The following is a 208,267-nucleotide window of genomic DNA, read 5'->3' on the forward strand; positions in this document are numbered from 1 at the left end:
TACGGTACAGACAGCAGCTTGAAGTCGCCTAACCTTTTTTTAATTGTCCTTTACAAGGGGTACATTTTACAGTGTCCGGTTCCTTCTTTTTGCATGCTGGAAAAGGCTCCAGCCAGCCTGCCTGCCAACATCAACATACTCCCTTAAGTAGGAAACTTTCACCTCTGCCCAGCAAGCTGAACATACTGATAAAGCCGGGAGCTATGAAGGAGCAGTTGCTGCTCCTCGCCGCCTCCCAGCACCATTTTGCGTCCTTCGCCGGCCACTTGCTTCAGCAGTGTGGACAGAAAGTCCATTTGCAAGCGGGCGGCTTCTTCCGCCTCCCGCTCCAGCCATTCGATATCCTTCAAGGTAAGCTGCGCGGTCCCGCGAAGCAGCAGCTCCTCAAACCAGCTGCGCAGCCGCTGCAGTCCATCGTAAACCTGCTCCAAAGCCATTCCCGCTGCTCCTTTTTCCAATTGCTTATTTTCCTTACATATCCAGCTTTAAGCTGATCAACTTCGTATTATGCAAGAAGCTGATCGGATAAGCCTGGCCGCCCTCTATGCGCACAAATGCATAAAACGGTTCCAGCGATGCAGCCCCATACCCTGCTTCCAGACGTTTGACGGTTTTTTCCCAGTCCGCTTGATAAGGGAGGATCAGCTCCAACTGCCCGCCTGCTTCATCCTCTACTTCGAGCACTAGGCTCTGCGAGCTTTTATCGAACCGGTTTCCCGTGATCCGTGCCAACTTAATTAAGGCAAGCCGTTCCTTTACGTCTGAAAATAATGCCGGCTGCCCCACTCCAGCCTGCCGCAAAGCGGGCAAGTCCGAGGCGAGCTGCCCCGCATTAATCTCGTTAATGGACTGGCGGGCGACAAGGGTGAGGCTCGCTCCCTCGCCTGAAGACAATCGAAGCTCCTCGTTCACTTTAATGTGCTCGAACACCAGCTCTTCTCCCGCAAACTGGCGCATTGTCAAGCTCGCAAGCCAAGGCGAGTAGCTGGCATAATGCTTGGCAAACGAAAATGCATTGCCTTCATAATACACCGCGCGTGCATCACTGTAGGTGTACACCTGCTGATCATCGAGGCCATACATATAATAGGTGATGCCTCTGTAGCCTGAACGCGTCTCCCACGGCTCGGCGCCGAGACCGTACAGGCGCAGCTTCGGCAGCGCATAATATTTGCTGCGAAAAGCACCGATAAGCTGCTCCTTCTGAGCAGCAGGAAGCGTCTCCCGCTCAAGCAGCTCAAGAGCAAGATACAGCTTGGTGACGCGATCCAGCAGCACTTGCATGGAAAATCGTACATGCCGGTTGAAAAACAGCTCCAGCTCGCCCTGGATGCCGCGCAAGCCGCGCTCCACGTCCGGCAACTGGCCACTGCGCGCTGCGACGGCCAGCGTTTCCAGCTGTGCGGTATACGACTGGGGCAGACGGGCAAGTCCCGTCCGCAGCATCGCAGTGAGCAGCTCTTTGCATTCCCTTACGGTATCCGGTGAAAAAGCGACCTTATGCACTTTGCTGCGCAGCGCTTCCTGATCATCCAGCCCCTTTAAAGCACGGTAACGCAATAAAGCTTCCAGCTTTAACAGCTCGCCTGCTCTCTCCTTTATTTTGCAAAGCGCCTTAGCCGGATTTGCCTCCTCGGTGAACGAAACCTCGGCTCCTTGGAGCTTGAGACAGACCGTAAGAAGAGCATTTTCTGCCACTTCAAGCTCTTCCGGGTAGCGCAGCCGAAACAGCACTTCCTCCACAATGGAAACATTAAACGGCTTAATCAGTAGTGAAAGATCGGCAGCCAGCAGCCAATTGAAGCGTTCAGCGTTACTATCCGGCTGATTTCCGTTGCCATCTCCCTCACCTTCCTCTTGTACAGAAGAAGAGGGCTGCTGCTGTGCGTAAAACAAAATGGCAATCAGCACATGCTTGCATAAGCTGTCTGCCGGACACGTACACTTCCAATGAGCCAGCGTATTTTCCAGCGTGCAGACCGTTCCGTCGTTTAACTCGCAGCTGACGGACGATTGTCCCCAAGCGTATTTGACATCAATGCCTTTGCCGATATCTTTTAACGCCCGGTTATACAAGCCCTTGTTCGAATGCCGAACCAAATAATCCTCGGTACAAAGCTTGGCAAACTGCCCAAAGCTCGTTTCAAATGCGGCAGCTGACATGCTAGCGTCCTGATGCCCGCAAAATATCATAGATCGTCTCACTGAATACACGACCTGGAATTTTGCCCAAGGCTAGCGCTGGAATATCACTGTAATAGCTATATTGGCCTTTTCCATTCGCATGAAATTGCAGCAGCTCCAGCGTAATGTCATCCAGCCCTTCGTAATAGGTGATGCTAGTCCCGCTAAAACGCAGCTCAGCAAGCCAGTCACCGTAATCCTTATACAGCTCAGTATAATATCCGCCATCCTGGGCATGTCCTTTGTACCAGCCATATTTCTCAAGCGCCTTAGGGAACGCTGTAGGCGAAAGCTCTGATCCCGGTAAATCCTCGTATTGCGTGCTTTGCAGATTTTCTTCTGCCACCAGATGGATTTGGCGATTCAACTGCTCAAATGGCTGCTTGATCTCATAATCCTCCAGCTGTGATTTCCAGCCCTCGAGTGCTTCCTGCTCCAGCTCAAGCGGGTGAATCAAGCCGACTTTGGCACCCTCAGCAAGCTCGTATTCATCTTCATCTACGGTGTTAAAGGTGCCGTCCTCCATATAACGGAACGTGTCCGTGAGGTCGCCTTGCTCATACACGCCCCAGATGAGGCCAACGGCAAACTTCTGCATGACGATATTGCCCACGAACAGCGTCGTCCATTCCTCGGCGGACCATAACCGCTGCTTGGACAACGATTCTTCCAGCCGCTGCGCTTGGATCGCCACCATCGTTTTCAAATCTTTTTTGAGCAAATTGAAATCGGCCTTCGCTTTCGCTGCCAGCTCCGCATCATCCTTTTGTCCCGATGCAGGCAGGCTTTTTAGCGGCTTGCCCGTCTCTTCATTGATAACCATAACCTCCAGATTCCGGTTCACCTTCACCTGGAAGGTACGCTCGCCATAGCTGAATTGCTGAGCACCCTTATCATCAAAGCCAAGCGACGTGACCAGGCGGTCTTCGAGCTGCTCTGGTGTAAGTCCTTGATTTTCCGCTGCCAGCTGCAAGGCCTCTTCAGCTGCGCCCTTCACCTGACGGTTTTTGACGGTCCGCTTGATCTTATCAATGGCCATTAATGCGGCAGGCTCGTTCAAATAAGATAGAGCTTTGACCGCTTCCGCCGCCATCGCGCCGCGGCTATTTTCCGTCCATTCCTTAATTTGCGGAACCAAAATTTGTATAAGCTTACGATCGCCGAACAATGCGCCTACATACAGCACCCATTTTTCCTTCGCAGGCGCTTCGTTTTGAATCCACAGCTGAATGAGCTCCGCTGCGAAATTCGAAAGCGTTTCGCTGTTTACATAAGAACGCAGCTCATTCAGGCGTTCATTCGGAGCCGTCGTATGGTCCATCGATTGAAGCATCAAATACGACTTGATTCGGTCATCTATTTGCTGCCCCTCCAAATCCAATAATGCTGGCAAATCATTCACAGACAGCCAGCTGAGGCGGGCTGTTTTTTTTGCATCCGCTTGATCTGCAAGCGCAGCGTGCGCATGAACAGGGCTTAAATCAGCCGTATCCAGCAAAATTTGAATGAGCGTGCGCCAGTCTTCCGTTTTTTCCGTTTCCAGCAATTGCTGGTAAGCTGCCTTGCTGTCTGGCACGCTGCGCAGGGCGTCCAGCACCAGCTCTTTAATCGCTGCTTTTTTCTCGGTGCGATAAAGCGTTAAATATAACGTCTTGTCCGGCACTCGGCTGAATTCAGCCAGTGCAGCTCCGCTTGCCTTCTTCGACGAATCCAGCAGCCCCGCACGGATTGCTTCCGTCAACTGTTCTAGGGCCAAAGCATCGCGATCTTCAAAGGCAATATCGAGCACCGTCAACCGGGAGTCCGTGGGCAAATTCTTATACTGCTTCAGCGAATCCGTCAAATTTTTTCTAATAATGGATCGATATTCGGTTTGCGGCATGGAACGGTAGTAATAGTCTCTCATGCCATTAAGCATCAGCAAGCCCGAAAGCAGACGCTCACGGCTCACCTCAGGGTCGTTCCCGTAAAGCTCCAGCAGCTTTTCACCGCTAAACGAAAAGGAATGATACATTTCCGATACTAGAGTCAACGCATCGCATTCAGGGCGTGAAATCAAAATGGCAAGCCGCCTGATATAAGATGATTCGGCAGGCAAGAAGCTTACGGCCACGAGCAGATTTTTACGACGGCTATCCCGGTTCCGATGATCAAACAGCGAACGATTCGTTTCATCCTTCCAATAGTCCTCGAAAGAAGTTTCGCCTTCCAAATAACGGGCGAAAAACAGGCCATGACGCCCTCCCTCCGATTGCCCTCTCAGTACGGCGAAGACGGCTTGCGTAAGTGTGCCTGCTCCTTCCGGCAATGCGATTCCGCCATCTGTGAGCACCTTGTGCAAATAAGCTTTGTAATACGCCGAACGTAAAATTTCATAAGCACGCAAAGCCTGATCCGGCACACTAAGCACATAGCTTTGCAGCGCGCTCCAAGGCACCATATAACTATTCAGTTCTCCTCTTAGCCGTTCAATTAACTCGTATGGCTCGTGGAGTGGAATGATGCCTTCCAACAGCTCGTCCGGTTTTTTGGCACGTCTGTCGATGGCAAGCAAATGCTGGCGGACTTCAAGCGGATATACTTCATGCAGCGTTCTGACTGCATCAAGCAGCGCTAAGCCTACATCCCCCGGCTCGTCCAGAAACAGCTGCTTGCCGCCTTTAACGTTAATGACATATAACAAAGCGCTATGAATTTGGGTCAATGTCCGATTAAATTGGGTGCGGGAAACTTCTCCGTTCTCCTGTGCTTGGAGATCAGGATAGTGGGCCGCAATCGTTTTTTCGCGTTGGCTTGTTATAAAATCCACGCTCAGCTCCCGAACGGAATAATTCTCCTTTGCTTTGAACGGGTACGCGATGATCGGCTTCACCGCAGCATTCAGCAGCTCGCGAAGCTGCTCCGTATTTTCGGCCAATACCGCTTGCAGTATTTCCGGAAACTCGCTTGCCAGTCTTTGGCTGTTAAATTGATGGGCCCGGGTATTATCAAGCAGGGAGTACAGCTTTAGAAGCAGCAGCGTATTAATAATAACGCCTGTATCTCCTGCATCCTTTTTGCCAAAATTGCATTTGCCAACCCTGCTTTTCAGCTCATCCATCATCGCCTTATCCCCGGCAAATTTATGTATTTTCTCCATTCGCGGCAGCAGCGATTGCAATCGCTGGCTTCCCGCTTTGCTTTTTCCCGCCAGTCCTAAAGCATGATGTCCGTCGCCCATACAGACAGAGAGGCTGTAACCCTGCCAGTAATAGCTTCGGCTAGCATTGAGTCCCATTCGCAGCATGAGTGCACCCGCACGAAAAAACACATCGCTGTCATCCTTCTTCGCAAGCTTCTCAAAAAGATCCATCGAACGGTAGGCATATTGCATGGAATCAGGCAGCAAATCCGGGAATTGCTCTGTTCTGCCCATCACATAATCGATAATGATTGCGCTGCGGTCCGTGTTCTTCGAATACTCTTGCGAGAGCGCTTCTCCAAACTTTTCAACTAAGGCTTCAACTTCGCGATTTTCCGTTATCATTATCCGATTCCTCCCAAAAATTAAGTAATAATATCGCCGATCCAATCGGCCAGCTCATTTGGTGTAATCGCCGCTACATGCGCCCCCATATTGGTGAGCGTCTGAGCCGCATGTTTGTTATAAACGGAGTCCCCGTTAAAATCGAGTGCGGTCAGCACCAGCAGCTTGCAGCCTGCATCCAAAATATCCTTGCAAGCCTTATACATATGCTGAATCGGGTAGCCTTCCTCCAAATCGCTGACCAAAATGTAAATGGTTTTGCCAGGGTTTTCAATCAACGTCTCGCCGTAGCGCAGTGCTTTGGCAATATGCGTGCCGCCGCCTAGCTGAACGTTCATCAGCAGATCCACGGGGTCCTCCAGCCTGCTCGTCAAATCGACGACCTGGGTATCAAAAATAAATAAGTGCGTACGCAGTGCATTCAGCTTATAAAAAATACTCGCCATAACCGAGCTGTAAATGACCGAGTCCAGCATGCTCCCGCTCTCATCCACGCCAATAATAATGTTCCACTTGTTATGCGGCTGCACATTGCCATCAAAATAAAGGCGGTCGATCACAAATCTGTTCTTTTTGCGGTCATAGTTTTTCAAATTTTTGGAAATGGTTTTCTTAAAATTTAAATTGCGCAGCGATTTCACAGAGCTGCTCGCGTAGCGGCTGCGCTTGCCAAGTATGCTCGCTTTGGCCTGCGATTCGAGCTTCTGCCGCAAATCCTCCACTACTGCACGAACGATTTCCTTTGCGCTTCTTAACACATCGCCCTTCATCCGTCCTTTGAATTGAAGGATGTTTTTGAGCAAATTCATATTAGGCTCAAGCGATTGAAGCAGCTTCTTATCCGTCAGCAGCTCGGTCAGGCCATAGCGGTCCAGCGCCTGCTTCTCCAATATTTCCACCGTCTGCTTCGGAAACAGCTCTCGCACCTTATGCAGCCACTTGGGAACGGTAAGCTCTGAGGCTCCCCGCCCGCCTGTTTTCCTATAGCCCTGCTCCTCGCCATATTCCCGATCATACAAAAAGGCAAGCAGCTCATCCATTTCCGTATATGAAAAATGTTCAGGCGAATAGCCTTCGGCTTCGCATAAGCCTTCCTCGGCAGCCTCGCCAAGGATGAGCCGCCAGCGATTCAAAGCCTCGGCTGATGTGCGGCTGCCTGAAGAAGGGGGAGCAATCGAGGCTTGTCCAATCTCTCCATGTTCATGTTCACTTCGCTCATCCTGCCTGTTCAAATCAGCTTCCATGTGGCAAACTCCTTCCGAATGGCTTCATCCAGCGCCTTGGCTTGTATAAGCGTCTGCTCGTCGATGGGCGGACGCTCCAGCTCTTCCGGCTCTGCTTGATGCAGTGTAGCGACTCGCTCTGCAATTAGCGACGTCTCCATTGGCGTAAAATAGGTGAACGCGAGCCGCAGCTCCGGCACCATCGCAATAAAATCATCCGAAGGAAGCTCTTCGATTAAATAATTCAATTCGCCGAGCAGCAGTTCATCATATAAAAAAGCATCGCGCGCGATTGCAAACATCCCTTGCAAATATTTCGCCGTCTGCTTGGCCTGCTCCGGCGTTCCGCGAACGTAGCTTCTGGCGCGCTCGACCATCTCTTCACGCGTCCTGTCACCAAGCCCTGCTAATATAGCCATCACCACTCCCTCCAATTGCGGAGAGAGCTTCCGGTCTGACAGCAGCTCGCTCAAATGCCCTCTGAATGTATCATTCTGAAAATGCGCTTCAGACGACTCTGCCAGCATAGCCAGCAGCTTAAGCCCTTGTATAATGGCTGGATGCTCATCTGAATGGATAGATGCAAGCCCCAGCAGCTTATCTACCGCATTGTTATAAGCCTCTGCTACGAGCAGCGGCAGCTGTTCGTCTGCCGCGAGCCCCAGCAGCCTGCCATGCTGGCGCAAACGATTTAATATCGTAAGTGTTTGGCACAACGACAGAAAATTACCGTCTTTGCGCAAAGCGGCCTGCACCTGCTCATATAATCGCCTCGCTGTATCCTGCAAGCCCATAAGAAGAGCCTGCAGCAGCGCATTCGCGATTTCTCCGCTATGATGATCGGGAAGCTCCTGCATCCGTTCCCCGATTTTGCGGGCTGCCGCCTCTTTGATCGTTCCCCCATATAGCGAATTTTCGATCAATCTCGCCTCAATGCGGGACGAATAAGCATACGTCCAAGTTTCACGAACCAGATTCATATCCCGATAGGCGACCCAATCCGGTCCAGACTCCCGAACCGCAAAATCCGGAACGAGGAAGCTCGCGCATTGCAGCAATTGGCTAAGCAGACGATTCTCCTCCTTGGCGTACAGATCAAGCACCTTTTTGTGTTTGCCCGTCGTCTTAATCTGAAGCCCTGACGCAGAGCAGCGATTCTTAAAATCTTCCACAATCGGCACCGTAAACGAATTGGGAGCGACAATGCCGATTTTATCCCCCGTCAGAAGCAAGCGCAGCTCCTCAAGCGGCTTGTCCGTCGCAAGCGTCCGCTCCCCTTTCACGAAGGAGGAAAGAGCGGCATCCAGAAGCTCGTATACCCCGCCTTCCCTTTTGCCCCGAAGCACCGCAAGCCCTTGAATCATGCTGTATGCCTCAATGGCATCGCTCGTCGATACCTCCTCCTGGCCTTTGCGCAGCTTGCGCATCAGCTCGGATAACAAGGCGAGCGCTGTCTGGTTATAGGGCTCTGCTTTATTTTGCAGAAGCTTATTCCAAATTAGCTCATAATAGTTCACATAAGGCATCCCGCTCGCATATCCATTCAAGCGATCCGCTTCTTCGAACGTGTAGACCATTGGATACAGCTGTTGCTGAATGGCTCCTCCGCTTTTCCCCTGCTGCTCCTCGTTCGCCAGCCCTTCTGATTGGGCGGCTTCAAGCAGGCCGTACGTATGAAAACCGCCAGTAATCACTAGAACACGCTTATGCTTAGAGGCAGCTTGCTTGATACACTCTCTCATATAGGCCTCTCTCGCCAAATCGCCAGAAGCGTGAAGCTGTTCCTTCGAATAGCACATACGAGATAACGCGCAGTAAGTAAAAACATTTTGCACAAAAGCTTCCGTCGTTGCTGCTTGCCCTTCGATTTCGAACAGCTTTTCCCACAGCTCATCAAAGCTGCGGCAGTTCATTTTACGGCATAAACGATTAATAAAATCGGAGCTGGCTAGCAGCGTTTCATCCTGTATGGACTTCTCCTGTTTTTCGGCTTCCGCTCTAGCTTCGTGACTGTAGTCCAGATCGATAAACGCCGCCGGTATGCCGAGACGCGCCGCTTCTTTCATGGCCACATACTCCGGAGAGTAGCTCAGCAGCGGGTAATAGCAAGCCGATCTTCCGCCTTGCTCATCCTCATAAGTACAATATAGACTGACGGGTGTCTCCGTCGCCTCATCCGCAAGCACCGGAATGAGCGGAGTCCCGCTCGCTGGCCCTTCGATCAAAATCATGTCAGGGTTATATTGCTTAATCACTCTCAGCAGATGAAAGGAACAGGCTGGGCTATGATGGCGAATAGGAAAATAAACCGTGCCGCTGTTCAGATTAAACACCTGCTGTTCAAATAGGGACGGCAGCTCTTTGTCAGCCTCGCCCGTTAACCAATCCATTTTCGCTCCTCATAATAGTCCTTCCATATAACGTCTTCCTTGGAGCGTTCTTTGACGACCTTGGAGAAGTAGGTTTTCAGGATGGACAAATCCTTCTCATTTTCCTTGGCAATCGTTCCGAGCATATTTTGCACGAGCCGATCAAGCGAAATCGATTTATTTTCATAATAATAGGAGGTCATGGCGCTTTGAACATAGACGGATACTGCTTCCGCTGTGCTCATTGAGGCTGCGGGGATATCGATTTTGTAGCCTTCGCGCGTAATGCCGGAGCGCAGCTCCATAAATGTCGTCGCCAGCAGCTCGACCACAAACAGGTCGATTTCCGCGTCAACGCCACTATGCATAAGCAGGCTTCGGGCCCCATTTTCAATAATTTTCGCTTCCATCTTCATGCTGCTGACAGGCTTGATCGTCTCGAAGTTAAACCGGCGCTTCAAGGCACCGCTCATTTCGTTGACGCCTTTGTCGCGAATATTCGCCGTTGCTATAACGTTAAAACCGGGCTTCGCAAACAATACGCCGCCGTCCAGCTCGGGGATATTCATCACCTTGTCGCTCAAAATGCTAATCAAGCTGTCCTGCGCTTCCGCTGGGCAGCGGGTAATCTCTTCAAAGCGGGTCATAATGCCCTGCTTCATTCCGTTATATAAAGGCGCTGGCACAAGCGCGGCCTCGGATGGGCCTTTGTCCAGCAGCATGGCGTAATTCCAAGAGTATTTGATCATATCTTCCGTCGTTCCGGCTGTGCCCTGAATCGTATTCAGGCTCGTCCCCGATATAGCGGCTGACAGCAGCTCGCTGAGCATCGTCTTCGCTGTACCTGGATCTCCAACGAGCATTAGCCCCCGATTGCCCGCCAAAGTGACAACAGCTCGTTCGATCAGCACATCGTTTCCATAAAATTTGCGGGTAATCACGACTTCTTTGCCGTCTAAGATAGCTGGTTGATCCCTGCCAATTATAAAGTCGCGCACATAGGCCGGAGACAGCAGCCACTCGGGCGGACGCTTTCCCGTATCCTCTTCACGCAGCGCCCGCAGTTCTGCTTCAAATAACATTTCAGCCGGCGGCTTGATCATATCCATCATTGTGGTCTCCCTTTCGCAAAAACAGATCATACGTTCTTATTTTCTTGTATAATACCATAACACACGCAGTTCTTTCAAAATATTGGACAAAAATGGTTGTTTCGAACCATTCAATTAGCACCATTGGGCTAGGTTTTACGCTATAAAATAGGTACTATCATTGAGATTTATTTTGGGATTATATGTATTTGTGGTTGGGGAAATAGCGTGGTTTTAAGATTTCTACGATCCGGTAAGGTTGGATGGCCGCCCACGCCCAGCAGGAAATGCTCACGCGAGCGGCGACCATCTTAATATTCAAATTACTGTTCCGCCGCCAGCTTATGCACCTGCTGCAGCAGCTTCGTCATATCCATGCCCGCATGGTTGCCGAGCAAAATAACCGTCATTCCGCTATCCAAATTACGCAGCATGCCCGTCGCATAGCCGCTGCCGCTGCCATTATGGAAGACGCCCTTCTCGCCGTTCAGGCCCAGTGCAATCCAGCCGTAGCCGTAATTTTTATCCGAATGCGGCGTATACATCGCTTCAAGCGACTGCTCGCTTACGACCTTGCCCGCCCGAAGCGCCGTATCCCATTTGAGCAAATCATCGACGGTCGAATACAGCGTTCCCGTACCCGACTGCGAGACATAATACGGGGCTGCGGCCCATTCATTATTTTTTTGCAAAATATAGCCCTGAATGGTCGGGGTTGCAGGCGTAGCCGTCCCTGAATTTTTCATGCCCAACGGAGTGAGAAAATGCTCGCTCACATAGTCGCTATAGCTTATGCCCGACAACTGCTCGAGCACATAGGCCAGCAGTACATAGCCGTTATTGCTATATAAATAAGTCGTGCCTGGCTCATATTTCAACTGCTTCGTCCGAAGCTCTTCAATTGTCTGCTCGATCGTGACGTCGCCGCTTCGAGTAAATTCAGATTGAAGCCCTGACGTATGCGACAGCAGCATATGAATCGTAATGTCATCGCCGCGCGGGATACCCGTCACGAATTTGGACACGGGATCGGTTAAGCTCAGCTTTCCTTGCTCGACCAATTGCATAATGGATGCCGCTGTGAATGATTTTGTAATGGAAGCGATACGCGTCTTGCTGTCTGGACGATTCAATTTATTAGTCCCGGCAAAGCCGTAGCCTTTACGAAGCAGCACCCCGCCATCCTTAGCTACAAGCGCCATGCCCGAGAAGCCTTCGCCCTTCAAATAGGCGTCAATAGCGGCATCCTCTTTGCCATACTTAGTTACTGCATCCGTCTGAATCCGGATCGTCAGAAGCTCCTTCGTCTGTGACAGCTGCAGCGATGCTTTGAGTGCATCCGTTACTGACCGCAGTGGAAGCATGAGCGTTCCTTTAATGTTTAGAGAAGGAGCGGACATGTTCATGGCCAGCCCGTCCACCGTTACTACGGACGTTCCCGCCCGATGGACGATGACGTCTCCGTTCACTTTAATCGTTGCGGTTTGCGTCTTCCCATCCCATTCGATATTGCCCGCAGCTGCCTTGCCCGCTTCACGAAGCGGAACGAACGTTGTGCCGTCCTTGATGAGCGGCTGCACGTTCCATTCCACCGCCTTGCCATTGACCTCGACTGCGATCACCTTGCTGCTTGCCGGCTGCGCTGCCTCTACCTTGCTGCTTGGCTGAGCAGCCGCCACTGCACCGCCAGCACCAGCAAACGCTGATACGGCAGCAATTCCGATCAGGGCGCCACGCGCCACTGTGTGCCGATTAAACCAGCCTGCTATCTTCTTTCCTCGTATGCCTGTCATTCCATGCCAACTCCTTCTTCTCATTCACCTTCACAATAACCGGACTTCCCATCCGTTCAACGAACCTTCCTCTATTATAGACGCAGCAAATGGGAAAATGTAGCGGCCCTGTTAAGTAGGTAGAGTTTAGCCCTAAATAATCATCTGTAAATGTAAAAAAGGCATTACAAAACAAATAAGCTTCACACAGGACCTATCGCCCGTGTGAAGCTTATTACTAGATCACTTAATCGACTAGCTTAATGGTTAAATTCATAGCTAAGGCTGCTTAGCAATGCTTCGCCAATTTTAGTTAAGTCCACTTGACTCACAATGCCGACAGCACCTAGAAAATTCATCAGTAATTCACTTAAGAATGATTTATTATTATTTAATTGATACGATGCAGCTCCAAGATCCTTTAACGAGAAATCAGCTACTGGAGTAACCTCTATTGTAGTCTCTCCAACATCTTCTAATGGCAAGGTGATTTCATTGTAGCCATTATCAGCCACTCTAGCTTTTAATGCATCAATCTTGCCCGATCCTACGGCAATTGCTTTAAAATGCAAGTTAACAAGTACACCATTTCCATTAATGCCATTATCAGCGCCATTGCTAGCCGTAATCAATCTAATCGTATTATCGTTGATCTCCGTATTTGACGCAATACTAACCAAATCTACGGGCTCAACAGAAATAAGCTTAAAGCGGTTATCGTCATATTGAATATTGAAATCTTCTGCATAAATATTTGAAGCATTTTTCAAAACAGCTTGTACCACAAACGTGTCGAATAAAGAAACTTGCGTAACATTCGATTCAATATCAAGGCTTATCGACGGTACTGGTATAGTTACGGAAGCTTCGTTTGAGCTTGCACTTACGCGACCATCTTTTGTAGCGAACACAACATAGTAGTAAGTGGTATTGTACTGAACGTTAGCATCCGTATATAACGGACTACTCAGATTTTCTGCAATCGTTGTGTAAGGGCCACCCATAGACGTACTTCTCTTCAGAATATAGGTAGCATTGCTTACCACATCCCATTGAAGCCCTGCTCCTGCTTTTGTATAATTTGCTGTCAAGTTTAATGGAGCCTGAACTCCTGTAAACGGCAAAATTTCTCCATCTTCCGCAATATCGATGGTATCAATATATGTTTCGGATTGAGTAAGGCTAAGCTCAACTGAATGTCTCCCATTTGAAAAGCTATCGTTAAAATAGGTGACGCCATATTGTTTCGTACTATTATCACCTTTAAAATTGCCTAAATGAACATCATCAATAATGAGGCTATACTCACCTTTTATCAGCCATGAACGAATGCTTAATTTGTTTCCTGTAAAATCAAATCTAAGTTTTAAATCCTTGCTGCTCCCCATAGAATCGCCATTAGTTTTCCCTGTGTAATCTTTCGCAGTAGTATCTAATACCCAACTCCCTACATAAGTAATATTGGGTGTATTCTTTTTTAGATCTACCCTTTTCCAACCAGCTTCAGGATTTAGCAAAACATCATTAATGTTTGCCGCGAACGTACTCGGAATAACTAACACAAAACATAATATTGCAGAAACAAAACTAAGTAACCATTTCTTCATGTCTCAATCTCCTTTTCTTCTGTCTAACTAGATATATCGACAAAAGTTGGATTTTATTTAGTTAAATACGACCAAAAATCACGGTAATAAAAAAAGCATGCGGCTAGGATCGAAATCCTGCGGCATGCCCAAATTTAACTATTGTGCCTTCATACCCCCTAAAGCTCCTTCAAAGCCTCCACAACCTGCTCCACATGCCCTTTCACCTTCACCTTGCGCCATTCGCGCGCAAGCTTGCCTTCGGCGTCGATAAGAAAGGTGGAGCGTACGACGCCCATATATTCCTTGCCATACAGCTTCTTAAGCTGCCACACGCCGAACAGCTCGCACACCTCATGCTCCTCATCTGCGAGCAGCAGAAACGGAAGCTCCTTCTTCGCAATGAACTTCTCATGCGACTTCACGCTGTCAGGACTAATGCCAATGACGACAGCATCGCAGTCAATCATGGCTGGATAGGCATCGCGAAAATCGCAAGCCTGATCGGTACAGGTCGGCGTATTATCCTTCGGGTAAAAATAAAGCACAACCTTTTTGCCCAAGTAATCGCTCAGGCTCACCTGCGTCCCATCCGATGCCGGAAGCTTAAAATCCGGCACCGCTTGTCCCACTTCTATCGTAGACATTTATCCGACCTCCTGTTCCCATTCACCCATGTATGTAAAACTTTAAACATTACCTCGTGTATTTGACGCTCTCGGCTTACATTGAAACGGCGAGGAATAGTTCCTCGCCGCATTTAAACAACTATTCGTTACGAGCCCGCCCCGCGATAACGCTTCACACCATGGTTCCACAGCAGCAGACCGAGCGTGAAGAACACAAGGCCCACGACCGGGGTCAGCAGCGCGAGCTGCGACAGGTCATCCGCTTTCTTTTCGAGGAAATACGAAGCAGGGATGACGCCAACAAAGGCGAAAGGCAGCAGCCAGGTCAGCACGAAACGAATCATTTTATTGTAAATGTTAACCGGGTAACGCCCATAGTTTTGAATATTGTACATGAGCGGTACAATGCCAGTCGGAGCATCCGAGTAGAAGGATATCGCCGACAAGGCCGTATAAATACCCGCATACACGAGCACTGCGCCAATAACGAATACTGCCAGCAGCACAATATCCATAACATGGAAAGGCAAGCCCAGCTCTCCCCAGCATACAAACATAATAATCGCGCCGACAACAGAGCCGATTAGGGAAGGCGGATCGACATTTTCGAGCAGTACCTGAAACAAATTATGTGCCGGACGCGTCAAAATCCGGTCCATTTCCCCTTTGACAATATACCGCTCGCTGAAATTCCAGATGCTGAAAAAGGTGCTGAAAATGCCATATGGAATCATAAAGAACCCATAGACGAACACAACCTCTGCCTCGGACCAGCCACCAAGCGATGGGGTGTGGCGAAAAACAATTAGAATGAAGATCAGGTTCATGAACTGGAACATCATATCAGACAAAATCTCGATCCAAAAATCCATTCGGTAGGTCAGCCGCGTCTTCGCGTAGTTTTTAATATACTCCCAAAATAATTGTGCGTACAGCATGCCTGCCTTAACCTCCTTGCACGAACAGACGCTTGCGCGCCGCCCGCCATGTGAACCAGATTGGCACAAGCAGCACGACGAACCATACTACTTGCAGGCCAAACACGCCAGCAATTTCGCTGCCCGGCGTCCTGCCTGTGAAAACAGAGCTCGGCAAATACGTGATGGCCTGAAACGGCAGCCATTTCATAATTTCTGCGAGCCAGCCTGGGAAAAATGCAATCGGCACGACGACGCCGGAAAATAAATCGACCATCACGCGCTTCATCCGCATCATGCCCTCGTTATTTTCAACGAAGAAGGCAAACAGCCCTGTTAAAATGTTAATTTGTGAATTAATGAGAAAGCTGAACAGCAGCATGACTAAATAAATCATCCACGTCATCGGATCGGTCGGCAGCGTCACCGGAAAAATCAGGCAAACGATAATCATGCCTGGAATCATGAATAGAAGCAGGCGGAATAAGCCTTCGCCGAAGCCCTGCATCATTTTTACGAGCAAATAGGAATACGGTCTGGTCATTTGGGTAGCAACGCTGCCGTCCCTAATGTCATTCGCGATTTCACGGTCGAGATTGTTAAAATAAAACGCTCTAGCCATCCACGATACCGCGACATACGTCGTCATCTGGGCGACGGTAAAGCCCGCCAGCTCCTGCTGCTCTCCGAAAATCGCTTTCCACAAAAAATAATACGCGCCGATGTTAATCGCATAAATAACGATACCACTGTAATAATTAACGCGGTATGCCAGCATCGTAATAAAACGGATGCGAATAAAATCCAGATAAGCGCCCATCATGAGACCGTCGTCTCCTTAAGCGCTGCCTGCTGCTCTGATTCTGTGCTAGCCGAGCCGGAGCGGTAAATTTCACGAACGATTTCATCCGTGTTCGTCTCCACAATTTTAATGTCCTGAATCGCGGCACCGCCTACGACCTTGGACAATGCGTCAGATACATTGATCGCATGCGGCAGCCACATCGTTGCCGTCAAATCATTGTCCATTTTCCACGTTACATCAAGATCGCCTGTGAGCGCTTGAAGCGTCGCCAGCTTCGTCTGCGTGCTGAACTCAAAGTGAATTTCGCGCCCTTTGCTCCAGCGGTTTTTCAAGTCCTCCAGCCCGCCGTCATATATAATGCGCCCATCATCGAGCATAATAACACGTGAGCACAACGCTTCAATATCCTGCAAATCATGGGTCGTGAGCAAAATCGTCGTGCCTTCCTCACGGTTCAAATCCTTCAGAAATTCGCGAATTTCTGTTTTGACGATAATGTCCAGGCCGATCGTCGGCTCATCCAAAAATAAAATCGACGGATTATGCAGCAGCGAAGCAACAAGCTCGCAGCGCATCCGCTGGCCCAAGCTCAGCTTGCGGACAGGGCGGTTGAGCAAATCGCCAAGATCAAGACGCTCAATCAAATTGTTCAGCCGCTTGCGGAAATCAGCCTCCGATACGCGGTACACTTTACGCAGCAGCTGGAACGACTCAATAACCCCGATGTCCCACCATAGCTGCGAACGCTGTCCGAAGACAACTCCGATTTCAGCGACAAACTTTTCGCGGTCCTTGTAGGGAACGTAACCGTTGACACGCAAATCGCCAGCGGTTGGCACTAAAATGCCGGTCAGCATTTTAATAGTTGTCGATTTGCCTGCACCATTTTCGCCGATATAGCCACAGATTTCGCCTTGCGGGATTTGAAAAGAAATATCCTTTACGGCTGTAACCTCCGTATATTCGCGTTTGAACAGGTCTTTCAGCGCCCCGGACAGTCCTTCCCGGTTTTTCTGTACATTAAACTGCTTGCGCAGATCCTTAACATCTATTGCCAGCATTGGTTCGTCAAGCTCCTCTCCGTTAATACGGTCGACATTCCCCGGGAAATTATGCTAATCCCCCGTTTGCAAAAAGAGCGATGATTCACGGTCATCACACTTCATTATCCTATATTTTGATAAAACTTGCTTCCGCATGTCCTTCCGAATTATAATTTTACAATATGTAATCATACAGCAGATGGCAGGGTACGTAAATGCTATTAGAGAAACGTTTTACAATGGCAGTCAAGGTGAATGAATGGAAGACGGGGTACTGCGAAATTTTGAAAGGGGCATTACTAGCATAATGGAAAAACGGCCGAAGAAAGCTAAGCTATCAAAAACGTGGAAATGGATTCTGACAATTGTCCTTATTCTGCTGGGAATCGGTATTGCTTATGCAGGTTACTGGATTTATGGCGTTTATAATGCTACGTCGGATTTCAATAAACCTAACGAGCAATCAAGATTTTCCCAATTTGAGGACACCGGACTCGAGGCACCTAAATGGGAAGGGACGGAGCGCGTCAACATTTTGCTGCTGGGTGGCGATGCCCGCGGTATGGATGAAGGACAAATTCCGCGTTCGGACTCTATGCTCGTATTATCCATAGATCCTACTACAAAGAGGGCGCATCTCTTGTCGATCCTCCGCGACACTTATGTCAAGATTGAAGGACATGGAAGTGGACGGATTAATACGGCTATAACACTTGGCAAGCCTGAGCTGGCGATGAAGACGGTCAGCGACTTGCTGGGACTCAACATTCAGTATTATGTGTATACAGACTTTGAAGGCTTTAAGTCTTTAATTGATACAATGGGCGGCATCACGATCGATGTCGAGAAGGATATGCGCTATACCGACAATGCCGACGGCAACCGTTACGATATTGATTTGAAAAAGGGCGTCCAGCTGCTAGATGGCGACAAAGCGCTGCAATATGTGCGCTTCCGCCATGATGCGATGAGCGATTTCACACGTACGGAGCGCCAGCGCAAATTTCTGCAGGCTCTTGCCAAGGAGCTGCAATCAGGCTGGAACATTCTCAAAATGAAGGAAATATTGGAGAGCGTCTCTCCTTATATTGAAACGAATTTGACGACCACAGATATGCTCAAGCTCGGACAGCTCGGAGTTGATAGTCATGTGGCTGGAACCGCACAGGTTCCGCCGATGGATATGATTGCTGACGAAGAGGTTGGCGGCGCTTCGGTGCTTGGCGTACGCAATGAGGATGAGCTTAAGGCCTATGTGGACACGCTGCTGGAAAGCGACGATACACTCGCTTCGCCTGAGGTTTCACCTGGCGCTGACGGCACAAATGCAAGCAGCAGTCCTGGAGCATCGGCTACGCCGTCTCCATAAGATAATCTAGTAATGCGCTGTTTAGGCAGCAGATTGAGATTGATGTTTGTCGTCCTCATTCCGAGTGGAATGAGGACGTTTTGATGTTAGATATTTAGGCTGGCAATCTCGCCTTCCAGGCGGGATGCTGTACTATTTTTCAAGGGGGAATTATTGTTATGACGATTCAAAGACCACGTTCCGAGGCGCTATATGCCGAAGCGCTTGAGCATATTGTAGGCGGCGTCAACAGCCCTTCCCGTTCGTTCAAAGGTGTAGGCGGCGGTGCACCCGTATTTATGAAACGTGCCGAGGGTGCTTACTTCTGGGATGTCGACGACAATCGCTATATCGATTATTTAGCGGCGTACGGCCCCATTATTACGGGACATGCCCATCCGCATATTACCGAAGCGATTGTTCGTGCCGCGCAAAATGGTGTTTTGTACGGTACGCCGACCGAACTTGAGGTTCAATTGGCACGCATGCTGAAGGACGCGATTCCCTCTATGGATAAAGTGCGCTTCGTCAACTCCGGCACCGAGGCGGTCATGACGACGATTCGGGTCGCGCGGGCATACACAAAACGCAGCAAAATTATTAAATTCGCCGGCTGCTATCACGGACATTCTGATCTCGTGCTCGTCGCGGCAGGCTCAGGTCCTTCCACGCTTGGCATACCGGACAGCGCTGGCGTACCGATTAGCATTGCCCAAGAAGTTATTACCGTGCCTTTCAACGACATTCCAGCCTTGAAGCAGGCGCTCGAACGCTTCGGCCACGAGACGGCAGCCGTTATGGTAGAGCCCATTGTCGGCAATTTCGGCATGGTGATGCCGCATGAAGGTTATTTGGAGCAGCTGTGCGCTTTGACGCGTGAGGCTGGAGCGCTTGTTATTTATGATGAAGTCATTAGCGCATTCCGCTTCCATTACGGCTCGTCGCAAACGTTCGCCGCCTTCCCTGATCAAGCTGCTATTGAGCCGGACCTTACGGCGCTTGGCAAAATCATCGGCGGCGGGCTGCCGATTGGCGCTTACGGTGGACGCCGCAGCATTATGGAGCAGGTCGCACCGCTCGGCCCTGCTTATCAGGCCGGCACGATGGCGGGCAACCCCGCCTCCATTTCCGCAGGTATCGCTTGTCTGGAGGTATTGAAGTCGCCTGGCATTTATGAGCGGATGGATCGGCTTGCCGGGCAGCTTGCAGGCGGACTGAAGGCGGCAGCGGACAAAAATGGCTTTGCGCTCACGATTAATCAAATTCGCGGATCGTTTTCGGCACATTTTTGCAATCATCCCGTTACGAATTACGATGAAGCGCAGAATACGGACGGCGAGCTGTTCGGTCGCTTCTTTAAGCTGATGCTTGATCAAGGCATTAATTTGGCCCCATCCAAATATGAAGCGTGGTTTCTGACCATTGCCCATACCGATGAAGATATTCATGCGACCATTGAAGCGGCGGAGCACGCTTTCAGCAAGCTTTAGGAGAGGTCAGCCCGATGCCTTCTGTAATAGAAAGGGACATGTTGATGAACCCATATATGGAATTTGACCGCGCCGCTTGGTCGGCACTCCGTGATCATACCCCTCTGCCGCTCACGGAGGATGAACTGGGTGAGCTGAAAGGCCTCAATGACCAAGTATCGCTTGAGGAGGTTGAGGCGATTTATTTGCCGCTAACCCATCTGCTGAACCTGCATATCGAAGCCGCTGAGCGGCTAAGGCAGGCTTCAGCTGCTTTTCTGCATATGGAGGCACCTAAAGTACCGTTTGTACTGGGCATAGCCGGCAGCGTAGCTGTAGGCAAAAGCACGACAGCGCGGCTGCTGCAGCGGCTGCTTTCCAGGCATGGGAATGGCCGCAAGGTCGACCTCGTTACGACAGACGGCTTCCTCTACCCCAAACGGGTACTGGAGGAACGCGGGCTGATGAAGCGCAAAGGTTTTCCTGAAAGCTATGCCGTGAAGACGTTGATGGACTTTATGGGGCAAATTAAATCGGGCAATCCCCGTGTGGTGGCGCCGATCTATTCTCATCTGACCTATGACATTATTCCCGAGCAATATCAGCTTGTCGAACAGCCGGATGTGCTGATTGTCGAAGGTATTAACGTTTTGCAGGTTAGCAAAGAAGCGCACTCTTTTGTAAGCGATTTTTTCGACTTCTCGATTTTTGTCGATGCGCCGGAAACGTTCATTGAGCGTTGGTATGTCGAACGATTTTTGATGCTGCGGCATACTGCTTTTAAGAACAAGGACTCCTACTTTCATCGGTACGCAAGCTTGACTGATGAAGAAGCTGTCGAGACGGCAGCAACGATCTGGAAGGAAATTAATGCCGTCAATTTGTACGATAATATTTTGCCGACGAAACGGCGTGCTATGCTGATTTTACAAAAGGATGCCCGGCACCGCATTCAGCAAATTCAGCTGCGGAAATAGCATAACGCACCTGCCAGTCCTCTTTTGGATGAATGGCTGACACAACGAGGCTGTCCTCCCTGAAAAGAGGGCAGCTTTATTTTCTATTTTTGAATCAATAGGAGGCACCATTATGGGCTGGGAATATGGCATGAAGACCACAAATCCTTCGATTCTTCCTGAGCTTGTGGAATGTCTGGCTGGGGCCATTCATGTACCGGATAAATTCAGAATTGAGCGATATGAGAATGGCTTTGAGTCTGTTTCATATCGGTGGCGAGCTTGCTGCAGACTGGTTGAAACAGATGGAGCTGGAGACGGAAGCTCACCGATATGACGGCATGCTGGAATGGTTCGAGCTCTAGACGTGAGAGGATCATATTCCATCGGAGGAAGAGCGCAATGGCAGGCAATCTGTCGCGTAGTATCAGCATAGGCTGGACATTACAATCAGCCCTTTACGCCAGAAATATAAAAAAGAGCGAATAAGGGGAGGTACAATCAGGTACCTAAATCATTTGCAGTTGAGTATATGAATCCCATTACAGACCGCTAACCTTCTCGATTAGATCGGCTGCGACAATATAAGCATCTGTGCAATAACTCCAGTTGGAGCTCGGGAATTGAATTACACGCAGTCTACATTCCTGAAATAGTCCATCTTACTATCAATAAAACCATTATCAAAATCAGCTTCTCCTATAAGCTCTGCTTCGCTAAAACATAAACCAAAGAGCCAAAACTGTCTAAGTACAACGAATATTGGAACAGCTTTAAGATCATTTTCACTAAAATGCCTAATGTCCCTATATCCATTTAGAAAAGCTTCCCATAGTTGTTCGACTTCATCTTTATTATGCCTGCTATGAATTTCCCTCGCCAATCTAAACTCTGCAATATCATAAGCTCTCCAGCCATAACCGCAAATGTCAAAATCATAATGCGTCAGTTTCCCATCTTCCGTAAAGGAAGCATTGTGAAGCGGTTTCACAATCAAGTACTCCAAGTTAAGGATTTCTCTTTCATGCTTACTGCTAAAAGAATCTGCAGCATGATGGATTCGTGCAGCTGCTTGTCCGAATAAATAACTATCTTCTATTGTTTGAATGGGCTTTTCATCGCCTTCAGCAAAGCTAAACATAACTCCATATTTCATACCCTCAGAGACCAAAAACTCATTAATAAAAGTCCCATCCTTTTTGGCAATCGGGATTGAAACGTTAACACCCTTCACATGAAGCTCCTTCAATAAATCCAATTCAAACTTGATTTCTGAAATACGCCTTCTATCCGCACGATAAACTCTAAATATATATTTGGCTTCCTCTGTTTCTAATACATCGCAAAAATAAGCATCCCGCTCATGAACTTCCATGAATCAGAATGCGCCTGAATGCCTTTCAAATTCAGCGGCAGTGCATAAAGCGGAAATAATGAGAGTATGCTGGGGAAGTTACACTTAGCTCGATAGACGAGCCGGGCTTTTCATTATAACCATTTCTCTCATTCTTCGCGGTATGTTTTAGCATCCAACAACGTGATATACTTGTCATAAATGGAGTTGAATGTTAATGGCTGAGCTTCTTGATCCTCGAAATGATTTTTTGTTTAAACGCATTTTCGGCAGTGAAGAAAACCGCGATGTCTTGCTGGCTTTCCTGAACCGAACATTTGCAGAGGCCGGGAAGCCGCCACTTACCGAGATAATTCTGCTTAATCCTTATACGGACAAGGACACTCCACGGGATAAGCAATCCATCTTAGATATACGCGCGAGGACAGCAGAAGGCGAACTGATTAATGTGGAAATGCAACTGTTTAATAAATATGATACAGAGAAGCGGACCATGTTTTATTGGAGTAAGCTGTATAGTGGACAATTGCAGGAAGGACAGTCCTACAAGCTGCTGAAAAAATGCGTAACCATTAATATATTGAATTACTCGTTTCTGCCCAATGACCAATATCATAGTGTATTTCATCTGCGGGAGGAGCGTAGCGGCATCCCACTTATTGATGATATCGAACTGCATTTCTTAGAACAGCCGAAACTGGATGATCGTGCAGTGCCTGTTGAACATGGCGGACTAGTCAATTGGCTGCTTTTTCTAAAGGGTACGCATAAATTCAATTGGGAGGTGCTTACAATGAACGAACCTGTATTAAAGAAGGCCATGACTACATTAGAATTTCTTAGTCAGGATGCTGAGGCTCGCAGGTTATATGAAGACAGGCAGAAATTCCTTCATGATGAAGCATCTATGATTGAGGGAGCCCTTGCCGAAGGAGAGGCCCGGGGAGAGGCCCGGGGAGTCCTTCAAGGAGAGCAAAAAAAAGCGCTCGAAGTAGCCCTGAAACTTTTAGCACTCGGCGTTGATATATCGATCATTGCTGAGGCCTCAGGTTTGTCTGAAGCTGAAATTATTGCGCTTAAGAAACAAGGGTAATACGGTAGCATACACTATGTAGTATTGCCTGCGATCACATATCTCCACATAAAACATGGTTACAGCATTAGAGTGCCATTAGCACAGCAGCAAAGAAGCAGCCCCTAGAAGGCTGCTTCTTTGCTGCTGTGCTATAGCTCGCTGCACACTTATTTTTACAGGTAATGCCTACTCTGCTCCCTGCTACTCAGTCGCCTCAGCAACCGCCAATGCCTTCAAAAACGGCTCATGCATCAGCCCATTCGAAGCCGCTACATTTCGGACGCCGAGGTGATAGCTTTTGCCCTGCGTATCTGTAACGATTCCGCCTGACTCCTGTACAAGCAGCGAGCCGGCTGCCAAATCCCAGCTGTTCAGCCCGATTTCCCAGAAGCCTGTAAGGCGGCCTGCTGCTACATAAGCCATATGAAGCGCAGCCGAGCCTGACGAGCGAAGATTGCGCACCTGCGGCGCAAGCGCCTGAATGCCTTTCAAATTCAGCGGCAGCGCATACAGATGATCTGCCGGGAAGCCCGTCGCGATCAGGCTGCTGCTGAGCGTTTCTTCCTTTGACACCTGCATCCGCTTGCCAGATACATAGGCGCCTTTGCCCTTCTCGGCAAGGAACAACTCGTCCTTCATCGGATCATATACGACCCCAACGATGACCTCTCCTTTATAAGCAAGCGCAATCGATACGACGAAAAAAGGAAAACCATGAACGAAGTTCGTTGTTCCATCAATCGGATCGACAATCCATAAATATTCCGCCTCGCTCTTATCGGCGAGTGCCTGAGCTGAAGCCTCTGGTCCAGGCTCGACCCCTTCCTCGCCCAAAAACGAATGATGGGGAAAATGCGTCAGAACAAGCTTTTTAATGAGCTGCTCCGAGCCCTTATCCACTTCGGTTACTAAATCATGCGAAGAATATTTCGTATCCAGTCTATTATAATTTCCTAGTTTCGTCTTGATCCATTCGCCCGCTTTGGCCGCGCAATTGATCGCAACCGCAGTGAAGCTTTTGCCGCTTACAACTGAAGGTTCACGCTGATCACTCACGGTGCATCACCCAACTCTCTTTAATAAGTTTAACTATTAACATTATCTATTATTACGCTTATAAATCAATATGCGTTCCTGTCTTTTTGCTAGATTTCAAAAAAAGGCTACAACTGCCTAATGCCTTCATAGACCAATTGGCAGGCCAGAATGAGCAGCGTAACCCGCAGCAGCCATAGCAGCCCATTGCCGCTCATCTTGTTGGCGACATAAGCCCCAAGCTTCCCGCCAATCCATGCGCCCGGAATAAGCGCCAGCAAAATCCACCAGTTGATCTCCCCCAGCCATACATGCGTGGCACTGCCCAATATCGACGATAAAAAAATAACAAACATCGACGTAGCAGTTGCCGCATGCGGTGGAAAACGGAACAACAGCACCATTAGCGGAACGAACAATGAGCCGCCGCCAATACCAAACAATCCGGAAATGACGCCTACACCAAACCCAATAACTAGCATCGGCCAGATCGCATAGCCATACGTATGCTGCTCACCAGCCGCATCCACCATCGTCCGCTGCACCGGCCACTCCCGCGCAACCGGTTTCAAATAATTTCGCACAATCAGTAAAGCAGATATAAGCAGCATAAAAATGCCAAAGGACAAATTAAATGCGGCGCCTTTCAAAAGCCCTGTCATAGCCGCTCCAAGCATTGCAGCCGGACCGCTTGTCGTGAACAGCAGCCAGGCGCTGCGGTAATCGACGATTTTGCGCTTCGCGTAGGATAGCGTTGAGGCAAGCGCCGTTACAATGAGCATCGTCAGCGAGGTGCCTACCGCTGTGCCATGGTCGATTGGAGCGCCAATGAGCGAAGGCCCCAAATACATAAGTGCTGGCACAATAATAATTCCGCCGCCCAGACCGACAATACTCCCGAACATCGCTGCTGCCATCCCTAATAATACGAGTGCAATCCATTCAAACAAGGGTGTCACCGCCTTCTGTTCAATCATGATGCGTTACATGTTCCCCTACACCATCACTTTTCATTCCTAGTAGAAGAGCACCGTCAACGATAGCTGACGGTGCTGCATGCTTTTGTAAAGCCTATAGCTCGGTTACCTCAATACTGCCTCCATCCACAATCCGAACGCCTTCGCCCCTAGCCGCCAACATGCGGAAGTCATTCATAAGCGCCAGCAGCGCTTTATCCTTGAACTTCGCTTCGAGCATGCAGTCAAGCTGTGGTGTTACCGCCGCCACCTTCCGCAAAAACAGCAGCAAATCGTCAACATTCAAATAGTCAGCATGACTGCGTGGATTCGTTCCTTCCTTCGGACTGGAAAAATGGATTTTTGGCGGCAGGCTAATTTCTTCCGCATCGCCCGTACCACCTAACGCTTCGCTATTCAGCCGCTGCTCTTCAAGCCGCCACGTTTCAGCGATTTGCGGCCACAAGCTGCGACACAGCTTGTCCAAGGAGACGCCGCCATCATTTACCTGATGGTGATGCACATCAAGCACCATCGGCACTTGCACAGCCTGAGCCGCCTCAAGCGTCTCGACGGCGTTAAACGTCTTATCGTCGTTCTCCAGTGTGACGCGATGCCGATAGCGCTTCGGGAGCGCCTGAAACTGCCGGATAAAGCGTGCTCCTGCGACCAGCTTGTCGCCATAAGCACCGCCAATATGTATGTTGCACTTGACTGACTCCGGCAGCCCCATCTCCTCCAGCATGCGGACATGATATTCCATGTCCCGTTTGGAGCTTTCCAGCACCTCGGATCGAGGCGTGCTGAATACGCAAAAATGGTCAGGGTGAAACGAAACCCTCATCCGATTTTTTTGCACAAAATCACCTATATCACGAAAAGCTTTACGCAGCACCGGGTAAGCATCCCAATCTGCTACAGCCTGATGGGTTGCCAGCGGAATTAGCTTCGAGGAGAAGCGGTACATCTGAATATCGCTCGCCTTGGCATGCTTCAAAATCCGCAGCGTGCTGCGCAAATTGTCTTCCGCAGTCCGCTCCAGCTTGCGCAGAGCTGCTTCGCGGTCCGCGAGCTTAGTGAAGTTTGCGAACGTCATCGTGCGGGATGGCGAAGCATTTTCCAGCAGCATGCTCATGGCTACGAACCCGAACCTTACTAGCACCCGCTATTCACGCTCGCCAAAAAACATTTCGTAAGCCAGTGCAGTCTGCACTTTAGCCTCTTCCTCTGTCAGCTTTCTCACAAGCTCCATCTCCACTTCAGTCACTTCTTCGCCTTGAAAATTAATTTCAGCGATTGAAGCGAGGATGCGGACTATGGCAATGGCCTCATTGTTCGTCGTATACGCAATGACCTTCTGGCCGGTAGGATATACGCGAAATCCGCTCTTTACCATCTTGCCCTTGCCGTACTCAAGCAATTCATGAAGCTCCTGCTCTGACTTGAATTTGCATACAGAATTGAACTCGGTTGAAAATCCCATGATCTCCCTCCTTTCTCTAGAGCGATTTCTCCGTGCTGTTATTACGCTTCGCTTGCTCCAAAATTGATTTTTTGCTTCTCGCCATGTCGTCTTAAGGCTAGCTCAATCAGCTTATCCAACAGATCGCGGTAAGGCATGCCTGTTTCTTTCCACATGAGCGGGTACATGCTGAAAGGCGTAAAGCCCGGCAGCGTATTAACCTCGTTAATAAACAACTGGCCGTCCGATTTGCGCATGAAAAAATCTACGCGGGAAAGGCCTGATCCATCAATGGACAAAAAGGCACGAATCGCCATATCCCTAACCGTCTCTGCGATTTCCTCCGAAAGCTCGGCTGGAATTTGCATGACCGATTTGCCATCCACATATTTTGCCTTATAGTCGTAAAATTCATTAGAAGCAATAACCTCGCCCGGCACAGAAGCTTTAGGCTCATCATTGCCAAGCACAGCGACTTCAATTTCTCTTGCATCGACGAACTCCTCAACGATAACCTTACGATCATATTTGAAAGCATAGTCGACTGCCGCCATCAGCTCCTCGCGGTTACGCGCCTTGGAAATGCCAACACTGGAGCCAAGATTAGCTGGTTTAACGAAGCATGGGTAGCCGAGAGCCACTTCACATTCCATTACAAAAAAGGCAGCGTCCTTCTCCCACTGCGTGCGATTGAAATAGCGGAAGACGCATTGCGGCAGCCCTTCCTGGGCAAATACTTTTTTCATCGTCACTTTGTCCATGCCTACTGCCGATGCCAGCACGCCTGCGCCAACATACGGAAGGTTTGCCATTTCGAACAGGCCTTGAATCGTGCCATCCTCGCCGAATGTGCCATGCAGCAGCGGAAATATGACATCAATCGCCATCGTTCCAGCTGCTGCGGCACCTGATGGAGCTAAACCGGCAAACAGCGGAGCAAGCGGGAAGCCCGCTCCGGAAGCACCAGCTGCAAGACGCAGCTCCTCCACGTTTTGCGGCTTGCTTCCGAGCTTGCCGCCAACTCTCCACTCGCCCTGCTTAGTAATATAGAAGGGGGTAATTGCGTATTTATCGTAATCAAATTCTCCCATTACTGCGAACGCTGTCTGCAGCGAAACCTCATGCTCGCCTGATTTTCCTCCATATACAAGTGCTACGTTTACTTTCGTCCCCATCGCATATCCTCCGGTAAAATAATAAATAATAAATTAGAGTTGATCCTCAATATGAAAAAAACGGTACCTGGTCTGTCCCGTCCAGGCGTAAGAATCGCGATAGTCCCAGTAGCGATGGCGGCTGGGCACAGTATTCGCATTGACAAGCGGCATACCCGCTGCATCGAAAGCCGTTACAATCGTGCTGTGCTGAAAACGGTTGTCGCCGTTCCAGTCATAAGTGATGACATCGCCAAGCTGGAGCTCTTCAGCCGAGTCAACGACTCTGGCCCGAAGTCCTGACTGCCGGGGAGTGGATAAATAGTTCGTCAGCGCATTCGACACCGACCAGCTGTAGCTCCACCATTCCCTGCCTCCATTACGGCCTTTATACCACCAGCCGCTGCCCCTTGTACCAGTATAATTCATCGGAGCATTGCCTGCAAAGACCGACTGGGAGATGTAATTTGTGCAGTTGACCTCGAACTCCTCATAAGCAGGGTTTGGTTCATTCCACCAACGGTCGGCGTAAGCGGCCGCTAAATCGCGCCGATACAGCGCGCGGGTGCTTTGGGGTTGAAATGCTGCAAACAGGTCATAATTTAAGTAGGGCACGGAGCGAAGCCGGAATCGCTCCTCTTCTTGCTGCTGCTCTTCCTCTTGCTCCTGAAAAGAAAGCTCGAAGCGCGGCCGCCGTTCCGCAATAATGGGCTCAATGCGAACGATGTGCCAGCGTTCGTCCGCAGCAGCCAGCCATAGCCGCTCTACTTCTTTCCGCTCTTCTATATACCGCAATCCTCTATGCTCAATCTGCCGCTTAATATGCAGCCGAATGAGCACGGACGCTTCGGCCCCAGTCTCCTGCACCCTGACTAGCTCAGCCTTCGTCTCACTGCGCGAGGGAAGGACGCCGCGCAGCAAATCCCGCTCGCGCAGCCGGTTCAAGCGTCCGTGGAGCCTGCCGCAATGCTCCTTGTCCGCGACGAAGCCGTCTACCGCTGCTGCATGCTGCTCGGTTTCCGCCTGATTGTACAGGCTTACATACTGATGAACGACGGGCTTCCAGCCCCGCGCTTCTTCACCGGACAGCGGAGGCGAATCGCCTGAACGCATTAGCGAGGTCATCGAAGAAGCACCCAATCGCGAACGCTCAGTCGCTGCTGGCTCCGGCTTCTGCTGCTTTGCTCCGCCTTTCTTCGTTCCCTCTTGTACATGCTGCTGGACGTGCCGCAGAGCGGGCTGCGGCTGAAAGGCGGACAGGTTCAGCAGCGGCTGCCGCTCCTGCCTGCCTGCACGGCGGCTTGCCGTTTGTTTGTCTGATCGCAAGGACATCGGCTTTCCCTCCTAAAAAGCAAGCTTTTAACCCGCACGTGCTGCGGCGGACGCCAGGCAAGGGTGCGGAGCGCCTAATCATTATATTTATATGTACACATTCCTCCAAACATGAAGCTCTGCCCAAAAGCTCGCATAATAATCCATTATTAGGATAAAACAAGCCATGCCGATGGATGTTACATTCGTCCATCAGCCTAAATGCCTAAAATGGGCGCCAATATTCGAGAAAGCGGGTACAATTGGACTTTACGAGAGCCCCTATTTAGCGATATACTAGAAGCATAGCAAATTTGAAATCGTGTTTCACAGAGCGAAACACATCCTAGAAAAATGTTTCCTTTTCTTTTTTAAAAAGTAAAGCCATCTAAGGAGGAACTTGAACCATGTCTCAACAAAATCATTACTCCGTTCGCACCTCGCTTGACGTAAACGGCAAATCCTTTGCGTATTACCGTTTGTCCGGCTTGGAAGAGCAAGGCCTTGGAAAAATTTCCAAGCTTCCATTCTCCATCAAAGTACTGCTGGAGGCTGCTGTACGTCAATTCGACGGCCGCGCGATTACGCCTGAACATGTTAAGCAACTGACAACATGGGCAGATGGACGCGAGGACAAAGAAATTCCGTTTATTCCTGCTCGTATCGTTTTGCAGGATTTCACTGGCGTTCCTGTCGTAGTCGATCTTGCAGCTATGCGTGATACGGTTAAACGTGCAGGCGGCGACCCTAAAAAAATCAATCCGCTCGTACCGGTTGACCTCGTAATCGACCACTCGATCATGGTTGATGCATTCGGCAGCGCAGACGCGCTTGAATACAACACGAAAGTAGAATTTGAGCGCAATGAAGAGCGTTACCGCTTCCTGCGCTGGGCACAAACAGCATTCGATAACTTCCGCGCTGTACCGCCGGGAACAGGTATCGTTCACCAAGTTAACCTGGAGTACCTTGCATCTGTAGCTGCTACAAAAGTCATCGATGGCGAAACGGTTGTTTTCCCGGATTCCCTCGTTGGTACGGATTCCCATACAACAATGATCAACGGTCTTGGCGTAGTCGGCTGGGGCGTTGGCGGTATCGAGGCTGAAGCAGGCATGCTGGGCCAACCGCTTTATTTTGTAACACCTGAAGTTATCGGCTTCAAATTGACTGGCAGCTTGGCAGAAGGCGCTACGGCGACTGACCTTGCCCTGACGGTTACTCAAATTCTTCGTAAAAAAGGCGTTGTCGGCAAATTCGTCGAGTATTTCGGTCCCGGCCTGTCCAACATCAGCCTTGCTGACCGTGCAACAGTTGCCAATATGGCTCCTGAGTACGGCGCAACCGTTGGCTTCTTTCCAGTTGACAGCGAGACGCTTAACTTCATGCGCGCAACTGGCCGTACAGAAGATCAAATCGCTCTGGTTGAAGCTTACTACAAAGCACAAGACATGTTCCGCACAGATGAGACGCCAGATCCTGTCTTCTCCGATGTGATTGAGCTTGATATGTCGACCGTTGTTCCTTCCCTTGCTGGACCGAAGCGTCCTCAAGACCGCGTTGAGCTGACAGCAATGAAAGAAGAGTTCAACAACATCATTCGCACGCCGATCGATAAAGGCGGATACGGCATGACGGATGAGAAAATCGAACAGCTTGTTGACGTGAAGCACCCGAACGGCCAAGCAAGCAAAATGGGCACTGGCGCCGTCGTTATTGCTGCTATCACAAGCTGCACGAACACCTCCAACCCAAGCGTTATGCTGGGCGCAGGCCTTGTTGCGAAGAAAGCGGTAGCTCTCGGACTGACCAAGCCTGCTTACGTAAAAAGCTCCCTGACGCCGGGCTCGCTCGTCGTTACGGATTATTTGAAGAAAGCGAACCTGCTGGAATCGCTGGAAGCACTCGGTTTCCACGTTGCTGGTTATGGCTGCGCAACTTGTATCGGCAACTCCGGTCCGCTTCCTGATGAAGTAGGTCAAGCGATTGTAGACAACGACATGACGGTAGCGGCTGTATTGTCCGGTAACCGTAACTTTGAAGGCCGTGTTCATGCTCAGGTGAAAGCGAACTATTTGGCTTCTCCTCCGCTTGTTGTTGCATACGCGCTTGCAGGAACGGTCAACATTGACCTTTCCAAAGATGCAATTGGCTATGACAAAGACAACAACCCGGTATACCTGAAAGACATTTGGCCAACTTCGAAAGAAATTCAGGAAGCAACTGCGGCTGCGCTTAATCCGCAAATGTTCCGTGATAAATATGAAAATGTATTTACGCAAAATGATCGTTGGAATGCAATCGACGTGCCAGAAGGCGAAAGCTACGAGTGGGATCCAAAATCCACTTACATTCAAAATCCGCCGTTCTTTGAAAACCTTGGTACAGAGCTTAACGATATTGCCGACATCCATTCTGCAAATGTGCTTGCGCTTATGGGCGACTCAGTTACAACTGACCATATCTCCCCTGCCGGCAACATCAAAGCAGATAGCCCAGGCGGCGAATATTTGATCGAAAATGGCGTAAAAAGAGAAGATTTCAACTCGTACGGCTCGCGTCGTGGTAACCACGAAGTCATGATGCGCGGTACATTCGCCAACATCCGTATCCGTAACCAAGTGGCTCCGGGCACTGAGGGCGGCGTAACGACTTACCTGCCTACTGACGAAGTAATGTCGATCTACGATGCTTCCATGAAGTATCAAAAATCCGGTAAAAACCTTGTCGTTATCGCTGGTAAAGAATACGGCACAGGAAGCTCCCGTGACTGGGCGGCAAAAGGTACGTTCCTGCTCGGCGTAAAAGCCGTTATTGCTGAAAGCTTCGAGCGTATTCACCGTTCCAATCTGGTAGGCATGGGCGTACTGCCACTGCAATTCCAAGAAGGCCACGGCTGGAAAACACTTGGTATTACAGGCCGCGAAACGTTTGATATTACTGGACTGTCCAATAATGTGACAGCGGGCGAGACCGTAATGGTAACAGCAACCCGTGAAGATGGCACAGCATTCGACTTCCAAGCTATCGTTCGTTTGGACTCCATGGTTGATGTAGACTACTACCGTAATGGCGGTATTTTGCAAACCGTGCTTCGTCAAATGATTGCTAACATGTAGTAAGCATTAGTTTTACCGTGATTCGCAGAATGAAGAGATAGCCTCTCTTCATTCTGGCAATTGCAAAAATTCAGAAAAGCAGCGATTCTCCACTAACGGGAGAATCGCTGCTTTTCGTTTTATGGGAAAGGGAAAGCCATCCGACCTCATGCTTCACTCACTGACTGCCGCCGCACCTCTTTGCTACTCCTGATCCAGCGGCTGCTCAATACCATCCTCATAGAAATCAAAGACCAACTGCTGCTGCGTGCCTCTTACTGCATAGAAAACATCGGTCAGCTTTTTCCCCCTATGCTTCTGCCTCAGCCCTTTCTCCAGCCACTCTCGGGTCAGTCCGTGCAGCTTCAGATTATCCTCCACCACCACGCCGTCCATAATCAGCTCCACCGGAAAAGCCTGCGATTGCTGCGGCAGCCCCATATCCTGCTTCGTGACGAGCCGGTACGCATCCTTTTTCAGAAAAGAGATTCTTCCATTGTCTTCGAGCAAGGCATACTCCACCTCTTCGATATTAAAAACGCCCCTTTCCCTTAGCGCTTGGTTCAGCGAATCCAGGGTATAGCGAATCTTCCGCATGCTGGCTTCCATGATTTTGCCGTTTTCTATCAGCACGGTGGGAGAGCCCGAGATCCAGCTGCGCATTTTTCGGCTTTTAAGAGCGATCAGAGAAAGCAGGAAAGACATAGCTGTAATCACAATCAGGGACAGAACAATGTAGGAGGGTCTCAGGCTAGCATTAAACGCCAAATTCGCCGCCAGGGAGCCCAGCGTAATGCTGGTTACAAAATCGTTAAACGTCATATTAGAAAGAGTCTGCTTGCCGAGAATTCGGGGAATAAGCAGCAGCAGTCCCACTGCGAGAATCGTCCGGATCAAAATTTCCACATACGTCATCTTCAGACCTCCTCCCCCCATTATTTCCAAACGGCATTAAAAAAAACAGCGCCCGCTTCACTTTTCCTCAAGTGAAGCGGGCGCTGTTTTTCTATTCATGCGGCCAGAATCCGAGCATTTAGCCGCCTTGCTGCTCGCTATTTCATCATCGTACTCATCCGCTTGGACGCTTCCAGCAAAATAGGAGCAGCATCGCGCATTTTATCCATCGTCATACGGCTTGCCGGACCTGATACGGATAAGGCGGCGACAAGCTTGCCTTCCCGTCCGAATATCGGAGCGGAAAACGCGGCCGCACCCGGCTCCCGCTCCTCAAAGCTCGTCGCATAGCCTTGCTCCGTAATGTCCGCAAGCTGCATCTTATATTGATCCAGATCGATCGTAAACAGCCACGATGGATCGCCGAAAATCTCTTCCCGCACGAGCGGATCGGCGTAAGCGATCAGCACCTTGCTTGATGCCCCTGCGTAAAGCGGCAGCCTCGCTCCAATTGGCGCCACCCGGCGCACGGGCTGGTTGCTCTGCACCGCCTGAATGCGAATCCGTTCCGAGCCGTCGCGCACGTAAATGCTGACGGTCTCGCCCAGCTTATCGCGCAGACGCTCCATCTCCGGCTGCCAAATGACCGCTGGATCATCCGTCCGGGATAAATGTGCTGACAGCTCCCATACCCGCATGCCAAGCCTGTAGCGGTCCGTCACCCGATCACGCTCTATAAAACCTTTATCTTCAAGGGTGGCCAGCATCCGATGGACTGTGCTCTTATGAAGCCCTGTCCGCTCGGCGATTTCCGTCATAACCAAATCCTTTCCCGCTGTAAAACATATCAAAATATCCAGCGCTCGTTCGACTGCGCGTACGGTTGATTTCCCTTCCTCCGCCATGATGTGCCACACCTCCCTCGTTTCATTAAGTGAAACTCATTCTCACACAGTATAACTCATCAAAGGCTTAATCGTAAAGAAAAGATCACTTGATTACAAAAGCATTACAACACCTTAACAATACGTCGACATCAATTGACAGGCACTCTCCCTCGGCATACGATTAAAGAACTAGAAAACGAAGCGTTTACATGGTTCGAGAGGAGGAGAAGGGTATGAGCACAACAATGATGACATCTGTTTCAATGGAGGGAGCCTTCCCCCAGGGACTGCATCCCTTTCCTTCTCTGGATAAGCTCCAACTGCCACGCCCGAGCGCAAAAACCAGGAGGTTGCACGCATTGGTTGCTCTTATTGCCTCACTACTAGCTCTATGTATGATCGTTGTCGTTATCTTTCACGCCTATGTGGCCTGGATGCTCGCCTATCCCTACGTCGCTCCGCTTACTTCCAATCCGAAGGCTGCAATAGGACTTGATTACAAGGACGTACTCATTCCAAGCATCAGCGGCAAAACCAACGTCAGCGGCTGGTACGTGCCTGCCTACAGCGATGATTCGAACAGTGAGCCAGCTACTCGCACGATCGTGTTCAGCCATGGCTACGGCGCGAACCGCGAAGAGACATGGGTACCGATGTATGATTTAACGAAGCTGCTTAATGGCCTTCATTATAATGTTATGCTTTTCGATTATGGTTACGCCTCTGCTACTGACAAAACGGCAGCAACTGGCGGTTTGGAAGAATCCCAGCAATTGCTAGCAGCCGTTCAATATGTGAAAGACCAAGGCTCCAAGGAAGTGATCGTCTGGGGCTTCTCCATGGGGGCAGGAACGGCAATGCAAGCTGCTCTGCAATCCAAGGATATTAACGGCATGATTCTTGACAGTCTGTTCGTGCCAAGCGCTGATTCGCTGTTCAACAATGTCAGTCAGGTGGTCAGCCTACCACGTTTCCCATCTGAAGCATTGATCGGGGCACTGCTCCCACTCTGGACAGGAGTAGGCATCGATTCCGTGCCAGCTGAGCAAATGATGAATACGAGCTACGATATTCCTATTTATATTATTCATGGCACGCAGGATGTGAAGTCGCCATATACGACGGCGGAGCATATTGCAGACAAACAGACGAATCCATTGTCCCGCTCGTGGATCGTGCAGCAAGGACAGCATGAAATGCTATTCCGCGAGCATCCGAGCGAATACATTCAGCGCGCTGCGCTTTTCCTCAGCCAGGTCAATCAGCAGGTACTCGCTGATCAAGCTGACCCGGCAGCAGCAAGTGCTTAAACGAGCAGCCTGCCGCATAGCAAATGCCCCGTACACTGGAGATTCTCCAGCAGCGGGGCATTTTTTTCGTAACTTCTATAATGGGCCGTTCCCCCCCACTCAGCTCCCCGCTTCACCCTTGTAGCGTTTGCGAAACTCAATCGGCGAATACCCTTCCTGCTTTTTAAACAGCCGTGAAAAATAAGAAAAATTGCTATAGCCCGTAATTTCCGCCACATCGCTCACCTTCAGATCCGATTCGCTGAGCAGCTTCTTCGCGTATTCCATACGCTGGCTTACGATATAATCCGTTAGCGACGAGCCTGTCTCCTTTTTGAACAATCGGGATAAATACGCAGGGTTAAAATGCAGCAGCGAAGCAATTTCCTCCCTGCTGACCTCCTCGGACATTCGCGACTTTACGTATTGCTCGATTTGCTCTACGATAGTCGGCTCGCTCTCCTTCTGATTCGCCGCATGCTCAAGCGCCATCTCAATGACCTGCCTCGTCCACAAGCGCAAATGGGCAAGCGACTTGGTGCACGGCGCACTCCCCTCCCGTTTAACGCTGATCGCATCGATAACGTATCCAATTGAAATACCGCTTTGATTAAAGGATTGATAGAGAGAAGACAGCAAATGATAATAGAGCGCTTTCAGATCCTCCTTAGAGAGTGGATATTCCTTGTCATAGGAAGCAAACCATTCATCGACTGCCTGATACAGCTCCGCATGGCGGCCCTTCTGCAGCAGCAAGGCAATTTCCGCCGGCCAATCCTTGCGCCCCAGCAGCTGCTCCGGCATCTGATGCGCTTGCTCGCCCTCAACCCATACGTCCTTCATATCGCCCGCGCACTGCCGCTCCAGTTTAAGCAAGGAGGCACTGCGGCTCCCGAGCGTACAGAGTGTTCCTGGCAAGCTAATATAACATTTCACATGGCTGTAAAAATAGACCCCGCAATCTTCGACCAGCCCCATGCATCGTCTGCGCAGCTCGGCAATACTTCTCCCCTGCTCCTGCGCATGGTAGACGACGATGAACAGCTCGCCATTTCGGCTCTTGAGAACCGCTCCTGGCCAATTCTCCAGTACGGTTTCCTCTGCACGGTTCATTACCGCGTACTCCAAAATTTCTTCATCCTTTATGCCAAAGCGCGCTTTCCAGCCGGAGATACTCACGAGCACAAGCATAAACTCGCCGCTTTCTGCTGCATCCGGCTCCATCAATGACAGCTGGCTAAGCAGCGCTTCATTATTGGGTGTTTTCCCTGCAGGATAAAGCACATCGTTCCAGAAGCGCTCCACAAGCTCCTGTTTGTGATGGCGCAGCACCTTTTCAAACTTGCCCATCCGCCTTTTCAGCAGATTATGCTCCCGATCCTGCTCCAGCTTGCGCAGCGAACGAGCCACCGTCTCCAGCAGCAGCTCATGTCTGACAGGCTTGAGCATATAATCGAAGCAGCCTGCACGCAGCGCCGCCTGAACATATTCGAAGCGGTCATGCCCCGTAACAAAAATGACGCTGGCCGAAAATTGCTCCTGGTTTAGCCATTCGAGCAGCTCCAGTCCATTTTCACCCGGCATCTCAATATCGCAGATGACAACATCAATCCGCTGGGCGCAAAAAACGAGCCGCGCCTCCTCTACATCCATCGCTCCATACACTTCATTTATTCCTAAAAATTCCCAATTTATCGTCTCCATGATACTTTTCAAAGCATAAGCTTCATCATCTACCACGAGAAGGCGATACATGATAAACACCCTCCTTTGCGCTTTGAAGTGTTTATTGCAGCGGCCTGCTTCGCACAAGCCGTCTATCGCTTGAATGCACCGCTTCCTTCCAAATGTTTTCCAATTTAATCTTATCAAATTATGGATATTAAAACAATATTTTCTCGATTGCGTGAGGCGGTTTCTCCATCAAAAAAAGAGGGCCGCGCAAGGCATATTCACCCAGCACGACTCCTCTTCCCTTCCTACAGTTACTTGCTTGACTGCTGCTGTATTTTCTAAGGCTCAATGCCCCATACAAGCGTGCCGTTTTGGTAAAGCGTCACTTGATTCCAATCGACGAGCGAGGTTTTCGTCGCATCGAAGGAATAGTCATTGGCCTCATTCAAGTTGGACCAATCATTTTTGGAAACGCGCGTCTGGATTTGGCCGCTCGTGCCGCCCGCTGCAATGGAGCCTGCTGCAGTTGTGAAGCTGATTTCCATATACGTATCAGCTGTTGCAGTCGGCGAGCTCATGGTCACGAAGGAAGCCTGCACATTGCTGCTGCCCACTTGTGCATAGTCACTCCAGAAGCTATGCTGCTGCGTGCCATCCGCCGTGAAGTAGTAGCGGATTTTCAGCGTGCTCAAGTCTACCGCAGTCGTGCCATCGTTCAAAATATTAAAGTGCGCCATCATCGCATTATTCGTTGCATTCGTATCTGCCGCTCTATACTGGACCTTGAGATTGCCGCCGACTGGAGGCGCGACAGGCGTTACGGCTGCCGTATTGGAAAGCGTCGTTCCAGCAGCATTTTCAGCAACAATTCGGTACGTATAAGTGGTGCCATTCACAGCAGTCGCATCCGTATAAGCCGTTGTTGTCAGGCCAGTAGCTACAGGGGCAAATGCACCGCCTCCCGAGGAACGCTCAACATTATAGAAATCCGCTCCACTGGATGCTGTCCAGGAAAGTGCCGCTGACGCATTGCCCGCGGTTCCCGTCAAGGTGAATGCTCCAGGTACGACGGAGCCCGGTGCCTGAGGCGTTACCGTCACCTGCGCCGAGTTCACGGATTCGCCTACTGCATTGACGGCACTAACAACATAATAGTAGGTTGTGCCATTCGTGACACCCGTATCGCTGTAGCTTGTGCCGCTAACCGCAGTTGCTACCGTCGTGTATGGTCCGCCTGATGTTGCAGCGCGTTTCACATTGTAGCTCGTTGCGCCAGGTGTCGTGCTCCAGCTCAGGCTAGCCTGTGCATTGCCGGCTGTTCCTGTCAGTGTCGCCGGAGCGCCAGGAACCGTTGGAGCTGCTGGCGTACCCAGCAAACGGTCATACTCGGCATAAGCCGTTGCAATATCTACCTGCGACCAGAAACGGTGGTACTTGAATGTCGGTACGCCGTTATCCCATGTTCTCGTCGTATTGTTCCACGACGTGTTGTACAGATTGGACAAGTACGACCATTGTGGATCCTGCTGGATCAATGGACGCAAATCAGCATAGCCGATATAGACGCCATTGCCGCCTTTTGCCGGATCGGAGGCTACTGCACCGCTGCCCGGAAGCGTGTTGCCTTGGCCAAACGTACCCGTCCAGCCGCTCGGGAAATAAATTTCCTTCGTGAAGAAGCGGTTGTAATCCGCACGCTGCTCTTCTGTGACGATACCAACGCCATCATTGTAAGCCCAAGCCGTGTCAAGAAGCTTGCCAGCCATTTCCTTCGCTTCAGCTGCAAGCGGCGTCAGACTTCCCGTTTCAGCCTGCGTACCCGCTGCGAAGAACGACAGTGCTTTAACGTAAGTGCCGAGCGCACCAACGTCTTGGCTCGGATTTATCGTAGTCGCATGGTAGGTAGGGTTGCCCGTATAGGAGCTAAAGCCATTCCATGTATCCGGCTGGCCATTCCACTCTTGACCTCCCGGAATCCAGAACTCGCCTGGCGCAGCAACAGTCGCTACGTTCACGTTGGTTCCGCCCAGTATACGCTGGCCTTGGGCATTCAAATAGTAGCCGTCATCGTCAGTAACTGGACGCTCATCGACGAATACATAATCCAGCGTCCAATCAACCCACTTCTCGATAACGGTTTTCGCCATTTGGAAGTTTTCCGAGCTAAGGTCGCCATTTTCAGCCAAAATGTAATACAGCTCAGCTACGCGCTCAAGCGGCCATACTTGGAAGCCAAACCAAGTGTTCGAATCCGGATCATGATAAACCGGAGCTTCATCATAAGCCATGCCGTAGAACTTGCTCACGCCTGCCGGATAGGCGGAATATTGGCCGTTCCAGCTGTTTGTCGCGCCGCCGCCCATTGCACCCTCAGACGATTGCAGCCACGTATAAAATTCTAACTGGCGTTTAAGCGATGCGTTCCAGTCCGTCTGTGCCGTCGCGGACGAAGGGATGAGACCGCCGTCCTGAGTCGACAACGCATATGCGGCAACCGGGTTTTGGTAAGCCTGGTGCGCATGGCTTGCGCCGATACGCCAAGCCCAGTTTCCGGAGCCTTGCTCCAAGCCGCCGCCCCACGACGTATACCATGCCATCAAATACGAGCTGGAATCCTTGCCCGTTCCCGCAGTTGGCGTGCCACCGCTGGCGCTTCCGATTTTTTGGAAGTATTTATCGTACATGCCGTAACGGAGATAATCGCCCATCTTTTTCGCTTTATTCAAATAAGCGGTATTGTTGTAGCCAAGCTCCTTCGCCCAGTACATCACTTGTACAGCGCGGCCGTCCGCGTCCGTCGCGTTCGTATAGCGCCACTGCTTCGCAGGCGCCTGGTTTTCCTTCGTGAAGAGGGACATGAAGCCTTCGCCTGTTTTCCCGAATGTCTGATTGTCCTGAGAAGGATGCGGGATCGCCTCCCACACCGACTCCTGCTCGCCGCGCTGGAACGTGTTAACATAGGTTGAAGTATGCGTTGGATTCAGAAGGTTGCCATAATTGTACCAGTTGTCAACGTCAATCAGCCAATGCATCAAATACGTTTGATTGTTGCCGTACGTCGCTTTCAGCTCGGCATCCAGCGGGTCTTTTCCCGCTGCATATTTGCCGGAAAGCTGCACCGGATATTGATCCGGGAATGGCTTTTCATCTGCATACGTAGCTGGGCTATTCGGATTGTAATAGTTCATCGTCGGCTGCTCTTCCTTGCCGTCTCCTTCATTGACTGGAATAATATACTTCTCCATGTTATCCCAGGCTGCTTCCAAATGGCTCCAGTCCTGCGTATAGTGGCCATACAGCGTCTCTAGCCACAGCCAGTAGCTGTACGCCTCGGAAGTACTCATATGGCCGTAATCCGGCGCTTCACTAATCAGCGTCTCAATGGAGTGGTACGGAATGCCTTCTGGTGAAAAATAGCCGTTCGCCGGATTTTTGATCTGGTCGTACATTTGCAGGAAGCGCGACTCCTCAATGCTGACTGCCGCCTGAGCAGCTGCGGAAACTTTAGGGCTAGACCCCCAAAGACCAGTGGATAGCGTGACAAGCAGCGTTGTAGACAGGACGAGCCCCGTTACTTTTTTCGAAGCTTTCAACGTGAAAATCGGTTTCATATCATCTTACCTCCCTAATTTGGAATAGCAGCTAACGTCTGATACTATGGCTCAATTCCCCAGACGAGTGTTCCGTTCTGATAGAGCGTTACCTTGCTCCAATCGACGAATGACGTTTTGGTAGCATCGAAGGAATAATCATTCGCCTCGTTCAGATCCGACCAGTCTGTTTTGGAAATACGGCCTTGAATTTGACCACTGCTGCCGTTTGCACTAATGGAGCCTGCCGCTGTAGTGAAGCTGAGCTCCAAATACGTGTCCGCCGTCTCCGTTGGCGTGCTCATCGTAACGAAGGTCGCCTGCACATTGCTGCTGCCGATCTGCGCATAATCGCTCCAGAACTGATGCGACTGCGTTCCATCAGCCGTGAAGTAGTAACGAAGCTTAAGCGTATTCATAGCTACAGCGCTTGAGCCGTTGTTGAAAATTTCAAACTGCGGCATCATCGCATTATTCGTTGCATTCGTATCCGCCGCTCGGTACTGCACCTTCAAGCCGTCTGCCGGAGGCTGCGTCGGCTGTGGAGTCGGACTTGGCGTCGTCGTTGGTGTCGGTGTTGGTGTTGGTGTCGGTGTCGGTGTTGGTGTTGGTGTTGGTGTCGGTGTCGGTGTTGGTGTCGCCGTTGGCGTTGGTGTCGGTGTCGCTGTTGGCGTTGGTGTTGGTGTCGCAGATGGTGTAGGAGTCGGTGTTACGCCCCCTCCATCCGGCGTTTGACCGAACACGAGCGTTCCAGCATCGTAGACCGGAATTTTAGTCGTTTTTACTGTCTGGCTTGATGTAAGCCCTGCATACGAATAATCATTCGCTGGGTTCCATGCCCCTTGAGGACCGGAAATGCGGAACTGGATTTCCTTGCGGAAATGCGGTTGGCCGCCAGGGTAGATTTTCGTGCCTGTGAAGTCCGCCAGCACATAATAAATGTGATTCGCGTCGTCAAATGGCTTCAGGCTAACTGCTGCGCCTTGATTATAGTTGGCAGTGACACTTACATTAGCTGCGGTGTAGCCAGCCGCATATACCTCACTTAAATCAATGAAGTAGCGGAAGGACAATTTGTCTCCCATACGGGCGGGCCATGCCGATTGATTATTCAAGAAAGCTTTAATTTCAGTAAAATTCGAGCTGGACTGATTCACTTGCGCTTCTACAAACATTTCATCGGCCTTCGTTTCGGCCGGAGGGAAGTTCGCAAGCGGCTGCTGGCCAGCACCGTACAGCAAATTCATTTTTGCAAGTGAAGCCGTAAAGCCTGCATTGTAGTCCGTCGCTACTTCATTGCTCACATAGTCATTGATAGAATCCGTATATTGATCCGATGCATTCGGTCCGCCTACCAGTGCGCCATAAAGCGTATGACGATGCGAGGTTGGATTGCTTAGGCTGTCTGTCCACGAGCTGTGTGCCGTGCGATGATGCGGATGCTCTGGTGCATTGACACCATATCCGACCACGTAGCTGCTGTTGCGCGGATTGTCGCCGAGCATGTATTTAATCTGGCTAACGGCAAAATCGTTATAGCGCGCTTTTTTGACTGGGTCCGCTACAAAATCGGAATATACAAATGCAAGGAAAGAAGCATTCGCCGAATAGCGCAGGGAGCCCCATGAATCCAGCCATGCCAGGCCGCCCGGCGAATACGTAATTCGCGATCCGTTTGTTCCAACGGTCCAATAGTTCAAATTGCGCTCCGTCGAGGCGATAAAATCACTGGCCTCCGGCCTCCCAAGCTCCGATGTAATCCGGGCGAGGAGCAATTGAGCGCCATAACGCTTGTCATCCCAGCCGATTGTCCATTTGTAAGCCCAAGTGTTGCTTGAGCTGTCCGTGTCCCAGTCATAAGCTGATTGAATGGCTTTATTCAAATAAGTGTTATCCTCTGTTGCCATATACAGCCAAGTCGCAGCCCAGGTCAATTCATCTTCATAGCCGCTCCACGAATTGTAGAAGGAAGCAACGTCGGTAATGCAATCCGAGTATTTGCCCCGGTATGTGTCGGCAAAGCTGTACAGCTCTTTCGCGTGCTGGAGCAGCAGCGCAGAATAAGCCGGATCTGACTGCTTAAATACGATAGATGAGGAGGCGAGAGCCGCCGCCGTCTCTCCTGCCAGCTCTGAACCGCGGCATGTTGCCGTGATTTTAAAAGAAGGACGCGCCATTTGCATCACTTCCGCAGGGCCCCACCAAGCATGATCCGTGTTTCCTGCACCAACCTGTCCCCACAGCTCATTAGGAGCTGTATGCGCTTTCACGAAATAATCGGTAGCCCATTTCAAATTGTCCAATATCTCATTCAACTGGCCAGCCTGCTCATAGCCTTCCTTATATTCATAAACCGACCAAGCCAGCATAGTAGCTGAAAAAGCCATCGGAAGCCCAAATTTCACATGATCCCCCGCATCATACCAGCCGCCTGTCAAATCGACGCCATGATCAGCTCCGTCGAGCAAACCGGAATCGCCGCGCCACTCGACACGATTCGTATCGGGAAGCGCTCCTGAACGCTGAGTTTCATAAAAATAAATCGCTTTCTGCAATGCCTCTGCATAATTATAATTGCCTGCCGCCTGGACGCTCGAGATTGGCTGCAATGGCACGCTTCCTAATAGCAGTGCGATTGCAAGCGCCTGAACGAGCACCCATTTGATCCGCTTTGTGCGGTTTTTACTCAAAACCAACAACTCCTCTCATCATTTTCACTGCCATGCGCTTCGTATTGGCCTTGTTTTCGTTTTCTCCTCCCCTCTGCTTCTTTTCCGTCGCCCTCCCCACTGTATAAACTAATACGAGGGTCTACTACCATTTTATAGGATTAATTTCAGGTGGCACTAGTCCTTTAAATGACTTCTTTACTGTCACTTTAATGACTTTTTTGGCGTTTTTTTCGTACAACCCCTACCTAAGTCCTTCCTTTTTGGACGCTGCTAGTACAAATGGCGCCTGCATTTGGGAAGATTTCAGCTTACAGCTTGTGATGCGTGGAAAACAAAAAACTTGAATGCCCTTCGCCTTTCCAGCGAGCACATTCAAGCCTTATTGAGATATGACCTTTCGATATTCATATAAACTTGGTGATTGTTCAAGCAAGCTCTATCTTTTCTTTTTCAATAGTGGCCCAAACAAGGAGAAAAGGATAATGAACAGGCTGATCGCCGCTGTCACATAAGCATAACTCCCATGAAGCACGAGCCTCGGCTCAACGGGCAGAAAGCGATTAGCAAACACAAAAAATCCAACATACGCTGCCAAAGTAACCAGACTTATTACGTACGTAATCCAAACGGATTGGCGCTTCGGCATAAAAGCTCCCTTTCGAAGAGCTACTAACAGTCCACAAGCCAAAGCAGAGGATAAAATCATATAGGCGATGGTTTCATATAACGGGATGACTAATTCCCCTGAGAAACCTCCTATAAAACGCCACAGAAGCAATAAAGGAATCAAGAGAGCATAGGTTCCAAGCTGCTCCCGCTTTGTTGGTTTAGGCAATTCTCGAATGATTTCATCACAATAGGATTTGGGGTTTTGTCCAAAAACCTGTTCGAACGACTTCCCATCTTGTTGGGCCGTTAATAAATGGTCCTCCAACTCCATAAGAATTTCACTGGCTTTCTTATCAGAAACGGAGCTGCTGCGAACGTAAAACTTCATTTCGTTTAACAACGTTTCATTTCGTGCATTCAGCATATTACACGCCATCCTTTCCTAAAATTCGGTTAACCGCAAAACTCAGCTCTTGCCATTTGCTGCGAAACAGCTCAAGCTGCTGCTCCCCTTCCGGCGTCAGACGATAGTATTTGCGATTGGGTCCAGATGCAGAAGGGCGCTGCGTACTCGTAATAATCTGCTCTTTCTCCAATCGAAGCAAGAGCGGATATATACTTCCTTCCTTAGCGAACACGAAGCCATTTACAGCGAGCTTCTCCATAATTTCATACCCATATGTCTCCTCCTCAGCAATTACTGCCAGCAGACACCCTTCAAGCACCCCTCTAACCAATTGACTAGACACAACAACGCCTCCATTTCGAAGCCTTTTCACTATATTGCAAAGCAAGGTAGCTGGTTAAAAATAAACTAACTTGTGTTGCAAGCTAGTGATTTAATCTTATACTACTTCCCCATTCATTGCAAGCCCAACACATATCTATCAAAAAAACCGCTCCATAAGCCGGTGCATGATGCACACTAGCTTAGAAGCGGTCTTCGTTAACCAATAGCTACAAAGAAATATTAGGACTTGAGCAAAGCTAAAAATTCGGAACGCAGTGCCGGATTGGAACGGAACTCGCCGCGTACAGCCGACGTCACCGTCATGCTGCCAGGCTTCTTCACCCCGCGGGAGCACATGCACAAATGCTCGCCTTCCACGACGACCATAACGCCATGCGGCTGCAGTTCCTGTTCTAAAATATCCGCGATTTGGCTCGTAATGCGCTCCTGCACTTGCAAGCGTCTTGTAATGGCTTCTACCAGACGAGCCAGCTTGCTTAGGCCAGCAATCTTGCCGCTTGGAATATAACCAATATGTGCTTTGCCGAAAAATGGCGCCATATGATGCTCGCACTGGCTGTAATAGATAATATCTTTTACAATAACCAGCTCTTCATGCTGTTCATCGAACGTAACGCCTAGCACCTCGCTCGGATCAACCTCATAACCTGCGAAAATCTCTTCATACATGCGGGTGACGCGTGCAGGCGTCTCCAGCAGCCCTTCCCTTTCCACATTCTCGCCAACGAGCTTCAAAATTTCCTTCACATGAAATTCAATCTGCTCCCGGTTCTGAATGACTTTAGAGTTGACGTAATCTTTCTTTCCCGCCATGCGGACCACCCTCTTTTTCGCTAATCAACAGCTTATGCCGCTACCTGCGCGGCATCTTCTGATTTTTGTTCATATTCTGGTTCTGGTTTTTCATCATGTTTTGGGCACGCGTCATCTGCTGCTTGTTCAGATTATAGCCCATTTGTTTCGCCATCTTTTGAATCATTTCTGGATCGCTTTGCATTTTCTCCAGCTGCTTGCGCAAGTAGAATACGCCGATGAAAAATCCGCCGACTGCCCCCACGATTAATGTCACAATCGGAATAATGTAACTCCACATAAAAAGCAACTCACCTGACCCTTTCCTGACTTAAACTTGTCTACAATGACCCCTATAATAGCATGTAAACTTGACATTCGCAAACGCTGGAAGCGCAAACGGTTTTCCCTATTCCAGCAGCAGCCAAACGCAGGCGGCTGCTGAATCATCGTGGGACCGTATCGGCACCGTCTGCTATCGAAAGCAACGCCTGCTCCATATAGCGCCTCGCGTCATCATCAGCCTCTTGCAGCAAAGCCTGCCGAATCGCTTTCTCTGCCTCTGCGCCGCCAATTCGGCCAAGCGACCAGGCAGCTGTTCCCCGCATGACCGGTCGCACATCCTGGCGCAGCACTTGAATGAGATCCGGCACTGCGCCCCTATCTTTAAAATTGCCCAGCGCAATAACTGCATTGCGCTGAATCGGCTTTTTGCCCCGCCAAGCGGAAGAGCTGCTCGCATATAGACGTTGAAATTCCTTATTGCCAATCGTCAGCAGTGGTGTAAGCAGCGGCTTAACCAGCTCATGATCCGGCTGCAGCTCCGGCTGATGCGTCCAGTTTTTGCCCCGGTTCACCGGACATACCGTCTGGCAAGTATCGCAGCCGTATAGACGGTTGCCGATTTTTCGCATATAGCCGTCTTCTACAAAACCTTTCGTCTGCGTAATAAACGAAATGCAGCGGCTCGAATTAAGCTGGCCTGGACCAACGAGCGCATCCGTCGGGCAAGCGTCAATGCATTTGGTGCATTCGCCGCAGCCATCGGTCACTAACTCATCCGGCTCGAACGGCAAATTCGTAATCATTTCCCCAAGATAGATCCACGAACCAAGATCCTCGGACAATATCGAACAGTTTTTGGCGCTCCAGCCTAGTCCCGCGCGCTCGGCAACAGCCCGATCTGATAAAGCTCCAGTATCGACCATGCTTTCAGCGCGAAAGCCCGGTACGCGTTCCGAAAGCCAGGATTCAAGCCGTCCAAGCCTATTGCGCAGCACCTTATGATAATCCTCACCCCAAGCCGAGCGGGACAAAATGCCCCTTCTTGCTCCCGGCTCCGATTTAGGAGGCTGTTGGAGCTTGGATGGATAAGCGATCGCGATGGCGATAATTGATTGCGGCTTATCAAACAACAGTGCCGGATTGGTGCGCTTGTCAAGGTCCGGCTCTTCGAATCCCGACTCGTAGCCAAGCTCACGGTGCGAAATAAGCCGCTGCTTCAAGGTGATGAACGGATCAGCAGAGGCAATGCCTATTTTGTCGATGCCGAGGCTGCGCGCGGCGGCTTTCATTTCTTTTTTCAATGCAGCGTAATACGCCCGTTCCTCCATCCCTTCACCTCCCAAAAGCTTAAGCTTGCTACTTGACGCGCCGTCATCCCATCGCTATGTCTGGATCTATAACGGTTTTATTTGTTTGTACGGCCATATGATAAACTGCGCCTTGCCCTCAATCGATGAACTTGGAACCGCTCCAAACATCCGGCTGTCCTTGCTTGCCCGCGCATGGCGGTTGTCGCCCATCACATAATAACTGCCTGCCTCAACGGTTAGCGGCATGATGTCCAAATCCTCAATATCCGTATCAATATACGGTTCGTCCACCAGCTCACCATTGCGATATAATTGCTTGCCCGAAATTTCAATTCGGTCTCCAGGCAAGCCTACGACGCGTTTTACCAGCAGCTCCTTCTCTTTGCCAAACGCAGAGGGGTCCTGCAAAATAACGACATCGCCGATTTTAGGCGTACCGATCAAATATACGAATTTATTTACAAACAGCCATTCCTTCTCCTGCAAGGTAGGCTCCATCGAATGTCCCTCTACGGTCGAAAGATTAAACACAAACAGATGCAGCACTGTAACGAGAATGAACGATATGCCAACGGTTTTCACCCATTCCCAAAGCTCCTTCGACCAGCCCGAGCGTTTAAGCGCCCCAAGCTGCTCCTGTCCTTCAGCCTCGCTGCTGCTGCCGCCGCCAAATGAAAATCTGTCCATTCCTTAACCGCCTCCGCCCTATAAGCTTGTGCGCCATGCTTCATAATAAGACATAATCACTTCGTCATCAAAAGGAGCTGCATGCTCGTCCATCTGCAAAAGCAGCTCGCTTAGCCCTTGCAGCACATGCTCCTGCACATCTCCTGGATAGTCGTACTTCGCTTTATGCAGCTCGAATTCATCCTCATCCACCACTTGACGACTGCCATCCGGCAGACGGATGACATCCAAATCGTAATCGATATAGGTGAGCAGCTCGCCATGCCAAGCAAATGGAGAAGCGAGATTGCAGTAGTAGCGAATACCATCTTCCTCAAGCAGCGCAACCACATTATACCATTGTCCGGGCAGAAAAAAAGAAACCGCAGGCACCTGGCTCATCCAAACCTTGCCGCTGGCTTCCACAATAGGTGTCTCAAAGTTGATCGTCACCTTAAAGCCAAGTGCGGCATGCTGCGGAAGGAGCAGATGTGCCGGAATAAGCCAATTGTGCTGCCAGATGCGATGAATGCTGCCATCGTGCTTGAAGCTCTTGATGACGCAATGCTGATAGGGGTCCATGTTGTTCTCCTTCTTGCAGGCGCTAAGCGCAGCGCTTAAACAGCCCTCTTAATAAATAGAAAAGCATATCCCACCGCCAAAAGCAATGGCGATGCAGATATGCCCTGCAAACGGTTATTGGACGGCCAGAGGCTCGTCCTAACCTGCTATAATACTTAGCTGTTGAAAAGAGCGGAAAAAATCTTTGGACACATAGCCCAGCGATTCATAAAGCGGCAAAACGGCTTCATTATGCTCATCAGCTGTAATTAAAATTTTCTTTACTTGGCGTTGTTGGAATCTTAGGCGCAAAGACTCGATAAGCGCTTTGCCAATTCCTTGACGCTGATGATCCGCATGGACCGCAACACGATAATAGTAGCCCGTGTTATTATCAATCGTACCGATAATGACACCTACAACTTCCGACTCATAGAGAGCGACGAGAACAAGCTCGCTATCCCATGACAATTGACGCGCAAAAGCTTCCATTGTTTGCTCGTAACATTCTTCAGTTAATACATCCGCAAGAAGAGCCGTTAGCAACCTGTAATCTGATAATTGGAAGGAACGAACATTCATTATCGATACACACCTCTATACCATGTCATTGTGCTGCAATTTAATCATTATACTACATCTTCTATCGTTTTCCTTCACAAAATTTTAAAATTTGTTTAAAAAAATCTAAGAATTTAGCGAATTATGACTGAAAACGCTTTAAATTAAGCGCTTACATAAAGTTTTGCCCCCTTTTCGTGCATTTGATTCGGTTTTCTCCCACTTATGCATAATTTCTTTATCTATATGACATGCTATTTGGGTCTACCTTCTCTATTAAAATCCGACTTTTGAAACATTAATGTTGATTTATGTGATCGGATAAGGGATAATAAGAAGAGTAATTTACATATTCTAATTTTAGGAGGCTGTTTATATTATGGCACATCAATTACCAGCACTTCCGTATGCTAATAACGCTCTTGAGCCCCACATCGACGCTCTGACGATGGAAATTCATCACGACCGTCACCACAATGCTTATGTAACAAACCTGAACGCTGCTTTGGAGTCCGCTCCTGAGCTGCAAGGCAAATCCATCGAAGATTTGATTGCTGATCTGGCAAGCGTACCTGAAGCGATCCGTACAGCAGTCCGCAACAATGGCGGTGGACATGCTAACCACAGCCTGTTCTGGGAAACAATCGGTCCTGACGCTGGCGGCGCTCCAACTGGCGCACTGGCTGCTGCGATTGAAAGCGAACTGGGCGGCTTCGATACATTCAAAGCTGACTTTGCAAAAGCCGGCGCTACTCGTTTCGGAAGCGGCTGGGCATGGCTTTCCGTGAAAGACGGCAAGCTTAAAGTAGCAAGCCTGCCGAACCAAGACAGCCCGATCATGGAAGGCGAAACTCCGCTTCTTGGTCTGGACGTTTGGGAGCATGCTTACTACCTGAACTACCAAAACAAACGCCCTGACTACATTGCAGCGTTCTGGAACGTTGTAAACTGGGCTGAAGTTGGCAAACGTTACGAAGCAGCTGTTAAATAATACAGCTTGCCGTTTAAAGCGGAGTCTCCACTCGGAGGCTCCGCTTTTTTAAATATAAGCCGATTATAAGTTTTCCCCCTATAATGGGGCTTATATTTCACCCTCGAAACGGTAGCTTTGCCGCCAGAGGACGGTGACAGCCGTTTACGCTTGGTTGTTTTCCAGCTTTCGTATAAAACCATGCACAAGGATAGGCATTCGCCGCATAACATGAAGTAGGATAGTTAAATGCCTAACTCGACTTGCAAAGGAGTCTGACCTATCGCATGAACGATACTTACGGTTTCACTAATGGGCAAGTGCCAGTTTATGTCCCGCCTGCTTCCGCAGGGCAAGACTGCGGCTGTGGCGGCCCGCGCATGCTGATGCCTGGAGGCCCGGGGCTGTTCCCGCCAGGGCCAGGACCAGGACCGTTCCCGCCAGGGCCAGGGCCAGGACCGTTCCCTCCTGGACCAGGACCGTTCCCGCCAGGGCCAGGGCCGTTCCCTCCGGGACCAGGGCCATTCCCTCCTGGACCAGGGCCGTTCCCTCCGGGACCAGGGCCATTCCCTCCTGGACCAGGACCGTTCCCGCCAGGGCCAGGGCCGTTCCCTCCGGGACCAGGGCCATTCCCTCCTGGACCAGGACCGTTCCCGCCGGGTCCAGGACCGTTCCCTCCTGGACCAGGGCCATTCCCTCCTGGACCGTTTCCGTTTCCGTTTCCGTTCCCGGTGCCGTTCCCTATTCCTTTTCCACCGGGACCACAAAGAACGGTAACAGTTGTCATCAACGGAGGAAGGACGTTCCCTAATGTAACGCAAGCATACCGAGTGTTTTTCCGTTTCGGCCTGACGATTTATCAGGCGCTGCTTGAGACGGGAGTCGTCCGTTTTAGTTTCAACGGACGAATTACCTCCATCAGCGGCATTCCGATTGGTGGCAACATCAGCTATCTGCTGCGCCTGAATGGCAGAGTTATACCACCCACGCTGCTGAACTTCCCGCTTCAGCGCAATGACGCCGTAGCTCTGGAGCTAATCTACTCCCCTTCCGGCCGCCAGAGCGATGAGGATTTAGCTGATATTTCCGATGTAACGCAGCAGTCCTAAAATAGTTGATTTAAAAAAAGCGGGCCTACCGAATCGCGTAGGCTCGCTCTTTTCATCTTTCCGTTCACCTTCAACTCCCGCTGCAAAAGATGGACAAGCTTTCCTTTATTCCTTAACGCCGCCGAGCGTCAGTCCGGTTACGAAGTATTTTTGCAAAAATGGATATACGACGATAATCGGAACAGTGGCTACGACCGTAATGGCAGCCCGGATGGAGGCTGGCGTTACGATATTTGCCTGAATATTTTTGCTGCTGGCGAAGGCCGACTCTGCCGTGCCTCCAACGCTCATATTGGCGGATTGCAGTTTTTTCATCAATTCATATTGCAGCGTGCTTAGATTAATGTTCGAGGAATTATATAAAAAGGTATCGAACCAGCTATTCCATTGTCCCACCGCGACGAACAGTGCAATCGTAGCAATGACGGGCAGGCTGAGCGGTAATATAATCCGTAAAAATATCGAGAAATGCGTCGCTCCATCTATTTGCGCTGATTCTACCAGACTCTCCGGCAAGCCTTCCATAAAGGAGCGCATCACGATAAGGTTGAACGCGCCAATAAGCCCCGGAATGACGTAAACCCAAAACGTCCCGTACAGATGGAGGTTTTTAATGAGCATATAGGTTGGAATCAAGCCGCCGCTGAAATACATCGTAAAAATAAAAATAAATGAAATGGGCCCCCGCAGCACATACTCCTTGCGGCTGAGCGTATAGGCCAGCATCGCTGTGCAAAACACGCTGCTTACCGTACCGAGCAGCGTCCGGGCCACGGAAATAAAGAAAGCATGATAAATGAGCCCATCCTGAAACAGCGTGCTGTAATTTAACGTCGTGAACTCGCGCGGCCACAGAAAGGTGCTGTCCCGAACCGTATCCTGTGCCTGGTTAAACGAAACGGCGAGCGTATTCAAGACCGGATAAAGCGTAAGCACGAGCAGTACTAAAAGAAATACGGTATTGCATATGTCAAAAAGCAAATCTGCTGCCGACCTCTTCGGCCTGCCGAATGTCGTCGTTGTCATAGGTTCCTCCTGTTCTGCTCTGATCTAAAATAACCGTTCCTGCCCCATCCGCTTCGCCATTCGGTTTGCGGCCAGCAGCAGCACGACGCTGATGACCGTTTTGAAAATGCCGGCGGCGGTTGCAAATGAGAACCGCGACAAATTAATGCCGTATTTTAATACGAAAATGTCTATGGTCTCGGAATAGTCCACCACCATTGGCGTTTGCAGCAAATACTGCTGTTCAAAGCCGGCATCCAAAATATGTCCGATATTCATAATAAGCAGGATAACAATGATGCCGCGAATGCCGGGCAGCGTAATATGCCTTATTTTTCGAAACCGTCCCGCCCCGTCGATGCTGGCCGCTTCGTATAGCGAAGGATCAATCGTCGTCATCGCGGCCAAATAAATAATCGCGCTCCAGCCGATTTCCTTCCATACGTTGGAGGCTCCGATAATCCACCAAAAATAATGCTGCTCGGAGAGCCACATAATAGGCTCTTTAATAATATGCAGACTCACCAGCAGTTTATTGACGGCCCCATCAATGGAGAGTACATTCATAATCAAGTTCGCGGCCACAACCCAAGATAGAAAATGCGGCAGGTAGCTGACCGTCTGGACGACACGCTTGAACATCACCTTGCGCACTTCATTGAGCATGAGCGCAAGGCCAATCGAGCTGACGAACCCGAATACAAGATTGATGAAGCTCATCGCGAGCGTATTGCGAATGACGCGGATGAAATTTTCATCCTGAAACAATTCCTTGAAGTTGGCGAGGCCCACCCATTCATTTTCCAGCATCACAGAACCCAGCTTATAATTTTGAAAAGCCATCATCCACCCGTACAGCGGCACGTAGGCGAAAATAATGACATACACCAGAAAAGGAATGGACATAACCATTAGTGCCTTCTGACTGCGCAGCTTGCTCCACTTGCGCGGCCTTTTCTTGATTTTGGCATGCTCTTTCACACGCTCGACCGTTACAGACATGGCATGCTCTCTCTCCCTCCTTGCTGCGTCTTTCCTACCAGTTCTCTTGGCGGTCCTTCACCTTCGTCGTCAGCTCATCGAGCCAGCCTTGAATGTCCAGCTTCTCTACCGTAGCGACATATTCGTTCCAATATTTTTCGAAGTCGTCGGCGTTTTTCGCAACGACCATTTGCGGCGGATATTTTTTATTAATATCGTTAAGCTTCTGGTTGAACACCTTGTTCTTCTCCGTCAGCTCGATGCTCCAGAGCGGAAAATATTTGCGGTCTAGATTCGGTCCGTCGAACAGCTCCTCGTAGGTTGTTACGCCATAAGCCTTCAGCAGCTCCAAATCCATCTCATCGTATCCGGCTGCAATCTCCTCCGGCTGCTGATACTGCTGGTAGCTGTTGCCGTCAGCCATCGTCCCTGACGAGCCTGGCCAGTACCATAGGATGTTTCCGGTTGTTTTCAAGCCATTTTTCGGGTCGGCAAAAAAGTCCCGCTGCTCCTGATTGCGATAAAACCGTCCGGTGTCGCTGACCGTATAATCTTCGCCCGCCACGCCCCAGTTGCGCAGCAATTGTCCTTCTTCGCTTGCCATGTAATCGGCATATTTGATTGCCGCCACAGGGTCCTTCGCATTAATCGTAATCGAGAAGCCCATATTGTAGTTCATCGAAGGCACATCCAAATAATCCGGCTGAATGCTGTCATCAAAGGTGAGCTGAAGCGGCACAAACATCCGGTTCGCCTTGCCCTGCTGCTTCAGGGAATCAAGCGCCGTCTGGAACTGCCACTTCTGGTCAAACATCCCCAGCACCCGTCCGCTGGACAGCTTAGCCAAATACTGCTCATAGTTCATCACAAATGCTTCCTTGTCGATCATCCCTTCCCGGTACATCTCATGCAGCTTCGCATAATAACGCTTCGTAACGTTTTCGTCCGTCTGGTAGAAGGCCAGCTTGTTCGCCACCGGGTCAACTATAGCCCGTGAATCGTTAGGTCCGCCGGCTAAAAATTGCATCGCGGTCGTTAACGTGAAATTGCGGTTGTCATAGGTTAAAATTTCAAAAGGAATCGTATCCGCACCATCGATTTGCGGGTATTTTTTATAATAAGCGCGCAATACATCGACGTATTGATCGAACGTCGTTATTTTCGGATAGCCTGCGTCCTTGAGCACTTCCTTCTGAATCCAAAAGGCTGCACTGATGCCCTTGATCGGCGTCCCTGTAGGCGCAACCTGCGGCAGCGCATAAATATGTCCATCCGCTGCTTTCAGCCGTTCCCAGTATGGCCCATAAATGCGTTTAATGTTCGGGGCATGCTGCTCGATTAAATCCTCCAGTGGAATGAGCGCGTTCGCGTCCTCGAATTTAACCGTCTGATCCGTATTGATGAGGTCAGGGTAATCGCCTCCGGCGATCATTACGCCTACCTTCTGCTCCTTCTCGCCAACAAGACGCTCATATTTGATCTTTACTCCTGTTTTCTGCTCAATCATATCGCCAATTTTTGTATGCTCGGGAACATTGTCGCCGGGATCAAATACGAAATAGCTGAATGTGGTCAGCTCTTCGGCGCTATTATTTTTGCTGGCGCCTGCAGCCGTATTCGTACTCTCCGTGCTGCATCCTCCCACTATCATCGACAAGGCCAAAGTTGCCCCAGCGATCCATGTAAGCGCTGTTTTTTTACTCAAGATCGTTGCCACCCTCCCTATTAATATAAATTAACTGTATCAAACAGGAGGCTGCCCAGGTACCCGAAAAACCTTAACATCATACCCCGCAAATCTAATGAGATTGCCAGCTGCTGCTCCAGCCACGGGATAGATTATTACCATAATTTCTATATTTAGGGTAGCTATTTGAACAAATAAGTGTTAATTTTACTAATGAAAACGCTTAATTATCTTTTGAATGACACTATTATACTAACAAAATGATTTTGTTAGCCTTTGGTCAAAGGAGCAGCACTCGATGAAAATGATGCAAAATCTCCGTCCCTTCCGCTGGAATGATTTCCGGCTGCGAAACAAGCTGATGATTTTATATTTTGCCGCTGTTTTTATCCCGGTCATGCTGACAAATACGTTTTTCTATACGATAACCGCAGGCAATGTCCGAACGGAGAAGGTTCAGGACCTTCGGCAATCGCTTGAGCGAAACAAGGATAACTTTCGCAAAATGCTGGAGGGCGTCATCAGCTTCTCCTCGGTCATCTATAATGACGGCGTCCTCTACAGCGCGCTGGATCGTACTTATACGAGCGAAAGTGAAGTCATTTCGGCCTATGGCGAGGTGCTGAACAACTCGATTAACCGCTTCGTCCCACTGAATAAGCAATTTTATAATGCGTATTTGTTTACCGACAACGACAGCCTGATCCACTCGGGCCTTCTGCAATACATTGACCTGCAGACGAAGCAGCAGGGCTGGTATCAGGCGACTACCGACCAGGCGCGAAGCCGAAAATGGCTGCTTTATACGAACACCGCTCTTTGCGGGCAGTCCGCAGCAGTATCGGCTTCGTTAGCAGGCAGCGGGGAAACAGGCGCGGGAACAGCTGCGAAAAAATGCGGCGCTCCCTATTTGAGCGTGATCCGCGAGCTTGATTTTTACAAAGCCTATTCCAGCTACCATAAAATTCTCAAAATTGATATTCTGCCTCATTATTTGGAAAATACATTGTTCGATCATTCCTTTCCCGGAGAAATTTATTTGCTGAATCCGCAGGGACATGTCATTTACTCGTCGGAAGCAGAGCCGCCAGCATTCATTCTTGAGAACGCTCAGCAGGATAAAACAATGATCGCCAGCCCGTTTGAAGGCGTCGATTATCTGCAAGGGTGGGAGATGGTAGGCATCTACCCTGATGAGGTCGTCAACCAAAGCCTGCTTGATTCGCGCAAATTTATTATTTATTTGACCTGTGCAAATCTGCTATTTCCGAGCATTATTATTTTACTTATTGCCAGATCGCTCAATCTGAGGCTGGGTATGCTGCTAGGCGGCATTAAACGGGTGAAAAACCAGCGCTTTGAAGTGCTGCGAACCAAACCGGCATCCGATGAAATCGGGCAGCTGACCGAGGAGTTTAACCGAATGACGCAGCAAATCAACGGCCTCATCCAAGATGTGTACGTGGCGGAGCTGGATCGGCGGCAGGCGCAGTTCAACGCCCTGCTAAGCCAAATTAACCCGCATTATTTGTTTAACACACTTGATGCTATTCGAATGAATTGCGTCATTAAGGGCGAGGAGGAGACGGCATCGGTCATTAAGCTGCTCGGCCGCGGCTTCCGACGATCGCTGAGCTGGGGCGAGGATATGATTCCGCTTCAAGAGGAGATGGCGTTCGTCACCGATTATTTGGACATTCAGCATTTCCGCTTCGGCCATCGCCTCTCCTACCAGCTCGATATTGATGAAGAGGTGCTGGAGCTGCCCTTGCCGAAAATGAGCATCCTTCCGCTCGTCGAAAATGCCTGCATTCATGGCATTGAATATTCCGAGCAGCCGGGCAATATTATCGTATCGGCCAAGCTCCATGGCGCTCGCGTTGTCATTCGCGTGTCGGACAATGGCATTGGAATGGAAGAAGAGAAGCTGGAACACTGGCTTGCCAGTCTGGAGCAATCCGGCGCGCAGCATCAGCAGGGCAAGCATGTCGGACTGAAAAATGTCTATGACCGGCTCAAGTGGCATTTCGGGAGCGAGTTCAGCTTTAGTCTGGATTCCCATTATGGAGAAGGCACAACGATTGAGCTGCAAATGCCCGCTGCCTTCGCTAAGGATGGATCTGTAGTCGAAAGGAGAATAATCGATGTTGAAAACATTGATCGTTGAAGATGAGCCGCGGATGCGTGAAGGGCTGAAAAGAATCATTTATTGGGAAAAGTACGGCTTTAATTTATGCGGTGATGCGGAAAATGGACGGCAGGCGCTCGAATTAATTGAACGCGAGCAGCCCGCGCTTGTCATTACCGACATTCGTCTGCCCGGCATTACGGGGCTGGAGCTCATGAAGGACGTAACGGGGCGAATGGATACCTGCTTTATCGTCATTTCTGGCTATGACGAATTTGAATATGTGAAGACGGCCCTCATCTGCGGCGCTGTTGATTATATTTTGAAGCCAGTGGAGGAGGAGCAGTTGATCGGCGCCCTGCTGCGAGTGAAAAAACGGCTGCTCAAGGCTTTGCCCAGCACAGCTGCCAGCGCAGGCAGCGCTGCGGAACTGGAAATGGGGATGCCTTCGGATGATCCCATCGCTTTTGTCAAAGAGTATGTAGCCTCGCATTATCAGGAACAGGTGACGATGAAAGAAATTGCTGGCAAAACGTATCTCCATCCCTTCTATCTCGGGCAATTGTTCCGCAAAGCAACCGGAATTTATTTCAATGATTACGTCCATCAAATTCGGGTGGATAAAGCGCGGCTGCTGCTCGCCACTACAAGCAGCAAAATAGCCGACATCGCTGCTGGCGTCGGCTATCCGGACCCGGACTATTTTGTGCAGCAGTTCAAGAAGATTACCGGCTGCACCCCTTCCCATTTTCGAAAAAATCAGCTGTAGCGTATCATTATTTCCCTCCGAATTATGTAGCAGACAAAAAGCCAGCATCCCTCATTCGGTTTGCTGGCTTTCTCTGTAATAAGCGTTAATGCTGTTCTTTCTCATGTGCGGCCTGCTCAATCACCTTGCCTCTTCCGGTTATTAGCTTGAGCTGATCGTTCTCGTAGCCGACCTCGTAAATGACCTGATATTTGCTCAGCTTGTTTTTGCCGCCTACTCTCTCGTCTACTGAAATAATCGCCGTCACAGTCGCTTGCTGATCGTTATTCACCGTTACATGCATATCGTCAATGACGACATTGCGCGTTAGCATATAGCCTTCCCGAAATTCGTCATAGCTTTTCAGCTCTTTCCAGCTGCCGCCCAGCAAGGAATAGGCATATACATAATCGGCATTGTTCAAGCTGTCGTAAAAATGAGTTACCAAGTAGCTGGCATATTCACTCATCGTCGCTTCCTGCTTTACCATGCCATTGCCATTCGTGCCCTCCTGCTCGGGCAGCACCTCCATTGGCTTCGACGACCATGCCTCCACCGTTGCCAGCACATTGACGATTGGAATGCTGAACCCTATAGAACCTTGCTCAATGCCTGCTGAATTAATGCCGAGCACTTCGCCTGTATCTCTTCTGACCAGCGGTCCACCGCTGTTTCCTGGCGCAATAGGCGCAGAAATTTGATACAAATCCTTATACGAATACGGTTCAATCTTAAAACTACGGCCCAAGCCGCTAATGATGCCTGTCGTTACTGTATTTTGAAAACCAAGCGGGCTGCCAATCGCCATCACTTCATCGCCGATTTCCGCTTTTTTATTGCGAACCATCTTAAGCGGCTTCTCGCCTACAAGTCCTGGAACGCGGACAACCGCAATATCCGTCTCCGTGCTGATACCAATGACTTCGCCATCAAGCTCGCGTGCATCAGCAGTGTGGATTTTCACCTTATGAACGCCGGACACAACATGGGCGTTGGTAATCAGGTCACCTTGATTATTGTACAAAAAGCCTGATCCCTGCTTGCCGTTGCCGCTTTCAATCATGACGACCAGCTTCTGCGTTTCATAAATGACGTCTTTAAGCGGCTTGCCCGTTTTCTCCGAGCGCGATTCTGACACAGCGAGCAGCGGCTTGCCACTGAGCTGCTTTGGAATTTCGGAACGGATAAATACGACCGCGCCAGCTCCGAAGAGCAGAAAAGCAACGGACATTATAAGGCTAAGCCATGTTCCTTTTCTCATTAATATCTTCTCCTAGTCCAAATACCATGTGACATGATCGATGACGACAGTAGCATCGGTCTCTTCAATGCCTTCCACAGTTGCGTCGAAAGTAAAGGATTCGTTAGGCTCTATATAGTTAGGCATAGCGATGGCCGTGCCTTTCTTCAAAATCTGTTTATCCTTGCCGCGCACCGAATATTGGATTTCAACGGAATAAATCGGCCGGGTGGCAGCATTTTTGAGCAAGGCATGAATGTTGAAGGCGCCCGTTTCATCAAAGCTCGTATCGACCTTCACGACCTCGACGGCTGCCGTCTGGTTAAGCAAATCCTCTTCCGCCGCTTTCTGCATCGCACGCTCAATTCTTTCCTGCTCCGCCTGCTCAAAAGCCTGCTTCTCCGCATGGATGCTTTCAAGCAGCTTCGTCAAATTCGTATCCTCCGGCGCATAAGCCATTCCCTTCTGTACCATGGCAATCGCCTCGGAGAAGCTTTTTTTCTGAAGCAGCTCCTTCGTTTGCTGTTGGCATACAAGCGCGATTTTGTCAACGATCTGCTTGCGCACAGCATCCGCTTCTTCGCCGCCCAAACCATTAACGGTATTAAGCTTCACCGCCAAAGCATCCAGCGAGTTAATCTGGTCCAGCTCATTTTGCACCTGTACAACGACCATTCTAACATTTAAATCGGCAAACGCCTCGCGCAGCGGAGAAAAAATCTGTTCCTCCCGGCCTGCAAGCAGTGTATTCAGCTGCTTCACAAGCGGCCCCGCCTCCGTCAAAGCTCCTTTGTCCAGCTCGCTGGCAAGGCTGTTTATTTTATTTTCGATTGCAACAGCCTCATTGATGATATCCATGTCAGCCTGAAGCGCGCCGTAGGCAGGGCGTACCTTAGCTGCCTTCTCAAGCTGAACCATCGCTTCGTGATAGTTGCCGCCCCAGGCTTTCTGCTTCGCTTGCTCATGCCATTCGGCGACATGATCATTCAAATCGCTTTCATATATGTAATAAGAAAATACCCCGGCAGACGTCGTAATGAACACAACAACAGGCACGAGCGCAATTATAAACTTACGTCCAGCCCCGGCACGGGTTCTTCTGTTTCGTACTGGCGCTTGCTCTGGTACTAATGAGGCACTTGCCTCCCGAATGAATAATTCATGCTCTTGAATAACAATGGCCTGCGTCTGCTCATTTGCCTGCGCGTCCTGAAGCAGCGGTTTCCCGCATTTGCTGCAGTAAACGGCACTAGGCTCGTATTTATTTCCGCAATGTTGGCAATGCACCTGTGCTCATCTCCTGACGCAATCAAACTTTAATCGTCCTTCCCTCTATTCTATATGAAATAGTAAATGATCTCCATTTTTAAATGATGGGAAATTCAAAAAATTTAATAAGCTTATTTTTGAATGAAGAGATCATGCCCGTACATTTCACTCTCCAGCTTGAACTTATCATAACATTCCTTTTGTTTTAGCGAAAATAAGATAAGTGCCTTATAACTGTATACTCATTATGTAATAAAGCGGTAGTCCCTTAGCTTGATCGATGAGGGCTTAACTATATTTTCATGAAAGGTTACAACCTTTGGGAGGGAATTCAAAGATGGCTAGCCACGAGGAATGTAAAAAGAGGGTACAGCTCCGTAAGAGAGCAGTACTCTCAAGCCATTGTTTTCGTTAAATAAAAATAACTTATACGGACATTCTATTATAATTTTCTATAGAATAGCGTTCATTATAATTGCGCCGTTACAATCCAACTCGTTATCTCTTGCTTCAACTGCATATATTTAGGAGAACGTTGCATGCTTTTCCTTACACCTCAATTATAAAATCCTGTTATTTGCATAAGTATAGCAAATCGCCAACTTGTACGTACATATTGTCTAATCATGCCTAATAATGGTCTTGGCCACTTTCTGCACCGGAGAAGATAGCATCGTATAGCCTTCCGGTTGAATCGTCACACGCTCGCCTACTGCCAATTCCGAGTAAAGGGCCGAATCATGAACATGGTAATAAACTGTTTCATGCTTTTCCAAATGCCTCAAAAAATAGGACAAGGATTTAGTGTCAGCCTCCATTCTCGTCACATCATGAACGACGATGATCGCGGAGACATCTGGCGATAACGTTTCTTTTCCAATAATATAGTCCCCTTTCTCAACTCGTAAGGCGCCCCCTACAATGGCTCCCCCAATTAGCATCAACAGCAACACAGATACGAATACTCTTCTCAAAACGATTCCCGCCTCTCCAGAAATCAAGCTTTCTTCGCATTGTATGCGCACCTTCTGAAGCCGTCAACTTTAGGCGCATTTCCCTTCCTTCCATAAAAAAAGCAAGAGCAAGGTCTAAGCCCTGCTCTTGCTTTAAAAAGATACCGATTCGCGAGCCGCCAATCGCGTGTTAGGCGTTTTGCGACAGAGTGAGGCGCAGCTGCACGGTAACGTTATTTTCGGTATCCATCACGACGTTATGCGGATTCTGCATGCCAAACTCCTCGAACGTGACGACCGTCTCGCTCTCCACATTCAGCTTGCCGCCGCTGTATGCCGCTTGTCCTGTAAAGGTAACTTCCTTCGTAATTCCTTTAATCGTCAAGTCGCCAGTCATGATAAGCGGGAACGTTTCTCCGTCCTTCACTTCCGTTGGCAGCGCCTCAAACTTTGTCGCTTTGAACCTGGAGCTCGGGAAATTGGTCACATCGAGAAAATCCGCTTCTTTCACATGTCCGTCCCGCTGACTATTCCCCGAATCGAGAACGTTCATATCCAGACTCGCATCCGCCGCATTAGCTGCCGCATCCGCCGTATCTACATTCCATGTGCCCGTTACGCCATTTACTTCAAAGTTCACCGTCTCACGGGAAGTCGTAACCGAGAAATACACATTGGAGGAGGAATCAATCGTCCAAGCTCCGTTTACATCCGCTACAGCGCCAGCAGCAGCCGTTTCCGTACCACTTGTACTATTTGTAGAACCAGAACCTGAGCTATTCGTACCTGCTGCACTGTTCGTAGCAGCCGATTCCGTGCCAATAACACTCTTAATTTCCTTGTTATTGCCCGTAAACGAATCATACATCGCATATGCACCTGCTCCACCTAGCAAAACAACCGCAGCGACTGCACCAATAACCACTTTTTTCTTCTTCATCATAAAATCCTCCTTTGTTTTTAAAACTACATCGTGTAGTGTTGTAAGTTATATAAAGGCGAAGCGCGCCTTCCCTTGAAGGGAGCTGTGCGCTTCGCATAAAGCCTGTATTCCGAGATTTCAGTAGGGTATCAAGCTTGAATTTCTACAGCATGATAGAAAGATACATCACGGAGATTGATCCGAAGGTCAGTAAGGATAATACCAGTGCCAGCACCGGACAACGCATGCTAAACTCCTGCGACTCGGGATTGAGCAGCCTCATTAACCGATAATTAATGGAATGGTCGGCGAAAGAAGCATGGACAAACGTCCGGTTGCTTCTTTCTCCACGGCTATATTTGACCAGCTTGAGCAGCGCGCTGCCAAGACTATGCTCGCTCACCCGCCGCTGCAAAGCGAAATGGTCCGCTAACAGCTCACGGGTCGTTTTATACTGCTCGACTCCAAAGCGAAGAATCGGCATATACCACAGCACCGTTGCGCCTACCTGCAAAATCAAAATCATCAGCGGATCGCGATTTCGGTAATGAAAGTGCTCATGCTGAACGACCGCCTCAAGCTCTTCCCCATCAAGCAGACTAAGAAGTCCCGTGGATAAAATGATTTTGGGACGAAGAAAACCAAGCGTCAACGCAATCGGTTCTGGATGTGATACGACCATGATCGCTTTGCTTCCTGCAAAATAACGCGCATTCAGCTCATTCGATAAGCCGCCATGCTGTAAAACGCTCATTTTACGGTTTGCAGCCCGTACGCCAAGCCACTGCTTCACCGTAACGTACATCAGATGTACAAACGTTCCAAGAACTGCAAGCTTCATGATGTAGCTAAGGAGCAGCAGGCTGTACCGCTTGATCAGGCTCTCGCAAAATTCAAATACATTAAACGCCGCCTTCTCCCAACCGAACAGCGTATGCGCCGCATACATGCCCATTTGCAGCAGCGTGAACCCAATTAGCATCAGGCACAAGCCAAACATCCATTTTGACCTAAGACTCCAGCTCATGGCGTCTGCCCTCTTTAAGCGATTTGATTTTTTGCTCCAGCTTGTCCAGCAGCTCTTCATCAACCTCTTCCATCGCATCAAACATATAGTTGACGACGAGCGGGCCAAGATCTTCAAGAAGCTCCCGGGACTGAATGCTCAGAAACTGCTCTTGCGTATGCACAGGCGCATATTTCGATGGCTTGCCTGATGATTTCACCAGCAGCCCCTTGTCTACAAGCCGATTCATGACGGTCATAACGGTGTTGAAATTTAATGGCTTGTCCTGTTCGAGCTTATGCTGTACATCCTTGATGAAGCTATCAGGCTGCGACCACAGGATGGTCATAATCCTTGCCTCCAGCGGGCCAAAAAACCGCTCCAGCCCTTTTGTCTGAATGTCACTTGTTCCCACGACTGCCTCACACCTTGCTATAACTACTTAATGTAGTGTAATTATAAAACCGGTTTATGAAAATAACCTTAAAAAAAGATGAGCAGGAAATTAATTTACTGCACTGACACAAAAATACATCAATGCCTAACACCAACTAGCTATGCGTATAGGCAGCCAGGCGCTCCAGCACATAGCGCCGAACGTCCTCCCGCAAGTCTTCACGCTCCAGCGCAAAATCAATCGTCGCTTGAACAAAGCCCAGCTTATCCCCAACATCATGGCGCTTGCCTGTAAAACGATGCCCAATAATTGGAGACAGCTCATTCAACCGTTGCAGACTATCCGTTAATTGAATTTCCCCGCCTTTGCCCGGCTCTGACTTAGACAAAAGGTCAAAAATAGCCGGCTCCAGCACATAGCGTCCTACAACGGCCCAATTCGAAGGCGCCTGCCCAGGCAGCGGCTTCTCGATCAGCTCACGGATATGCCCCGCTTCGTCGCGAATATCGGCAATGCCATACTTGTGCGTCTGATTCCATGGCACTTCCATAAGAGCAACGACTGAGGAGGAATGCTGCTCATAACGATTGATCATTTGCTTCAGGCATGGCGGCTCGGACGTCAAAATGTCGTCTCCCAATAGCACCGCAAATGGCTCGTCGCCAATAAAACGCTGCGCGCACAGCACCGCATGTCCTAAACCTAGCGGCTCCTTCTGCCGAACATAATAAATGTCGGCCAGCTGCGAAATTTCTTTCACCACTTTGAGCATTTCCTCATTGCCGCGTTCCTCTAGTTCTCCTTCTAGCTCAACCGACTTGTCAAAATGGTCCTCGATCGCCCGTTTATGGCGGCCGCTCACAATAACGATGCTGTCGATGCCCGACTGCACCGCTTCTTCTACAATATATTGGATCGCTGGTTTATCTATAATTGGCAGCATTTCTTTAGGCTGCGCCTTCGTTGCAGGCAAAAACCTTGTGCCAAGTCCTCCTGCGGGGATAATCGCTTTACGTACCTTTTGTCCCATGCTTCGCCGCCTCCATCTTTCGCTAATTGATCATGTAGAGCTCTCCCCATCATACCTTGTCTTGGCTCTTGATTCCAGCTAGCCAATGTCTTTCTCACCGCTGCCAGCCGGAGCAGCTTGCAGCTGCGCCGAACGAAGCGGCAGCATGACCCGAATCGTCGTGCCGGATGGTACCCCTTTGCCAGCTAAGATGCTGGATTCGATTTCAATTAAACCTTCGTGAATATCGACGATTTTCTTTACAATGGACAGCCCTAGCCCGCTGCCGCCTTTCATTCGGTCACGCGCCGCATCCGCTTTATAAAAGCGCTCGAATACCCGCACCTGATCAGCAGGGGAAATGCCGCTGCCATTATCAGAAATACGCACGATTGCGCAGCCATTTTCCTCAGACAGCGTAATGCGGATATGCCCATTATCCGGCGTAAACTTCATGCTGTTCGCCAGCAGATTGTTCCAAACCTGGCTCAGCTGATCCTCATCCACGACGATGACCGTCTCCTCCATCAGCAGCTCAACCGTGAGCCGCTTCGCCATCCACTGCGGCTCACATGAAAGCACGACGTCGCGCAGCTGGCGGTCCAGCCTAATTGCGCGCGGCTCAAAGGGATGCTGCTTCGAGTCTAGTGAAGCCAGCTTAAGCAAATTCTCGCTCAGCCGGGATAAACGGCTGCTCTCCTGCTTAATAATGCCGACGTAACGATTGCGTTCCTCATCGGTCAGCTCCTCGCTGCGCAGCACCTCGGCGAAGCCGCCGATCGATGTCAGCGGCGATTGAATTTCGTGGGAGACATTCGATACAAAATCCTGCCGCATCGTCTCCAGCTGCGACAAGCCTAATGTCATGCGATTGATGCTGTCCGCCAAATTGCCGAGCTCATCCCGGCGCTGCACCGGCAGCTGAACGGTGAAATCTCCGGTGGCGATGCGCTTCGTCGCTTCGGTCATCATCTTTAGCGGCTTGACCAAGTAGCGGGCGGCAATCGGAATTAGAATGCAGCCGACGACAAGCAGCGTTATCAATATCGTGTAGGTGTTGCGCTGGAAGCTGCGAATTTCCGGCACGCGGTCCGGCCGAACGAAGAGCGCCCAGTCGCTTTCGCCAAGCACAGCTTTGCGCCCTACAGCCGGAGGCGAGGACGGCCCGCTGGTCTCTCCCTCAGCTTGGCTGGACAGCATTTGCATCTGACCGGCGAAAACATTTTCGATCACATCTGGAGTTAGAAGCTTTGTTATTTCCGCACTGGTCTTGCCCACCTCAATGATTTCGCCTTCATGGCCAACGGCTACAATCGCTAAATTTTGCATTTCTGCAACCTGCTTGATGAAGATGCTCAAGGACTTCGGCGAGGAAGCGGCATACAGCTGTTCAATTCGCACAATCGAGCGATCCAGCTGGGCAGGAAATTGTCCGCTTAAATCCCTTGTAAAAATTTGATCCGCCATCCAATAGGCGATGCCCATGCTGATGACCACAATGACCAGAAACGTGCAGGTCACGCGAACATACAGGCTGCGAATCATTCAAGCTCCTCCATTCGATAGCCCAGCCCGCGAATCGTGACGATTCGAATGCCCGCTTCTTCCTCGGTAAAGCGCTCGCGCAGCCGTTTGATATGCACATCCACCGTCCGCTCATCCCCTTCATAGTTCATGCCCCATATTTGCTCAATCAACTGTTCCCTTGAAAACGTTTTATCCGGGTAGCTCGCCAGCTTGAACAATAGCTCAAACTCTTTAGGCGGCAGCAGCATCCGCTTGCCAGCCATCGTGACATGAAATTCATTCAAATTGAGCGTCAGCTGCCCCAGCTCCACGGTCTGTGAAGCCGCGATGCGGTAGCGCTTGAGCAAAGCTTTAATGCGTACCGCAAGCTCCAGCGGCTCGAATGGCTTAACCATATAATCATCGGCTCCAAGGCCGAATCCCTTTACCTTATTCGCCGTTTCTCCTTTAGCGGTCAGCAGCAGCAGCGGCATATCATACGAGGCGCGCAGCGTTTCGCATAACGTCCAGCCGTCCATGCGCGGCATCATGACATCAATAACAGCCAAATCCGGCAGCACCGTCTCCAGCCGCTCCAGCGCATCCTGTCCATCCTGTGCTTCTATAATTTGAAAACCTTCGCGGCGCAGCAAAATGCTGACAAGCTCACGAATGTTTGGATCGTCATCTACGACTAATATTTTCGGCATAAGGATCACCCCTGTTATTCGACTTTACCCTACCATAATACATATAGATGAATTTAAGATGAACATGTTTGACAGTACCCGTTAATTGTAATAATTTTAAACTAGAATTTATTATCAGAGGTTATCGAATGGAGGCAAACATTTATGCATAAAACAATTATTATCGGTACTGGACCCGCGGGACTAACCGCTGCTATTTATTTGGCTCGCGCCAACATGGAGCCGCTCGTTATTGAAGGCTGGCAGCCAGGCGGCCAACTGACGACGACAACCGAGATCGAAAATTTTCCCGGCTTCCCTGACGGCATTCTTGGCAGCGAGCTGATGTCCAATATGCGCAAGCAAGCACAGCGCTTCGGCGCCACCTTCCGCACAGGCTCTGTGAAAAGCGTAGATTTCAGCAAACGCCCATACACGCTTGATGTTGAAGGCATTGGCGAGCTGCAAGCCGAATCGGTTATTATTTCGACTGGCGCTTCGGCCAAATATCTCGGCATTCCCGGCGAGCAAGAAAACATTGGACGCGGCGTCAGCACGTGCGCAACATGCGACGGATTCTTTTTCCGCGGCAAAAAGATTCTCGTTGTTGGCGGCGGCGACTCCGCTATGGAGGAATCGGTGTTCCTGACTCGCTTCGCGTCGGAAGTAACGGTCGTCAACCGCCGTTCCGAGCTGCGCGCTTCGAAAATTATGCAGGACCGCGCTCGTGACAACGACAAAATCTCTTGGAGCCTAGACCGCACTCCTCTGGAAGTAGCGGCTGGAGACACCGGACTTCAAGGCCTTAAAGTCCGCAACAATGAAACAGGCGAAGAAGAGCTGCTGGAGGCGGATGGCGTATTCATTACGATCGGGCATACGCCGAACACGGGCTTCCTTGGCGGACAAATCGATACCGATGAGCAGGGCTACATTATTGTGAAGCCCGGAACTGCCGAGACGAATATCCCAGGCGTCTTCGCCTGTGGCGACGTACAGGATCGCCAGTATCGCCAAGCGATTACTGCAGCAGGCAGCGGCTGTATGGCGGCGCTCGACTGCGAGCGTTTCCTAGAGGCCCAGACTCATGCCGCTTCGGTCCATGCTTAAGCTAGTCTTTCCAAATAAATGATGGCATGATTTCCCTTCACGGTGTATAATCAAAGCTGAAGATAAAGGCAATGCTACCCATCACATTACGATCAAGCATTGATCGACTATGGAGAAGGTACAACCTCGCTGAGAAGGTGCGGGTTGTACCTTTTTTGCGTTCTTCTTGCTCGTTTAAGCCATTAAACTTAAGGAGAGTGGAATGATGTTATTGGAAGCCATTTATCATCGGCCAAAGCAAAACTGGGCGTATGCCTACGACGGGAATACGCTGCATATCCGCCTGCGCACCAAAAAAGGCGATATGGACCAAGTCCACGCCATCGTTGGCGACAAATATGCCTGGGAGGAAACTCAGGAAATGATCGAGATGTCGCTGCTATCCTCCGACGCCTTGTTTGATTATTGGGAAGCAGCGGTAATACCGCCTTTTCGCAGGCTGAGATACGCCTTCCAGCTGACTAGCGGCTTGGAGCGACTTATTTTGACGGAGACGGGCTTTCACGGAGCGCTGCCGGAAAACTCGAACAGCTTCTTCGACTATCCGTTTATTAATCCTATTGATGTATTTGCTCCTCCTGCATGGGTGAAGGATGCCGTATTTTATCAAATTTTCCCCGAACGCTTCGCGAGCGGCGACGCTGCTTTAAATCCCGAAGCGACCGAAGCTTGGGGCGGCGAGCCGACTCCACGCAATTTTTTCGGAGGCGATCTTCAGGGCGTCATTGACCATCTGGACTACTTGGGCGGGCTTGGAATAAACGCTATTTATTTCAATCCTTTATTTGAAGCTACGACTAACCATAAATACGATACCGAGGATTACATGAAGGTGGATTCGCATTTCGGTACGAATGAGAAGCTCAAGGAGCTGGTAGACGCCTGCCATCAGCGGGGCATACGCGTGCTGCTTGATGCGGTCTTCAATCATTCCGGACGAACGTTTCCGCCATTCGTTGATGCGCTTGAGAATGGAGCCGAGTCACCTTATGCCGATTGGTTTCATGTGCGGGAATGGCCTTTGCGTGTAGTAAACGGCATCCCAACCTATGAGACTTTCGCCTTCGAGCCGCTTATGCCGAAGCTCAACACCGAGCATCCGGATGTAAAGGAATACCTGTTTAAGGCTGCCCGCTACTGGATTGAAGAAATCGGAATCGACGGCTGGCGGCTCGATGTGGCCAATGAGGTAGATCATCAGTTTTGGCGCGAGTTCAGAGCCGTCGTGAAAAAAGCGAACCCCGAGGCCTACATCCTCGGTGAAATTTGGCATGATTCGATCATGTGGCTGCAAGGCGATCAATTTGACGCTGTCATGAATTACCCGTTTACGAATGCTGTACTCGACTTTTTCGCTTATCAGACGATTGATGCTTCCACCTTCACTAGTGCTCTTGGAGCACAGCTCGCCGCATATCCGCAGCAGGTAACCGAAACGGCTTTCAATTTGCTAGGCAGCCACGATACGCCAAGACTATTGACGGTCTGCGGAGATGAGCTCGGCGCAATGAAGCTGGCTACCCTGTTCAAGCTGACCTATCCCGGCGTTCCCTGCATTTATTATGGCGATGAAATCGGCTTAAATGGCGGAGGCGATCCCGAATGCCGCAAATGCATGGTATGGGAGCCAGAGGAACAGAATGCTGCGCTGCTGGATTTCTTTAAGCAAGCGATCGCTTTGCGGCGCAGCCATGCTGCCCTTCGCAGCGCAGCCATTCGCTTCATCCATGCCGATGAAACGGGGCGCGTCATCGTTTATGAGCGTCGTTCAGGCGACGAGCGGATCGTTATTGCGATGAATGCCGGAGCCGAGCCGGCTGAGGTCAGCTTTCGCGTAGACGATAAAGCGGTCAACGAAGCTTCGCGAGAGGTCGCCGCAAGTGCAGACGAAAGCAGTGTGGGCCTGGGAGCAGACAACACGAGGAGCCATAAGGCAAGCAGCACGGTAGCAAGTACGTTAGCAAGCACATTAGCGGACACATTAACGAGCAGGATTGGCGATCTGCCTGCACCAGAAGCCTCAACAGAAGCTGTCCAAGAAGCACTCGCTCGTTATGAGTGGCTGTCTCTGCTTCATGAGACTACACAACCACGATATGCAAAGTCCGGCATCGTAACACTGCAGCTTCCAGCCTTTGGCTATGAAGTGCTGCTGCAACAAAAGCTGCAATAGCAGCGGGCGTAAGCTTTATTTTTAACACAAACAGCTTTCAACAAGAAGCCGCATCCTTAAAATTAGCTCTTATCCATGGTTTCATCTGGAAAAAGGGAAAGACAGGCAGCATGCTCGCCTGTCTTTCCCTTTTTTTGGCGGCTACGCTTCAAGCGCGGCCCCGTTCACTCGCCTCATTTTACAACAAACACACTGTACGGCGGCAAACTTATGCGTCCCTCTTGAACAGCCACATCTTCATGACTAGCACGTATCACCTTATCGAAGGAGCCGAACGGCTCCTGCTCATGCAGCTTAACCATCTGCTGCTCTTTGGACAAGTTAATGAGCACGAGCACCCGCTCCTTAGCCGTTGCCCTTATATAAGAGCTAACCTGGCTCATTGGCGGATCAAGACGATATTCCTCTATGCCGCCGTCACGCAGGGCAGGAAGCTCATTGCGCCAGCCGATCAGCATTTGATAATGTGCCAGCAGTGATTGCTCATCATTAAGCTGCGCCTCCACAGACACCAAGCTCGGGTCGACATTGGAGCTGGAATGCTCCCATGTCGTTTGCCCTTTACCGCCATCTATTGCGGAGTGCCAGAGCATCGGCTCGCGAATACGTTCATCCGGCTTCATGCCCTTCATTCCGATTTCTTCCCCATAATAAATGAAAGGATTGCCGGGCAGTGTCAGCAGCAAGGAAGCCGCTGTCTTCGCATGCGCGACATTTCCGTTCAACACCGACATCACACGATTTTGATCATGGTTGCTCAGAAACGGAGCATCGGTGAACGCACCTCCTGAAGCATCTCCATACAGCTTATAGGCCCGTTTCAGCGAAAAAGCAGCATCCGGGTCGCTCTCGGAACTCGCTGCACGGAGCAGTTTCCCAGCCAAGTCAAAGTTAAAAGCCGAGTCAAATGCCCGATCCAGGTATGGTGCAATAACCGACAATGAATCCCATACCTCACCAATGAGAAAGACGCCCGGATTCACCTCCGAAAGTCCGCTGTGAAATTGCTGCCACCAGCGCTGGTTGTTATTTTTCACAGCATCACTATTCACAGTAGAAGCAAAATCACCATAAATATGCTTGGCAGCATCGAGCCGAAAACCATCAAAGCCCTGCTCCAGCCAAAACTGCCCAATCTGGATCATCTCGTCTCTTACGGCAGGCTCATCAAAATTCAAATCCGGCATCCCTTCCCAGAAAACACCCAAATAACGGCCGCTGCCGATAGTATGCCAGGGATTGCTCCCAACTGCCCCATCTGCCTGCACCCGCTCATCCTTTCCAGCAAAATGATACCAGCTTCGATATGGGCTTGCAGCATCCTCCGCTGCCTTCTTAAACCACGGATGCTCCGTGCTTGTATGGTTTACTACCAAATCCATAATGACTTTGATATCGCGCTTATGCGCCTCTGCCAGAAGCTTCTGCAAATCCTCCAGCGTCCCATAATCGGGATTTATCGCATAATAGTCCGTCACATCATAGCCATGATAGCTTGGCGAAGGCTGAATCGGCATAAGCCAAATGCCCCCTACACCAAGCTGCTTCAAATAATCCAGCTTTGCGGTTACGCCGTTCAAATCGCCGATGCCATCGCCATTCGTATCATAGAACGACCGCACGAATATTTCATAATAGACGGTGGAGGGCTGTTCATCCACTTCATATCTTTCGCCTTCCGTTTCTATCGCGGGCTCCGGGCTGGCGCTGCAAGCGGCAATGAGCAGCAGTAGAAGCAGCATGACAAGAACAATTGGACAAGCCTTTCGCCCGCTGGAAAACGTCCCCTCACAGACTCTTTTCCACATCGCCTTACCCCTTCGATGCGCCAGAGGTGAGTCCCTGTACAAGAAAACGCTGGAGAAAGATGAAGAGCAGCGTAATCGGTATCGCGATTAGCACAGAGCCAGCAGCGAACATCGTGAAATTGCTGTTTTGCAGCGAGTTGACTAAATCCCACATTCCCACGGCCACTGTCCAGTTCTCTTTCGTACGCAGCACCAGCCTTGCGAAAATAAAGTCGCCCCATACACCAGTAAACGAGGTCAGCGCCACGTAGGTGAGCATTGGCTTTGACAGCGGCAGCATGATTTTCGCAAACACCTGCAAATGCGATGCTCCGTCAATTCTGGCCGCTTCATCCAAGCTGCGGGGAATCGTGTCAAAGAAGCCCTTCACAATAAATCCGCCAAGCGCAGCCCCCGCCGAATAGACCAGAATAAGCGCCATATGCGTATCAAGCAAATTTAATTGCAGCAATATAATATAGATCGCAATCAGGCTCATAAAGCTCGGGAACATACCAAGCACCAGCATGACCGTCAAAGCTGTCTTGCGCCCGCGAAAGCGAAACCGCGATAAGGCGTACATGCTGAGCGTAACGAGTATAGTCGATAAAATCATCGTGACGACGGCAATTTTCAGCGTATTCAAATACCACGTGCCGTATAGATAGGCCTTGCTGGTAAACAGCTCCGCATAATGAACGAGCGTAAATTGTCGTGGCCAAAAATGCTCACTGTACAGCGAGCCTCCCGGGCGCAGCGAAGACAGAACGACCCACAGTGCCGGATAGATTGCGACCACCGAAATCAACAGCAGCAGCGTATAGCTCAAGGTCAGACGGGCATTGTTTTTCCATTTTCTCATTGGATCATATCCTCCTCTTTGAACGATTTCGAGCGCCGGAAATTCCAGATCGAGAAAATAGCTACAATTAAAAAGATAATAATGCCAACGGCCGAAGCCACATTATATTTATTGTTATCGAGCGTTAGTTTATAAAGCCAAGTAATCAGCAGGTCGGTCGCACCAGCAAACTGGTAATCGCCTTTCGCCGGATTGCCGCCCGTTAGGAGGAAAATCACATTAAAGTTATTAATATTGCCTGCAAACTGCATAATCAAAATCGGCATCGTCGAAAACAAAATAAACGGCATCGTAATAATGCGGAATTTTTGCAGCGTCGATGCCCCATCCACATCAGCAGCCTCGTATAAATCACGTGGAATCGAGGTCAAAATGCCAAGAATAAGCACCATGCTGACAGGTATGCCAATCCACATATTGACGGTAATGACCGTCACCTTGGCCCAGAAAGGATCGGTGAGCCACGGCAGGCCGCCGAGTCCAAAGTATCCTAAATATTGATTAATCGGCCCGAATTGGCCGTTAAATAAATTTTTCATCACTAGTAATGAAATGAGCTGAGGAATCGCATACGGAATTATAAAAATCGTGCGCCACAGCTTCTTGAAGCGTATGCCTTTCTGCTCAATCAACAGGGCAACGAGAATCCCGCCAAAATAAGTCGTCACCGTCGCCAGCACGGCCCAAATAATCGTCCAGATCAGCACGCCTACAAACGTGTGGCTCCACGACTTCATTTTCACAAGATCGGCAAACGTCTTAAATCCTACCCAATCGACAAGCTTCGCTGGCGGAATATGATCAGGCGCAGAATAGTTTGTGAATGCGAGCATAACCGTAAAAACGATAGGCATAATCGTGAAAAAAAGCACGCCCAGCGCCGGAAGCGCCAGCATAAAATAAGGAAAATAAAAGGTCGTTGCATGCTCATACGATTGCCTGAACGTTCTAACAGGCTTCTTCTCATCCCGCAGCTTGCCGCTCTGATAAGCATCCCCGATATTCCACACGTACACGCCCAGCAGCACGAATACAAGGAATAAAATAATTAACCCGTCCAATATTAAAAAAATCGAATGGTCACCCTTGACCATTTGCGCCACTTTGCCGACCTTCACGAATTTCTGCGTCTTCTCGCCTAAAGTAACAAGGCCCCAGATCGCGCCACCGAGACGTGGCGCAATATAGATGAACCCCGCCACTTCAATCATCATAAAAAGAATGCCCTTTAACCACTGCCGGTTATAAATTTGTCCTAAACCTTGCAGCACGATCGATAATAGTACAGCAATTGTGCGATGCTGCTTCATTGCGCTCCGGCTCCCTCCCGACTAAAATTCACCCGCCGCAGCTCCTCCGGCGGGTGAAAACAAGCTGTCGCTATCGTTTTATTGGCTCGCAATGGCATCTTTAATTTGTGCTACCGAGTTGTCGAGAGAAGCCTTCACATCTTTTCCCCCGTCCCAAATATCAGCGATGCCTGCTGTAATCGGCCCCCATACACTAGCCATTTGCGGGATGGCTGGCATTGGCGTAGAATGTGAAAACTGCTCATAAAAAGCTTTCGTAATTTCATCATTTTGAATTTTAGGATCTTGAACAGCTTCTAAATTTGCCGGAATCGTACCGTTCATTTCAAAGTTGCGAAGCTGCGACTCTTTCGTAGAAAGGAATCGTGCAAACAGCTTAGATGCATTCGGATATTTCGTAAATGCGTTTACATAATAGCCTTGGACGCCCGAGAACGAGGTCATTGGGTTCCCACTGATCGATGGCAGCGGCGCTACGCCAAGATCGATTCCGGCAGCCCTGTAATCAGCAAGCGCCCACGGCCCATTAATATCCATCGCCAAGGAGCCTTCGATGAACAGTCCCTTTTTAATATCGAATGTAATATCTCCTGTATTGAGCGGCAGCAGGCTTTCTTTCAACGAAGCAAGGAACTTGGCCCCCTCAACTGCACCTTCATTGTTCAGGCCAATGTCTTCTTTATCTGTATTATTGCTGCCGAACATATATCCACCGTTTGTGGCAAGGAAGGCATAATCATAATAAAATTGCTGAAGCTCCCACATAATCGTATATTTATTTTTTTTCGGATCATTAAACGTTTTGCTAAAAGCGATGACTTCGTCGAACGTTTTTGGAGGCGCTGAAACGAGCTTTTTGTTGTAAAGCAGCGCATACGTTTCAACGGAACGGGGATAGCCATAGAGGATATCCTCAAAAGTTACCGCGCTTACTGCATTGGGATCATTTTCGCTTGCCGTTTCTTCTCCGAACCAATCATTCGGCAGCACGAGACCGGCAGAAGCGGCCCGCCCAATCTGATCATGCGGGAATACAACAACGTCCGCTCCAAGTCCCGCTGGCCCATCCGTCGTCAGCTTCGTCACCTGATCCGGATTTTCAACCTCCTCCAGCTTGACTGGAACGCCGTATTGATCCGTAAACTCCTGCGCCAAAGCTTCTACAAACTTGCGCTGGGTTTTGCCTTCCCAGATAACGATACTTGCTCCCTCCTCCGGCAGCAGCTCGCCCTCCTCCTCATTGACAGCGTTACTACCCCCAGGCTCTGCAGGTGTAGAAGAAGCTTCCGGCGTACTCTCGATATTGCTGCCTTTACCCGCATTGCCGCATGCCGCCAGAGTAAACACGAGTACACAGACGATTAATACTCCCAACCACTTTTTCATCATTGAAAATCCCCCTCCATAATGTGATGCCTTTGCTGCACGCCTACCGATGCTTCAAACGTTTCCCTCTGTTTGTGCAAACGTTTGTACAAATGATCGTACGAAAAGTATTCAAGCAGCTTTAAATCGATATAACAGCTTGAATCTATTCATTATTTGTGATGTAAGCGCTTGATTAATGAGTTTATCATACAACATGGACAAAGGTTTGTTAAAACGTTTGCACAGCTCAAAATGCTGGAATTATCCTTTTCTTTCGCTTGTTCACTGCATTTTCCTTCCATTTTCTTATAATTTCATCATTTTTCCACTTTTTCGCCTCAAGCATATTTACTTTTCGATAGCGCTTGCATTAACATGTAACTGTAGTGTTCAAACGATTGCATAGTTCAAGTGACAGGAGCCCGATTAGACTATGGTAACGATAAAAGATATTGCAAAAGCGGCAGGAGTGTCTCCTTCAACCGTATCAAGAGTCGTCTCCAAGCACCCCCGCATCAGCAAAGAAACCGCAGATAAAGTAAAACGCATTATGGCGGAAATGGGCTATCATCCGAATGCCATGGCTAAAAGCCTTGTCTCCAAAACAACCAATACACTGGCTATTATGCTTCCAAGGCCTGCGGAGGAGCTGTTTCAGGATTTTTTCTTCGGGGAGCTGCTGCGGGGCATACTGACGCATTCCACTCGAGCTGGCTATGACATGCTGCTTACAACCGCCACAGGTGAGCATGATGAAATCGAAACGGTATCAAGGCTCGTCCTTGGGCGCCGGGTTGATGGCGTCATTCTTCTATCTGCCCGCGTCAAAGACCCGCTTATTCAATATTTGAATGAGCAGCAATTTCCGAGCGTTCTGATTGGACGTACAGACGATTCGAATCCGCATATTTTAACGGTCAACAACAATAATGTGCAAGCCGCTTACGATGCCGCCCAGCATTTGATTTCGCAGGGCCATGAGCGAATTGGCTTTGTCAGTGGACCGCGCAATTTGACCGTTTCCTTCGACCGGATGGAGGGGTATCGCCAAGCTTTAGCAAACGCTGGGCTGAAGCTGAATACGGAATGGGTCGTTGAGGGAGAGTTTTTGCAGGAAAGCGGTTTTCGGGCGATGTCTTTTCTAATGGAGATGCCTGATCGCCCTACCGCGCTCATCGTCATTGATGATGTTGTCGCCTTCGGTGTACTGCGTGGACTTACTGAGCTAGGCTACTCCGTTCCAGACGATATTTGCATCGTAAGCTTTAACAATATTGCCCTCTCAGAGCTTGCTACTCCTCCGATCAGCTCCACCGATATCGGCACTTATCAGCTTGGCTACACCGCCTCGCAAAAGCTTGTCCGTCTCATCCAAGGCGAGCCGATTCACCAGTTCAGCACCATTATTCCGCATCGGCTGATCGTTCGCGAGTCCTCAATGCATGTACCTGTTAAGAAGGGCTGAATGAAGGAGAAAAAAGCATGAAGGCAAGAAGCTGGCCCCTGTCTAACGTTTACGACAGAAGCCAGCTTCTTTGAGCCTACTTAGTTAAATTTGTTATCCAAGGAAGGTTAATTGCATTAAAAATTAAGGAGGCAAATTTCATCTCACGATTCAAGGCTCGGGAACCGTAGCATACGCTTGTTGTTGAGATCACGCAACTCGGGACACTCACTCCTTGTTTGGAGGACTGAGGTTCCGCTATTCTGGCTTTTGATTCGATTTCAGGCCGTAAGCGGACAGGAAATCCGCTATCGTCCTCATTATCCCGTCAAAATGGCCATTTGCAGCGCATTAGCGGCTCCTGAGTCCGCATCTTGGCTTTAACCCGTGATTCTGTTGAAATAGATGCTGCTGTGTCCGCCAAAGTCTATCTTTTTGGCAGGGAGTAACCACTGAAACGAAGAATATGAAGCTGCCTTTCGGTATGCGTGATCACATTCATGAGATGTGGCATTCCTGATAGGAGAGGGAATACGTTTGACGCTGGCTTCTATCAGGATCTGACTAACTTACGTTTGCATATACGCCCGAGTAATGACCCTGCATTACAAAAAAACATTATGATCCCAGCGGAGTGTAGCCCGTTTTCTCAATCAAATATTGGCCCTGCGGCGACAAAATCCAATCAATAAACGGCTGTACTTTAGGATTGTCACTGCCTGCGGTAATGGCATAAAACGGCGCCGTAAGCGGATAAGTACCGTTGCTAATGTTCGCGCGGTTCGCCTCCACGCCGTTTATTTTCAGCAAATGGATTTGCTGCTCATGCACCATTTCGGTGGCGTAGAACAGGAATGAGAAGCCAATCGCATTTTTATAATTGCGGTAGTTTGCCGTTTCTTTAATGATATCGCCCATCCCGGCACTAACATCCTCCTCGATGGGCTTCATAAGCTGCTTATCCTTCATGATTTTTTGCAGCATCGTCTGGCTGCCGCTGTTCTCCCGGCGCTGGAACGGCCGAATTTTCTCATTTGCTCCCCCAACCTGCTTCCAGTTCGTCAGCCCTCCTGCATAAATACCTTGAATTTGCTCAAGCGTCACACCCTGAACAGCATTACGGCTGTTTACAAAAAAGATAAACGCCTCATAGCCAATCGGAGTCAGCTTCAGCTTTACACCCGCCGCTTTCGCCTGTGCCTCCTGATCCTCAGACGGTCCTGGCGCAAAAATAATATCGACTTCGCCTTTAATCAGGCGATCATACGCTTCCTCCGTGCCGTTCACCTGAACCTCGCTGTCTCCGCCATAATCATAAGGAGGATAGTCCTTTTGCTTATATACCGCCTGAACGAATGCCGCATACATTGGATATAGAGCGGTTGAGCCATCCAGACGTGGCAGCTTGCTGCGAATGTTGAGCATTGCAGGCTCTGGCAGCGATACTGCCTTCGTTCCCTCTTGGAAGGGCTTGTAATCTCTCATATTTACGGCCTGATCATCGACGATTTTCAGCTTCTCTACGTGCGCTTCATATTTACTATAGCTCAGAGCGGAAATGACCACCAAGACAGCAGCCATAGCAATCAGAGTAGTCACTTTCTCATCATTAAGAACTCCGATCAGCCACAAAAAAGCTAACGTCAGGACGGTTGCCGAAGTTACCCACACCAAACCTTCATAAAACCTCGAACTTGTCAAAAGCAACACAAATATAGATATAACCCGCGTTATAAAAATATAAGGAATTCCTGTAAGGATCGATATTAATACAATCGAACTCCAATGCCTTTTCTTCTTTTCCAACTACTATTCCCCTTATATGCCGCAAGGCTTTTTCCCTTATTTTAGCGAACAGGCAGCAGCCAGCTAGTACCAAATTTATGTGGTACTGGCGTTTGCGCATTATCCCTTGTTGCGCCTACCAGCATGCAACGGCTAAGATTAAAGAAGTACCGCTAAGGACATGCTAAAGGAGATAGTTATGCTGAAATGGGTTACCGCCATCATTTATGCTTTACTGCTCGTCACTGTTTTTTTATATAAAACCCAGCTGCTCGATTGGCTGCAAAATGACACGCCGCCAGTGTTTATCGTCTTTCTCGTCGCTCTGTTCCTCGTGCTCGTTCCCGTCGTTCCGTTCAAAATTATGATTGCCTTACTCGGTTTTATGTACGGACCGCTGCTTGGAGCATTAATTAGCTGGCTGGCCGCTTCACTCGCTGCCATTATCGTATTTCTAATGGCTCGCTATCTCTTTCTGGAGCAAGGACAAGCCTTCCTCCGTAAATTCAGCCAACTGGAAAAGCTTCAGGCAACGATGGAAAAACGGCCGTTTCTGACGATTTTGACAGCGCGTTTAATCCCGATCATTCCCCATATGGTGGTCAATATTTATCCCGCGGTTACTTCTGTACGGCTGCTTCCTTATGCCATTGCATCGGCTCTTGGCAAAATCCCTTTTATGCTGCTATTTGCTTATATGGGGCAAAATATGTTTAAAGATTGGGCGAGCTTCGCATTATTCGCGGGCGTATACGCCGCCTTTTTCGCCATATCTTACGGCGGTTACCGCCTGTGGTTAAAAAGATAATGAAACGCATAAAATAGCACTACTTGTTTAACAGCTTGTTTAAAATGATGCCCGGACGTTTATAGTATGTTATCGGATGAAAGCAGCAAGGCTAGCTTGACAAAAAGCTAGTTATTTGTAATAATTATAAATAAGTAATTATTATAAATTAAGCATTTGGCATCCCAGCCATTGCGATCAGGCCAAGCTAGCTACTCCTTAAGAAACATAAAATCAGGAAACGAAAGGATGAACGATAATGAAAAAAACACATGAGGTATTAAATAAACAAATCGCTAACTGGAGTGTCCTATATATTAAATTGCACAACTTCCATTGGTATGTGAAGGGATCGCAATTTTTCACCCTGCACGTGAAGTTTCAGGAGTTTTATGAAGAGGCCGCTTTGAATGTGGATGAGCTGGCTGAGCGCCTGCTTGCATTGGAAGGCAAACCTGTCGCAACGATGAAAGAATATATGGAGACAGCTTCCATCAAAGATGCTACAGGCAAAGAAACAGCTACTACTATGGTTGAGTCCCTCATTACCGACTTCTCGACGATTATTGAAGAGCTCAAAGCTGGCATGTCGATTGCACAAGAAGCGAGCGATGAGACGACAGCTGATATGCTGCTTGCGATCCATACCTCGCTTGAGAAGCATGTATGGATGCTGAAAGCATTTAACGCTTAATTTAAAAAAAATCACGCCGCACAGTCGTATAGGCGTACCTCATACTCAGCTGTCGCAACCTCTCCCGCAAGGGAAGGCTGCGACGCAAAAAAGCCTTCAAACTCTGCGACCTGCGCGGGTTTGAAGGCTTTTTGGTTTCTTAAATCAGATTATACGAGCTTAATTGAACAGCTCGCAACTTCTTTTCCTTGCCACAGCGCCGTAAGCTTGTCACCATCCTGCAAAGCTGCAACACCTGCTGGCGTTCCGGTAAAAATGAGATCGCCCGGCCCAAGTCCGTAATTGTCGTTAATGTGCCGGAGCAGCGTACCAATATCAAACAGCATATCGGCAGAATTGCCATGCTGTGCTTCTTCATTATTGCGAAGCAGCGCAAAATCATGCGCCTTCAGCTCTTCTGCACCAGGATACGGCAGCCATGCGCCAAGGGGAGCGGAGCCTTTGAAGCCTTTGGCCGGAAGCCACGGCTGGCCTTTCGCCTTGATCTTGCTTTGCACATCGCGAAGCGTCATATCAAGCCCCAGCGCCAGACCATCAATGCATGCGTCAGGGTCCATGCCCGGCTCAAGTGCCCGGCCAACCCGCAGCACCAGCTCCAGCTCGAAATGCACCTCGCCTTGATCGCCCGGCAGCTCCACAACACGGCCGTCCATCGACACAAGCGCATGGGTTGGCTTTGTAAATACCATCGGCGATTCAGGCACCTCATTGCCCAGTTCCAACGCATGCAAACGATAATTCCGTCCAATACAATAAATGTTGCGTACTTCTGAAAACATCTCCATCTCCCTCTCCTGTTTTATAGGCTCACTTCTAATTAACCCTTCTTCTGAGCGGCAATTTGCTCCGCGAGCTCATTCAGCTCAGTCCAGCGCTCCATGAGCTGCTCCAGCTTTTCTTCGAGCTGCTGCTGCTCCTCCGATAACTGCTGGATCAGCACCGAGTCACTGCCTGATTCCTCCATGCGCTGCATAATGTGCGCAATATCATTTTCAGCTTGTTCGATCCAGCCGTCAATTTGCTCAAAATCCTTTTGATCCTTGTAGGACATTTTGAGCGCACGTTCTTTACCGCCGCCTGCTCCAGCTTTTGCAGCCGATTCGCCCGCTGTACTCTTGCTTCCAGCAGCGAGAGCCGCGCCTGTCCCAGCAGCAGCAGACTTCGCACTTCCGGCTGACGTTGATGCTGTACCAGCCGACGAGCCATGCTTTTCTACAAACTCCTGATATTCGCTATAGTTGCCTGTATGCTGCGTAATGACGCCATCCTCAAAGGACAAAATTTTATCGACCGTGCGGTCAAGGAAGTAGCGGTCATGGGATACGACGAATACGACGCCCGGAAAATCATCCAAATAATCTTCCAATACGGACAAGGTCGCGATGTCCAAATCATTCGTCGGCTCATCGAGCAGCAGCACGTTCGGCGCCTTCATCAGCACGCGAAGCAGTTGGAGACGGCGCTTCTCGCCGCCTGACAGCTTGCTAATCAGGCTCCATTGCATCGCGGGCGGAAACAAAAACCGCTCCAGCATTTGCCCAGCGGAAATGAGCGAGCCATCCGCCGTCTTCACTTGCTCCGCTCCTTCGCGGATAAATTCAATGACGCGCAGCGACTCGTCCATCTCTTCATGCTCCTGCGAGAACCAGCCGAGATTAACGGTGAGGCCCAGCTCAACCGTACCTTCATCCGGCTGCAGCCTGCCCTCAATCAGCTTAAGCAGTGTAGATTTGCCGCTGCCATTGCGTCCGATAATGCCTACCCGATCCTCCGGTACGGCAATATAGCTGAAATCACGAATGAGCGTCCGCTCGCCAAAGCGTTTCGTCACCTTTTCAAGCTCAACGATTTTTCGTCCGAGGCGGGTCGAGGCAACCGATACATCCATTTTTCCCGCGCTTTGCTTGGGCGCCTGCGCCTTCAAGTCCTCAAACCGGTCAATTCTCGCCTTTTGCTTCGTCGTTCTCGCCTTTGCTCCGCGCCTGATCCAGGCCAGCTCGCTGCGCAGCAGGTTTTTGCGCTTGCTCTCTGTTGCTGCCTCGCGCTCTTCCCGCTCCAGCTTAAGCTCTAGAAAACGGCTGTAGTTCGCTTCATAGAAATAAGCACGTCCGCCGTCCAGCTCAATGACCCGGTTGCTGACCCGGTCGAGGAAATACCGGTCATGCGTAATCATAAGCAGCGCGCCTTTGCGCTTTTGCAGCATGCCTTCCAGCCAAGCGACCGAATCATTGTCAATATGGTTCGTCGGCTCGTCCAAAATCAAAATATCCGAAGGCTGGAGCAGCGCCGCTGCCATCGCTACACGCTTGCGCTGCCCGCCGGAAAACGTCTCGACCTTGTCGTCAAAATGAAGAATGCCTAGCTTTGCGAGCGCCATCTTCGCTTCACTCTCCAGCGTCCAAGCGTCGAACTCATCCATCCGCTGATTCGCTTTAATCAGCCTTTGCTGCAGCGCCTCGTCGCTTGGATGAAGCTCCAGCGCTTCAAGTGCCTCCACATGCTCACGCACAGCACGCTGCTGTGGTGAATCGCCGCCAAGCACATGCTCAAGCGCCGTTTCCCCTGGCGCAAACACCGGGTCCTGCGACAGCATGCGAATGGTCACCCGGTTCCCAATGGAAATGTTTCCTGCATCCGCTGGCTCAAGCCCGGCAATCACTTTAAGAAAAGTCGATTTGCCCGTTCCATTGACGCCGATAATGCCAATTTTGTCGCCATCCTCGAGACCGAAGGTGACGTCCTCGAACAGCATTTTTTCCCCGTAGCTTTTCGTAATATGTTCGACTGATAATAAATGCATCGCAATTACCTACTTTACATCAGAAATAGTTGTTCCAAGCTAGCTTCTCCGGTAATATAACGCTTGGAAAAGCCGCCCTTTCCAACTATCATATCATAATCTGCGCCCCTCCACCCCGCTTAGCCCTTACCTCATTTGTATATTGACAAAAATATTTTTTTGTGTTATAATATAATATTTTAATATTTACACACATTTATTTATCCCTTATGATATAAAAGCTTGGCCAAGCACAATCTGAGCTGATGTTCATCGGAGGGATCGCATGCTACTTGCAAAAGGCATTGCCATGCTTGAGATTACAGCCATCATTATGGGAAAACCCACAACCATTCACCCCACCCTTATTTGGGATCATGATCACCAAATCCTTATAGACACCGCCCATCCCGGGCAACTCCCTTTGCTTCAGGAGGCCGCGGCACAAGAAGGCGTTCTTCTCGAACACATAACTGACATCGTACTTACCCATCAAGATATCGATCATATTGGCGGACTGCCCGCAGTCATCGAGCAGGCTAATCACGCTCCGCGTGTGTGGAGCAGCGACATTGAGAAGCCTTATATCGAAGGACGCAAACGCCTGATCAAAATAACCGATGAGGCACTCGCAAGTCTCGACCTGATGTTTCCTCCGGAAACGCCCGCTGCATTCCGCGCCGCTTTTCGAAAAATGCTGGAGCATCCGCCTCACGCGAATGTTACCGCGCAGCTGCTGGGCGGCGACAAGCTGGATGCATGTGGCGGGATCACCGTTATAAATACGCCGGGACATACACCCGGACATATCAGCTTGTATCATCACTCGAGCCAAATATTAATAGCCGGAGACGCACTCACCGCAGAAAATGGCAAGCTCGCAGCCCCAACTCCCGCTGCTACGCTAGATTATGAAATGGCGCTGCACTCACTCAAAGCACTTGTAGATTACCCTACCCAGCATGTCATTTGCTATCATGGCGGTTTATGCAGCGGCCAGCTAAATGAACAAATTGCTCGCATTTCTGCGGGAGCTGTTGTTTAATTTTACAATTAAATAGGTAAGCCAGCATTCAGCCCAGCCACAACCTATTAGGCCGTCGAGAATCTCTCGATGGCCTTGTTTTTTTCATTTTCAGCAAAATAACACTTCAACGTTGCACATCTTGAACTACCGGTGCCGAGCGGCCAGCCTCCTTTCCGCCACGAACAACCATACGATCAAAACTGCGCCTATCGCACAAAACGTATCCGTCCATACAAAATAGTGCGTACTGTTCAACACCTATCAGGGTTGCTACACTATAAAAAAGAAAGTGAGGTGCAAATAGATGTCAACCTATCAATTGACTTCAGGAAAACAGACCATGAGTTGGGGAACATGCTTGGATATCGAACCTTTTATCAGCAATCCCGCCCCAGAGTCCATCAAGCAGCAGGAGGATGGAAGAGTGGATTGGAATCTTGCCAGCGGGGTATATCGAGCCAAAGAAATAGTCAGGGAGCTAAATAAACTTCTAATGGCGGTACTCGTCCAGTTGGGGGAGAAAGCAGGCCTTTAGAGGACATCGCTTTATGTATCGCACAAATAAAAAGGTCCGCTTGGAGTTTAAGGAGACTACGCCGATTCCATTAAATGTCACTGAGCATCAGGCGCAGGACATACTAAATTTAACAGGGCTCGTCACGGAGGAGTCCGGTAATCAACATAGCGTCTGGCAGTTGTCTTTGCAGTTCATTAAACCGCAATGCCCCTTTGGATAAAAGGGTTAAATTGATAATTTTCCATTTGCCGCTGATCAAGCGCAATACAATTTCAGAGGTACAGCGGTACGTAGAATTATTAAATTCAATCATAGCAACTGCCTCCTATTTTATAGGGCATTAAACCAATAGAAATAATATTAATTACAACAAACGACAGAAGCCGCTTCAACGCCATGCCTCAAGCATAAAATAAAACAAAGGCCGTTCCAAAGTAGTGTAGACATACCTTGGGACGGCCTTTCGCTTATTTCTTTGACTGCCTTTTATTTATTTGTTCGCTTCTGCGTAATTCGTTGCATTCAGCAGCAAGGTCACAACCTCTGCCCTCGTTGCATTGGCACTTGGATTGAACTTATTGTTCGCCCCTTGTACAATGCCCGCTTTGGCTGCAGCAGCTACATAAGGTACTGCCCAAGCCGGAATTTGGCTAGCATCAGCAAAATCTACCGTTGCCGCTGGATCAATCGGAAGGCCTAGCGCACGTACCATAATCGCCGTCATTTCAACACGGGTCAATGGATTGCTTGGACGGAACGTATTGTCCGCATAACCGCTAATGAGACCCGCTTCTGACAGCTGTGCTACGAAGGAGCGTGCCCATACCGGAATAGCATCCGCATCGCGGAAATTCGGCACCGACGTTGCATCTCCAAGCTTAAATGCACGGCTAACCATCGTTACAAACTCCGCGCGTGTTGCATTCGCTTCTGGACGGAACGAGCCGTCAGCGAAGCCTTTTACGATTCCTTGCTCTACCGCTTGTTTAATCGATTGCTCTGCCCAGTGTCCAGCTACATCCTTCAGCTGGGCAGGAGTTGGCGTCGGGCTCGGATCTGGGCTTGGGGATACCGAAGGTGTTGGCGATGGGCTAGGTGTACTTGTTCCCGGATTGCTCGTGCCAGGAGTTCCTGCGCCCGGCAGCGTGCTGCCCAGCAGGTCGGTAATTCTGCCTTGAATGCCAATATCCACGGTGCCGATTTTCGCCAAATATTCATTAAATACTTCATAGTCGACGAAGTTCAATTCATAGAAGCGTCCAGCATCTTTAGCCGCCTTCATCGATAGATAGAAGTCGCCGCCGTTTGCCATGAAGGAATTTGTCGCTACGATGTAATATGCATTTGGATCAAGCGCTACATAATTCCCTTGCTCATTCAGCACTTCTACTTTCACGATTCTTTCACCTTTTTGTGTTACAACACCAGTAACGGAGTTATAAATCTCAGGTTTTTTCGTCGAATCGAAGTAGAAGCGCATACCTGCTACTTGCGGGAATCTGCCCTCTTCGCTCGTCGGCGTCGTGCCACTGACGCCATTTTCCAGCGCGGCAGTAATTTCAGCTCCTGTCATTTTCAGCGCTGTCAGATTGTTGCCGAATGGCATAACTGACAGTACACTGCCAAGCGTAATGTCGCCTGCAGGAATCGATTGACGGATGCCTCCCGCGTTTTGAATGGTTACAAAACCGGCAATGCCCGTTTTGTCGATTAGCGCACTATTTTTCACCTTATCCAGCATACCGTTAGCCATTAGATTTCCTAGATTCGTTTCCTGCCGGCGTACGTTTTTGCGCAAACCGTCAAGCTCGACTGTCGTTTTTCCAACAATCGTTTGCTCGAGTTCTTTAAGCGGTGCTTGATAAATGGCTACTTGAGCCGCTGCAGCCGGATCTTCCGCAAATACATATTTCTTATCAATCTGCTGATCCACATTTACCAACTTGCCATCCCATGATGTCAGTTGGCCTGATGCATCAAACAAAGCGTCCAGTTGGCCTAAATTAGCACCATATTCACCCGTCTGTACGATCAGCGTCGCTGCTGCATCAAGGTCCTTACGGTAAACAAAAGGTTCGTCTAGTTTCGTATGCGAGTGACCACCTACAATAATGTCAATGCCGTCCACCTCGGCCGCAAGTTTCTGATCCTCGGTGTAGCCAATATGGGACAACGCGATAATCTTATTGATACCCATCGATTCCAACTGGGCCACCGTTGCCGCAGCGCTAGCTTTAACTTCATTGAACACAACCTTGCCTGGAGAAGCAAGAAGCGCCGTATCCGGTGTCGTCAGTCCGAAAATACCAACCCGATCACCATTAATCGTTTTGATGATTGCAGGAAAAATTTTGCCATTATTCGCATTACCACCCGCTTGTGAAATGCTATTCTGGAACTTACCAGCAAGCTCTGCCTCACCGCTAAAGTCCACATTTGCAGCAACGAACGGGAATTTCGCATCAGTAATGAAAGCTGCGAGCGTCGCTGCATCTTTATCAAACTCATGATTACCGAAAGTCATCGCATCATATTTGAGATAGTTCATGAACCATAGGTCAGCAAGCCCGTGGAATTGGTTGAAATAGAGCGTACCCGAGAACACATCACCTGCATCAAGAAGCAATGTATTGTCATTGCGAAGGGTTTTTATCGCCGTAGAACGGCGCGCCATATTATCCAGATGCGCATGCGTATCATTCGTATGAAGCACACGCAGTGAGTAATTATCTTTACTTACAAACGGCTTGCCTCCAAGATCAAGTTGGGCAAGCAGTGGATCATGGTCGCTCACGCGTCCCATCGAATCCGTGAAGTCTGCGTTGACATGTACGACTTCAATATCAGAATAGTCTTTCAGAGCATCATTGACCAAAATATGGTCAAGCGTCTGGGAGTTGCCATCGTAAATATAGGAATAACGGTCCTTCTCCGGCATTGTGTCAACCAGATTAGTCAACGCGTCCTTCTTCAAAATATCAAGCGTCTTCGAAAACTGGAAGTCATTCAAATCGCCCAATACCGCTACATTAACATTAGGATCCCTAGCCACAAGCTGCGATACGAAGGAATTCACGATTCCAGCTTGCAGGGCACGCTGTGTCTCACTGCTGCGGATAACCGGTTGGATCGTTCCCCAAGGAAGACCATCTCCACCTTTAGAATTAAAGTGATTCGCAACAACTACAACACGTTTACCCTGGAAAGTAAATTCTGCCGCAAGCGGCTTACGGGAAGCGTTAAAGGCTGCATCTGCCGGGCTGATTCGGCCCGGATTCACAGACAGGCTGCCATCGCCCTCCACTTGAACAGCAGTTGTCGAATCACCTTTCGTTCCAGTCGCAAGTGTTACGCGCGCTGTATTGTACAAGAAGCCTACGCGGATGTTTCCGCCTGGAGCTCCGCCATCCAACCCGTCTACTGGAGCAATGTCCGTGTAAGCATAGGTTGGGCCGCCTTTTGCAATAACAGCGTCAATCAACGCCTGGAAGCTTTGGCTCGCATCCGTTACACCATTGTTTGTTTCACCGTTATTATCCTGAACCTCCATAAGACCAATAATGTCCGGCGTCTTAAGGTTGTTTACGATAATGCCGCCAATTTTTGCAGCTTTAGCTGTCTGGCTGCTGCTGAAATTTTCTACGTTGAACGTAGCAATGGTCAGCTTGTCAGCCGCTGCAACCGTAGTCGCAACACCCTGTGCGCGCGATGAATACGTAATAGCTGGCAAAGAGCCATCAGGAATGAGCTTGAACAAATTGCTCGTATAATTCAGAACACCTGTAATCGGACCATTAAATTGGTCGCCTGTCTTAATATCCTGACCGGCCGGCTTAGCAGCGATATACATTTTTTGCGGATTCAGGCTGCTATCGAATGGCTGCGTGCCATCGCCTGTAAGCACAATGCCGCCTGCATCCGTTTTAATCGGATTGTTAGCGCCATTGTCAAAAGTAACAGGCGTTACCGAGTTGGCGTAAGGACCAGTAATGCGGGCATCATCCAACTGAATACGCATGCCTTCAAGGCTTTCGAAGAAATCGACTGCATCGCCATCCGAATTAAATGCTCCGAAGCTGTCGGTATCAATGACCGTTGGTACGACACGTCCATTTGTACCGAGTACAATCGGCGAAGGCAATGGCTGCGAAGGCAATCCCTTCGTAACGGTTGTAGCCGTAATTTGCGTAACGGTCAGAGCTGGGCTCGTGCCATACTCAACAACCGTACCATCTACCGTTACCGCATCCCCCACTGCAACGCCGTGAGCCGCTTTATACACTTGAATCGCTTCCGAAGTAGCAGGATCGCTATCGATGCCGCTATCCGGCTCCTGCATGTAGAAGCTGTTCGTGCTTACCGATGTAACGATACCGGAAACATTGGTTACTGCTACATTTTCATAAATAGAACGATGGGTTTTGCCCTGAATCGTATGAATTTTGATGCCGTCTGTGTTTTGAAGCACCGTATACGTGAACGTGTAGACAGAGCTTGTCTCTGCACCCGCCACAACAATAGCATTAATCGTCGTATCAGCATTAATTGTAATCGGAGTGCTGTATACCGGGCTTGCAGACGTCGGTGTTGTGCCATCCGTCGTAAAATGAATGACGCCGCCATTCATTAGCGTACCAAGCTCTACCGTTCCACCCGTTGCAATGCCACCGGAAGGTATGCTCGCCGTAACAGAAAGCTTGCGCTCCACAATGTCGGATGAGCTTCTCGGAACAAGCTCCAGGCCAACACCTGTGTAATAAGTCATAACGCCCGTCACTTGCTCAAACGATTTATTCAGCGCGAATGCCGTATCGGAGGAATAAATCGCGATTTCCTGGCTGCCGGCTGCATCCGCCGCATAGAATACGCCGCTTGCCGCGCGTTTAATGGTCACATTATTGATTTGCACCAAACGGCCTTCCGATTGATTCCGCAGCGCATCACTCGTACCGAAAGACGTTGAAGTAATGACGGTCGGTTGAGGAACCGCGCTGTGACCGTTAATCGTTACATAACCGCCTGTTACCAGATCGGTGTCCAGTTGCAGCATGCCATTGTAAAGGGATGTTTGACCGTAAACTTCAATGTCATCCCCTGGCTGTGCACCTGAATCCGCACCTCTAACGACGACAGCAGAATTGGCATCCTGGACAAACAGGTTTACTTTGCCGCCAGATTCTGAGCGGTGGGAAACGGTCCCTTGCGTTACAAGCTTAGAGCCTACCGCTGCGCTTCGCACATCCGAAATCGCAACTGGCGTAAGGTTAGCTAGTGTATATGGGAATTCAGTCAGGCCGCTAATCGTGCCTTCTGTATTTTTAACATAAGCATGAATCGTCATTGGAGCTGTAACTTCAACAGGCGAAGTGTACACTGTAAAATTTTCCGGTGCAACCGGCGCTTCCGGGCTATAGACGCTGTAATAAACGCTATATCCTACCGTTGCCGTAGACAAGGTTACATACGTTCCTGCTGGAACCTCGCCCGCCGCTGGACTAGCCGATACGCTCGCTACCGCTCCGTAAGAAGAATTTCTTGGGCTTGGAGCAGCTACTGTGAAGTCGGCGTTATTGTTATCCGTATCAAGCGCCCGGTCTCCCGGATTTAGCGCCTTGCGGATAGCGGATGTTGTTGCACTCAAATCACCTGTCGGAGCACCTTCTCCTCCAGTCGCCGTAGTACCGTAGGCAACTAGATCCACCACCGCACTGCTTGCATTAAGCAGTCTAACTTTACCTGCGGAGCCGCCCATATTAAGCGAGCCAATCACATCTGGCGATTCAAGATCAGGAGCCGTCATGCTTGATCCAGGCGCTTCTTGAATAAGGAAATAGCCTTTAGCCGCAATCGTTCCGCTCAAATTGTGTATATTCGTCGTAAAAGCTCCTGCAGCCGAAGCATATTGCACACTCCAGCCCGCAAGGGAAATCGGTGAATCGGTTGGATTGTATAATTCTATAAAGTCCTGTTTGATTGGCGCGCCTCCGTTGCCCCCGCCCCCATACACTTGTGAAATGACAATGTTGTCATTACTCACGGCTGCTTGTACAGGTGCGCCAAAACCACCCAATACCGTTCCTACAAGCAAAATAGCAGCCAAAAATAGGCTAACTGGCCGTTTGAACGCCTGAAACTTTCGCCTCATAGACAATCTCTCCCTTATTACCTAGGTTAATTACATAGATAGTTCTTTTTTCTCACATATATGTGACATTAATATCATTTTGTCGACTCCTGTTGTCATTTCGTGCAATAAACCGGATGAAAATAAGAAAAATCCACAACAAATTTACTTTTTGTGCATTTTTCATTAATCAACCCCTTATCAAAATTTCATATAAACATAAATCAATGAAAAAAAGGAACCTTTTTTCCTCTATTTAATATTTAATATAAAGTAGAGTAGGCCCATTGTAAACATTTTGACAAAAAAATATTGTTAAGCTATCTTTAATTGTTATCTAAATTTACACAACCTTAACATTTCACCACGAAAATGAATGTAATATCTTAATAATTCGCAAATGGTTTCACTCATTTGATCAAGTGTTCATTATAAGAAGAATCATTTGTTCAGTTTTTTTCGCTAATCTTCTTTTATTGAAGGAGGAGTATTGATATGAGCAAATATATAAATGCTTGTATTCCATAGAAAAAAAGCCTCTGGTATCCTATACTTCTTAGGACACTAGAGGCTCATTTTTATATCTATTTAAATTTTCTCGTATCGCTAGCAAGAACAGTGCAGCACATGCTGCTGCCTTACTGGGTTAACGTTTGCCGATCATCGCTTCTGGCTTCACAAACTCGTCGAACTGCTCGGACGTCAAGAGGCCGCTGGCAATCGCCGATTCTTTGAGCGTCAGCCCTTTTTTATGTGCGTTTTTCGCAATGGCTGCTGCATTTTCATAGCCAATATGCGGATTAAGCGCTGTTACGAGCATGAGCGATTGATCGAGATTGCGCTTGATCACCGCTTCGTTCGGCTCAATGCCGACCGCACAGTTGTCATTGAAGGAAATCATGCCGTCCGCCATTAGAGCAACGGATTGCAGGAAGTTGTAGATGATAACCGGCTTGAAAACGTTCAGCTCAAAATTGCCCTGGCTCGCCGCAAAAGCAATCGTCGCATCGTTGCCGATCACTTGGCAAACTGCCATCGTAATCGCTTCGCTTTGCGTCGGGTTAACTTTACCTGGCATAATCGAGCTTCCCGGTTCATTTTCAGGAATCGTGATTTCACCAATTCCACAGCGCGGGCCGCTTGCCAGCCATCTAACGTCATTGGCGATTTTCATCAAATCAGCCGCCAGCGCTTTAACAGCACCATGCGTATAGACGATTTGGTCGTGGCTCGTCAGCGAGTGGAATTTATTTTCCGCTGTAATGAACGTTTTGCCTGTGAGCGTCGTTACTTCCGCTGCTACCTGCACCGCGAAATCAGGATGCGCGTTAAGGCCTGTACCTACCGCTGTGCCGCCAAGCGCCAGCTCGCGCATTTCATCTACGCTTTGCACGATCATTTTGCGAGTTTTAACCAGCATCGCGTACCAGCCGCTAATTTCCTGGCCAAGTGTAATCGGGGTAGCGTCCTGCAAATGCGTACGGCCGATTTTCACAATATTATTGAAACGCTCCATCTTGTCTTGCAGCGTTCCTGCCAGCACATCAATGGCTGGGATCAAGCGCTGCTCCACTGCTACTACGCCAGCAATATGAAGCGCCGCAGGGAATGTATCATTTGAGCTTTGGGAGCGGTTGACATCATCATTCGGATGAATGCGAACGGCGCTGCCGCGCTCCTCAAGCAGTTGATTGGCGCGATGCGCTACAACTTCATTAACGTTCATATTCGTTTGCGTACCGCTGCCTGTCTGCCAAACGACGAGCGGGAAATGCTCATCCCAGCGGCCTGTCAAAATTTCATCTACCGCTTCACCGATAACCGCAGATTTCTCCGCATCCAGCACACCCAGCTTTTCATTGGCGATAGCTGCAGCTTTCTTGATAATAGCCATAGCATGAACGACCTCAATTGGCATCCGCTCTCCGCTGATCTTGAAGTTTTGCAAACTGCGCTGCGTTTGAGCGCCCCACAGCTTGTCCGCAGGAACCTGAATTTCACCCATTGTGTCCTTCTCAATCCGATATTCCATCTTTTAAGTAGCCTCCTTCAAAATCTTGAACAACCTACTACTACTTTATCAAACGCAAACGGCTTTCGCCATCCATATGCGCCAAAAGCCCCTCAATTGCTTGCGATACAGCTGTCCTCTCGCCTTGCAAAGGCTGCTTTCCGCCGCTTCCGCTAATGCGCTTTCATAAAAAGCAGTGGCGAAATGTGAAATTTAGCGCTTCGCGCTGCGGTAAGCTTCCATATAAGCGCGTGCTTTTGCTTCAATTAAAGTATAATCGCCCGTCTTCACAGCTTCCTTCGTCAAATCGGAGCCGATGCCAACGGCTACTGCGCCTGCTTTAACCCATTCGCCGAGATTATCCAGCGATACGCCGCCGGTCGGCATCACATTTGCCTGCGGCAGAGGTCCTTTAATCGAAGGAATAACGCTTGGCGAGTACAGATTGCCAGGGAACAGCTTCACGACATCAACACCCAGTTCCAGCGCATGTTGAATTTCATTGACAGTCATCGTGCCTGGCATAACCGGAATCGCATAACGATGGCATAGCTTTATAGTATCAGGGTTAAGTGCCGGGGAAACGACAAATTCCGCGCCGCTCAAAATCGCCGCACGTGCCGATTCCGGATCAAGCACCGTTCCCACTCCGATAATTGCAAATTGATCCGATTGCGGGTCCGCATCTACCGAATATTCCTTGCTGAGCTGCTCGATCGCCCGAAGCGCAAACGGTACGGTCAGCGTAATTTCAATCGCTTTAATACCGCCTTTTATCGCATGGCGGGACATTTCTACAACTTCCTCCGGCGAATCAGCGCGAAGTACAGCGACAACGCCAGCATCTACAATTTGTTGAAGCACCTTGATTTTCTTCACAGGTACAGCCTCCCCTAATGTTCATATTTGTACGAAAAAGTACGATGTTTGCCGTTTTAATTATATGCCTTTCTCGTCCACTCGGCAATGCATCGCAGGCAATTGTCAAATTGTGCGCAAAAATAGGGAGCTACCCAGTCCCATCTGCTTGGTTATCGGATACCTATACACCGTGATTGTCTTTCTCAAGCCTTCTCCGCGCAGGAGTAAGCTGACATCGCCATCCACTTTGTGCGTCATGATGGAAGAAATCGTCAGCTTCGCCTTCTCTGAAATCACGAATGAATTTGTAAAAAGAGAGCCATCCGCACAGCATTAGGCTGTGTAGATGGCTCCCTTTGTTATTTTATTTATTTGTTTATTTTATTAACCGGTATGTTTATCCAAGCTTGCGGTTTTACCCGCTCCATCTCCATGCTCGCCTTCCACTTTGCTGCGGCCCGACAAGATCCAGCCAACTACAGCAATCAGAACGAGTACAATGTAGAAGGTCGCTTTCCATACAGGGCCTTCTACAAAATCATGCGACAGCCAGTGGATGGATGGATGCGCCATCGTATGAACGGCCAGCTTGACGCCGACCCAGCCCACGATAACGAATGCTGTCAGCTCAAGCGCTGGACGGGAATGCAGCAGCTTCACGAAATAGTTCGCCGCGAAACGCATAATGACAAGCCCGATAAAGCCGCCGAGGAAAATAACGATAAACTGTCCGCCGTCCATGCCGCCGATTTGCATCAGACCACTTGGAGGCAAGGCGACTGCCAGCGCGACCGCTGCCAGGATGGAATCAATTGCAAAGGCGATATCGGCGATTTCGACCTTCAGAACCGTCAGCCAGAAGCCAGCCTTGGAGCTTTTCTTCTCCTTCTGCTCCTCTGTCTCCTCTTCCTCTTCTCCCTCCTTGGACCTTCGTAAAAACTTGATGATATTGCTTATTGAAATAAATAAGAGATACAGCGCTCCGAGTGCCTGAATTTGCCATACATTCACAAGCAGCGAGATAACGAACAAGGAGGCTAGACGGAAAATAAATGCGCCGAACAACCCGTAAAACAGCGCCTTCTTCCGGCTTTTCTCATCAAGATGTTTAACCATTACAGCTAGCACGAGCGCATTATCTGCCGCCAGCAAACCCTCCAGAACAACCAAGACCACTAATACCCAGCCATATTCCAACAGCAATTCCAACGTTGTCTCCTCCTTCTAAACGACCGTGACGTGTTTCTGATAATCAATTTCCAGGAACTTCTCTACTTCGGGAACCCAGCGCTCCTCGACAAACTTTACATGCATCGGATGCACATTATAAGCTTCGTAATCTTCGTTGCTTTCGAATACCATGGAGAAGCCAAAACGATAATCGTTTTTAGGGCTCACCTGCAAATATACCTCAAAGTCGCGAACTACGGGAATGGCACTCAAAATCGTACGTCCATCCTCCAGAAAACGCTGCTCCTCATCCGAGCCCTCCGCGTGCTTTAAGCTAAAAATAACCGAATGCTGAATCCAAACACCTGACATTTGCTCTCCTCCTTATCATGTTCCGTATCTATTCCTATTAACCACATTTCTCCTTCCTTGTACGTGGCATGTACGGATCACGTTTCAAAAACAAATCCATTTCTAGAGACTTATTTTTAGAGGAAAATAGTCCCAATCAACTTGTCCCTCTGTTGCGCCGCACCTATAATAGGGTAAACATTTACAGGATCCAGCAATACATACTATCATTTTTCAAACCAGAACAGGAGAGTGGCCTATTTTGAAAAAGCTCACGATAGCTGTAGTTCTTGGCACAACGATTGTTGCCAGCATGGCAACAGGTGCTTACGGCGCTACTAAACTTCAAGAAATTAAAGCTTATTTGAATAAAGACATTGCCTTCAAGGTGGATGGAAAACCTGTGCAGCTAAGGGATGGCAACAATAATACCGTCGTCCCTATTAGCTATAAAGGCACAACCTACCTTCCGGTAAGATCGATCTCCGATGCGCTTGGCGTTGCGGTTGACTATGACAGCAAGACGCAAATGATTCAGCTTGGTGAAAAGGTAGAGGGCGTTTCCATCTCAAGCTCCCTGACCACCAATACGTACCGCACGAAAGATTCTTCGCAAACAACCTATAACGGCAAAGATTATAAGGAAGCCATATTTGATAATGCAGACAGTGCCCGATCAAGCTCATTCATTTTGGAGCCTAAGAAAAAATACCAAAAGCTGTACCTTCAAATAGCAGCCGTTGGTCAGGACTTGGGCAAATTAACGGTGAAGGATACGGAGACCGATACGATTTTGAAAGCGACAGAAATTAACGTTGCCGACGGCCTCGTCACGGTTGAAGTGGACATCGGCGGGGCAAACCAGCTGTTCGTTTATGCCGATGCCAAAGGTGACGGAGCTGTATTCGTTCCGCTCACAACGTCCTATTACAAATAAAAGCTCATAAGAAAAACGCCTGGCGGCGTCCTTTCTATTAGACGCCATCGTTTTGGAGAAACGTATAGAGAAAGTATGAGAAAATTCATATCCTTTCCTATACGTCAAGGTGAAACGGCTGTCGCCGTCCTTTGGCGGCGCGGCGCGTTTCAGTCCGAGAAATATAGAGAAAGGATAGCGTTAGGATATCCTTTCCTATATTTCAAGCGTAAACGGCTGAAGCCGTCCTCTGGCGGCAAAGCTGCCGTTTCGAGGGTGAAATATAAGCTGATTATAAGGGTGAAACTTATAAATTCTTATATTTTAAACAAGCCTCTGTTCCCGCTGCTGCAGCGTATTCAGAGGCTTGTTTTACGTTGCTGTGCTTTTTTGTCTCTTTTTGACGAAAACGTATAGGGCACAAGCTGTATCTGCCTTTGTTCCACCCCGTGAATATGTTATGATACATTCATCATATACAGCTGGGAGCCGTTCATCGTGAGAACAAAAATGTTGCGGAAATTCAAATATTATTGCTTGCGCCTGCTCCGTATTAAAAAAAGCGACCATGTCGTTGCGCTTGGCAGCATACTGGGCTTCCTGCACTGCTGGTTTCCGACCTTTATCGTCGGACTGCCGATCTCCCTGCTGCTGACTCGGCTGCTTCGCGGCAATCTTGCCGCCTGCGTCATTTTTTCGACAATTGGCTCTTTTACTTGGCCTGGATTGTTTTATATGAACTATAAGGTCGGTTTTTGGCTGAGTCGGCTCGTCGGCACTCCTGCTCCCCATCATCCAGCGGAAAATGCTGCAAATGTCGCTCCGCCGATTGCCCATAAAGCCGGGCATTTTGCCTCCTTCGGGCATATGGGGATGACGTTTCTCGTTGGCTCCATCGTCAACAGCATTGTTTTTTCCATCATCGGCTATTTTGTCATCCGCTTTATCCTCAACCGCTACAGACCAGCTCTCATCACCAAGCTCAAAAGCCAAGGCAGGGGCGTTCGCGGCAGTCTATCTGCCATTTAAGAGCAGCTTCTTCGGCCGATCAAGCCTTATTTCGGCATATCGGCCAGCCAGACCGCTCCCAGCTTGCTCACTGAATCGGATGGCCAAGCGCTGTCATTCCAATAGATTGGCTTGCTTGCGCCAGACGATCCGTCTATGATTTTCACATCAAAACCAATTTCCCGTCCATTTGATCCCTTGATCGCTTTCCAAGGAATGACCGTTTCTACAATATAGCCGGTGGCAATCGCTCTGGTCACATAAGAATAGCTGCCTTTCTGATGATTCAGTCGGGGAAAAATCAGCCTTCTTACTTCTTGTCCATTTTCGCTGCCCTCCTGCCCATTCTCCTGAACATAGAGCTCCACCTGATCAGCGTCATCGCGGGTTTTATCCGCTACAATGACCTGTACATACAAGTTCGTCCCGTCCCATAGCGTCTTAAAGCTTGTCTTCTCGCTTCCCGTCTGCGTAAGCCGGGAAGAAACCGCTTGATCCCAAATCTGATCGACCGACTGCTGCACTCTCGGCGAAGCCCCTAAGGCAACGGTCCGGCTCTGCGGGTCTGACGGCAGCTGCGACGAATCTGCGACTCCCCAATAAGCTGGCTTAGCTTGCAAGTCCGTATCAAACAGCAGCGCCTGATTATTATACGTCTTCTCATCCTGCACACCCCAGAAGGTCACAGAAGAGATCGATTTACTGTATTTTTTATAAAGCTCCAGCAGCTCTTTGTAACGATATGCCTGCTGAACGGCAATTGCCTCTGGCATCGCCGTGCCGAAGCTGATCCGGGTATCGATGTCCAGCTCCGTAATTTGAATATCCAAGCCGAGTCCGGCAAACAGCTTGATCGTTTTCTCAATTTCCAACGTCGATGGCGACTCCAGTTTGTAATGGGATTGCAGCCCTACGCCGTCAATCAGCCCCTTGCTCTTGAGGCGCTTGACCAGTTGATAAATCTGCTGCCGCTTTTGCGGTGTTTCCGTCCCATAGTCATTGTAATAAAGCTTGGCCGACGGATCGGCAGCACGCGCAAATTCAAACGCTTTTTCAATGTAATCCGGTCCTATCGTTTTATACCATGACGTTTGGCGAAGTCCGTTTTTATCGCCGCCTGTGTCCGCAATCGCTTCGTTGACGACATCCCACGCGTACACCTTGCCCTTGTAGCGCTTCATCACCTTCTCGATATACTGCTTCATACGCTGCAGCGCTAGCGTTCGGCTAGCTGGCTTGCCATTATTGTCCCAATACATCCATTCCGCCGCATCGGTATGCCAGATGAGCGCATGGCCGCGCACTACCATATCATTCGCCTCGGCAAAGCGGACGTAACGATCGGCTGCCGCAAACGCAAATTGCCCCTGCTTGGGCGCCAGAAATTTTGGCTTCATCTCGTAGGTTGCAGTTAAGCTATTGAAATGCTTTTTGAGCAAATCTCCATAAATGCCTTCCATTTGCCACGGATATACCGCCGCTCCAATTGCAAAATCGTCTTTATAAACCTCCTTTATTGCCGGAATATTGTCCTCTATCACCATGTCGGAAATAACCGCTATCGACACATCATCCACATAAAAGGCTGTCGTATCGACCGTATCATCCGTTATGTAAGGCGTTTCCAGGTACAGTTTCAGCTCGGACGGGGTGTCTCCATGAAGAAACGTTCCTTTGAGCTCATGCCACTCTTGCCATTCCTCCTTCTTGATTGTCATTTGCTTCAGCGGGCTCCAGCTTGCCGCTCCCGAATTTTTATAAACGGTCAACTGCATCGTTATATCCTTGGCCGGCTTTTCCTTCAGCTTAATATAAGCTGAGATTTCATATTCTTTATTAGGGAGCAGCTGCTTCCTGAGATCGAGCATCGGGCCATTGTAGGTGCGCTTTCGCCCCTCTACCAGCATGCTCCCGCTGCCGGTGTTCGCCTCTTGCTTGTTGAGGCTAAGCTTCTCGTGTCCGATTCTGGCTTTCCAGCCTTGCAGGCTGCCATCTTCAAAATCGCTATCCAGCACAATCTGTGGAACCTTGTCCGCTATGACAGCATTGGAGAAGGGAAGGGCCGCACCTATGAAAAGCGACATCACCATCCATGAAGCCAATATTCGTTTTTTGAACTGCATTTTTGTCCTCCTTCTAGTCGTTAGAGACTGCGACGAAAAAAGTACCGCTAATTTATTGACAAAACTCCCAAGACCGTGGAGATTTTGTCAATAAAAGCGGGTACTAATTTCCTCGCAGCTCCTTAGCATCGGGTTATTCCCCTTGGAGCTTGGGGTAAGTTACTATTATAAGATAAATTATGCAACCAGATGGGCAAGATGAAAGATTATTAACCTTGAGGAGGATGAATTTGCTAAAAGAACGGGTTGAGTTTCTATGTAAAAAACGCGGTTTAGCACGCAAGGAATTGGTCGAAGGGCTGGTGACGCAAGCGCATTTTGCAAATATTTTGGCGGAACGCTATCCGTTTGCCGATGATTTGGCTGAGCTGATTGCCGCCCGTCTCGCCGTCTCTCCCGAGTATTTAATCCATGCAACCTTGCAGGATGAGGCGACGCTTGAACGCGCAGAGGAGATTTTCGCCCGGCTGTCGCAGCCCGTTTCAGCGCTTACTGAGACTGATGTCAATGAACTGGATGACAAAAATAACGCGCTAACGATTGAGCTGACTACCGCGCTGATGAAAGCCGTCTATTATCAGCAGATGAATGATGGCGATGCTTATGATTATATTCACCGCACTTATCTTCATCATTATTTAGAGAAGTTTGGACGCGAAGACGAGCCGGATTTGCCCGTCCCGCTCAAAAAGGCGCTATTTTTGTATAAAATCCAGCATTACCGCTCCAAAAATCAATATTTCGAAGCGCTAAATAATAGCAAGCGGTTAAGCGCACTTGTGGAAAAAGGCTCGGAAATCTGGTTAACGGTACAAAATTTCCTAATGGAAGCCTCTGTATATAGCAAGCAATATGAAACGGCCAAAGCGATTTATGAGCAAACGATGCAGCATGTATACAGCGAGCGGCTGTACCATCGGTTATCCGGCCAGCATCTTGCCTACAGCGGCTACTGCTTTGCGATGGGACTTTATGAGGAGGCTCTGCTCGCTTTGTCGATGGCTGAAGCCCATCTCGTCTATACGCCGAGCCCCGGCGACCTTTTTCCGTCGATTATGAATAATCGCATCATTATGCTGACGCTGCTCGGCGAGCTGGATAAAGCCTCGGATGAAATTTCCCGCTTTGAAGAGCTCGCGCAGCAGGAAACGGCCGAAACGAAGCTGCTGCTTTTGCCGCTTCTACTAATCTATCGCTGCGAGGTTGCCTTCGCCTCCAAAAACTGGGGCCTGCTCTCGCAGGGACTTAGCTTGCTTGCGAGCTATTCGCTGAACGAGGATCAGCAAATGACCGCCCTATTTTATGAAAGCCAGCTTGCCTTGTCGAGTGTTAAAAAAGAAGCTTTTATGGAAGCCGCCCTATCCTGCCTGCCTTATTTCGAGCAGACCCAGCAGACGATGCGTTTGGAGCAGCTTTATGAGACGCTCGCTGTCGCCTCCGAAGACAGTCGCCGCTACAAGGAATCAGCGCTGTATTACCGCAAACTGGTCTATTTATTGCGAAATAAATAGGCGGAACAAGGCGGCATCCAAAGTGAATGCCACAAAACAAACGGCGCTGCGGCTCATTGAATCGCCAAAACCGGCTGTTTTTTTGCTCAAAGCCCCTTCCGGCACAAAAAAATCAGCTATTTTCGCTGCTCAAGCTTCGTTTTTTAAGATTTGTTTACATGTGCCGGATTGTATTGAAAGGCTTTCCAGTCTGCCTCATACTTAAATTAAGCTACAAAATATGATGAGAACGAGGTGTTGTTATGTTTAACTTATTCGGAAAGAAGAAAAGCAAAGAAGAGGCTTTGGAGTATGCGGATAAGAAGCTTAACAAGGGGCTCTCCGGCATGATGATGAAAGGTTTTGTTCCTAAGGAGCATCGCGACATGATGAATCAAAGCCTCAATCAGGCAAAGCAGGCACATATGGCGTCCACTGGCGCTATTCCTATTGCCGCAACTGCGACCGTGCTTTCGATAACAGATACGGGCAAGCTCGTTAACTTCGATCCGATTGTCCTTCTTGCGCTTAACGTCACCGAACAAGACGGACGCACCTATCAGAAAACGATGGAAACCCTGGTCTCCAAGCTGCAAATTCCGCGCCCTGGCGATCAAATTGGGCTTGGCCAAAATCCAGCCAATTCTTCCGAGCTGATTTACATGGGCTTGCTGACACCTTAAAAAGAACGAAGGGGGAACTTGACGAGAAAAGGCGGCACGCAATATCCCGCCGAGTTGAAAGCAGTCATCCCATTGTTGTCGCTGGCCGAATTTAAAGCAGGGGCCGTCGTGCCCCTGCTTGTTTCCCAGCAAGACAGAAACAAAATTGCTTTATCCCGGGAAGGTGAAGTCGCCACCTCGGATATTCATGCTTTAATGGATGAGCAGCTAACGACCTCTTCTCCGTCCGATCCGTCTAAAATTGTCCTCGCCCTGCCAGCAGAAGCCGCTGATTTAAAGCAAACGTTCGGCTACTAAATCAAAGCCTATTTAAGCACCTTAATCGATTCGCCAGCCAGCGCCAGCAGCTCAGCTTTCGTTAACCTCTTATTCCCGAGATCTGTAAGCAAATAAAAAGCATCCTGCTTCTCGTCGTACCACTGGGCATAATGATAGTTGTACTTCTCGCTAATAGTCCGCTTATTATATATTACTTCTATTCCCTCTACCTTGATCTTCTCGGCATTTTGACCGGAAGGCAGCGATATATATACATTTCCGCCATCCAAAGGGTTCTTGGTTAATTCCGATTTATAATCCCCCTTGGTATAGACCGCGCTTAACACGCCCGATTTATTCCATGGCACAGCTTTCATGAACAGCTTCTTTCCATCTGCTCCGGCAGCAGCCTGTGCCTTCAGCTCCGACAGCACTTGCTTATAGGCTGCCGTCTGCTTGTCCGCATCGGTACTAGGCATATAAGGAGCTACTTTGCCGGAAACAAAGCTGTAGCCGCTCAGCTTCTGGGGCAGCAGCTGCGCGCCAGTCCGATTTGCCTCCTGTTTAAAGGCGGCATAGGTGCCCAACGGCTTTTCTTTGTAGGTGTACAGTGCCTCATCTTCTTTCCCTAACACATAAAAAGCAACCAGCTCGCCCGGCTTGGCAAATTTTTGGGCTTTATTTAAATAGTTTTGGTACGCCTTGTTGTCTGCACTGTCTGTTTGCGGCGTTATTGCATCGATTGTCTGCACCTTAATTTCGCCAGCCGAGTTGCGAATTTCAATATACTGGCTTGCCGCATAGGCGCTTACGGATAGCACGAGCAGCAGCATGAGCGCCCCGCTGAATGCCGTCGTGCGCTTCATTGCGGGACGCATGAAGGACCGTCGTCCCTTTCTGCCTGCTGCAGCTCCCCCTGAAATTCGCTCCATCACAGCTTCAGTCACATCGATCGCTGGAAGCCCTCCATTTGCTGCGGCTCTGCTCGTTATATCGTCGTATTCATGATCGAAGCGGATTCGCTCCATGCCTCTTCCCCCTTATTTTGCAGCTGCTGTTTGATCTTTTGCTTTATGCGGCTCATTCTCTTTTTCAGCGCATCCGGATTTTTCCCCATAATTACACCAAGCTCGGCATACGATTTCTCCTCAAACACTCGCAAAATAAGCAAATTTCGCTCCTCCAGCGACAAATTTGCGAGAGCCGCCGCAAGCGCGGGCGTATATAGCCGATTGTCCAACTCCTCTTCCGCGCTTGCAGCCGTAATCTCATTCGGACGAAACAAACGCAGCCACTGCCGTTGCAGACGCTGCCTTCGCAGCATATTGAGACAATGATGATAGGCAATTCGATACAGCCACGCAGAAAAATGCACCTTGGGCGCATACCCGGCTATCGCCTCATACGCTTTAACAAAAATATCCTGAACCGCATCCTCTGCATCCTGCCGATTCGCCAGCATCCGCCAGCAATAATGATAAAGCGGCTGCTGAAAAGCTTGTACGACCGCAGCATAAAGCTCCGTCTGCCCTGCCTGAACAGCGGTGACCAGCCGTTCCAGCTCAGTTGCTTCCAATTGATTATGCAGCGATGTGAGCACCTCCTTCTCTGTTTGTATACTCTCTATAACACCTGACGTCAGAGAAAGGTGACCGCGGGCCGTATTAATATTTACGTTTGTTTCCCTTTTTCACAAACTCCCAATCCACTTCAATATTTTTCCTCACCCGCTGCAGAAGCTGAAGCATATGATCCGCTTCTTCCAGCGAAAATCCGGCCAATGCAACCGTATTGGAATGCTCGCCTTCACGCTTTAGAAATGGATAAACAGCTTCGCCCTTTTTTGTCGGGAACAGTTTTTTGATTTTTTTATTGCTTTCATCCTCTTTTTTCAAAATAAAGCCTTGCTCCTCCAGCCTCTGGATAGCCCGGGCAGCTGTCGTTCGATCTACCTTAATCATCTCTGCCAGCTTTTCTTGAATGATGCCCGGATTTTCACAAATGCGCACCACATATAAATACTGCCCTTTTGTCAGATCAAATTGTTTAAATTCAATATTGCTAATGGAATCCAAAGCACGAGCGATCATGCCGATTTCACGAAGAATGTCTTTCATTGGTCTCATTTCCCCTCATTTTTCATTTTGTTGCATTTACAACAAAAATGAATTCATTTATACTATTTTAAAGGCTTTAAAGCTAGCACTTATACCTATATGGAAAAGGACTGAGGCATTTGTATTCAAGCGTTATACAAACTCAAGCTGATTTAACCATTGCTATGCATATCCGGCAGCTCGTTTTTGTCGAAGAGCAAGGCACACCCTTGCAGGATGAATTTGATGAATTCGACGATTATGACGCGCTGAAGGATCGCGTGCAGCATATTTTAGTTTATTATAACGAAAAACCGGTCGGAACTGGGCGTTTAAGAACGGTAGATGGATTCGCCAAGCTCGAACGCATCTGTATTTTGCCAGCTTATCGGCAATTTGGACTAGGAAAAGTGATCGTTTATGCTTTAGAGGAAATAGCCAAGGGACTCGGATATACACGATTTAAATTGCATGGGCAGCAGCAAGCAGAGGGCTTTTATCATAAGCTCGGCTATCAAACCGTCTCGGACCTATTTATGGAGGACGGAATTCCGCATGTTTTAATGGTAAAAGCATTAGTCGCCGAGGGCTCAGGAAAAGATGGGGTTCTGTGAAATATTTCTTTTATGCGACAGGCATTTTAATGATGTCTCTTGGCATCGCCCTCACGATTGAATCGGGCTTTGGGGCATCGCCGTTTGATGCGCTTCTGGTTGGCTTAGCCAACCAGGTCGGGCTTACGGTGGGCAGCTGGGAAATTATTATTGCTCTTATCATGGTCGGCATTAATTCGTTATTATCCAAAACAAGGCCCGAATTTAAAGGATTGCTTACCGCTTTTATTGCTGGCCTCAGCATCGATCTATGGCTTTATGTGCTGCAGGCCTTCGCCCAGCCGGAAATGTGGCTTAGCAGGCTGCTGTTTCTGGGACTTGGTCTACTTATCGTTGGAGCAGGCATTGCCTGCTACTTGCAAACGCATGTTGCGCCCATTCCTATGGATCGCTTAATGCTCCTGATTCGGGATATGAGCGGCATGGGCATTCTGCTTTCCCGAACGTTGATCCAGCTTTTTTTCTTAATGATGGCCTTTCTATTTCATGGGCCAATAGGAATTGGAACGCTGTTAACCGTCTGCCTAGGAGGTGTAATCCTTCAGTTTTTTATGCCGTATGCGGCAAAGCTGATTCCAGCTGACAAAAGCAGCAGCTTTAACGAATGAGCCTTTTCGACGCCCCTTTAAAACAAAAAGCCTTGAAGCGCATTCGCTGCGCCTCAAGACTTTGGTTATTTTGTTTACTCTATGAATTCCCTCCAATGCTTGATTTAATCAACCCACCGTATGCTATGAATCTGTTCCTCTGAAAAGCTGTAGCTATCTTTTATTCGACGGGAAAATAACGCATGCTGAAGGTTTGCTCCTTCAAAGCTAGTCCGACCTAAAGTAGCCCCGATGAAGCTCGCGCCTTCCAGATCAGCATGATCGAAGCGCACGCCCATCACCCCCGTTCTCCGATGATCTCTCGGCTCATGGCCGCTCACATAATCAAACACCGCTCCGCGCAAATCAGCATGGCGAAAATCGGCTTCCGGCAGTGACGAATATCGAAAATCCGACTCGGGTGCGAGGCAGCCATTCCATCTTGTACCCATCAGATCACAGCGCTGAAAGCGGCTTCCCTGCAAATGGCTGCCGCTGAAATCCGCATACCGCAAATCATTGGATTCCGCTCGCACCCGGGGCAGCATCAGATTACGGTAGCACCCATAAGCAATGCTGCTTGCCTTGCTCTCTTCCAGACGCCTGCGGATTTCCTTCACATCCTGCAAGCCTTGATAATCGACCAGCACATCCTCGCTAAGATCTGTATATTCGCCAATGCTTATACGCAAAGCAAGCTCCCGCTTAATGGACTTATATTCCTCCAGCAAAATAGCTTCCGGCATCGCTGCCCGCAGCAATGCAACCGCAAATAAATGATAACAGCCCACTGCTTTCAGCATCATCGCTTCAAATTCCGTGGACTTGGCGGATTCCCCAAATCCTTCGTACGATTCAGTCATTTCCTGTATAAACGCTGGCAGCGAGTGATATAGCCAAGCGGCATCATATTCCTCAAACAGCGGCGCCGAATTTTCATACCATCTTTCCGAATACGCTTCAATGAAATAACAGGAATGATCCATCATCGACCTGCGCAGCAAGCAAAAATGGATAAGTGAAATGGGCCCTTTTTTATCCGATTCCTGCATTTCCCTAATTCGTAAGCATATACGCTTGAAGGTTTCCAGAAACTGATTGATCCACTGCTCCTGATGATGCTGAAGCTCCTCTTCTATCGCAGTCATTTTTTGGTCCAGCGCCGGGAGAAACTGATGCTCATAAAAATATTGCACGATGTTCTTGTTATTCATCTTTACACGCATCCTTCCAATAACAAGGAATTCCACCCTATAATTAACTTCGGATTTCGCGCGACAAAACTTTAGTTTTTAGGGCAAAATGCCCAGGAAACTTCAAATTTTCTTTTTTCAAAGATACCTCATATTAACAGTTACCCTAAAAATAGTATGATTAAATCACTAATTTTCAGGGTGTTCTCTACCTCCATATATTGCTAAAATACTAAATGAAAGCGCTTCACAAAACTATTAATGGAGGGATTTAGTTGAAGAACAAGCTTCGCAACAGATCATTCATTTTGATGATGATAGCCGCTATGCTCACTCTTGTACCTGCATCGGCTTATGCGGCATCCGACTCCACACCTTATGCCAAGCTAAATTTTAACAGCAATAAATATTATTTATTTAATAACTCATGGGGCAGCTCGGGTATTTCCGGCTGGTGGCAGACCGTTTATCATAACAGCAATACGAACTTTGGCTATGTGTGGAATTGGAAGGCAACCACAGGCGGCGTGAAAGCTTACCCTTCCATTGTGAGCGGCTGGCACTGGACAGAGGGCTATACACCGGGCAGCGGGCTGCCGACGCGGCTCTCTGACAACAAAGCGATTAACAGCGGCGTAACCTATACCCTTGATCCTGCAACGAATGGCCAATATAACAATGCCTATGATATTTGGCTGCACAACACGGGAACGGCAACGTGGAGCAGCACGCCAACGGAGGAAATTATGATTTGGAACCGCTGGACAAGCGGCGTTGGCCCCATTGGCGGGCTTGTTGCATCCAACGTTTCCATTGGTGGACAAGGCTACGACGTTTACCGCGGGGAAATTACCGATAACGGGGTTCATCAATGGTGGGTTTATTCTTTCCTCAAACGGACGCAGACGGATAATTTCTCAATCAATGTGAAAAATTTTACCGATTATCTCGTTGGCAAAAACTATTTTCCAACAACCCGCTACGTCAGCAGCATAGAATACGGCACCGAAATTACAAATGGCAGCGGCCAAGTTAATTATTCGAACTTCTACGCAAACGTTCAATAACCTTTAATATAGAACGAGCAAGCGGCTCTCTCGTCCCCCCTAATACGGCGAAGAGGGCCGTTTTGCTGTGCTTGGTGAGAGATTTGGTCAGAGCTGGGCAGTGGAATTCAGAGAGGCAATTGAATCATAAAAGTTCTTGTCGCTGTTTACACCAACAAGAACTTTTATAGGATAATCTTCATAGGTTGTACTTTTGTAAATCATGGGGTTTTAAAACCATGGTAGAAAGTATCCACGACCAATGCCGCTGCGGATTTTCTGGCAATATCCCCGCTTACGACTTGCTGCCACGTCAGGAATAGGAGTGAATACAGGACATTCACAATCCAGTTCTTATCTACATCATGGCGAAAATAACCTTTTTGCTGCAACAAACCGATGACATGCAGCACGGGTTCCCTCAGCTTTTGATCTGCACCAATAATTTCCTCGTTGTAATTAATGGTTGTATCATGGGCAATGAAGTGAAGTTTGTCCCCTAACGGGATGAGCGCTTCAATGAGCATAGGGATGTAGTTTTCACATTTGTCCTCATCCAGTTGAATGCCTTGCATGGTTTCACTTACGACCTCGATTGCGCGTAAGCCCAGGTAAATCATCAATTGCTCCCTGCTTTCCACATACCGATGTAATGTAGCGATCCCGATTCCTGCCGAATCTGCAATTTCATTCATCGAGGCATTTGGCTTCTCAATCAGCAGCTTGGTCGCTTCATCCAGAATGGCGTTAAGCCTCGTTTGCTTGATCGATGTCATTTCTGTTCTCATCTTAGTACACTCCTTGGAGAGTATTATTCTATAATTGATTCAATTTTCAATCATATGGTAGGGTATTACAATAAAATTATAGCATAAGCGTGAATACAACTGAGCGTTCCGGAATCGAATCCGGTCCCCTTACCAAAGCTTGCTTCCTCAAAACTGAAATGTATCCCTGGGGATATGCTTTTCTATAGAGCTATCTCCAGAGATGACATCCCGGTTTTAGCTTTCAATTGTTTTTACATCATGCTGCCGTATGTTATGATACAGTCGGTTTGGAGTTGCCGGCCCATACATCCTTTACATAACGGCTTTCTTCCTCTAACTGTTTGAGCCAGCGATCTCCTGCTTCTGGACTTGCTCCATGCCTTTCCTGATAGGCTGCCTTTAATGTCTCCTCCACAGCAGGAGCCATTTGGCTGCCGTCACCACACACATATATCTTGCCATGTTGTTCCATAAGATCCATCAGCGATGAAGACACCTGCTTCATTAAATCCTGTACATAGGTTCTGGGTTCATTAGGCACGCGTGAGAAAGCAGTATGCAGCTTAACAACACCCTCCTGCTCGAACTGGATCAGCTCGTCTCGATACAGGAAATCCATCTCGTTCCTGCACCCATAGAACAGATGAGCTTCTCCCAGTGTCACCCCTCGCTGTTTCAGGATGGATCTGGCCTGCAAAAATCCTCTGAACGGAGCAACTCCCGTTCCTGGCCCGATCATGATGACAGGAGTAGCCGCCTCTTCCGGGAGTCCAAATCCGGATTCCGGCGTCTGCACAAACATCAGAACACGGTCACCTTGTACACGATCAGCCAAATAAGAGGAGGCGACCCCCGCATACTCTCCTTTACCGCTCCATGCCTGATCCCTGACGACGCCTACCGTAATACTAACCTCTCTCGGATGAAGCAGCGGAGAGCTGGATATGGAGTAATACCTCGGCTTAAGCGGAGGCAGCAACTCCAGCAGCCTGACAAAGGGAAGCTCGCAGGCTTCATATCGTTCAAGCAGCTCCAGCATGGTTACTCTATGGCCAAGGATATACTGGGTGTAGCGTTCAGTCTCCATCATAGACTCCAGCTCACGACGATGGGGCGGACAAACGGTATGAACGGCCAATTCCTGCAGCTGAGAGCGTGTGACCGGTGCCTGAATCTCCACACAGGATCTGATCAGCTCACGTACGTTGACGGATCGGTCTAAGGGCAGATGGGTCAGATGTGAACCGTCGGTGCTCAAGCAAATCATTTCACTGCCATCCATGCCAAACCGTGCCAGAATGCGGTCTACATTTATATCCCGGTTAAGAGGCAGCACGCCGATGTGGTCACCCTCGCGATAGCTGATACCTTCGGGAAGGAGGATTTCGATATGGCGAGTGCTGCGTCCACTTTCAGAGGCTTGCAGTTCCCGGTTATTTTGGACAGTCGCATAGGCAGCATGATAGGTTTTTCCGTATGGGACTTGAGGCGGCCCCTCAACAAATTGCAGCTGAAGCGTACTTGGATTGGCTGTCTCGCTATGATTCACTTGTATACCGAGCGCATCCGTAACCGTTGGCCACATCGCATCCAGCCACTCCTTGACCTGCTGTTCCATATCGCCCCCTGCATCGACTTCCCCCCGGGTTACAAGTCTTTGGGCACCTATGGCAACCAGCCTCTCATCAATAAAGCGCGGGATGCTCTGGTATGTTCCCGACCAGGCCCGGTCTCCGCAGCCTAATACCGCATACCGAACGGCTTGCCCCTCATCTGTTCCGGCCCCTTTCAGCCATTCTACAAATGCCGACGCATTGTAAGGAGCCTTGCCATTGTATGAAGCAGTAACGATAATGACGATGCCTTGGCCCTGCAATCTTCCACTCCATTCATTGAGTGGTGCCACTTCACTATGGATTCCGTAACCAAGGGCCGTACTCGTGATCTGCCGGGCAATGCTTTCCGCTGTACCCAGGTTTGAGCCATATAATACAAGCAGCGATCCATTGCCACTCGGCGTTCCAACTATTGCTGGCCCAACCTTATCCGCAACACTAGATAGAGAATCTGCAGGTTTTGTCTCCGGTGCGTCTATTATCCCTACGGTTCCACTCATGGATACCTGCTCGTGAGGTCTAACCCGAATCTTGAAATCACCAGGCTTCAGCGTCAGAGTCTGCTTAACATCCAATGTATAGTTGTCGTAATCGATCAAGTCAAAATGCTTCAGTACCATACCCAATACTAATGTGGCTTCATAGAGGGCAAACTGCATGCCGATGCAGGCACGCTCACCATTCCCAAAAGGCTTGTAAGCATGATGGGGAACCTTGGACGGATCTTCGAACCGCTCAGGCCGGAAAAGAGCGGCATCCTCTCCCCAGGCGGCCGGATCGCGATGCAGTTGAGGCAGAAGCACACTGAGACTCTGTCCCTTTGGAATGGGATACTTCCCGCCAATGACCGTATCCTCCCTTGCATAAACGTCGAATCCTGGAGCGGTCGGCCACAATCGCAACGATTCATTTAATATCAGACGGATATAGTTAAGCTGAAGAACCTCCTCATATTGCGGGGTTGGACTTGTCAGCACGCGGTCTACTTCTTCCTGAGCCTTCGCGAGCACTTCCGGATGCTTCAGCAGAAAATATATCGCGAAGGATAACAGACCGCTCGTTGTTTCATGGCCGGCTATTAGAAAGGTAATGATCTGATGACGAATGTTTTCGTTGTCCAGCATTTCTCCGGTTTCCGGGTCCTTGCCTTCCAGCATGCGTGCCAGTAAATCTGTCTGTCCCGGCTCGGCACTTGCCTTACGTTCAGTGATGATCTTATCCACCAGCGTGAACATCGTCTGAATATCCTCATCAAACTGGCGTTTTGTTTTGAACATTAGCATATTTTGAATTTTCATTCGCGAGCCTCTGAGCATCGCTTCGTTCAATGCGCGAACCATGCTTTGGACAAACGGGGCATGATCTTCCCGGTAAAAGCTGTTGAAGCGATAATTGAATCCGCACAATCCAATCGTATCCAGCGTCAACCGGGTCATATCATCGGCTACATCGATAGTGTCCTGCGGGTTTAGCCGTGCCCACTTGAGCATTAACTGATCGGCGATGTCAATCATCATGGAGTGATATCCCTTCATCGCCTGCTTGCTGAACGTGGGCAGCAGTATGTTGTGCGCTTTTTTCCAGTTCGGCTCATGCGTCCAGCTTGTAAACAATCCGTCACCGCCGAAGGCGCGAACGTTCTGCAGCTCGTTGTATACATATTTATCAAATCGGGTCACATCGCATACCTCAGCAACGAGTTCATGGCCTGAGACGATTAAACTTGATAGTCCCGGTGCAGTAAATTTGAAAATAGGTCCGTATTTTTCTGCCAAAGCTCCAAGGGATAAGGTTGGCGAGTCTACGTCAATCAAAGGCAAATTGCCTAGCGGACCATACGTTGGGGGGTGGGGAATAGAGATTTTGTCTTTCATCTTCTATCATTCCTCTCTTTATGTGTTGAACATGATTAATTATTAAAATCGCATTAAGCTACGGTGTACTTAATCAATATTAAAAAATAAGAGTAAAACAAAAAAATATTATCAAATGATAGTTTAATCTATCATTCGATAATATTATAATGCCTTCATGCTATATTTTCAACTTCCATTAACATTTTGTTTGCTCTATGGCCCCCATTGCTGACTGTTACAAGCGTTGATCATCTTTAAAGTTAACAACCGAATGCTTATTAGGATCGTATGCTTCAATTTTGTACCCACTATCCTTAAGAAGTTTTATAATGCCCGGTAATGCTGCTATGGTCTGTTCACGTTCATGCAATAATATAACTTCTTTTTGTCTGGATAGCTTCCCGCTAATTTGTTCTATAATTTTATCTGGCTGGCCAGGTAAATTCCAATCAAGCGAATCTATTGTCCAATCCCACATTTTAAATCCAGCCGCCGCAACATCACCCCTGAAAGCCTCCCCCATTTGCGGACTGCTTCCGTACGGTGCACGAATCAGCCAAGGAGTAACACCAATCATATTTTCAACCAGCTTCTGTTCAGCTTGAAATTCCTCGACAAAGTTTTTGGAACCGCCGCTTTCATAGAGCTTCTTGTAATTATGCGTCATGCTATGAAGTCCAGCGTAATGCTTCTCTTCTAAAAGTCGTTTCATCACATCCTGATGCTGTTCCAAGTTGCTTCCAATCCAGAAAAAACTTGCCTTCACCTCATGCTGCTTCAAAATATCGAGTAATGGTGCCGTGTATTTGCTAGGACCATCATCAAACGTTAAGTAGGCTACCTTCCCATTATCCTGCGCACTAACAGATTCCTCTTTAACAACCGGAGTAACTTCTGTTTTGTAAGATTTTTCGGGATTTGCAGGATTTTCAGGTTTTACATTTTCTTGAATTACAGGATCTTGAATAGGCATTACAATTCCTTCAAACCAATTAGCAAAGCCCAAAATCGCATGTACCAAACCATTTATAATTAGCGCAAGAACCAGTAAAGCTAAACTAAGTCTTTTATAATTTATTTTCTTAATTACTTTTTTTCTCATTCTAGGCCGGATGCTTTTGTTATCCTCCATCGACTTTTGATGAATAAACAATTTGAGTGCACTTCCTCCATTTCTTATTTGTAATTATGATCTCTATAGAACGTGAAGCTTAATTATAAAATTGTGTTAATCGATTACCAATTCCAGCAGTATTATTCAATAAGGTTTTCGCACTAAAGAAAATGCTTCCTCTAACCTCTGGATACTTGCGATTGAGTTGAAGCTGCCTAATAATAGCATCGCTTGACTTCCAATCGGTCGTATTGCTTCCAAGCTTGTAAGCTCCGTGACCAATATACAGCTTTACCGATGTCCCTCTTGTTTCCTTCGCCCACCAGTCAACGAGCTTCTCATAAGCAGCAGGCTTGAAACCAATGCTCCAGTACAGCTGTGGTGCTATGTAATCAATCCATTCATTTCTGATCCAGCTCCTGGCGTCTGCATACTGACTATCATAGGCGCTGTTCCCCGTAGTGTCAGAGCCAGTCGAGTCATCCCTCGAATTACGCCATATTCCAAACGGACTAATCCCAAAATCGATTTCGTTTTTCTCTGCTGTTATTTCCTGATGAAGGTCCTGTACAAAAGCATTGATATTATTTCGTCTCCACTCTGCCTTGTTTGACATGGAGCCTTTATATATAGCAAAAGTTCGATCATCTTGAAATGTGTCTTCGCCATACGGATAAAAATAATCATCCAGATGAACGCCATCAATATCGTAATTTTCTACAACTTCCATTATGGCATCAATGATATGCTGTCTAGCCTCAGGTATACCTGGATTGAAAATCAGCTTTTTATCATGAGGGACGACCCACTCGGGATGTTGTTTCGCGGGATGATTCTGCGGCAGTTCTTTTATACTCCCGCCAGTGCTTGCTCGGAATGGATTAAACCAGGCATGAAATTCCATTCCTCTACGATGAGTCTCTTCTATCATGAAGCTAAGTGGATCATAACCCGGGCTTTTCCCTTCCTTGCCAGTAAGTGAACGGGACCAAGTAACGAGTTTTGAAGGATATATAGCATCAGAAGCCCCTCTGACTTGAACGAAGACCGTATTGATGCCCATTGCATGCAGCTTGTCCAGCATGTCGGTAAATTCCTTCTTTTGCGCAGCAGCTGTAAGACCAGACCTAGAGGGCCAATCAATGTTATATACGGTGCTTATCCAGACGGCGCGCACCTCTTTTTCCTTATCTGACATCGTTTTTGATGGGGCTTGAGCATAAGCCATGTTGGGCAAACTTCCAGCTTGTATAAAAATCAACACTAAAACAAAACAACTTAAGAAATAACGCAATGCCATACACCTCCGTCATTCACTATTTTCTCAACATGATTTTCAATAAAGGGTCATAAATGGTCTATTAAGGCATAACGACTACGTCTCCAGGCTTTAAGCCCTTCAGCACCTCAATCTGATCACCAAATTCTATTCCCGTCTCAATATCCTGACGCTCGATCTGTCCATTTCCTTGATCCCGCATTACATAGACCAGTTCCCCTTCCCGCATAATCGCCAAAGCAGACACCACCGCTGCCTTCTCTTTGCGAAAAGTCTCAATTCTACCTTCGAGCGTAAGCCCACCAATCAAAAGCTTATCCGCCTTCATAGCTATGACGACATCAAACTGTGAAAGCTGCGAAGTGTCTGTTGCATTACTACTTGTTTTTGGGAATTGCGATATACTTTGGATTTTCCCTAAAAACTCCTTATCCTTCCTGCCACTCATTTGCACCTTAACCTGCATTCCTGGTTTAAGTTGGATGATGTCTTTCTCCGACACACTTGCGGCAAAATCAACTTGATCCAGGTTAACGATCTTTCCAATTAGCTGACCTTCGGCCAACATGCTGGTTTTATCATCCGGCTCATTGTATAGAAACACGCCTGAAGACGGGGAGAAAATCACTGCTTTGTCCAGAAGTTTCCTTTTCTCCTTGAGTTCGTCCTCCTTTAGCACGATCGCTTCCTCGTTAATCTCGTCTGTCAGCCGCTTGCCCTCACGTGCAATAAATGCTTTTTTTCGCTCCTCTCCCGTTACACCTATCTCTTCTGTCTCAGCCTCCACTGCCTGAGTGACCTGCTTCAGCTTAATATCAAGCCTCGCTTTCTTAATATCAGACTCCAACTGCTTGATTTCTTTTTGAATCGCCTCGGTATCAAGCTCCATAATGATGTCACCTTTCTTGAGCTGCTGACCGTTCTTCTTGTTTCTGCTAACGATTTTAGCGGAAATTGGAGCATAAACCTGCGTTTCTTCCGCATATACGGACTTGCCTTTTACCTGAAGCTCCTCCGTTATCGTTTCCTCCGTAACGGTAAAGCTGATCATAGACTGCGACTCCACCGGCAAAGGAGGCTCCGGCTTATATTGCATATAAAAGTAGTAGCCTGCTCCGATCAGCAAGCACATTGCGACAATCCCTTTTATCCATTTCATCTTGTTTTCCCGCCTTTATTTGCTCGTTCCTTAACCATTTTTGATAACCTCAAGCGCATTCGTTCGGGACGCGCTGACTGCTGGATAAATGCCCGACAATACACCCGTTAGTACGGTGAATACAATGCCTACCACTAGAGCGAATACGGGTATGTTAACATTAAAAGAAACATTGGCAATCGCTCCAGAAACAATGACTTTATTCAGCCCTCCGACTACGATATAAGAAATAACGAGTCCTACTGCTCCTCCAAGCAATCCAAGCAGTGCCGCCTCCGTCACAAACATTTGACGAATTTGCCAAAGGTTCGCACCTAATATTTTCATAACTCCGATTTGCCTGCGTCGTTGGTGCGTTGACATCGTCATAGCAACCAATATGGATAGGGAAGCCAAAAACATAATAAATAGACCAATGCTAAGCGCTGCCTTCTTATAGAGCGCAAACTTCTCTTGAATCATAACCTCCTGAAACAGATTGCTTTGCGTAGTGAGAAACAATTGTTGAATTTGTGCTTCCACTTGTGCAACATATTTCTTATCCTCCACTTTAATAAGTACAGATTCAAACTTGAGAGGAGGAGAGGACTCTCCTTCCTTAACAAATTGCTCTTGAAGCATTCTGGCCGTATCCAGTGAAACGTAAACGGTTTTCTCGTAAAGGGAATATTCTGCGTTTGAACCACTTTTCACCTCAAGCACTCCACTTACCCGCAATGGTGTACTTATTTTTGCAGCTGCCGCCTTATCTGGCAGATTACTTTCGCTAAAATGAATTTGCTGCTGATATAAATCCGTTTGTTTTTGATCGAATTGGCTAAGCTTTAAGTAGTTTTGTTCATTATTGGGATCGTTTTTTAAAGCTTCGAATATTTCATTTCTAATGATTGGATCAGCCAGTCCGAATGTGGCTCCATAGCTTACTATTGCTGCTCCAAGCGCAGTAGAAGCCCCGCCTTCAGCAAACTCGAAACCAAACGATGCAAGTGAACCGAGATCTGTACCAATGACTTCAGTACTCACATTTCTACTATCCAAAATGGACATGTCCATATAATTAAGCTTAAGCATAGGGAGTGCTGCAGTGACATGAGAAAGATTTCTGATAACGTCCAGCTTCTCCTTCGTAATATCCCCTCGTCCGATTTCCATCGTTCCCCCGGCGCCGCTTGAGTTGGGCAGAACTGTTATTTCATCCATCTTGAACTCGGCATTCATTTGTTCTTCACTTTGCCGCTGTGCGGATTGCCCAATACTAACCGCCATAATGATAGAAGCGCATCCAATAGAAAGACCGATCATACATAGAAAGGTAACAACCCTTCTTCTAACAATTTGTCTCCATGACATTTTCACTAAATCTGCAGCTCTCAAGCGGTACCCTCTCCCTATCAATGATCATATTTATGTATGGTTGAGCGAGCCATTCTTCAATGTAATGATTCGACCCATTTCACCAGCCACTTCCGCCTCATGTGTCACGATAACAAATGTGGTTTTCATCTCCATGTTCAGCCTCTGTAAAATAGCCAGTATTTCCTCTTCAGTCTGCGTATCCAAATTACCAGTAGGCTCATCCGCAAAAATAATAGAAGGCTCGCTAATAAGAGAGCGTGCAATACTTACTCGCTGCTGCTGTCCACCTGATAGCTGTGACGGATACATTTCTGCCTTATCTGCCAAATCAACCTGCTCCAATAACAATAATGATTTCTTCTTGCGCCGGGATTCCGATAAAGTATGAAAGACAAGCGGCAGCTCCACGTTTTCTCGAATCGTAAGATTAGGAATCAGCTCATAGGATTGAAAAATAAAGCCAATATGCTTACGGCGATATTCCGCCAGTCGATTTTCATTCATTCTCACAATATCCTGATCCCCAATGTAGATTTTCCCTTTCTCTGGCTTCATAAAACCCGCCATCAAATTGAGCAAGGTTGATTTACCTGAACCAGAGATGCCAAGCAGCGCTACCATTTCACCTTGGCCGATCTCAAGATTGATATCATGCAAAATTGGAACAACTTCCTTCCCCTTGCGAAAGAAATGAGATAAGTCTTCAACCCGAAGCATATATAAAACCACCTTTACTTGACGAACTGTCGGTTTACGCCGCTTAGTCCGTCCTGCTGTTACTATGACTTGTGATTAATAATAAAGAACAAATGTATACAAGCTAACCCGAGTTGTATCTAAAATGTAACAAACAAGCCTGCAAAAAAATCCCTGCCGAACAAGGAGAATTACTCCATCATTCAACAGGGATGCTATAGTACTTTCATATTGTCTTACCAAGCATTTAGCGTAAAGCGCAAAAACTCCGTTCTATTTATAACACGACCGCTGACGAATAAATCATTTTTGCTCCATTGCAGCGTAGGCAGACCTTCAAGGTTGCGATAGATAACCGTGTCGTAAAGAAGCTTATTTCCCTCTAAATACGCTACGTGAATTTCATTGTTTTTGCTGTCCTCCCCTGAAAAATAGGCGACGCGCGTCTGCTCCTCATCAACCGCAATTCCCCAAATTACTCCTTCCTTCAACAGCTTGTAAGTTGCTGTATTCTTGTCATACATAAAGAGACCCTTAGTCCCTTCAATGGTGCCGTATAGAAGTAAATTCCCATTGCCAAGCACCTTAAATTGCTCAATGCCCTGCCCTGAGGCCATTATAGTAATGCCATTTTTCTTATTTACGTCAAACCGGTAGATAACAGCTTTCTCATTCATTTGGACAAGAAAATAAACATCCTTTTGCTCATAGCTGAGTTGAAGCGATTCTAGTAAAATCTGTACATCAACGCTTTGCTTCAAGTCGTTTTTTTCAGCAACAAGGTTACTCAGCTCCTCATAGCTGTACAGCATACGCTTCTTTTCGCCTCCATCTTGCAAAAGATTAAAGCTCTCACCATCAAAACCAATATAAGAATCCTCGCTAATAAAAAGTAACGATTCAACTGCATTATACGGGTAAAGACTTATCTTGGAATTGGATAAATCATATAAATACGCACTTTTAACATCCCAATCTTGCCCATATTGGGTGTAAATAAGTCCCTTTTCTTTTCTTAATAGATTAATAACGTAGCTTACATTCCCTGCAATATCCTTGATCTTGTTTTCTTCCAGCCACAGCATTGATAGCTTGTTTCCACTAAAAGAACGATCAGGACTAATAATAACAACAGAATTATGATCAATCGCTTTAAATAAATAAATGGGAAAATCATAGACTTGTCGAATGATAGATTCGATCTTGACCGTACTGTCGGGTGGCACAGTCAATTTGCCTGCAAATTGCTTGTCAGAAAGCAAAATTGTGCGGGAATTTCCTTTGCTCAGCATGTATAAGTCGCTTACTCCATAGATACAACAGACAAAGAACAGAAGCATAGCGCTAAGGATTAGCATGTTGGGCATTGTTTTCCTCATGCCGACATTTTTAGACTTGTTCATATTCTCCCCCAGGAAAGCTAATGGTCACTTCGGTTCCTTCGTTAATTCTGCTGCTCATTACAATTGTACCGCCATGGTATTCAACCGTGCTTTTTACAATCGACAAACCGAGTCCCGCACTGCCTCTTTCCTCCTTTGCCATACCACTTCCACGATAGAATGGCTCAAATACACGTTGAAGAAGCTCCTCCTTCACACCATTTCCCTTATCTCTAACGATTACAATATTCAAATTATGCTGACGGTAGGCCTCTACACTAATGATGGAATTGACATGCCCATATTTAATAGAGTTATCCATTACATTTAGAAAAGCCTGCTTTAGTTTTTCGCGATCCCCATGCAGCAGCATCCTATCCTCCACTTCGTAGTGGATGACAATATTATACTTACTTGCTTTTACTTTCATATCCTCACAAGCCTCTTGTACAAGTCCAGACAAATCGACCTGCTTCATCCGATAAGTCTGATTGGTCGTCGAAGCTACAGACATATCAAGAATGTCGACCACCATCCCGTTTAGACGCTGACTTTCCTTTATGACATAATCCAGCCCTTTATCAAAAAAAACTTTGTCCGTAAATCCATTATCCTTCAAAATTTGTGCGTATCCGAGTATCGTCGTCAATGGTGTTTTCAGTTCATGAGTAACATTATCAAAAAACGTTTTGCTACGTGCTTGAATTTGTGTGACTTCATCACGCTCCCGTTCAATCACGTCAATCTGTTCTCTAATACGGTTAATCATGGCAGTGAAGGTGCCTGCAAGTTCTCCAATCTCATCCTTTGCATGAATTTGAATGTCCACATTCAGATTGCCTTGTGAAACCTTGGTTGAAAGCTGTGTTAGCTCTCGAATCGGTCTCGTTATTTTTCTGGAGATCATAACGGAGGCTGCGAAAATAAAAATAAAAAGGACAACCGCAAACCCTTCCAGTGTATTCTGAAACCGTAAATTACGCTGGTACAATTCACTGTAATCCCTCTGATATCGCAAAATTCCAATTGTTGTATGGTTCGACTCTAGCGGGAAAGCCAAGCTCGCAATGGCCTGCTCTCTATCCAAATAAGTCACATATGCAATTTCGTGCTTGGCAGCCGCTGCAAGTTCCGGACTAGCATTAAATGATGACGCTCTGCTCTCCTCAGTATAATCGAACGACTGTCCATCCGGTTTATATATAACGACGCTTCCGTCAACGACCGAGCCAATCTCTTTTGCCAACGCTTGTTTCTCAACCGCAAGTGAGTTTGAACTCATCCTCTTGCGATTAATGAGAAAATACTGGTTGACCGCAATATCCAGCTTTGTCTTTACATCAACCATATCTTCGTGAATCGTTCGGTACATATTTTCCTCTGTCATGCGGTAGGATATAATGAGCATCGCTGAAAAACCTATAAATACAATAATAGAGAATAGAGCAACCATCTTATACTGAATCGTCCATTTCATGCTCGCACCTGCATATCCAACTTATAGCCGACACCAAAAACCGTTTCAATAATAGAAGCCCCCTGGTCTGTGTCCAGCTTCTTACGTATTCGTTGGACATGAATATCCACTGTGCGAGTATCCCCTGCAAACTCAAACCCCCATACCCTGTCGAGCAGCTCTGAGCGTGTAAACACCCTTCGGTGGTGAATCACCAAAAATAATAGCAAATCATATTCCTTATTTGTCAAATTAACTTTTATACCATTTCTCCAAACTTCTCTCTCTTCCTTATGGATCTCAATTCGTGTTCCCAATCGAATCACTGGGTACGACTGATTTTCCAGACTTTCGCTAATTAACTCGATTCTACGAAAAATAGCCCGAATACGGGCAACAACTTCCCTAATATCAAATGGCTTCGTAATATAATCATCAGCGCCAAGCTCCATACCTAGCACTTTGTCCAACATATCCGATTTAGCTGTAATCATAATAACAGGTATTCTGAGGTTCACAGACAATTTTCGACATAAGTCAAAACCGCTCATATCCGGCAGCATCAGGTCGAGTAGCACAAGATCAGGTCTATATTTCTCCAATTGTTCTAGTCCTGCTGAACCTGTTCCCGCCTCTTGTACAACAAAACCCTCCTTTCGCAAGGAGTAACCTAATATATCACGGATCGCTTCCTCATCTTCAATCATCAAAATACTTTTTTGTCTCATATATGCCGACGATTCTCCCTCGGTTTTTATTCTATTTTGTATGCAAACTTGCATTCTGGATAGAGTAGAGCGAAGAATGTTACAAATCTGATACAAGTTTTGCCTATATCGATACATTTTTCGATTAAATTGTTCTTACATATAGAGTAATTCCCTTTAAATCTGGTTGAAAAGAGGTTCGAATATTTTATGATGAGTGATACCAAATTTCAAGATACATATATTAAATATAGGTATCAGATAACGAGATATCTAGCAGGAATAATGAAAAACACAGAGGACGCCGAGGATTTGACACAGGACTGCTTCATTCGACTCATGAATGTTTCATCCGATATTGCAGAAGACAAGCTTTTCTGCTATTTGAGAACAACAGCCAAAAACCTGGCCATAGATACATTCCGCAAACGCAGAAGGGCCAAAAAAAAGTCGATAAAAGTAGAAAAAATCTTATTTTACTACGAAACATCAGAGTTGGAGGTTCAACAAAACGTTGAGGAAATCGTCTCAATAGTGAAAAATAAAGAACACCGCCAAATTCTAGAACTGCGCCTTTTACATGGCTACAATATAAAAGAAACGGCCAAACTCGTCGACAAAAGTGAAGGGCTAATTCGTATATACCTGTTCCGTGCGATGAAGCAAATAAGAGATGAAATGATTTCTTGAGTGAAAGAGAAATAGATAAACAGTCAATGCTCGATCAGCCTATTCCTAGCGTATTTTGCAGCACGATACGATAGCCGTCGGGATCGGCGATGGTGATGCCTTTTTGCTTCCAATAAGGATTTTCCGGCTCCACCTCGGGGTAACCCAGCTCCAGAAGACGCTCTGCGATCATTAACTGTTGCTCGCGATCCTCAATGTAGAACACCAGCAGATTATCCTCAGACGGTGGGGCGAGCGGCGCCCCCGAGACATGCTGCGTAAACTCCAAATGGTAGTCCGCTCCCGGCAGGCCGAACATCATGCCATCGTACCCGTCATGCCCCTCGAAGGAACCAATTCGTTCTAGGCCCAGCCCCTGTTCATAAAAAGCAGCCACCTCAGCCAATTGGTTCGTCGGCCTTGCTACTCTGAACTGTACGGCTGGCATCGCGCCAGCCCATTGTTTTTTACTCATGCTGTACAACCTCCTCTATCTTCTTCACTTACAACAGCCAGTCGCTTCTAAACCTTCGCAGCCGTCGGTGCTGAACCTTGCGGACGCGACTCCCCTGGCGCAAGCCGCTGAAATACATAATGCGTCAGCAGCAGCCCCGTCATGCCCATTACAAAAATGATCATCGCCATGTAGCTGGAGTGCAGCACAGCACCAAGGCTAATGCCAATAGCGCCGAAAGCGCCAGCGAACTGCCCAAGCAGGCCGTTCACCGCCAAATACGAGCTTCGAGCCTGATCCTTCACAATGCCAGCGAGATAGGCTTGTCTGATCGGCGTAAACATCAGCTCGCCAATCGTCGCTCCCAGCATGGATACGAGCAGCAGCCACACGGAGTTGCTGAAGCCGACGATCGTAAAGCCAAGCGTGTACAAAATAACGCCAATATACATAATCCGTGCCGGCCGGAAACGGCGGACAAAGCTGGCTGCCCAGATCGCGAGGCAGACGATAATGAGCGTGTTCTCGACCTGCAGCAGACTGACAAGCCGGATGCCTGTCAGCTCGAAGGTGAAATTGTCCAGCATGGGCAGCTGCTGGGGCTCGAACTCTTTTTGCAGGCGGACGCTAATGTAGTTGTACAAGTGAATTTCCAGCGAGCGAATGAGCATCCCGCTGACACTGTAGATAATAAACAGCTTGTCCTGCGCCACCAGCTTGTAATTAAGCGCCATATTGCGAATCGGCCCTTTGCCGTTATACTGCCGCCTGCTCTCCGCATCCGGAAAATGGGTTTCCCGAATAAAAAACAGCGTTAGAATGAGCGTCGCCAGACTCGCCAGTCCCATAATCATAAAAAGCTCGGTCCGGTGCGTTGCGAACAGAAAGCCGCCGATCGGTGCGCCAATCGAGATCGACAAATTGATCGCCCAGAAATTAATGCTATAAATAAAAGCGCGATTTTCCTTCGTGCTGACGTCAATCAGCATGGCCTCAGCCGCTGGATTAAACATGCCATTGCAAAGACTAAGCAGCAGCATCATGGAAAAGGTCAGCCAAGTGGAATCGAGAAATGGCGAATTGGCAAGAGTCATCACAAGCACCGATATAAAGCGGATGATTTGTGCGTAAGCCATCACCTTTTTTCGTCCATAGCGGTCTGCCATATATCCGCCGTACAGGCTCGCTGTAATTTGCAGAAGCAAATTAATGAGCAGCAGCAAGCCTGCAATTCCTGCCCCCAGCCGCTGGGTAAAATAAATCGCCATAAACGGCAAAATCATCGCCTCTACGCAACGCGTCAAGAAGGTTGTCAAAATCCGAATTTTTATATTGCGGTCCAGCTGCATAAACATGATCGTTTCCCCTTTCTCTGTGTAGACTTAATTTTAGCTGGGAAAACGAGAATAAAAAGAGTAAGATTGAAATTAAAATTTCACCTTTTATAGGACGGCGCTTGGACCAGCATGAGCAAAGGACGGATATGACATGAAGCATAAAAAGCATTATATTGAGCTGCTGTTATCGCTGCCCGGCAAACAACATAAGGGGGCAACAATTTCGATTACGATCGGCGAGCTGACCAAGGTGCTGAACTGTACGCCACGCAACGTCAAGCTGGTGCTGCGCAGGCTGGTGGAGGAAGGCTTTGCAGCATGGAGCGCGGGGGTGGGACGCGGCCATATTTCGCAATTGACGGTTATCCGCGAGCTGGAGGATGTGCTGACGGAGCATTTTAACGAGCTGCTTGCAAAGGGAAAAATGAAGGAGGCCATCGCTTTCATCTCCAGCCACGAGCTGCCCCCTGTCTTGCGCGACAAGCTGCGCGCTATGCTGGAAAATCGCATGGGCTTCCAGCTGGAGCAGGCAGGTGCCGCCAATCTTGATGTGCTTCGGGTGACCGTGACGAGGAAGCTGGGCATCTTTGATCCAGCCTTTGCTTTTACCGTTACCGAGGTGTTTCTACTGGAGCAAATCTACAGCCGCCTGATCGACTTTGATTCGGCAACGCAGCGCTTCCTGCCTTCGCTTGCCCATGCCTGGGAAAGCAATGACGATTACACGGCATGGACCTTTTATTTGCGTAAAGGGGTAGGCTTTCACCACGGGCTGCTCCTAACAGCCGAGGATGTGCGGTTCACGCTGGAGCGTTTGCGGGAGGTCCATTCTCCCTCCTGCTGGCAATACGAGGACATCGCGGACATTGAGATAGTCAGCGATTATTGCCTGATCTTCAGGCTGCGGCAGCCTAACCCGTTTCTGCTGCATTTTCTCAGCTGTGCGGCCATGTCGATTTTGCCGCATGATGTCGTATTCTCCGAGCAAAAGATGCTTGGTACAGGCGCCTTCAAGCTAGTCGAAAAGGCTGCGCAGGTGCTGCGGCTTGAAGCCTTCGACCACTATTTTCGCGAGCGGGCCTGGCTTGACCTCGTGGAAATTTGGCATATTCCTTCGGATGCGCCAAGGGAACGGCAATTTACCTTGCCGCATATGGACGCCGCATCCGGTGATCATGCTGGGGAAAATAATAGAGCGATGGATTCCTTGCTTGATGGCTGCCGCTATTTAATTTTCAACTTCAGCATGCCAGGCATCCAGCATCAGTCCACCTTCCGCCAAGCGCTTCGGCTGCTGCTTGACCGCGAGCTGTTGATTGCTGAGCTGGGAGGCAATCGCGCCATACCTGCAAACAGCTTTCTGGTCGCTAGCAGTGAGCTCGCTTCTTATGAATCTGGCTCGCTGGCTGATGCAGAAGCGCTGCTCCGAGCAAGCGGCTATGCTGGCGAAGTCATCGAGCTGTACTACCACGGCAGGCCTGTTGAGCAGCAGGATATGCTTTGGCTGCAGCAGCGGGCAGCTGCCATCGGCCTTCACCTGAACCTCCATCCCTATGTCATTGCAGAGGTCTCGCCTCAAAAGCTTGCGCAATTCGCCCATTTGATGCTGGCAACTGAGGTGCTGGAAAACGATACAGAACTAGGTTTGCTTCGGCTTTTCTATAATGAAGACAGCAATTTGCATCATTTTTTGACTATAGAACAGCGAGAACGGCTGCGGAGCATACTTGCCCGCTACGTCAGCCTCCCTTCCGCAGCCGAGCGGGCCCAAATTGTAGAGGAAGCCGAGCAATGGCTGCGACAGGATAACTGGCTGCTTTACCTATACCATTCCCGGTTCCAGACGCAGCTGCCGCTAGCCCTTCAAGGGCTGGCTATCGATTCCTTCGGCTGGCTGGATTTCTCCAAGCTATGGATCAAAAAATAAAGGAATGCCCTATCAATCATCATATGATGATCGATAGGGCATTCCCATTAAAACAGGGACGATCCCATCAGCAAGCACCGCTTAGCTAATCGGACCGTCCCTCTTTCGCATTAATCCAATACAACCGGCTTATCCGGCTGCTTCAAAAATTCGAACATCATCTTGATCTGCCGCTCGGTATTGCGCTGCACCGATAGTGGAGGAAGCGCATCCTCTGCGAAAAAGCCAACATCGCTCGTCTCCGGCCCAACCGCCGCTTCTCCGCCAATAATTTCACATGCAATAAACAGGTCGTAAATATGATAAATATCCGGTGGATGCTCATGCTTCTTTTTATCCAGTACTGCGAGCAGCCGCTTTGGCTTGACCTTAAAACCGGATTCTTCCCAAATTTCCTTCACCGCAACCTCAGAAGGAGAAATGCCAACATCCGCCCAGCCTCCCGGCAGCGCCCACGCCTGATCCTGCTTTTCTTTGATCATTAAAATTCGGTCATCCTGGAAAACAACGCCGCGAATGCCGACCTTCGGCGTCGCATATCCCTTATCGCTGGCAAAAGTTAACGCCAGCTGTTCCCGTTTCATGCCGGTGGCAAAAGCCAGCATATCAACCGAAATGGCGCGAAGCTCCTCATAGCGCTCGATATCGAAAGCATTTTCCGAATAGGTAAGCCCATTTTGCGCGAGTGCTTGAATCCGTTTTACCCAGTCCAGCCACTGCTCATCTGACGAATGGTTCATTCCACATTCCTCCGTATTTCTAAATCATGCGGGTCGAGCTCATCAGATGCAAGCAAAACTCCAGATCTGCCTGCAAATGCTCCTTCATCAGCCGCTCGGCAAGCTCGCCATCCCTGGCTTCGATCGCTTCATATATAAACGACCGTCCGGCGGAAAAGATAAATAATGGACTGCATCTGGTCAATAATTTGCACCATGACCGGATTGTTGCTTGCTTTCACAATAATATCATGAAACGCTTCATTCGCCTTCATAATTTCTTCCAGCTCGCCCGTCTGCCCGATCTCGACGCATTCACGCAGCGCTGCCAGCTCGTGGTCAGGAAGAAACGTTGCAGCACTGCGGGCTGCATGCCCTTCAAGCAGCATGCGAACCTGAAAACGATTGCGCAAATCGGCTTCTGTCGGCGTCACAACCTTCTTGCCAACGATCAGTCCCTCCTGCTCCAGCTTGCGAATGGAGTCGCGAATCGGCGTTCGGCTGACGCCTAGTGAAGCGGCAAGCTTTTCCTCGACGACCTTGGTGCCTTGGGCAATTTCGCCGCGCAAAATCATGTCACGCATAATTTCATACGCCTGCCTATAGGCGAGAGAAGGCTTTTTCTTGTCCTGCGTCATCTGATCCACCTCATATAATTTAAAATCTTCATTATATAGAACTGCTGGAAAAAAGTATAGACTAGAAATCGATTTTAATATCCCCCGTGATAATTGTATACAATTTTAAATAAAATGTATTCATTAATTACTTTTAAGTATACATTTAGTGGATGCGTCGGCCGTCCCTAGGAGCTATTTTTGTCAAAAGAAGTATTGGAAGTGAGAAAAATGTCCACTGGGCGATGATGGTGGTCGCACTCATTTGCGGTATTCCCTTGTTCATTCAAGTCGGTATCGTCCTGCTGATCCCGCTCGTATTCGTTATTGCCAAGCATACAGGCACGTCCTTGATCAAAATCGGACTGTCGCTTATCACCGGACTCGCTGTTGTACACAGTCTGATTCCACCGCATCCAGCAGCTATGCTTGCCGTTAGCATTTTCCAAGCGGATGTGGGCAAAACGATTATGCTCGCCCTGCTTGTGTCGCTTCCTGCTGCGGCAGTAGCTGGCCCGATTTACGGTACGTTTATTTCCAAGCGCATTAAGCTTGAGCCAAACGCCGAGCTTATGGCGCAATTTACTGAAAACAAGCAAAAAGAACTGCCAGGCTTCGGTATCACGCTATTCACCATCCTGCTTCCAGTTATGCTCATGCTGCTTGCAACGATTGTTAACTTGACACTGCCGGAAACAAGCTCCGTCCGCTCCGTCATTAACTTTATCGGCAGCCCGGTCGTCTCACTCTTGATCGCCCGGCGCAGGTGGCGGCTTCAATAAAATTTTGACCGCCAGCGGTGTAGGCGAAGCGATTGCCGGCTATGCGCAAATGGCACATATGTCGCCGCTCGTGCTGGGCTTCGTTATTGCCGGATTAATCCGTGCAGCAAACGCTGAAGACTTGGACGGTTATGGAAACGATCCTATCATTCGTCGCTTTTGCGGTCGTAATGGTGCTTAGTATATTTATTTAAACTGACTGGGGGGATTAACGGGAGATTGGGCTGCGCTGCGTAAAAAGGTTGGTTTTCGATCGTTGTTGCTCCGGGACATCTTCGAATTTATACCGCTAAGGCGTTACAAAGCCCTACACAAAGACGAACGCTACGCTTCTCAAATCCAACCTTTTTACTCCGCTCCGCCCTCCCTCCCTCCCTCCCGGTTCATCCGGTTTAAAACATATACATCGCAAAGGAGCCTCTCGCAGGCTCCTTTTTTAATTTTATTGAATCTATTCGCTAGTCGATATCTTGGCGAATAATGAAAGTCGAGAGACGAGAGATGAAAGATAAGAGATTAGAGACAAATGGCAAATAGATTGAGATCGGGGAGTTGTTCCTAGTATACTAAAGGAAGTAAGTAACTTTTTGATAGAACAGGATGTGTTGACCTTGGAATGGGCTTCCCTCTTATCGTTTCTAGGCGTTGCGGTGCTGCTGACCTTAATGCCGGGACCAGACAATTTGTACGTGCTCACCCAAAGCATCGCCCGTGGCAAAAAAGCAGGAATCATAACAACGCTTGGGCTATGCACCGGCCTCTTCGCCCATATTTCCGCAGCCGCTCTCGGCATCTCCGCTATCGTCTACCAATCGGCAGTTGCCTTTGCCGTCGTGAAATATGCCGGTGCCGCCTATTTGCTCTATTTGGCCTATAAAGCTTTTCGGCAAAAGCAATCTGCCCTCGCGCTCGGCACCGCCGATGAGCTGGCCTATTCCTCCTTATACAAAAAAGGCATCTTCATGAGCATGCTGAATCCTAAAGTTTCCTTGTTTTTTCTGGCGCTGCTGCCGCAATTCGTCAATGAGGCAAACGGCTATGCTTCTTTGCAAATGATCGCGCTAGGACTCGTGTTCGTGCTGCAAGCCATTGTTATTTTTACCCTGATCAGCATTTTTGCCGATGTGCTGCGCCGATTTATTTTCAAACGCCCACGCCTGTCCAGCAAAATGAATATCGTCGAAGGCTCCGTGTTCGGCCTAATCGGCCTCAGCATCGCCTTCAGCAGAAAATAGCTAGACACAGAAAAGAGACATAAAAGGGAGAGCTATCATGTTTATTGTTATGGGTATTATTATGCTTGCCGTTTTCGGCTCGCTCGTTTTTTATCAAAGCTGGAGCATTTGGCGGTGGCTGAAGCCGCTGCATACGAAGCCCCGCAAGCTCATTTACACGGTCGTGGCCGTTCTGCTGCCCTGCATCTTTATCATCGCAATGATTTCGCAAAATGCTATTTTAATTGCGATTGGCATGTACTGGCTCGCTATTTTTTGCTTATTGCTGCTCATTATTCCATCCGTTCAGCTCATCGCAAGACTGCTGCGCTTTACGTCATTGCCGCGCGAGTCGGTGTTCAAATGGTCCGGCCTTGCCATCCCCGTCCTGCTCATAGCACTGCTTGGCTACGGTTCGTTTCTAGCATACAGCCCCGTTGTACGCACGTATGACATTACGATTCCCAAAGGCTCACAAGACGGCGATTCAGCGAACAATACATTAAAAATCGTTATGGCCTCCGATATGCATTTTGGCATTTTGTCCGGCAGTGATCATGCCGTGCGTCTCGTCGATCGCATTAATGAGCTGAAACCAGATATCGTGCTGTTTCCTGGCGATATTTTGGATGACCAAATCCAGCCTTATTTGGACAACGGCATTGATAAAATTATGGCGACGATCGAGGCACCCTACGGTGTGTATGCTTCACTCGGCAACCATGATAAATACAATGGGCATATCGAGGACATTATTAACGCCGTTGAAGCGGGCGGCATGAAGGTGCTTTATGATGAGTCAGTTACCATTGATGACCGCTTCACGCTGCTTGGACGCAAGGACCATTCTGATACTGAGCGTGCGCCGCTGAGCGAGCTCGTTCAAGGCATAGATGCTGCCAAGCCGCTCATTTTGCTGGAGCATCAGCCTTATGATTTCGATATTGCCGATGAGCTGGGCATTGATCTGATGGTATCAGGCCATACGCATTACGGCCAAATATTCCCGGCGAATTTCATTACTTCGCTCGTGTTCGAGAATGACTGGGGCTATTTGAAAAAGGAAAAGCTGCAATCGATCGTGTCCTCCGGCTTCGGCTTCTGGGGACCGCCAATTCGCCTCGGCTCCCGCTCCGAAATTGTGGAAATCAATGTGACGTTCAGCAGCCCGGGTGCAGAATAACCATTCGATTGAACTATATCTATGCAAAAAGAGAGCCATCCCACATGAAGCGGGATGGCTCTTCTTCGTATTGCTTGATGACCCTATTATTGCTTCAATCGCTATCTTTACTGACTACTCCAGCTTTTGAAGAAACTTGTTAATAGCCTGGGCTGTTTCGGCCCGTGTGGCGGTAGCAGCTGGATCAAACCGATTTTGATTTTTGCCGTTCATAATTTCCAGCTCGGTTACCGCAGCTACAGCCTGCTTTGCCCATTCTGATATGTCACTTGCATCTGCGAAGTCCAGAGCCGTCTGGTTGGCAGGCTGCTCGTCATCGTTCATCATCACCCAAGCCCTTGCCATAATGCTAGCCATTTGCTCTCTGGTCAGCGCTTCATTCGGAGCGAATGTCTGTGCTTCCTTCCCTTGAATGAGTCCCGCAGCTACTGCTGCGTCTACCTCATCATAAAACCAGTTGTCAGGGGATACATCATCAAACTTTTGCTCAGTGCTCGTTGTGCCAGCGGCACCAGTATCCAGATTGAGCGCCCGGACGAGCATCGCTGTAAATTCAGCGCGGGTTGTCGTTTTTTGCGGGGCAAACCGCTCATTCGAAAGCCCGAAGACGATATGCTTGGCCGTTAATGAACGAACCGCATCATATGCCCAGTGCGAGGCAGGCACATCGCTGAAAGCTGCTTCATAAGACATGACCGCATATTTGCTGAAATGAGACACTGAGGTGCTGATTTGCTTGGCAGCCTTGTCGATTTTGCCACCGACATACTCCCACTTTTGCTCGCTTTCATTGTACCAGTAAATGCCCAGCAGATTTTCTACATCCGCGCTCGCGTTATAGCTCAATTGAATGCCTACAGGTGAGGAGAAATTGGGCAGCTTCGTCTCTGCCCCATTTGCTGTGCGGATCAGCAGATTAAACGCGTAAGCTTCTCCGGATGATTTTAGGCTGCCGGATTGAACGTTCTGCTCCAGCCTATCCAAAGACAAAATAATTTGCGCGGTCGCAGCTTCATTTGCCCTAACAAGCTTTGCCAAATCTATTAGCACGCTTGATGGAATTTCAAGCACCACACCGTTACTTTCTACACGAAGCGCAGAAGTTCCCAGCAATGTGCCAGCATTGGCAGGCAGCACAAGCTTGCTTTTGCCAGCGGCAAGCTGAAGCTTTACAGGCTCGCCATTGCTGCTTGCCAGCTCATTGCTTGTCACAACTTGATTCGCAGCCGGTATTGGAGTTGTTGACGGCGACGGTGCTGGCGTTGCAGTCGACGATGCAGCCGGACTCGGCGTTGCTGGTGCTGGTGTCGCAGTCGGTGACGGCGTTGAAGTAGACGAAGACGTTGGCGTCGGTGTCACCGGTGAACCCGTTGGCACTGGTGTCGGCGTTGGTGTCACTGGCGTATCAGTTTGCACTGGCGTAGGTGTTGGCGTCACCGGCGTATCGGTTGGTGCTGGTGTCGGCGTTGGCGTCGCCGTCGGTTCAACTGGTGCTGCCGTCACCGTCACAACGGCCTCCGCACGGAGCGAGGTTCCATCAACCGTCCCTGCAACAGTAAAGCTTCCTTCCGCCGCATATTGCTCAGCGCTTATTGCATCCCAGACGACAAAAGCGGTTCCAGTCGTATCGTTCTCATACGTAACCTGAACGCTTGCCGGGAGGCTCGGCGCAGTGCCAATAGTCGTAGCTGCCGCTGCTTGATCTACGCTTTTAATATCTTTGCCCTCATACAACCCCTTCACTTGCGAAGCAGTCATCGGCCCATTATAAATCCGGAAATCATCAAGGTCCGCATGCAGCTGCGCCCCGTTGCCATAACCGGATACGCCAATCCTTTTGACATCAGCAGTAGCGGTTATCGTCCTCGGTGTGCCGTCTGTGCCAAGCGTCTGCGACACCCCATTTTTATAAATCGCCCGTTCACCGGTCGTGGAATCAAACGTAATGACGACATTCGTCCATTCATTCAGCGGCAGAAAATCATTCGGCGATTGCCTCACATAAAAACCGTTGGCGCCATCGACATAAAAAATGCTCGAGTTGCCATTGTAGGTCAAGAAAAAGCCATTTCCCGCATAATTGCTTTCCGGCTTGAACCAGAGCAGCACATTTTCGCGGTCATTCATGTTTTCCGTCCGTTTAATCCAATAGGACAGTGTCAAGCTGCCAGGCTGCAAAGCCGCACTATTGCCCGCGTCTACATAGTTGCCGGAAACGCCGTTAAACTGCAAGGCTCCTCCGGTATGCCCATCGCTTACCCAGCCCAATTCCCCATTAATCGTGCCATTTAGTCCTGAAGCAGAGGCATCCTGGACGACCGATCCTTCCGTCTCATCGAAATTGTAGCGGACGACGAGTGAAGGATAACCCTGTATTTCTCGGGCCATTACCGTTACGGTTGCCGTCGCTTCCAGGTCTGTGCCAATAACGATGCCTTTTACCGTAAAGCTGCTGCCTGCTTCCGCGTACTGCTCCGGCTGAATGTCATTCCATCTCACCGAGGCATCAATGGAGCTGCCATTTTTCAAATAAACCTTTACCGATGCTGGCAGTTTCGGAGCTACGTCCACTGGAGTGGACACCTGCACCTCTTCAATGCGTTCAATTTCATCAACTGGTGGAGCAACCATTGCCGCAATTTCCGCAGCCGTTAAAGCACGGCTGAACAGCTGAAAATCATCGACGCTGGCATTTAAATAAGGATCGCTATACTGTGATTTGCCAATATAGTTATTTTTCGTTTTGCCGAGGCTTCTCGGCGTTAATGTCATATGATCATTACGTCCAACCTCCACACCGTCCACGTACAAAATGCCCAGCGGGCCATCCAGCGTTACCGCTACATGTCTCCATTCGCCAGTTGTCAGCGCCGGTCCAGTAATCGATTGCTCGGCTCCCGCCTGATTGCCGCCCGTCGTTATGCTGAATTGCATAGAGGAGCCTACCTTCGGCGCCAAAAACATATACGTTTGTGTACCTGTTCCAAAATCAAACAATCTGGAGAAATCATTCAATTGATCGGCCTTCACCCAGGCCGCAACCGTTATTTTCTCCGTAAGCCCCAGCACATTGTCCGGCAGCAACACATAACCATCGGTACCGCCTACTTTGACGGCATTGCCTGAACGGCCGCTCGTCCATGATGACGTGCCTTTTAGCGATGCATCATTTCCACTGCCGGAGGAATCGGCCGCAATGGTCCCTTCCGTTTCATTAAAGTTGTAGCTGGCGATAGCCTCGGGAAGCTCTGCTGGCGGATTAACGGTAATGCTCACCGTATCGCTGGCATTCAGCTCCGAATCATCTGCACTTAGCTTTAATACATAGTCTCCCGGCTCATTAAACTGGGCTGTCGTAACAGCCGAGGTCGCATAGCCGAAGTCCACCACACCGCCGACGGGGCCAGATTCCATGCTCCATTGCACAGTCAGCTTTCCAGCCGGAAGGCCATCATCCTGCACGCTACCTTTCAGTACCAAGTCATCATATAAATGAATCGCCTGATCGTCGCCCGCATGAACAGTAGGCGCTGTATTCGGATCTGGCGTCGTTTCACTCAGCTCGACCGTATAATTTGCGGCTGCTGGTGCATTTATCGCGAGAACCGCTTTTGCGCCGAACGCATTCAGCTTGCCCGCTGGCTGACCATCCACCGTTACGGCATAGGCTCCTGGCTTCAAGCCCTCCAGCGTCAAATGAACTTGATGCGCCGTACCCGGCGTCAGATTTTTAATATCCAGCGCAGCTGCATCCTTGGTTTTGGACAGGACCGCATGCGTAAACTGGTCCCGCTCAAGCGTCAAATACAGCTTTTCGGTTATCAGGTTTATTTTCTTATAAAGTCCATCAATAGGCTCGATCGAATACGAGTTGCTATCCTCCGTCACATTCGCTCCATACCCTGTCAGTCCAAAAATCGGATCAACCGCAATGTCCGCGCTTAAAATTTGCAGGGCGCCGAACAAGCCAAGGTCGGATTCTCCCGTCATGCCTCTCCAGCCATTAAGCAGCGGCAGCGATGCGCCTCCGCCATGTCCAAGCGTTCCGAGATTGCCCTTCTCCGCTTGATACGTCCACGCCGAAGCGCCATAGTTAGCAGGATCATCACTGATCTGCCCCGTGTTTATTGAGCCAATGTTTGCGATTTTCGCTGCATAGGAAAGCCGCTGCTCCACTTCCCGGTTGCCGCTCGATTGATAGCGAATCCAGTCATCCATCGCATAACCGGCAAGCGATACGGTATACTGAAAATTCCACCAGTTTTCGCCCGTAATCGTGACCGGGTCCGTGTAGTAATACCACACTGGCATATGACCGCGCGATGCCCGCGTTTTGGCATTGATTTTGCCCATCATTTCTTGAGCTTTGAGCTGCTCAGCCACATTCTCGCTTTGCATTTTGGCAAGGGTGTAGACCGCTTCCTCGCCCGTGTTGTCGTAGCTGTATTCCGAGCCGTACGGATACGTCGTATTTTTAAAATTGTTATATTTCGTTGCCATTTTCCCAATGATGTCATTGGCCTCGACGACATAACCTTCATCCTGCAGCGCTTGAATAATCGCTGGCGTCGTCAGCTCGCCCATCAATCCTGTATTCCAGTTGTAGGCAACCGGACCTTCGTAGAGCGCCTTCATAATATTGTAGGCCCGCAGCAAATACGTATTCGCATCATGCTCGTAGTCGATAAGGCCCGGATATTCCTTGACGATTTTATACATGCTGAAGAAGGTGTTGTAAATGTGCGGATACGCATAACCGCGATAGGTCGGCGTCGTATTCGGCTCCGGCATCAAAAAGTCATGAATCAAATAATCCTCATGATGACCGTTCATCAAATTCGTCCAAATCGCCGTTTCCAAATATTCGTCGACCGCCTTGACTTCTCGCGCCACTGGATCAAGAGCATTTTTCTCCGCCAGAAACTGTCCGTGCGTCAGTCCCCAATCGTCGCCCCAGCCCCAGTAGCCGTTGAAATTACCCATTTTCTTCTTCGTATTCATCATCCAGTCATCGAACACTTTGTCATAAATTTCGCCTGGCGCCTGCCACTGCATCGAATCCACCATAAATTCGGAGTGTGCCGCCAAAGCTTCATCAATCGGAGAAATCGCATAAAATTGCAAAACCGTACTTAAGCCATCTCCGTAGCTGACCGTAATATCGTTCGGCCCCAGCTTCGTCATTTGCAGCTCGTAAATGTGATGGTCGCCTGCTTTGCTCTCCACAAGCGGAATGTCGTTGCCGTCTTCATCCTTAACAGAGTTAATCGTCTGCTTGGTTCGCAAATCGAACTTCGCTTTCTGATTGGTCGGAACGATCATGCCGGGAACGACGCTGACATCGATCAGTCCTTCCTCATACAGCCTCTGCTTCATTTGGTGCTCATCAGCTACAGCAAAAAAGTTAAAGCCATACTGATTGTCTGCCCCCGCCTCCAAAATAAGGCTCGTATTCGGCAAATAGCCGCGGTTCGTCTTCTTGATCACATTGGAGTGGATGTAATAGACATTCAGCCCTTCTATCCACTTGCCGCTTTCTCCCGTCCATTTGCTGTTCGGGCGCTCCTCCTGCCGCCACCGATCCTGATATTCAAATCCAGCCTTCGTCTGCGAATCAGGCGTCATCAGCAGGTAGGAACCTAGTCCGCTAGGACGGCTTGCCGTCATATACGAGCTGTTGTTGCCAACAAAAGAATGGCTCACGACGCGCGTTTCATAAATCGCATCCCCGTAATTCCACTGCTCATTGAAAGGAAGCGGTACGCCGTAATCGCCGATCTCCAGCTTCTGCCCGCTCGTATTCGTCAGATTAATGGTCCAGTTTAGCGAACCATCCTCCTCCAGCGTGTAGGTTTCCACCAAAGTGAAATCCCTTATGCCACCGGCATTTTGCGACCCGGCATACGTTACGGTTGTCACGTCGCCGGATCTTGCGATTTGCCTCACATCGCTCGATTGATTTGTTGATGCTTCCTTCCATTCGCCGTTATCGCCCAAGCGGTACGTAAACATGAGCTCGCCCATCCATTGGTGATCGGCTGTATCCTGCTCAGGCGCTACCGTCTTATTCATCACATATTCAGTCGGGAATAAATCGCCTTTGATTTTCAGCGAGCTGATTTCGCCATATTCCCCGATCTCCACCTGCAAGCCGCCGCCCTCTGCTTCCGCCCCCCATGCCTTCCCGATTAATGGACTAAACAACCCTGTTATAAGCGCTACTGCTGAAAATAAAGCTATGGTCCGTCTAGCCGTTAACGTCTTCCATCTCTTCTTTATCACAAAACAGCCTCCTTGTTAATCGTTTAGATTTTTAATGAGAAACCGCTACTTTATTCTAGCTCCTCATTCCAATAGGAAACAGCAGACACCCCTTTCCGCTTACTTCACAAGATAATGTAAGCGCTTTTTTATTATCATAGCACGGTATTTTTGATTAGGATTTAATGATTTCAACCAAAACTTTCATATTCGCAACTTGATTCCCTAAATCTAAACGTGTAACTCTTTCCTATACAAGAAGTCTGCCTTCTATTTTTTTCGATTGAGTTTGTAGGCCACCTTGAGTATGATAGAGGAAAAACGAAGCTGTTCATTCATACAAGCCTAATTCAAGTATGATGGGGGTGCACGTTGAAGCCAACCGTTTTGCATTTTATCACACCGCCGGTTCCCTGCATTGTCGATTGCGGGACAAACGTCTACGCGCCGGGCGAGCAGCATATTAGACGTAGAAGCATTGGCGTCTTTGATCTGATTGCCGTCACCCGTGGCACCTTATTTATTAGCGAGGAGGACGAGCAATGGAGTCTGAAGCAGGGGCAAATGCTGATTTTGCGCCCGGATGCGCTGCATTATGGCTTTGCTCCATGCACCGAGCCTACCGAAATCATCTGGATTCATTTTCAAATTTTCGGAAGCTGGCGCACAAGCGAATCGCTGCAGGCTGCTGCGGAAGAACAAGCCTCTCTCATGGAGTCACACCGGGCAATAACCTATCTGCACAACCGTGATTTAAGCTCTATTTTTATCCAAAAACACAGAAATTTGTCCGCTCAGGCTCTAAGCCTGCTCGGCTATTTTTCCCAGTTGGAGCAGGAGCCGCCCACCTTGCGCAATTGGAAAAGGCAGGATCATTTTCAAGCCTTATTGCATGAATTGAAGGAGGAGCAGGCACTAGCCTCAGACTCTACGACCGCTGCTCTCGCCAGGAAGATTGAGCTATTTATCCGCCAAAACTATGCACTCCCCATTACGAATAAAATGCTGCAAATTCATTTAAACTATCATCCGAACTATTTGGCCAAATGCATGAGCAAAATGTATGGTGTAACGCCCGTCGAATATTTGCTCGTCTATCGCATGGAGCAGGCGAAGCGTTTACTCGCGCAAACCTCTTATCCGATTGGCAAAATCGCCGAGGAGGTCGGCTTTGTCCATACGTCGCACTTCACATCCCACTTTACGAAGCGCGAGGGGCTGTCCCCATCCAAGTATCGGCAGGTGCACTCCCCTGTCTCCTAATCCAAGAGCGAGTGGCATTGCCGACTTTCGAAGTTGATGCTCGTTTCGCGGAGCAATAGAAAAAACAATAAAAAACAGCGGACACCGTTATGAACGGCGTCCGCTGCTTGCACTGACGATAAGCGCTTTGCGCATTATCATCTTTTTCACTTTGTCTCGGCGCTCGGCTTCTGGCTGGAGGTGGAAGGCCTGCTCGCTTCCCATTGCAAGCAGCGCCTGTTTGCCCGCCTCAGCGGCAAGCCGCTCATCCTGCAAAATATAAAAGGCAAGCTGATAGCTCCATGTTTCCAACTCTCTGAGCGCCTCGACCGTTTCATCCAGACTAGCTGCTGCCTGCATGCCTTGCACCTCACCCTCTTTTTTGGGACGTTTCTAGTCTATTCTTTAATGCTCATATTATTTAGCGCCATATCGCTTAATGCGATCTGTCTCTCTTCCTCGCTGCCTTCAGCCGTCACACTGCCTTTATATAATGGCTCGCCAGTTGCAGCATTCATTACCACAACGGTTCGAGCATCTTCCTTAGCGAGCAAAACATAAAGACGCTCTCCATTAATAAAAAAGCTCTGCAATTCGCCCTCGCCAATCTGACTTGACAACAGTGACCAAGTCTCACCTCGTCTTTCCCCTGTTTCCAAACTGTAGCGTGATACCGCAATCAGCGTCTCATTGTAATTTGTAAAATAGAGTTCATCGCCTGAAATGTAGCGTCCCCCCATTCTACGCGCATCCAATTTCTGCATTTCATCCGGCAAGCGCTGCGTTATTCCGCTCTTATACGAATACACATAAAGCTCTGCCGGAACTCTTGTCGGAACGCTGCTGCTGTTGGCTTCTCCCGTCTGTTCCTGCATAACGATACTAAAAACAAAATAATCATGGGGTGCTGTATAACCATTTTGTAAGGTTGCATGTGAAATGGAAGAAAGCTTCGTCCCAGCAGCATCTACAAATTCCACGGGATTCCTCTTACTGAGCTGACCACTAGCCGAATCGATAATATAATCAAAATACTGGCTTGCTCCTGACGGCCTATTGTCTGTTTCATATTGGTTTACCATCACATGAAGACCATCTGCTTGCAGCTGTACATCATATATGGTTGCATGCTCTCTCATGCCTTGCTGAGATAGAGGAGTTAATGCAATCGAATAGTCTGCGACCTTGCCAGTGCTTCGATTCAGTATCTCTACCTCTATCGTTCCTTCCGGGTCACTTGTAGCCGTATTGTATGGAATTTTCGCATAGGCTAACCAGTCCTGATCCTGATAAAAGCTGTCTATCTCCGCTTTGCCCCGCATGAAAGCGGGATATTTTTCAATAAGCTCTCTCATGCCCTCTTGCTCATAAAACCACTCACGTGCATCAGTTATATACGATTCATAAAGGGACTTTCTACTCCTATACTCACTGCCGTGTACAGTTAAATTCAGAGGCTGCGAGCCCTTCCCGCCTATATACGAACCGACTAATACCAGATTGGCCGCTTCTTTCGCATCCCCTTCCAGCGTCTCTAATCGATATTCCGGCAAATGGTCTGCCGAGCCAAAAGCGTAATACGTGCTGAACCCTGCTGCTGCGAGCAGGACGAGCGCCAGCGTAGTTATATAACGTTTCATCTTGCTCCCCCTTACACGGTAATCTTTCTATTTAACAGTCTTATGCTGAGCCATACGGATACGAAAACGATAATTACGGTCAAAGCCAGCATAATAGAATAAGTTTCTCCTGGATATAAATAGGAAGCCGTATTTCCCGGCCGCTGCAAAGTAATAGGAGCGAGCAGCGCGGCACCGCATACGAACACATAAATAACAGCAAAACCAATGCCAATAACCCGATAGCTTCGTTCCAGCAAAATAACCGTAAAAGCAGCAAGTACGGTCAAAATCCCGATCGCATAGGCCATCACAAACGCATCCAACTGGCCTGGAATGAGCACTTTCAGCACTTGATTTTGCAAAATCGCCTGCGACAAATAGGACGGATCGCGCAGCGCTTCTGGTATAGCCAAATTGAACAACATCATTTCAAGCGGAAGCAGCAGCAGTTGGAAGGAGACCAGTCCGAACGTAAACAGCAAAATCGCTGTCAGCTTCGCTGCGTAAATGCAGCCGCGGTTGCTCGGCAGCATCAGCAGCCGATAAATAAACGTATCGCGCCCCAGCCAATCGCGGTACCAAATGAGAAAAACATAACCGGCGATAACTGCAATGCTGATCAGTACCGGAAAGGAAAACCAAAATTGATTGTTGAACATCATCTCATTAAACGTCAGCTTCCCGGTCTCAGAGAAAGGATGATACGTAATCAATTTCTCACTCCAGCCAGGGCCTGTTCTAATGCTGCGCTCACTAAGAGACCACAGCAGCACTACTCCAAATTGCATGAGAAGCGTTAACACCATTAATCCGCCTAGCAAATAGCGAAAACGGTGCACTTCCATATGTACCAGCTTCAAATAAAACTTCAAGCCTGATACACCTCCTTCATGACATCCACAATTGACTTGGATTCCTCCATACGAAGCAGCTCGCAGTTGAAATTGCGGATAACCGAACCATTTTTCAACAGCACGGCCTGATCAATAAGATGTTCAACGTCTGCGATCTCATGCGTTGTAATCAACACACCGCGATCTTCAATCAGATGGCTCGAAAAAACTTCCGTAATGAGCGCTCGGCTGAACATATCAATGCCGGAAAACGGCTCATCCATCAGCACATATTCGGTATCCAGCGCCAGCCCTAGCAGCAGGTTGAACTTCGCCGCAGTCCCCTTTGACAAATTGCCGATTCGTTCTTTTCCCTCCAGTTGAAAAAAGCCCATCAGCTCCTTGGCCCGATCCTCGTTCCAACTGCGGTAAAAATCCGCCATAAACACCATCGCTTCATCCAGCTTCATGGCAGGCGGCATCGTCAGGTGGTCCGGGATAAAAGAAATTTTCTCATAACGCTCCTTGCCAAGCTTTTGCCCATCGATTATGATTTCGCCCTTGCGGAACGGCGTCAGCCCCATAATCGCTTTCATAATGGTCGATTTGCCCGCCCCATTGGTGCCGATCAGACAGGTGATTTCGCCCTTCTCGATTTGAAAGGAGACGCCATCGAGCACCTTGCGCCGACGATATTTTTTATGTATATCCCGCACCTCAATCATGCTGCGCGCCTCCCCCCTGCTTCCCGCCATTCAGCTGCTTATCTTCTGTATACTTATGCTTGACCAGCTCCAGCAGCTCCTCCACCGGAACGTCGATTTTACGAACAGAGGCAACGAAAGCCTCGACAGCCTCGCCAATCAGCTCTGCGCGGATAGCCCGCAATACGTTCTCGTCCATAGTAATCCGGCTTGGCGAGTTTCCTTCTGTTACGATCAACTGCTGTTCCTCCATTTCCTTATAAGCTTTCTGCGCCGTATTAGGATTAATTTTCAAAAGTGCGCCGAGCTCCCTTCGTGAAGGAATGATTTGTCCGGCTTCCATTTTCCCAATGACCAATTGCTCCTTAAAAAACTTCACGACCTGCAAGTAGACCGGGTCACGGCCATTGAAAGCGACTTCCGTCCAGCCTTCATTTGTCTTCATCCCGTTACCTCTCATTCTTGTTCCAGTGTGTGTACCAAGTAGTTCATACACTTTAAGTGTATTATGCGCATAATACGTTTTTCTGTCAAGCATTTGTTAAAAAATAGGACAAATGGATATCCTCCGTCCTCTCGCATGGGGATTATTACTTTTTAGAGCAACTAGTCCCCATAGAGCATGCTCCATGGGGACTAGTTTATATTTATTAGCTTCGAAGTTGTTTTGCAAAGTCTGTATGCTAAGCTTACGGTTTACTGCGCAAAATAGCCTCTACATTTGGCATCTGTTCTGTTTTGCTTTATTGCTGGGACTTAGAGCGGCTGAGCCAATCCTCATAGCGCGTCGAGGCAATTCGGGCATTATCGCCTGGGACGAGAGAGTGCTCATTCAGCCCAGCACCGGAGTAAAGCGCATTTACATCTGTGATGACCTGCCGCGAGTCCTGATTAGCGCTCATATATCGTTTGATGAATTCGTCTAGACGAAGCTGCTCTGGGCCTGCAAGATCAACGATGCCATTTACTGGTGAGCCAATGGTGTAATCGACCAGCGCGGCGGCTACATCCTCCGAAAAGATAGGCTGTACAAGCGCAGACGGCAAACGAACCGTTTCTCCTTCTGTTGACAAATAGATGATACCGGTAACGAATTCAAAAAATTGTGTCGCACGTACGATCGTATAAGGAACCCCAGATGCTTCGATTAATTGCTCTTGGGCCAACTTAGCGCGGAAATAACCGCTTTGCTGAAGGCCGTCGGTGCCAACAACCGATAGCGCAACGTGATGTTTAATGCCAGCGGCTATTTCGGCAGCAAGGATATTACGGCTTGACGCCTCAAAAAAAGCAAGGACAGCCTTATCCTCAAAGGAAGGCGAGTTCGTCACGTCTACGACAACCTGAGCGCCATCCAGCGCTTCCGCCAGCCCTTCACCCGTAACGGCATTGACGCCTCTGGAAGGTGATGCCACAACTGCCTCATGACCCAGCTCGCGAAGATTATGCACCAGTTTTGTTCCAATGAGTCCGCTTCCACCAATCACTACAATTTTCATGTTATGCCTCCATCCATATGTTTTATCGCGAAACTCTAATGGCAACGAGACAGTCTGTCCTCTCTTAGCTGTCACATCTTCATTAGTGATTTGCTTTTTCGAACATATAACGAAGCTGCGATTCATTTTGTGACAACGGGCCAGCCAGCAGAAAAAGAGCAAGCAACGAACAGCATTATGCTATCGTTGCTTGCTCTTATAAGGTGGGCTTATTTTACAAAAACAGCTCATTTCAACTCTAGTACAGCTGCTGCTCAAACGCCGCTCCGCTTGTGGTATACAATGCATTTATGCCCTCTACATCCAGCGCAGACAAGGCTGTACGCTGCCCCATCACCGTGCCAGAAGGCAACGCTTGGGTTGGCGTAATCGTCGGCTTGGTTGGGTCGATAGCGAATGCGCTTTTGCTATAATGCATAATTGAGCCCCAATCATACTTTAACGACTTGAACAGCTCAGGATGATTAATAATAACAAAATTGCTTTGCTTATTGGCAGGGATATTCCCCATACTGACGGTAATGTACGTGTCGCGATTCGGCTTCGTGTGCTCATGCAGCAAGCCGAGCGTATGCCCGATTTCATGAATAATGTTGCCCAGCACATAATTTACGCCCAGCGTAATAAGCTGCTTGCCGCCAATCATTCCGACATAGGAGCTATGTCCGAGACCGATTTTAAACAAGACATAATTCGGCTCCGTTCCCCGCAGCGAGAAGGAAATGCCCGGGCAGGCTTGTGCTATTGCAGACATAGCTTTTTTAATATCCTGCTGCGTACTAGCAGGCACATTGGCATCAAAAGCATAAAATACTTTGCCCCTAGGCCACAGGCGCCTCATATCTATAATAATGTCCACATGCGGATCCGATCCCTGCTGCTGGCCCTCCTGCTCGATGAAAGCCTTCAGCCTGCGCATTTTTGCCGCCTCAGCCACGACAATGTCGCCATCGACGATAGCCAGATTATCATACTCTATATACTCGACTTTCACGGGTGTCTGATTGTCGGCCAAATAGACGTAGCCTGTTTCGGCTGTTCCTTTTTGGAATAAATCATTTGCATATACTTCTGGTAATTGCTCTGCCATCTTCTAATTCCTCCTTCTTGTTATTGCCTGCCCTGCTCATACGAGCTGCAAGAGGTTGCTCGCCGATATGTGCACGTTCAGCCGCTGCCTGCCGTTGAAGCTGAGCGCAAGGGCCTGCTGCATATACATCTCCGGCTCAAAAATCTGTCCTGCCCGCCAATGCCCGTATACCATATAAGTAACCGGATCAGGCTGAAAGCCTGTTAGCGTATTCGGATGGGCCTCCACCGTTACGACAGCCCGGTTGTCCAAACTGAGGCCTATTCGCACTTTATCCTCGGGGTCTACCGTTCGATCTGCTTTCATGTAATAAAGCTCGCTATCTCTTGCAGCATAAGGCTGTGAAAAATAATAGCTCCCGCTCGCGGCCTTCAGCAAGACAGCTGCATTGTTTTGCCATAATGAGGCTTCCTTATGCTCAATTGCCCCGACACTGGATAAACCTGCTGAATCACCATCCTGAGCAGAACGCCACATAAATTGATACTTGGGCTCCCAAGTAAATTGCACTTGTCCAGCGAACGGCCTTGCCGGCGCCGATCGCCAAATGTAGGTGACTGCGCTTGGGTCATTCAAGCGGGGAAATAGCTGGAACAAACAAATGCTGCCGCTATATGTTGCTTCGTTCGTTACCGATACCGTATAGCTTAACACCGTTTTCGCAGCTCCTTACGAGAAACGGAAAGGCTGCTCGCACGGCCCTCCCGTTTCCATTTATTTTGCGCATATAAGAGGATATTAGGACACAATGTTAAGCTGGTTTTTCGCTGTCAGAACAACATCGTGGTTTGTAACGCCATTAAACTCAATTTTGAGTGCCGTATCTGCATATTCGCTAATGTCAATGATTTCGCCCGGCTCAATGCGGCCATATACGAGGTAATAAGCAGGATGAGCGGTAAATTCCGTTTTTGTGTTTGGCTGCGCTTTGATCGCAACAGTCGGCTTATTGTTCATCATCAGGCCGATATAGGCATTATCTTCAGGATTGATCGAGCCGTCCTGGTGAATGTACATGACGCCTTCTTTTCCACCAGAAGATGCTTGAGAAAATTGATAGGTGCCGCCATCCGCATGGCTGAATTCGACATAATTGCTTGCGCTCAGATCAGCCGCACGTTGAGCGGTCGAAGTAATGGTCGAGCCTGGCTGCGGAACATCAACCTCTGACCAATAGAAGGCGTAGTCCACTCCCCATGTGAATTTCGTTGTGGAGCCTGAAGTAGATGGCTTGACCAGCCAAGCAAGCGTGAGCACATTCGGATCGTCCAAGTTCGGGTCCACCTGATAGATAGCAAGGCTAGCATTGTAGGTCCCATTGTTTTGTACACTTACAGAATAAGTCGTTGTCGTTGTTGGCATTTTATTTTCCTCCTCAAAATTGTTTTGGTGCTGCTTACAGGTTCTACTTTATTGGATTTTGTCGCCCCTTATTAGTAGCCGGAGTCATCATTTGAGATGACCAAAATCATCGCTGCACATGACCAACCCTATGACCAAACCCCTGTAATTCTTTGACTACTTCTTCTAAAAAATACTATAATAAAGGCGGATCTGGCATCCAAATTTATCATAAGAAGGAGCGGTTCGAGAAAAATGAAAAAACGAATAACGTACAGTGAAATTGAGGATCAGCTGCAGACAGGGGATATTCTTTTATGTCACAGCGTTATGCATGAAAGCATTATGATTGAGTTTATTGAAGGCTCTCCTTGGTCCCATATCGGCATGATCGTCAGGCTGCCGCAATATGACTATCCGCTGCTTTGGGAGTCAACAACGTTCGACAACATTCCGGATGTTTTGCTCGGAAAAACGAAAAACGGCCCCATGCTCGTTCCGCTGCATGAACGTCTTCAAACCGATGTCGGCAATCTTTGGGACCCCATGTTCGCGCTGCGCAAGCTGAATGTCCAGCGCACCCCGCAAATGCAGGCCGCACTTCTGGGCGTTATTGAGGAGCTGCATCACGCAACCTTTCCAAGTATGACGGAAATGGCGGTAAGCGTCTCGGAGGGACTTGCCGGCATTCACTCTGGGTATAAAACTTTATTTTGCAGTCAGTTGCTTGCTGCAACGTATATTCGCATGGGCCTGCTTCCTTCGCATAAGGTCCCGAACAGCTATTGGCCGGTCAACTTTTCCTCCGAGGGCCACGTGGAGCTGTTGAATAATGCCACATTTTCGGAGGAGCTGTATTTGCTTGCAGACGGCCTTCAAGGACATGATCAGCATCAAGCCTTATAGCCTCGCCATCAAGACAACGCTGCTTGTACTGCTTCTTTTCCTAGCAGGAGCGGACTTCCATAGGGCCGCACAAGCCTCCAGCCTTCCAGAGCCACCCCACCATCCAGATTCAACCGCTCAGCAGGGACAACTCGACCTGACCGGCATGCAAGTGGACGACGGACTTATTTCCCTCAACGGCAAATGGACGTTTTATTGGAACCAACTTCTTGAACCGGATGAGATTGGGGCTGCCAGCGATGGGCAGCCTGCTTTTATTTCCGTTCCCGGCAGCTGGGGCTTCTCTTCTAGCAAAGTGGCAGCACCGGAAGGGACAGGCTTTGCTACTTATCGTCTGCTCGTTCGAACGGACCCGCTCGACGGCATTTACGGCTTGTCTATCAAGAGCATTCAAAGCTCCTATCGCGTATTTATTAACGGCAAGCTGGTCGCTTCAGCCGGAACGGTCGAAACGGATCGGGAACGTGTCGTTGCCCGCTTCGGACAGCCTGCTATGCTTTTTACGCATAAAGGAACAAGCCTTGATGTTGTCATTCAGGTCGCCAATTATTCATATCCGTCCGGCGGGATAGAAAAACACATTTTTTTCGGCAGCAAGGACGCCATTCTGAAGCATAGGCAGCAGGGCATTGCCAAGGACCTGTTTTTGTTCGGCTCGATTTTTACCATGTTTGTTTACCATATGGCGCTTTATTTGTTAAGGCGAAGCCAGCTGTCCTCCTTGTATTTCGCTTTGTTCTGCTTATGTATTTCGATACGCACCTTATTCGTCAATGAACGGTTTATTTCAGTACTCATCCCCGATATGAATTGGCAGCTGTTTGCCAAGGTTTCCTATCTGACCGCTTATATGGGCGCACCTTGCATTATTTTGTATATTCAGAGCCTCTACCCGGCTTACTTCTCGAAGCTAAAAACGCGATTAGCCATAAGTCTTTTTGCAGCAATTTCCGTCCTCGTAGTGGTTGCTCCTGTATCCGTTTACCATTATTCGCTGCCCTATTATCAAGTTATGATTATGCTCGCGCTTGGTTATATTTTGGCTAAGCTCATTTATGCCGCGGCCCGCGGAGAGCAAGGAACTTATCTCATGCTGATCGGCTTTTTGAATTTATTTCTGTTCGCCCTAAATGATGTGCTGTACAACAACAATAGGACGAGCCTTGGTTCACTGGTTCCGTTCGGGCTGTTTATTTTTATTGTGCTGCAATCTATTTTGCTATCGCTTCATTTCGCTCGCGCCTTCAAGGAAATAGAGAAGCTGTCCACCAAGCTTATATTATCGAATCAAATTAAAGACCAGTTTCTCGCGAACACGTCGCATGAGCTGAAAACACCGCTTCAGGGCATTATTGGGCTTGCGGAATCTTTAGCCGAAGGGGCTGCTGGAAAGCTGCCAGATACCGCTGTAGGACAGCTAAGGCTCATTCGCACAAGCGGGCAGCGCCTGTCGCATTTAGTCAATGACCTGCTGGATTTAACGAAGCTGCGGCATAAAGAAATCGTGCTGCAGCCGTCTGTGCTGAACATTCGGCAGGCCGCTTCCCTCGCCATTGAGCTGCTTGAGCCTCTATCCGAGCGCAAGCAGCTCACGATTCGCAATGATACGCCAGCAGGGCTGCTTGCTTTTGCAGATGAAAATCGGCTGATGCAAATTTTCAACAATTTGCTTGGCAACGCTATCAAATTTACCCATGACGGCTGGGTTGCTGTCACAGCAGCGCAGCAAGGAGAATGGCTGCTCATTACCGTCCGTGATACGGGCGAAGGGATCGCCCCACAGCATTTGGAGTCAATCTTTGAAGCGTTTGAGCAGGGCGACGGCTCCATGATTCGACGCTACGAAGGCTCAGGTCTTGGACTCAGCATCTCCCGCAATCTCGTCGAGCTGCACGGCGGGCAAATTTGGGCGGAGTCGCCACCCGGCGAGGGGGCTGCGATCTGCTTTACGCTTCCTGCTTATTCGGCGGGCACGGCTGGCGGAGATAAAGTTAACGAGATTGTGAGCGACAATCACAGAGATCGTACAGCGAGTATGGAAGCTGCCGCTGGATTAGTTTTTGGCAGAGCTGCAGCGGCGGCTGCCCAGACTCCGGTGAATACGGCGACTGCAGAGACTACAGAGACGGCGGTAAGGGAATCGGCAGCGGCGGGAGCAGAAGTCGGAGCTGGAGAAGTAGCAGAGGCGGCTTCCATGACGGAAGACCTGTCTGTGCTAACCGTGGACGATGATCCGATTATTTTGCAGGTGCTGTCCAACCATTTGACCGCAGAGGGTTTTCAAGTTCGGCAAACGACCGGTGGACGCAGCGCCCTTCAACTGCTGGAAGAAGGCTACCGGCCAAGCCTCATTATCGTTGATTTAATGATGCCGCAGATGTCCGGCTATGAGCTGTGCCAAGTCATTCGGCAGCAATATGACGAGCAGGTGCCGATCCTCATTTTGACAGCGCGCAATCAGCCAGCCGATCTGGAGCTTGGATTTGCCAGCGGCGCAAATGATTATCTGATTAAGCCGGTCACGAAATCAGAGCTGATGCTGCGGCTCAGGCTCCATCTCAAGCTCGCGACATGGGAGCAATCGATGGAGCGGGAGGTTTTGGAGCGAACGGTGCATATTCGCGAATCCATGAAGGAAACGGCAATCGCCATGGCCGACATTGGCGCTTACGAAGAGCGTAACCGCATCGCCAAAGAAATTCACGATGCGCTGGGCTATGCGCTGACCACGACGCTGATCCAGCTAGAGGCGGGACAAAGCCTGCTCGCTGACAAGCCCCAAGCGGCGAAGCAGCATATGATTAATTCGCAGGAGCTGGTACGGCAAGGCTTGCGGGATGTGCGCAAATCCTTGCGAAGCTTGAAGGATAGCGAGCGGGAGCATGATTTTGAGGGACGTATAGAGACGCTGCTGCGAGATACGGAAGCGTATGCCATGGTGAGCATAACGCGTACCGTGCAATTGGATGGTGTACAGCTCGGCCAAGAGCATGAAAAGCTGCTTTATTACGCTTTGCAAGAAGGACTTACTAATGGCATTCGCCATGGCGGAAGCAAGCACTTCGACTTCCGGCTGATGCAGCGGGAAGGACGGGTTATTTTTTCACTTTGCAATGAGGGAGTTCCCTATCGCCCGGAACAGCCGGACGGCCTCGGGCTGCATTATATGAAGCAGCATACAGAAGCGGCGGGCGGCCAGTTTCACGTAGATAACGCGAAAGGCAGCGGCTGCTTGATTGAGATTACACTACCCGCACAGAAGGAGCACACTTAAATGGAGCCTATACGATTAGTGATAGCTGATGATCAGCGTCTGCTGCGCGAAAGCCTGCGGACGGTCATTGAGCTTGAGGAGGATATGAAGGTCGTCGGTCTGGCGGAAAATGGGCAGCATGCCTGCGAGCTGGTTGATGAGCTGCGGCCAACGCTCGTATTGATGGATGTGCAAATGCCAATAATGGACGGCATCAGCGCCATTCGCAAAATTAGAGCCCGCCATCCAGCGCTTCCGATTTTGATTTTGACGACGTTCACGGACGACGATTATATCATCGAAGGGCTAGCAGGCGGCGCCATTGGTTATTTGTTGAAGGATATGGACAAAGCAAATCTGCTTGCCGCCATTCGCAGCGCCGCTGCGGGCAGGCATATGCTCACCCCGGAAATCGCAACGAAACTCGCAGCGCGCCTGTCCGCGATGTCCAAAGCAGCGCCAAGAGAAATGAACACGCATAAGCTCAAAAGGCTCGGCCTTCAATTTACAGAGCGTGAAAAACAAATTATTGCCTTGATGGTTCAGCCTTTAACGAACCCGCAAATTGCAGACAGCTTATTTATGAGCGTCGGCACCGTCAAAAATTACGTCAGCATCATTTACAGCAAGCTGGGCACAAGTGACCGCATGCAGGCGGTGGCCAGCCTTCAGGAATTATTTTCGGTGGATGAGGAATAGGATCGTGCTTATCGAGTAAAATTTTGTGAGTTGCCGCAGCGCAAACAGCCCCCGGAGACATAAGTCTTCAGGGGCTTCCGCATGCTTTAATCATTTATTAGGCTCTATCAGGTAAATGATCGTTTAAACTAGCTTCGAATTGGTAAGCAGCCTCTGCACCATCATGGCAATTTCCGCTCTGGTGATCAAAGCTTTAGGGGCCAGCTGTGCACCCGACCGGCCTGAAATAATTCCGCCCTGCAAGCTGTCTGCAAGGCTGCTTCTTGCCCATGCTGCCGCTTCGTTCGCATCGGCATAAGGCAGCAGCACATCCTCAGCATTTCCCGCTGGCAATCCCGCATTCAGTCCGGTAATGGACATTGCTTTCGCGATGATGACCGTCGCTTGTTCGCGGGTTATGGGCTCATTGGGCCGGAAGGTTCCGTCTTCAAAGCCATTAATCAGCTTGTATGCAACAGCCGTTCGAATCGCCTGATTATACCAAGCGGTAGCCTGCACATCAGAAAAGCCGGAAGCCTCCATTTCAAGCTTCAATCCCAGCCCTCTCACGATAATAGCCGCAAATTCCGCACGGGTAATCGACGCATTTGGATTAAACCGGTCGCCGCCCACCCCGCTGATGATCATCCGCGAGCCCATCTCATTGATTGCCTGCTCCGCCCAGTGACCAGCAGCATCTTTGAATGCCACTGGATTCCAAACCAAAGCGTATGTGCTGTTAGTGAGGCTGAATATTTTAGCCCGATAACTTCCATCTTTCTGCACGATCTTTGTTGGAACATGGCGAATGCTGCCATCTGGCTCAATTACAATCGCCGTTGTAATTCGCTGCGGATCAACAGTGCTTGGAATCGCTATTTCACGCTCGACATAAGCATTAAATTGCGTAACCTCCTGCCGTGTCGTCCCATGTACGACTTTCACTGTAAAATCAAACGGCTCTGCAATAAGCTCAAAGCCACCCTGTGCAGCGGCTGACTTCACTTCCTGCAGCCTGCTTGGGGCTAGTGCTGCCACCTCAATTTGAAACTCCAATTGTTCCAGCCCTGCTTGCTGTAAAAGCTCTCGTACAGCAGTGGAGTCTATGAGTTGTTCTATTGGCAGCGTATAGGAGGCGCTTCCCGTTTGAATATTGACAAGGGCTTGCTTTTGCTCCAGCGCCTTCATCTCTTCCCCATTGAGCTTCACGATCAAGGCACCCGAGTGGATATCCATAGGAAATGTAACGACGACGCCACTTGTTTCGTTCGCAAGCCTGTTGTTCAGCGCTGCTTGATTCACGGTCAATGTCGTTACGCTTTGATTGTTGACCATTACAGTTGAAGTTGAACCCATGTTATACACGATTCCGTTTATTAAGACATTAACGCTAGCAGTCGTTGGCGTATTCGGATTGCTCGTGCTCCCACTACTGCCTCCACCACTGGAAGGAGCAGCTGGAGTTACCGCATTAGACTGAGCAGACGAGGCACTGCTGCCCGCAATATTAAGTGCTTTTACGGTGAACGTATAACTGGTTCCGTTCGTGAGACCCGTCACCGTTATTGGGCTGCTGATACCAGAGGCTGTAATGTTTCCCGGCATCGCCGTTACTTCATACCCTTTCACCGGACTCCCTCCATTATTGGCTGGAGCAGTAAAACTAACGACTGCCTGTGCATTGCCCCCAACAGCAGTGATATTGGTAGGCGAACCAGGAACTATAATAGTTAAGCGTGTCACCTTCACCGTGTAGGTTTTAGACAGTTTTCCTGTTTCTTCTACAACAATCGTGATAGTCCGCTCTACGTCAGCATTCAGACTAATTGGGGCAGAAGCCATTCCGCTTGTTACCGCAACTCCATCCACCTTAATCGTGCCCACTCCGCTTGGCGTCACTGTGAGATTGGAGACGTTATACGGAACCGTCAATCCGCTATAGTCATACGTACCGCTGGCAAAAACAAAACCGCTTGGCGTGCCGCTCAATACAAGATTAGTGAGGTCTGATGCCTCTGCTTGCGTATAACTGACGCTGCCAATGGCGCTGTCGAGATTATTTGTCTTCGTGGCAATCGCCTTCACCGTTATTGCTGCATTGATCGTCGGCTTCGCTCCCGCATTATACTCCAGCGTCGAACCGCCTACAGCTGTCGCTGGTGTACTTCCATCCGTCGTATAGTAGATATGCTCGGCTCCTGACGACAGTATCTCCAACTCCGTACCGAAAGCGACCGCTCCCGCTGACGGATTAAACGTCGGCGTTTCCTGCGCTACCTGCTCGCGCGTCACTTTGATCACATACGTTTTTGCACTTTTTCCCGTTTCCGTTGCCACAACGGTAATCGTGCGCTCCACTCCCGGCGTCAGATTGATCGACGCCGAGGCTGTTCCGCTCGCTACCGTCGTTCCATCAACGGTTAGCGTTCCTGCTCCGCTTGGCGTCACCGTTACGCTAGCAACATCATTGGCTACCGTCACGCTGTTATATGCATACGTGCCGCCTGTGAACACAAAACCACTTGGCGTGCCGCTTAACGCGAGGCCCGTCAAATCTGCTGTCGACGCCTGCGTGTAACTCACACTGCCTACATCACTTTTCAGATTGCCCGCCTTCGTGGCAATCGCCTTCACCGTCATCGCTGTATTGATCGTCGGCTTCGCTCCCGCATTATACTCCAGCGTCGAGCCACCTACAGCTGTCGCTGGCGTACTACCATCCGTCGTGTAGTAAATGTGATCGGCTCCTGACGATACAATTTCCAGCTCCGTTCCGAATGCCACTGCTCCTGCCGCTGGATTAAACGTCGGCGTTTCCTGCGCTACCTGCTCGCGCGTCACTTTGATCACATACGTTTTTACACTTTTCCCCGTTTCTGTTGCTACAACGGTAATCGTGCGCTCCACTCCCGGCGTTAAATTGATCGACGCCGAAGCCACTCCACTTGCCACCGTTGTTCCGTCAACGGTTAGCGTGCCTGCTCCGCTTGGCGTCACCGTTACGCTCGCGACGCTATTATCTACCGTCACGCCGTTATACGCATACGTCCCGCCGGCAAACACAAACCCACTTGGCGTGCCGCTTAGCTCGAGGCCCGTCAAATTCGCTGTCGACGCCTGCGTGTAGCTGACGCTCGCAATGGCACTATTCAGATTGCCCGCCTTCGTGGCAATCGCCTTCACCGTTATCGCTGCATTGATCGTCGGCTTCGCTCCCGCATTATACTCCAGCGTCGAGCCACCTACAGCTGTCGCTGGTGTACTTCCATCCGTCGTATAGTAGATATGCTCGGCTCCTGACGACAGTATCTCCAACTCCGTACCGAAAGCGACCGCTCCCGCTGCCGGATTAAACGTCGGCGTTTCCTGCGCTACTTGCTCGCGCGTCACTTTGATCACATACGTTTTTGCACTTTTCCCTGTTTCCGTTGCCACAACGGTAATCGTGCGCTCCACTCCCGGCGTCAAATTGATCGACGCCGAGGCTGTTCCGCTCGCTACCGTCGTTCCGTCAACAGTCAGCGTACCTGCTCCGCTCGGTGTCACCGTTACACTTGCAACGCTATTGCCTACCGTCACGCCGTTATACGCATACGTCCCGCCGGCAAACACAAACCCACTTGGCGTGCCGCTTAGCGCGAGGCCCGTCAAATTCGCTGTCGACGCCTGCGTGTAGCTGACGCTCGCAATGGCACTATTCAGATTGCCCGCCTTCGTGGCAATCGCCTTCACCGTCATCGCTGTATTGATCGTCGGCTTCGCTCCCGAATCATACTCCAGCGTCGAACCGCCTACCGCTGTCGCTGGCGTACTTCCATCCGTCGTATAGTAAATATGCTCGGCCCCAGACGACAGAATCTCCAGCTCCGTACCGAAAGCGACCGCTCCCGCTGCCGGATTAAACGTCGGCGTTTCCTGCGCTACCTGCTCGCGCGTCACCTTGATCACATACGTTTTTGCACTTTTTCCCGTTTCCGTTGCCACAACGGTAATCGTGCGTTCCACTCCCGGCGTCAGATTGATCGACGCCGAAGCTGCTCCACTCGCTACCGTCGCTGCGTCTACGGTCAGCGTGCCTGCTCCGCTTGGTGTTACCGTTACGCTCGCAACGCTATTGCCTACCGTCACGCCGTTATACGCATACGTCCCGCCGGCAAACACAAACCCACTTGGCGTGCCGCTTAGCGCGAGGCTCGTCAAATTCGCTGTCGACGCCTGCGTGTAGCTGGCGCTGCCTACAGCACTAACCGGCTTGCCTGCCTTCGTGGCAATCGCCTTCACGGTCACTGCTGCGCTAATGGTCGGCTTCGCTCCCGCATTATACTCCAGCGTCGAACCGCCTACAGCCGTCGCTGGTGTACTTCCATCTGTCGTATAGTAAATATGCTCGGCTCCTGCCGAAATAATAGAAAGCTCCGTGCCGAAAGCAACCGCTCCCGCTGTCGGATTAAACGTCGGTGTGTCTTGGGGTATAGGGCTGAGCATGTTCGTCAGCGTGATGTCATCAATATTCAAGTTGGATGGCGCGAGAGTATTTGCAAAGCGCCACTGAATCGTTACAGAAGAAACATTAGAGTAGTTGTACGAGGTTCCGTTGCCCAATAAAGAAGAAATTTGATATTTTTTGTTGACTCCGCCCTCGGACAAGGCAATTACACCTGTGCTGGAGTGCGTAGCAATAACTGTATTTCCTGCATCTTTCAAAGTGACCGTAAGCAGATCGAGCATGGGGTTCACCAAATCTGCATATGCGCTGATACCCAGATTTTTAAAAGTAAAGCTGCCAAGCACGGTCTGCCCTTCTGCTTTAATAGTGAACTCGCCTGTTGTATTTGGGGACTGCAGATGCTCCGACCATAAAGAAGTTCCATCCTGCGCAAAGCCATTCGTTACTACAAACTTATCTCCCAGCTTCTTGAATCCCGATCCGCCTGAATTATCTGTCGCTAAGGAATCACCAAAATTATAAGTGCCGTCTGCTGTCCCCGCAGCTGCATTCAGACTTGCCGGAAGCAGATTAAGCATAATGGCAAGCACAAGCAGCAACACAGCAACTCTCTTGATCGTGCTGTCACGCTCTCCTCGCTTCCTTGTGACTACGCCTTTCTTCTGCCCCGCTAATTGATGCCTCATAACTGCATCTCCCCTTGTTTTAATAGAAATCTCCACATTTTTTATACACTCCCACTCAAAAAACGGGTGCTATATCCGGCATCTGCCGAGATCTCCTGCACCCGCCACAAATAAACGCCCTCTTTTTTCAAAAGAGAGACTTCCGCCACTATCCTATCTCGGTCAGCCTGTGCTTCCTCTATCCTCTTGGAGGATATTCTCCATCTAGGCATATTATGAAATTCATTGCCAAATACGGCTGCATATTGTTGTGGGGGTGATTGCCGCCTGTCGGAGTAAGCGCTAGTGGATTCATTTGCGTATTATTTGCTGCTTTATATAGCGGCCGCTGAATGGATGGCCGTCCGGATGCCTTCGTCTGCGCCCAATAATTATTTGCTGGATCATCAGAGTTTTGCTCCGCTGCAATTCCGGTAGCAATATGTGTATGGGCAGGAATTTCATTAGCCTGAAGCGTTACTGTCCCTTCTCCATCCTGCTCGCCTACCGTTCTTGATGTAAGCCCGGGACCTGCTCCCTGTCCCATAGGGGCCATCCCCATTAAATTAGGCAGAGCAAAGGTTGTCGTTCCATTTCCGCCATATTGCGTGCCAATAATAGAGAACAGAACAGTATTGGATTGAATCGGCAGTATAGCTCCGTTGCACAATGCCCATTTATACGGTGGATAATTCCCAGTAAAAATGCGTATTTCCCCTGTAAATGCATCCATATGATAAAGCTGCCTCCTTTAATTTCGCGGTGGGAATATTCCTCTAATAGCTATACAAAAATTCAGCGCCAAATACGGCTGCATATTGTTATGCGGCTGGCTGCCGCCAGCTGTGGCAATAGCTCCAGCATTCATGGAGACGTTTGCAGGAGAAGCTGCATACGGATTATAAGGTGTATCTGCCCAAACATTCCCTGCTGGAGATATTTGATCAGCCGTTTCCGAAGAAGCGGCGAGTTGGTGCGTATGCATTGGCATCTCGTTTACCGTTACGTTATGATTGGCTGCTCCTGCCGCACTACCAAGTGGAGTCCTCTGTCCGACATGAACGGGAACCCTCCCTTGTAAATTCGGAAGCGCAAAATTATCCCTACCATTCCCGCCATAAGTCGTACCAAGAATCGAAAACAACGCCTGGTTTGATGATATCGCCATAATTTGACCATTGCACGGGGCCCAGCCTTTCGGTGTAAATCCATATGGAAACGCCCTAATTTCGCCAATAAATGGTTCCATTTTCATCCTCCTATATAAATGGATCTAATAAATAAAAATAACTAATCTCGGGGTGGGAAGGCCCCAGAAAGTGCAATAATAAAAGAAATAGTCAAGGAAGGCATCATATTATTATGGGGCTGACTGCCACCGAAGAGGGAGAGGTTTCCGTAATTCATGGGAGCACGTGGAAGTGGATTGTTGCTGCTATCATTACCTGTGGAATACACGGCTGCTTTCGCCCAAGTATTATTCTGGGGAGAAGAGGCATTGCCCGCAATTTGGGCTGCTGTGGGGAAGTGAGTGTGGGCAGGCAATTGAGTAGTCGTGAGCGTGACGTTTTCTGACCCTCCCTTTGCGCCCAGGGGATAACTCGCCGTTTGATGGATGGGAAGCCTCCCTCTCAAGTCCGGTAGTGCGAAGGTGGTTTGACCATCACCGCCGTAGGTAGTGCCTAATAGCACATATAACGTTTCATTCTCTGAAATAGACATGATTTGACCTTCACATCGCGCCCAGCCCTCCGGAGCATAATTACCAGCGAACATGCGAATTTCACCAATATAAGCCTCACTCATTTTATAAATCCCCCCGATCGATCGTATAAATCTGCTGAAAATCAATAGGTGAGCCGGGCTCCTGCCCTGTCTCAGAAGCCTCTATGGCTTCCATTCCATCAACATATGCATGCCTTGCTCCTCTACCTTGTGGAACCCTAGTCTTTCGTACAAACGGCGCGCCTCATTGCCCTGCATCACATGCAGTTGAATAGGCAGCTTTTTCTCAGCTGCTTCTTCCTGAAGCTCCTGCAGCAAATACGTGCCATAACCGGAATTGCGGAAAGCAGGCAGCAGCGCCACATTTACGAGTATCATTCTATCCGCCTTGCGAACAAGCATGCAAACCCCGATTTGGAAATCATCCTTCATTAAAATATAGTTCTCCGCATCAGGATACTGCGAAGCATAGGAGCGCTTCTGCAAATCATATTGCATGCGCAAAAAGGCCTGCTGAAACGATTCCTCCCAGCCCCATGCTTCTACTTCTTCCTCCCGGGTACTCGCATAAACACGATATAGAAATGAATGATGCTTCTCCTCAGCCTGTGCCATATGGAGCCTACCTGTAAGCACCTACTATCCCCTCCTAAAATCAACAAAAAAGTGATTACCATTTTTATCTATTCCACATCTAAAATTACAATCCTCCTTATTATTCGACATTTTATATTAAATTTAACTTCCATTTACTTTAAATTTAACTTCAATAAAATGGGCCACTATTTTTCGATTATCGCATCATTCACCCAGCTCAAGCTGATGCCTTTAAAATTCAAACATCAGCAAAAAAAAGAACCCCTTAAAATCAAGGGATTCTCTCAAATTCACTATCCATCCGATATTCGTCTCTCCATTATCCTTCCCGCTTACACATCATACTCCAGTTGCTTCCGCGCCTGCACGATGAAATCGAGCGGCGTCGGGATCGCCTCTGGCTCATATTGCAGCGCCCCGATTTTCAGGCTCAGCTCCACCTTATATCTCTGTGAAAACTCAGCGGAATTAAACTCCTGGATTTTATGCCGCAAGCGTTCAATGACAATATTCGCCCCTTGGCGGTCTGTGAACAGCAGCAGCCCCCAAGTCGGATTATCCTTGCTCAGCATATAAATCGAATCATTCGTCCGGATGCTAGTCTGGCTCATCTGCGAAAGCTCGAAGATCGCTTCCGTCATTCGTTCCTCGCTGACCATCCGCCGCAGTTCATCCCAATATTTCACGTTCACGACAAGCAGCGTGAGCGGAATTTGATACCGGGTGGACAGCGCCATGAAGACGGCTGCGTCATTTTGGAACGAGCGGCTGTTGCGCAGGTTCGTATTTTCATCCATCGTCGCCAGCCTGCTGTTCGTTTTCTTGAGCTGCTCATTTTCCGTTTGGAGCTGTCTGCCCGCGAGCGTAAACATCCACGTCACCAAGGTGAACACCGGCGTCATGACGAGCCAGAAAAAATTGCCGCCGCTGATCGTATCCCCCCCTACAAGCGTTCCATACAGCGTATAGGTACCAAAGCCGAAAATAAAGAGAATGTTGAGAATCAGCCCTGTCGTCACATTCGTGAAATACGTAATGATCGCAATCAGGAAAGCGACATTTAGAAAAATAACATTTTGCAAATAACGGTCAGGATCTCCCGCTGTAAATACGATGCAAATAAAGCTGACGACGATGAGCAGCAGGAAGCCGCTGTCGGAAATAAGACTGCTCTGATTACGCCTCATCGCGATCACCCCGTCTTCTGCGATATTTGCGAGCTAGGAAAATCAGCGATACGAGCACCAGCACCATAACGAGCGCTGCCGCGATAACGAAGCTGAGCACATCGGTGCGTTCCATCACATTGCTAATGACGGAGGATTGCTCGGGCTCGACATCTTTTTTAAACCGAAATGCGTTTATATTGCCGTCCTTGTCCGTCGATACGCCATCGCCGAACACCTTCCATACCGTCCCTTGGCTGGCGACCAGCTTGGAAGCTAAATAATAATATTCCGAGCCTGCACCAGTAACGGCGAGCAAGCCATGTCCCGCCTCATACGGGGAATCAATCAGCTGCAAAGTCCCGATACGCTTGCCATAATCGGAGTCGATGCTCATTTTCTCATTGGACTGCAAGCCTGCGCCACTTGCATCATATTTGAAGTACAGCGCGTCATTATGATCACGAATTACCTTGTTGCTTTGGAATGTCCCAATCGCGATGACGTTGCGGGCCTTCAAAACATCAGCAGCGACATCATCGTTATAAAAGAGAACATCTCCCGTATTGCCTTCTGCATATTGGCCGAGCAGATTAAACAGGTTGGCTACCGTACGATAAGTGTAGGAATCTCGCTCCTTCGGCAGTACAACCGCTACCTGATTAAACGCCCCGTCCCGCAAAAAGGGATAAGGATAGTTGTTGAACAACAGCTCCGTCCGATCCTTCGTATTCAATTGCAGCACGGAATCCTTCGTCACGAAAGCCCACGGCATTTGGTTTTGATTTTGCACACAAACGGCATTTTTCAGCTCGAGATCGAAGGCGACAACGACGGAGAAGTTGCCGGAAATGTCCAGATTTTTCGGAATCGGCAGTGTAATCGAATCGCCATTGGCCAGCTCCTCCGTCAGCTTCTTGCTGCCGATTGGCGTATTGTTAATGAGTACCGTCATCATCGAACGGTCAAAATCCAGGTTTTTCGCATAACGGAAATCGAGGCTGATTTTGCTTGCATCAGCGATGGAACGGTTGGCCGGCAGCGAAACAAAATACGCTTTCTCCTGATGACGAGGGCCTTTCAGCTCATCACCTGATTCGGTCAAAACGACATTGCGGCTAATGTTGACCACAGGCGTCGATACATCCGTGCTCTCATCGACGATTTTGCGGTTGCTATCGAGCTGCCCCATTAGAGCCTGATTCGCCACAAGGCGGCTCGCCTTCACCAGCATCGCCTCATCCTTCGCGGTCACAACGAGCGCCCATTGTTCCCCTTGGCGCACAAGCTGAATCAAGCCTTTGCCGTTCAAATCCGGCGTGCCAACTGCCGTTTTCAGCCCGCTTGGGAGCTGGTCATACAACGCGACAGCCGTTACGAGCTTTTTGCCTGCATAATATTCATCATCGAAGGCAAGCAGCGGAATCGTCTTGTCCTGAAGCGTATTCGCCTTGGCAAAGCCCGACAGCGCATAGACAGCCGCTTCCATTTCTTTTGCAGACGCCAGCGATGGCACCGCAATCGTATTCAAGCTTTTGCTGACCGTATCGAGGCTCGTAAACCGCTCATTAAAATCACGGATTGAGCCGTCCAGCGGCTTGCTTACATAACGAACATCAACGCTTGAGCTGCGATACAGCTGGAGCCAATTGTCCCGCTCTTCATCAGGCGAGCAAATTTGATCATTTACAATCGTCTGGATGCTTCCTTCTGTCGACAGCGTGTTTGTGCCTTCCTCCAGCAGTTCGCGAGGAATCGTCACGCTCAGGCGCTGCTTTTTCTCTACCGTGCGGTCAGGCCGGAAGGAATAAAAGGCTACGCCGTTGATCGCCAAAGTGACGCTGGAACGGTCCTTATCGGCGAGCTGCGACACCTTATAGTCCAAATTGACAACGACGCTGCTCACATTCCAATAGGACGGTATTTGAAAAAAGTCCTGCCGCGTCGCCATCACACCCGACATGGATGTATCTGCTGTAATGAAGGGAATATCATAGCTTTCTGTTCCTACTGCCTCTGCTGCGCTTGCCGTTGCTGCTCCAAGCTGGCCCAGCTGTCCAAGCAGCAGCGCCATGCAAATGAAGGTAATGATGAATATGCGTCTTTTCATGATGCTCTCCTCCAGCTTTAATAACGTTCGGTTTTATACCATTTTGCTTCGCGCTTAAACACTAAATCCTTGAGGTAGGTATATAAGCCGTAAGCGGCAACAACCATCCACATTTGGCAATAGGATACGTACATCAGCATAATAATCCACACATTGGACAGCCTCAGCTCGCCTTTTTCCGTCGTTAGCGTAATATAAGTGCCTACAATAAACAGCGTGACCGCCAGCACCCAGAGAAAGGAGCTGAACCCGGCAATCGTCGTATGTACATAACCTAAAGCGTGAAGAATGAGCAGCAGATCAGACATGACGAGCGACGTAAGCAGCAGAAAATAAATCGATAAAAAGTATAAAATATCAAAGCGGATGTTCGTCGCCGAGCGGTCAAACAGCAAGGGGATATTTTTCACAATGACATAAATATTGCCCTTCGCCCAACGCGTTCGCTGCTTGAACCACACCTTGACCGTTTGCGGCTCCTGCTCCCAGGTGACGGCCTTCGGCTGAAACTTGATTCGGTACCCCATCATGTAAATGCGGAAGCTGATCTCGGTATCCTCGGCAATTGCCTTCACATCCCAGCCGCCAATCCGCTCGACGATATGGCGCCACATAATGAAGTTCGTGCCTGGTATCGTGCAAAGCTTGAACAGCTTCCATCTGCCTGCCTGCGCCATCCATTGGAAGGACAGCGTCTCTATGTTAATGAAACGGGTGAGCAGATTCGTATCGCGGTTCCGCGTACGGAACTTCCCGATGACCGCGCCCAGCGTATCATCATTCGTAATTTCACCGACCAGATAGCGAAGCGCTTTGCGCTCCGGCGTATTGTCCGCGTCATAAATGGCGATCAACTCGCCTCGGCTCTGCTGAAAGCCAATGTTGAGCGCATTCGACTTGCCCTTGCCGCCTGTAACCTTGTCGGTGTTGATAATAATTAAATGGCGTCCTGCGTATCTGGCCTGCACCTCGGCAAGCAGCAACGCGCTATTATCCGAAGAATTATCATTAATGACGATAATTTCGTAGCGGTCATGCGGATAATCGAGTGCAAGCAGCGATTCTACAGTCTTCGTTATGACCTTGCCCTCATTGTGTGCCGGAACCATAATCGTGACGAAAGGGGTCTCTCCCTTGATTTCCGGTACAGGCTTCCCCTCGCTCTGAATATAAAATAAATATCCGGCGATAATCAGCACCACATTGACGAGCAGAAGCGACCAAATACAGATAACGGCAATCAACATGAGGATGTCTGCGATTGTCATAGTTGTCTCCTTATTTGAAGTATTTGCGTCTGTAGAGTCGGTATCCGATCATAAAGAGGAAGCCGAATATGAGGAGCGACACAATAATAATGATGATAAAAATTTTATTTTGCACATTAAACAGCGTGGAAAAGCTTACCGTTCCCTTGTCCGCATATTCATAATCAGAGCTGACCTGACGTACCGCATCATTCAAGGCTAGCGCTTGACCATTAATCGTCAGATGTCCGCCTTGCGAAAGGATGACATGCGCCTCGGTCCGTACCTCGTGGTCGTTTTGTTTATAATCCGTGAAGGTCATCCAGCTCTCCGTAATGCTGGCGAGATCGGCACTGAGCTGCACTTCATTTTCAGCAAAATCATACGTCAGCGCCGTATTCATCGGAAGCGGCTCCCAAGCCTTACCCTCGCGGTCAAAGCCTGCAAGAAAGCTAGGGCTTATGCTGTAAAGCGACGAGGCGAAGGGCTGGGAAACGTTCGTCTGCGAACGGTACATCAGCTTCTTATTGGGCAGCAGCACCGCCGAATCGAAGAAGCCCATGCCATCCACAGCGTATTCCTTGTCGTAGGACCAGTACATTTCCGCCCCCATGCCAAGCGGGGCAATGCCGTAAGCGGCTAAAACGTCAATAAACGAGGTCATCTTCGTTTTGAGCGTCTGGTCATTTTGTCCAATAGTTGAAGCTACGACCGGCGCATTGACCAGCACAGTGCCATTTCGCGACTGGACATATTTCAGCGTTTCCAGATAGCGCTGCATCGCCGGAAAATCCGAATTGCTGAAAACCGGCTGGACGCTAATCGCAAAAGGAATGCCTGCATCATATAATGTATCGGCCATCCCGGCCAAAAGCGTTAAGTCCGAAAACGGGTAAATCTCCTTAAATAGCAGGTAGGTTTGCCCCAGCTCGGCAAGTCCAAGCCAATCTTTCAGCACATACGACATCGCCAGCTCGCTCAAATTCCCCTTCTGAAAATAAGGCACATACGCAGCATGCTCATTCCTCGCTGCGTAGGGAGAGCTCTCGTTCGCCCCGCTATTTTGCGTTGGCGTAAAGCTGCCGTATACCTCAGCCTGAGGTTTCGCTGTCGTCTGCTGCATTACGATGTATGGGGTGTTTTGCACACGCATCGCCGCATCCGAGTACGGGCCGATCGCGAGCAGCATCGTTTCCTCGCTCGGCGTTTGTTCAATGCCAATATGCAGCGCTTCCTGCTGCGAGGCAGGCAATTCCTCGCCAATGTGAAAATAATCGCCCCGATAGACTGCCCTATCCTGTACAAAAGCCGCATTCGTCAGCTCCATATCAGCTGCATTGCGTACTAGAATCACCTTGCGGTACTGCTTCAGCATGCCGCCTGAGTAACCATCCACGGAGAGGAGTGTAACCTGCACTCCGAAAGCGGCGAGCTGCTGCTGGAGCGCCTCTACATTGCCAGACTTTGGCGTGTCCTTGGCCAAGCTGTCATACAACAGCAGCACGCGGATCGGCTCCGCCTCTCTTTCTGCGGCAGCAGCGAGAGAAGAAGTAGAAGAACTATAAAGCAAGCAGAGCAACAGCAGCAGGTTCAATAGCGTTTTCGGTAATGGTTGTCTACATTTGCTTTTTTTCACCTTCTCACCTTCCCAGCCTCTCTACATGTATTTCGTTTGGCGAATCCTGCTCCTGCTCGCTATGCCATAATCTGCGGCGCACGCCGTCAGCGATGACCAAAAACGTAATGAGATCGAATGCCACGGTGAACAGAAATTCATGCTTCGCCAAATCGGCGTCCCCCGCCCCAATAATCGAGACGAATATGCCGGACAAGCCGGCCAGCATCATCATGACAATGAGCGGCAGGCGCGAAGCCCGCCTTAGATTTCGCGCCCTGATCGCCGCTATGAAAGCCGGCATATATACGGAGGCGACGACAATCATCCAGATGACGATGAAACCGAATGTTTTGGGCGCTAGCGCCTCTTTCAGCAAGCTGTAGCCGGAGAAAAAGACCGTCTGCTGGCCGAACGGCTTGCCAGCCGACTTTTCATAATTGCCCATCGCCGCGGGGCGGATAGTAAACGCATTTTTCGCTGCCAAGTTCAGCATGCTTCCAGCCTGGTTCGGATGGCTGATATAATAGCCGACAATTGCACCAAAGCCATACTGGCTATAGAAATTTTCCTCCAAAATCGGAGAATCCACATCCACCGTCGTAAACGGCTCATAATAAATGCTGTCCTTCAAAATCGCATATTGCTTGTCCATGCCGAGCGCCTCCAAGGCACCCTCCGGATCGTCCGAGCCCATCAGCACCCCGCGCGTCATCGCATGGTATTTGTTAATGTTGACGAACTCCTTCGGAATGAGCACATACGTTGCAATGCCTGCAAGCATCAGAATGGTGAGCGAAGTCAGCATGAGCACGCGGAACGTCCGCTTCACATGGATGAATAGGAAGAACAAGCCGATGACGGCAATAATGACGCCAACCGGAGCATTTTGCTGCTTGCTCGTCGTCAGCAGAAAGCCGCTTACCGTAAACACGGCGAGCATGGCGTAATCATTGTACCGCCGGCGGTAAAGCAGCAGCCCTGAGGCAAAGACGAGCATCATCATAATAAGCACGATGCCTTCGCTGAAAAAAGAGTTGAAAAACGCCGTATACCCGGTGTCTCCAAACATAAAAATCGCCAGCAGCGCGATAATATAGCCGTATTTACGGGCGATTTTCCAAGTCAGGCTCTCAACGAGCAAATAAATCGCAATGACGTAAAGAATCGTCAATATGGCCGCCTGAAACCGCACATCGAACACTTGGCTGCTTGCCAGCAGCGTGTTCAGCGCAACCGACAATTGAATAAACCATGACTGCGAGGACGTAAAGGTTGTCCCATTTTCATTGTAATATTGCAAAATGCCAAATTTCTTTACAAAGTAGCCGAGATATTGGCTGTCATAATCCGAGGCGCTAAAATACAAGCCATTGCTGTACAAAATACGGAAAAAATCCCCGTTGTCCGCCATCCCAATATACGGTGGTGTGAACAAGGCGATGATGGTAATAATCAGCACTGCTAATGCCGCAAAGCTGGCAGGCGATAGGTATCGGCTGAATAAGGCGTAGGCTCGCCGAGCGTAGTGCTTGGCCCTGTCTGCTATCATGGTGGGCGCCTTCTTTCTTAATATCTTTTTTAAAAGCATGTTGAAAAAGGCAAGCGGAGTGAAAGGTTTGAGCTGGAGAAACGGAGTGGTCGCCTTTGTCATTGGATTTCTACAGCTAAATCATTTTTAATTCAATAAATCCAGTGGCAACAGCGATCGTAAGCCAAACCTTTCACGCAGTGATGATCCTTTTTCACCATGCTTTTAGTAAGTATAAGCAAGCAAAGCCATTAGGTTGTCGAAGGAATAGGCCTGCTGAGCAGCCGTATCGCCAAAGCCGCCGAGCAGCGAGCTTCCGACCTCCTCGATCTGGAACTCATTCATTTTGCCAATACTATCGGCATATAGGGTTTGATCGCCAATCACGGAGCCAATCATCGCCGTAATCGCGTAGATGGCAGTAGAGCGCGTATCCGTTGTGGCTGCGCCTTCCCTCGTATATTGGCCATAAAGCGTACCCGCCTTAACCCTTTCCTTTATGTATCGGATGCTTTCGGCTTTTTCTTCACCCATTTCGGCTAATGCGAGCACAGTTAACAAGGATTCCACCATATTTATATGATCCGAGCTGTATTTACCCGCCCCATAATCATATCGCGTCTCATAGAAAGGGAATTCATCCGACAGATAACCGTCCTTGATGATTTTCTCCATACTAGCGATCAGCGTTTGCCGCTCCCCCGCCTCGATAGGCAGCAGTCCCAACGTCTTCAAATCGATATAGCAGAGCGTAATAAAATCATTCGTTATTTTGTAGGTTTCATCATAAAAATCATACAAATAGCCATTTTTGACATTATGCTCGTAAAAACGCTTTCCGAAGCTGTCGGCCTCCTGCATGTAGGCTTCACTTTGAAAAACGTCGCTGGCTTCATAAAGTGCCCGAATAATGCGAAGATCATCAACTGCCGCGTTCAGCGTGTAACGCTTTTGCAGCTTGGGACTGAAGCGGTAGCTGAAGGCCGCCTCCATATTAAAGGTTTGCTTGGCGAGCGTCCATTCCGCCTCAAAAGCAGACTTTTGCTGCGTTAATGCTTTATAGCGCATCATAAGTCCCGCGGACTCGCTAAGCATTTCATGCCCCGTCGTCAGCTCCGCAGTTTGCTCCGTATCCTGCAAATTCGTATAAATGCCAGCCGTTCCAGACAGCTCAGTCGTTATAAAATGATACAGCTTCTGCCGCTTGTCCTGCATCTGCAGCTTATCTCCATAATGCTGCTCTGGCAGCAATGTTATTACCGCAGGCGTTTCCTTTGACGATGCCGGGGACGCCCGCAATGAGGACGGAGTTGGCTGCTCCGAGCGTCCACATGCGGTTAACAATAACACGAACGTTATAGCGGTTAAGATCCCTTTTTTGCTCGTACCGCTTGATTTTATTTTGCGCATCCGTCTGCCTCGTTTCTCTGAATCCGGTCATTTTTGTAGAATAGATTTGCTTATCCGCGATTACAACATTTGGTCGACATCGTCCGGGTCTATATTATCCCACGCTCCCATTATGTCCGCCGGCGCCGGATTAAACCGATATTTTGCCAAATCCAGCTTTCCCTGCACACTCACCTCGATGCCCTCTTCCTCCAAACGAGACCGCTGCTCCATATTCCCCTCTTCACTCTGGATAGCTATTTCGCCTTGGGCATTGACGACGCGGTGCCACGGCAGCTGATGAATGCTGCTCTGCGTATGCAAAATCCGCACGACCTGTCGCGCCCCTCTGCGGCTTCCCGCAAGCTCGGCAATCTGCCCATAGCTCATGACAGCTCCCGCTGGAATGCTTTTTATGATTTCAATGACTCTTTTCGTAAATGGCTGCATGATGGCCTCCGATAGCAAGCTTATTTTTCTTTTGAAAAGATTGTAACATGTTTCAGCATTCGACTGATTTCTACATTTTATATTTATATTTAAATTCAACTATAAAAAGAAATTCAAAAAAGACAAACGCGTAGATCTCTAGAGAACTACGGCCTGCCTTATTTTAGAGCACATTAGATGATAATTGTCCGATCAAGCTTTGCTTGCCATGTAGGCGATTTGCTCCAGCCATGCTTTACGCGTTGCCTCATCAGAGCCTGGGACGGATTCGAGGAAAAGATGGTACATAACCTCCAGCCCGCAATATTCGAAAATCCCTTTATCCGACGTTAAACGCAGCGCCTCTCCCATGCCATTTGCTTCGTATTCCGCTTTAGACTTGCCTTGTGTGTTGATAATGACGGTCTTTTTACCCTTTAACAGCCCCATCTGCACGCCATTTACATACTTATAGGCAAAACCGTAAGAAAATACGCGCTCGATATAACCTTTCATCATAGCGGGCAGCCCGGTCCACCAAATCGGGTAAATAAACGTGATGACGTCGGCCCATTTTAAATGCTGCTGCTCCTGTTCAATATCCTCGCTCAGCCCGCCAATGATTTCACTCGCACTGACGATTGGCTGAAACCCTAGCTCATACAAATCCCGCACAACGACTTCATGCCCTTTCTTCTTCAAGCCTTCGACCGCTGTCTCCAAAATAGCGTGGTTAAAGCTTTCTTTCCTCGGATGTGCGTACACGATTAAATGATTCATTTGAATAGCTCCTCTCGATTTTCAACTCATTTTTTGTGATTGATCAATCAATTACTAATAATTAAAAAAAAGACCTACAGCAAAAGCTGTTAACAATGGTCTATTCCTTCACGAACAACTCCGGCATTTCCAGTGCCATAGCCACATTGCAGAGCATGCCTCTAGCTAAAAAATTCGTCGTACGCGCACGAGCATCGGCGATTCCTGCTTTCGTAAACGCATCCTCAACGAGCTGCTTCACCTGCCCAGTACCCTGTCTCATCGCGTCGCGAACTGGAGCTTCCCGTATCGTCTGCGCCTGCATTTGCAACAAAATTTCATTGCGCTGCGATTCCATAATTTCCTCATAGGCGCGGATTAGCCCTGACTCCAATGTAGCTGGCTCCTCTGTGTCGATGACCTGTTGAAAAGCTTTGACAATACGCTGCCAAGATACATCAAGCGCCTCCACCAGCAAGGATTCCTTCGTAAAGAAGCGATACACATAGGGCTGGGAGATCGATGCCCGCTCCGCTACTTGCGCTGTCGTTGCGCGATAATAACCGATTTCGGAAAATACCTCGATAGCCGCAGATACGATGTCGGAACGCCTGCTGGCAGCTGTTGCTGTTCCTTTTGCCATAAACGCACCATGCCTTTCACTTGGTATTGATTGATCAATCACTAACTTGATTTAAACTATATCCGATCTTTCCTAAAGTTGCAAGCCCCTTTTCAAAAAAATTTCGCATGCCCGCTTGACTCGGAGTCAGCTCCAAGTTATACGCTAATGTCATCAAGAGCAGCATCAACGGCTAGCTGCTGAAGGCATTCGCATCATCAGCGTTGACCCGGGCGGCAAGACGCTGCTCCTCATTGGGGTTTGGACGATTTTCATTATTTAGGGGTTAGTATTGTTATTGCAACGACTCGACTAGCTCCGCTGTGCCCGGCATACGCGAGCCAGCTATATTTCTTTATAATATAATACCGTGGCATATAGGCTGCCATCACCTGAACGGGCAAATTTCGGAATACGCCCCGCTTCAATAAAGCCTAGGGACTGGTACAAAATATTAGAAGGCGCTCCTTCCAGCGTATCCAGCACGAGCAGGCTTCGTCCTTCCACAACAGCCCGCTCCTCCGCTTCCTGCATCAGCAATCTGGCAATGCCTTTGCGCCGCTGCTGGGGCTGCACCATCATCTTGGCGATTTCCGCTCGGTGGGACGCATTTTGCTTTTGCGCCAGCTGGAGCTGCACGGTACCTACAATTTGCTGTCCCTCTTTGGCTACCCACAGCAATGTGCCTGGCTCCAATACGCCCTGCCAATAAGCTTTCGCATCCTCCCTGCTAAGGGGCGGCAGAAAGCCGATCGACGCTCCATCCTCTACAACTTCTACAATGAGCCCAGCTAACTCCTCTAACGTATGCTCATTCAGCTCTGTCAGCTCTTCTACTCGCAATGATTGGCCCATGTCCTCAGCTCCTCCTTTTCCATTACCGTTTCATCTTCTCTAGCATATCCAATTTGTGATTTGAGCTCAATATACGTATTTCGACCCAAGCCCCCAATAGTCGTAGGTATACATCATATGGAATAAAAAAATAAAACACCCTTGACCGGCAACAGCTTTGCCAATCAAGGGTATGTTAAACGTTATTCGCCAAGAGCCATAACGGGTTTGTTCAGGCTCTTCAGCGCATGATACGCCGCACCTATGACGCCTGATGTTTGTGAAGCCTCCACATAGGAGAGATTCAGGTTGTTTGCCGGGTACGGCTTGCGTGCATGACGATAAATATAAGTTTCCAGCGCCTCCCGCGGGAAGCCTTCCATATGAATGACGCCGCCGCCCATAATAATATAATCCGGATCGAGCAAATTAATAACCGTCGCAATCGGTATCGAGAGCGCATCCAAATACTGCTGGAGCACTTCTGTTTGCTGATGCTGCGAAAATAAATCTTGAATCTCACAATCTGCGAAATGCTCCTGCTTGATTTGCTGGAGGCGCATGCCCGAGGCGTACAGCTCCACGCAGCCCGGATTGCCGCAGCCGCATAATTCATCGCGGCCAAGGACGGGAATATGGCCGAGCTCTGCGGCTACACCATTTTTCCCCCGCAAAAATTGGCCGTTCATATAAATGGAATTACCGAAGCCCGTTCCAATATAAAAGCCGACGATGACGCCCGTATCCGGCAGCCTGCGATCAACGATTTCCTGCAGCAGCAAATTGTTTACATCATTATCGATAAAAACGGGCACTTTAAATACAGCTTCCAGCGCTTCAACAACGTTCAAATGGTCAAAGCCCGGCATGTTCGGGGTTGAAAGAACGACCTTCTTATCCTTGCTAATGATCGATGGAAAACCTAATGATACGGCGATGAGCTCGCCCTTGCAGGCGGCCAGATAGTCGCCTAGCATCGTAATCAACAGCTGGAGCGGTTCGTCCGAATCGCGCAGCAGCTGCGTTTTCTGTATATGGAACTCATGCAGCTGGCCGTCCCGTGTCACTTTTCCCAGCCGAATATGGGTCCCGCCAATATCTACTCCTAGCACAAACTCTTTCATCTTTGTATCACCCTATCCTCCTGCAGCCAATCCACTCAGCAGCTAATCGTAACCTCATTGCTAAATTGTTGCGGCATCCGCTGTCGTTAACGTTAGGAAGCGTCCTCTTTAACCAATCTATTAAAATCGTCCATCATTTTATCCCAGGCCCTGTTCAAATCATTATCGAGGTTAAACAATCCCGAAGTGCCGACAATGAATACCTCTGCTCCGGCTTCCGCCAGCTGCGCGAACGTATTTTTGTTACAGGAGCCATCAATTTCAATTAAATAGGTATAGCCATGCTCTTCCTTCAAAGCTTTCGCTTCTCTGATTTTATCGAGCATTTCCGTAATGAATTTTTGTCCGGCATAACCCGGATCAACGGTCATTATCGTAATTTTGTCCAGCAAATGAATGTAATGCTTAATATAGCTGAGCGGCGTAGCCGGGTTCAAAGCGATTCCCGCCTTGCAGCCGGCTTGTTTAATCTGGTTAATAATGCGGAAGGCATCGCTGTTGATCGTCTCGGCATGCGGGCTAATATAGGTCGCCCCAGCGTCAATAATCGCCTGAATGAAGTCCGCAGGCTTCTCTACCATTAGATGCACATCCATAGGAACCTTAAGCGAATCTCTCAACTGCTCCATGAAAAAAGGAGACAACGTAATATTTTTGACAAAATGGCCGTCCATAATATCGATATGCACCATATCGGAACGATCGTTAATAACATCAAGCTGGTTGCGAATATCCATCAGGTTCATGCACATTAATGACGGGGAAAATTGGTATTTCATCTATCATCCACTCCTAATTTTTTATCTTTTTACACCAAACAGACGATCGAGGAATACGGCCAAAATAATAAGGGCACCCATTACGATTTGCTGGTAATACGTAGGGACGCTGAGAATGTTAAGTCCATTGCTGATGACGCCGATGATGAGTCCGCCCATCACAACGCCGATAATTTTACCTTTTCCACCGAAAAAGCTAGTGCCGCCAATGATCGCTGCCGCAATCGCCTGCGTCTCATAGCCGCTGCCTGAAAGAGGCTCTGCCGCGCCTAAACGGGCTGTCATCACAATGCCTGCAATCCCTGCTGCTACGCCGGAAATAACGAATACAATCATCGTATGGCGCTTGATGTTAATACCGGAAAACCACGCGGCCTGGCTGTTGCCGCCTAGTGCATAAATGTTGCGGCCTAGCTTCGTCTTATTCGTAATGAAAATAAAGGCGAGCGCCACAATCAGCGCAATAATGACGGGAATCGGCACGGGGCCAAGCCAGCCGGCAATGCTGCTTTTGAACGCCTGTGGCAAGCCGAATACGGGCTTCGCATCCGAAATAATAAGCGTCAAGCCTCTGAAAATCGACAGCGTGCCAAGCGTAATAATGAACGGATGAAGTCCGGTTTTGTTCACCAGGAAACCGTTAATGCCTCCAAGCAAGCCGCCTACAAAAATACCGCCGATAATAATGGCGAGCACCCAATGCATGCCCGCAACCATCAGCTTAGCCGCAATCATGCCAGTGAGCGCCATAATTGAGCCGACCGACAAATCAATGCCTGCGATTAGAATGGTGAAAAACTCGCCCAAGCCCAGCAAAATATTAACCGAGCTTTGCAGCAGCACCTGCGTCAAATTGCCAGTGGTCAAAAAATATTGCGGCGACAAGATGCCCATGACCAGCGTCAGCAAAATCAAAATGCCGAATGTTCCGTATTTGCTCCAAATCACATTAAATTTCTGCATCATCGTAACTCCTTGACTTATGAAGTAGCGGCTAACATAATGTTTTCTTCGGTAGCCTCTTCAATTGATAGTGTCCCGTTCATTCGGCCTTCCCTAAATACGATAATGCGGTCGCAGACGGACAATAGCTCAGGCAGATCGGAGGAAACGACCATTACGCCGACACCGTCCTCCGCAAGCTCTCTCATAATCTTGTAAATCTCGCCTCTAGCGCCGATATCGATGCCCTTCGTCGGCTCGTCGAAAATCATCAGCTTAGAGCCTGCTGCCAGCCATTTGCCAATGAGTACCTTTTGCTGATTGCCGCCGGACAGCTCGCCGATGTTCTGCTCAATGCTCGCGCATTTAATATTGATCGAGGCTTTATATTCCTCGGCCCATTTTTTCTCCTGCTTCTCGTTAATGAGCCCCCATGTGCCGCCAAGCGACGAGGTTTTGAGCAGTCGCGATAACGAAATATTTTTCCAAATTTCAAAATTTTTCAGAAAGCCCGTTTCCTTGCGGCTCTCGGTTACATGGCCAATGCCCAGCTTGATCGCATGATACGGACTTTTGATTATGACCTCTTGCCCGAACAGCTCGATCCGCCCTTCAGCAATGGGGGCAGCGCCGTAAATCGCGTTCATCAGCTCGGTGCGGCCGGAGCCGATCAAGCCGGAGAAGCCCAAAATCTCGCCTTTTTTCAGTTCAAAGCTCACGTCCTGCACCATTCGGTCCTTGCGGGTCAGTCCCTCTACCTTCAGCAGCGTTTCCTCTCCGGTATGGATGCTGTCCTCGGGCTTCAAGTGACGCTCATTGACCGCACGGCCTACCATCATCGTAACCAGCGTTTCCTTCGTCACATCTTTAATGTCTTTGGTGCCAACATACTTCCCATCCTTCAGGACGCTCACCCGGTCGCCGATTTCAAGCAGTTCGTGCAGCTTATGGGAAATATAAATAATGCCGACGCCTAAATATTTCAATTGCCTGATGATGCCGAACAGTTTATTCGTCTCTTCTCCCGTCAGCGAGGAGGTCGGTTCGTCCATGACGATAACCTTCGCCCGCGAAGCAATCGCCTTGGCGATTTCAACCTGCTGCTTCTCGCTGATCGACAGCCGCTCAACCAAGTCCTTGGAAGACCGCTTTAAGCCGACCTTCTCGATCATTCTTTGGGCGATTTCCTCCATGTTTTTGAAGTCGACGACTGGAATGCCGAATTTTTTGATCATAGGCAGCTTTCCGACAAAAATATTCTCCGCTATAGATAACTCGTCAATCATGCTCAGTTCCTGATAGATGACGCTAATTCCGCTGTCGACCGATTCCTTCGGCGACAGCTTAGAAAAGGCCGTGCCATTAATGACGATGCTGCCCGAGGACGGCTCATATACGCCGGATAAAATTTTCATCAGCGTCGATTTGCCCGCACCATTTTCACCGAGCAATATATGCACCTCGCCTGGCTTTAGCTGAAAGGATACATCCTGGAGCGCTTTGACTCCGGAGAAATCCTTAGAAATATTTTTCATTTCCACGATATAGTCCATACTGCCCCTCCCTGAGGAATGTCCCCCTCTTGCAAGGGGGAGCCGCTTATACGCCATTCCCGGTGTTATTGCAATTACTTCGTGACCAGCTTCGACTCGACAGATACGAATTCAGGCTCCATATCGGCGCTGCCCGTCGCTTTGTCCTTCGCCAGCTGTACAAGCTTGTTCAGCGAGGAAATGCCCACCTGTGCCGGATCTTGGGCAACCGTTGCATACAGCTCGCCTGCATTGATCGAATCCAGCGCTTCCGGCGCCCCGTCTGTACCTACGACGATAACTTGGCCTTGTTTGCCGGCATTGCTAACCGCTTGAAGTGCACCAAGTGCCATTGTGTCATTCGCTGCATAAAAAGCTTTCAAATCGGGGTTTTTCTGCAAAATGTTTGCCGCTACGTCCAGTGCCTTCGTGCGATCCCAATCAGCTGGCTGGCTATCTACGATTTCAATATTCGCCGCCGCTTTGAATGCGTTGGTAGCGCCTTGTTTTCTATTTTCGCCCGACGCATTGCCTGCTTTGCCTTCAATAATCGCAACTTTGCCGCCTTCTGCGCCCAGCTTGTCGATAATCGCTTGGCCGCCTTTTTCCCCAACCTTCACATTGTCAGTCGTAACAAAGGAGAACACATAGCCGCCTGCGCTTTTCAGCTCCGTCATGTCGACTTGCTCGTCAATGTTGACGACATAGATGCCCTTCTCATTTGCTTTCACAATGCTAGGAATCATAGCGACTGGGGACAACGGTGCGAATGCGATACCCGCATAGCCTTTATCCAGCGCGTCCTCGAAAATTTTCGCTTGGCCTTGAAGATCTGCCTCGTCATTTGCTGCAAAAATATCGACATCGTAGCCTTGCGCCTTCGCTTCTGCCTCAATGCCCTCTTTCATGGAAACCCAGAACGGGTTGGATAAGGTTTTAAGAATAATAGCGAATTTCGGTTTTGCAGCATCTGTAGCGCCGCCCGCAGCGGTGTCTGTGGAAGCTGCTGGCGAGGTGCCAGAGGCTCCGTTTGTTGTACCTGCTTGATTACCGCAGCCCGCCACAATAATCGCAAGCGTCAGCATCACCATAAGCAGCATCATGTTTGTCTTTTTCATTGAAAAAACCTCCCTTGTTTAATCAAGCCGATGATTGTTTCCATTATATTGCCTCACTCATACCGCTTCGCTTCTGGTCTTTCGCGCACCCCGCCCTTTTTGATCCGCCTCCCCTGGTTCTTCTGGTTGAGATATTTGGCGTTGCAGCGTACTTATTAAGCGCTTTCATTTCGTGAAAAGCAATTAACATTCAAAGCTTGCTTAGCCTCATTCGTTTCATTCGCGTTATTATGCCCCTAGCCTTGCAAAAGATTATCCACAGGAGCCCGTTTCTTCCAGCCTGCTCATCATGTTGACTCGCTCTCCGTGCCTGCCGCCCTCAAATGGCGTTGCCAGCCAAATTTCAATAATCATCTTCGCCAGCTCGATCCCTACAACACGCGAGCCCAGCGCCAGCACATTCGTATCATTATGAAGCCGCGACAGCTGCGCCGAATAAGGTTCGCTGCATACGACAGCGCGGATGCCCTTTACTTTGTTCGCTGTAATGGAAATGCCGACGCCCGAGCCGCAGAACAGCAGCCCTTTTTCACACTCGCCGCTCGCTACCGCCTTCGCCACCTTCTCGCCATAGGTCGGGTAATCCGTCCGCTCCGTCCCAAAGGCGCCAAACTCCTTATAAGCAATGCCTTTCTCATCGAGCCACGCTTTTATTTCCTGCTTGTATTCAAATGCTGCGTGATCGCTTCCAATAGCCAACATGGTCATGCCCCCATTCAATTTCCTTTTAGGTGAAACGTTTTTCTTTAACTTTAAAAAAAAGCTTTATTATTTGGTGAAACGTTTTTCCTATTATGAAAAAAAATTATGTCGATTCTCGGATGACAAGCTCTGGCTTCAATACAATATGCTCAACTAGATGGGATTCGGCATTTATTTTTTTCAGCAGCAGCTCGCCGGCCTTTTTCCCCATTTGGTATTTCGGCTGATTAATCGTAGTCAGTGCCGGGACGACCAAGTAAGAGGTCGGGATGTTATCATAACCAACAATCGCTACATCCTCAGGTATGCGGTAGCCCTTCTGGAACAGTGCCTTCATAATGCCAAGCGCAAGCAAATCATTTGCTGCAAAAATCGAACGATACGCAAACGGCTTCTCCAGCAGCTTATCCATAAAAACATAACCCGCTTCATGACTGACCTTGCATTCGTAAACAAGCGACTCATCATAGGCAACGCCATGCAGCGCAAGCGCCTTCTTGTAGCCCTCCAGCCGATCACGGCTGTTCTGGATGCTTAAATCGCCAATGACCAGCATCACTTCCGAACGATTTTGGCTGAGCAAATAGTTCGTTGCCTCAAAGCCTCCATGAACGTTGTCGATCATCACCGAGCTGAAGCTTTCGCCTGCCTTCTTGTCGACAACTTTACGATCCACGACAACGACGGGGAAATCTTTGCGATTGTTGAACACGTCCCTGTTTTTGCCCGTTCCGAGAAAAATCAGTCCGTCGATATCCTTCTCAAACAACGTGTTCAGGTAACGCAGCTCTTTCGCCTGATCCTCATCCGTATTGCACAAAATCACACTGTAAGCATGTTCATTGAATAAATCTTCAATGCCGCGAATAATTTCTGTAAAGAACGCATTGGAGATGTCCGGCACTACGATGCCAATGGTCAGCGTCTTGCGTGACTTCAAGCTTCTAGCCGCCATGCTTGGATGGTAATTGAGCTCTTTGATCGCATTCATGATGCGCTCTTTCGTCTCCGGCTTCACATTTTTTGTCCCGTTCAACACGTAGGAGACGGTGCTGATCGCTACATTCGCTTTCTTCGCAATATCTTTTATCGTGACCATTTGCGTTTCCTTCCTTGCCTCACCTGCCAAAGCGAAAAATTAGTGAAACGTTTTTCTATAACGCTATATTATTTCATCGTGAATCCGTTGTCAATAGTCCGCAGCCTGGATTTCAAAACAAAATAAATTTTTGATGAATGGCGTTTCTTGAGCTTGAATGTCTGCTTGCCCGCGGTATAATAAAATCAATCCCATTTTGGTGAAACGTTTTTCCTTTAGGAGGTTTATGATGCAAAAAATAAAGCTTTTTTCCGGTACATCCAATCGCAAGCTCGCTGAACAGGTCTGTTCCTTGCTCGGACAGCCGCTTGGCGATGTCGCCATTACCCGCCAGCAAAGCGGCGAAATTCACGTTTCCTATCAAGAGCCGATTCGCACCTGTGACGTCTTCATCATTCAAGCGATGTCCCATCCGGTTAATGAGCATTTGGTGGAGCTGCTTGTGCTCATTGATGCTGCCAAACGTGCTTCCGCAAATAAAATAAATTTGATTTTACCCTATTACGGCTATGCCCGCCAAGAGCGAAAAACCGCTCCCCGCGAGCCGATTTCGGCGAAGCTTGTCGCCGAGGTGCTGACGACTGTAGGCGCTAATCGCATCGTAACGATTGATCTGCATGCCGATCCGATTCAAGGCTTTTTCGAAATTCCTGTTGACCATTTAACGGCCCTCGACCTTATTATCCAGCATTTGAAAAGCAAAAATATTGAAAATCCGGTCGTCGTATCTCCCGATGCAGGACGCGCTTCAACAGCGGAAAAGCTTGCGGGCGAGCTGGATTGTCCCTTCGCCATTATGATCAAAAACCGCCCTGCCCACAACCAGACGGAAATTACGCATATTATTGGGGATGTAGCAGGCAAAACGCCGATCATCATTGAGGATTTGATTGATACCGGAAATACAATCGTCAATGTCGTTAATGCCCTTAAACAAAATGGCGCTGAGAACGCTTATGTTTGCGCTACGCATGGGCTGTTCTCGGGAGGCGCGCGCAATTTGCTGGCATCGCCGCACATCAGCGAAATCGTCGTCACCGATACGATTGCGATGCAGGAGGAGCATGAGGCTTATGGTGAAAAGCTTATTATCCTGCCAATAGCCCCTATTATCGCTGCTGCCGTACAAATTATTATTCAGGGCGGCTCAATCGATACACAGATAAACTCGGGCAAGGTTTAACACCCCACTCTTTTTCCCACGAGCTCCGCAGCATCGATTGGGCAGAGGAGCTGCCCTGCGAGCTAACGCTCCGACGGTTGTTTTTGTACCCGATGAATATGCATCCATGGAGGAAGAAGTGGCCGCATGGGCGAAATTCTAAATCGTCAGACAGAAGCCGAAGCATGGAACAAGCAGTTTACCCAAAGAGCGGAAGCCGCGCGCAAAAAAGCACAGGCTGCTGTGCCAGCCAATGCCTCATTTACAATTGCTGATTTCAATTGGCTCACCAATGTAGGCATTGTCGGAAAAAGCGCAAACCGCGGCGGTAAAGCGGTGTACGACCTGCTTGGCCCCGCCCCTGCCTCAAAGATTAAACAGGATTTAATCGATAAAGGCGAGGAAAGTATGGTTATCAGCTCCGAGCTATTCGGGGAATATGTGGGGATTATCTTCTGCTGATCCCTATACGACGATTTATCAGGCTGAAGAAATTGCTGAAAAATTAGCCGCCAAGCAAACTAAGCTGCAATAGGCTAAGGAGCAGACCATAATTGACCTGTTCACGTATTGATCAATCGTCTTCTTTTGTCGGACAGGCTGGTCCCACTTATCGTTAAAAATGGAAGGGCGCGAGGGCAACGATATGCCTTCCGCCCTTCCATTTTGTTATATTCCTGTATCCGTCTTTCTAAATCTCTGCATTTCTATATTTCTGCTTTTCTTTCTTACTGCTCATTCCACGGCTTAGCTAGGCTCCGTGCCCCACACTAAATTTCCGTTCTGATACAACGTGATCTTCGTATAATCTGCATAAGTCGTTCGCAGCGAGTTAAAAGAATAATCATCCGTCTCGCTGAAATTCGTCCAATCGTTCTTATGAATGCGCGTATGAATTTCGCCAGATGTCCCGCCCGCTGGAATGCTGCCAGCGCCAGAGCTAAAGGACAGCTCCACATAATAATCGGCGCCTGTCCGCGGCGTGCTCAGCTTGACGAAGCTGCCCGTCACATTGCTATTGCCTACTTGGGCATAGTCGCTGAAGAAGTTTTGCTGCTTCTCCCCGTCAATCGTATACCAATAGCGAATCGTCAATCCGCTCATTGCAACGGGAGTCGTCCCGTTATTTTTTATGATGAACTGCGGTTTGAGCTGGTTATCTCCAGCATTGGTATCCCCTGCCCGGTACGCTACTGCTAATGAACCAGAAGGCTGCTCTGGACCGGTCGTACCGCTCGGTGTTGCGACGACTTCAGCCGAAGCTGCTCCCGTGCCAGCGCTGTTGGCCGCTTGAATAATATAATAATAGGTCGTTCCGTTCGTAACGGCTGTGTCATTATAACCGCTGCCAGATACAGCAGCAGACAGCGTCGTATATGGCCCGCCGCTCGTCGTTGCCCGTTTCACCGTGTACGAGGTCGCGCCAGCTACCGCATTCCAAGCAAGCTGAACCTGCATGCTGCCAGCTGTCGCTGTTAAGCCAGACGGCGCAGCAGGAACTATCGGCCCTCCAGGCGTTTGGACCGCTTCCAGCACCGACCAATAGGCAGGTTTGGACTGCAAGCGCTCGTCGAATAGCAGCGGCCAATTGTTGCGGGCTACCGGGAAGGTGCGAAGCCACGTATGCGCATCATCCTTGCCCCATAATGTCACATTCGTAACGGTGTCCGTATGCCGCAGAAACACCTGAAATAGCGACTTGTACAAATTGGCTTGGCGCTGCTTCAGCTCATCGGAGAATGTCTCATAGGATTGTGAATTATCCGAATAGACGCTAATGTCCAACTCGGTAATATGCGTCTCCAGTCCAAGCGCTTTGAATTTGATAATGGAGCTTTCAATTTCCGCAAGCGATGGATAATAAAGACTAATATGCGTCTGGTGGCCGACGCCGTCAACCGGAATGCCTTTGGCCTGCAAACGTGTAATTAAGTTATACAGCGCCTGACTTTTTGCCGGTTCATGCGTATTGTAATCGTTAATGAACAGCTTCACCGTCGGATCCACTGCATGGGCAAACTCAAACGCTTTTTCAATATATTCTTCACCCGCAATTTGATACCATAGGCTGCGGCGCAAGCCATCTGACTGCGACGCATCAATGACCTCATTAACTACATCCCAGGCATAAATTTTGCCCTCATATCGTTCCATTACAGTCTGAATATGATTTTGCATACGCGCATAGAGCACCGCTTTGCTGACCAAGTTTCCGTTCGCGTCACGGAACACCCAATCAGGCGTTTGCGCATGCCAGACGAGCGTATGTCCGCGCACCTGCTGGCCATTTTGCACACCGAAAGCAACAGCAGCATCTGCCTCGATAAAATTAAATACGTTTTCCTGCGGCTCCGTGCTGTCCCACTTCAGCACATTGCCAGGCGTGACGCTGTTAAAATGCTTAATCAGAAGCTGTTTATCCGGCTCGGTCAGCAGCTCATCATTGGTAAAGGCCGAGCCAAGCAGAAATTTTCCGGCAAAAGCATCTTGAAGCGAAGGGATGTCGTCTTCAATAATAATTGGGCCGAGATCCGGCTTCCGCTCGAACCGGAAATCATCAACGTAGAAGGAAGCGGTTGCACTTCCCGGCACCTCGAAATAAACCGATACCTGAGTGGCCGGCTCCAGCATTTTGAATGTAGCCTGCAGCTTCGTCCAGCCGCTCGCTGTGGCTGCGCCAGATGCGATATTTTCATAGCGGGTACCAGCTGGCAATGTGCGCTGAAGAGACATCGAAATATTGGTGTTTGCTGCTCCAGCAGGCAGCTTGACCCAACCAATAAACTCATACGTTTGCCCAACCTCAAGCTGGCTTGTCACATCAAGAGAAGGTCCATGCCAAGTACTTGTGCGCCCACTTACCGCCAAACCGTAGGCTCCGCTACGTGCTGCTGCTGCATCCGCAGCCAGAACCTCCGCACCGCCGCGGCCAACCCATTGCTGGACCGTACCATCCTCGAAATCGCTTTGCTGGAGCAACGTATTTTCCGTTTCCTCCGCTTGCACAGACTTTGCCCAATAGACGGGAAGCAATAAACTTAGGACAATCAGAAATTTAAGCGCTTTCATAAATGGGTAAAGCTGACGATTGCTCATTCTTTAATTCACTCCTTTTCCTATTCGGGTACGGTTGCCACTCACAAATCCACGGTGCTGTCGTTCAAACATATCTAAGCGAAGAAAACGACATATACCTGTCTATATTTTTAAACAGCCGCGCCTCCTCCCTATTTTGGTTGGAAGAGCCGCCCCGTGTGCAAGCCTGTTTACCCGATAGATAGAGCTGGGAACGACCCATATGGAAAATTATACATCTTCCTAGCCAAGCCTACAATATCAATTAATAGGAAAATTTGTAATTAAAATTTGTGCAGTTGTCGTAAACGATGATAAGCCACTCTTAGGTTTCACTGATTATTAGGGGAATAGATACTTACGGTTGGAACTGACAAAGGCCTATTTTTTTGAAAGTGATTTTGTCCATTTTGCGATTTACCAGTCCAATTAACTGGTCTGCCATGTAGGACGTGGAATATTTAAAGCCCGATTCTTCCCAATAAAGAATAACGCCCATTGCAGCTGACATCTGGTAGCTGAGCAAAATTTCATAGTCTAGAGCAGGGCTGCCCTCATCCATAATAATGTGCATATCCCGCCTCATCGACTCCCGAAGCACGTCGTAAAGCTCAAACCCAAAGCTCCGATCTACGGAAAGCAGCGCCTGAAATTCATCTTTATGTTTCTCAATATGATTAAAAAGCTGCAGCGCCGAAGGATAAATATCTTCTGCCTTTACCAGATCCATCCCCTCGTAAGGGACGAGCAAAGTTTCGGCAAAGCCAAGCAGAAATTCGCTTCGTATTTCTTGCAGCAGCTCTTCCTTGCCGACAAAATGCTTATAAAAGGTTCCGCGATTGTAATCCGCCCGCTTCGCCACATCAAGTATGGTCACAGCCTCATATCCTCGCTCTAATATGAGCGACACGAATGCAGCTTTAATCGCTTGACGCGTTCTTCTCGTCCTTCGGTCCAGTTGCTTCTCCGTTGCCAATGCGCTCAGCCTCCAAAGCTTATAGATAATATTGTCCCTATTATACCTCATTGGATATTCCACAATAAATGTTATCTTATCTCTCACGCCTATTAAACACCCAAGACATGCATACGATGGAATACATTTGAACATCATTAGCAAAAATCAACAAATAAGTTTCATATGTTCAATTTTCATCTATAAGTAGACATACATTCTTTACCTGTCACTTACGTGACACTTAGGAAGGTATTGATTATTGTCGTGACAACATTGTGAAGTGTAACCTGTAATGGCAGACATACAACTTATCCATTCAAGATGCGCTCGACTAAATTATAAGATAAGGATGCGATCAAACATGGTTACAACAACAACGAAAACCGCAGTCATTACAGGCGCCGCTGGCGGCATTGGAAAAGAGCTTGCCCGCCGTTTTGTAGAGCGTAAAGTTAATTTGGTACTGGTAGACTTGAAGCTTGAAGCCTTGCAGCAAGTCATTGCTGAGCTGGGCCTTGACGATTCCAACTCCCTAATAGTAGCAGCAGACGTCTCCAAAGAAGAAGATGTTGAAAACTACGTAAACAAAGCCGTCGAAAAATTCGGCACGATCGATTATTTTGCCAACAATGCAGGCATCGAAGGTCCATCCGGACTCATCGAAGAGCAAAGCGTGAAAGCACTCGACCTTGTATATAACGTAAACGTACGCGGCGTATTCCTCGGCCTTCACTATGTCGTTCCTGTTATGAAAAAACAAAAATCCGGCGCGATTTTGAACACTTCCTCGCTGGCAGGCCTCATGGGCGCACCTGGCATGTCCCCATACATCATGTCCAAGCATGCCGTAATTGGCTTGACTCGCGTTACAGCCAATGAGCTTGCTCCGCTTGGCATTCGTGTCAACGCCGTTCTTCCAGGCACGATCAATACGCGCATGATGCGTCAAATTGAAGAAAACTTTGGCAATCCAGAGGCCTTCAAAAAAGCCAATGAAGCAGCAACACCAATGGGTCGTTACGGTGAGCCGGAAGAAGTAGCAGCTGTAATGAACTTCCTCCTGTCCGATGAAGCTTCTTTCGTTACGGCATCACTTTATACTGTCGATGGCGGTATGGTTGGACAATAACCAATATATATATATAACTAACCGAAAAGGAGACTATCCATAATGAAGCTTGAAAACAAAGTCATCATCATTACAGGTGCGGGAAGCGGCATTGGACGTGCGACTGCCTTGAAGCTTGCTGCCGAAGGCGCTATCGTCGTCTCCTCCGACTACAATGAAGCTACTGCTAAAGAAACAGCTGAATTGATCAAGCAAGCTGGCGGACAAGCTTCCGCAATCCGCGCCGACGTTTCCAGCGTGGAAGATGTTAAAAATATGATTGACAAAGCAGTTGAAACGCACGGCACGCTTGACGGAATTTTCAACAATGCTGGTGTTGGCGATATCCGCTCCTTTGAGGATCACACACCTGAATACTTCAACCATGTTATTTCCGTAGACCAATTTGGCGTGTATCTCGGCATCTACTATGCTTCCAAGAAAATGAAGGAGCTTGGTGTTAAAGGTATTATTGTCAACACCGCTTCCATCTTCGGCTACATGGCTGCTAAGGGCAGCTTTGCTTATCAGGCTGCAAAGGCCGCTGTTGTCATGATGACGAAATCGGCTGCACTGGAGCTTGCGGATGCAGGCATTCGCGTAACGGCAGTAGCACCGGGCTTCATCGATACACCGATTATCAAGGATGGCGATGATTTCAAAAATTTCCTTGCTGAACAGCACCTGAGCAAGAAGCTCATTCAGCCGGAGCAAATTGCTGATGTTGTAGCTTTCCTCTTCTCCGAAGAGGCCTCGGCAATCAACGGACAGACGATTCCTGTAGAAGATGGCTTCCTCATCTTTAAGCGCTCTTAATTAATACTAACAAGCAGCATCTTCCGATTACTGGCAGGTGCTGTTTTCTTTTTCTCGTCGTTTTTTCCCTATCGAATTAGTGCTGTGGCTATGTTCATTTACTCAATAGTCAACGGCTAGAGAAATATTAAAATGCCTGTACCCGCAAAGCTCAGACATAAACCAGCCTTGTTGTTATCATCGCCTCTTTATAGTATAAATAGGCATAACAAGGGAGCTGATGCTGGTATGTACAAGCATATTATTTTTGATTTTGACGGTACGATTGCCGACTCTGCTGCCGCTATATTGACCATCTATAATGAAATGGCGGCGCAATATCGTTTTAAGCCCGTAACGGAAGAGGAATACAAGAAGCTCAGCCAGCTTTCTTTGCAGGAGCGATTCAAGGCGCTTGACGTGCCCTTTTATCGTTTTATGCTGTTTCGCAAAATCAGCAAGGAATTCAAACGGAAATACAACGAGCATGTTGCTTCTATTCCGTTTTGTGACGGGATGCAAGATGTATTAAGTCATTTGCTGCAAAGCGGCATAAAACTATCCGTTATTACATCCAATGCTGCTGACAACGTCGCAGATTTTCTGCAGCCCCACGGCATTCACACCCTGCATGACATACGCAGCTCCAGCGGTCTGTTCGGCAAGCATAAAACCATTCAAAGCTATTTGAAAGAAAACCAACTCCGGCCGGAGGACGTAATCTACGTCGGCGATGAGCTGCGGGATATCGTAGCTTCCCATAAATGCGGCATTAAGGTAATCGGAGTCACTTGGGGACTCGACCCTAAGGAACTGCTGGCATCCGGCAAACCTAGTTTTTTGATTGACCAGCCCGATGAGCTTTTGCAGCTTGTCCAGTAGTTAAGATAAAGCTCCCCATTAACATGGACAGTCCCACGAATTAATAAAAAATGCGGGACTGTTCATGCTTAATGCAGTTAACCATTCATCCGTTTTAACTTCTCTCGGCTCAAAAGCTAGCTCTTGGCAAGCTGCCTCTATCTCAGACGATGAACGCCCAGAACATCATTAACTGTGCCGCCTATCGACACCTGGACGACATCCTGTTTCACCGTTCCATTATTATAATAAGCTGTAAATGTGAAGCTTAAGGTTCCTTTGTTAAGCTTTTCAAAGGAAGCATCCCATAGCTCGCCAGCCCATAATGTGCCCGCCGTATTTTTCACCTCCAGCTTCGTTTTAAAGCTGTTCATCGCAACCTCTACACGCTCCGGCCTCGTATCTGTCCCCGTCTCTGTCGTATTGGCTACTAAAATGAATTTTTCTCCTGCCCAAAATACGCTGTATGCACGCGGAGCTTCTTCATCCCCGCTCTGCTTTTTATTATAAGATTTACGAATGCTGTTCCAATCGTTCGTATGATTGACCATTCCCGCCACTTTCAGCGGCTGTACTTGTACGGTTTGAGAGATCGTTACTGGTTCGGCTAAACCGTCATCTACAGTGACGCTAAGCTGCCATGCGCCTGTCTTCTCCATTTTGAGCTTCGGCCCTGTCTTGGCATAAGGATAGGAAACGGTATACTCGTACGCATATTTTTGCCCGGAAGGCGACTTAAGCTCTACCTTTAGAGCTAGTGTATCTTTGTCGGGATCAGCTGCATTCGCCTCGAACGTTACGATATCTCCTTCAAAAATCGGTTTTGGATACCAGTCTACATCAACCGTCGGTGGGCGATTCGTCACAAAATAAATATACGCATATTTCCCTGGATTGCCCGCTACATCCGTATCTATGACCGTTAACCGATACGTTTGCCCGGCGATTAATCCTGCTACTTGATGCGAACGGGCTGCCGCCGGCAGAGCCATATTGTATTCGACTGAACCATCGCCATTCAAATCAATCATCGTCACACTGCCATCCGTATTAACCTTTTGCATATAAAAGACTCGATCCGCATGCCCTGAGGATGGGGCCGCATCGCTAAAAGCATTAAAGTTGACCGTTACCGAGGTCGGTTTAATTTCAAGCTGTTCCTCCACGTCATCCGGCTGCACCGTATCCACAAAGAAATAGCCGTTGCTGCTGTAAGGCCCCCATACATAACTGTCATAGGCTCTTGCTTTCCAATAATGCAGACCTTCCTGCAAATTGAATGTTGGTATATGACTGGTTGCAGCACTCGCCATATTAGTGTCCAGCACCCTGCGATCCGCAGCATGGAAAAATACCTCGTAATCGATCGCCGTGATAGGGTCATTTTCAGGATCAACGGTAAATACACGCAAGCTCGGACGATTGTTGTTCGTATAGATCGGCTCCGATGCTGTTGCCCCGTTGTAACTAAGCAGATAGGTCGATGGCGGCGAATCAATGATAAAATATGCGGCATTGCTATCATCTGACCACGCTCCACGACTGAATACGCGCCCCTGCACCTTTACCTTGCGTCCAATATCTATCGTACCCGCTTCAAGCTGGAAGCTGGCATCATTGCCCGGATATTCTACCTCCAGCGCCGTTTGGTCATTATCCACATACGTTAATTTCAAATAAAACTGTTCCTGCGGATCATTTTCTTTATCCCGATATATCCACTTCAAATTAGGATCGTTAAGGACAACCGTTGGCGCAGAAGATGAGCCAGCAGGATAGGTCAAAACCATTTCCGGCTTGGTCTGATTAATAGGAGGCAGCGCCTCCTTATAAACTCTCGTTTCCGCCCAAAAACTCCATGCCCCATGCATGTCCTTCACCTGCTCCTGAACGATCAGTTCGACGCCAGGGCGGCTGTAAAGCAATCTTTTCCCTGTCGTCCAAGCGCTTTCGTCCGCCCAGCGCGTTCGAAACAAGCGATCCGACAAATAACCGGGAACATCCGGGTCATACGACGTATCGTGCGTCAAATAATCCAGCGCTTCCCCTCCAGCGTAAATGGTGCCTGTAAACCAAATATCCGGCTGTGCAATCGGCCTGCGGTGCACATAAAGCGATTTTGTAACAGGCTCCGAGAACAAACGGTAATCAGCCAGACCGGGATTATCCTGTGCCATATAAGTAATAGCATACAGTCCGGGCTTTTCGAGCGAATTTAGCGCCGTACCGAAAACTCTCCCATCATATTGGCTAAGGCCAAGCGTATTGGAAAAATAATTTGGATTATGCGCGTAGCTCCATTTTTCCGCTAATTTCGCATCCGTCTCGGGATCATTAAACAGCTTATTGTATAAGATTTGTTCTCCTACAAGCACAGCTTCATAGGTTTCCTCTGGAATAGAAACGCCATAATTGACGCGCTTCACTTGGCTAAACGAGGCCTGCTGTTGGCCAAGCGACATCAAGCCTGCTGAGCCTTTTTTGTAGGTGGCATCCGTCGCTTCCAGCTTTTTAACCCCATTAATAAAAACTCGGTGCACACCCGCGAGCGATTCTAGCCTGAAAGCATAAGGGATACCCGCACTCCTCGGCATAGCGATCTGAGCCAGAACTGTCTTGCTTCCACTCGTCACTTTGTAAAGCGTCAGTGTGCTGCTCGTCCACTCCACCGCATACATGTTTTTTTCATCTTGAATTTGAATGGCTGCCCCTACCGGTCTATCATTCGATAAATGATTGACGGATAGATCAAATTCAAGCGCCTGATTTCGCATCAAGCTGTTCGGATCGTAAAGCAGTCCGCCCCATGTCTCGCTATCAATCTCAACCGTTGCATCGTCAAGCAGCCGCGGCAAATCTCCCGTTGATTCACCTGTAAAAGGAATAACTATTTTTTTGCTCGTGAGCGAGCCTGAGTAGGGTCCCGTATAGGCTACATCTGTTCCTATGCCTAAGACAGCGCCATTCGGGAGGACGTTCGAGGAGGCACTGAAGGCAACCCCGTCATAGCCATTCCCATCTGAATATTTCATCGTATCCGTCACAAAATAGGCTTTGTTGTCATAAGTTTCCGCACCTAAAGACGGCGTTTGATTAATGCCCAATACACCTGCCCATTGCTGTATTTTTTGAAATGCTGAACTTGCCCAAACTTGCTGGCCACCCGATGTCTGATAGGTGATTTTATTAAACCGCTTTACACCAGATGCCATTGCCCAAAACTCATCAGAAGGCTGTGAAAAAGGGCCGATTAAGCCTGTTTTAGGCCATAAAATTTGCGTCATGACCGGATCGCTTGGCGATGGGCTTTTATCATTCGCGACTGTAAAATGATCCAGCATTCTGTATGGATTTCTATCATCGTTTCTCGTTATTGAACCATCCGGCATGATCAAAAAACCATAAGGCGTTGCCATAATTCCGGACTTATTAACCGCTGTTTTTGCGAGCTCATAAGGGAATTTAAAATCATCAATCGTGCCGCTGTTCTTCTCCGGCCTCGTAAAACTATTCGTTGCTGTATTGTAAGACAGAACACCACTCACCTGAGAGTAACCATAATTACCAAGCTCAAAGCGCATGGAGGTCGCATAGCTTTTCGTTCGGTCAGCCGACATCGTAATTGCTGAAAGCATGCCATTGCCAGTGACATGATTGGCTAATAACTGACCACTTGGATCTACGACATAAAATAATGCCGTCCAGTTATCCTCTGTACCTCTACGCATGTTCGCAGCCAATAACAAATTGCCATTTGCGTCAACATCTACACTGCCGATCTGGTAGACGTTCCATGCATCTATTCCTGCATGCACAAGCTTTGTCCAATACAGTGTTTTTTGCGCCACAGAATATTTAGCTACATAAAGCTTTTGCCGAATATCAAGCGTTCGTCCTCCGTTGCTTTCACGATACGCGACATACAGAAACCGCCGATCTGGTGAAAAAGCTGTGCCTAGGACCTTATTGCTCGGATCGTCCCAATAGCTGCTGCCTGTTACTCCTCCAGTCGCTGGCGGCGCAATGTTCGGGTATTCCTCTATTAACTGCCCTGTCTCGATGTTATATAAACGCAGCGTTTCCCCTGAAACATTTACGGTCCCTTCCTCCATAAAATAAGCCTGTTTCATTTGGCTTGGATGATATTGATAAAATGTCCCTTTGAATGTAATTCCGGGATGCACATACGTATGTTCAATCTTGCCCGTCCATACATCACGGATTGAAAACACCCAGTTTTTAGACTCCGGCGGTTTGTAGCTGTAAGCCCAATAATAGCCCGCTTCGGTCATCACTGTCGTTGTATAGCCAGCATAAATTTGACCGATACTGCCTTCCCATGCTGGCAGCGGCTTCACATTTTTCGCCAAATTATAGCTCCCGTTAAAATCCGCCCATAGCGCATTGCGGGTCGTTAGATTAGCTCCATTTGATTTCCAGCTTGCCTTATTGGTCGTTCCACCTTCATATGGCGTCTTATTGACCCATGATCGCAAAATCGATTCCGGAGAGTAGGAGGTAATTGGCGGACCGCTGCTCTCTCCCTGATCCGGCTGCTGCGTCAGGCCAATAGCTGTAAAATCAACTTTAGGCGCGCGATTAATAATGTCCGTTGCCACAATAGCAGACTGCGCCGACAAGCCGTAATCCTCCGTAACCGTTGCACGGTACTGGCGCTTGCCAACCGTCGTATATTTTACGCTATACACTTCCTTGAATGCACCGTTATACAACACGCTCCATGATTCCTCGTTAAAATCGCCATCATTATCAGCATCGTAACGCTCCTCAAGCAAAAGGCGCTCCAGCTTGTCGCCATCCGTGCTGCTTGCATCAATATAAATCATATTTTCGTTATGGCGTACACCTTGCTCGGCAGCCGAAAGCTCCACTACAGGCGGCTGATCTGGGACAACCTCCAATGGATAGACTGCCCATTCACTCTCTCTTCCTTGAGAATCATGGACCTTTCCCTGAAGGGTGTAGGCTCCAAGCTGATCTGGTGCTTTAGCAGGCCATACACCAACCGTAAAAGGGCCACTATCATTTTTCTTATAGCGAATTTCCGATTTACTGAAGTCAATGGTCACTCCCCGTTCCGATAACGGTGTAAACGAGTTATTCAGATGATGAGGCTGTGGGAAGAGCCTGCCCTGAATCCAGCGCGTTACACCAGAAATGATGGCGACTGGTTTTGGATCATTGACGTAAAGCAGCGCCGTATCTGATTGGCTTTCATAGTCGTTAGATACATTGAGCGTAGCTTTATAAACGCCCGGTTCATTAAATGTAACCGCGGGATGAGAGAAATCTTTTTGATCAAAATTAAATTTGTCTAAATTTTCAGTTAATTCCCATGAATATTCGGTATAACCTCGTGCTGTTGCCGATAAAGTCGCCTGATCACCGGTGAAAATAGACGTTGGGCTCCAGTTCGCATTCACTTCAAGTATCGGTCTTGGTGCAGGCGTTGGCTCGGATACTCCATTAGTTGTTGTAGCAATTGGCGTAGCCACTCCCGGCTTTGTAACGGTGGTCGTGCATTCAATGGCCTGCTCCGCTGTCGTTCCGTCAGTGAACGTGGCTATTGCTCGCATGACGAATGTCTCGGTGTAATTGTCTCGGCCAGCCAACTGGGCCTTCGGTATTGTGAATGCAAATTTATAGCTGATCGTATCCAAAACCTGAGCAATGGTCTGCGTTTGATATTGGGTACCGTCTTCAAGGCGGGCGAATACTTTCCAGTTTTTTATTTTGAGCGAACCACGTTGCTTGATCGTCGCCGTTAGCGTTGAGTTAACTGCAACGTCTTTATCTACAAAGGTTACGCTCGATGGATCAGCTTTGCAGGAGCAGTCGAGGTAGGGCTGGTCTATTGGAGGGATTGGTTCGAGTGTCAGTCGAACTTCGCCTTCATAAAGATAGGTCTGGGCCACCCAATCTGTTTTTGTGTTAACTTCATACAACCTTGATAATGCGTGCCCTGTTCTATAATCAGGATCTGTGAATGCAACATTCTCATAGCCCGTGTTGATGGCAACACTTAGATATCCTCTATTTTGTGTTCCACTTTCTCGACCCTTTTTTATAACTTTAAAATATTCTGGATTGGTTGGGGATGCGTCGGAAATATCTACTGATTTTTCTTTTAATTTATTAAAATTTACTTTTTCGCTTCCGTAATAGTACAAACTTGGGCCATTAAAGCCATCACTACTGGTAACCGCCCAGCCAATCTTTCCGAATTCCTTACTAGCAACAGTAGAAGGTAAAGAGTTTCCGTTAACATCTATACTTAGAATGCCAGGACATTCTGCGATTCCATTAACCCAGCAATCGGAACCTGATTTAGGTGAAACAAAATACTCTTTACTGCCTGTTCCAGCTGTAAAGTACCATTGCTTACCATTTATTGTTCTATCAAGGGCAAAATACATTTTGGATGTAAATCCTTCGTTTTTCACATTTACAAGAGAGCCCGGGAATTCAGGAATAGTTATTTTATTACTAACGGGATTTCCAGCTCCCATTTTTCCCTTGTTTACTAATGTAAGGCTTCCGCTAGAAGATGCTGATTGTTTCCATATCTCGTAGCTTTTGATTTGATAGCCAGAAGGTACAGCAGAATTGAGAATTACTTGCACATTGCTTATTGTTGATGAAGAACTGAACTTCTCGGAATCTGAAAAAGGGATCTTCATTGTTTTCGTGATAGTAGCAGCCGAAATAGTTGGCGGGTATATTGGAAACATACCAATGACAATTGCAAGAATTAGTAAAACTGAGATAATTGCTTTTGAATTTATTTTGCCGCCCATTTGTCTTTCACCTCTGTTAAGTAGAATTGTGTCTTATTATTCAATTGGGAGCCGTAGCGTTCAAGGTGTATAGGTACTCCGCCATATTCTTTAATTTGTGACTTAATAAAGTCTTTGCTTACATGAGAAAAATAAAAATTGTGGCCACTATTATCCTTTTTATCAAAAGTTAATACAGACTGATTGATAAATAGGCCTGGACGTTCTTTCATAGAACGGTCGCTGTAATAATATTCTCTTTTTAAAGTTACGCCTCCCGATGCCCCCGAGTTAAACATATAAAATGAACTAGATACCCCTACCTTAATAGTAGGATCAACAATTAAGTTTTTACCTATTAGCTTATAAGCAAAAACATATCCCTTCCCAGGTGCAGACTTTTCATTATCTAAATATAATTTTGCATCATCCAAATACTCTGCATAATACCCATCCTTATCTGACGGATCGAGAACTAGCAGTTGATCGATTATCACATCATAGGTTTTATCAATATTCACTCGATAAGGAAACTTCACCAAATCGTCTTGCCCAAACATAGTAATCATATTATGTCTATGCCACTTCACTTCCGCAGCTGTAGAAGCCCCTTGATCCACCGTCAGCTTCCCGCCACCCGCGAGCTTCAGCAGACGCGTGACGATAACAGCCGCTTGTGCCCGAGTTGTCGTCCCATCTGGGTCAATCGTTTCCGCCTTGGCGCCTGTGCGCGACAGCAAGCCTGCGTTCACTGCGCGGAACATCAACTCATCCGCCGTTAGCTTTGTGCCGCGATACTCAGCATTTGCTCCGCGTATGGCAAGCTTGGCCATTTCCACGCGCGTTACCTCCTTGCTCAGATCGCCCGTAAAATCGCCAGCGGCATAGATTTTCGCATCAGTCAGTGCCATCTGATAGCCTGTATACCACGGCTTGCCCGCAGGAGCAGCCGCTGCCTCTACCTTCGTCGTCAACGCGATGACCTTGAGCAGCTCCGCACGCGTAATCGGATTTTGCGGCTTATACGTTTGATCCGGATACCCGTTTAAGATACCCGCCTTCACCGCAGCTTCAATCGATTCCTTCGCCCAGTGTCCTGAAATATCCTTAAAAACAGGCGCAGCCGCCTGAGCAACTTTAGAATCTCCCGACGATAACGACAACGTAACCGTTACCGCCGCCAACACTAGTAATACAATAGAGCCCTTCCACCATTGCGATCCCATTTTCCCCATCTTATTTAACCTTCTTCCCATTAGATTAGTTCGAGTAAATAATAATAGCCAAAGACTTGCTGGCCTCACTTTTGTCCATGATGATTTTCATCCCGTTATAGGTTTTCAACAGTCTAGCCTCTCCCGCTTTTCCAGCATCCAGCTTCACCGCATCCCGGTAAGCCGCATCCGCAGATTCACCCACATAACGGACCAATAGCTCCATTAACAACTGCTTATGTAATCCAGGCTTTTCATATAGCCATATCGTCGTTGCTTTTTTCCTGCTGTCATACTCCAACGTTATTTTGTAATCGGCGGGTTTTCCGCTGCCTTTAGGGTTAAGCAGCACCGTTTGCCCACTAACCATCACATCACCCGAAAAGCTTTCGAGTGACACAACCAACTGCTGCAGCTCTCCAGTCGATGCGTAAGCTGGCTGCTCCGTCAAACTCCCAACAGTCCGAGCCTGCGCTGACTGCCAATTCAGCAAACGACGAATGACCACAGCCGCTTCCGCCCGCGTCATCTTTCGGTCCATTCCGATTTTCCCGGAAGAATTGCCCTTCAGCAAGCCGAGCTGCTTGGACATATAGACATAACCTTTTGCACGCCCTGCCTTTTCCTCACCCGCCGCCCGAACGAAAAGCCTCGCCGCTTCTCCACGCGTCATTGTTTGATTCGGCTTAAACTTTCCTGAATCATATTCCGCCATCTTCAATAGGCTGAGCTTTAAGCCAACCGCCAGGTAAGGACGAAACCATCCTCTGTCGTCCTGAAAAGGCGTATCCATGTCCCGCACTTCTAACCGCTGCGCTTTTACAACGGCAGCTAGCAGTTCCGCTCTGGTTACCAGCTTATCTGGTCGGAATGACCCATCCGCATAACCGCTCACATAACCAGACTCTACCGCCTGCTCGACGGGAATACGAGCCCAATGGCCCTCAATATCGTTTAGCCGCTGCTTCGCTTCCACCGCCTGTGCATGCAGAACAGGATTAAACGCAAGCGCGACAACAACCGTTAACATAAATTGATTTTTCTTCATTCCGGGGACTCCTTCATAGGTATAATGGCACAGCCCGTCCCCTCACAAAGCGCAAAAAAGCACGCAAAAAACCCAAGGGGATTTAAGCGTGCTTCGCTTCATAATTATTTTATACTTTACCCTATTTTATAAAATATTGTCAATCCATTTTCCAGCTTTTTTCGCCATAATAACTTTTCTTTCTCCTTAATCCCCTAAAAAATCGCCGAAGATCTACATTTTATCTGCTTTTCAACGATTCATCTCTTTACGCAAGCTTCTTGAAGCAAGCTATTTTAATTTTGCTCATTCCTCTCTTACTTTGAGCTAGTGCTCCCCTTCATACGAAATAGCTTTTTTTGAAAGCGATTACAAAAAGTCGGATTTGAACATGTTAGATGTCGTTATCGTCGTAGTTGCATTGAAACCGACTTCTTATAATGAAAAGGCATCATAAAGGAGGGCTGTGACAAAATACCGGGCATCATAGAACACGATCAGGTATCACGGTATTACGGTAAATGACAACAGAGAGGATGATTGTACAAATGGGGAATGTCAGACAATTGAGCGTTGTTGCTTTGCTGCTCGCCGTTTTATTCGGAAGTATGCCGCTTTACAGCTACGCAAGCACGGCGGCACCCGCCGCGGCTGCTGTATCCACCGAAATTCAGTCACTAATGGATCAAGGCATCATTAAAGGCAATGGCAAAGCGATTGGTGAAAAATATTGGGGCAAGCAGGCGACCCGCGCACAAGCCGCGACGCTGTTTCTCCGTTTAAAAGGCTTGGAGCAGGAAGCTCTTAGCTATACGGGAAGCGATACCTTTCCTGACGCAGCGCAAGCGGGCAAAGTGCTTCAGCCGCTGGTGAACTATTTGAAAGCTCATCCACATCTCGGATGGCTGGCAGGTGAGGATGGTCGCTTCGAGCCACAGCAGGCCGTAACAGCGCAGGAATACGCCCGAGTACTGCTGAAGGCGCTTGGCTATGAAGCTGGCGTTGACTATAAAGAAGCCGATGTGCTAGCTTTTGCAGCTAAGCAAGGGCTCGCCTCATTGAAGACAAGCGGCAAGCTGACCAATGCCCAGCTTGCAACCGCAACGGCGCAAGTGCTGAAAGCAAAGCATAAAATCAGCGGCCAAACGCTGGCAGCGATTATAAAAAAACAAGCTGCACAAGCGCCTTTCACTGCTAATGTGACGCAACAGACCGCCTATGGCGCAATTAAAGGCGCCAAGGATGAAGTGAGCAGCACGCTTAGCTGGCTCGGCGTGCCTTATGCGAAGGCGCCAGTCGGTGAGCTTCGCTGGCAAGCACCACAGGCTCCAGCAGCTTGGACAAGCACACTGGAGACGACCGCTTTCGCTGCGAATTGCACCCAGCTCGCAGCTGGCAAGGCAGCAGGCAGCGAGGACTGCCTGTATTTGAACATTTGGCGGCCGGCTGACAGCAGCACGAGCCTTCCCGTTCTTGTATTCGCGCACGGCGGCGGCAATATGACTGGCTCCGGCAAAGATTTCAAAGGAGACCTGCTTGCCGAAGCGACGAACAGCATCGTCATATCGATCAACTATCGCCTCGGTGCGCTCGGCTTCTTCCAACACCCTTCCCTAGCAACAGGCGATGCGGTTCAAGATTCAGGCAACTATGGCCTGCTGGATATTTTCCAGGCGCTCAAATGGGTACAAGGCAACATTGGCGGTTTCGGCGGAGACGCTGCCAATGTGACGCTTTCCGGCCAATCGGCCGGCGGCCGCGATGTCATGGCGGCCGTCATCTCTCCACTGAGCCAAGGGCTGTTTCAGAAAGCCATTGTGCTCAGCGGCGGCATGACGACCGCGCCTACGGCGGACGGCGATGCCAAGGTGAACAGCGTGCTGGCGAAGCTGGCCGCTGCGGATGGCACAGCCGCCGATGAAGCGGCGGCTGCTAAGTGGGTGGCTGGCCAAACAGCCGAGCAGCTCGCGGCGTATTTGCGCAAGCAGCCTGCTGCGGACCTCGTGCAGCAGTTCGGTGGAACGGCCATCCGCATGGCGCCGTTCCCGCATTTATTCAGCGATGGCACGGTGCTGCCAGCGGAAGGCTTTGACGTATTGAAGAGCGGCAAATATGCGCAGCTTCCGATGATTTTGGGCAGCACAGCGACGGAGTTTTCCGCCTTCGCCTTGAGCGATCCCGCATTCGCCGCAGGCTTCGCAGACGGCAGCCTGCTGAAGGATCCCGTGAAGGGACCTCAATATGCAGCGGCCATCAAATACGGCAGCGAGCTGTATTCCGGCTTCAACGCGGAGCGCGCAGCCGAGGTGCTGACAGCTCGTTCCGGTCAGCCAGCTGTGTACGCTTACCGTTTCGCATGGGGCACACAGGACGGCGTCATTTCGAGCAGCCTGCAGCAGTTGATCGGCGCAACGCACGGCGCAGACATGGATTTCATTCTCGGACGCAAAGTCGGTATTGCCGCGTATTTCCCTGACGGCTATTTCTCCGAGCAAAATGAGCCTGGACGCAATGAGCTGACAGCAGCTATTCACGGGTACTGGAAAAACTTCCTCTACACCGGCAATCCAAATGCCAGTTCCCTGCCAGCATGGACGCCTTGGACAGCGAAGGATGGCGCTGATCGCATTTTGCGTCTGGATGCCTCGAATGAGAATCAGACCATTCATATGTCGAATGAATATTATAAGAAAGCGGACGTGCTTTCCCGTATGGAAAAGGAGCTTCCAGCCGATACCTTAAAGCTTCTACAAGAAAGCGTATTGGCAGGCAGATTTTTCTGGTAAGCGGTATACGCAGCGCTAAGCATGTAGTGTAGTGTAAATTGGTGATAGACACAGCCTTGCATCGACATGCCTGCAACGATAAAAAAAGCCAACAGCCCGGCAGCGTCCATTCAGGACAGCTGCCGGGCTGTTGATGCTTTATTTTCAACCGCAAATATCGCGCTTGCTTATTTAAACGTAACGGAGCCGATTACATCGTCCGTCGTTTTTTTCGTTTCATCATCCATGTAAGTCGTAATCAGGTTGAACGCATAACCTTCCAGAATCGTGCTGTAGTAATGCTGCGTAACCGTCATTTCGCCTGCTTTGATTGTGACTTCCATCATATCAAAATCTTTGCCGCCAACTGTCGTCGAGACGATATCTTTGTATTCGTAAGGCAATTGGCTCTCGACCATGAATTTTTTGGATGCTTCCAAATAATCTTTGCCTGTTTTGATGCCCTGCAGCATACTCAGCTTTTCCGCAATCGCCATAACGGACGAGCCTGTCTGCTCTCCGCCAATCGGATATTGTGAAGCCATCAAGAGATTAAGTGTCTTCGTTTGAGCGTAATCCAGCTGTTTTTTCTTTTTCTCATCGTTGCCGACAATCGCTTCTCCAACCTCGCTCGTCAGTTGGTTCATCGTTTCAGCATCTTGATATTCCCACTCTTCCGGGAAGTTCAGCGACACGCCAAAATATTCATTGCTATACGTTCCTTTTGCTGTCGTGCCTAAATCAACGTTTTTCGTGCTGCCTCCGCATGCTGCAACCAATACAGCTACCAGCACGAGCAGCAGCGACAAGGAACCTAGCTTCTTTTTCGACATTTTAGACATAATACCCTCCGATAAATATTCTCTATTTGTATACTTCGAAAGTGTAGCATAGACCCTATTATTTTCCACCTACAAAAAACTATAGGTTGATATTTACAAATAAGTGTATTTACTAGCGATAGATACCGCTTCCGTACTCGACTGCACACCAAGCTTCTCAAAAATCATGCGCTTATGATGATTGACGGTGCTCTCCTTAATTTTCAGCTTCAATGCGATCGCTTTGACCTTCATTCCCTGTGAAATCAGCTGCAGCACCTTAAGCTGGCGTTCCGTTAATTGCACCGTTCCCAGCCCCAGCTCCAAATCCTCCGCAGCCTGCTGTTTGTCATAACGGTACAGCATGTCGGTTGGAATCAGCTTGGCAATGGCAATCAGCTCGCTTTTCATATCCGCATTAATCGTGGACACATCCAAATAACCGACCGTTCCCCCATTCACCTCAAGAGGTGTAGAGAAGCAGTGCCAGCTTTGAAAAAGAGGGCTTCCATGCTGCTCCGGCAGCAAATATACCGGCCCATTCGATGCCATCGCTGCTGAAATCGCATTGACACCACAGCTCTTTTCGGTGAAAAACATGCCGAGTCGCAGCTTTGATCTGGTAACCGTCTGTTTCAAATTGTCGCTGTAATCCATAGCAAGCAAGACGCCCTCTGCGTCGGTCAACAGAAATAAATAATTGCCCGTGAGATGATCCTTAATGGTAGAAAGGCTATCATGGAAAGCCGTGATCAACGGTTTATTTTGAAGGGAAATGCTTTCGAATTGCTGCTTGGGGGCGAACGAAGCGGTGGACTTGCGATATTCTTCTATGTGCCCTCCACCCCACTGCTGGCGCAGAGTCTTGATCGTTTGTGACATGGTCGTGCTATTCCTCCTTGCTTAACTGACCCTGTTCTCTGGTAAAAATAACAAAAGCTGCTCTTATAGTTATCGGCTGCGAATGGAAAAACTTAAATCCGTCTAGTATTGGCTCACCAGCGAAAACGTAGTCAGCTTGTGGATCGGCGTCGCGGACGAGCACTTTGGCAATTATATTAATCAGGACGAGCATGGAGAAGATTGTGGCTTCTGTCAAGATATTGGCGGATGGTATGATGTGGATTTCACTTCTATTTATGTGCTGGAGGAGCCCGTTGATCTGATGCCTGTCATTGAAGAGATCCCTTTTAGCGAATGTTACGAGGAGGCGCTGTTGAAAAAATGCCAAGAGCTTGGCATTACGAAGGCGAATGCAGCCGTTTCTATTTTGAACGAAGCCTACGCCTTCGATGATCCTGCCAAGTCGTTCACTGGCTTGAAGTTTGTCGAGGTATTTCCTTATACGTATACGTTTTAGATGATAAGGGACTGATTAATACAGAATGGGCTTATTCTTATTTAAAGATTTGGTTAAATCAGGAACTAAACAAACCGTTAAAGCTACTGCTAAAAATGTAACAACAACATTATCAGAACATGCGATTAAAAGAGCACTTGAGTGGGGTATTTCAGAATTTGTGTTGGATGATTTATTGGCTGGAAAATCAGCATTGTATGTTGGTGCCGTACACTATGATGATATAATAGAGAAATCTAGAATTATACATGACCCAGGGACTGGTAATACAGTTGTATTGGCAAAATACTCTAACGATGTTATAACCGTTTATAGAGATTCAGACGGTGCCGCAGCTCGACGAGTTAAAGAAGGAAGATGGAAGAAAGCAAGCTGGATATTTGACTTAATTAAATAACAGTTTATATGAAAGAGTTGATTCTATTTGGTCACTTTACGAGATATAAATTCTTTATTGAAGACTTTTGTTGAATTTGAATTCATTTATCACATACCAGGAGAGTATGAAGGAAATGAGCTTAAAATTACTTTTCATGAAAATAATCAAGTAGTTACAACATTAACAATTGACTGGACAAATATTACGCTTAATCATTTCATTCAATTAATGAAAGACTTTCCTGGTGAAAAATACAAAAAACATTTCACTCACTTTGATAAGGATTTCGAGCTGCAATGGCTGCATGAGTACGGATCGGATCTTTACATACTCTATTTCGAGTACAAAGGCCTTTTCTTACCACCGATAAAAGTAAATAAAGAAATCCTCCATACTTTTGGGGATGCGCTAGAAAACGAAATGCATTCTGCCCCAAAGTTATAATTAAACCGATTTATTTTTAAACTACTTAAAAATCTATGCTGTTTCGATTAAGTGAGCTTTTTTCGATCAAATCGAGAAATAGCTCGCTTTTTTATTAGACGGATTTTCAAGCCAAATTTGACACCTCAACCATAAAAGCTTCATGTGCAGTTTTCCATCCCAAACACTTTCGAGGACACCTCGCTGCCAGGATGAATAAGGATCGGCAGGCAAAATACACCTCCATGCCATGCAGAGCCGTTAGGCGTTCGTGGCAAGCAAATTCTTTACCGCGATCAACGGTACACGAATCAGTCATGAGTCATTTTTATGTACCGCACTTCATATTACAACCCGTCCTTTGAAAAATTTCAGAATATTCCAAAAAATATATATTGTATGTTACTGTCCCAAATATCTTTTTTATAGCTCTCATTATTAATAAAACCGCCTACAGCAGCAGCTGAGACGGTTCCATGGTGCATCTTATGACATCCTATTATAGATGACTATGCCATTTCCAGCATTGAATCCTGGTACCCATTATCAATCTTCCTCTATTTTCCGATATAATGACAAAGAAGCCAGCATCATCGTTATCTCTTCATTAAAACGCTTCAGAGAGGAGCTTCATATGACTATCGACGTTTTGGAACGGAATAATGTAAAGGTAATGGGCACAGGCAGCAAAACGATTGTTTTTGCTCATGGCTTTGGATGCGATCAAGATATGTGGCGTTATATGGTTCCTAGCTTTGTAGACAACTATCGAATTGTACTGTTTGATTATGTAGGCTCTGGAAAATCCCAAATTCACAATTATGATTCACAAAAATATAATGACCTGCAAGGCTATGCCCAGGATGTGCTGGATGTTATGGAAACGCTGGATTTGCGAGATGCTATTTTCGTCGGACATTCGGTTAGCAGCATGATTGGCATGCTAGCTTCCATCCGCGATTCCAAATATTTCGAGCGCATCGTCATGCTTGGGCCTTCTCCTCGCTATGTGAATGATCTTCCGGATTATTACGGAGGCTTCGATAAACGCGATATAGAAGAATTGCTTACGATGATGGAGATGAATTTCATTGGCTGGGCCAGCTATTTGGCGCCAATTGTCATGCAAAATAACGAGCGCAAGGAATTAAGCGAGGAATTGGAAAAAAGCTTTTGCTCTAGAGATCCGCATATTGCGAGACAGTTTGCAGAAGTCACTTTTTTCTCAGATTGCCGTGTCAGCCTTCAGCAAGCCTCTGTTCCGACACTTATTCTTCAATGTACTGACGACAGTATCGCTCCAATTGAGGTAGGCCATTATTTGCATGCCCATCTCAAAAACAGCGTCCTTCGGCAGATGACAGCGACTGGGCATTATCCGCATTTAAGTCAGCCTGAAGAAACGAGCCAGATGATTAAAGAATATTTAACCAGTGTGTAATAGGTAAAGAAAGGCAGACCTTATATGGATATTCAATTAGATAAAGCTCCCTGCGGATATTTTTCGATTTCGGACGCAGGCTTGATTCAATCGGTTAATCAGACTTTACTGGAAATGCTGCACTATGAGCGCAATGAGCTGCTTGGTCGTATTACAGTCAGCATTGGCGCAGCAACCGTTATGCCTGGCGATACCGACCAGACGCTGATCCATAAAGCGGATACTGCACTTTATGCATCAAAGACGGGCGGAAGAAACCGCATTACTCATGCGGATCATTTAGTGAACAGCAAGTAGCAAGCAATAGGATAGATATAACCTCAAATAAAAAAGAAGAATCCATCTGCGCTGCGGCGCGAAGACGGCTTCTTCTTTTGTTATTTCCACACTTACTCAATTGCTGAAATACGAGCAAATCGCCAGCTAAATCGTGTAGCAGCTCAGTTGTCCGTCTATTAAGCTCTCCCCTCAACCGCCACCCACAGCTCGTTACGGTTTTCTTCTGGCGGCAAATAACATTCGATAGCAGGCAAATTGGCGAGCTGATAGGCCGAGGTAGGCAGCCATTCCGTATACAGCCGCTTCCAAATACCGCCCAGCTGATCTGGTCCGCCCTCCACTTCAAATACGACCCATGACGAAGGCGAAAACTCTCGGCGAACCATAGCTGTAGGAGCCTCTTGCTCCGATTCAATAGCCAAAATATAGTTCAAATACTCATTTTGCCCGTGCCCTCCATCGGCGCATACGCCAAGTATGCCGCGGATACCGGGCTGGGCTGCGCGAATTCCCCACAGCTGTTCGAACAAGCTAGTCTGTGCTGCCTCAGCCCATAAACGCGGTACCGTTTCAAACACCTCGCTATTGCGCACCTGCTCGGAAATGCCAACGATGGAAAATGCGCCAAGCTCCTCGATTCGATAATTCATAGCTGCCGCTCCTTTTACTGAAATTTGAAAGGATAGGCGCGGATAGGCCTTCAGCTTCGTTCCGGCACTTCTCGCGGCAGTCGGTGTTGTACCATGCAGCTGCTGAAAAGCACGGGTGAACGCTTCGGGGGAATCGTAACCATATTTGAGCGCCACATCGATGACCTTAACCGTGCTGTTTTGCAGCTCGAACGCCGCCAGACTGAGCCGCCGCCTGCGAATGTATTCCGATAACGACACCTCCATGATGTAAGGGAACATCCGCTGAAAATGATAGAGCGAGCATCCAGCAATAGTGGCAGCTTCCGCATAATCAATATCATCTGCCAAATGATCCTCGATATAGCCAATGGCCGCGTTCATATGTAATACCCAATCCATAACCTCGTCCTCCTCTGTTCATTACTATACCTAAAATAACATAAAACAGCCTTGCATTCTCTGCACAAGAATGCAAGGCTTCCCCTTGTAACTTATTATCCCTCGCTCCCCAGCGATGGGCTGCTCACCTCTGAGCGTTTCCGGCCTGTTACGGACTGCCAAAACATAAAGCATCCAGCTCCAAAAGAAAGCAAGAAGAAGAACAAAGCGAGCAGCGGCAGCGGTGACCACTCCAGCATGGCACCACCGTTCCAAGTCTGCCAGCCTACTTCAAGCAGGCCGAGTATATAAGCTGTTCCCGCCACATGCACCCATTTGCGGCGCTCCTGCGGGCGCAGCCTCGTGCGCTCCGACAGCCAAGCGACAAGCGGGATCGCTTGGATAGCATGAAAGCCTAGGCCATGAAGCCACATGATATTGCCATTCTCCCCTGTCATGCGGCTCTCGGTCAAGGAAATCCAAATGCCAGCGGCGAAGGAAAGCAATATCGCCACCATCGCGTAGCGGATCGCGAGCACCAGCTCCGGTCTTAGCTTATACGATCTGCTGCGGAAAAAAGCGACTGCCAGCACGCAATAAAACACGATCAGCAGCATGGCCACAAGGCCAAAACCAGCCGCCACAGCTATATCAAAAGCTGTGCCGCCTTCTGCAAAACGCGGATTCATGCCGCGCATATTTTGCACATTTTCAGCGAAATACGAATACATGGAAAGGATCGCATAAGACCAGCGAAAAATCGCCTTGCCTCTTGTGCTCATAGCAGACAAAGGTAATACCGCCGCCGTCGAGAGCAGAAAAATACCCAATGCCGCATTAAAGGACGCCGCTTTGCTTACATCCCCATTAGGCGCAACCTCGCCACCATAGAGCAGCATCCAGACCACACATACCGCTGCTAGTACAAAGCCAAGTATGCCTAGCGCCGCCAGCAGGCCTTCTCCCTGAAACAAACGAACCTTTCTTGCAGGCCCCTCCCCTTGCAGGCCCTCTTCCGTACCTAAATTCCGAATCATAATACCCCACCCATTCCCTATTAGCTTCTTGCCTTAACTTTAAAGGAATGGACAGGGTAACCGGAACGGACCTTCATCCAGTGTTTCACAGGACGGAAAGCGGATATTGGCTCATGCTCAAGACGGAGAGATGATTTCCCCAATAATTCCTTTTAACTGATGAACGCCCAAATCGGTATTCGTCATAATGACGGCTCCCGTTCCTGAATAAGGGAAAGCGACCAGCATACATTGAAAGCCTACGCCCCAGCCGAGCGAGGAAATTTCGAGCTCCTGTTTGGAATGATCTAGAAAAAGGCCTAGTCCGGTCCATTCTTTAACGCCTTGTGGGGTAATCAGCTCCTTTGCATAGCTTGCAGACAGACCTATCTTACTTTGATCTTTAAGTGCATTCATTAATTCCACGACCAGGATGGCTAAATCAGAAGGCGTTGTCCAGAGCCCGGCTGCTGCCGGATAAGGATACATCGGATATTTCCCTTCCACTACATTTCCATGCTTATCGTGCCCACAGCAAACTCTCTCGCTCATCGTCTCTGATGATAACGGACTGTACGTGCTATTTTTCATATGTAAGGGTTCAAATATGAGCTCGCTCATGACGATTTCAAAGGACTTTCCTAAAACATCCTCTATTAGCTGCTGAATGATGCAAAAGCCCGCATCTGAATATTGAAAGTCGCTCCCCGGCTCATATTCCACCCTAATAGGCACTTTACAATAAGACGTCTCCCCCTCTAACAACTCCGCCATTGAAGAAATGCGCGCCTTGGATTGAAGCTCGCCAAAGCTTCCTTCAGGATCAACAATCCCCGCTTGATGACTTAGCAATGCCCTAAGGGTAACTTTGCTGCCTGCAGACCATGGATGATCCGAAACTTTCCAAGAAATAAGCCTATCATTTACATCTTCATCTAAATCGAGAAGGCTATCCTCGACTAATTTCATAGCGAGCATGGACGTTAAAAACTTGCTAATGGAGCAGGCGTTGAAAATCGTATCGCTATTCACCTGATTGGAGGCTCCTTGTTCCAAGACACCAAAGCTCTCTGCCGTGCTCAACTGCCCATGCTGAATAAACGCAGCGCTTAATCCCGCCACCCGATAATGCTCCATACGTTCAACGATATTAATATTTAACGACATAGCCTGAATCAGCCCTCTCAAATTCCACTTTATCCCAGCCAACTCCTCACATTATAGAACATATGTTCTTTATTCTCAACTATTAATTACAAGCTTTAATCTAGTCCCTTCAAAAATAAAAATGCCGAATGGACAAACTCCATTCGACATTCCCATTTGGCATCTCTCTATCCATTCAGCCTGCAAAAAACCAAGAGGAAATCTGCCAGCCTGCCGTCTGCTGCTGCAGCTTCCACAGACGCGCATACAAGCGGTCTGCCCCCAATAGCTCCTCATGCTGGCTGCTCGACGATTCGGCCTTGATCCAGCACAATAATCTGGTCGGCACTCATGACCGTTTTCAGCCGGTGGGCAATCGCAATAACGATTCGGCCTTGAATGAGGCGGTCGATCGCCTGCTGAATATCGGCTTCATTTTTAGGATCGAGAGAAGCCGTCGCTTCATCCAGCAGCACAATTGGAGCATCCTTCAGTATCGCCCGCGCAATCGAAATCCGCTGCTTCTCCCCGCCGGATAATGTGCTCCCGCCTTCTCCAACTAGCGTATCATAGCCTTGCGGCAGCCTCATAATAAAATCATGGCAGCACGCCTGACGGGCCGCTTGCTCCACTTCGCGCTGGGTCGCCCCAGCTTTGCCGACACGTATGTTATTCGCAATTGTATCCTGAAACAAATACACATCCTGAAACACCATGGATACTTTGCGCAGCAGCGCCTCCGGGTTCATCTCCCGAATATTTTCCCCACTGAGCAGCACCTGCCCCTCGCTCGGATCGTAGAAACGGGCAATCAACCGCAGCACCGTGCTTTTACCGCTGCCCGAAGGGCCTACCAGCGCGGTGAAGGAGCCTGACGGCAAGCTTAGGCTCGCCTGCTGAATAACGGCATGCTCATTGTAGCCAAACGTCACCTTGTCGAAAACAAGATCATGACCGGCAAGCGGCTGCTTCTCTCCTGACATGACGGGCTCCTTCAGCAGCTCAATGACCCGTTTTCCAGCCTGCTCGTTGTAGCGAAACTCTGCAAAGCTCGTCAGCGCCGTCTCCTTTCGCCAAATTTCCTACAAGGTCATTGAAGACTATGCAGGCGATTATATTTTTCTGGACCAGGGAGAAATGATTTCCGAGGTATGGGGCAGCAACCAAGGGCTATGGAAATCGCTGGATGCCGTTAAAAATAACCGCATGTTCAATCTCGACCCTGAATTGTTCTGGGGAAATGATCCTGTTTCCTTGAAGCTGCAAATTCAGGAAATTGTGAAAATGCTTACGGAGCAAGCCAAACAGGAGTAAGCCTCCTAGTGTCCAAAAATCAAGTAAGCCGCCGAAATTGCTTCGGCGGCTTTTTCGTTTTGCAAGCTTAATGCTGCTAATGATTAATTGCCTTTGGCAAGCCAGTCCGCAAGCTCTTCGGTCTGAGCCAGTACCGCGAGCGGATCGTAGTACCAAGAGCGCTCCTCTGGCCATACATACAGCTTGCCGTTTTTCACCGCCGGAAGGTTGCTCCAAATCGGATCAGCCTGAAAATCTGCCAGCGTCCAGTCGTTCGAGGTCATTACAATATAATCCCCGGCATATTGCGGGACAATCTCTGCAGACAGCTCGGCCCACTGCTTCTCCATAATGACTTCTGCTACATCGGTCGGCGGCTTGCGTCCAAGCGCTTGATACACCGGCTGACCGCCACGTCCAAAATTATCTCCGTAGGCATAGGTCGACTTCTCCGTATGCTCAAAAATGGAAAAGGTTGCGTCTGCCGGAATGGCCGCGTCAACCTTCGCCTTCGCTTCAGCAATGCGACGGTCGAATTCCTCCAGCCATGTTTTCGCTTCCTGCTCTTTGCCCAGCACATCCCCGAAATACGTCAGCTCTTCATGAGCATTTTTGAGGTCGCCATAAGGAATAAAGAGGGTAGGCGCGATTTTGCTGAGCAGCTCGTAGCTCTCTCCATTGCCTGTAATAATCAAATCGGGAGCAAGAGCTGCAATTTTCTCTGCAGACGGCTTGCCATATTCGCCCGTATCTTCAACGCCGGTAAGCGCCTCTTTAAAATAATAGTTTTGCAGCGTTAATCCCGGCGCCCCAATTGGAACAACGCCAAGGGCAATGAGGCTGCCAAGGTACTCTTCAGCTACGATACGCTTCGGCTGAGCAGGAATTTCGATATCGCCTTTTACGGTAGAAATCGTTTTGACAGCGTTAGGGTCAGCGGTCGCTTCCGGTGTTGCTTCTCCAGCGCCAGCATTGCTTGCTTCACTGGATGGCTGCGCTGTCGCTTCACTCTCTGTATTCGTCTTGCCGGTCTCGCTCGACTCTGCTGAACCGCATGCTGTAAAGATGCTTACGCATAGCAGCAGCATAGCTAGCATAGAAGCCATGCTGCGCTTATGATTTTGGCTTTGATTTTTCAAAAACACGTGTAAATCCCCCTCATTTTATATCGATAATCATTCTCATTTACACTTTAACGTGTAAACAAACAAATGACTATGCCTTAAAATGATATGACGCTATGCAAATTTGTGATGCGGCGCCAGCACGCTGACCAGCTCGCGCAGCTGCGCCTGCGAAGACAAAGGGTCATACCCGCAGAACAGCTCCGTCTCCTTCAGCATATGCACGCGGTTCTCGCGCACAGCGTCCAGCTCCCTCCAGCTTGCGGATTGAAACAAAGACTGCATCCGCTTCTTGTCGTCAGGGTAAGTTGGCGGCCCTGTTATAAAAATATGATCCGCCGGATAGGCGGCCAGCATCTCGATGCCGGTTTCGATGAAGCCTTTGGCGGAAATATTTTGCTCCACCAGCGGTGCTGGCGGGCGAAAGCCCATATCCTCGTAAAGAATTTGGCAGCCTCTTCCGAAGCTGCTGCTGAAGCAATAAGCCGTATTTGGGCCGATTTCCCAGACAATTGCCGTCCCCCGGCTTCCCAGCTCCCGGTCCAGCTGGCGGTTAATGGTATAGATGCGCTCATCGTATTGCACCAGCCATTCCTCCGCCTGCTGTCTGCGATCTACGATGCCAGCAATCAGCAGAAATTGGTCCCGCCAGTTCATCGTCTGAAAGGGCAGCTCTATCACTGGAGCAAGCGGTAGCAGCCGCCTGTTTTCCTCCGCACCACTGTAGTTGATAATGACATCCGGCTTAGCCGCTGCAATCGCCTCGTAAAACGTCAGCGGCGTATGCCCGTAGGGGTCAAAGCGCCCACTCTGACTCTGGCTCTGGCTCAACGTTTCACCTATGCCTGAATTTGAGTTTTTCCCCCGTTCTGATTGTTGGCGTAAGCCCGGCTGCAAGCCTCCCCGCACCCCTTCCAGCCAGGAAGTATATACGCCGAGCTCTGGAATAATGCCGAGCGCCATTAAGCTGGCGGTATGGTTCAAATTCAGGGAAACGAGCCGTTTGCGCTTACGCAAATAAGCCGTCGGAGACAAGCCGATGCCTTCCTTAAACTTGCGGCTAAGATAGACGCCCTCCTTGTAGCCAACCTCCTGCGCCAGCGTACCAAGATCAGGGGCTGTTCCAGTCAACAAGCTCTGCTGTGCGCTGCGTATACGAAGCAGCGTCAAATGGGCATTGAATGTCCTGCCCGTATGCTTGCGGAACATTCGTGAAAAATGCTCTGGGCTGACCCCGGCATGGCTCGCCATCTGCTCCCGCGTTATATCCTCGCTGAAATGCTGCTCTATATAAGCCTCTGCTTGTTCCAGCCATGAGCTGGCAGGCTTTTGCCGGCTCGCCAGCTCCCGATGCAGCTCAGCAAGCAGCTCGGTAAAAAGCTGTTGAACGCGAAAAGGCGAATGGGGATCACGTTGCTTCCACACATTCGCCAGCTCGCTGGCAAGCCGAAGGATAACAGCTGGGCAGTGCTGCAGCGGAGCCGGATGCTCAAGTCCAGCTCCTGTTTCACCAGCAGCTGGCATACAGCTGTATTCCAGCAAAAGGCCTCGCAATTCCGTACGCGGCTCTATCTGAAGCTCAGGCAGCGAAGGACCGCTGAGCCATACGCTGCCCCGGGACAGCTCATGATAATAGTTATGAATATAAAGCGCACCCTCCCCGCCCCATATGATGAGCATACGGTAGAGAGGAGCCGCTTCTTCCTGCTGTTTTTCGTCCAGGCCTTGCTGCTGAAGCTCCCGCAGCCGCACAGGCATATAGAAGCTATGCTGAACTTGAGGCAGGCCAGCACTTGCCGAAGAGAGCAGCATTATTTTTCACACCCTATCTAAGCTAATCTTCTTTCCTTCATTAAGCATCTTCTTCTTTAACACCAAGGGCTAGATTTTTCTCCTTAAAGCGGGAATTATGTGAGGATACATAAGCAACCCCATCCGCCTTCGGGTCTATGAAAAGCTTGGCACTGTTGACCGCTAGCGCGGCATCGGTGAACGCTCCGGCGATCAGATTCAGCTTGCTGTCATAAGAAGCAAAGTCACCTGCGGCAAAGATGCCTGGCAAATTGGTCTCCAGCTTCGGAGTTACGTATACGCACCACTCATCCATGCCGATGCCCCAGTCTCTAATACCGCTGAAATCGGACTTTAGCCCGTGGTTGACGATAACGGCATCCACTGCTAACTGCTCCGTTTCCTCTGTCTCCAAATGTCTCACCGTTACTTGGCTAATCGTAGATCCGTCGCCGCTGTACAGCTGCGTGACCTCCCATGGCGTGCGCACATCGCAGGAGGAGGTTTTCATCTTGATGACGTTTTTCTCATGGCCGCCAAAATACTCCCGGCGATGAATGACCGTCACCTGTGCGGCAATCGGCTCCAGCTCATTCGCCCAGTCGACAGCTGAATTGCCGCCGCCGGAAATGAGCACCCGCTTGCCTCGGAACGGCTCCAGCTCCTGCACCGTATAATGCAAATTGGATACTTCGTAGCGCTCGGCGCCTTCCAGCTCCAGCTTTGCCATCTTCAAGATGCCCCGGCCAATCGCCAAAATAACGGTACGCGTCCAATGCTTTTCCCCCGTAGAGGATTCAAGCATATACGTGCCGTCCTCAAGCCTCGTCAAATCGCGAATTTGCTGCCCAAGCTCGATAGTCGGATCGAAGGTCTGCGACTGCTGCTTGAGCTGTGCAGTGAGCTTTTCGCATAAAATCGGGGTGACGCCCCCTACATCCCAAATCATTTTTTCCGGGTAAATCAGCATTCGTCCGCCCAGCTCTTCCTGAGCATCAATCACCTTCGTCTTCATATCTCTCATCCCGCTATAAAAAGCAGCATATAGCCCTGCTGGACCGCCGCCAATAATCGTTACATCGTATAATTCTAGCTGTTCTGACACGCTTGTTCCTCCCAAAACTTGAATTTGATATTCATTCTCACTATATTCTTCATTGTAGCCTTCCTTTCCGGCAAAGAGCAATGGACAAAATAGAACAATCGTTTATACAAATCCAATAAGAAGCTATCTGTGTTGAACACTTATCCTAATCGAATTTAGCGTCAAACGTATTTCCTCTCCTACCGGGGATGTCACGCTTCATGAATGTGAACCTACGTACCGAAAGGCAGCTTTATCTTCTTCGTTTCAAGGGTTTACTCCCTGCACATAGCTAGACTTGGTGGACACAGAAGCCGCTATTTCAACAGAATCACGGGTTATGGCACAGGCTGCGGACTCAGAAGCCGCTAATGCGCTGCCAAAAGCCATTTTGACGGGATATTGAGGGCGATAACGGATTTCCTGCTCTTCTGTCAATAGAGTGGACACGCCTATTATGCTATTTTTTCGTAATAAAGCTGTTCGA

The 208,267-nt window shown here is 48.8% G+C and carries 168 protein-coding genes and 4 pseudogenes; 48 read left to right on the top strand and 124 right to left on the bottom strand.

The window, feature by feature from the left end; translation table 11 throughout:
* Window positions 1–158: 158 nt before the first annotated feature.
* The 12 genes from WH37_RS18565 to WH37_RS18620 all read right to left on the bottom strand — a co-directional run bounded on the left by WH37_RS18565 (window position 159) and on the right by WH37_RS18620 (window position 17,163).
* Window positions 159–437 (bottom strand): hypothetical protein, encoded by a 279-nt coding sequence (locus WH37_RS18565; protein WP_046232128.1) that lies wholly within the window; start codon window positions 435–437, stop codon window positions 159–161.
* Window positions 438–471: 34 nt separating this feature from the next.
* Window positions 472–2,163 carry a hypothetical protein gene (locus tag WH37_RS18570; RefSeq protein WP_046232129.1) on the bottom strand — a complete coding sequence of 564 codons (1,692 nt, stop codon included), beginning with the start codon at window positions 2,161–2,163 and terminating at the stop codon, window positions 472–474.
* Between the two features lies 1 nt (window position 2,164).
* Window positions 2,165–5,710, bottom strand: a complete 3,546-nt coding sequence (locus WH37_RS18575) for a DUF4132 domain-containing protein (RefSeq protein ID WP_046232130.1) — start codon at window positions 5,708–5,710, stop codon at window positions 2,165–2,167.
* A gap of 20 nt (window positions 5,711–5,730) precedes the next feature.
* Complete coding sequence (locus WH37_RS18580; RefSeq protein WP_082110888.1) at window positions 5,731–6,954, bottom strand: VWA domain-containing protein; 1,224 nt, start codon at window positions 6,952–6,954, stop codon at window positions 5,731–5,733.
* The gene (locus WH37_RS18585) at window positions 6,939–9,323 is read right to left on the bottom strand and encodes a DUF5682 family protein (RefSeq protein WP_046232131.1); all 2,385 of its coding nucleotides are present in this window, start codon (window positions 9,321–9,323) and stop codon (window positions 6,939–6,941) included. The genes WH37_RS18580 and WH37_RS18585 overlap by 16 nt, the downstream gene beginning before the upstream one ends.
* On the bottom strand, window positions 9,311–10,411 hold the full coding sequence (locus tag WH37_RS18590; protein ID WP_082110889.1) for an ATP-binding protein: 1,101 nt from the start codon (window positions 10,409–10,411) through the stop codon (window positions 9,311–9,313). Before WH37_RS18590 ends, WH37_RS18585 begins: the two co-directional genes overlap by 13 nt.
* Before the next feature lie 305 nt (window positions 10,412–10,716).
* On the bottom strand, window positions 10,717–12,186 hold the full coding sequence (locus tag WH37_RS33765) for a serine hydrolase domain-containing protein (RefSeq protein WP_052737059.1): 1,470 nt from the start codon (window positions 12,184–12,186) through the stop codon (window positions 10,717–10,719).
* A 239-nt stretch (window positions 12,187–12,425) separates the two neighbouring features.
* A complete protein-coding gene (locus tag WH37_RS18600) occupies window positions 12,426–13,772 on the bottom strand; it encodes a cohesin domain-containing protein (protein ID WP_046232133.1) in 1,347 nt (448 codons plus the stop codon).
* Between the two features lie 158 nt (window positions 13,773–13,930).
* Window positions 13,931–14,398 carry a thioredoxin-dependent thiol peroxidase gene (gene bcp / locus WH37_RS18605; RefSeq protein ID WP_046232134.1) on the bottom strand — a complete coding sequence of 156 codons (468 nt, stop codon included), beginning with the start codon at window positions 14,396–14,398 and terminating at the stop codon, window positions 13,931–13,933.
* A gap of 128 nt (window positions 14,399–14,526) precedes the next feature.
* On the bottom strand, window positions 14,527–15,318 hold the full coding sequence (locus tag WH37_RS18610; RefSeq protein WP_046232135.1) for an ABC transporter permease: 792 nt from the start codon (window positions 15,316–15,318) through the stop codon (window positions 14,527–14,529).
* Window positions 15,319–15,325: 7 nt separating this feature from the next.
* Window positions 15,326–16,120: an ABC transporter permease gene (locus tag WH37_RS18615; protein WP_046232136.1), complete on the bottom strand. Its 795-nt coding sequence runs from the start codon at window positions 16,118–16,120 to the stop codon at window positions 15,326–15,328.
* Complete coding sequence (locus tag WH37_RS18620; protein ID WP_046232137.1) at window positions 16,117–17,163, bottom strand: ABC transporter ATP-binding protein; 1,047 nt, start codon at window positions 17,161–17,163, stop codon at window positions 16,117–16,119. The genes WH37_RS18615 and WH37_RS18620 overlap by 4 nt, the downstream gene beginning before the upstream one ends.
* Before the next feature lie 289 nt (window positions 17,164–17,452).
* Here WH37_RS18620 and WH37_RS18625 point away from each other — a divergent pair, with 289 nt between their 5' ends.
* The 4 genes from WH37_RS18625 (at window position 17,453) to WH37_RS37105 (ending at window position 21,283) form a co-directional block, all read left to right on the top strand.
* Window positions 17,453–18,514, top strand: coding sequence for an LCP family protein (locus WH37_RS18625; protein ID WP_046232138.1), 1,062 nt, complete (start codon window positions 17,453–17,455; stop codon window positions 18,512–18,514).
* A 158-nt stretch (window positions 18,515–18,672) separates the two neighbouring features.
* A complete protein-coding gene (locus WH37_RS18630; RefSeq protein WP_046232139.1) occupies window positions 18,673–19,983 on the top strand; it encodes a glutamate-1-semialdehyde 2,1-aminomutase in 1,311 nt (436 codons plus the stop codon).
* A gap of 44 nt (window positions 19,984–20,027) precedes the next feature.
* Window positions 20,028–20,939: a type I pantothenate kinase gene (gene coaA / locus WH37_RS18635; RefSeq protein WP_143088565.1), complete on the top strand. Its 912-nt coding sequence runs from the start codon at window positions 20,028–20,030 to the stop codon at window positions 20,937–20,939.
* Window positions 20,940–21,151: 212 nt separating this feature from the next.
* The gene (locus WH37_RS37105; RefSeq protein WP_269431331.1) at window positions 21,152–21,283 is read left to right on the top strand and encodes a hypothetical protein; all 132 of its coding nucleotides are present in this window, start codon (window positions 21,152–21,154) and stop codon (window positions 21,281–21,283) included.
* 263 nt (window positions 21,284–21,546) lie between these two features.
* Here the strand turns inward: WH37_RS37105 and WH37_RS18645 are convergent, their stop codons facing one another.
* Complete coding sequence (locus WH37_RS18645) at window positions 21,547–22,293, bottom strand: phosphotransferase enzyme family protein (RefSeq protein WP_046232142.1); 747 nt, start codon at window positions 22,291–22,293, stop codon at window positions 21,547–21,549.
* A gap of 196 nt (window positions 22,294–22,489) precedes the next feature.
* Between WH37_RS18645 and WH37_RS18650 the strand changes: the two genes are divergently transcribed.
* Window positions 22,490–23,365 (top strand): Rpn family recombination-promoting nuclease/putative transposase, encoded by an 876-nt coding sequence (locus WH37_RS18650; protein ID WP_046232143.1) that lies wholly within the window; start codon window positions 22,490–22,492, stop codon window positions 23,363–23,365.
* A 183-nt stretch (window positions 23,366–23,548) separates the two neighbouring features.
* Here WH37_RS18650 and WH37_RS18655 read toward each other — a convergent pair whose 3' ends face one another.
* The 6 genes from WH37_RS18655 to WH37_RS18680 form a co-directional block, all read right to left on the bottom strand.
* Complete coding sequence (locus WH37_RS18655; RefSeq protein WP_046232144.1) at window positions 23,549–24,403, bottom strand: inositol monophosphatase family protein; 855 nt, start codon at window positions 24,401–24,403, stop codon at window positions 23,549–23,551.
* Window positions 24,404–24,510: 107 nt separating this feature from the next.
* Window positions 24,511–25,359, bottom strand: a complete 849-nt coding sequence (locus tag WH37_RS18660) for a sulfite exporter TauE/SafE family protein (RefSeq protein ID WP_046232145.1) — start codon at window positions 25,357–25,359, stop codon at window positions 24,511–24,513.
* A 94-nt stretch (window positions 25,360–25,453) separates the two neighbouring features.
* The gene (gene uvsE, locus WH37_RS18665) at window positions 25,454–26,500 is read right to left on the bottom strand and encodes a UV DNA damage repair endonuclease UvsE (RefSeq protein WP_046232146.1); all 1,047 of its coding nucleotides are present in this window, start codon (window positions 26,498–26,500) and stop codon (window positions 25,454–25,456) included.
* Between the two features lie 3 nt (window positions 26,501–26,503).
* Window positions 26,504–26,821: a hypothetical protein gene (locus tag WH37_RS18670; protein ID WP_046232147.1), complete on the bottom strand. Its 318-nt coding sequence runs from the start codon at window positions 26,819–26,821 to the stop codon at window positions 26,504–26,506.
* Window positions 26,822–26,862: 41 nt separating this feature from the next.
* On the bottom strand, window positions 26,863–27,975 hold the full coding sequence (locus WH37_RS18675; RefSeq protein ID WP_046232148.1) for a D-alanine--D-alanine ligase: 1,113 nt from the start codon (window positions 27,973–27,975) through the stop codon (window positions 26,863–26,865).
* Window positions 27,976–28,008: 33 nt separating this feature from the next.
* Window positions 28,009–29,286, bottom strand: a complete 1,278-nt coding sequence (locus WH37_RS18680; protein ID WP_082110891.1) for an amidase domain-containing protein — start codon at window positions 29,284–29,286, stop codon at window positions 28,009–28,011.
* A 386-nt stretch (window positions 29,287–29,672) separates the two neighbouring features.
* On the opposite strand from WH37_RS18680, the gene acnA reads away from it, so the two are divergent.
* Entirely contained in the window at window positions 29,673–32,384 is a 2,712-nt protein-coding gene (gene acnA / locus WH37_RS18685; RefSeq protein ID WP_046232149.1) for an aconitate hydratase AcnA, read from the top strand.
* 183 nt (window positions 32,385–32,567) lie between these two features.
* Here acnA and WH37_RS18690 read toward each other — a convergent pair whose 3' ends face one another.
* Together WH37_RS18690 and WH37_RS18695 are read right to left on the bottom strand one after the other, a co-directional pair.
* A complete protein-coding gene (locus WH37_RS18690) occupies window positions 32,568–33,278 on the bottom strand; it encodes a DUF421 domain-containing protein (RefSeq protein ID WP_046232150.1) in 711 nt (236 codons plus the stop codon).
* 137 nt (window positions 33,279–33,415) lie between these two features.
* Window positions 33,416–34,162, bottom strand: a complete 747-nt coding sequence (locus WH37_RS18695) for an IclR family transcriptional regulator (RefSeq protein ID WP_046232151.1) — start codon at window positions 34,160–34,162, stop codon at window positions 33,416–33,418.
* A gap of 341 nt (window positions 34,163–34,503) precedes the next feature.
* Between WH37_RS18695 and WH37_RS18700 the strand changes: the two genes are divergently transcribed.
* On the top strand, window positions 34,504–35,454 hold the full coding sequence (locus WH37_RS18700) for an alpha/beta hydrolase (RefSeq protein WP_231594278.1): 951 nt from the start codon (window positions 34,504–34,506) through the stop codon (window positions 35,452–35,454).
* A 99-nt stretch (window positions 35,455–35,553) separates the two neighbouring features.
* Here the strand turns inward: WH37_RS18700 and WH37_RS18705 are convergent, their stop codons facing one another.
* The 11 genes from WH37_RS18705 to WH37_RS18755 all read right to left on the bottom strand — a co-directional run bounded on the left by WH37_RS18705 (window position 35,554) and on the right by WH37_RS18755 (window position 48,925).
* Window positions 35,554–37,188, bottom strand: a complete 1,635-nt coding sequence (locus tag WH37_RS18705) for a response regulator transcription factor (RefSeq protein WP_046232152.1) — start codon at window positions 37,186–37,188, stop codon at window positions 35,554–35,556.
* A 257-nt stretch (window positions 37,189–37,445) separates the two neighbouring features.
* Window positions 37,446–40,718, bottom strand: coding sequence for a glycoside hydrolase family 48 protein (locus WH37_RS18710; RefSeq protein ID WP_046232153.1), 3,273 nt, complete (start codon window positions 40,716–40,718; stop codon window positions 37,446–37,448).
* A gap of 44 nt (window positions 40,719–40,762) precedes the next feature.
* Window positions 40,763–43,387: a glycoside hydrolase family 9 protein gene (locus tag WH37_RS18715; protein ID WP_052737061.1), complete on the bottom strand. Its 2,625-nt coding sequence runs from the start codon at window positions 43,385–43,387 to the stop codon at window positions 40,763–40,765.
* Between the two features lie 418 nt (window positions 43,388–43,805).
* Window positions 43,806–44,414 (bottom strand): DUF1129 family protein, encoded by a 609-nt coding sequence (locus WH37_RS33770; RefSeq protein ID WP_082110892.1) that lies wholly within the window; start codon window positions 44,412–44,414, stop codon window positions 43,806–43,808.
* Window positions 44,404–44,727: a PadR family transcriptional regulator gene (locus WH37_RS18725; RefSeq protein ID WP_046232154.1), complete on the bottom strand. Its 324-nt coding sequence runs from the start codon at window positions 44,725–44,727 to the stop codon at window positions 44,404–44,406. Before WH37_RS18725 ends, WH37_RS33770 begins: the two co-directional genes overlap by 11 nt.
* A 221-nt stretch (window positions 44,728–44,948) precedes the next feature.
* The gene (gene folE, locus WH37_RS18730; protein ID WP_046232155.1) at window positions 44,949–45,542 is read right to left on the bottom strand and encodes a GTP cyclohydrolase I FolE; all 594 of its coding nucleotides are present in this window, start codon (window positions 45,540–45,542) and stop codon (window positions 44,949–44,951) included.
* 40 nt (window positions 45,543–45,582) lie between these two features.
* A complete protein-coding gene (locus WH37_RS18735) occupies window positions 45,583–45,822 on the bottom strand; it encodes a YneF family protein (RefSeq protein WP_046232156.1) in 240 nt (79 codons plus the stop codon).
* A gap of 145 nt (window positions 45,823–45,967) precedes the next feature.
* Window positions 45,968–47,134 (bottom strand): tRNA epoxyqueuosine(34) reductase QueG, encoded by a 1,167-nt coding sequence (queG, locus tag WH37_RS18740; RefSeq protein ID WP_046232157.1) that lies wholly within the window; start codon window positions 47,132–47,134, stop codon window positions 45,968–45,970.
* A gap of 66 nt (window positions 47,135–47,200) precedes the next feature.
* Window positions 47,201–47,803, bottom strand: a complete 603-nt coding sequence (gene lepB, locus WH37_RS18745) for a signal peptidase I (RefSeq protein ID WP_046232158.1) — start codon at window positions 47,801–47,803, stop codon at window positions 47,201–47,203.
* Between the two features lie 18 nt (window positions 47,804–47,821).
* Window positions 47,822–48,364: a DUF402 domain-containing protein gene (locus tag WH37_RS18750; RefSeq protein ID WP_046232159.1), complete on the bottom strand. Its 543-nt coding sequence runs from the start codon at window positions 48,362–48,364 to the stop codon at window positions 47,822–47,824.
* 138 nt (window positions 48,365–48,502) lie between these two features.
* Complete coding sequence (locus tag WH37_RS18755) at window positions 48,503–48,925, bottom strand: GNAT family N-acetyltransferase (RefSeq protein ID WP_046232160.1); 423 nt, start codon at window positions 48,923–48,925, stop codon at window positions 48,503–48,505.
* A 358-nt stretch (window positions 48,926–49,283) separates the two neighbouring features.
* Here WH37_RS18755 and WH37_RS18760 point away from each other — a divergent pair, with 358 nt between their 5' ends.
* Both WH37_RS18760 and WH37_RS36060 read left to right on the top strand, forming a co-directional pair.
* Window positions 49,284–49,895, top strand: coding sequence for a superoxide dismutase (locus WH37_RS18760; RefSeq protein ID WP_046232161.1), 612 nt, complete (start codon window positions 49,284–49,286; stop codon window positions 49,893–49,895).
* A gap of 266 nt (window positions 49,896–50,161) precedes the next feature.
* Window positions 50,162–50,983 carry a hypothetical protein gene (locus WH37_RS36060; protein ID WP_197091385.1) on the top strand — a complete coding sequence of 274 codons (822 nt, stop codon included), beginning with the start codon at window positions 50,162–50,164 and terminating at the stop codon, window positions 50,981–50,983.
* A gap of 105 nt (window positions 50,984–51,088) precedes the next feature.
* Here the strand turns inward: WH37_RS36060 and WH37_RS18775 are convergent, their stop codons facing one another.
* The 3 genes from WH37_RS18775 to WH37_RS18785 are packed head-to-tail and all read right to left on the bottom strand — an operon-like array spanning window position 51,089 to window position 54,674.
* Window positions 51,089–52,009, bottom strand: a complete 921-nt coding sequence (locus WH37_RS18775) for a carbohydrate ABC transporter permease (RefSeq protein ID WP_046232163.1) — start codon at window positions 52,007–52,009, stop codon at window positions 51,089–51,091.
* A 24-nt stretch (window positions 52,010–52,033) separates the two neighbouring features.
* Entirely contained in the window at window positions 52,034–52,990 is a 957-nt protein-coding gene (locus WH37_RS18780; protein WP_046232164.1) for an ABC transporter permease, read from the bottom strand.
* A 34-nt stretch (window positions 52,991–53,024) separates the two neighbouring features.
* Window positions 53,025–54,674 (bottom strand): extracellular solute-binding protein, encoded by a 1,650-nt coding sequence (locus WH37_RS18785; RefSeq protein WP_082110893.1) that lies wholly within the window; start codon window positions 54,672–54,674, stop codon window positions 53,025–53,027.
* A gap of 280 nt (window positions 54,675–54,954) precedes the next feature.
* Here WH37_RS18785 and WH37_RS33775 point away from each other — a divergent pair, with 280 nt between their 5' ends.
* A complete protein-coding gene (locus WH37_RS33775; protein ID WP_052737064.1) occupies window positions 54,955–56,823 on the top strand; it encodes a sensor histidine kinase in 1,869 nt (622 codons plus the stop codon).
* Window positions 56,801–57,553 (top strand): response regulator transcription factor, encoded by a 753-nt coding sequence (locus tag WH37_RS18795; protein ID WP_046232165.1) that lies wholly within the window; start codon window positions 56,801–56,803, stop codon window positions 57,551–57,553. Before WH37_RS33775 ends, WH37_RS18795 begins: the two co-directional genes overlap by 23 nt.
* A gap of 85 nt (window positions 57,554–57,638) precedes the next feature.
* On the opposite strand, the gene WH37_RS18800 is transcribed toward WH37_RS18795, so the two are convergent.
* The 9 genes from WH37_RS18800 to WH37_RS18840 form a co-directional block, all read right to left on the bottom strand.
* Entirely contained in the window at window positions 57,639–58,793 is a 1,155-nt protein-coding gene (locus WH37_RS18800; protein ID WP_046232166.1) for a S1C family serine protease, read from the bottom strand.
* A gap of 12 nt (window positions 58,794–58,805) precedes the next feature.
* Window positions 58,806–60,059, bottom strand: a complete 1,254-nt coding sequence (locus tag WH37_RS18805; RefSeq protein WP_046232167.1) for a zinc-ribbon domain-containing protein — start codon at window positions 60,057–60,059, stop codon at window positions 58,806–58,808.
* A 602-nt stretch (window positions 60,060–60,661) separates the two neighbouring features.
* Window positions 60,662–61,015 (bottom strand): hypothetical protein, encoded by a 354-nt coding sequence (locus WH37_RS18810; RefSeq protein WP_046232168.1) that lies wholly within the window; start codon window positions 61,013–61,015, stop codon window positions 60,662–60,664.
* Between the two features lie 169 nt (window positions 61,016–61,184).
* Entirely contained in the window at window positions 61,185–61,937 is a 753-nt protein-coding gene (locus WH37_RS18815; RefSeq protein ID WP_082110894.1) for a YceI family protein, read from the bottom strand.
* A gap of 142 nt (window positions 61,938–62,079) precedes the next feature.
* Complete coding sequence (locus tag WH37_RS18820) at window positions 62,080–62,943, bottom strand: M56 family metallopeptidase (protein WP_046232170.1); 864 nt, start codon at window positions 62,941–62,943, stop codon at window positions 62,080–62,082.
* Window positions 62,927–63,337 (bottom strand): BlaI/MecI/CopY family transcriptional regulator, encoded by a 411-nt coding sequence (locus tag WH37_RS18825; protein ID WP_046232171.1) that lies wholly within the window; start codon window positions 63,335–63,337, stop codon window positions 62,927–62,929. The genes WH37_RS18820 and WH37_RS18825 overlap by 17 nt, the downstream gene beginning before the upstream one ends.
* 136 nt (window positions 63,338–63,473) lie before the next feature.
* Entirely contained in the window at window positions 63,474–64,349 is an 876-nt protein-coding gene (gene galU / locus WH37_RS18830; RefSeq protein WP_046232172.1) for a UTP--glucose-1-phosphate uridylyltransferase GalU, read from the bottom strand.
* A gap of 78 nt (window positions 64,350–64,427) precedes the next feature.
* Entirely contained in the window at window positions 64,428–65,873 is a 1,446-nt protein-coding gene (locus WH37_RS18835; protein WP_046232173.1) for a sensor histidine kinase, read from the bottom strand.
* Complete coding sequence (locus WH37_RS18840; RefSeq protein WP_046232174.1) at window positions 65,870–66,544, bottom strand: response regulator transcription factor; 675 nt, start codon at window positions 66,542–66,544, stop codon at window positions 65,870–65,872. Before WH37_RS18840 ends, WH37_RS18835 begins: the two co-directional genes overlap by 4 nt.
* Window positions 66,545–66,688: 144 nt before the next feature.
* Here WH37_RS18840 and trxB point away from each other — a divergent pair, with 144 nt between their 5' ends.
* Together trxB and WH37_RS18850 are read left to right on the top strand one after the other, a co-directional pair.
* Window positions 66,689–67,633 (top strand): thioredoxin-disulfide reductase, encoded by a 945-nt coding sequence (gene trxB, locus WH37_RS18845; protein ID WP_046232175.1) that lies wholly within the window; start codon window positions 66,689–66,691, stop codon window positions 67,631–67,633.
* Window positions 67,634–67,838: 205 nt separating this feature from the next.
* On the top strand, window positions 67,839–69,806 hold the full coding sequence (locus WH37_RS18850; RefSeq protein WP_074904881.1) for a glycoside hydrolase family 13 protein: 1,968 nt from the start codon (window positions 67,839–67,841) through the stop codon (window positions 69,804–69,806).
* 173 nt (window positions 69,807–69,979) lie between these two features.
* Here WH37_RS18850 and WH37_RS18855 read toward each other — a convergent pair whose 3' ends face one another.
* The 4 genes from WH37_RS18855 to WH37_RS18870 all read right to left on the bottom strand — a co-directional run bounded on the left by WH37_RS18855 (window position 69,980) and on the right by WH37_RS18870 (window position 75,154).
* The gene (locus tag WH37_RS18855; protein WP_046232176.1) at window positions 69,980–71,614 is read right to left on the bottom strand and encodes an alpha-amylase family glycosyl hydrolase; all 1,635 of its coding nucleotides are present in this window, start codon (window positions 71,612–71,614) and stop codon (window positions 69,980–69,982) included.
* A 4-nt stretch (window positions 71,615–71,618) separates the two neighbouring features.
* On the bottom strand, window positions 71,619–72,455 hold the full coding sequence (locus WH37_RS18860; protein ID WP_046232177.1) for a sugar ABC transporter permease: 837 nt from the start codon (window positions 72,453–72,455) through the stop codon (window positions 71,619–71,621).
* Window positions 72,452–73,765, bottom strand: a complete 1,314-nt coding sequence (locus WH37_RS18865) for a carbohydrate ABC transporter permease (RefSeq protein ID WP_046232178.1) — start codon at window positions 73,763–73,765, stop codon at window positions 72,452–72,454. The genes WH37_RS18860 and WH37_RS18865 overlap by 4 nt, the downstream gene beginning before the upstream one ends.
* 78 nt (window positions 73,766–73,843) lie before the next feature.
* Window positions 73,844–75,154 carry a maltose ABC transporter substrate-binding protein gene (locus WH37_RS18870; protein WP_331458061.1) on the bottom strand — a complete coding sequence of 437 codons (1,311 nt, stop codon included), beginning with the start codon at window positions 75,152–75,154 and terminating at the stop codon, window positions 73,844–73,846.
* 412 nt (window positions 75,155–75,566) lie between these two features.
* Between WH37_RS18870 and WH37_RS18875 the strand changes: the two genes are divergently transcribed.
* Window positions 75,567–76,598 carry a LacI family DNA-binding transcriptional regulator gene (locus WH37_RS18875; protein ID WP_046232179.1) on the top strand — a complete coding sequence of 344 codons (1,032 nt, stop codon included), beginning with the start codon at window positions 75,567–75,569 and terminating at the stop codon, window positions 76,596–76,598.
* Window positions 76,599–77,195: 597 nt separating this feature from the next.
* Here the strand turns inward: WH37_RS18875 and WH37_RS18880 are convergent.
* Window positions 77,196–78,248: a PstS family phosphate ABC transporter substrate-binding protein gene (locus tag WH37_RS18880; protein WP_231594279.1), complete on the bottom strand. Its 1,053-nt coding sequence runs from the start codon at window positions 78,246–78,248 to the stop codon at window positions 77,196–77,198.
* Between the two features lie 313 nt (window positions 78,249–78,561).
* On the opposite strand from WH37_RS18880, the gene WH37_RS18885 reads away from it, so the two are divergent.
* Both WH37_RS18885 and WH37_RS18890 read left to right on the top strand, forming a co-directional pair.
* Window positions 78,562–79,170, top strand: a complete 609-nt coding sequence (locus tag WH37_RS18885) for a TVP38/TMEM64 family protein (RefSeq protein WP_046232181.1) — start codon at window positions 78,562–78,564, stop codon at window positions 79,168–79,170.
* A gap of 238 nt (window positions 79,171–79,408) precedes the next feature.
* On the top strand, window positions 79,409–79,843 hold the full coding sequence (locus WH37_RS18890) for a Dps family protein (protein WP_046232182.1): 435 nt from the start codon (window positions 79,409–79,411) through the stop codon (window positions 79,841–79,843).
* 149 nt (window positions 79,844–79,992) lie between these two features.
* Here WH37_RS18890 and WH37_RS18895 read toward each other — a convergent pair whose 3' ends face one another.
* Both WH37_RS18895 and WH37_RS18900 read right to left on the bottom strand, forming a co-directional pair.
* On the bottom strand, window positions 79,993–80,622 hold the full coding sequence (locus tag WH37_RS18895; RefSeq protein WP_046232277.1) for a fumarylacetoacetate hydrolase family protein: 630 nt from the start codon (window positions 80,620–80,622) through the stop codon (window positions 79,993–79,995).
* Window positions 80,623–80,660: 38 nt separating this feature from the next.
* Window positions 80,661–82,643, bottom strand: coding sequence for an ABC-F family ATP-binding cassette domain-containing protein (locus WH37_RS18900; RefSeq protein ID WP_046232183.1), 1,983 nt, complete (start codon window positions 82,641–82,643; stop codon window positions 80,661–80,663).
* 265 nt (window positions 82,644–82,908) lie between these two features.
* Between WH37_RS18900 and WH37_RS18905 the strand changes: the two genes are divergently transcribed.
* Together WH37_RS18905 and WH37_RS18910 are read left to right on the top strand one after the other, a co-directional pair.
* Complete coding sequence (locus WH37_RS18905; RefSeq protein ID WP_046232184.1) at window positions 82,909–83,667, top strand: MBL fold metallo-hydrolase; 759 nt, start codon at window positions 82,909–82,911, stop codon at window positions 83,665–83,667.
* Between the two features lie 322 nt (window positions 83,668–83,989).
* The gene (locus WH37_RS18910; protein ID WP_143088561.1) at window positions 83,990–84,184 is read left to right on the top strand and encodes a hypothetical protein; all 195 of its coding nucleotides are present in this window, start codon (window positions 83,990–83,992) and stop codon (window positions 84,182–84,184) included.
* A 109-nt stretch (window positions 84,185–84,293) separates the two neighbouring features.
* On the opposite strand, the gene WH37_RS18915 is transcribed toward WH37_RS18910, so the two are convergent.
* The 6 genes from WH37_RS18915 to WH37_RS18940 form a co-directional block, all read right to left on the bottom strand.
* Window positions 84,294–84,479: a winged helix-turn-helix transcriptional regulator gene (locus tag WH37_RS18915; protein WP_052737065.1), complete on the bottom strand. Its 186-nt coding sequence runs from the start codon at window positions 84,477–84,479 to the stop codon at window positions 84,294–84,296.
* A 177-nt stretch (window positions 84,480–84,656) separates the two neighbouring features.
* The gene (locus tag WH37_RS18920) at window positions 84,657–90,311 is read right to left on the bottom strand and encodes an S-layer homology domain-containing protein (RefSeq protein WP_046232186.1); all 5,655 of its coding nucleotides are present in this window, start codon (window positions 90,309–90,311) and stop codon (window positions 84,657–84,659) included.
* Between the two features lie 625 nt (window positions 90,312–90,936).
* Window positions 90,937–92,322, bottom strand: coding sequence for a class II fumarate hydratase (fumC, locus tag WH37_RS18925; RefSeq protein ID WP_046232187.1), 1,386 nt, complete (start codon window positions 92,320–92,322; stop codon window positions 90,937–90,939).
* 192 nt (window positions 92,323–92,514) lie between these two features.
* The gene (locus WH37_RS18930) at window positions 92,515–93,180 is read right to left on the bottom strand and encodes a bifunctional 2-keto-4-hydroxyglutarate aldolase/2-keto-3-deoxy-6-phosphogluconate aldolase (protein ID WP_046232188.1); all 666 of its coding nucleotides are present in this window, start codon (window positions 93,178–93,180) and stop codon (window positions 92,515–92,517) included.
* Between the two features lie 366 nt (window positions 93,181–93,546).
* A complete protein-coding gene (locus tag WH37_RS18935; RefSeq protein ID WP_046232189.1) occupies window positions 93,547–94,371 on the bottom strand; it encodes a TerC family protein in 825 nt (274 codons plus the stop codon).
* A gap of 15 nt (window positions 94,372–94,386) precedes the next feature.
* On the bottom strand, window positions 94,387–94,704 hold the full coding sequence (locus tag WH37_RS18940) for a Dabb family protein (protein ID WP_046232190.1): 318 nt from the start codon (window positions 94,702–94,704) through the stop codon (window positions 94,387–94,389).
* A 241-nt stretch (window positions 94,705–94,945) separates the two neighbouring features.
* Here WH37_RS18940 and WH37_RS18945 point away from each other — a divergent pair, with 241 nt between their 5' ends.
* The gene (locus WH37_RS18945) at window positions 94,946–95,620 is read left to right on the top strand and encodes a stalk domain-containing protein (protein ID WP_046232191.1); all 675 of its coding nucleotides are present in this window, start codon (window positions 94,946–94,948) and stop codon (window positions 95,618–95,620) included.
* Window positions 95,621–96,097: 477 nt separating this feature from the next.
* Window positions 96,098–96,628, top strand: coding sequence for a DUF2062 domain-containing protein (locus WH37_RS18955; RefSeq protein ID WP_052737066.1), 531 nt, complete (start codon window positions 96,098–96,100; stop codon window positions 96,626–96,628).
* 26 nt (window positions 96,629–96,654) lie between these two features.
* On the opposite strand, the gene WH37_RS18960 is transcribed toward WH37_RS18955, so the two are convergent.
* Complete coding sequence (locus WH37_RS18960) at window positions 96,655–98,730, bottom strand: endo-1,4-beta-xylanase (protein ID WP_046232193.1); 2,076 nt, start codon at window positions 98,728–98,730, stop codon at window positions 96,655–96,657.
* 224 nt (window positions 98,731–98,954) lie between these two features.
* On the opposite strand from WH37_RS18960, the gene WH37_RS18965 reads away from it, so the two are divergent.
* The 4 genes from WH37_RS18965 to WH37_RS18980 are packed head-to-tail and all read left to right on the top strand — an operon-like array spanning window position 98,955 to window position 101,200.
* Complete coding sequence (locus WH37_RS18965) at window positions 98,955–100,241, top strand: XRE family transcriptional regulator (RefSeq protein WP_231594280.1); 1,287 nt, start codon at window positions 98,955–98,957, stop codon at window positions 100,239–100,241.
* 22 nt (window positions 100,242–100,263) lie between these two features.
* Window positions 100,264–100,446 (top strand): hypothetical protein, encoded by a 183-nt coding sequence (locus WH37_RS18970; RefSeq protein ID WP_046232194.1) that lies wholly within the window; start codon window positions 100,264–100,266, stop codon window positions 100,444–100,446.
* 37 nt (window positions 100,447–100,483) lie between these two features.
* Complete coding sequence (locus WH37_RS18975; protein ID WP_046232195.1) at window positions 100,484–100,903, top strand: hypothetical protein; 420 nt, start codon at window positions 100,484–100,486, stop codon at window positions 100,901–100,903.
* An 18-nt stretch (window positions 100,904–100,921) separates the two neighbouring features.
* On the top strand, window positions 100,922–101,200 hold the full coding sequence (locus WH37_RS18980) for a hypothetical protein (RefSeq protein ID WP_046232196.1): 279 nt from the start codon (window positions 100,922–100,924) through the stop codon (window positions 101,198–101,200).
* A gap of 8 nt (window positions 101,201–101,208) precedes the next feature.
* Here the strand turns inward: WH37_RS18980 and WH37_RS18985 are convergent, their stop codons facing one another.
* From WH37_RS18985 to WH37_RS18995, 3 genes are all read right to left on the bottom strand, one after another.
* Window positions 101,209–102,189 (bottom strand): hypothetical protein, encoded by a 981-nt coding sequence (locus WH37_RS18985; protein WP_046232197.1) that lies wholly within the window; start codon window positions 102,187–102,189, stop codon window positions 101,209–101,211.
* Window positions 102,150–102,761, bottom strand: a complete 612-nt coding sequence (locus tag WH37_RS18990) for an RNA polymerase sigma factor (protein ID WP_052737067.1) — start codon at window positions 102,759–102,761, stop codon at window positions 102,150–102,152. The genes WH37_RS18985 and WH37_RS18990 overlap by 40 nt, the downstream gene beginning before the upstream one ends.
* Before the next feature lie 64 nt (window positions 102,762–102,825).
* The gene (locus WH37_RS18995) at window positions 102,826–103,278 is read right to left on the bottom strand and encodes a MarR family winged helix-turn-helix transcriptional regulator (protein ID WP_046232199.1); all 453 of its coding nucleotides are present in this window, start codon (window positions 103,276–103,278) and stop codon (window positions 102,826–102,828) included.
* Between the two features lie 119 nt (window positions 103,279–103,397).
* Here WH37_RS18995 and WH37_RS19000 point away from each other — a divergent pair, with 119 nt between their 5' ends.
* The gene (locus WH37_RS19000; RefSeq protein ID WP_046232200.1) at window positions 103,398–103,871 is read left to right on the top strand and encodes a GNAT family N-acetyltransferase; all 474 of its coding nucleotides are present in this window, start codon (window positions 103,398–103,400) and stop codon (window positions 103,869–103,871) included.
* Window positions 103,868–104,479, top strand: a complete 612-nt coding sequence (locus WH37_RS19005; RefSeq protein ID WP_046232201.1) for a YczE/YyaS/YitT family protein — start codon at window positions 103,868–103,870, stop codon at window positions 104,477–104,479. Before WH37_RS19000 ends, WH37_RS19005 begins: the two co-directional genes overlap by 4 nt.
* Before the next feature lie 104 nt (window positions 104,480–104,583).
* Here WH37_RS19005 and WH37_RS19010 read toward each other — a convergent pair whose 3' ends face one another.
* The gene (locus WH37_RS19010) at window positions 104,584–105,672 is read right to left on the bottom strand and encodes a pentapeptide repeat-containing protein (protein WP_046232202.1); all 1,089 of its coding nucleotides are present in this window, start codon (window positions 105,670–105,672) and stop codon (window positions 104,584–104,586) included.
* A gap of 254 nt (window positions 105,673–105,926) precedes the next feature.
* Between WH37_RS19010 and WH37_RS19015 the strand changes: the two genes are divergently transcribed.
* A complete protein-coding gene (locus WH37_RS19015; RefSeq protein ID WP_052737068.1) occupies window positions 105,927–106,718 on the top strand; it encodes a GH12 family glycosyl hydrolase domain-containing protein in 792 nt (263 codons plus the stop codon).
* 200 nt (window positions 106,719–106,918) lie between these two features.
* On the opposite strand, the gene WH37_RS19020 is transcribed toward WH37_RS19015, so the two are convergent.
* From WH37_RS19020 to WH37_RS19065, 10 genes are all read right to left on the bottom strand, one after another.
* Window positions 106,919–107,485 (bottom strand): TetR/AcrR family transcriptional regulator, encoded by a 567-nt coding sequence (locus WH37_RS19020; protein ID WP_046232203.1) that lies wholly within the window; start codon window positions 107,483–107,485, stop codon window positions 106,919–106,921.
* Window positions 107,486–107,738: 253 nt separating this feature from the next.
* Entirely contained in the window at window positions 107,739–110,957 is a 3,219-nt protein-coding gene (locus WH37_RS19025) for a bifunctional cytochrome P450/NADPH--P450 reductase (RefSeq protein ID WP_046232204.1), read from the bottom strand.
* A gap of 217 nt (window positions 110,958–111,174) precedes the next feature.
* Window positions 111,175–112,092: a polysaccharide deacetylase family protein gene (locus WH37_RS19030; RefSeq protein WP_231594281.1), complete on the bottom strand. Its 918-nt coding sequence runs from the start codon at window positions 112,090–112,092 to the stop codon at window positions 111,175–111,177.
* Window positions 112,093–112,150: 58 nt separating this feature from the next.
* On the bottom strand, window positions 112,151–113,353 hold the full coding sequence (locus WH37_RS19035; protein WP_082110897.1) for a glycoside hydrolase family 10-like protein: 1,203 nt from the start codon (window positions 113,351–113,353) through the stop codon (window positions 112,151–112,153).
* Window positions 113,354–113,414: 61 nt separating this feature from the next.
* Entirely contained in the window at window positions 113,415–114,491 is a 1,077-nt protein-coding gene (locus WH37_RS19040) for an efflux RND transporter periplasmic adaptor subunit (protein ID WP_046232205.1), read from the bottom strand.
* A gap of 30 nt (window positions 114,492–114,521) precedes the next feature.
* Window positions 114,522–115,865, bottom strand: coding sequence for an ABC transporter permease (locus tag WH37_RS19045; RefSeq protein WP_046232206.1), 1,344 nt, complete (start codon window positions 115,863–115,865; stop codon window positions 114,522–114,524).
* Between the two features lie 30 nt (window positions 115,866–115,895).
* A complete protein-coding gene (locus WH37_RS19050) occupies window positions 115,896–116,564 on the bottom strand; it encodes an ABC transporter ATP-binding protein (protein ID WP_046232207.1) in 669 nt (222 codons plus the stop codon).
* Between the two features lie 215 nt (window positions 116,565–116,779).
* Window positions 116,780–117,946 (bottom strand): hypothetical protein, encoded by a 1,167-nt coding sequence (locus tag WH37_RS19055; protein WP_046232208.1) that lies wholly within the window; start codon window positions 117,944–117,946, stop codon window positions 116,780–116,782.
* Window positions 117,933–119,402, bottom strand: a complete 1,470-nt coding sequence (locus WH37_RS19060; RefSeq protein ID WP_046232209.1) for a sensor histidine kinase — start codon at window positions 119,400–119,402, stop codon at window positions 117,933–117,935. Before WH37_RS19060 ends, WH37_RS19055 begins: the two co-directional genes overlap by 14 nt.
* A complete protein-coding gene (locus WH37_RS19065; protein WP_046232210.1) occupies window positions 119,399–120,109 on the bottom strand; it encodes a response regulator transcription factor in 711 nt (236 codons plus the stop codon). Before WH37_RS19065 ends, WH37_RS19060 begins: the two co-directional genes overlap by 4 nt.
* A gap of 192 nt (window positions 120,110–120,301) precedes the next feature.
* On the opposite strand from WH37_RS19065, the gene WH37_RS19070 reads away from it, so the two are divergent.
* Window positions 120,302–120,778 (top strand): RNA polymerase sigma factor, encoded by a 477-nt coding sequence (locus tag WH37_RS19070; RefSeq protein WP_046232284.1) that lies wholly within the window; start codon window positions 120,302–120,304, stop codon window positions 120,776–120,778.
* Window positions 120,779–120,812: 34 nt separating this feature from the next.
* Here WH37_RS19070 and WH37_RS19075 read toward each other — a convergent pair whose 3' ends face one another.
* Entirely contained in the window at window positions 120,813–121,232 is a 420-nt protein-coding gene (locus tag WH37_RS19075; protein WP_231594283.1) for a VOC family protein, read from the bottom strand.
* A 47-nt stretch (window positions 121,233–121,279) separates the two neighbouring features.
* Window positions 121,280–122,566, bottom strand: coding sequence for an MDR family MFS transporter (locus WH37_RS19080; RefSeq protein WP_052737071.1), 1,287 nt, complete (start codon window positions 122,564–122,566; stop codon window positions 121,280–121,282).
* 133 nt (window positions 122,567–122,699) lie between these two features.
* Here WH37_RS19080 and WH37_RS19085 point away from each other — a divergent pair, with 133 nt between their 5' ends.
* Window positions 122,700–124,475 carry an ABC transporter substrate-binding protein gene (locus WH37_RS19085; protein WP_046232212.1) on the top strand — a complete coding sequence of 592 codons (1,776 nt, stop codon included), beginning with the start codon at window positions 122,700–122,702 and terminating at the stop codon, window positions 124,473–124,475.
* A gap of 110 nt (window positions 124,476–124,585) precedes the next feature.
* On the opposite strand, the gene WH37_RS19090 is transcribed toward WH37_RS19085, so the two are convergent.
* A complete protein-coding gene (locus tag WH37_RS19090) occupies window positions 124,586–125,215 on the bottom strand; it encodes an NUDIX hydrolase (RefSeq protein WP_046232213.1) in 630 nt (209 codons plus the stop codon).
* A 19-nt stretch (window positions 125,216–125,234) separates the two neighbouring features.
* A pseudogene (locus WH37_RS19095) lies at window positions 125,235–125,832 on the bottom strand (GntR family transcriptional regulator).
* A 203-nt stretch (window positions 125,833–126,035) separates the two neighbouring features.
* On the opposite strand from WH37_RS19095, the pseudogene WH37_RS19100 reads away from it, so the two are divergent.
* The 3 genes and pseudogenes from WH37_RS19100 to WH37_RS19110 form a co-directional block, all read left to right on the top strand.
* Window positions 126,036–126,787, top strand: a pseudogene (locus WH37_RS19100) (GntT/GntP/DsdX family permease); the annotation flags it as partial.
* Window positions 126,788–127,204: 417 nt separating this feature from the next.
* The gene (locus WH37_RS19105) at window positions 127,205–127,828 is read left to right on the top strand and encodes a LysE family translocator (RefSeq protein ID WP_046232286.1); all 624 of its coding nucleotides are present in this window, start codon (window positions 127,205–127,207) and stop codon (window positions 127,826–127,828) included.
* Window positions 127,829–127,865: 37 nt separating this feature from the next.
* Window positions 127,866–128,990, top strand: coding sequence for a metallophosphoesterase (locus WH37_RS19110; RefSeq protein ID WP_046232214.1), 1,125 nt, complete (start codon window positions 127,866–127,868; stop codon window positions 128,988–128,990).
* Window positions 128,991–129,104: 114 nt separating this feature from the next.
* On the opposite strand, the gene WH37_RS37460 is transcribed toward WH37_RS19110, so the two are convergent.
* The gene (locus tag WH37_RS37460; protein ID WP_052737073.1) at window positions 129,105–135,272 is read right to left on the bottom strand and encodes a DUF5695 domain-containing protein; all 6,168 of its coding nucleotides are present in this window, start codon (window positions 135,270–135,272) and stop codon (window positions 129,105–129,107) included.
* 351 nt (window positions 135,273–135,623) lie between these two features.
* On the opposite strand from WH37_RS37460, the gene WH37_RS19120 reads away from it, so the two are divergent.
* Window positions 135,624–136,514: an AraC family transcriptional regulator gene (locus WH37_RS19120; RefSeq protein WP_046232215.1), complete on the top strand. Its 891-nt coding sequence runs from the start codon at window positions 135,624–135,626 to the stop codon at window positions 136,512–136,514.
* An 87-nt stretch (window positions 136,515–136,601) separates the two neighbouring features.
* On the opposite strand, the gene WH37_RS19125 is transcribed toward WH37_RS19120, so the two are convergent.
* From WH37_RS19125 to WH37_RS19165, 9 genes are all read right to left on the bottom strand, one after another.
* Window positions 136,602–136,862 (bottom strand): hypothetical protein, encoded by a 261-nt coding sequence (locus WH37_RS19125; protein ID WP_052737074.1) that lies wholly within the window; start codon window positions 136,860–136,862, stop codon window positions 136,602–136,604.
* Window positions 136,863–136,891: 29 nt separating this feature from the next.
* Window positions 136,892–138,133, bottom strand: coding sequence for a hypothetical protein (locus WH37_RS19130; RefSeq protein ID WP_046232216.1), 1,242 nt, complete (start codon window positions 138,131–138,133; stop codon window positions 136,892–136,894).
* A gap of 11 nt (window positions 138,134–138,144) precedes the next feature.
* The gene (locus WH37_RS19135) at window positions 138,145–138,987 is read right to left on the bottom strand and encodes a hypothetical protein (protein WP_046232217.1); all 843 of its coding nucleotides are present in this window, start codon (window positions 138,985–138,987) and stop codon (window positions 138,145–138,147) included.
* Window positions 138,984–139,673: an ABC transporter ATP-binding protein gene (locus tag WH37_RS19140; protein ID WP_046232218.1), complete on the bottom strand. Its 690-nt coding sequence runs from the start codon at window positions 139,671–139,673 to the stop codon at window positions 138,984–138,986. Before WH37_RS19140 ends, WH37_RS19135 begins: the two co-directional genes overlap by 4 nt.
* A complete protein-coding gene (locus WH37_RS19145) occupies window positions 139,666–140,097 on the bottom strand; it encodes a GntR family transcriptional regulator (RefSeq protein WP_046232219.1) in 432 nt (143 codons plus the stop codon). Before WH37_RS19145 ends, WH37_RS19140 begins: the two co-directional genes overlap by 8 nt.
* Window positions 140,098–140,395: 298 nt before the next feature.
* Window positions 140,396–141,151 carry an SDR family oxidoreductase gene (locus WH37_RS19150; RefSeq protein WP_046232220.1) on the bottom strand — a complete coding sequence of 252 codons (756 nt, stop codon included), beginning with the start codon at window positions 141,149–141,151 and terminating at the stop codon, window positions 140,396–140,398.
* Between the two features lie 238 nt (window positions 141,152–141,389).
* On the bottom strand, window positions 141,390–142,241 hold the full coding sequence (locus tag WH37_RS33780; RefSeq protein ID WP_052737075.1) for a M12 family metallopeptidase: 852 nt from the start codon (window positions 142,239–142,241) through the stop codon (window positions 141,390–141,392).
* Between the two features lie 36 nt (window positions 142,242–142,277).
* Window positions 142,278–142,895: a hypothetical protein gene (locus WH37_RS19160; protein WP_046232221.1), complete on the bottom strand. Its 618-nt coding sequence runs from the start codon at window positions 142,893–142,895 to the stop codon at window positions 142,278–142,280.
* 84 nt (window positions 142,896–142,979) lie between these two features.
* Complete coding sequence (locus WH37_RS19165; RefSeq protein ID WP_046232222.1) at window positions 142,980–143,603, bottom strand: hypothetical protein; 624 nt, start codon at window positions 143,601–143,603, stop codon at window positions 142,980–142,982.
* A 234-nt stretch (window positions 143,604–143,837) separates the two neighbouring features.
* Here WH37_RS19165 and WH37_RS19170 point away from each other — a divergent pair, with 234 nt between their 5' ends.
* From WH37_RS19170 to WH37_RS19180, 3 genes are read left to right on the top strand one after another with little or no spacing between them, the layout of a single operon-like run.
* Window positions 143,838–144,488, top strand: a complete 651-nt coding sequence (locus WH37_RS19170; RefSeq protein ID WP_046232223.1) for a hypothetical protein — start codon at window positions 143,838–143,840, stop codon at window positions 144,486–144,488.
* Window positions 144,445–147,762 (top strand): ATP-binding protein, encoded by a 3,318-nt coding sequence (locus tag WH37_RS19175; protein ID WP_046232224.1) that lies wholly within the window; start codon window positions 144,445–144,447, stop codon window positions 147,760–147,762. Before WH37_RS19170 ends, WH37_RS19175 begins: the two co-directional genes overlap by 44 nt.
* Complete coding sequence (locus tag WH37_RS19180; protein WP_046232225.1) at window positions 147,763–148,440, top strand: response regulator; 678 nt, start codon at window positions 147,763–147,765, stop codon at window positions 148,438–148,440.
* Between the two features lie 123 nt (window positions 148,441–148,563).
* Here WH37_RS19180 and WH37_RS33785 read toward each other — a convergent pair whose 3' ends face one another.
* The 22 genes from WH37_RS33785 to WH37_RS19290 all read right to left on the bottom strand — a co-directional run bounded on the left by WH37_RS33785 (window position 148,564) and on the right by WH37_RS19290 (window position 174,851).
* On the bottom strand, window positions 148,564–153,552 hold the full coding sequence (locus WH37_RS33785) for a cadherin-like beta sandwich domain-containing protein (protein ID WP_052737076.1): 4,989 nt from the start codon (window positions 153,550–153,552) through the stop codon (window positions 148,564–148,566).
* A 178-nt stretch (window positions 153,553–153,730) separates the two neighbouring features.
* Window positions 153,731–154,264 carry a phage tail protein gene (locus tag WH37_RS19190; protein ID WP_046232226.1) on the bottom strand — a complete coding sequence of 178 codons (534 nt, stop codon included), beginning with the start codon at window positions 154,262–154,264 and terminating at the stop codon, window positions 153,731–153,733.
* Between the two features lie 18 nt (window positions 154,265–154,282).
* Window positions 154,283–154,780, bottom strand: a complete 498-nt coding sequence (locus tag WH37_RS19195) for a phage tail protein (RefSeq protein WP_046232227.1) — start codon at window positions 154,778–154,780, stop codon at window positions 154,283–154,285.
* 41 nt (window positions 154,781–154,821) lie between these two features.
* Window positions 154,822–155,337 (bottom strand): phage tail protein, encoded by a 516-nt coding sequence (locus WH37_RS19200; RefSeq protein WP_046232228.1) that lies wholly within the window; start codon window positions 155,335–155,337, stop codon window positions 154,822–154,824.
* Window positions 155,338–155,418: 81 nt separating this feature from the next.
* Window positions 155,419–155,892 carry a GNAT family N-acetyltransferase gene (locus WH37_RS19205; RefSeq protein ID WP_143088559.1) on the bottom strand — a complete coding sequence of 158 codons (474 nt, stop codon included), beginning with the start codon at window positions 155,890–155,892 and terminating at the stop codon, window positions 155,419–155,421.
* Between the two features lie 293 nt (window positions 155,893–156,185).
* On the bottom strand, window positions 156,186–157,040 hold the full coding sequence (locus WH37_RS19210) for a diguanylate cyclase domain-containing protein (RefSeq protein ID WP_046232230.1): 855 nt from the start codon (window positions 157,038–157,040) through the stop codon (window positions 156,186–156,188).
* The gene (locus WH37_RS19215) at window positions 157,030–159,129 is read right to left on the bottom strand and encodes a cellulose biosynthesis cyclic di-GMP-binding regulatory protein BcsB (protein ID WP_143088558.1); all 2,100 of its coding nucleotides are present in this window, start codon (window positions 159,127–159,129) and stop codon (window positions 157,030–157,032) included. The genes WH37_RS19210 and WH37_RS19215 overlap by 11 nt, the downstream gene beginning before the upstream one ends.
* 17 nt (window positions 159,130–159,146) lie before the next feature.
* Window positions 159,147–160,397 (bottom strand): glycosyltransferase family 2 protein, encoded by a 1,251-nt coding sequence (locus tag WH37_RS19220; protein ID WP_046232232.1) that lies wholly within the window; start codon window positions 160,395–160,397, stop codon window positions 159,147–159,149.
* A gap of 10 nt (window positions 160,398–160,407) precedes the next feature.
* Entirely contained in the window at window positions 160,408–162,012 is a 1,605-nt protein-coding gene (locus WH37_RS19225) for a hypothetical protein (RefSeq protein ID WP_052737077.1), read from the bottom strand.
* A 4-nt stretch (window positions 162,013–162,016) separates the two neighbouring features.
* Window positions 162,017–163,543, bottom strand: coding sequence for a glycan biosynthesis hexose transferase WsfD (wsfD, locus tag WH37_RS19230; RefSeq protein WP_046232233.1), 1,527 nt, complete (start codon window positions 163,541–163,543; stop codon window positions 162,017–162,019).
* A gap of 204 nt (window positions 163,544–163,747) precedes the next feature.
* Entirely contained in the window at window positions 163,748–164,932 is a 1,185-nt protein-coding gene (locus tag WH37_RS19235) for a hypothetical protein (RefSeq protein WP_046232234.1), read from the bottom strand.
* A gap of 60 nt (window positions 164,933–164,992) precedes the next feature.
* Window positions 164,993–165,361: an MGMT family protein gene (locus WH37_RS19240; protein ID WP_046232235.1), complete on the bottom strand. Its 369-nt coding sequence runs from the start codon at window positions 165,359–165,361 to the stop codon at window positions 164,993–164,995.
* Between the two features lie 192 nt (window positions 165,362–165,553).
* Entirely contained in the window at window positions 165,554–166,120 is a 567-nt protein-coding gene (locus WH37_RS19245) for an NAD(P)H-dependent oxidoreductase (RefSeq protein ID WP_046232236.1), read from the bottom strand.
* A gap of 100 nt (window positions 166,121–166,220) precedes the next feature.
* Window positions 166,221–166,742 (bottom strand): TetR/AcrR family transcriptional regulator, encoded by a 522-nt coding sequence (locus WH37_RS19250; RefSeq protein ID WP_046232237.1) that lies wholly within the window; start codon window positions 166,740–166,742, stop codon window positions 166,221–166,223.
* 324 nt (window positions 166,743–167,066) lie between these two features.
* Window positions 167,067–167,576 carry a GNAT family N-acetyltransferase gene (locus tag WH37_RS19255; RefSeq protein WP_046232238.1) on the bottom strand — a complete coding sequence of 170 codons (510 nt, stop codon included), beginning with the start codon at window positions 167,574–167,576 and terminating at the stop codon, window positions 167,067–167,069.
* Window positions 167,577–167,758: 182 nt separating this feature from the next.
* Window positions 167,759–168,679, bottom strand: a complete 921-nt coding sequence (gene alsK, locus WH37_RS19260) for an allose kinase (RefSeq protein ID WP_046232239.1) — start codon at window positions 168,677–168,679, stop codon at window positions 167,759–167,761.
* Window positions 168,680–168,771: 92 nt separating this feature from the next.
* On the bottom strand, window positions 168,772–169,458 hold the full coding sequence (gene alsE / locus WH37_RS19265; protein WP_046232240.1) for a D-allulose 6-phosphate 3-epimerase: 687 nt from the start codon (window positions 169,456–169,458) through the stop codon (window positions 168,772–168,774).
* Between the two features lie 21 nt (window positions 169,459–169,479).
* Window positions 169,480–170,424, bottom strand: coding sequence for a D-allose ABC transporter permease (gene alsC / locus WH37_RS19270; protein WP_231594284.1), 945 nt, complete (start codon window positions 170,422–170,424; stop codon window positions 169,480–169,482).
* A gap of 14 nt (window positions 170,425–170,438) precedes the next feature.
* Window positions 170,439–171,953, bottom strand: coding sequence for a sugar ABC transporter ATP-binding protein (locus tag WH37_RS19275; protein WP_046232242.1), 1,515 nt, complete (start codon window positions 171,951–171,953; stop codon window positions 170,439–170,441).
* A 74-nt stretch (window positions 171,954–172,027) separates the two neighbouring features.
* Entirely contained in the window at window positions 172,028–173,050 is a 1,023-nt protein-coding gene (gene alsB / locus WH37_RS19280; protein WP_046232243.1) for a D-allose transporter substrate-binding protein, read from the bottom strand.
* A gap of 252 nt (window positions 173,051–173,302) precedes the next feature.
* Window positions 173,303–173,752: a ribose 5-phosphate isomerase B gene (rpiB, locus tag WH37_RS19285; protein WP_046232244.1), complete on the bottom strand. Its 450-nt coding sequence runs from the start codon at window positions 173,750–173,752 to the stop codon at window positions 173,303–173,305.
* Between the two features lie 103 nt (window positions 173,753–173,855).
* Window positions 173,856–174,851, bottom strand: coding sequence for a LacI family DNA-binding transcriptional regulator (locus tag WH37_RS19290; protein ID WP_046232245.1), 996 nt, complete (start codon window positions 174,849–174,851; stop codon window positions 173,856–173,858).
* A 226-nt stretch (window positions 174,852–175,077) separates the two neighbouring features.
* Here WH37_RS19290 and WH37_RS19295 point away from each other — a divergent pair, with 226 nt between their 5' ends.
* Both WH37_RS19295 and WH37_RS19300 read left to right on the top strand, forming a co-directional pair.
* On the top strand, window positions 175,078–176,034 hold the full coding sequence (locus WH37_RS19295; RefSeq protein WP_046232246.1) for a ribose-phosphate diphosphokinase: 957 nt from the start codon (window positions 175,078–175,080) through the stop codon (window positions 176,032–176,034).
* Between the two features lie 126 nt (window positions 176,035–176,160).
* Window positions 176,161–176,475 carry a TroA family protein gene (locus WH37_RS19300; protein WP_046232247.1) on the top strand — a complete coding sequence of 105 codons (315 nt, stop codon included), beginning with the start codon at window positions 176,161–176,163 and terminating at the stop codon, window positions 176,473–176,475.
* Between the two features lie 285 nt (window positions 176,476–176,760).
* Here WH37_RS19300 and WH37_RS19305 read toward each other — a convergent pair whose 3' ends face one another.
* The gene (locus WH37_RS19305; RefSeq protein WP_052737078.1) at window positions 176,761–179,109 is read right to left on the bottom strand and encodes an endo-1,4-beta-xylanase; all 2,349 of its coding nucleotides are present in this window, start codon (window positions 179,107–179,109) and stop codon (window positions 176,761–176,763) included.
* A gap of 337 nt (window positions 179,110–179,446) precedes the next feature.
* Window positions 179,447–180,064, bottom strand: a complete 618-nt coding sequence (locus WH37_RS19310) for a TetR/AcrR family transcriptional regulator (RefSeq protein WP_046232248.1) — start codon at window positions 180,062–180,064, stop codon at window positions 179,447–179,449.
* 343 nt (window positions 180,065–180,407) lie between these two features.
* On the opposite strand from WH37_RS19310, the gene WH37_RS19315 reads away from it, so the two are divergent.
* The 3 genes from WH37_RS19315 (at window position 180,408) to WH37_RS19325 (ending at window position 182,831) form a co-directional block, all read left to right on the top strand.
* Window positions 180,408–181,175, top strand: a complete 768-nt coding sequence (locus WH37_RS19315; protein WP_046232249.1) for an SDR family NAD(P)-dependent oxidoreductase — start codon at window positions 180,408–180,410, stop codon at window positions 181,173–181,175.
* Window positions 181,176–181,217: 42 nt separating this feature from the next.
* Window positions 181,218–181,970, top strand: a complete 753-nt coding sequence (locus tag WH37_RS19320) for an SDR family NAD(P)-dependent oxidoreductase (protein WP_046232250.1) — start codon at window positions 181,218–181,220, stop codon at window positions 181,968–181,970.
* Window positions 181,971–182,198: 228 nt separating this feature from the next.
* On the top strand, window positions 182,199–182,831 hold the full coding sequence (locus tag WH37_RS19325; protein ID WP_046232251.1) for an HAD hydrolase-like protein: 633 nt from the start codon (window positions 182,199–182,201) through the stop codon (window positions 182,829–182,831).
* A 137-nt stretch (window positions 182,832–182,968) separates the two neighbouring features.
* Here the strand turns inward: WH37_RS19325 and WH37_RS19330 are convergent, their stop codons facing one another.
* The 3 genes from WH37_RS19330 to WH37_RS19340 form a co-directional block, all read right to left on the bottom strand.
* A complete protein-coding gene (locus WH37_RS19330) occupies window positions 182,969–188,776 on the bottom strand; it encodes a PKD domain-containing protein (protein WP_143088557.1) in 5,808 nt (1,935 codons plus the stop codon).
* Between the two features lie 836 nt (window positions 188,777–189,612).
* Window positions 189,613–190,842: an S-layer homology domain-containing protein gene (locus tag WH37_RS19335; protein ID WP_046232253.1), complete on the bottom strand. Its 1,230-nt coding sequence runs from the start codon at window positions 190,840–190,842 to the stop codon at window positions 189,613–189,615.
* Window positions 190,843–190,867: 25 nt separating this feature from the next.
* Entirely contained in the window at window positions 190,868–191,869 is a 1,002-nt protein-coding gene (locus WH37_RS19340; RefSeq protein ID WP_046232254.1) for an S-layer homology domain-containing protein, read from the bottom strand.
* A gap of 527 nt (window positions 191,870–192,396) precedes the next feature.
* Between WH37_RS19340 and WH37_RS19345 the strand changes: the two genes are divergently transcribed.
* Window positions 192,397–194,634, top strand: coding sequence for a carboxylesterase family protein (locus WH37_RS19345; RefSeq protein WP_052737079.1), 2,238 nt, complete (start codon window positions 192,397–192,399; stop codon window positions 194,632–194,634).
* A gap of 167 nt (window positions 194,635–194,801) precedes the next feature.
* Here the strand turns inward: WH37_RS19345 and WH37_RS19350 are convergent, their stop codons facing one another.
* Together WH37_RS19350 and WH37_RS19355 are read right to left on the bottom strand one after the other, a co-directional pair.
* Window positions 194,802–195,455 carry a hypothetical protein gene (locus tag WH37_RS19350; protein WP_231594285.1) on the bottom strand — a complete coding sequence of 218 codons (654 nt, stop codon included), beginning with the start codon at window positions 195,453–195,455 and terminating at the stop codon, window positions 194,802–194,804.
* Between the two features lie 93 nt (window positions 195,456–195,548).
* Window positions 195,549–196,316 (bottom strand): helix-turn-helix domain-containing protein, encoded by a 768-nt coding sequence (locus WH37_RS19355; protein ID WP_046232255.1) that lies wholly within the window; start codon window positions 196,314–196,316, stop codon window positions 195,549–195,551.
* 136 nt (window positions 196,317–196,452) lie between these two features.
* Here WH37_RS19355 and WH37_RS19365 point away from each other — a divergent pair, with 136 nt between their 5' ends.
* From WH37_RS19365 to WH37_RS33790, 3 genes are read left to right on the top strand one after another with little or no spacing between them, the layout of a single operon-like run.
* The gene (locus tag WH37_RS19365) at window positions 196,453–196,794 is read left to right on the top strand and encodes an immunity 22 family protein (protein WP_074904874.1); all 342 of its coding nucleotides are present in this window, start codon (window positions 196,453–196,455) and stop codon (window positions 196,792–196,794) included.
* 25 nt (window positions 196,795–196,819) lie between these two features.
* The gene (locus WH37_RS19370) at window positions 196,820–197,191 is read left to right on the top strand and encodes a hypothetical protein (protein ID WP_046232258.1); all 372 of its coding nucleotides are present in this window, start codon (window positions 196,820–196,822) and stop codon (window positions 197,189–197,191) included.
* 27 nt (window positions 197,192–197,218) lie between these two features.
* On the top strand, window positions 197,219–197,617 hold the full coding sequence (locus WH37_RS33790; RefSeq protein ID WP_052737080.1) for a hypothetical protein: 399 nt from the start codon (window positions 197,219–197,221) through the stop codon (window positions 197,615–197,617).
* A gap of 106 nt (window positions 197,618–197,723) precedes the next feature.
* On the opposite strand, the pseudogene WH37_RS36545 reads toward WH37_RS33790, so the two are convergent.
* Window positions 197,724–197,906 (bottom strand): annotated as a pseudogene (locus WH37_RS36545) (IS30 family transposase); the annotation flags it as partial.
* A 324-nt stretch (window positions 197,907–198,230) separates the two neighbouring features.
* On the opposite strand from WH37_RS36545, the gene WH37_RS19380 reads away from it, so the two are divergent.
* Entirely contained in the window at window positions 198,231–199,037 is an 807-nt protein-coding gene (locus tag WH37_RS19380) for an alpha/beta fold hydrolase (RefSeq protein WP_046232259.1), read from the top strand.
* A gap of 24 nt (window positions 199,038–199,061) precedes the next feature.
* The gene (locus tag WH37_RS19385) at window positions 199,062–199,334 is read left to right on the top strand and encodes a sensor domain-containing diguanylate cyclase (RefSeq protein WP_046232260.1); all 273 of its coding nucleotides are present in this window, start codon (window positions 199,062–199,064) and stop codon (window positions 199,332–199,334) included.
* Window positions 199,335–199,492: 158 nt separating this feature from the next.
* Here WH37_RS19385 and WH37_RS19390 read toward each other — a convergent pair whose 3' ends face one another.
* The 4 genes and pseudogenes from WH37_RS19390 to WH37_RS19405 form a co-directional block, all read right to left on the bottom strand.
* Entirely contained in the window at window positions 199,493–200,347 is an 855-nt protein-coding gene (locus tag WH37_RS19390) for an AraC family transcriptional regulator (RefSeq protein ID WP_046232261.1), read from the bottom strand.
* A 95-nt stretch (window positions 200,348–200,442) separates the two neighbouring features.
* On the bottom strand, window positions 200,443–201,363 hold the full coding sequence (locus tag WH37_RS19395) for a hypothetical protein (protein WP_046232262.1): 921 nt from the start codon (window positions 201,361–201,363) through the stop codon (window positions 200,443–200,445).
* Between the two features lie 117 nt (window positions 201,364–201,480).
* Window positions 201,481–202,509, bottom strand: a complete 1,029-nt coding sequence (locus WH37_RS19400; protein ID WP_046232263.1) for a serine hydrolase domain-containing protein — start codon at window positions 202,507–202,509, stop codon at window positions 201,481–201,483.
* 175 nt (window positions 202,510–202,684) lie between these two features.
* Window positions 202,685–203,549 (bottom strand): annotated as a pseudogene (locus WH37_RS19405) (ABC transporter ATP-binding protein); the annotation flags it as partial.
* 76 nt (window positions 203,550–203,625) lie between these two features.
* Here WH37_RS19405 and WH37_RS35640 point away from each other — a divergent pair.
* Window positions 203,626–203,802, top strand: a complete 177-nt coding sequence (locus WH37_RS35640; protein ID WP_156182339.1) for a hypothetical protein — start codon at window positions 203,626–203,628, stop codon at window positions 203,800–203,802.
* 83 nt (window positions 203,803–203,885) lie between these two features.
* Here the strand turns inward: WH37_RS35640 and WH37_RS19410 are convergent, their stop codons facing one another.
* From WH37_RS19410 to WH37_RS36550, 4 genes are all read right to left on the bottom strand, one after another.
* Window positions 203,886–204,926 carry an ABC transporter substrate-binding protein gene (locus tag WH37_RS19410; protein ID WP_414811976.1) on the bottom strand — a complete coding sequence of 347 codons (1,041 nt, stop codon included), beginning with the start codon at window positions 204,924–204,926 and terminating at the stop codon, window positions 203,886–203,888.
* Between the two features lie 93 nt (window positions 204,927–205,019).
* A complete protein-coding gene (locus tag WH37_RS19415; protein ID WP_046232264.1) occupies window positions 205,020–206,717 on the bottom strand; it encodes an ABC transporter substrate-binding protein in 1,698 nt (565 codons plus the stop codon).
* A 40-nt stretch (window positions 206,718–206,757) separates the two neighbouring features.
* Window positions 206,758–207,801, bottom strand: a complete 1,044-nt coding sequence (locus WH37_RS19420) for an NAD(P)/FAD-dependent oxidoreductase (RefSeq protein ID WP_046232265.1) — start codon at window positions 207,799–207,801, stop codon at window positions 206,758–206,760.
* 246 nt (window positions 207,802–208,047) lie between these two features.
* Window positions 208,048–208,267, bottom strand: a 220-nt coding sequence (locus WH37_RS36550) for a hypothetical protein (RefSeq protein WP_231594286.1), incomplete at its 5' end; no start/stop codon positions are given.

This window comes from Paenibacillus algorifonticola, from assembly GCF_000971975.1.
GTDB classification, from domain to species: Bacteria; Bacillota; Bacilli; order Paenibacillales; family Paenibacillaceae; genus Pristimantibacillus; species Pristimantibacillus algorifonticola.

Coding starts and splice junctions, on each gene's coding strand:
- WH37_RS18565 (WP_046232128.1), bottom strand. CDS start 437: ATGGCTTTGGAGCAGGTTTACGATGGACTGCAGCGGCTGCGCAGCTGG.
- WH37_RS18570 (WP_046232129.1), bottom strand. CDS start 2,163: ATGTCAGCTGCCGCATTTGAAACGAGCTTTGGGCAGTTTGCCAAGCTT.
- WH37_RS18575 (WP_046232130.1), bottom strand. CDS start 5,710: ATGATAACGGAAAATCGCGAAGTTGAAGCCTTAGTTGAAAAGTTTGGA.
- WH37_RS18580 (WP_082110888.1), bottom strand. CDS start 6,954: ATGGAAGCTGATTTGAACAGGCAGGATGAGCGAAGTGAACATGAACAT.
- WH37_RS18585 (WP_046232131.1), bottom strand. CDS start 9,323: ATGGATTGGTTAACGGGCGAGGCTGACAAAGAGCTGCCGTCCCTATTT.
- WH37_RS18590 (WP_082110889.1), bottom strand. CDS start 10,411: ATGGATATGATCAAGCCGCCGGCTGAAATGTTATTTGAAGCAGAACTG.
- WH37_RS33765 (WP_052737059.1), bottom strand. CDS start 12,186: ATGACAGGCATACGAGGAAAGAAGATAGCAGGCTGGTTTAATCGGCAC.
- WH37_RS18600 (WP_046232133.1), bottom strand. CDS start 13,772: ATGAAGAAATGGTTACTTAGTTTTGTTTCTGCAATATTATGTTTTGTG.
- bcp (WP_046232134.1), bottom strand. CDS start 14,398: ATGTCTACGATAGAAGTGGGACAAGCGGTGCCGGATTTTAAGCTTCCG.
- WH37_RS18610 (WP_046232135.1), bottom strand. CDS start 15,318: ATGCTGTACGCACAATTATTTTGGGAGTATATTAAAAACTACGCGAAG.
- WH37_RS18615 (WP_046232136.1), bottom strand. CDS start 16,120: ATGATGGGCGCTTATCTGGATTTTATTCGCATCCGTTTTATTACGATG.
- WH37_RS18620 (WP_046232137.1), bottom strand. CDS start 17,163: ATGCTGGCAATAGATGTTAAGGATCTGCGCAAGCAGTTTAATGTACAG.
- WH37_RS18625 (WP_046232138.1), top strand. CDS start 17,453: ATGGAAAAACGGCCGAAGAAAGCTAAGCTATCAAAAACGTGGAAATGG.
- WH37_RS18630 (WP_046232139.1), top strand. CDS start 18,673: ATGACGATTCAAAGACCACGTTCCGAGGCGCTATATGCCGAAGCGCTT.
- coaA (WP_143088565.1), top strand. CDS start 20,028: ATGAACCCATATATGGAATTTGACCGCGCCGCTTGGTCGGCACTCCGT.
- WH37_RS18645 (WP_046232142.1), bottom strand. CDS start 22,293: ATGGAAGTTCATGAGCGGGATGCTTATTTTTGCGATGTATTAGAAACA.
- WH37_RS18650 (WP_046232143.1), top strand. CDS start 22,490: ATGGCTGAGCTTCTTGATCCTCGAAATGATTTTTTGTTTAAACGCATT.
- WH37_RS18660 (WP_046232145.1), bottom strand. CDS start 25,359: ATGATTGAACAGAAGGCGGTGACACCCTTGTTTGAATGGATTGCACTC.
- WH37_RS18670 (WP_046232147.1), bottom strand. CDS start 26,821: ATGGGATTTTCAACCGAGTTCAATTCTGTATGCAAATTCAAGTCAGAG.
- WH37_RS18675 (WP_046232148.1), bottom strand. CDS start 27,975: ATGGGGACGAAAGTAAACGTAGCACTTGTATATGGAGGAAAATCAGGC.
- WH37_RS18680 (WP_082110891.1), bottom strand. CDS start 29,286: ATGTCCTTGCGATCAGACAAACAAACGGCAAGCCGCCGTGCAGGCAGG.
- acnA (WP_046232149.1), top strand. CDS start 29,673: ATGTCTCAACAAAATCATTACTCCGTTCGCACCTCGCTTGACGTAAAC.
- WH37_RS18690 (WP_046232150.1), bottom strand. CDS start 33,278: ATGACGTATGTGGAAATTTTGATCCGGACGATTCTCGCAGTGGGACTG.
- WH37_RS18695 (WP_046232151.1), bottom strand. CDS start 34,162: ATGGCGGAGGAAGGGAAATCAACCGTACGCGCAGTCGAACGAGCGCTG.
- WH37_RS18705 (WP_046232152.1), bottom strand. CDS start 37,188: ATGTATCGCCTTCTCGTGGTAGATGATGAAGCTTATGCTTTGAAAAGT.
- WH37_RS18710 (WP_046232153.1), bottom strand. CDS start 40,718: ATGAAACCGATTTTCACGTTGAAAGCTTCGAAAAAAGTAACGGGGCTC.
- WH37_RS33770 (WP_082110892.1), bottom strand. CDS start 44,414: ATGGCGTGTAATATGCTGAATGCACGAAATGAAACGTTGTTAAACGAA.
- folE (WP_046232155.1), bottom strand. CDS start 45,542: ATGGCGGGAAAGAAAGATTACGTCAACTCTAAAGTCATTCAGAACCGG.
- WH37_RS18735 (WP_046232156.1), bottom strand. CDS start 45,822: ATGTGGAGTTACATTATTCCGATTGTGACATTAATCGTGGGGGCAGTC.
- queG (WP_046232157.1), bottom strand. CDS start 47,134: ATGGAGGAACGGGCGTATTACGCTGCATTGAAAAAAGAAATGAAAGCC.
- lepB (WP_046232158.1), bottom strand. CDS start 47,803: ATGGACAGATTTTCATTTGGCGGCGGCAGCAGCAGCGAGGCTGAAGGA.
- WH37_RS18750 (WP_046232159.1), bottom strand. CDS start 48,364: ATGGACCCCTATCAGCATTGCGTCATCAAGAGCTTCAAGCACGATGGC.
- WH37_RS18755 (WP_046232160.1), bottom strand. CDS start 48,925: ATGAATGTTCGTTCCTTCCAATTATCAGATTACAGGTTGCTAACGGCT.
- WH37_RS18760 (WP_046232161.1), top strand. CDS start 49,284: ATGGCACATCAATTACCAGCACTTCCGTATGCTAATAACGCTCTTGAG.
- WH37_RS36060 (WP_197091385.1), top strand. CDS start 50,162: ATGAACGATACTTACGGTTTCACTAATGGGCAAGTGCCAGTTTATGTC.
- WH37_RS18775 (WP_046232163.1), bottom strand. CDS start 52,009: ATGACAACGACGACATTCGGCAGGCCGAAGAGGTCGGCAGCAGATTTG.
- WH37_RS18780 (WP_046232164.1), bottom strand. CDS start 52,990: ATGTCTGTAACGGTCGAGCGTGTGAAAGAGCATGCCAAAATCAAGAAA.
- WH37_RS33775 (WP_052737064.1), top strand. CDS start 54,955: ATGAAAATGATGCAAAATCTCCGTCCCTTCCGCTGGAATGATTTCCGG.
- WH37_RS18795 (WP_046232165.1), top strand. CDS start 56,801: ATGTTGAAAACATTGATCGTTGAAGATGAGCCGCGGATGCGTGAAGGG.
- WH37_RS18800 (WP_046232166.1), bottom strand. CDS start 58,793: ATGAGAAAAGGAACATGGCTTAGCCTTATAATGTCCGTTGCTTTTCTG.
- WH37_RS18815 (WP_082110894.1), bottom strand. CDS start 61,937: ATGATGAAGAAGAAAAAAGTGGTTATTGGTGCAGTCGCTGCGGTTGTT.
- WH37_RS18820 (WP_046232170.1), bottom strand. CDS start 62,943: ATGAGCTGGAGTCTTAGGTCAAAATGGATGTTTGGCTTGTGCCTGATG.
- galU (WP_046232172.1), bottom strand. CDS start 64,349: ATGGGACAAAAGGTACGTAAAGCGATTATCCCCGCAGGAGGACTTGGC.
- WH37_RS18835 (WP_046232173.1), bottom strand. CDS start 65,873: ATGATTCGCAGCCTGTATGTTCGCGTGACCTGCACGTTTCTGGTCATT.
- WH37_RS18840 (WP_046232174.1), bottom strand. CDS start 66,544: ATGCCGAAAATATTAGTCGTAGATGACGATCCAAACATTCGTGAGCTT.
- trxB (WP_046232175.1), top strand. CDS start 66,689: ATGCATAAAACAATTATTATCGGTACTGGACCCGCGGGACTAACCGCT.
- WH37_RS18850 (WP_074904881.1), top strand. CDS start 67,839: ATGTTATTGGAAGCCATTTATCATCGGCCAAAGCAAAACTGGGCGTAT.
- WH37_RS18855 (WP_046232176.1), bottom strand. CDS start 71,614: ATGTGGAAAAGAGTCTGTGAGGGGACGTTTTCCAGCGGGCGAAAGGCT.
- WH37_RS18860 (WP_046232177.1), bottom strand. CDS start 72,455: ATGAGAAAATGGAAAAACAATGCCCGTCTGACCTTGAGCTATACGCTG.
- WH37_RS18865 (WP_046232178.1), bottom strand. CDS start 73,765: ATGAAGCAGCATCGCACAATTGCTGTACTATTATCGATCGTGCTGCAA.
- WH37_RS18870 (WP_331458061.1), bottom strand. CDS start 75,154: ATGATGAAAAAGTGGTTGGGAGTATTAATCGTCTGTGTACTCGTGTTT.
- WH37_RS18875 (WP_046232179.1), top strand. CDS start 75,567: ATGGTAACGATAAAAGATATTGCAAAAGCGGCAGGAGTGTCTCCTTCA.
- WH37_RS18885 (WP_046232181.1), top strand. CDS start 78,562: ATGCTGAAATGGGTTACCGCCATCATTTATGCTTTACTGCTCGTCACT.
- WH37_RS18890 (WP_046232182.1), top strand. CDS start 79,409: ATGAAAAAAACACATGAGGTATTAAATAAACAAATCGCTAACTGGAGT.
- WH37_RS18895 (WP_046232277.1), bottom strand. CDS start 80,622: ATGTTTTCAGAAGTACGCAACATTTATTGTATTGGACGGAATTATCGT.
- WH37_RS18900 (WP_046232183.1), bottom strand. CDS start 82,643: ATGCATTTATTATCAGTCGAACATATTACGAAAAGCTACGGGGAAAAA.
- WH37_RS18905 (WP_046232184.1), top strand. CDS start 82,909: ATGCTACTTGCAAAAGGCATTGCCATGCTTGAGATTACAGCCATCATT.
- WH37_RS18910 (WP_143088561.1), top strand. CDS start 83,990: ATGAGTTGGGGAACATGCTTGGATATCGAACCTTTTATCAGCAATCCC.
- WH37_RS18915 (WP_052737065.1), bottom strand. CDS start 84,479: ATGATTGAATTTAATAATTCTACGTACCGCTGTACCTCTGAAATTGTA.
- WH37_RS18920 (WP_046232186.1), bottom strand. CDS start 90,311: ATGAGGCGAAAGTTTCAGGCGTTCAAACGGCCAGTTAGCCTATTTTTG.
- fumC (WP_046232187.1), bottom strand. CDS start 92,322: ATGGAATATCGGATTGAGAAGGACACAATGGGTGAAATTCAGGTTCCT.
- WH37_RS18940 (WP_046232190.1), bottom strand. CDS start 94,704: ATGTCAGGTGTTTGGATTCAGCATTCGGTTATTTTTAGCTTAAAGCAC.
- WH37_RS18960 (WP_046232193.1), bottom strand. CDS start 98,730: ATGCAGTTCAAAAAACGAATATTGGCTTCATGGATGGTGATGTCGCTT.
- WH37_RS18965 (WP_231594280.1), top strand. CDS start 98,955: ATGAATTTGCTAAAAGAACGGGTTGAGTTTCTATGTAAAAAACGCGGT.
- WH37_RS18975 (WP_046232195.1), top strand. CDS start 100,484: ATGTTTAACTTATTCGGAAAGAAGAAAAGCAAAGAAGAGGCTTTGGAG.
- WH37_RS18985 (WP_046232197.1), bottom strand. CDS start 102,189: ATGGAGCGAATCCGCTTCGATCATGAATACGACGATATAACGAGCAGA.
- WH37_RS18995 (WP_046232199.1), bottom strand. CDS start 103,278: ATGAAAGACATTCTTCGTGAAATCGGCATGATCGCTCGTGCTTTGGAT.
- WH37_RS19010 (WP_046232202.1), bottom strand. CDS start 105,672: ATGAATAACAAGAACATCGTGCAATATTTTTATGAGCATCAGTTTCTC.
- WH37_RS19020 (WP_046232203.1), bottom strand. CDS start 107,485: ATGAGAACAGAAATGACATCGATCAAGCAAACGAGGCTTAACGCCATT.
- WH37_RS19025 (WP_046232204.1), bottom strand. CDS start 110,957: ATGAAAGACAAAATCTCTATTCCCCACCCCCCAACGTATGGTCCGCTA.
- WH37_RS19035 (WP_082110897.1), bottom strand. CDS start 113,353: ATGGCATTGCGTTATTTCTTAAGTTGTTTTGTTTTAGTGTTGATTTTT.
- WH37_RS19040 (WP_046232205.1), bottom strand. CDS start 114,491: ATGAAATGGATAAAAGGGATTGTCGCAATGTGCTTGCTGATCGGAGCA.
- WH37_RS19050 (WP_046232207.1), bottom strand. CDS start 116,564: ATGCTTCGGGTTGAAGACTTATCTCATTTCTTTCGCAAGGGGAAGGAA.
- WH37_RS19055 (WP_046232208.1), bottom strand. CDS start 117,946: ATGAACAAGTCTAAAAATGTCGGCATGAGGAAAACAATGCCCAACATG.
- WH37_RS19060 (WP_046232209.1), bottom strand. CDS start 119,402: ATGAAATGGACGATTCAGTATAAGATGGTTGCTCTATTCTCTATTATT.
- WH37_RS19065 (WP_046232210.1), bottom strand. CDS start 120,109: ATGAGACAAAAAAGTATTTTGATGATTGAAGATGAGGAAGCGATCCGT.
- WH37_RS19070 (WP_046232284.1), top strand. CDS start 120,302: ATGAGTGATACCAAATTTCAAGATACATATATTAAATATAGGTATCAG.
- WH37_RS19075 (WP_231594283.1), bottom strand. CDS start 121,232: ATGAGTAAAAAACAATGGGCTGGCGCGATGCCAGCCGTACAGTTCAGA.
- WH37_RS19080 (WP_052737071.1), bottom strand. CDS start 122,566: ATGTTTATGCAGCTGGACCGCAATATAAAAATTCGGATTTTGACAACC.
- WH37_RS19085 (WP_046232212.1), top strand. CDS start 122,700: ATGAAGCATAAAAAGCATTATATTGAGCTGCTGTTATCGCTGCCCGGC.
- WH37_RS19090 (WP_046232213.1), bottom strand. CDS start 125,215: ATGAACCATTCGTCAGATGAGCAGTGGCTGGACTGGGTAAAACGGATT.
- WH37_RS19110 (WP_046232214.1), top strand. CDS start 127,866: ATGTTTATTGTTATGGGTATTATTATGCTTGCCGTTTTCGGCTCGCTC.
- WH37_RS19130 (WP_046232216.1), bottom strand. CDS start 138,133: ATGAAACGTTATATAACTACGCTGGCGCTCGTCCTGCTCGCAGCAGCA.
- WH37_RS19140 (WP_046232218.1), bottom strand. CDS start 139,673: ATGATTGAGGTGCGGGATATACATAAAAAATATCGTCGGCGCAAGGTG.
- WH37_RS19145 (WP_046232219.1), bottom strand. CDS start 140,097: ATGAAGACAAATGAAGGCTGGACGGAAGTCGCTTTCAATGGCCGTGAC.
- WH37_RS19150 (WP_046232220.1), bottom strand. CDS start 141,151: ATGAAAATTGTAGTGATTGGTGGAAGCGGACTCATTGGAACAAAACTG.
- WH37_RS33780 (WP_052737075.1), bottom strand. CDS start 142,241: ATGGCAGAGCAATTACCAGAAGTATATGCAAATGATTTATTCCAAAAA.
- WH37_RS19165 (WP_046232222.1), bottom strand. CDS start 143,603: ATGCCAACAACGACAACGACTTATTCTGTAAGTGTACAAAACAATGGG.
- WH37_RS19170 (WP_046232223.1), top strand. CDS start 143,838: ATGAAAAAACGAATAACGTACAGTGAAATTGAGGATCAGCTGCAGACA.
- WH37_RS19180 (WP_046232225.1), top strand. CDS start 147,763: ATGGAGCCTATACGATTAGTGATAGCTGATGATCAGCGTCTGCTGCGC.
- WH37_RS33785 (WP_052737076.1), bottom strand. CDS start 153,552: ATGAGGCATCAATTAGCGGGGCAGAAGAAAGGCGTAGTCACAAGGAAG.
- WH37_RS19190 (WP_046232226.1), bottom strand. CDS start 154,264: ATGGATGCATTTACAGGGGAAATACGCATTTTTACTGGGAATTATCCA.
- WH37_RS19195 (WP_046232227.1), bottom strand. CDS start 154,780: ATGGAACCATTTATTGGCGAAATTAGGGCGTTTCCATATGGATTTACA.
- WH37_RS19200 (WP_046232228.1), bottom strand. CDS start 155,337: ATGAGTGAGGCTTATATTGGTGAAATTCGCATGTTCGCTGGTAATTAT.
- WH37_RS19210 (WP_046232230.1), bottom strand. CDS start 157,040: ATGAGGCGTAATCAGAGCAGTCTTATTTCCGACAGCGGCTTCCTGCTG.
- WH37_RS19215 (WP_143088558.1), bottom strand. CDS start 159,129: ATGAAAAGACGCATATTCATCATTACCTTCATTTGCATGGCGCTGCTG.
- WH37_RS19220 (WP_046232232.1), bottom strand. CDS start 160,397: ATGACAATCGCAGACATCCTCATGTTGATTGCCGTTATCTGTATTTGG.
- wsfD (WP_046232233.1), bottom strand. CDS start 163,543: ATGATAGCAGACAGGGCCAAGCACTACGCTCGGCGAGCCTACGCCTTA.
- WH37_RS19235 (WP_046232234.1), bottom strand. CDS start 164,932: ATGCGCAAAATAAAATCAAGCGGTACGAGCAAAAAAGGGATCTTAACC.
- WH37_RS19240 (WP_046232235.1), bottom strand. CDS start 165,361: ATGCAGCCATTTACGAAAAGAGTCATTGAAATCATAAAAAGCATTCCA.
- WH37_RS19245 (WP_046232236.1), bottom strand. CDS start 166,120: ATGAATCATTTAATCGTGTACGCACATCCGAGGAAAGAAAGCTTTAAC.
- WH37_RS19250 (WP_046232237.1), bottom strand. CDS start 166,742: ATGGCAAAAGGAACAGCAACAGCTGCCAGCAGGCGTTCCGACATCGTA.
- WH37_RS19255 (WP_046232238.1), bottom strand. CDS start 167,576: ATGGGCCAATCATTGCGAGTAGAAGAGCTGACAGAGCTGAATGAGCAT.
- alsK (WP_046232239.1), bottom strand. CDS start 168,679: ATGAAAGAGTTTGTGCTAGGAGTAGATATTGGCGGGACCCATATTCGG.
- alsE (WP_046232240.1), bottom strand. CDS start 169,458: ATGAAATACCAATTTTCCCCGTCATTAATGTGCATGAACCTGATGGAT.
- alsC (WP_231594284.1), bottom strand. CDS start 170,424: ATGATGCAGAAATTTAATGTGATTTGGAGCAAATACGGAACATTCGGC.
- WH37_RS19275 (WP_046232242.1), bottom strand. CDS start 171,953: ATGGACTATATCGTGGAAATGAAAAATATTTCTAAGGATTTCTCCGGA.
- alsB (WP_046232243.1), bottom strand. CDS start 173,050: ATGAAAAAGACAAACATGATGCTGCTTATGGTGATGCTGACGCTTGCG.
- rpiB (WP_046232244.1), bottom strand. CDS start 173,752: ATGTTGGCTATTGGAAGCGATCACGCAGCATTTGAATACAAGCAGGAA.
- WH37_RS19290 (WP_046232245.1), bottom strand. CDS start 174,851: ATGGTCACGATAAAAGATATTGCGAAGAAAGCGAATGTAGCGATCAGC.
- WH37_RS19295 (WP_046232246.1), top strand. CDS start 175,078: ATGATGCAAAAAATAAAGCTTTTTTCCGGTACATCCAATCGCAAGCTC.
- WH37_RS19300 (WP_046232247.1), top strand. CDS start 176,161: ATGGGCGAAATTCTAAATCGTCAGACAGAAGCCGAAGCATGGAACAAG.
- WH37_RS19305 (WP_052737078.1), bottom strand. CDS start 179,109: ATGAGCAATCGTCAGCTTTACCCATTTATGAAAGCGCTTAAATTTCTG.
- WH37_RS19315 (WP_046232249.1), top strand. CDS start 180,408: ATGGTTACAACAACAACGAAAACCGCAGTCATTACAGGCGCCGCTGGC.
- WH37_RS19320 (WP_046232250.1), top strand. CDS start 181,218: ATGAAGCTTGAAAACAAAGTCATCATCATTACAGGTGCGGGAAGCGGC.
- WH37_RS19325 (WP_046232251.1), top strand. CDS start 182,199: ATGTACAAGCATATTATTTTTGATTTTGACGGTACGATTGCCGACTCT.
- WH37_RS19335 (WP_046232253.1), bottom strand. CDS start 190,842: ATGGGGAAAATGGGATCGCAATGGTGGAAGGGCTCTATTGTATTACTA.
- WH37_RS19340 (WP_046232254.1), bottom strand. CDS start 191,869: ATGAAGAAAAATCAATTTATGTTAACGGTTGTTGTCGCGCTTGCGTTT.
- WH37_RS19345 (WP_052737079.1), top strand. CDS start 192,397: ATGGGGAATGTCAGACAATTGAGCGTTGTTGCTTTGCTGCTCGCCGTT.
- WH37_RS19350 (WP_231594285.1), bottom strand. CDS start 195,455: ATGTCTAAAATGTCGAAAAAGAAGCTAGGTTCCTTGTCGCTGCTGCTC.
- WH37_RS19355 (WP_046232255.1), bottom strand. CDS start 196,316: ATGTCACAAACGATCAAGACTCTGCGCCAGCAGTGGGGTGGAGGGCAC.
- WH37_RS19370 (WP_046232258.1), top strand. CDS start 196,820: ATGGGCTTATTCTTATTTAAAGATTTGGTTAAATCAGGAACTAAACAA.
- WH37_RS19380 (WP_046232259.1), top strand. CDS start 198,231: ATGACTATCGACGTTTTGGAACGGAATAATGTAAAGGTAATGGGCACA.
- WH37_RS19385 (WP_046232260.1), top strand. CDS start 199,062: ATGGATATTCAATTAGATAAAGCTCCCTGCGGATATTTTTCGATTTCG.
- WH37_RS19390 (WP_046232261.1), bottom strand. CDS start 200,347: ATGGATTGGGTATTACATATGAACGCGGCCATTGGCTATATCGAGGAT.
- WH37_RS19395 (WP_046232262.1), bottom strand. CDS start 201,363: ATGATTCGGAATTTAGGTACGGAAGAGGGCCTGCAAGGGGAGGGGCCT.
- WH37_RS19400 (WP_046232263.1), bottom strand. CDS start 202,509: ATGTCGTTAAATATTAATATCGTTGAACGTATGGAGCATTATCGGGTG.
- WH37_RS35640 (WP_156182339.1), top strand. CDS start 203,626: ATGATTTCCGAGGTATGGGGCAGCAACCAAGGGCTATGGAAATCGCTG.
- WH37_RS19415 (WP_046232264.1), bottom strand. CDS start 206,717: ATGCTGCTCTCTTCGGCAAGTGCTGGCCTGCCTCAAGTTCAGCATAGC.